This window comes from Paenibacillus sp. OK003 (assembly GCF_900109515.1).
GTDB lineage: Bacteria > Bacillota > Bacilli > Paenibacillales > Paenibacillaceae > Paenibacillus > Paenibacillus marchantiae.
Map to the genome: position 1 here is coordinate 1 of NZ_FOBD01000003.1, position 230,686 is coordinate 230,686.

General features: G+C 44.6%; 178 protein-coding genes and 6 pseudogenes. 143 read left to right on the forward strand and 41 right to left on the reverse strand.

From position 1 onward, the window contains the following. Positions 1-299: 299 nt before the first annotated feature. Positions 300-1,196 carry a 4-hydroxy-tetrahydrodipicolinate synthase gene (gene dapA, locus BMW94_RS04990; RefSeq protein WP_090995229.1) on the reverse strand — a complete coding sequence of 299 codons (897 nt, stop codon included), beginning with the start codon at positions 1,194-1,196 and terminating at the stop codon, positions 300-302. A gap of 111 nt (positions 1,197-1,307) precedes the next feature. Between dapA and BMW94_RS04995 the strand changes: the two genes are divergently transcribed. From BMW94_RS04995 to BMW94_RS05025, 7 genes are all read left to right on the forward strand, one after another. Further along, on the forward strand, positions 1,308-2,180 hold the full coding sequence (locus tag BMW94_RS04995) for a LysR family transcriptional regulator (protein ID WP_076289231.1): 873 nt from the start codon (positions 1,308-1,310) through the stop codon (positions 2,178-2,180). 126 nt (positions 2,181-2,306) lie between these two features. Next, on the forward strand, positions 2,307-2,525 hold the full coding sequence (locus tag BMW94_RS31230) for a hypothetical protein (RefSeq protein ID WP_368086893.1): 219 nt from the start codon (positions 2,307-2,309) through the stop codon (positions 2,523-2,525). 414 nt (positions 2,526-2,939) lie between these two features. Further along, positions 2,940-3,326, forward strand: a complete 387-nt coding sequence (locus tag BMW94_RS05005; protein WP_090995233.1) for a DUF3888 domain-containing protein — start codon at positions 2,940-2,942, stop codon at positions 3,324-3,326. A 168-nt stretch (positions 3,327-3,494) separates the two neighbouring features. Continuing rightward, a complete protein-coding gene (locus BMW94_RS05010) occupies positions 3,495-4,421 on the forward strand; it encodes a helix-turn-helix transcriptional regulator (protein WP_090995236.1) in 927 nt (308 codons plus the stop codon). 95 nt (positions 4,422-4,516) lie between these two features. Beyond that, complete coding sequence (locus tag BMW94_RS05015) at positions 4,517-6,421, forward strand: class I mannose-6-phosphate isomerase (RefSeq protein ID WP_090995239.1); 1,905 nt, start codon at positions 4,517-4,519, stop codon at positions 6,419-6,421. After that, positions 6,418-7,386: an ROK family protein gene (locus BMW94_RS05020; protein ID WP_090995242.1), complete on the forward strand. Its 969-nt coding sequence runs from the start codon at positions 6,418-6,420 to the stop codon at positions 7,384-7,386. Before BMW94_RS05015 ends, BMW94_RS05020 begins: the two co-directional genes overlap by 4 nt. A gap of 24 nt (positions 7,387-7,410) precedes the next feature. After that, a complete protein-coding gene (locus BMW94_RS05025) occupies positions 7,411-9,927 on the forward strand; it encodes a glycoside hydrolase family 38 N-terminal domain-containing protein (protein ID WP_090995245.1) in 2,517 nt (838 codons plus the stop codon). 202 nt (positions 9,928-10,129) lie between these two features. Here BMW94_RS05025 and BMW94_RS05030 read toward each other — a convergent pair whose 3' ends face one another. Next, on the reverse strand, positions 10,130-10,894 hold the full coding sequence (locus BMW94_RS05030) for a hypothetical protein (protein ID WP_090995247.1): 765 nt from the start codon (positions 10,892-10,894) through the stop codon (positions 10,130-10,132). A 161-nt stretch (positions 10,895-11,055) separates the two neighbouring features. Between BMW94_RS05030 and BMW94_RS05035 the strand changes: the two genes are divergently transcribed. The 4 genes from BMW94_RS05035 to BMW94_RS05050 all read left to right on the forward strand — a co-directional run bounded on the left by BMW94_RS05035 (position 11,056) and on the right by BMW94_RS05050 (position 14,536). Beyond that, positions 11,056-11,772: a response regulator transcription factor gene (locus BMW94_RS05035; RefSeq protein ID WP_090995250.1), complete on the forward strand. Its 717-nt coding sequence runs from the start codon at positions 11,056-11,058 to the stop codon at positions 11,770-11,772. A gap of 1 nt (position 11,773) precedes the next feature. Beyond that, positions 11,774-13,237, forward strand: coding sequence for a sensor histidine kinase (locus tag BMW94_RS05040; protein WP_090995253.1), 1,464 nt, complete (start codon positions 11,774-11,776; stop codon positions 13,235-13,237). A 222-nt stretch (positions 13,238-13,459) separates the two neighbouring features. Next, on the forward strand, positions 13,460-13,681 hold the full coding sequence (locus BMW94_RS05045; protein WP_076289250.1) for a DUF896 domain-containing protein: 222 nt from the start codon (positions 13,460-13,462) through the stop codon (positions 13,679-13,681). 216 nt (positions 13,682-13,897) lie between these two features. Next, the gene (locus BMW94_RS05050) at positions 13,898-14,536 is read left to right on the forward strand and encodes a sugar O-acetyltransferase (RefSeq protein ID WP_090995256.1); all 639 of its coding nucleotides are present in this window, start codon (positions 13,898-13,900) and stop codon (positions 14,534-14,536) included. Positions 14,537-14,633: 97 nt separating this feature from the next. Here the strand turns inward: BMW94_RS05050 and BMW94_RS05055 are convergent, their stop codons facing one another. Beyond that, positions 14,634-15,986, reverse strand: a complete 1,353-nt coding sequence (locus BMW94_RS05055; RefSeq protein WP_090995260.1) for an MATE family efflux transporter — start codon at positions 15,984-15,986, stop codon at positions 14,634-14,636. Positions 15,987-16,157: 171 nt separating this feature from the next. Between BMW94_RS05055 and BMW94_RS05060 the strand changes: the two genes are divergently transcribed. The 5 genes from BMW94_RS05060 to BMW94_RS05080 all read left to right on the forward strand — a co-directional run bounded on the left by BMW94_RS05060 (position 16,158) and on the right by BMW94_RS05080 (position 20,930). Beyond that, a complete protein-coding gene (locus BMW94_RS05060; RefSeq protein ID WP_090995263.1) occupies positions 16,158-16,838 on the forward strand; it encodes a TetR/AcrR family transcriptional regulator in 681 nt (226 codons plus the stop codon). A gap of 191 nt (positions 16,839-17,029) precedes the next feature. Then, entirely contained in the window at positions 17,030-17,920 is an 891-nt protein-coding gene (locus BMW94_RS05065; protein ID WP_090995265.1) for an AraC family transcriptional regulator, read from the forward strand. A gap of 157 nt (positions 17,921-18,077) precedes the next feature. Further along, positions 18,078-19,142: a Gfo/Idh/MocA family protein gene (locus tag BMW94_RS05070; RefSeq protein ID WP_090995269.1), complete on the forward strand. Its 1,065-nt coding sequence runs from the start codon at positions 18,078-18,080 to the stop codon at positions 19,140-19,142. A gap of 328 nt (positions 19,143-19,470) precedes the next feature. Continuing rightward, the gene (locus tag BMW94_RS05075) at positions 19,471-19,965 is read left to right on the forward strand and encodes an RNA polymerase sigma factor (RefSeq protein WP_064637406.1); all 495 of its coding nucleotides are present in this window, start codon (positions 19,471-19,473) and stop codon (positions 19,963-19,965) included. Beyond that, positions 19,962-20,930 (forward strand): hypothetical protein, encoded by a 969-nt coding sequence (locus BMW94_RS05080; protein ID WP_090995273.1) that lies wholly within the window; start codon positions 19,962-19,964, stop codon positions 20,928-20,930. Before BMW94_RS05075 ends, BMW94_RS05080 begins: the two co-directional genes overlap by 4 nt. A 173-nt stretch (positions 20,931-21,103) precedes the next feature. Here BMW94_RS05080 and BMW94_RS05085 read toward each other — a convergent pair whose 3' ends face one another. Continuing rightward, a complete protein-coding gene (locus BMW94_RS05085) occupies positions 21,104-21,985 on the reverse strand; it encodes a LysR family transcriptional regulator (RefSeq protein ID WP_090995284.1) in 882 nt (293 codons plus the stop codon). A 186-nt stretch (positions 21,986-22,171) separates the two neighbouring features. Here BMW94_RS05085 and BMW94_RS05090 point away from each other — a divergent pair, with 186 nt between their 5' ends. After that, positions 22,172-23,155 carry an aldo/keto reductase gene (locus BMW94_RS05090; protein WP_090995287.1) on the forward strand — a complete coding sequence of 328 codons (984 nt, stop codon included), beginning with the start codon at positions 22,172-22,174 and terminating at the stop codon, positions 23,153-23,155. Positions 23,156-23,243: 88 nt separating this feature from the next. Here the strand turns inward: BMW94_RS05090 and BMW94_RS05095 are convergent, their stop codons facing one another. Continuing rightward, the gene (locus tag BMW94_RS05095; protein WP_090995291.1) at positions 23,244-23,708 is read right to left on the reverse strand and encodes a VOC family protein; all 465 of its coding nucleotides are present in this window, start codon (positions 23,706-23,708) and stop codon (positions 23,244-23,246) included. A 106-nt stretch (positions 23,709-23,814) separates the two neighbouring features. Here BMW94_RS05095 and BMW94_RS05100 point away from each other — a divergent pair, with 106 nt between their 5' ends. After that, positions 23,815-24,726, forward strand: a complete 912-nt coding sequence (locus tag BMW94_RS05100; protein ID WP_090995293.1) for a helix-turn-helix transcriptional regulator — start codon at positions 23,815-23,817, stop codon at positions 24,724-24,726. 41 nt (positions 24,727-24,767) lie between these two features. Here BMW94_RS05100 and BMW94_RS05105 read toward each other — a convergent pair whose 3' ends face one another. After that, positions 24,768-25,730 (reverse strand): helix-turn-helix transcriptional regulator, encoded by a 963-nt coding sequence (locus BMW94_RS05105; protein ID WP_090995294.1) that lies wholly within the window; start codon positions 25,728-25,730, stop codon positions 24,768-24,770. A 107-nt stretch (positions 25,731-25,837) separates the two neighbouring features. On the opposite strand from BMW94_RS05105, the gene BMW94_RS05110 reads away from it, so the two are divergent. The 3 genes and pseudogenes from BMW94_RS05110 to BMW94_RS05120 all read left to right on the forward strand — a co-directional run bounded on the left by BMW94_RS05110 (position 25,838) and on the right by BMW94_RS05120 (position 27,915). Then, positions 25,838-26,317 carry a GyrI-like domain-containing protein gene (locus tag BMW94_RS05110; protein WP_090995296.1) on the forward strand — a complete coding sequence of 160 codons (480 nt, stop codon included), beginning with the start codon at positions 25,838-25,840 and terminating at the stop codon, positions 26,315-26,317. A gap of 18 nt (positions 26,318-26,335) precedes the next feature. Further along, entirely contained in the window at positions 26,336-26,800 is a 465-nt protein-coding gene (locus BMW94_RS05115; RefSeq protein ID WP_090995298.1) for a phage tail protein, read from the forward strand. A 234-nt stretch (positions 26,801-27,034) separates the two neighbouring features. Then, positions 27,035-27,915 (forward strand): annotated as a pseudogene (locus BMW94_RS05120) (NAD(P)H-dependent flavin oxidoreductase). Positions 27,916-27,918: 3 nt separating this feature from the next. Here the strand turns inward: BMW94_RS05120 and BMW94_RS05125 are convergent. Together BMW94_RS05125 and BMW94_RS05130 are read right to left on the reverse strand one after the other, a co-directional pair. Further along, complete coding sequence (locus BMW94_RS05125) at positions 27,919-28,446, reverse strand: DinB family protein (RefSeq protein ID WP_090995300.1); 528 nt, start codon at positions 28,444-28,446, stop codon at positions 27,919-27,921. 156 nt (positions 28,447-28,602) lie between these two features. Next, the gene (locus tag BMW94_RS05130) at positions 28,603-30,624 is read right to left on the reverse strand and encodes an ATP-dependent DNA helicase (RefSeq protein WP_090995302.1); all 2,022 of its coding nucleotides are present in this window, start codon (positions 30,622-30,624) and stop codon (positions 28,603-28,605) included. 213 nt (positions 30,625-30,837) lie between these two features. On the opposite strand from BMW94_RS05130, the gene BMW94_RS05135 reads away from it, so the two are divergent. Both BMW94_RS05135 and BMW94_RS05140 read left to right on the forward strand, forming a co-directional pair. Further along, on the forward strand, positions 30,838-32,460 hold the full coding sequence (locus BMW94_RS05135; RefSeq protein WP_175480584.1) for a helix-turn-helix domain-containing protein: 1,623 nt from the start codon (positions 30,838-30,840) through the stop codon (positions 32,458-32,460). A gap of 22 nt (positions 32,461-32,482) precedes the next feature. Further along, positions 32,483-34,225: a cache domain-containing sensor histidine kinase gene (locus BMW94_RS05140; protein ID WP_090995304.1), complete on the forward strand. Its 1,743-nt coding sequence runs from the start codon at positions 32,483-32,485 to the stop codon at positions 34,223-34,225. A gap of 108 nt (positions 34,226-34,333) precedes the next feature. Here the strand turns inward: BMW94_RS05140 and BMW94_RS05145 are convergent, their stop codons facing one another. The 3 genes from BMW94_RS05145 to BMW94_RS05155 are packed head-to-tail and all read right to left on the reverse strand — an operon-like array spanning position 34,334 to position 37,766. Continuing rightward, positions 34,334-35,224: a carbohydrate ABC transporter permease gene (locus BMW94_RS05145; protein WP_090995305.1), complete on the reverse strand. Its 891-nt coding sequence runs from the start codon at positions 35,222-35,224 to the stop codon at positions 34,334-34,336. Positions 35,225-35,239: 15 nt separating this feature from the next. Then, positions 35,240-36,130 carry an ABC transporter permease gene (locus tag BMW94_RS05150; RefSeq protein WP_090995306.1) on the reverse strand — a complete coding sequence of 297 codons (891 nt, stop codon included), beginning with the start codon at positions 36,128-36,130 and terminating at the stop codon, positions 35,240-35,242. A gap of 31 nt (positions 36,131-36,161) precedes the next feature. After that, positions 36,162-37,766: a type 2 periplasmic-binding domain-containing protein gene (locus tag BMW94_RS05155; protein WP_090995307.1), complete on the reverse strand. Its 1,605-nt coding sequence runs from the start codon at positions 37,764-37,766 to the stop codon at positions 36,162-36,164. Positions 37,767-38,148: 382 nt separating this feature from the next. On the opposite strand from BMW94_RS05155, the gene BMW94_RS05160 reads away from it, so the two are divergent. Continuing rightward, entirely contained in the window at positions 38,149-39,264 is a 1,116-nt protein-coding gene (locus tag BMW94_RS05160; RefSeq protein WP_254790123.1) for a phosphotransferase enzyme family protein, read from the forward strand. Between the two features lie 104 nt (positions 39,265-39,368). Here the strand turns inward: BMW94_RS05160 and BMW94_RS05165 are convergent, their stop codons facing one another. Beyond that, positions 39,369-40,199: a helix-turn-helix transcriptional regulator gene (locus tag BMW94_RS05165; protein WP_254790124.1), complete on the reverse strand. Its 831-nt coding sequence runs from the start codon at positions 40,197-40,199 to the stop codon at positions 39,369-39,371. 198 nt (positions 40,200-40,397) lie between these two features. On the opposite strand from BMW94_RS05165, the gene BMW94_RS05170 reads away from it, so the two are divergent. The 3 genes from BMW94_RS05170 to BMW94_RS05180 all read left to right on the forward strand — a co-directional run bounded on the left by BMW94_RS05170 (position 40,398) and on the right by BMW94_RS05180 (position 44,731). Next, positions 40,398-41,804 (forward strand): family 4 glycosyl hydrolase, encoded by a 1,407-nt coding sequence (locus BMW94_RS05170; protein WP_090995310.1) that lies wholly within the window; start codon positions 40,398-40,400, stop codon positions 41,802-41,804. Between the two features lie 409 nt (positions 41,805-42,213). Continuing rightward, positions 42,214-43,494, forward strand: coding sequence for a cytosine permease (gene codB / locus BMW94_RS05175; protein WP_090995312.1), 1,281 nt, complete (start codon positions 42,214-42,216; stop codon positions 43,492-43,494). Then, complete coding sequence (locus BMW94_RS05180) at positions 43,463-44,731, forward strand: cytosine deaminase (RefSeq protein ID WP_090995314.1); 1,269 nt, start codon at positions 43,463-43,465, stop codon at positions 44,729-44,731. The genes codB and BMW94_RS05180 overlap by 32 nt, the downstream gene beginning before the upstream one ends. 166 nt (positions 44,732-44,897) lie before the next feature. On the opposite strand, the gene BMW94_RS05185 is transcribed toward BMW94_RS05180, so the two are convergent. Further along, positions 44,898-46,388 (reverse strand): MocR-like pyridoxine biosynthesis transcription factor PdxR, encoded by a 1,491-nt coding sequence (locus tag BMW94_RS05185; RefSeq protein WP_090995316.1) that lies wholly within the window; start codon positions 46,386-46,388, stop codon positions 44,898-44,900. Positions 46,389-46,520: 132 nt separating this feature from the next. On the opposite strand from BMW94_RS05185, the gene pdxS reads away from it, so the two are divergent. The 7 genes and pseudogenes from pdxS to BMW94_RS30710 all read left to right on the forward strand — a co-directional run bounded on the left by pdxS (position 46,521) and on the right by BMW94_RS30710 (position 54,106). Then, the gene (gene pdxS, locus BMW94_RS05190; protein ID WP_211754044.1) at positions 46,521-47,405 is read left to right on the forward strand and encodes a pyridoxal 5'-phosphate synthase lyase subunit PdxS; all 885 of its coding nucleotides are present in this window, start codon (positions 46,521-46,523) and stop codon (positions 47,403-47,405) included. A gap of 181 nt (positions 47,406-47,586) precedes the next feature. After that, on the forward strand, positions 47,587-48,327 hold the full coding sequence (locus BMW94_RS05195) for a LytR/AlgR family response regulator transcription factor (RefSeq protein ID WP_090995319.1): 741 nt from the start codon (positions 47,587-47,589) through the stop codon (positions 48,325-48,327). A 1-nt stretch (position 48,328) separates the two neighbouring features. Further along, positions 48,329-49,627 carry an ATP-binding protein gene (locus BMW94_RS05200; protein WP_090995321.1) on the forward strand — a complete coding sequence of 433 codons (1,299 nt, stop codon included), beginning with the start codon at positions 48,329-48,331 and terminating at the stop codon, positions 49,625-49,627. Between the two features lie 118 nt (positions 49,628-49,745). Continuing rightward, on the forward strand, positions 49,746-51,797 hold the full coding sequence (locus BMW94_RS05205) for a serine hydrolase domain-containing protein (RefSeq protein WP_090995324.1): 2,052 nt from the start codon (positions 49,746-49,748) through the stop codon (positions 51,795-51,797). Between the two features lie 183 nt (positions 51,798-51,980). Next, positions 51,981-53,333 carry an FAD-binding oxidoreductase gene (locus BMW94_RS05210; protein WP_090995326.1) on the forward strand — a complete coding sequence of 451 codons (1,353 nt, stop codon included), beginning with the start codon at positions 51,981-51,983 and terminating at the stop codon, positions 53,331-53,333. A gap of 208 nt (positions 53,334-53,541) precedes the next feature. Next, positions 53,542-53,766: pseudogene (locus tag BMW94_RS05215) on the forward strand (chromosome condensation regulator); the annotation flags it as partial. Positions 53,767-53,980: 214 nt separating this feature from the next. Next, positions 53,981-54,106, forward strand: coding sequence for a hypothetical protein (locus BMW94_RS30710; RefSeq protein ID WP_063562644.1), 126 nt, complete (start codon positions 53,981-53,983; stop codon positions 54,104-54,106). Between the two features lie 135 nt (positions 54,107-54,241). On the opposite strand, the gene BMW94_RS30845 is transcribed toward BMW94_RS30710, so the two are convergent. From BMW94_RS30845 to BMW94_RS05235, 5 genes are all read right to left on the reverse strand, one after another. Further along, positions 54,242-55,105, reverse strand: coding sequence for a cupredoxin domain-containing protein (locus BMW94_RS30845; protein WP_254790125.1), 864 nt, complete (start codon positions 55,103-55,105; stop codon positions 54,242-54,244). A 329-nt stretch (positions 55,106-55,434) separates the two neighbouring features. Continuing rightward, a complete protein-coding gene (locus tag BMW94_RS05225; RefSeq protein ID WP_090995330.1) occupies positions 55,435-56,949 on the reverse strand; it encodes a DHA2 family efflux MFS transporter permease subunit in 1,515 nt (504 codons plus the stop codon). Between the two features lie 79 nt (positions 56,950-57,028). After that, a complete protein-coding gene (locus BMW94_RS05230) occupies positions 57,029-57,643 on the reverse strand; it encodes a TetR/AcrR family transcriptional regulator (protein WP_090995333.1) in 615 nt (204 codons plus the stop codon). A 184-nt stretch (positions 57,644-57,827) separates the two neighbouring features. Further along, positions 57,828-57,962 carry a YjcZ family sporulation protein gene (locus tag BMW94_RS30715; RefSeq protein WP_217648174.1) on the reverse strand — a complete coding sequence of 45 codons (135 nt, stop codon included), beginning with the start codon at positions 57,960-57,962 and terminating at the stop codon, positions 57,828-57,830. Positions 57,963-58,097: 135 nt separating this feature from the next. Next, a complete protein-coding gene (locus BMW94_RS05235) occupies positions 58,098-59,024 on the reverse strand; it encodes a helix-turn-helix domain-containing protein (protein WP_090995336.1) in 927 nt (308 codons plus the stop codon). Positions 59,025-59,221: 197 nt separating this feature from the next. Here BMW94_RS05235 and BMW94_RS05240 point away from each other — a divergent pair, with 197 nt between their 5' ends. Beyond that, positions 59,222-60,748 (forward strand): glycoside hydrolase family 43 protein, encoded by a 1,527-nt coding sequence (locus BMW94_RS05240; protein WP_090995339.1) that lies wholly within the window; start codon positions 59,222-59,224, stop codon positions 60,746-60,748. Positions 60,749-60,964: 216 nt separating this feature from the next. After that, positions 60,965-61,885, forward strand: coding sequence for an alpha/beta fold hydrolase (locus tag BMW94_RS05245; RefSeq protein WP_139209302.1), 921 nt, complete (start codon positions 60,965-60,967; stop codon positions 61,883-61,885). 218 nt (positions 61,886-62,103) lie between these two features. Here the strand turns inward: BMW94_RS05245 and BMW94_RS05250 are convergent, their stop codons facing one another. After that, positions 62,104-62,874, reverse strand: a complete 771-nt coding sequence (locus BMW94_RS05250; protein ID WP_090995346.1) for a helix-turn-helix transcriptional regulator — start codon at positions 62,872-62,874, stop codon at positions 62,104-62,106. A 233-nt stretch (positions 62,875-63,107) separates the two neighbouring features. Here BMW94_RS05250 and BMW94_RS05255 point away from each other — a divergent pair, with 233 nt between their 5' ends. The 4 genes from BMW94_RS05255 (at position 63,108) to BMW94_RS05270 (ending at position 69,965) form a co-directional block, all read left to right on the forward strand. Continuing rightward, positions 63,108-64,667, forward strand: a complete 1,560-nt coding sequence (locus tag BMW94_RS05255) for a glycoside hydrolase family 43 protein (RefSeq protein ID WP_090995349.1) — start codon at positions 63,108-63,110, stop codon at positions 64,665-64,667. A 172-nt stretch (positions 64,668-64,839) separates the two neighbouring features. Then, positions 64,840-66,519 carry an extracellular solute-binding protein gene (locus BMW94_RS05260; protein ID WP_254790126.1) on the forward strand — a complete coding sequence of 560 codons (1,680 nt, stop codon included), beginning with the start codon at positions 64,840-64,842 and terminating at the stop codon, positions 66,517-66,519. A 75-nt stretch (positions 66,520-66,594) separates the two neighbouring features. Then, the gene (locus tag BMW94_RS05265) at positions 66,595-68,352 is read left to right on the forward strand and encodes a sensor histidine kinase (protein WP_139209303.1); all 1,758 of its coding nucleotides are present in this window, start codon (positions 66,595-66,597) and stop codon (positions 68,350-68,352) included. Next, entirely contained in the window at positions 68,337-69,965 is a 1,629-nt protein-coding gene (locus BMW94_RS05270; protein WP_090995354.1) for a response regulator transcription factor, read from the forward strand. The genes BMW94_RS05265 and BMW94_RS05270 overlap by 16 nt, the downstream gene beginning before the upstream one ends. Positions 69,966-70,066: 101 nt before the next feature. Here BMW94_RS05270 and BMW94_RS05275 read toward each other — a convergent pair whose 3' ends face one another. After that, positions 70,067-70,834 carry a response regulator gene (locus BMW94_RS05275; protein ID WP_090995357.1) on the reverse strand — a complete coding sequence of 256 codons (768 nt, stop codon included), beginning with the start codon at positions 70,832-70,834 and terminating at the stop codon, positions 70,067-70,069. 303 nt (positions 70,835-71,137) lie between these two features. On the opposite strand from BMW94_RS05275, the gene BMW94_RS05280 reads away from it, so the two are divergent. From BMW94_RS05280 to BMW94_RS05325, 10 genes are all read left to right on the forward strand, one after another. Beyond that, positions 71,138-72,502, forward strand: coding sequence for an extracellular solute-binding protein (locus BMW94_RS05280; RefSeq protein WP_090995360.1), 1,365 nt, complete (start codon positions 71,138-71,140; stop codon positions 72,500-72,502). Positions 72,503-72,615: 113 nt separating this feature from the next. After that, positions 72,616-75,507: an extracellular solute-binding protein gene (locus BMW94_RS05285; protein ID WP_090995363.1), complete on the forward strand. Its 2,892-nt coding sequence runs from the start codon at positions 72,616-72,618 to the stop codon at positions 75,505-75,507. A 19-nt stretch (positions 75,508-75,526) separates the two neighbouring features. After that, positions 75,527-76,483: a carbohydrate ABC transporter permease gene (locus tag BMW94_RS05290; protein ID WP_063567965.1), complete on the forward strand. Its 957-nt coding sequence runs from the start codon at positions 75,527-75,529 to the stop codon at positions 76,481-76,483. Then, positions 76,480-77,361 carry a carbohydrate ABC transporter permease gene (locus BMW94_RS05295; RefSeq protein WP_090995366.1) on the forward strand — a complete coding sequence of 294 codons (882 nt, stop codon included), beginning with the start codon at positions 76,480-76,482 and terminating at the stop codon, positions 77,359-77,361. Before BMW94_RS05290 ends, BMW94_RS05295 begins: the two co-directional genes overlap by 4 nt. Positions 77,362-77,376: 15 nt before the next feature. Next, a complete protein-coding gene (locus tag BMW94_RS05300) occupies positions 77,377-78,840 on the forward strand; it encodes an SMP-30/gluconolactonase/LRE family protein (RefSeq protein WP_090995369.1) in 1,464 nt (487 codons plus the stop codon). Further along, positions 78,824-79,459: a Yip1 family protein gene (locus BMW94_RS05305; protein ID WP_090995372.1), complete on the forward strand. Its 636-nt coding sequence runs from the start codon at positions 78,824-78,826 to the stop codon at positions 79,457-79,459. Before BMW94_RS05300 ends, BMW94_RS05305 begins: the two co-directional genes overlap by 17 nt. 15 nt (positions 79,460-79,474) lie before the next feature. Next, positions 79,475-82,045 (forward strand): DUF5696 domain-containing protein, encoded by a 2,571-nt coding sequence (locus BMW94_RS05310; RefSeq protein WP_090995375.1) that lies wholly within the window; start codon positions 79,475-79,477, stop codon positions 82,043-82,045. Next, entirely contained in the window at positions 82,042-82,944 is a 903-nt protein-coding gene (locus BMW94_RS05315; protein ID WP_090995378.1) for a carbohydrate ABC transporter permease, read from the forward strand. The genes BMW94_RS05310 and BMW94_RS05315 overlap by 4 nt, the downstream gene beginning before the upstream one ends. A gap of 17 nt (positions 82,945-82,961) precedes the next feature. Next, positions 82,962-83,906 (forward strand): carbohydrate ABC transporter permease, encoded by a 945-nt coding sequence (locus tag BMW94_RS05320; protein WP_090995381.1) that lies wholly within the window; start codon positions 82,962-82,964, stop codon positions 83,904-83,906. A 110-nt stretch (positions 83,907-84,016) separates the two neighbouring features. Further along, positions 84,017-85,714 (forward strand): RICIN domain-containing protein, encoded by a 1,698-nt coding sequence (locus tag BMW94_RS05325; RefSeq protein ID WP_254790127.1) that lies wholly within the window; start codon positions 84,017-84,019, stop codon positions 85,712-85,714. A 252-nt stretch (positions 85,715-85,966) separates the two neighbouring features. Here BMW94_RS05325 and BMW94_RS05330 read toward each other — a convergent pair whose 3' ends face one another. Beyond that, complete coding sequence (locus BMW94_RS05330; RefSeq protein WP_090996260.1) at positions 85,967-86,455, reverse strand: phenolic acid decarboxylase; 489 nt, start codon at positions 86,453-86,455, stop codon at positions 85,967-85,969. 309 nt (positions 86,456-86,764) lie between these two features. Here BMW94_RS05330 and BMW94_RS05335 point away from each other — a divergent pair, with 309 nt between their 5' ends. The 5 genes from BMW94_RS05335 (at position 86,765) to BMW94_RS05355 (ending at position 94,188) form a co-directional block, all read left to right on the forward strand. Further along, positions 86,765-89,002: a helix-turn-helix domain-containing protein gene (locus tag BMW94_RS05335; RefSeq protein ID WP_175480585.1), complete on the forward strand. Its 2,238-nt coding sequence runs from the start codon at positions 86,765-86,767 to the stop codon at positions 89,000-89,002. A 215-nt stretch (positions 89,003-89,217) separates the two neighbouring features. Continuing rightward, positions 89,218-90,186 (forward strand): ABC transporter permease, encoded by a 969-nt coding sequence (locus BMW94_RS05340; protein ID WP_090995388.1) that lies wholly within the window; start codon positions 89,218-89,220, stop codon positions 90,184-90,186. Between the two features lie 10 nt (positions 90,187-90,196). Next, the gene (locus BMW94_RS05345; RefSeq protein ID WP_090995394.1) at positions 90,197-91,093 is read left to right on the forward strand and encodes a carbohydrate ABC transporter permease; all 897 of its coding nucleotides are present in this window, start codon (positions 90,197-90,199) and stop codon (positions 91,091-91,093) included. A gap of 51 nt (positions 91,094-91,144) precedes the next feature. Then, positions 91,145-92,779: an ABC transporter substrate-binding protein gene (locus BMW94_RS05350; protein WP_090996262.1), complete on the forward strand. Its 1,635-nt coding sequence runs from the start codon at positions 91,145-91,147 to the stop codon at positions 92,777-92,779. Further along, positions 92,776-94,188 carry an alpha-L-fucosidase gene (locus BMW94_RS05355; protein WP_090995396.1) on the forward strand — a complete coding sequence of 471 codons (1,413 nt, stop codon included), beginning with the start codon at positions 92,776-92,778 and terminating at the stop codon, positions 94,186-94,188. The genes BMW94_RS05350 and BMW94_RS05355 overlap by 4 nt, the downstream gene beginning before the upstream one ends. Positions 94,189-94,204: 16 nt before the next feature. Here BMW94_RS05355 and BMW94_RS05360 read toward each other — a convergent pair whose 3' ends face one another. Together BMW94_RS05360 and BMW94_RS05365 are read right to left on the reverse strand one after the other, a co-directional pair. Further along, on the reverse strand, positions 94,205-95,038 hold the full coding sequence (locus tag BMW94_RS05360) for an AraC family transcriptional regulator (protein ID WP_090995399.1): 834 nt from the start codon (positions 95,036-95,038) through the stop codon (positions 94,205-94,207). A gap of 129 nt (positions 95,039-95,167) precedes the next feature. Next, complete coding sequence (locus BMW94_RS05365) at positions 95,168-96,310, reverse strand: family 8 glycosyl hydrolase (RefSeq protein WP_090995402.1); 1,143 nt, start codon at positions 96,308-96,310, stop codon at positions 95,168-95,170. A 329-nt stretch (positions 96,311-96,639) separates the two neighbouring features. On the opposite strand from BMW94_RS05365, the gene BMW94_RS05370 reads away from it, so the two are divergent. The 11 genes from BMW94_RS05370 to BMW94_RS05425 all read left to right on the forward strand — a co-directional run bounded on the left by BMW94_RS05370 (position 96,640) and on the right by BMW94_RS05425 (position 109,453). Beyond that, positions 96,640-97,926, forward strand: a complete 1,287-nt coding sequence (locus tag BMW94_RS05370) for an SGNH/GDSL hydrolase family protein (RefSeq protein ID WP_090995404.1) — start codon at positions 96,640-96,642, stop codon at positions 97,924-97,926. A 50-nt stretch (positions 97,927-97,976) separates the two neighbouring features. Next, positions 97,977-98,759: an alpha/beta hydrolase gene (locus BMW94_RS05375; protein WP_254790128.1), complete on the forward strand. Its 783-nt coding sequence runs from the start codon at positions 97,977-97,979 to the stop codon at positions 98,757-98,759. 587 nt (positions 98,760-99,346) lie between these two features. Beyond that, on the forward strand, positions 99,347-100,075 hold the full coding sequence (locus BMW94_RS05385; RefSeq protein WP_090995407.1) for a response regulator transcription factor: 729 nt from the start codon (positions 99,347-99,349) through the stop codon (positions 100,073-100,075). Between the two features lie 30 nt (positions 100,076-100,105). Then, positions 100,106-100,948, forward strand: a complete 843-nt coding sequence (locus BMW94_RS05390) for a sensor histidine kinase (RefSeq protein WP_090995409.1) — start codon at positions 100,106-100,108, stop codon at positions 100,946-100,948. Next, complete coding sequence (locus BMW94_RS05395; RefSeq protein WP_090995412.1) at positions 100,948-101,601, forward strand: response regulator; 654 nt, start codon at positions 100,948-100,950, stop codon at positions 101,599-101,601. Before BMW94_RS05390 ends, BMW94_RS05395 begins: the two co-directional genes overlap by 1 nt. Positions 101,602-101,785: 184 nt before the next feature. Then, the gene (gene nikA / locus BMW94_RS05400) at positions 101,786-103,294 is read left to right on the forward strand and encodes a nickel ABC transporter substrate-binding protein (RefSeq protein WP_090995415.1); all 1,509 of its coding nucleotides are present in this window, start codon (positions 101,786-101,788) and stop codon (positions 103,292-103,294) included. A 2-nt stretch (positions 103,295-103,296) separates the two neighbouring features. Beyond that, entirely contained in the window at positions 103,297-104,232 is a 936-nt protein-coding gene (gene nikB / locus BMW94_RS05405; RefSeq protein ID WP_090995417.1) for a nickel ABC transporter permease, read from the forward strand. Positions 104,233-104,234: 2 nt separating this feature from the next. Continuing rightward, positions 104,235-105,077: a nickel transporter permease gene (nikC, locus tag BMW94_RS05410; RefSeq protein ID WP_090995420.1), complete on the forward strand. Its 843-nt coding sequence runs from the start codon at positions 104,235-104,237 to the stop codon at positions 105,075-105,077. A 7-nt stretch (positions 105,078-105,084) separates the two neighbouring features. Beyond that, positions 105,085-105,897 carry an ABC transporter ATP-binding protein gene (locus tag BMW94_RS05415; protein WP_090995423.1) on the forward strand — a complete coding sequence of 271 codons (813 nt, stop codon included), beginning with the start codon at positions 105,085-105,087 and terminating at the stop codon, positions 105,895-105,897. Next, positions 105,894-106,676, forward strand: a complete 783-nt coding sequence (locus tag BMW94_RS05420) for an ABC transporter ATP-binding protein (protein ID WP_090995426.1) — start codon at positions 105,894-105,896, stop codon at positions 106,674-106,676. Before BMW94_RS05415 ends, BMW94_RS05420 begins: the two co-directional genes overlap by 4 nt. 260 nt (positions 106,677-106,936) lie before the next feature. Then, positions 106,937-109,453 (forward strand): heavy metal translocating P-type ATPase, encoded by a 2,517-nt coding sequence (locus BMW94_RS05425; protein WP_090995429.1) that lies wholly within the window; start codon positions 106,937-106,939, stop codon positions 109,451-109,453. Positions 109,454-109,603: 150 nt separating this feature from the next. Here BMW94_RS05425 and BMW94_RS05430 read toward each other — a convergent pair whose 3' ends face one another. After that, complete coding sequence (locus BMW94_RS05430; RefSeq protein ID WP_090995431.1) at positions 109,604-110,971, reverse strand: PepSY-associated TM helix domain-containing protein; 1,368 nt, start codon at positions 110,969-110,971, stop codon at positions 109,604-109,606. 370 nt (positions 110,972-111,341) lie between these two features. On the opposite strand from BMW94_RS05430, the gene BMW94_RS05435 reads away from it, so the two are divergent. Then, entirely contained in the window at positions 111,342-112,055 is a 714-nt protein-coding gene (locus BMW94_RS05435; protein ID WP_090995434.1) for a beta-glucanase, read from the forward strand. Positions 112,056-112,167: 112 nt separating this feature from the next. Here the strand turns inward: BMW94_RS05435 and BMW94_RS05440 are convergent, their stop codons facing one another. Then, positions 112,168-112,785, reverse strand: a complete 618-nt coding sequence (locus tag BMW94_RS05440; RefSeq protein WP_090995437.1) for a TetR/AcrR family transcriptional regulator — start codon at positions 112,783-112,785, stop codon at positions 112,168-112,170. Positions 112,786-113,599: 814 nt separating this feature from the next. Here BMW94_RS05440 and BMW94_RS05450 point away from each other — a divergent pair. Both BMW94_RS05450 and BMW94_RS05455 read left to right on the forward strand, forming a co-directional pair. Beyond that, positions 113,600-113,914, forward strand: a complete 315-nt coding sequence (locus tag BMW94_RS05450; protein ID WP_064637503.1) for an ArsR/SmtB family transcription factor — start codon at positions 113,600-113,602, stop codon at positions 113,912-113,914. Further along, complete coding sequence (locus tag BMW94_RS05455; RefSeq protein ID WP_090995443.1) at positions 113,911-116,409, forward strand: FAD-dependent oxidoreductase; 2,499 nt, start codon at positions 113,911-113,913, stop codon at positions 116,407-116,409. The genes BMW94_RS05450 and BMW94_RS05455 overlap by 4 nt, the downstream gene beginning before the upstream one ends. A gap of 263 nt (positions 116,410-116,672) precedes the next feature. Here BMW94_RS05455 and BMW94_RS05460 read toward each other — a convergent pair whose 3' ends face one another. Continuing rightward, the gene (locus tag BMW94_RS05460) at positions 116,673-117,032 is read right to left on the reverse strand and encodes a MerR family transcriptional regulator (protein WP_090995446.1); all 360 of its coding nucleotides are present in this window, start codon (positions 117,030-117,032) and stop codon (positions 116,673-116,675) included. A 101-nt stretch (positions 117,033-117,133) separates the two neighbouring features. On the opposite strand from BMW94_RS05460, the gene BMW94_RS05465 reads away from it, so the two are divergent. The 9 genes from BMW94_RS05465 to BMW94_RS05505 all read left to right on the forward strand — a co-directional run bounded on the left by BMW94_RS05465 (position 117,134) and on the right by BMW94_RS05505 (position 126,528). After that, positions 117,134-117,844 (forward strand): SDR family NAD(P)-dependent oxidoreductase, encoded by a 711-nt coding sequence (locus BMW94_RS05465; protein WP_090995449.1) that lies wholly within the window; start codon positions 117,134-117,136, stop codon positions 117,842-117,844. A 292-nt stretch (positions 117,845-118,136) separates the two neighbouring features. After that, a complete protein-coding gene (locus tag BMW94_RS05470) occupies positions 118,137-118,859 on the forward strand; it encodes a TetR/AcrR family transcriptional regulator (protein WP_090995452.1) in 723 nt (240 codons plus the stop codon). Positions 118,860-118,886: 27 nt separating this feature from the next. Further along, complete coding sequence (gene map, locus BMW94_RS05475; protein WP_090995454.1) at positions 118,887-119,633, forward strand: type I methionyl aminopeptidase; 747 nt, start codon at positions 118,887-118,889, stop codon at positions 119,631-119,633. Positions 119,634-119,876: 243 nt separating this feature from the next. Further along, complete coding sequence (locus BMW94_RS05480; RefSeq protein WP_090995457.1) at positions 119,877-120,392, forward strand: hypothetical protein; 516 nt, start codon at positions 119,877-119,879, stop codon at positions 120,390-120,392. Positions 120,393-120,568: 176 nt separating this feature from the next. After that, positions 120,569-121,309 carry a type I methionyl aminopeptidase gene (gene map / locus BMW94_RS05485; protein WP_090995460.1) on the forward strand — a complete coding sequence of 247 codons (741 nt, stop codon included), beginning with the start codon at positions 120,569-120,571 and terminating at the stop codon, positions 121,307-121,309. A gap of 174 nt (positions 121,310-121,483) precedes the next feature. Further along, positions 121,484-122,683, forward strand: coding sequence for a phosphoenolpyruvate hydrolase family protein (locus BMW94_RS05490; RefSeq protein ID WP_254790129.1), 1,200 nt, complete (start codon positions 121,484-121,486; stop codon positions 122,681-122,683). A gap of 142 nt (positions 122,684-122,825) precedes the next feature. Further along, positions 122,826-124,040: a Tm-1-like ATP-binding domain-containing protein gene (locus BMW94_RS05495; protein ID WP_090995467.1), complete on the forward strand. Its 1,215-nt coding sequence runs from the start codon at positions 122,826-122,828 to the stop codon at positions 124,038-124,040. A gap of 26 nt (positions 124,041-124,066) precedes the next feature. After that, positions 124,067-124,897: a phosphoenolpyruvate hydrolase family protein gene (locus BMW94_RS05500; protein ID WP_090995471.1), complete on the forward strand. Its 831-nt coding sequence runs from the start codon at positions 124,067-124,069 to the stop codon at positions 124,895-124,897. Positions 124,898-125,289: 392 nt separating this feature from the next. Then, a complete protein-coding gene (locus tag BMW94_RS05505; protein WP_090995474.1) occupies positions 125,290-126,528 on the forward strand; it encodes a multidrug effflux MFS transporter in 1,239 nt (412 codons plus the stop codon). A gap of 117 nt (positions 126,529-126,645) precedes the next feature. Here BMW94_RS05505 and BMW94_RS05510 read toward each other — a convergent pair whose 3' ends face one another. Beyond that, positions 126,646-127,542 carry an AraC family transcriptional regulator gene (locus BMW94_RS05510; RefSeq protein ID WP_090995476.1) on the reverse strand — a complete coding sequence of 299 codons (897 nt, stop codon included), beginning with the start codon at positions 127,540-127,542 and terminating at the stop codon, positions 126,646-126,648. Between the two features lie 127 nt (positions 127,543-127,669). Here BMW94_RS05510 and BMW94_RS05515 point away from each other — a divergent pair, with 127 nt between their 5' ends. The 11 genes from BMW94_RS05515 to BMW94_RS05565 all read left to right on the forward strand — a co-directional run bounded on the left by BMW94_RS05515 (position 127,670) and on the right by BMW94_RS05565 (position 145,458). Next, positions 127,670-131,065 (forward strand): tetratricopeptide repeat protein, encoded by a 3,396-nt coding sequence (locus BMW94_RS05515; RefSeq protein ID WP_090995479.1) that lies wholly within the window; start codon positions 127,670-127,672, stop codon positions 131,063-131,065. A gap of 86 nt (positions 131,066-131,151) precedes the next feature. Further along, positions 131,152-132,438, forward strand: a complete 1,287-nt coding sequence (locus BMW94_RS05520; RefSeq protein WP_090995482.1) for a cellulase-like family protein — start codon at positions 131,152-131,154, stop codon at positions 132,436-132,438. 584 nt (positions 132,439-133,022) lie between these two features. After that, positions 133,023-134,549: a response regulator transcription factor gene (locus tag BMW94_RS05525; RefSeq protein ID WP_090995485.1), complete on the forward strand. Its 1,527-nt coding sequence runs from the start codon at positions 133,023-133,025 to the stop codon at positions 134,547-134,549. A gap of 43 nt (positions 134,550-134,592) precedes the next feature. After that, positions 134,593-136,431, forward strand: a complete 1,839-nt coding sequence (locus tag BMW94_RS05530) for a sensor histidine kinase (protein WP_175480587.1) — start codon at positions 134,593-134,595, stop codon at positions 136,429-136,431. Continuing rightward, positions 136,406-137,941, forward strand: a complete 1,536-nt coding sequence (locus tag BMW94_RS05535) for a response regulator transcription factor (protein WP_090995491.1) — start codon at positions 136,406-136,408, stop codon at positions 137,939-137,941. Before BMW94_RS05530 ends, BMW94_RS05535 begins: the two co-directional genes overlap by 26 nt. A gap of 117 nt (positions 137,942-138,058) precedes the next feature. Then, the gene (locus BMW94_RS05540; protein ID WP_090995494.1) at positions 138,059-139,732 is read left to right on the forward strand and encodes a type 2 periplasmic-binding domain-containing protein; all 1,674 of its coding nucleotides are present in this window, start codon (positions 138,059-138,061) and stop codon (positions 139,730-139,732) included. A gap of 106 nt (positions 139,733-139,838) precedes the next feature. Beyond that, positions 139,839-140,804, forward strand: coding sequence for an ABC transporter permease (locus BMW94_RS05545; RefSeq protein ID WP_090995497.1), 966 nt, complete (start codon positions 139,839-139,841; stop codon positions 140,802-140,804). Next, positions 140,804-141,757 (forward strand): carbohydrate ABC transporter permease, encoded by a 954-nt coding sequence (locus BMW94_RS05550; RefSeq protein ID WP_079693768.1) that lies wholly within the window; start codon positions 140,804-140,806, stop codon positions 141,755-141,757. The genes BMW94_RS05545 and BMW94_RS05550 overlap by 1 nt, the downstream gene beginning before the upstream one ends. After that, complete coding sequence (locus BMW94_RS05555; RefSeq protein WP_090995500.1) at positions 141,758-143,314, forward strand: glycoside hydrolase family 43 protein; 1,557 nt, start codon at positions 141,758-141,760, stop codon at positions 143,312-143,314. Positions 143,315-143,364: 50 nt separating this feature from the next. Further along, positions 143,365-144,387, forward strand: a complete 1,023-nt coding sequence (locus BMW94_RS05560) for an endo-1,4-beta-xylanase (RefSeq protein ID WP_090995503.1) — start codon at positions 143,365-143,367, stop codon at positions 144,385-144,387. Positions 144,388-144,471: 84 nt separating this feature from the next. Continuing rightward, complete coding sequence (locus BMW94_RS05565) at positions 144,472-145,458, forward strand: glycoside hydrolase family 43 protein (protein ID WP_090995505.1); 987 nt, start codon at positions 144,472-144,474, stop codon at positions 145,456-145,458. 199 nt (positions 145,459-145,657) lie between these two features. Here the strand turns inward: BMW94_RS05565 and BMW94_RS05570 are convergent, their stop codons facing one another. Continuing rightward, positions 145,658-146,968 carry an amidohydrolase family protein gene (locus tag BMW94_RS05570; protein ID WP_090995508.1) on the reverse strand — a complete coding sequence of 437 codons (1,311 nt, stop codon included), beginning with the start codon at positions 146,966-146,968 and terminating at the stop codon, positions 145,658-145,660. Positions 146,969-147,124: 156 nt separating this feature from the next. Between BMW94_RS05570 and BMW94_RS05575 the strand changes: the two genes are divergently transcribed. The 10 genes and pseudogenes from BMW94_RS05575 to BMW94_RS05615 all read left to right on the forward strand — a co-directional run bounded on the left by BMW94_RS05575 (position 147,125) and on the right by BMW94_RS05615 (position 156,876). Then, positions 147,125-147,553: a MarR family winged helix-turn-helix transcriptional regulator gene (locus BMW94_RS05575; protein WP_090995513.1), complete on the forward strand. Its 429-nt coding sequence runs from the start codon at positions 147,125-147,127 to the stop codon at positions 147,551-147,553. A 337-nt stretch (positions 147,554-147,890) separates the two neighbouring features. Then, a complete protein-coding gene (locus BMW94_RS05580) occupies positions 147,891-148,298 on the forward strand; it encodes an ABC transporter permease subunit (RefSeq protein WP_302847993.1) in 408 nt (135 codons plus the stop codon). Next, on the forward strand, positions 148,295-149,134 hold the full coding sequence (gene phnE, locus BMW94_RS05585; protein WP_090995516.1) for a phosphonate ABC transporter, permease protein PhnE: 840 nt from the start codon (positions 148,295-148,297) through the stop codon (positions 149,132-149,134). The genes BMW94_RS05580 and phnE overlap by 4 nt, the downstream gene beginning before the upstream one ends. A 44-nt stretch (positions 149,135-149,178) precedes the next feature. Beyond that, positions 149,179-150,174 carry a tyrosine-protein phosphatase gene (locus BMW94_RS05590; RefSeq protein WP_090995519.1) on the forward strand — a complete coding sequence of 332 codons (996 nt, stop codon included), beginning with the start codon at positions 149,179-149,181 and terminating at the stop codon, positions 150,172-150,174. Between the two features lie 241 nt (positions 150,175-150,415). Then, positions 150,416-151,852, forward strand: coding sequence for an AcpB/EbpR/MafR family transcriptional regulator (locus BMW94_RS05595; protein ID WP_090995522.1), 1,437 nt, complete (start codon positions 150,416-150,418; stop codon positions 151,850-151,852). Between the two features lie 159 nt (positions 151,853-152,011). Beyond that, a complete protein-coding gene (gene deoD, locus BMW94_RS05600; RefSeq protein WP_090995525.1) occupies positions 152,012-152,719 on the forward strand; it encodes a purine-nucleoside phosphorylase in 708 nt (235 codons plus the stop codon). 4 nt (positions 152,720-152,723) lie between these two features. Then, positions 152,724-153,248 (forward strand): annotated as a pseudogene (locus tag BMW94_RS31235) (purine/pyrimidine permease); the annotation flags it as partial. A gap of 43 nt (positions 153,249-153,291) precedes the next feature. Further along, complete coding sequence (locus BMW94_RS05605; RefSeq protein ID WP_090995528.1) at positions 153,292-154,473, forward strand: NupC/NupG family nucleoside CNT transporter; 1,182 nt, start codon at positions 153,292-153,294, stop codon at positions 154,471-154,473. Positions 154,474-154,806: 333 nt separating this feature from the next. After that, positions 154,807-155,295, forward strand: a complete 489-nt coding sequence (locus BMW94_RS05610; protein WP_090995531.1) for an NUDIX hydrolase — start codon at positions 154,807-154,809, stop codon at positions 155,293-155,295. A gap of 543 nt (positions 155,296-155,838) precedes the next feature. Then, positions 155,839-156,876, forward strand: a complete 1,038-nt coding sequence (locus tag BMW94_RS05615; RefSeq protein WP_090995534.1) for a branched-chain amino acid aminotransferase — start codon at positions 155,839-155,841, stop codon at positions 156,874-156,876. On the opposite strand, the gene BMW94_RS05620 is transcribed toward BMW94_RS05615, so the two are convergent. Then, on the reverse strand, positions 156,873-157,352 hold the full coding sequence (locus BMW94_RS05620) for a class I SAM-dependent methyltransferase (protein ID WP_090995537.1): 480 nt from the start codon (positions 157,350-157,352) through the stop codon (positions 156,873-156,875). The genes BMW94_RS05615 and BMW94_RS05620 overlap by 4 nt on opposite strands. A 305-nt stretch (positions 157,353-157,657) precedes the next feature. Here BMW94_RS05620 and BMW94_RS05625 point away from each other — a divergent pair, with 305 nt between their 5' ends. From BMW94_RS05625 to BMW94_RS05640, 4 genes are all read left to right on the forward strand, one after another. Continuing rightward, positions 157,658-158,356, forward strand: coding sequence for a response regulator transcription factor (locus tag BMW94_RS05625; protein ID WP_090996267.1), 699 nt, complete (start codon positions 157,658-157,660; stop codon positions 158,354-158,356). After that, positions 158,331-159,632: a sensor histidine kinase gene (locus BMW94_RS05630; RefSeq protein ID WP_217648176.1), complete on the forward strand. Its 1,302-nt coding sequence runs from the start codon at positions 158,331-158,333 to the stop codon at positions 159,630-159,632. Before BMW94_RS05625 ends, BMW94_RS05630 begins: the two co-directional genes overlap by 26 nt. A gap of 411 nt (positions 159,633-160,043) precedes the next feature. Then, the gene (locus tag BMW94_RS05635) at positions 160,044-160,844 is read left to right on the forward strand and encodes a GNAT family N-acetyltransferase (protein WP_090995540.1); all 801 of its coding nucleotides are present in this window, start codon (positions 160,044-160,046) and stop codon (positions 160,842-160,844) included. A 444-nt stretch (positions 160,845-161,288) separates the two neighbouring features. After that, positions 161,289-162,587, forward strand: coding sequence for an NCS2 family permease (locus BMW94_RS05640; protein WP_090995543.1), 1,299 nt, complete (start codon positions 161,289-161,291; stop codon positions 162,585-162,587). A 73-nt stretch (positions 162,588-162,660) separates the two neighbouring features. On the opposite strand, the gene BMW94_RS05645 is transcribed toward BMW94_RS05640, so the two are convergent. Continuing rightward, positions 162,661-162,906 (reverse strand): MerR family transcriptional regulator, encoded by a 246-nt coding sequence (locus BMW94_RS05645; protein WP_090995548.1) that lies wholly within the window; start codon positions 162,904-162,906, stop codon positions 162,661-162,663. A gap of 22 nt (positions 162,907-162,928) precedes the next feature. After that, complete coding sequence (locus BMW94_RS05650; RefSeq protein WP_090995552.1) at positions 162,929-163,540, reverse strand: CPBP family intramembrane glutamic endopeptidase; 612 nt, start codon at positions 163,538-163,540, stop codon at positions 162,929-162,931. Between the two features lie 299 nt (positions 163,541-163,839). Here BMW94_RS05650 and BMW94_RS05655 point away from each other — a divergent pair, with 299 nt between their 5' ends. The 3 genes from BMW94_RS05655 (at position 163,840) to BMW94_RS05665 (ending at position 169,385) form a co-directional block, all read left to right on the forward strand. Beyond that, entirely contained in the window at positions 163,840-166,140 is a 2,301-nt protein-coding gene (locus BMW94_RS05655) for a stalk domain-containing protein (RefSeq protein ID WP_090995555.1), read from the forward strand. A 183-nt stretch (positions 166,141-166,323) separates the two neighbouring features. Then, positions 166,324-168,609, forward strand: a complete 2,286-nt coding sequence (locus BMW94_RS05660; protein WP_090995558.1) for a preprotein translocase subunit SecA — start codon at positions 166,324-166,326, stop codon at positions 168,607-168,609. Positions 168,610-168,629: 20 nt separating this feature from the next. Continuing rightward, complete coding sequence (locus tag BMW94_RS05665; RefSeq protein WP_090995561.1) at positions 168,630-169,385, forward strand: class I SAM-dependent methyltransferase; 756 nt, start codon at positions 168,630-168,632, stop codon at positions 169,383-169,385. A gap of 159 nt (positions 169,386-169,544) precedes the next feature. Here BMW94_RS05665 and BMW94_RS05670 read toward each other — a convergent pair whose 3' ends face one another. Then, positions 169,545-170,927, reverse strand: a complete 1,383-nt coding sequence (locus tag BMW94_RS05670; protein ID WP_090995565.1) for an alpha/beta hydrolase — start codon at positions 170,925-170,927, stop codon at positions 169,545-169,547. Further along, complete coding sequence (locus BMW94_RS05675; RefSeq protein WP_175480589.1) at positions 170,917-171,399, reverse strand: MarR family winged helix-turn-helix transcriptional regulator; 483 nt, start codon at positions 171,397-171,399, stop codon at positions 170,917-170,919. The genes BMW94_RS05670 and BMW94_RS05675 overlap by 11 nt, the downstream gene beginning before the upstream one ends. Positions 171,400-171,757: 358 nt before the next feature. On the opposite strand from BMW94_RS05675, the gene BMW94_RS05680 reads away from it, so the two are divergent. From BMW94_RS05680 to BMW94_RS05715, 8 genes are all read left to right on the forward strand, one after another. Beyond that, the gene (locus BMW94_RS05680; RefSeq protein WP_090995570.1) at positions 171,758-172,705 is read left to right on the forward strand and encodes an ABC transporter permease; all 948 of its coding nucleotides are present in this window, start codon (positions 171,758-171,760) and stop codon (positions 172,703-172,705) included. Between the two features lie 13 nt (positions 172,706-172,718). Then, complete coding sequence (locus BMW94_RS05685; RefSeq protein ID WP_090995572.1) at positions 172,719-173,588, forward strand: carbohydrate ABC transporter permease; 870 nt, start codon at positions 172,719-172,721, stop codon at positions 173,586-173,588. A gap of 65 nt (positions 173,589-173,653) precedes the next feature. Next, complete coding sequence (locus tag BMW94_RS05690; RefSeq protein ID WP_090995574.1) at positions 173,654-175,240, forward strand: extracellular solute-binding protein; 1,587 nt, start codon at positions 173,654-173,656, stop codon at positions 175,238-175,240. 166 nt (positions 175,241-175,406) lie between these two features. After that, the gene (locus BMW94_RS05695) at positions 175,407-177,074 is read left to right on the forward strand and encodes a sensor histidine kinase (RefSeq protein ID WP_254790131.1); all 1,668 of its coding nucleotides are present in this window, start codon (positions 175,407-175,409) and stop codon (positions 177,072-177,074) included. Beyond that, entirely contained in the window at positions 177,074-178,696 is a 1,623-nt protein-coding gene (locus BMW94_RS05700; RefSeq protein ID WP_090995579.1) for a response regulator transcription factor, read from the forward strand. Before BMW94_RS05695 ends, BMW94_RS05700 begins: the two co-directional genes overlap by 1 nt. Before the next feature lie 84 nt (positions 178,697-178,780). Beyond that, entirely contained in the window at positions 178,781-181,012 is a 2,232-nt protein-coding gene (locus tag BMW94_RS05705) for an FAD-dependent oxidoreductase (protein ID WP_090995583.1), read from the forward strand. A gap of 17 nt (positions 181,013-181,029) precedes the next feature. After that, the gene (locus BMW94_RS05710; protein WP_090995586.1) at positions 181,030-182,238 is read left to right on the forward strand and encodes an SGNH/GDSL hydrolase family protein; all 1,209 of its coding nucleotides are present in this window, start codon (positions 181,030-181,032) and stop codon (positions 182,236-182,238) included. A 261-nt stretch (positions 182,239-182,499) separates the two neighbouring features. Next, positions 182,500-187,563, forward strand: coding sequence for a golvesin C-terminal-like domain-containing protein (locus BMW94_RS05715; RefSeq protein WP_090995589.1), 5,064 nt, complete (start codon positions 182,500-182,502; stop codon positions 187,561-187,563). Positions 187,564-187,731: 168 nt separating this feature from the next. Here the strand turns inward: BMW94_RS05715 and BMW94_RS05720 are convergent, their stop codons facing one another. Further along, positions 187,732-187,983, reverse strand: coding sequence for a hypothetical protein (locus BMW94_RS05720; RefSeq protein WP_090995591.1), 252 nt, complete (start codon positions 187,981-187,983; stop codon positions 187,732-187,734). Between the two features lie 1,084 nt (positions 187,984-189,067). On the opposite strand from BMW94_RS05720, the gene BMW94_RS05730 reads away from it, so the two are divergent. From BMW94_RS05730 to BMW94_RS05755, 6 genes are all read left to right on the forward strand, one after another. After that, positions 189,068-190,639, forward strand: a complete 1,572-nt coding sequence (locus tag BMW94_RS05730) for a response regulator transcription factor (protein WP_175480590.1) — start codon at positions 189,068-189,070, stop codon at positions 190,637-190,639. Beyond that, complete coding sequence (locus BMW94_RS05735; protein WP_090995599.1) at positions 190,636-192,375, forward strand: sensor histidine kinase; 1,740 nt, start codon at positions 190,636-190,638, stop codon at positions 192,373-192,375. Before BMW94_RS05730 ends, BMW94_RS05735 begins: the two co-directional genes overlap by 4 nt. Positions 192,376-192,494: 119 nt before the next feature. Continuing rightward, positions 192,495-194,156 carry an ABC transporter substrate-binding protein gene (locus BMW94_RS05740; RefSeq protein ID WP_090995602.1) on the forward strand — a complete coding sequence of 554 codons (1,662 nt, stop codon included), beginning with the start codon at positions 192,495-192,497 and terminating at the stop codon, positions 194,154-194,156. Between the two features lie 41 nt (positions 194,157-194,197). Beyond that, the gene (locus BMW94_RS05745; RefSeq protein ID WP_090995606.1) at positions 194,198-195,868 is read left to right on the forward strand and encodes an ABC transporter substrate-binding protein; all 1,671 of its coding nucleotides are present in this window, start codon (positions 194,198-194,200) and stop codon (positions 195,866-195,868) included. Between the two features lie 137 nt (positions 195,869-196,005). Then, the gene (locus BMW94_RS05750; RefSeq protein WP_254790145.1) at positions 196,006-196,947 is read left to right on the forward strand and encodes an ABC transporter permease; all 942 of its coding nucleotides are present in this window, start codon (positions 196,006-196,008) and stop codon (positions 196,945-196,947) included. 15 nt (positions 196,948-196,962) lie between these two features. Continuing rightward, on the forward strand, positions 196,963-197,883 hold the full coding sequence (locus BMW94_RS05755) for a carbohydrate ABC transporter permease (protein ID WP_090995611.1): 921 nt from the start codon (positions 196,963-196,965) through the stop codon (positions 197,881-197,883). Positions 197,884-198,340: 457 nt separating this feature from the next. Here BMW94_RS05755 and BMW94_RS05760 read toward each other — a convergent pair whose 3' ends face one another. Further along, positions 198,341-199,834 (reverse strand): arabinosylfuranosidase ArfA, encoded by a 1,494-nt coding sequence (locus tag BMW94_RS05760; RefSeq protein ID WP_175480608.1) that lies wholly within the window; start codon positions 199,832-199,834, stop codon positions 198,341-198,343. Between the two features lie 226 nt (positions 199,835-200,060). Here BMW94_RS05760 and BMW94_RS05765 point away from each other — a divergent pair, with 226 nt between their 5' ends. Further along, on the forward strand, positions 200,061-200,978 hold the full coding sequence (locus BMW94_RS05765) for an ArsR/SmtB family transcription factor (RefSeq protein ID WP_090995617.1): 918 nt from the start codon (positions 200,061-200,063) through the stop codon (positions 200,976-200,978). 138 nt (positions 200,979-201,116) lie between these two features. Here the strand turns inward: BMW94_RS05765 and BMW94_RS05770 are convergent, their stop codons facing one another. Continuing rightward, a complete protein-coding gene (locus BMW94_RS05770; protein ID WP_090995618.1) occupies positions 201,117-201,707 on the reverse strand; it encodes a TetR/AcrR family transcriptional regulator in 591 nt (196 codons plus the stop codon). 131 nt (positions 201,708-201,838) lie between these two features. Between BMW94_RS05770 and BMW94_RS05775 the strand changes: the two genes are divergently transcribed. The 8 genes and pseudogenes from BMW94_RS05775 to glyA all read left to right on the forward strand — a co-directional run. Then, positions 201,839-203,107: an acyl-CoA dehydrogenase family protein gene (locus tag BMW94_RS05775; protein ID WP_090995620.1), complete on the forward strand. Its 1,269-nt coding sequence runs from the start codon at positions 201,839-201,841 to the stop codon at positions 203,105-203,107. Continuing rightward, a complete protein-coding gene (gene ssuE / locus BMW94_RS05780; RefSeq protein ID WP_090995621.1) occupies positions 203,104-203,637 on the forward strand; it encodes an NADPH-dependent FMN reductase in 534 nt (177 codons plus the stop codon). The genes BMW94_RS05775 and ssuE overlap by 4 nt, the downstream gene beginning before the upstream one ends. A 219-nt stretch (positions 203,638-203,856) precedes the next feature. After that, complete coding sequence (locus BMW94_RS05785) at positions 203,857-204,186, forward strand: ArsR/SmtB family transcription factor (protein WP_090995624.1); 330 nt, start codon at positions 203,857-203,859, stop codon at positions 204,184-204,186. 67 nt (positions 204,187-204,253) lie between these two features. Continuing rightward, a complete protein-coding gene (locus tag BMW94_RS05790; protein ID WP_090995627.1) occupies positions 204,254-205,816 on the forward strand; it encodes an MFS transporter in 1,563 nt (520 codons plus the stop codon). Between the two features lie 326 nt (positions 205,817-206,142). Beyond that, a complete protein-coding gene (locus BMW94_RS05795) occupies positions 206,143-206,406 on the forward strand; it encodes an HIT family protein (protein WP_254790132.1) in 264 nt (87 codons plus the stop codon). Positions 206,407-206,482: 76 nt separating this feature from the next. Further along, positions 206,483-207,622: a GNAT family N-acetyltransferase gene (locus BMW94_RS05800; protein WP_139209308.1), complete on the forward strand. Its 1,140-nt coding sequence runs from the start codon at positions 206,483-206,485 to the stop codon at positions 207,620-207,622. Between the two features lie 463 nt (positions 207,623-208,085). Next, positions 208,086-208,962: pseudogene (locus BMW94_RS05805) on the forward strand (benzoate/H(+) symporter BenE family transporter); the annotation flags it as partial. After that, positions 208,960-209,591: pseudogene (glyA, locus tag BMW94_RS30385) on the forward strand (serine hydroxymethyltransferase); the annotation flags it as partial. The pseudogenes BMW94_RS05805 and glyA, both read left to right, overlap by 3 nt. A 118-nt stretch (positions 209,592-209,709) precedes the next feature. Here glyA and BMW94_RS05810 read toward each other — a convergent pair. Together BMW94_RS05810 and BMW94_RS05815 are read right to left on the reverse strand one after the other, a co-directional pair. Next, positions 209,710-210,330: an NAD(P)-dependent oxidoreductase gene (locus BMW94_RS05810; RefSeq protein ID WP_090995632.1), complete on the reverse strand. Its 621-nt coding sequence runs from the start codon at positions 210,328-210,330 to the stop codon at positions 209,710-209,712. Positions 210,331-210,372: 42 nt separating this feature from the next. Beyond that, positions 210,373-211,803 (reverse strand): MocR-like pyridoxine biosynthesis transcription factor PdxR, encoded by a 1,431-nt coding sequence (locus tag BMW94_RS05815; protein WP_090995635.1) that lies wholly within the window; start codon positions 211,801-211,803, stop codon positions 210,373-210,375. Positions 211,804-212,071: 268 nt separating this feature from the next. Here BMW94_RS05815 and BMW94_RS05820 point away from each other — a divergent pair, with 268 nt between their 5' ends. Next, complete coding sequence (locus tag BMW94_RS05820; RefSeq protein WP_090995638.1) at positions 212,072-212,719, forward strand: hypothetical protein; 648 nt, start codon at positions 212,072-212,074, stop codon at positions 212,717-212,719. Positions 212,720-212,820: 101 nt separating this feature from the next. On the opposite strand, the pseudogene BMW94_RS05825 reads toward BMW94_RS05820, so the two are convergent. Continuing rightward, positions 212,821-212,988 (reverse strand): annotated as a pseudogene (locus tag BMW94_RS05825) (3-hydroxyacyl-[acyl-carrier-protein] dehydratase FabZ); the annotation flags it as partial. 160 nt (positions 212,989-213,148) lie between these two features. Here BMW94_RS05825 and BMW94_RS05830 point away from each other — a divergent pair. The 7 genes from BMW94_RS05830 to BMW94_RS05860 all read left to right on the forward strand — a co-directional run bounded on the left by BMW94_RS05830 (position 213,149) and on the right by BMW94_RS05860 (position 218,577). Then, on the forward strand, positions 213,149-213,358 hold the full coding sequence (locus BMW94_RS05830; protein ID WP_090995641.1) for a hypothetical protein: 210 nt from the start codon (positions 213,149-213,151) through the stop codon (positions 213,356-213,358). Between the two features lie 164 nt (positions 213,359-213,522). After that, entirely contained in the window at positions 213,523-215,262 is a 1,740-nt protein-coding gene (locus tag BMW94_RS05835) for an ABC-F family ATP-binding cassette domain-containing protein (RefSeq protein WP_090995646.1), read from the forward strand. 121 nt (positions 215,263-215,383) lie between these two features. After that, complete coding sequence (locus tag BMW94_RS30850; RefSeq protein ID WP_254790146.1) at positions 215,384-215,482, forward strand: hypothetical protein; 99 nt, start codon at positions 215,384-215,386, stop codon at positions 215,480-215,482. A 110-nt stretch (positions 215,483-215,592) separates the two neighbouring features. Next, positions 215,593-215,901 (forward strand): Imm26 family immunity protein, encoded by a 309-nt coding sequence (locus BMW94_RS05845; protein WP_217648178.1) that lies wholly within the window; start codon positions 215,593-215,595, stop codon positions 215,899-215,901. A gap of 213 nt (positions 215,902-216,114) precedes the next feature. Further along, positions 216,115-216,351 carry a hypothetical protein gene (locus BMW94_RS05850; protein ID WP_090995649.1) on the forward strand — a complete coding sequence of 79 codons (237 nt, stop codon included), beginning with the start codon at positions 216,115-216,117 and terminating at the stop codon, positions 216,349-216,351. Between the two features lie 292 nt (positions 216,352-216,643). Beyond that, positions 216,644-216,979 (forward strand): ASCH domain-containing protein, encoded by a 336-nt coding sequence (locus BMW94_RS05855; protein ID WP_090995652.1) that lies wholly within the window; start codon positions 216,644-216,646, stop codon positions 216,977-216,979. Between the two features lie 581 nt (positions 216,980-217,560). Continuing rightward, positions 217,561-218,577 carry a phosphotransferase enzyme family protein gene (locus BMW94_RS05860; protein WP_090995654.1) on the forward strand — a complete coding sequence of 339 codons (1,017 nt, stop codon included), beginning with the start codon at positions 217,561-217,563 and terminating at the stop codon, positions 218,575-218,577. Positions 218,578-218,857: 280 nt separating this feature from the next. Here BMW94_RS05860 and BMW94_RS05865 read toward each other — a convergent pair whose 3' ends face one another. Beyond that, on the reverse strand, positions 218,858-220,723 hold the full coding sequence (locus BMW94_RS05865) for an ABC transporter substrate-binding protein (protein WP_175480591.1): 1,866 nt from the start codon (positions 220,721-220,723) through the stop codon (positions 218,858-218,860). A 215-nt stretch (positions 220,724-220,938) separates the two neighbouring features. Here BMW94_RS05865 and BMW94_RS05870 point away from each other — a divergent pair, with 215 nt between their 5' ends. The 3 genes from BMW94_RS05870 to BMW94_RS05880 all read left to right on the forward strand — a co-directional run bounded on the left by BMW94_RS05870 (position 220,939) and on the right by BMW94_RS05880 (position 224,173). Then, positions 220,939-221,886 carry a DMT family transporter gene (locus BMW94_RS05870; protein WP_254790133.1) on the forward strand — a complete coding sequence of 316 codons (948 nt, stop codon included), beginning with the start codon at positions 220,939-220,941 and terminating at the stop codon, positions 221,884-221,886. A gap of 127 nt (positions 221,887-222,013) precedes the next feature. Continuing rightward, a complete protein-coding gene (locus BMW94_RS05875; protein ID WP_090995660.1) occupies positions 222,014-222,373 on the forward strand; it encodes a class I SAM-dependent methyltransferase in 360 nt (119 codons plus the stop codon). A 291-nt stretch (positions 222,374-222,664) separates the two neighbouring features. Beyond that, entirely contained in the window at positions 222,665-224,173 is a 1,509-nt protein-coding gene (locus BMW94_RS05880; RefSeq protein WP_090995662.1) for a family 43 glycosylhydrolase, read from the forward strand. 91 nt (positions 224,174-224,264) lie between these two features. On the opposite strand, the gene BMW94_RS05885 is transcribed toward BMW94_RS05880, so the two are convergent. Then, positions 224,265-225,866 (reverse strand): response regulator, encoded by a 1,602-nt coding sequence (locus BMW94_RS05885; RefSeq protein WP_090995665.1) that lies wholly within the window; start codon positions 225,864-225,866, stop codon positions 224,265-224,267. A 287-nt stretch (positions 225,867-226,153) separates the two neighbouring features. On the opposite strand from BMW94_RS05885, the gene BMW94_RS05890 reads away from it, so the two are divergent. The 3 genes from BMW94_RS05890 to BMW94_RS05900 all read left to right on the forward strand — a co-directional run bounded on the left by BMW94_RS05890 (position 226,154) and on the right by BMW94_RS05900 (position 230,483). Further along, positions 226,154-228,436: a beta-glucosidase family protein gene (locus BMW94_RS05890; RefSeq protein WP_090995670.1), complete on the forward strand. Its 2,283-nt coding sequence runs from the start codon at positions 226,154-226,156 to the stop codon at positions 228,434-228,436. Between the two features lie 177 nt (positions 228,437-228,613). After that, the gene (locus BMW94_RS05895) at positions 228,614-229,816 is read left to right on the forward strand and encodes a sensor histidine kinase (RefSeq protein ID WP_090995673.1); all 1,203 of its coding nucleotides are present in this window, start codon (positions 228,614-228,616) and stop codon (positions 229,814-229,816) included. Between the two features lie 16 nt (positions 229,817-229,832). Then, a complete protein-coding gene (locus tag BMW94_RS05900) occupies positions 229,833-230,483 on the forward strand; it encodes a response regulator (protein ID WP_079697502.1) in 651 nt (216 codons plus the stop codon). The last annotated feature ends 203 nt before the right edge of the window (positions 230,484-230,686 follow it).

Sequence of the window (230,686 nt, forward strand, 5' to 3'; positions counted from 1 at the left end):
ACCTTCAGTTGTGAACAGTTGCGAATTCCTTCGCGTTCAGCGACTACTTTGTAACTTGAAGAACCTTCGACATAGGATCTAACTGCATTCAATTTGAATTCTTCCGTATACGTCTGAAATGTTTGCCCTTTTTTCGCCATAAAAATATCCCCTCCAAGTTTCACTTGAACCCTCATGATACATGAAGGTTTTTTTAAGTGTCTACTTAAAGGGGATAATACCAATACTGGTTCTTTTTGATTTCCAATCCATGATGTCTCAAATCATCAGATTGGATGTACTCATAAATTGTAGCAAGTTTAAGAAGGTACGACCATCTCTGCGAGTGTATTCGCCAACCTTTGTTTTGCTTTTTCCGATGCGGCAGTCAGCGGCAGACGCAGTTTTGCAGAAGCAATCAGCTGTTGCTGAGCCAGCCACCATTTGATCGAGGCTGGAGCAGGCTCTGCGAACACGTCACTAATCAGCGGTTGCAGTTGCTTAAAGCTGTCTCTTGATGCATTCACGTCACCAGATACAAAGCGTTGATACACGTCCACATACCGTTGGGTATGAATATTGGCAGAGGCCACCATTCCGCCTGCGGCACCTTGACACAGCATCGCATGGAAATACGCATCCTCGCCGCAAAGTACAGGCTTCGTCTCATATTGGGTTAGCGCCAGCAATAGATCCAAACCGCCAGTGCTGTCCTTCAGGCCAATAACCCCGTCCAGATCCATGACTTTTCTCATCGTATCCAAGGTCATGCGACTACCGGTTCGAGCCGGAATCTCATAAACTAGGATTGGCAATCCTGTCCGGGACGCGTTGGAGAAATGCTCTAGAATTCCTTCTTGCGTCGGTCTGTTGTAATAAGGAGTGACCACCAGAGCAGCATCTGCTCCCAATTCAGCGGCCATTTCGGTCCGATGAACCGTCGAATAGGTATCATTGGTTCCTGTTCCCACAACGAGGGGGATGGTTTTGTTCAGACTGATCAAAATCTCTTTCGTTACTTCCACCATCTGCTTTACTTCATCCCAGGAAACAGTCGGAGATTCTCCGGTCGTGCCGTTTACGACCAATCCCTGAATGTCGTGTTTGGCAAGATGGGTAACATATTTGCGATACGATTCAATGTCGAGTTTGTTATCATCCGAAAAAGGGGCAATTACCGGTATATAAATTCCTTGAACATGTTGTTCATTCATCATTATCAACTACCTCTTCCCGTTATATTGAAACTAATGTAACATAGGAATCAGCATCACAGTTACCTATAACAAATGATAGTTGTCATCAATATTTTCGATGAGGTGAGCAAGTTGGATTTAATCTATCTTCAGACGTTCAGAGAGGTCGCAATTCGTGAGAGCTTCACCAGAGCCGCAGAGGTGCTGGGTTATGCACAATCCAGTGTTACTACGCAAATTCAGAAGCTGGAAAAAGCATATCAAGTCAAACTGTTTGAACGCTACAGCAATAACAAGATTCGTCTGACTTCTGCCGGGGAAGAGCTATTCAAGCTTGCCGGACAGATGTTGGAATTGTTTGAACAGTCCAAGGAAAAAATGGCGAAGCAGGGTGGTGGCTCCTTAACGATCGGTACGATGGACTCTATCGCTTCTTACTTTTTACCTCCATATATGCAAGCCACCCGTAAGGAATACCCGGATCTGAACATACGACTGCATACGAACCGTGAGGGGTTAATTTTGCATCAGGTCAGGGAAGGTGAAGCCGATATCGGACTTATTCTCGCAGATGATTCGAGCGATCCGGCTTTGCAGTGGATTACCATTCGCCAAGAACCGCTTTTGCTGATCGTCCATCCACAGCATCCGCTGATCGCCAAAACGCAGATTGAATTGAAGGATCTAAAGGATATGGAATGGATCATGCCTGAAGATACCTGCAATTACAGGCAGCTGCTTGAGAGAGTGCTTCGCGCAAATTCAATCCCTTATCGGATCGGTCTGGAACTTGGCAATCCGGAAGCGATCAAAAGAAGCATTAAGTCAGGGGAGGGCATTTCGATTTTGCCGCAAATGGCTGTAATGGAAGAAATCGAGCGGGGAGAGTTGAAAGCCTTACCCCTTGAACATGCAGAGCTCCAACTCGAAATACAGCTCGTCCTTCATCCGAAGAAGTGGGTATCCAACGCACTGCACGATTTTATGGAAAGCTTGAAAAAGTAAAAAGTTGCAGTTATCTCATTAGCCAACTCCAGGATAAATATGTTAATATAAGAGCCCATAAAATCAGCGAGCCACATCAAACGGGCTCGCTGATTTATATTAGAACGCAAATAAAGGAGGTGCCACATGAGTTCCATTCTAAACGTTATAGAAAAGCTGAAGTTGAGTGTCTTGAATATTGAAAATGTTCCGGAATCATTTAGTTCGGATGTATATAAACTTACTCTTGTTCGTGGAGAAGACGTATATGTGAAGATTTTATTTAACAAGGATAAGCTGTTTCGCGAATTTCAGATGCTTGAAGTATTGAAGGACGTTCGAGAGTGCACGGGGTGGCTCCTCTGAAATAGACTTTACTAAAATCAATAGATATATTTGGGAAGTGAACCCGAGAACGAAATCACCGTATTTCGAAGGTTATCAAACCATTCGGACCATGTTAAATCTCGAAAGCGTATTGCCATTTTATAATTTCTATGATGCTTTTAGTGCCATTGTTTGGTGTAAAAACAGAGGAGTTGAAAGAAATCAATCATTCCTTCAGGAAAGTATTGAAGTTTTGAAGAAATCAGTCAGTTACTGATTATTGATGGCTTTTTCTTAAACAGAATGAATCCATTCGGAAATGTCATGGATCATATTCTTATCTACAGGTTGTGCAACTTTTTCCCAAGCGACTTGTCGTTGACTTACGTTAAAAAAATCAACTATTGGGAAACTTGATAGGTAAGGGTAAAATCTCGCTAAGGAGCAGAACAAATGAGGAAAGTATTGAACATCTTTGTTAGTTGTATTGTTTTTTGTATTCTAATGCTAAATCTAAGCGGTCTAGCCTACGCAGAGCCTAACCCAGTGAATGAAGAGGAGTTTAAACCTTTATCTTTAACGTTACTCAATCCGTCCATACAGGTGGCGATTACTCAGTATTATCAAAAAATTCAAAAGCCGCAGCCAAGTTATGGTTTGTATGATATGAAGGTTCTGGAACTACAAAGGAAATCGCCTGGGTCTTATGTCTTTCGGGTAGTTGTAGAAGTAAGCACTTATTATGGTCCACACAATCCTCCAAATGCGAAGGAGCTTATTACATTCGACATCGATACTGGTAAAGTTAAGCTGATTCAATATATCCATAGGAACGACTAACTTTAATTGTAAGACTAATTTATCTGAGATTGTTGGAAAAGAAGAGCATATGTTCTGATCATGGCTGAGCGCAATCGGACTTTTTGATGCCAGAAAATGCAGACCGACTTCCGGTTTGCCTTTTTGTGATGCAAACGTATAATGAGAGCTTGAAGGGAGAGGAACGCCATGACCATGGAAGCCAGCTTCCGCCGGGCCAATCACCTATGCAATCGTTATATTACAAAAGTGGAGCAAACAGGGCTTTCATTGTCCATTTTGTATTGGGGATTCATGCCCGATCATTTCGACAATGCCTTCCATCGGCATTCCTTTTTTGAGGCTTGTTATGTGGTAGACGGTGAAGGAAGCTACATAGAACAAAACCAGCATTATGTTTTAAATAAAGGAACAGCGTTTCTATCTCTTCCAGGCGTATGGCATCAAATTCGCAGTCAGACTGGACTGACACTTTCTTATGTGGCTTTCGAAATGGATGAAGCCCACACAGATGTTTATTATACTGAATTCTTCCGTCGTCTTGCGGATCTTGGACAAAGCGTAGCCCAGCAAGCGGACCTTACGCCAACTGGCCATTTATGGCAAGCGCTCATTACTTCTTTCGACCAGCCTGGGGCAACTCTTCCACTTGCTGTAAAGCAAATATCCGCTTCTCTGCTGTTATCGATAGCAGATTTGCACGTTCCGACTCGAACAGACTCGGCCGATACGGGAGAGCAGCCCATGGAACAAAATACGTTGTTCCGGCAGGCCAAACGATACATTGATGATAATTTGATCAATGAGCTTACACTTTTGACGGTGTCAAGGCACCTCCACATTTCATCCCGTCACCTGACCCGGTTGTTTCAGGAAAATCTGGGGCAGTCCTTCGTCCACTACATTCAGGAACGACGTGTGCAGCAAGCCGCTGGGCTCTTATTAAATGAACAGACACCAATTAAAGATATCGCCATCAAGTGCGGGTTCCAATCCGTGCACTATTTTACCCGGATATTCACCCGCGAGCTTGGTGTTTCCCCGGCCAAATTCCGACGCAATCAGTTTGCCGAAGGCCGCTCTGGCAAAATGCATTACCCACCCCGAATGTCCTGATTGTACAAAAACACAGCTTGATCGTTTAAAGACAGCACCTCCAACTCCCTATACAATGATGAACATAAATCGATATAGAGTTGGAGGTTTTAAACATGCCCCGAATAGCCCCTTTGGCCTTTCAAACCAACCCAGTCAATTTCATTCAGCTTCAGCCCGACCAAGAGACAGAACCGGGGATCTGGAATGCGTATGAAGAATGGCTTGATCAAATTTGGCCTGAATGTGTACAGAATGATTTGCTTCCTTTTTATATGGTCATTGACGGTACACATGGTGCCGCATTCAACGAATGTCTGGCAATACTGCGGTCGCGCTGCCACCTAGAGAGCAGGGTTTTAATTGAAATAGACAGCGTTGATTATTTAAAGTCTACTGCAGATTTGCTTCAGCATTTTCACCCTTATCTGACGGATAACCGTGCTTTTGGCGTTGTAGCCTCGGACGTCAGCGTTAAGGATTATTTCCGGCCGCATGCACAGTCGGTCTGGCTCAGTGATGTAGATGATCAACTTCGGCTTTATCATTCCGCTAAGCATGCAGAGGCCCAGTCGCCGAACGTAGATCAGTTAGCCCCCATCATTGTGACCTTTGGGCCTGGATCTGGTTTCCTTTCTACAGCATCAGGTTTAACGAACGTTTCTCTGTATTGCGACTTATCCAGAGAAGCACAGCAGAAACTGCATCAGCAGGGGATGGGTTCTTTGGGGTTAGGCCCTTGCCGGGATACGGTCGAAACCTATAAGCATGCCTTGTTTCTGGAATGGCCCGTCTGGGAGGAATATCGCAAACGCCACTTGTATGACTTTGACTACTATGTGGATACGAACAACCGGGAACGACCCGTTTTGGTCACCGTCCCTATGCTGCGCCGACTTTTGGCTTCAGCAGCCCAGCAGCCTTTTCGAGTAAAGCCGTTTTTTGCACCGGGGATTTGGGGCGGACAGTATTTAAAAGAACTATGTGACCTGCCTAAGGATTGGAATAACTGCGCATGGGGGTTTGAACCTATCGCACCGGAGAACACGCTATTAATCGGTTATCGGGATTTTATAGTGGAGCTTCCTTTCCCGCTGCTACTGTCGGCTCATCCAGAAGCAATTATGGGCGAGCGCAATGTGCAACTGTTTGGCGACTATTTTCCGATCCGGTTTGATTATCTCGATACGATCGACGGGGATCATCTGTCTTTGCAGGTCCACCCCCAGCAGGCATACATCGAGCAGACCTTCAACGAAACGATGACGCAGCAGGAATCCTATTACATTATGGAACAGAAGGAAGGCACCAAACCTTTTGTGGGACTGGGTTTCAGAGAGGGTACAACCGGGGAGGAGCTGCTTCAGGCGGTTGAATCGGCCCACACCTTGGGACAACCGCTGAAGATCCCAGAATATGTGAATATTTGGGATGCGAATAAGGGTGACCTGTTTCTGATCCCGCCGGGAGCCGTACATTTTTCGGGCAAAAACAATCTGGTGCTGGAGATCTCTTCGACAACCTGGTGGTTTACCTTCAAAATATACGACCATTTGCGGCTAGACAGAGACGGGCGGCCGCGTCCGATCAACGGCGATCATGCCAGAGCCAACATGCAGGAACAGTTTGACACGGAATACGTTCAGAAGCAGTTGATAGCGGTTCCAAAGGAAAGCCGGGTACAGGGAGACAGCAGGGAAGAGCTGCTAGGCGAACGGGAGGATCTGCTTTTTCAGATCAAAAGATTAAAACTGGAAGGAGAGTGGATCGACGATACGGCTGGCGAGTTTGTTATGTTTAACCTCGTAGAAGGTGACCGTGTGCGGCTGACTCCGCTGGATGATAAGACAGCGGCTGTGGAGTGGGGGTACGCCGAAGCGTATATCGTTCCTGCCTCCGTCGGAGGTTTCCGTCTGGAGTCTCTGGGTGACCGATCGTGCACTCTGATCCGGGCACAGGTTTCCCCAGACTGGAACACGCCTCTGCTTCCGCATCACTGGAAATCTGGTGAACCTTTATGAACCCTGACGTCACGATTGCCATTGATGCCGGGGGGACCTTTTTGAAGGGTGCCGTTGTACTGAGTGACGGGAATCTTCTACCACAACTTTATGTCAAAAGGTCATCGCACTCTGACAGTAGCGCGTATCAAATCGCCTCCAATCTGGCTGGCGTGATCCAAGAGCTTGCCGCTGCATACGTCGCCTACATGGAGAGGCTATGTACCGATAAAGGGACCCGGGCCACTTTTGCCAATTTTCACATCGGCTTTGCTTTCCCCGGACCATTTGAATACGACACAGGGGTTTCCCGTATCCAGGGATTGAATAAATACGAGCAGCTTTATGAATTCAATCTAAAAACACTGCTGCGGTGTGAATTAACGGCGCTTGCAGCGGAGCCCACTGCTCCTACATGGATGACCCAGCTTGCCACCGCAGATATTCGTTTTGGCAATGATGCTACTCTGTTCGCTCTGGGGGTCAGCAGGCTTTTTCCACAGGACAGATTGCTTTGCCTTACATTGGGAACGGGCCTTGGCTCCGCTTTTGTTGAGAACCGGTCCATTGTCAGCGGAAAATGGGGAATTCCCGACTCAGGCATGTTGTATGCCGAGCACTACAACGGAGGAACCGTGGATGATCTGTTCGGAAGCCGAGGCATTTTGGCCTTGGCAGATAGCCATGATGCTCGAAGCCAGGGAGAGGACGTGTACCATCTGGCCATAGCGGCCAGACAGAGAAATTCCTCCGCCATCCGTGTATGGCAGCTTTACGGTCAGCGGCTTGGGGAAATGCTGCGTCCATACGTGGCAGAGTTTCGCCCCGCTCGTCTGATCCTGGGCGGACAAATTGCCGAAACCCATGATCTGTTTGGCAGAGCACTTTCGGAAGCGCTCTTGCCCGAGAGGATTGCTCAGCATAATGAGAAACAAATGCAGGAGCATGTGTTCCAAGGGATTTTCCAGCTCGTAAAAGGTACCTAATCCACCAATAAAGGAGAAAAAAAGATGACACTCGAACAACAAATCAAACAGGCAGCCATCCCGACGCTTAAACGGAAATGGAAAATATACGTCATTCACCATTCCCATACTGACATTGGTTATACCGACCGGCAGGAGAAGATTGAACAATATCATATCGATTTTATCCGTCAGGCGCTGCGTATTGTTAATGATGCTCATAACGGTGTAAACCCCGAGTGGAAAGGGTTCCGTTGGACCTGCGAGACCTTCTGGGCTGTGGAGCAATTCCTGAAGCAGGCTCGAGACGAGGAAAAAGTTGCATTTGCCGATGCCGTGCGGCGCGGCGATATCGAGCTCTCCGGCACGTATTTGAATATGACCGAGCTGCCCGACCTACAGTTGCTGAAAAAAATACACAGTAAAGCTCAGACATATGCCGGATCTATCGGTCACCCAATAGACAGTGCGATGACGGCGGATATCAATGGCTACAGCTGGGGATATGCCGATAGCCTGCTGAATAACGGAATCGGACATTTATTCAGCTGTATACATACTCATCACGGCATGTATGCGCTGGGCCGCAAGCAGTCCCCTTTCTGGTGGGAAGCTCCAAGTGGGGAACGCCTGCTGGTCTGGAATGGAGACCACTACATGCTTGGCAACGAGCTTGGTTTCTGTCCTGGTGCGCTTGGCAAATACATGATTCGTGATGAATTCGGCCACAGACTTGTGGAACCGGCGAACATTCATAATCAAATCGCCAATATTCGCATCCACCGGTACTTGGCCCAGCTTGAGGCGGAGCAGTATCCATACGATTTCGTGCCGATGATGCTGTCTGGATTGCCCACAGACAACGGATCGCCCAATAGCTCAATCATGGAATGGATCGATGGATGGAACCGTCAAAACGGCGAGGCGATTTCCGTGGAGATGATTACGTTGAGTGGCTTTTTTGCACGCTTGAAGGAGGAAGGGACGGATGGTCTGCCTGTGCATAAAGGGGATTGGCCAGACTGGTGGTCGGATGGTGTAAGCTCCACACCGATGCACACTCAGATTTACCGTGACGCACAGCGGACACTTCGCAAGGTGGAAAAGCTCGACCCTGGACAGAAAAGTGTTAGTCTCCAGGAAATCGAGGCTGTAGAGCAGGCGCTTACTCTTTATGCCGAACACACTTGGGGGTATCACTCCTCTGTTTATGAACCGTGGCACAAAAATGTGCAGATGCTTGAGGTTCGCAAGACAGCTCACGCTGCAGAGGCAAGCAGGCTTGTTTACCGCGCGCTAGATCAGGTGCTACTTGCCGATAATGCCGCCACCTTGTACCCGGGGCGTTCTTATCGCTTCAAGGTAACGAATCTCTCGGAGCGGGAGGTAACCGAGTTGGTTCAGTTGAAGCTTGAAGGATGGGAACCGGATGAGCTATTGAACGGAGTAGAAGTAATCCGGGAGGATACGGGACAGGTTCTGATCCAGCAATCAAGCCACCCACAGACGATTATTGCGGAACTTAAGCTCCAAGGCATGGAGAGCTGCATATTGATCCTGCGCCCAATACTGGCAGCGCAGAATAGTCTTTCTTCCTTAACGTCAACCTCCAATTCGAAGCTGATCGGTGCTGACCAGGTGTACGATATGGAGGATATGTATTCCTTAACGGCAGGCAGACAGCAAGCGCCGATCTCCGTTTGCCAAACGGGGCTGGAGTCACCTTATGTACGCTTGACTTGGTCGAAAGAGCGCGGCATCGTGTCGTGGTTCGATAAGGAGACAGGCCGCGAACTGCTGAAAGCAGATGATCTGTATGGGGCGTTTACACCCATCTATGAGGTGACAAATCCAGCGAACCCTGCAGATGCATCTCAGGTATGGAGCGTCCGTTCCAAAATGGGACGCAACCGTAAAGGCTTGAACGTGGAGCGTTCGGTTGGTCAGCTCATCTCTGTGCGCGCGGTGGATAATGGACCGCTGTATGCTACCGTTGAGCTTGGTTATCAGCTCAAGGGTATCGCCTATTTTTCACTACACTTGCGGATCTATACCCGTCAAAACCGGATGGATATTTCGGCGCGGTTCCATAAAGAGAGCATTTGGAATCCGGAGAACGTTTATCTGGCCCTGCCGTTCAACCCAGGAGGCACTGGGCCAGTTACCCTGTTTGCCGACAAGCCAGGAGGGCTCGTTCGCCCCTGGAAGGATCAGATTCCGGGAACTTGCCTGGACTATTCCGCTGTACAGTCGGGCATTGCCTGGCAGGATCATGACCGCAGTCTGCTGCTTGCTGTCCCGGACACACCTCTCGTACAATGGGGAACGCTGGATTACGGGACCAGAAAGGTCCACACGCAGCAAGCGCCTGACGCTCAACCGGAAGCTTATGCCTGGCTGATGACGAATTATTGGGAAACGAATTTCAAAGCGACCTTAGGCGGTTTCTATGAGTTTCAATATCATATTTCGGCTGGCGGCAGCCTTTCGGTTGAAGATATGGCCGCAGCTCTGCATGCGTTGAACGAGCCATTTGTGGTTACCCGAGTTAATGAAAAATAAACCGAATGGAAAAAGCCCTGACTCATTTAAGATCAGGGCAGGCAGTAGATAACACATAACAGATATAAACTTATGGTCGATAAAATAACAACCAGCAGGCTTCCACATGGAGGCCTGCTGGTTGTTGGCGTTCGGTCTTTTAGTTTGTGTAAATTTGGTATTTTTGCTTAATGATGTTCTTAAAGCTGAAATGTATTTAAGCCTACTCTTGAGCTGCCTCTAGCTCAGTAATTTGCGCTTTGTATTGCTTCAGAAGGTCGGCAAGGGAAGTCTTGATTGCAGCTTCATCTTTAGCTGTTACGGCCTTATTCAAATTACTTTGTGCTGAGAAGAATGCACTGGCAGCTGTAGTACCGCTAAATTGAAGACTTTCAGCATTCGCTATAACCGCGCTTGTTGTTCCTGTTGTTTTTTCGTCAAGATTCAGTGGACTGAGGGCAATTGCCACTCCAGATTCTGCGTTCTCAACGAATCCTTTCAGATCCGAACTGTTTGTGGTAATGGAGAAAGACAAGGTGTTCAGATTTTCGGAATCAGGTAATTTTTCGGCTTTTACTCCCTCAACTGAGGTAAGTTTGCCTTCCTCTACCTTCAAGGCTTGCATTTCTTTGATCTCACCTGGTTTGGCGTTTTCGGAAACTTTCTTCCATTCGTCAGAGTCTACGTCAACAGCAACCAAGGTGGTCATTACTTGGGATGTAGAGTTTTGTGAAAGCAGTTTATTGTAACGAGCCAGCGTTTTTTCCCATTCGCTTACTGTTTCTGGCGCGTACTTTTTGGCCAGCTCCACTGGATTAGCCAATGTAAAGGCTGCAAAAGCGGATTTTGCTTCTTTCAAGGTAGCTGTTCCGTTTGTAACAGCATTTGCGTTAGCGTCGCTGTCGGCATTCGCGACAATCGGTGCGGAGATCGCAGTGAGCAGCAGGGCGGACAGGGCAATATTTCTGAATTTGAAACTGTAGTTCATTTGGTAACACTCCTTATGGTTTGGTTTGTCTTACAGTTATCAATTTACCGAAGGAGTGTGGCACAATATTGGTGTAATTGTGGAAAAACAATGGCAAAGCTCTTTCCTTATATATACCTTTGGTATACTCACTATAGAGAAAAGTACAGGAGGCCCCGTTCATGAATAACGATTACCTCATCGCAGTTGTAGATGATGACGAAAATATACGCACATTGATTCAAGCTTATTTGCACAAAGAGAACTATCGAACGATAGGCCTTGCTAATGCGGAGGATGCCTGGTCTTTATATAGAATAAGTCCGCCGAGCATGTGGGTGATGGACATTATGCTGCCCGGGATGGATGGCTATGAATTATGCAAACGCATCCGGAATGAAGGAGAGGTTCCCATTATTATGATCTCGGCGAAGGATAATGAGGTGGACAAAATACTTGGCCTTGAGCTGGGTAGTGACGATTATCTAGTGAAGCCTTTCAGCCCCCGTGAGCTGGTAGCCCGCATCAAGCGGCAGCTGGAACGTTGGATTAGACTTACCGGTGCGGAAGAAAGAGCTGTTGTAAGCGAAGCTGCGGCGCCACGAATCGATACCGGAGAGCTTCAATTAATGTTGGAAGAGAGGCAGGCCATCTGGCGAGGGGAAGAAGTGGACCTGACCAGCAAAGAGTTCACCATGCTCAAGGTACTGGCTGAACATCCGAATCGTGCGTTTACGAGGGACGAGCTGCTCAGTTTTGTCTGGGGAGAAGATTATTTTGGCAGTGACCGTGCAGTGGATCATTTGATTAAGCGGATTCGCAAAAAGATGGAGGAACTTCCCATCGAGTCGGTGTGGGGACACGGGTATCGCATGCGTACAGATCGGAGTGAAGTTTAATATGAAACTTGTTCATCAAATTAACCTTGCGTTTGGATTGTCACTGGTTCTGATCCTCTCCGTCACGGCCGTTTTACTTCATTATGTGCTGCTGGATCATTTCATTGGAACAGAGAAGAATGATCTCAAGACGTTAAGTGCGGCGATGTCTGCTTCTATAACGAAAACGGGGGATCTCACAATGAGTCCTGTACTTACGACTGGAACTGCTGTCACGATGCCTAATTTGAATATTACGGGTATGCAGTCCGTCCAGTTGGTTACGGGAGAGGCTACGAGTGCTCCCTCAACACTCATTCCTGCGGATGTTGAAGCCTTTGTCACTGATTTTAACGGAAATGTGCTGTCAGGGACTTTGTCTGTGAGTGGTACAACCGGAATGGCGAGCAGTAACACATTGACTGAAGCCGTACCAGCAAACTTGTCGAAATACACAGCGGTCACTTCATCCAGCATCAAGGACCTGTGGAAGGGAACGGATGGGCGTTATGTGATGGATGTCAGTCCCATCCCCCAAGGAACCCTGACTCTGTTGACTCCTATGAGCAAGATTAAAGCAATCGAACAGGCGTTACTGGGTCGTCTCATCCTGGTGATCTGTATCGTTGGAGCCATGATGTTCCTGCTCAGTTTGTTTATTACGAAAAGGCTGATTCAGCCCTTGATGAATCTGAAGCAGGAACTTAAGAAGGTCAAACAACGTCATTTCACGGATGTGCAGCTGGTCAAGGCTGGCGGCGAGATTGGAGCTGTCGCACAGGCGGTATATGAGATGGCAGGTGAACTGAACAGGTTCAATGAGGTGCAGACGCAGTTTTTCCAGAATGCATCCCATGAGCTGAAGACGCCTCTGATGTCCATTGCAGGTTATGCGGAGGGCATTCGAGATGGAATCTTTGAAGGTGAGAACGTTCGTAAAGGGCTGGACGTGATTCTGGGAGAGAGTTGCAGATTAGGAAAAATTGTTACCGAAATGACGCTGCTTGCGAAGCTGGATAGTGAAGAGGATATCTTCAAACCTTCTAAGGTCAGTCTTAATGAATTGTTGACGGAAACGTCCGAACGTGTCAATCCGCTGCTTGTAAAGAAAGGACTTACACTCCATATCGCCTGCCCGGAGAATAAGGAGCTGTTCGTCATGGCTGACCAGGATAAACTGCTGCAGGCACTGCTCAACGTCGTGACGAATGCTGCAAGGTACGCCAAAGAAGAAATTCACATCACTGCGAACTTGGAAAAAGGTAAGATCACGCTATCCGTCACGGATGACGGTCCCGGCTTTCCGCAGGAGCTGCTGCCCACCTTATTCCACCGTTTTGTCAAAGGAAAAGACGGTGAGTCCGGACTGGGTCTGGCGATTGCCCGGGCCATTGTGGAACGCTGTGGCGGGCTGATTCAGGCCACCAACCGTAAGGAGGGAGGAGCTGTAATCTCGTTCGGCTTCACTGCGGCACAACGTGTCTGAGGAAAAGACGGCAACTATATCTTCCTAAGGTTGCACCAAAACTCGAAGTGAGAGAACTGGGGAATGTTTAAGGGGTTCGTGTCTCCATTATAAATACTCCGCTTAAGCGGAGTTTGAGAATGTCAGCCACTTTTACCAGCGTTATTTAATAAATAGGTGCAATGTATGCATTTCGGTGCTAGACTACCAGTAAGAATCATTGTAAAGAAGGAGAGGAAAAGGATGATTAAACATTTAGGTCGCATTAATGAATTGGCGAAAAAAGAGCGTGAAGAAGGTTTGACCAATGCGGAACGAGTTGAACAACAAGTATTACGAGAAGACTATTTGCGGGAAATTCGTGGGCAAGTTCTAAACACTTTTTCAGTGCTTACCATACTTGATCCAGATGGAAATGATGTAACACCGGACAAAGTACGAAACGAAAAGGGAATCAGTTTGTAGGGAAATAAGCTAGTTAGAAGAACGAAAAGCCTCCGAGTATTCATTGACAGAAATGGTGTAGATAAATACACTTGCTTTGTAGTTGATTTCGTAGGATGCTTTTTATGCACTTTGTAAATAATCATTATAAAGATATTGTATAAAGTGTGTTTTATTATTAATCTTAGCTGTTTGATTGATTCAAGTATCGAAGGATCTATAACAGGAGTTGATAACATGACTGAAGAAGAACGAATTTTTGATGGGATCTTATTTAGCCCCGGCCATCCTGACCTTAAGTCGACTAAGCTGCGCTCTCACAATCTTAGTAGTCAATACAGTCGTACTTTTGAGGATCAAACGGAGGAACGTGAAGCATTACTCATGCAGATTCTGGGTCGAAAAGGAGAGCGTTGTTTTATACAAGGCCCCATTTTCTTTCATTATGGCGTTCACACAGAAATCGGCAACCATTTTTTTGCGAACTACAATCTGACCGTCCAGGATGATGCTAAGGTTACCATTGGTGATCACGTCAGCTTTGGACCTAATGTGACTATTGTTACACCGGTTCACCCTTTCATTGCTTCAGAACGTCGACAAATGCTCGACCAAAACGGGGAACCCAAGTCGCTCTGTTATGCTAAACCTGTCACCATCGGAAATGATGTTTGGATTTCGGCTAACGTCACCGTATGCGGCGGTGTTACCATCGGCGACGGATGTGTCATTGGTGCAGGAAGCGTAGTGACCCAAGATATCCCTGAGGGCTCTTTTGCAGCGGGTGTACCCTGCAGAGTCATTCGTCCCATTACAGAATCGGACAGCATGCGTTATAAACCGGAAGTCCTGGCTGATTGCAGCGTAATTGAATAAAAACACATAAAAAAGAAACCGTTCCTAGACAAGAGGAACGGTTTTCTTATCTTGATTAGTATTTCGTTGATTAGGTGGAAAGCTTATTAACTGTTTTCTAGTGCACTAGATTCTCTAAATCTGGCTGCAATTTGTTGCGCAGAATATACAGCATGATAGCTCCAACAAGGAACGCGACGACATCCGCAATGACAAGTGACCATACAACCCCGTGGAAGCCGTTAAGCCGGTTGGCGATATAGAGTACAGGAATCAGCGTAATTCCTTGAATAACTGACATAACAAAGGCGGCGGTTCCTTGCGCTGTTGCTTGGAAGATCCCCACAAACAACGAGGTCATTCCTGTAATGAACAAGGATAGGAACGTCACATGCAGAATGTAGCTACCCATTTCAATTAATTGCGGGTCATTCGTAAATAAACCAATTAAGTGATCGGAAATCAAATAGACGACAACGCCGAACACAACAGCTAACGCAACAATCGTTTTGATCGTAAATCCAATGGTATGCTTCATGCGTAATTTATTTGCTGTAAAAGAGAAGGCAATCAACGGCACAACTCCCTCGCATAAGCCCATCAGAATAAACTCAGAAAATTGCAACAAACGTGATGAAATTCCGTACCCCGCTACGGCCTGATCTCCATACTCGACAAGAAAATGGTTCAAAATGAGCGACATTGCACCCAAGAAGATACTCATGATAAAGACGGGAACACCGATTTTGAACACATTACTCATAATTTCCTTGGAAGCCTTGAACCATTTTACGGAGACAGTCAAGAATTGGCTTTTATATCCCATATGGTATGCGTAAAAAACACTGGCAACCAAGTTGGAAATGACCGTTGCAGAAGCAACGCCGATTACACCCCAATGGAAGATGAAGATGACAATCGCATCAAGAATAATATTTACAACCACGCTAAGAATCATACCGATCATGGATGTGATTGCTGCACCCTCCGAGCGCACGATATTCTCCAGCGTGAAGAATAATATGACGAATGGTGAACCGATAAGCATAATCGTGACATAGTCTTTTGTAAATCCAAAGGATTCAGGCGTTGCACCCAGACTATGAACAATGGGGTTGATCAGCGGGAGGCCGACGGCCATTACAATAAGACCAAGAACTAAACTGCTATAAAAGGCGAATGAAGAAACATGTTTTAGGTCCTCATATCTTTTTTCTCCTAACAAACGGGAGATGAATGTACCGCTACCCATACCAATCAAGTTGCCGAGCGCCATAATTACCGCGAATAATGGCAAGGTTAGGGCGAGTGCGGTTAACATGGCAGTATTGCCTAATGTACCAAGGAAATAGGCGTTCAGGATAGAGTAGATGACACTCATCGACGTGCCTAACATCATCGGTACAGCGAAGTGAGCTACGGCTTTTGCGATCGGTGCCTTTTCAAAATAATGGAGGTTTTCTGCATCCATGTGTGAGTCACTACTTTCTTCATTTATTTTTTGAAATGATTTAGAATTCGAAAGATATTCCAATATCTAATCTAACGGTGTTAGTTTGTACCTTACAGTGTTAGATGTTATCATGAACTTATGAACCTGTAAAGCATAATCTTACACTGTTAGATAAAAGGGCGGATACGGATGAAAAAACAACAGCCTCAGATTTCGGAGGATAAGATTTTGGAAGCCTCTTGGGAGCTTCTTGGGGATGAAGGCATTGAGAAATTCAGTATGAGGCGATTGGCCGATCGGCTGGGTATACAGGCTCCTTCTCTGTACTGGTACTTTAAGAGCAAGCAGCAACTCTACCAGCATCTGGCCAACCAGATATCGAAAATGATCCTGAACGAATTCCATTCCGACGGGGACTGGAAGGTGCAAATGGAGGGCCTTGCGATATCGATACGGAGTGTACTCCGCCGTTATCCCTGCTCCACGCAGCTTATGATGCAGACGCTGCCCCATGAGCCGGACATGATTCGCTTCACCAACCGTATGCTGCTCTGCATGGAATCGACGCCACTTAAGCAAGAGCAGAAATTGCAAGCCGTTCTTACGCTTGTGAACTATGTTTTCTTCTTCGTTCTGGATAATTATGAGCATCAGCGCACGGTCTCCGTTATGCTTAAGGACCAGGGAGAGCTTCCCGGCGGGGAGATGATCCAGCTGATGGACTCCATGAGCGAGACGGAAGCAGGACTGTTCCGGAGAATGCACAAGGGCGGGCTGTTTGAGATGATGGGGAGCGAAGGATCGTTTGAGTTTGGCTTAAAGCTGATTTTGTCGGGAATTGAGCAAGTGATAAAGGAACAGGAGAATTAGAATGTCAAAAACCGCACATCCGGTCATCGGGTGGGCGGTTTTTGATAAGAAAAACATTTATAAACATATCCTTTTGAATTATTATAAGGATCTATAGCGAATGAACAGAAGGAATTTGCACAGGGATTTTTTATGAGAACGGTTACAATATATATTGAATGCAACCTATATAAGGAGGACAGCTAGCGTACATGAGTTTATATCTGGAAATCCCGGAACTTGACAAAAGACTCCCATTTCGAAGCTTTGTTCACAAAGGGGATGTGCTCTGTTATCCTCACTGGCATAAGGAAATTGAAATTATTTATGTTACCCAGGGTAGCCTGGATTTGGGATTGAATGACAAGGTAATCCGTCTGAAGCAGGGGGAAGTCCAATTCATTAATGGCGGTGACGTCCACTTTTTTTTGTCATCCCCTGATAGTGAGCGAATTGTTATTCAATTTGACTTGAGTCTGTTCCAAGACGTATCCACACTAATTTACGATGATCGGTCGCTTCGTGACATTTTTACTCAAATAGAGCAATCTAGCAGGAACTGGCCTTGTGAAACGGTAACGAAGCTTCTTCCTCTTCTTCAAGACATAAGCACAGAAGATTACGAGCGCAAAGAGGGCTATGCATATATGATCAAGGCTAAACTTTATGAAATGTTGGCTTTTATTCTAAGAGAAGTACCAAGGGGGAGTGAGAAACATCGACCCCAAATCTCGGAAAATATCCTGACTCCGACCAAAGAAATGCTATTAAAGCTGGAACGAATTTTTGAGTATGTAGAAAGCCATTACCAGGAATCAATTATACTAAAAGACGTTGCCGACTATATAGGGTTCAGTCCTTATTATTTCACTAAGTTTTTTAAGAAAAATACAGGAATGACCTTTGTAACTTTTCTAAATGAATATCGACTTAATAAAGCGAAATGGATTTTGCTCAATGAAAACTATTCGATTACCGAAATAGCAGAGCAAGCCGGATTCAATAGCGTTAAGACATTTCATCACTTCTTCAAGGAAGCGACGGGCACATCGCCTTTAAAGTATCGCATGACAATATCCGGGAATAAAACAGCAAGAAAATAGGAAGATAGTCTTTTATGAGACTTGTATGATAAGGGTATGAAATTAAGTTGAGGTGTTATACATCTTGCATACATCAAGGTCGCAGCCACTCATCTTTTTTACATAAAGTTTGCTCTGAGAGTTCTATCATATTGGCATATTCCAAAAAGGAAGGACGATGAAGATGAATAACCGAATTTATAATATAGCAATTGTTGGCTTTGGGGGCATGGGCAGTTATCATTGCCAGTTAATTGAGCCTGTATCACAGATTTCCGTCATCGGGGTATACGATACGGTTGAATATCGGATGGAATTGGGGAAGGAAGCCGGCTATAAAACATACGCAAGTCTGGATGCTGTTCTGACAGATGAGCTGGTGGATATCGTTTTGATTGCTACACCTAATGATGTTCACAAAGATATAGCCATTCAAGCTCTGCAAGCGGGTAAACATGTCATTTGCGAAAAACCGGTTACAATAACCAGCAAGGATTTTAATGATATTGTCAAGGTAGCGAACGAGGAGAAACGTGTGTTTACGGTCCATCAAAATCGTCGCTGGGATGAAGATTTCAGAACTGCGAAGGACATCATCGATAAAAAGACATTGGGCGAGCTCTTCCATTTGGAATCCCGGGTTCAAGGAGCCAACGGCATTCCTGGCGATTGGCGCCAGCTGAAGGATTACGGTGGAGGTATGCTGCTGGATTGGGGCGTGCATTTGCTGGACCAATTGCTGCAGATTACAGATAGCCAAATTGAAAGTGTGGCCGCTAATTTAAGTTATATTTTGGGAACCGAAGTGGATGATGGCTTTACGAGTTATATAACATTTAAAGATGGCCTTACGGCACTTATTGAAGTGGGAACGACCAATTATGTGAAGTTACCGAGATGGTATCTCAAAGGAACGGAAGGTACAGCAGTGATTAGGGACTGGGATTTAAGTGGAGAGATTATCACTCGAAATCCGGATGTTGCTCATATAGAGCCGAAACCGATCAAAGCGGGGCAGGGATTGACCAAAACGATGGCACCGCCGTCCGAACAGTCCACACTAAAGTTTGCGATTGAAAAGCCGGATTTGGAGGAGCAAAGCTTCTATGAAAATTTCGTCTCTGTACTCGAAGGGAAATCTGAAATTGCAATTAAGAATGATGAAGTTCACAGAGTACTTGTACTGATTGAGACCATTTTTGAGGCAGCAGAGACCAAAAGTGTAATCCATAGAAGTATTTAACACGCTTTCTGTTATTGCTGTAACTACCATAGATGCGTTAAATCGTGTAAGCCGTCATAATGACGGCTTTTTGTCTGTCTAAATTTCCGTAAGTTTAATTGTGGCCAAAAGGCTCGCTATATGATGAATCCCAATTGGATTTTAATCTTCAAAGTCGCTATTTTAGCGGCTTTTTATTATTTTATTTTACAAATCTATATCCGTCCTTGAGAACAAGAGGTTGATCTGGTCACTCGTTTGAAAAATATCTAAATATTAAATTTACAACAAAATGTGACCAAATGACGTCCTTGAGAGTGTTAGAGATATAAAGGAGGGCAGAACAACCATGCAGCGATCAATGCCCCAACGGGGAGATCATATGATGAAAGTCTATGAGACTTACGCGGATACGCTGTTCCGGATTGCCATGGTGCACCTCGGCAGGAGAGAGGACGCGGAGGAAGCCACTCAGGATACCTTCATCAAGTTAATGGAAAAAGCCCCTATATTCAACGATGCAGAGCATCAGAAAGCATGGTTGATCCGGGTCATCACCAATCATTGTAAATCCTTATTAGGCAGAGGCTGGCGCAAACGGGAGGTCAAGTTGGAGGGAGCAGATCCCCTTACGACAGACGACCCCGAAGATCAGGCACTGATCGAACTCGTGTTGTCACTGCCCGTCAAGTATAGATCGGTGGTTCATTTGTACTATTACGAAGATTATCCGATCCGGGAAATCGGCGAGATTCTGCAGATCAGCGAGTCTGCAGTGAAGATGCGATTGAAGCGGGGAAGACAGCTGTTAAAACTGGAGCTGGAAGGAGAAGAACCCCAATGAACGAGGAACAATTCAAACGAAATTATAAGAAAGCGGTGGACCATATGAAAACAAATGACCAAATGAAAAAACGGATAGAGCAAACCTTGAACACACAACGCCATGAACAAAAGCGCCAGCGAAAACCTCTATATATTGCAGCGAGCGTCGTCATTGCTGCCAGTGTTGGACTCGCGGCGCCAAGCATATGGCAGCAAGTGAGCGGCCCGGCCGCGCCAGCGACGCAGGTGGCACAGGTCACTCCGGGCGCATCATTCGACCCTGTGGTGATTCCGAAGACAGAGCTGCCGGATTCAAAGAACGGCGTGAAGGCCGATATGCTTCAACTGGTGGTTTATCAGGGCAACGTCTATACACAGTCTGCTACATCGCTTGACGGTACGGATGCGCTTGCCCTGCGAGGCGAGAAGCTCGGTACTACAACAGGGGGCATTCATGAGCTGAGCGACAAGGGTGAGTACACGGAGCTGGCCTCCAACATTGGAGAAGCGGACATCTATGCGGTCAACGGCTACGACACGAATTTCCGTATCATGTCTTACACCGAGATCGATGGTCAGGTATATGCCCAACTGTTTGACCAGAGCAACGGCATCACTATCAGCAGCGGCGAAGACCTGATCGGCAAGCTTCACCTCGAAGGCAACGTCACTTCTGCGCAGTGGGAGACCTTCGCCAGCTGGAACAACGGCTTGCAGCAGCTGCAGCCGCTCGCAGCGGACAAAGCGCTTAACAGCTTTATCTCAGCGCTTTACGCGGCTAAACCGATAGCAACAAGCCCTGAACTGGAGGAGCGCCTTTACGGGCAGGAAAATCGCAAGATCATCTACCTGACGCTCGAAGATAAGACGCAGGTCCAATTCGTCCTGTTTGGGGAAGGTCTGGTGCGTTACGGCAATGTACCGGTCTTCTTCGAAATCGAGAAAGGTGCCTTCCAAGCGTTCTGGAACAGCCTGGGCGAGTAAGGCGAAGCTAGCGATTGATGAACATTTAGGATTAGGGAGATGACTTGATGCTGAATCCAAAAATACCGGAGAAGGTCACCTAACTGTTCAGATGAATTAAGATCGTAAAAGCCCATGTATTGCTCAAGTTGGAGCAGTACGTGGGCTTTGGGTTATTTTAATAATCATGGAGATTAAGTTTGATAGGTATCTTTTATAAACTGAATAAAGTGTGCAGTAGCTGAACTGAATATTTTATTCTTTTTCCAAGCGAGTACATGACTAGTGGTTCGTTCAGGTTCAAATGGAACAAAACAAGTACGACTACTTTCCCGGATCGTATAAGATCCACTCACACAAATGGCATATCCAAGTTTCCGTTCTACCAACAGCATAGCATTCGTCAGTAAATTATGTGATGCAAAAATTGACAGGCTATCATTCTCAACTCCAAGCCAGCTTGCAATCTCATTTTGTACAATTGTGCGTCGGGGCGGAATTAAGGGTAAAGCAAGAATATCTTCAATACCAATAGATGTTTTCTGAGCCAGAGGATCATCACGTCTCATCAGAATCCCCCACTTTTCCTCATAAGGTAATCGAATATATTCATACTTTGCAGCTTCAATGGGTTCCAAAAATATACCGATATCGATATTCCCTCGATCAAGTTTCTCTCTAATGTCATCTCCATCTGCGCTGTACAATTCATATTGTACCCTAGGGTGCCGATTGGAGAATTCCTCTAATAATTCTGGCAACGCTCTAGAAACGGTGGACTCAACACATCCAATAGAAACAACGCCACCAATCAAATCTTTCTGTTCTGCCAGATCTCTTTCTGTCTTATCTAGAAGGGAAATAATTTCTTTTACCCGTTGTTGAAAAAGTAGCCCGCTATCGGTCAGCGTAATTTGCCTCTTGCCCCGTATAAACAAACGAGTACCCAGCTCTTCTTCAAGATCCATAAGCTGTCGGCTTAGTGTTGGTTGTGTAATGTGAAGGATTTCTGCTGCTTTTGTTATATTGCCTACGTTAGCCACAGTTAAAAAATACTTCAAAACACGAATATCCATTCTAATCATCCTTCCATAAGTCCACTAATGGATAACTTACAGATTATTATACGATACATATTAGGCATGATAAAACATTCATCATAGGTATTAGAAATCTTTCACTTTGGAAATTACCATAGGAGTAGATACTCTTACACAAATTTATAAGCCTGATAAAAAATACGGTTAAGAAAGGAAACGATGATGAAGAAAAGAATTTTGGGAGTCAACGGTTTGGAAACCTCTGAAGTTGGATTTGGATGTATGGGGCTGAACTACCATCGGGGACCGGCAAAAGACCGGGGTGAAATGATATCCGTTGTACACTCAGCTATTCATGCTGGCATCACGATGTTTGATACAGCGGAGGTTTATGGGCCTTACACCAATGAGGAGCTTGTTGGTGAGGCGCTCACAGGGCGTCGGCATAAGGTACAGATTGCAACGAAAGGAGGCCATAAAATTGCTAGCACAACAAATGAACTGGACAGCCGTCCAGAATCCATTATTCGTTCAGTTGAAGGATCATTAAAAAGATTAAAAACAGATTATATCGATTTATACTACATCCACCGTGTTGATCCAAAGGTTCCAATTGAAGATGTGGCGTTGACGATGCAAAAGCTGAAAAAAGAAGGTAAGATTCTCCACTGGGGTTTGTCAGAGGCGAGCGCTACAACGATTCGTCGTGCGCATAACGTTGAACCACTGACGGCAGTGGAAAGTGAATACTCGATGTGGTGGCGAGAGCTGGAAAGAGACATTTTTCCCGTACTCGATGAATTGGGGATCGGTTTGGTAGCCTATAGTCCCCTGGGTCGTGGATTTCTTACCGGGAAATTAGACAAGAATGCTTCATTCACGGAGAACGACAACAGGGGCGAGCTTCCGCGGTTTACAAAGGAAGCGATGGAAGCAAATCAGGTGGTTGTTCAGTATCTGAGTAAGCTGGCTGAGAAGAAAAATGTAACCACAGCGCAAATTGCACTAGCATGGATTCTTGCTCAGAAACCCTCTATTGTACCTATCCCAGGCACAACAAATGTCAGTAGAATCTCAGAAAATGTTGCAGCAACCGATATTGTCTTCACCGAGCAAGAATTGATGACAATTAATGATGAGATTAGCAAGATCCAAATTGTTGGTGACCGCTATCCCGAATCTGAAAAGAAAAAGACAGGCAATTAACAGAGGAGCATTAAACACCCCACCTTAAATAATTCGTGGTGGGGTGTTTGATGTGTAAAGGCGGAGAGATTCTCTTATAGAGAATGATTTATTGTTTGTTAGAAATCACGCTATCCAGGAAGGTATCAGCGTCGCGATTAAACTTCCAAACGATACCAAATTTATCAACCAACATTCCGAAGCAGGAAGACCAAGGCATTTCTGATAAAGGCATGATCACATAACCACCTACAGACAACTTAGAAAAGTAGTTTTTCATTGCCTGTTTATCATCAATAATGATACTAATGATTACATTGTTGCCTTTAACCAGCTCACCCGTTACATTCTTCATCGAAGGAAGAACATCCGACATCATTATTTTCCCACCAGCGAATTCTAACGATGACTCCATAATCATATTCAACTCATTTTCTGGCAATGGATAGTTTGGATCTTGTGAAAAATCCTTGAATTTTACTTTTTTTACCTCACTTGCGTTTAAAGCTTCTGAGTAAAACGCGATGACCTGTTCGGTGTTCCCATCAAAATTTAAATATGCAATAACTGACATGATAAAACCTCCTTCTTGTAATACATGAAGTGTAAGCTATAATAGGTGACAGCTTAGTTGTCACCTATTAGCTTTGTTCAAAAATTATATTTTAAAGAGGACGATCATGAATAAAATTGAACGATTAATATCCATCATAATGATCTTGCTGCAAAAGAATGTCGTATCAGCCACCGAATTTGCGAAATTTTTCAATGTGTCCAAAAGAACGATTCTACGTGATATGGAAACACTTGGATTATCTAACATTCCCATTTATGCTATAAATGGAGTGAACGGCGGATACGGGATTATGGACGAATATAAAATAGACAAACGACTTTTAAGCAGCAAAGATTTAGAAAATATACTAACTGCACTGGGCGGATTAGGAAAAATTCTCTTTAGTGACGAAGTAGAATCAACGCTTATGAAGATTGAATCGATGATAGGTTCAACGACTTCGGGAGGTACAATTCAACTGTCTTTTTATAATTGGGATGGTCGTCCTGAAATTGTACAACTCTTAAAGATCTGTCAGGAAGCAATAGAGCAAGGAAGGTTACTTACATTCGATTATATAGATCAAAGTGGAGTCAGGTCGCAGAGGCGGGTCGAGCCATATCAGCTACATTTTAGCGAAATGAGTTGGTATTTGAAGGGGTTTTGTTTAGATCGAATGGAGTATCGAACGTTTAAACTGTCCAGAACGGATCATCTGAGTATCGACATTAAAACATTTATTGCTAGAGATTATATGACTGAACAGAAAACAGAGCAATATGATCAACCGAGTCTAATTACAATTAAAGTATTGATCTCACATCGAATAAAAGATCAATTCATTGAAAGATACGGTCAAAAAAGGATTGAGGCTCACAATTCCGAACTGCTTATAGCCGAAATAGATATGCCGCAAAACCACTTTGGATTCCGGTTTTTAGCTAGCTTTGGAACGGATTTGCAAATCATAGAACCTAAAGCATATGTTGAAGAATTCCGAGAGTTTCTGAATGCCATGATAAATAAATATGTCTAAGAACCCATACTTTAATTCTGTTGCATGCTACGATCCACTACTTAGGGGCAATATAAGCTTAATCTCTCTTGTACACCAGCTAAAATTTCTTCTGGCATCTCCTTGACCTTGATATCTCCACCTAAGAAAAGCAACCAATTGGTTATTTCGGTTAATTCTTCTGCATGATGAACATTGATAAACGTCTTTATAACGGCTGTAGTTTGGTAAGGGTTCGTATAAGAAAGTGAAAACTTTAAAGGATGGTATTTCTTGAACTGTGCAATCGCCTTTGGACCAAGTTCAAGGACAAGGTTAATCATTTCTTCCTGCTTACTTAGCTGTTCTAAAATCTTTTTCTTACTCACCTTTTTTTTCACAGGGAATGGTTCTATATGGGTGAGATTATCGACAGATAAAATCCGTCTCTTTTCTTCATCTAAGTCAAAGCCTTCAATGAGCCATAGGTTTTTTTCACGATATAGGTGCAAAAGATAAATGGGATAAGACTTTATTTCCATCTCTTCTTGGACGGTAACCAACAGATAGTTCTCTATAAGAAGAAGCTGTATGAGTTTTTCCAACATAGGGTGGGGCAGGTCTGACAGATCAAGCAAGTCGGGATTATGGGGGTTGGTTCCTTCAAAAAGCAATATTTGATTTAAAAGAACAAGGTCATCTTGCTGATTTTCGGAGATGAGGCCCAGTAACTTTTCGGTTAAAGACTGACGGCTCTTTAGATAAGGAAGTTGTTGATTTCGGGTTGCCATAAAGGCGAGAAAAAGAGCTTTGATTTCATTATCCGTAAAGCGGACCGTAGGCAGGACAGAGTTGTTCATGACAAAATAACCGCCATCCCTCCCAACTTCAGCGACAAGCGGCATACCCATAGCTTCAATTTCTCGGATATCTCGAATAGCGGTCGAACGAGAGATGTTAAATTCCCGCATGAGTTCAGTAATGGTAAAGCGAGCGCGATTGTTGATATATCTCATGATGATATTAATCCGTTCAACTTTTTTCATCGGGTCCCCCTAAACAGTATCATAATTTGACATGATTTAAGGTTATTATAAACCCATCAAGTCAAAAGACAAATCCATTGATCAATTTAAAGAGGACGGTGTTACGAATGAGTGATTATAATATTGAGGAAAAAGACAGCTTTATCGTTTTAGGTATTGGAATTGAGCTTAAGAGCCACTACACTGACTTTGCTGGTATTAACAAAGAAAAGGCGGATTTTTGGTCGGCTGTGAAAGAAGATGGAAGCCTGGATGCTTTAAAAGCTATAGCGACAAATGACTATATTTTTGCCGTGAACGAAGCGGTGAATAACAAGATGATGCATTATGCGGGTGTCATGACAGAAGAAACACTGCCAGAAGCAACCAGAGTGATCCAATTCCCCAAGGGAGAATACCTGGTCGTTGAAGGGGAAGGGACAACATCTGATGAGTTGAGTAATAACCTTACTGGCGCTGCATTTGGACAAGTTCTACCAGCGGAAACGAATTATGCATATGTTGGTGGGCCCAATACTACGGTTGAGATGGGGCAGCGAAACGGCTTGTTTTTTGGTGAAATATGGATTCCTGTTGTTAGGAAATAAGGTGTAGGAGAGATCGGATTGTCATATATCGTTGATTTTAAAAATGTGTCTACGGTCGGCTTAGAGTCCTCACCAGTAGCAGCAGCGCTTGCAGGTTTGCGTGCGAATGAAGCCCGTTATTTTATGAACAAATATAAGCATGAATTTACGGTTGTTCCTGCTAGCGAAAGTCAGGACACTCTGGACTACGTGAAGCGAGTTTTGAAGGAAGAACGTGATATTGAGTTTGCGGCCAAGCCCTTGGAAACGTCGGCTTTTCAAGTGGAAAACATTCGATTTTCCTACGTCTTTTATGAAGATGGTCTTGGACTCAATGTCATGTATACGGTGGATGACCCTAAGAAGCGGGCCGTTGGTTTTAAGCTTTCTGAAGGGATGGAAGTTCCAGCGGAGTTAGAAGGCAAGTTTAAGTTTGCCAGACAGAAATCCAAGTTAGCTGGAACGATTCGGGGCTCATTTTTTGTAATCAAGAGAGATTATTAAAGAGGATAAATCGCGTCTTGAATATACCCAACTTGGGGAGATAAAGCTATAGCATTGAGCTATCGCTTTATTTTCGTTTAACAAATATGGTCGTTACTGAAATAAACTATAAAGAATGGAATCTGAATTGATGAGGAGGGAACCTCGATGTCTATTCAATTAAACAGTAAGTTCTGTGAAAGCTTCAATATTCGTTATCCAATCGTTCTTGCGGGGATGGCGGGTATTGCAAACATGGCACCTTTAGTGGCTGCGGTTTCTAATGCAGGTGGGTTAGGGACGTTAGGCGCTGCTTATATGAGTCCTGAGGAACTAAGAAACGCTATACACGAGATCAAAAAACGGACGCAAGCACCGTTTGCCGTAAATATTTTTGCTCATGTTGGACCGGATCACAGTTTGGCATCTTGTTGGACGAAAAAGTTCCGATTATTAGTACAACGTTTGGATTACTTTCCGAGCATCATATGCAGAAGGCAAAATCGTTAGGGATCAAAATTATGAATATGGTCACCACGGTAGAGGAAGCTATTCAAGCAGAGAAGCGCGGATGTGATGTCATTGTTGGACAAGCTAGTGAAGCAGGAGGGCATCGAGGAACTTTTGATGTATCATCACAGCCCAGTGGAGCAAATATCGGAACCATGGCACTTGTCCCACAAATTGTAGATCACGTCCATATTCCAGTCATTGCTGCCGGCGGAATTATGGATGGCAGAGGACTGGTGGCTTCACTCGCTTTGGGAGCACAAGGGGTGCAAATGGGGACTCGTTTCTTGACATCAATAGAGTCTGGCGCACATGAGGTATATAAACGTGCACTGCTTGATAGCACAGAGGAAAGCACCGTAATTACAAATGCCTTTTCTGGCCGGCCAGCGCGTGGCATCAAGAACGACTTTATATAACATTGGGAAGCATCCAGTATTAAGCCGTTAACCTTCCCTACCCAAAATACATTAACTCGCGAGATCAGGAATGCTTCTGCTAAGCAAAATAATCCCGAGTATATGGCCCTTTGGGCAGGTCAGGGCACGAGAATGTTAACAAATAACCAATCTGCAGGCGATATCATTAATCAAATTGTAGAAGAAGCCAGAGCTATCATTCAGTAGTGATTATAATTTCACATCCAGCGAATATTGATCGCGAAGTACTGACAAATGGTGGAGCTCATGTCCAGCCATAACAAATGCGATTGATCGAGCCGAAGCAGGATTATCACTGACGATCCCTCTGCAGAGCCAAGCTTCCGGCGTGAGGTGACGGAGCATAAGAATGGTTGAGCGGCGTGTGACGGCATATTCCTCGTTCAAATCGGCTGCGGTATATGCGTTGAAAGGATGGTTCTGCATAAGCACGTCCTGATCGTAGCCGGGATGATTCGTTTTGTCACCTCTGGCGATGCGAAGCAATCGACTGCTCATGATGCGTTCGTTATCCAAAAGGTGGCCGATGACCTCCTTCACGCTCCATTTGCCTTCGGCGTAACGATAGTTTGCTTGCTCCTCTGTTAATGAAGAAAGCAAAGTTTGTACGATGTTGGCCTGCTGCTCTAACCTTTCGATGATGTTCCCTTCAGGAACAAGCTGGATGTACCCTTCATAAAAAGCTGCATACTCCTCTGTAGTCGGTCTTTCAACCATGTAAATGCCTCCTTTGGGATTCTTAGATCTGGAATATATTGTAGCATATATCTTACTTTCAGCATTGAAATTAGCCCCTCCGCTTTATGGCGGATGAGCTCTTTGATGTGATTTAAGCAGTTATATGAGCAGTTATATGATTTGGTTGTTCCACTTTCAATCCGTACGTCGTATCGCTTTTTGTTGGACAAATTTCTCCAAAATCGAAAAATCCTCAGTCACTTCTTTGAATGGCAGCGTGTCCAGCACCTGTTCCCGGTAACTCTTTTTTGCCGCTGCGCTGAGACGGGAGTCCAGTATGCTGAGTATGCCTAGATCCGTTTCACTACGAATCAAGCGACCCGTTCCTTGCCGTAACCGAAGAAGCATGTCTGGTACGAACACTTCCATGAACGGATTTTCCGATACAGATGCCTTATATTCATAAATAGGATCGGATGGAACAGGGAAGGGCAGCCGGAAAATAATGACCTGCGACAGGTCGGGACCCTCAATATTCACACCTTCCCAGAAGACACCGGTACTAAGGAGTACACCTTTGCTTTTCCTGAATTCGGTGATGACACTGTCCTGGGAAGATCCCTCTTTTTGAACATGGACTGCCCATGTATATTCATCAGGCCTTGAAATCAGCTTCTTATGAATGTACTTCATGTCCTCCTTTGCTGAAAAAAGGACGATCGTTCTTCCTTGTGTTAAATCACAGAGTTGAACCAATTCGTTGTAGGCTGCTTCAAGATAGTTTTCGCGTTGTTCATGGTGGTAATATGGGACTACGTTCGAGATGTACATCATGGTATGGTTGGTGTAATCAAAAGGGGAGGATTTTCGATCCATAAAATCCCCCTTATAACCGAGGGACTGCGTCAAATAAGAGTATTGTTCCTCCAGCGTATCCCCGCCTTGGCACAGCGTTGCCGACGTTAGGATAACAGGCGCCTTGCCATTAAATAAAGCATACTTCAGAAATTGGCTTATATCTTTGGGACAGATGCTGATCGTGGCTACTCCCAAGGGACTGCTTGCCCATATGAGATAGTTATCCTCTATTTCAGCCAAAACATGGATGAGGGTAATAAGCCCGTTTATAGCTTCAAAAGCGTCATCAATCTCCCGTTCGTGACGGGAGGTCAAAATGGAAAGGCGAAGACTAAGATCTTTCAAATCGTTCGAGACTTGATATAACGGTATTCCTTTGATCTCCGACACTTTTATACGGTCGCTATCCTGCTTGGCATGGTGGAGCAGATCCGCGTTTATTTGTTGGAAGATGCGTTCAACACATTTTTTTATAAAATTGGATTGTGAGAAGAGACCTTTATCCCCGGACTGCTTCGTGAGAAGCTGCACAGTGTTATCCAGAATGCGGCAGATTCCCCGATAAGTGAACTCAAGTGTTCTGGCATCTCGAACTTTTGCTTCCAGATTATGCGCTTCATCAATGACGATCAGAGCAGGCTGTTCTGAGATGATACTCTTGGTTCCTTCTTTTTTCTTCATCAAATCCCGTATGAGCAGGTCCTGGTTCACGATAATAAAATCAATCTCATGAGCCTTTGCATTTAATTTAGCCCTCATATCATAAAACAAGCATGCATTTTTATGATGGCAACGTTCAAATTTGCAATCATTTACGGAAACGTTGGACCATTCGGCATCACTAATTCCAGCTTTAATATCGGCTCTTTCATCAATTTCATAATCTAATATGCGCTGGGCAAGGGTAGACAGTGAGGCGTTCGGATCATCAGGCCGGATCAATTCCGCTGCCCTGCTTCGGCAGGCATACTGGCCCATACCTTTGCCCACAACGGAGCGAACCGTCGTAAAGCCCAACCGGCTACCAATGACCCTTAAATCTTTATGTATCTGTTCCGAAAGCTGAATGGAGGATGTAGCTATAATGACCGGTTTCTGCGACATTTGATTCGTGAGCAGGCTTGGGATCAAGTAGCCAAAAGACTTGCCGATTCCGACACCAGCTTCAATCATGGCATTATGTCCATGGAGATAAGCATCGGCTATATCGAGAGACATTTCTTGCTGCCCGATTCGCTCTCTAAGACCAATTCGAGGGAACCGATCATAGATTCGGAAGATGGCGTTAACCAAAGAACGTTCGATTTCCCTTTTCGATTCCCGCTTATTTATCGTATAGAGTTCATTTAACCAATTCATAACGATCGCCCCTCTTCCAAATGAATGATCTTCTTGTAAGGAATTTTTTAGTCAAACTGTAATTATCTTAGATGGTGAGATAACAGTCAAGTGTTCATAAGGAAGAAGGCTTTCAAATGCAATATGAAGAGCTTCATTCTTCCTTTCTAAATACACCTGCAATAATTGAATTAATGGTAAAATAGTGAAAATGGTTCATGTTGGAGGATGCTCATGTATAAACTGATGATCGTAGAGGATGAACTGCTCATGCGGGTTGGAATTCGTTCCATGCTGAATTGGGAAGAGTACAATTTCTATGTTGCTGGAGAAGCGGGGAACGGGAAGGAAGCGTTGGAACTCGCGCTAGAAGTGAACCCTGATCTAATTATTACCGATATCAAGATGCCGATCATGGATGGGTTAGAGCTCATACAAGAGGCATCTTGTTTACTGAAAACCTGCAAATATGTCATCCTGAGTAATTTTGACGAATTTCATTATGCAAAAGAGGCACTGAAGCTTGGGGCTGTAGACTACTTGATTAAAAGTGAGATTACAGAAACCTCTCTAGTTGATTTGCTTACCACCATTGAAGAAAAACTACAAAGTGAACGTGGCACTCAGACCAACGTACCATTTATGACACATGACCATTCCAAGAGCCTGAGACATCTCAAAGACGGCTTCTTCCAAGATGTTGTAAGCGGATTCATAAATGAGAAAGATATGGCTGCCAAAGCTGAAGAAATACATTTACGTTTACGATCAGACAAGTTGGTGGTCATCCAGTTTATTGTGAATTATTACGAGGAGGCGAAGAGGAAATATGTCGAGAAGGGGGAAAAGCTACTTCGATTCTCTATTCTGAATATTATGGAAGAGATCATTCCATCCAAATGGGAGAAAGAGATTTTTGTGGAAAGCTCATCTGAATATTGGGTTATTGTCAATGTTCTTCCTGGGAGTGAGTCTGTGCAAGCCGATCTAAACAAACTATGTAATAAGCTTCTGTCTTCAATCAAGGATTTTATGAATTTGTCACTCTCAGCGGGTGTAAGTACAATCGTTTCCGGTTTCCACGGCATAAGAAAGGCGTGTCGAGAAGCGGAATTCGCTCTAAGGCAAAGTTTCTTTAAAGGCAGTAATCAGATACTGTATTACGCGGACGTGATTCAAGCTCCAGCTCGGAAAGAAGTGAATGGAATGCTCAGTCCAGAGCAAGAACGAAATTTCCTCAAGTTATGGGTGAGTAAAGATAACCAAAAGGCGGAGGAATTCCTTGAAGAAATTCGCTCTAACCTGGAGGTGCAAGAAGCAGATGAGAGCAGTATTCGCAAGCAATATATCAGGGTGATGGAGACCATACACTCCCATCTCTCACGAGCTATTGAACGAGGCAGGCCTTCCTTTACCGAGAGATCGCCTTACGAAATCGTTTTGAAAGGAGAGTATTGGGAGGATATTCACCAGGATATGCTGGCTCATATTTCGTATTACTTTAAAACCGATTCCCTGATTATGCAGGAGCGTTCCTACACAGACCTCGCCATTGAGTTAATGGACAAGTATTATGCCGAGGATATTTCGTTGCAAAGTATTGCTAGCCAGATCAGTGTCAATCCTTCGTATCTCAGCCGATTGTTTAAGCAGGAAAAAGGAGAGAACTTCATCGCATACCTGACACGAGTTCGGATTGAACATGCCAAGGCTTACCTATTGAGCAGGGAACTGAGAGTATATGAAATCGCTGACAAGGTGGGCTACCATAATTACACGTACTTCAGTAAGATTTTCAAAAAATCGGTAGGATTCACTCCTGAGGAATATCGAGAACGACAGCAGGAATTCATGTAATCCGTGAATAGAGGTGCAGCATATGAGGCATTCCCGGCTCTTCCCCATCAAGTACAAAATCATGGTGATATGCATTACAGTCATCATTCTTCCCGTACTTGTGATGACGATCAGTTCGTATTATTCCTCTGAACGATTATTGGCACAGAATTATACCAATCTGCTCACCGATCTGGCCAAGCAGACGAATATTCGCATCGATGAGTTCCTAAAGGAGATTGAGAAAATCACACTGCTTGCCAGCAATGGACTGAGCGACAATTTATCTGCAACCCATGAAGGAAGCTTTCCGATCCAGGATTTCCTGCGAGAGGGTGATGAACAAAATGAGATTGCCGCATACAATATTTTGATGAATTATATCATGATGAAGGATCGCGTATTTTCCATTTACCTCTATAATTTGAACGGGGGACAAAATCTGTTCGTCAGCCCTAACCAGCCTATTGACCCGGACTTCAAAGTGGCGAACGAATTGTGGTTTAAAAAATTCATGCATGATAATGATCGTACCATCACATTGACAACCCGAATCGATGAGCAATTGGAGAATAAAATTCTGGCAGTGTCACACGCTCGTAAAATTCATGATGTGGCTAGCGGGGAACTGCTTGGCGTGATTGTCGTCAGCATTGATATAAAGTTCATCGAAATCGTTAATCGTAACTTGCAGGAAGGGCTGCGTTCCAGGTTCATGATTGTGGATGAGAATGACAAAATTGTATATAACGTGAATGACCGCTTAATCGGTACATTGTTCCGGGACAACGTTCGTCCTCCCGAATCATTAAATGTTGTGGTGACCAGTCCACTTAGTCAGCAGAAATGGACTACTTACTTATACATGCCTTTGGATGAGCTGACTGCCGACGGCAAAATATTAGGGCATAATCTGGTGACACTGTCCATTGTCCTGGTTCTTTTTGCTGCCATTATTTCGATTTTTCTATCTCATGTCATCACCACCCCCATCAAGAAGCTGCTGCGCAATATCTCCTTGGTCGAGAAGGGGCAGTTTGAACAAGTTGAACATATTCGTTCTCGCGATGAGATTGGGCATTTATCGGTTCGATTTAACAAGATGTCACATGAATTGAAGCGTATGGTTGAGCGGATGCAACAGGAAGAAATAGAGAAGGCAAAGGCCGAGATGCGTGCGCTTCACGACCAGATCAAGCCTCATTTTCTGTATAATACTCTGGGTTCAGTGAAATGGATCGCCTCCATGCAGCAGGCTGAAAAAATCGTGGAAATGACCGATGCATTAATCTCGATGCTTCGTTATGCCACAAGATCCGATGGAACCCTCGTAACGATTCGTGAAGAAATCGATAATATAGCGAATTACGTGACGATCCAGAATGTCAGGTACTACGACTGTATTCAGATGAAATATGAGATTGAGGATAGACTGCTCGATTATCGTATGCCCAAAATGATTCTGCAGCCCATTGTGGAGAATGCAATCTTTCACGGTCTGGCCGAGCTTGAAGAAGACGGAGTCATTACCATTCGAATTCAACCACGGGGCAGTGATATTGTGATCGAAGTCTGCGATAATGGCATTGGTATGGATCAACATACGATCCAGAACTTTATGGAAGATAAGCTCGAAGCAGACAAAGGAACAGGAATCGGCCTGCATAATGTGCAGCGGCGTATTCAACTTCATTTTGGCAAGCCTTATGGAATACAGGTGGCTAGTCAGATTGGAGAAGGTACGACTTTTATCATTCTGCTACCTGCCATCAAAGAAACACTGTAGTCATAGAAATAATCATGCATACGTTTACCATAGTAGAACGATTCCAACTGTGTTTCGTAGGTTAAACACACGCAAAGAGCTTGCAGAATTAACTGCAAGCCCTTTTGGTTATCCCTTGACGCTACCGAGTACCAAACCCTTGGTAAAGTATTTCTGTAAGAACGGATAAACGAGCAAAATCGGGATGGCACCCAGGAACATTTGAGCGGCGCGCCCAGTTCTGGCGTTCATCATGGATAACAATTGAGTATAGTCTGATCCAGATTTCAGCATGATTTGCTCAAAGCTCTGCAGCAGGGTCTGCAGGTAGCTTTGTAATGGATAATTGGCTGGATTGTTCATATAGATAATGCCATCGAACCATGAATTCCAATGGCCGACGATACTGAACAAACCGACCGTTGCGAGAGCGGGCTTGAGGAGTGGCAATAGAATACGAAGCAATACCTGCACAGGCCCGGCACCGTCGATGATCGCTGATTCTTCAATCTCCTCTGGCAAACCTCTAATGAAATTCATAAGAATAATCATACTAAACACAGGCAGAGCTCCGGGCAGAATCAGAGACCAAATCGAATCAATCAATCCCATTTTGACGACCACCAGATAGGTAGGAATTAATCCTCCGCTAAATAACATGGTCACAATGAAAAATCCCATATAGATATTACGGCCCATCAACTTTTGTTTGGATTTGGATAAGGGATAGGCGGTGAGCACGATCAGCACCAGATTTACCAACGTTCCGAGAACGGTTCGTTGGATCGCCACCCAGAGAGAGGAGAAAAATGACCCTCCAGTTAATGCAAATTCATAAGCCTTAGTCGTGAATTCAACGGGCCAGAACGTAACATTTCCCGCAGATACAGCTGCGCTGCTGCTGAATGAAACAGCCAGCAGGTTGATAAACGGCAGGATACATAGGAGAGAGATTAGAAGCAATATGGTGTAGTTTAATAAAAGAAATACACGCCTGCTCATACTTTTATCATAGATCATAATGAACGTTCCTCCTTAGAAGATACGATAGCCAGCCACTCTGTAAGCCAGAATGTACGATACGGCAACGAGAACACTGGAAATGATGGATTTAAATAATCCGACAGCCGTACCAATCGAATACTGTGCCTGCTGAATTCCTAGACGGTATACATAGGTATCAATTATATCTCCAGTCTGATACACGACAGGGGAATATAGGTTATAGATTTGATCGAATCCGGCATTGAGGACGTTACCAAGTGACAACACAGTCATTAAGACAATCGTTGGCATGAGGAGGGGCAATGTGATGTAGATGGTCTGCTTCCATCGTTTGGCTCCATCAATTACCGCAGCCTCATATAGACCAGGGTCAATACTGGTCAGAGCTGCTAGATATACAACCGTGCCGAATCCGAAGCCTTTCCAGATATCACTCACAATCATGGTCCAAGGGAATATGGACGGTGTGCCCAGAAAAGAGATTGGTGCAATCCCGAATACGCCTAGAAATGTGTTAATGATGCCATCGGAGCTAAGTATATCCAGCATGATGCCGGCCATAATGACCCAAGAGAGGAAGTTCGGAATGTATACGAGTGTTTGAAATGTACGTTTGACACCACTGTGCAGCACTTCGTTAAGCAGTAATGCGAAAATAACAGGCACGATAATGCCCCCGATAATCTTGAAGACGGACATATACAGCGTATTCCAGATGGTTCTTACGAAGTTCGGCTGACTAAATACATGCGAAAAATTGTCCCATCCTACCCACGGCGAGTTGAAGCCGAGACCCGGATTGTATTTTTGAAATGCAATAATAAGCCCATAAAAAGGGATGTAGCTAAAGATGAAGACCAAGACTAGGCTCGGGATCAACATGAGATGGTAGGGGCTTTGCTGCTTCCATTTGCTCAGCATTCATATTCCTCCGTTCTTGGCAACCGTATTATTATTTTCCGTAGGCGTCATTGACTGCCTGAGTCGCTTCATCGCCTCCGGCTGCTCGCCAATTCTGGACGACAACATCGAAATAATCGATACGTTCGCTGCCCATGATAATCTTGGTGAAGCCTTCTGTCAGGATATCATCCAGCGTAGTACCGTAGCTCGACAGCACCTCCGGTGAAACACCCCATAGCGCCGTCTTTGTGTAGTTCTCGCTATCGAGTACTTTCTTAGCCAGACCATACGCATTCTTTGGAGCACCCTGTTGCAGATAATCACCAACTGCTCCCGGTGTTGCATTCTTCATAAACTCAACGCTGTTGTTATATTTCTGCCACATTCCCGAAGTTGTGAGCCCACTGGTATCCTCGGATTGAAGGGCTGCTGATACAGCCTCGAACTGCTCGTAATCTGAATTCGGATTAAGTACACGGAACGCCCCGACCACATGGGCAATATCATTGTCGAGCAAAGCGGATAGTGTTTCTTTGGATTCCTTACCATTGCCTTCATCAACGATATAAGCATAGTCATTCAAAATCTTAATTACTTCTTGAGGGCTCTTAAATCCCTTTTTCATGACAATATAATTGTTGTTGGCGAAGAAGATGGATTGTTTCGCTTCCTTACCATCAATGGTAGGGATGATATACGGATAAAAGATCGCGTCTTTACCTAGATTGGCTACTGTATCAACACCAGGATTATAACCCCACCACTGGTAATAAGGCTGTACGCCCACTTTGCCGGCTACGATATCCGCGTTCATCGCATTAAAGTCTTTGATTGCAAATTCCGGATCAATGATACCTTGCTTGTACCATTCCGACCACTCAGCCAGTGCATTCTTCATCTCAGGCTGGACTGAGCCATACACTAATTTCCCACTGTTATCCTCCATCCACATATCTGGATGCGCATTCCAAGCAATGGCGAGCAGGTTGAGGTAATCAAGCGATTGATCTACTGCTATGCCATATCCGCCATGCTTTTCCATAAATTTGAGTGCAATGTTCTTGATGTCTTCCACCGATTTCGGATCTTGGAGACCCAGTTCTTCTTTCCAATCGTTCCGAATCCAGATGAAGTCTGGTTGATCAATTAATCCCCAGTGCATCTGCGGTATTCCATACAGCTTGCCTTCCTTCTTACCAGACTCATAGCTGTCCGCGTCCGTTTCCATGTAGCCTTTGAGACGTTCTGAAGCGTGCTGTTCAAAGACATCGGTAAGGTCCATTACCATGTCTGCTTCGACTAGCTGCCTTAATTGTGATGGATTAACCCTAAACACGTCGGGGAGATCATTCGATGCTATAGCCAAATTCAATTTGGTATCATACTCATCGCTGACCCAGTCTGTTTTGACATCAATATTAAACTGCTCTTTGTATCGCTTGATCCACACATTGTTTGTAATATCATCTCCCTTTGGATATTTGGCAGAAGAATATTCTGACGTCACGGTGTGAATGGTTGTTATTCCGCCCTCGTTGGCATCCGAATCGGTATTGGATGTACTTTTCTCGGTGCTGCTTCCATTCGTACAGGCGGCGACCAATAAGGTCGACAGGCATAAAGACAACAGTAAAGTCTTGGTTTTCTTGTTCATTTCCTTTCCCCCTTAAGCGTCATATGTGAATACGTTTTCTTGAAAATAGTCTAAACGAGAAAGGGAGAACGGGATATAAAGGTTATTGACGAGAATTCGCATGTTTTTTACTTTTGGGTTAAAGCGGAGAAATGATCAAAGTGGTTAGTGCACTTTTTTTACTTTTCACCCAATCTTTTTTTACTCATGGTCCAATGACGACCACCCAGATATTTTGATTCGATATTAATACGTGGCAGCAGTATTAACAAAAATAAATAGAATAATCTGGGATTTTAGGTTAAGATATATACATCTGAACAAAAAGGAGCGAATTTCAATGACTAACAAGGTGATTGTGCTTTAGGTTCACAGAAGGTTATTTGCGGCATGGGAATTCCTTTTGTGGACATTGCAATGCGGGAGATCGTCCCGACAATGTTTACTGGAGGAGATCATTATTAACTTTAACGAAGCTGTTAACATCAGCAATACGCATGTACTGGCATTGGTATCCGAGTTGTTTCATCTGGAGGGTTACAACATTGAGCTTATTCCACCTCATGAGGGTGGGCGGAATGTCGTTTACACCTGTGAGCAAGAGGGGTATGAATCGCTAATTCTCCGAGTGTCTTTTTTGCCTGACAGAAACCGCGAAGATTATATTGCCGAACTGGAATATGTCCAGTATCTGTTTGATCATGGAGCCAGCGTTTCGAATGTGGTGAGTTCCAAGAAGGGCAATCTGTTAGAAGAGATCGCTTATGATCATCATACGTTTTTTGTCAGCCTGTTTAACAAGGCTAAGGGAAAGTTGCTAATAGAAAATAATTATCAGTACCGGGAAGGCGTTCCAATTACCGAGCACTATTATAATTGCGGTAAAGTCCTGGGGAAAATGCACCAAATATCGAAAGAATATAGTCCCGTTCATCGCCGGCATCATTTTTTTGATAATTACAAAGGTGAATATATCAATAACTTGATACCTGAATCATTCTCGCTGCTTAAGGAGAAGATGTTCGAACTGCTGAATACCTTAAAAGGTTTGGACACAAACCAGGAAACATTCGGGATGATCCATTTCGATTATAATGATGGGAATTACTCAATCGATTTTGATACCGGTCAAATCACGGTGTATGATTTCGATAATTCATGCTTCGGTTGGTATATGTATGACCTGGCAGATCTATGGACACACGGTGTGGGCTGGATACAATTCGAACCTGACGCCGGTAAACGCAAAGCGTTCATGCATGATTATTTTGAAACCGCCCTCGCTGGTTATACTTCCGAAACCAAGATCGAAGATTCGATGTTGGAGAAGCTGCCTTTATTTATTCAAGCTACCCTCTTGGAGACTATTCTAGGTCAATTGGAGGAAATGCAGCATACTGGCGAAGAATTGGAAGATAACGAAGAAGTGTTGTATCTCATTAAATGTCTGGAAGAGGGTATACCGTACAGGGGATTTTTCCATGACATGTATTCGAGTGAAGCACCTTTTACGTTATGAGGAACGCTGAAGGGACATACAACTGAAGCATGAATAACCAGTGACTAACCAAATGTGGAGGCAGCCGGCATAGACCGGTTGCCTCTTTGTTTAGCTATGGCACTCTATTCGAATTTGGAAGGAGGCACGTTGTAAAATTTTTTAAATGCTTTGGAAAAGGTGAAGGGATCGGGATAGCCCAGAAATCCGGCAATTTGCTGGACCGTATATTTTTTCTCATACAGATAGTCACGTGCCCGGTTCATCTTGATTTGATTGATGTACTGTCCCGGCGTAATACCTAGAATTTTCTTGAACAAAGAAATGAAATATTTCTCAGAGACACCTGCAATGGCCGCAAGCTCGTTAACTCGGATGACACGATGCAGATTCGCATCCACGTATGGGAATACGTTCTGCAGAACCTCCAAACTTCCTTCCGTTTTCCGTGGTTTTCGGTCTTTTAGAAATTCACCGTTATATAGACCATGCCCGTGAAGCTCCAGAATTTTGGCAATCACCAGTAGTAGAGAAGCCTTCAAGTAGAGTGGACTTCCGGCAGCGCCGCTGTTCTGCTTGAACCTTCGATAGGACGAGGTGAACAGCGTTGATTCCTCCCGAACCAGGTTGCCTGGTACGATGCCCGGCAGTTGAAACTCGCCCAGAATTCGCTTTTGCTCAGCGATGCTGAAATCAAAGTGCATGTATATGAATCGGCACAGTTCTCCGGTCGCGGAAGCAAGATAGGGCATATCTGGATAAAAAAATACAACGTCACCCTGGTCCGCTGTATGCGCGATTCCATCAATGATAATCTTGATGGATCCTGCTGTAATGAACCACAGATCATAATCGGAATGTGACTTGTGCTCAACCCAATGGCTGTCATGAGTTTGTTCCAAATAAGAGCTCATGCGAAGTGTGATATACTCCGAAAGTTCATCGATTATACTCATATTTACAGTCCCTGTATGCATTGGATTCAATTCATTCCTCTCCACTTTATGACATCCTTCGATTTATAACTAATATAACCAAGGCTTTATCTCTTGTTATTCATCGTACCATATGACATGTATTGAAAACTATCACACATTCCGATCTCAGGCCACTCCCCTATAATGAACTTATACCGTGAAGAGGAGGGGTTCGTAATGAATGGTACAAACATACAGCACCCAAAGGTAGTCGTAATTGGAGCAGGCAGCCTGTTTTTTGGTCGTCAATCCATCTGGCAGATGGTTCACTCACCCTACTTGAACCAGGGAACTTTGGCTTTAGTGGATACGGATGAGGAGAGACTCTCGAAAATGGTAACACTGGCAGAGAAGGTGGCGCGAGAGAACAACGTATCTTTAAAGATTGAGGGCTCGGTGGACCGAAGACAAGTGCTTCCGGGAGCTGATTTCGTTGTGCTTAGCTTTGCAGAGCAATCGGTCAAATACCGGGGGATTGACTGCCAAGTCTCTCTAAAATACGGCATTCGCATGTGTTCCGGCGATACGATCGGCCCGGGCGGGATTTTTAGGGCAATGAGAGAACTCCCGGTTATTATGGAATGCGCCAGAGACATTGAAGAGCTGTGTCCTGATGCCTGGGTGATTAATTATATTAACCCGTCTACCGTTCATGGCATCGCGTTACATCGCTATGCGCCGAAGCTAAAATCGTTTGCGCTGTGCGATAGTCATCATATGCCGCATAAGAAAGCCTATTACGCTGTAAGAGCCGGAATCATCGAAAAGACAGATGAGTTCACCCGTGAGATTGACCGGAAATTCGATTTCCGCATCGCTGGTGTCAATCATTTCACTTGGCTGCTTAAAGCGGAATTCGAAGGGGAAAATGTGATGCCCCTAATCGCGGAAGCCATGCGCAAAATGGCAGGTGATGAGAACAACGGCGGTGATCGCGGTGCAAAAGCTATTTTTAACGATGCGATTACCTACGAACTGTATGATATTTTCGGAATCATCCCCACTTGCACGGCGCATACGAAGGAATACGTTCGGTATTGGCAAGGTCTCGGCAAGACTACAGACACGATTCCGCCATTATCCATCTGGGAGACAGAGGACAGGTATCAGCGTCACGACGAAATGTGGAGTCAGGTCGATGACTTTCTTACGGGAACTATCCCGATTGCCGATTACATGAGCACCTTTGGCCCGGATCATGCGACGGATATCATTGAGAACATGGTAGGAAATTTGGGGAAGAAATTTTTCATCAATACGCTTAACCAAGGCGCGGTAACCAATATGAATGCCGATTCGTTCCTGGAAGTGCTGTGCGACGTGGGCATGGATGGAGTGAAACCAGTTCATGTAGGCGAGATGCCGCGCGGTGTAAGAGGTATGCAAGAACTTGTACTGGATACGCATGAGCTGACGGTCGAAGCTGTTCTGGAGCAGAGCTACGAGAAGCTGAGAAGGGCGATGCTCACCGATCCGCTCGTGAATTCCATCAGTGACGCGGACAAGATCATTCATGAATTGCTGGAACTGGAGCGTGATATGATTCCCGACGTCTGGTACAAGGACAGATTGCAGTATAGCTAAGAAATAGATAATGATCAAAGACCACGTAGTTTCCTTCAGAAAGGGTTAACGTGGTCTTTGATTTTATTAAGAAATCTTAGTCATTTGAAAATATAAATAGTTATAAAAATAGCTTATTGTATAAGGGATTTATAACCGTTGGATAATAATGACATTGACATGTGCAGCTTTTTCTAAAATAATAAATGTAATTGAATACTGGTACCTTTAATTCAGTCCAGAGAGGCTGGCAAGGGCAGCGGATTTTATAATCACGCGTGAATCAGGGCATATCCCATCAGGGATGCTCTGCGTCTTCGCGCGGATTATGATGTAAAAAGAGGCTACTTGTCAGTGCGTAAATTGACGAGTAGCCTCTTTTTTCTGCTTTTTTTTGGTATCAGATACACTTTAAGCTGGAGGTATTCTGATGAGCAAACAAGATCAAGAGTTTTCATGGCAAGAGGTGCCAAAATCGCAGAGAAACCAATTTTGGAAGACGTTGTCCGTCATGCTGGGTTTCACCTTCTTCTCGGCAAGCATGCTGGCAGGGGGGACGCTTGGAGTCAGCTTGACGTTCATGGAGTTCATTGCCATCGTGCTTGCAGGCAATCTGGTGCTCGGCATCTATACAGGAGCACTGGCGCATATCGCTGCCAAGACGGGCCTTTCCACACATTTACTCGCTAAATATGCGTTCGGTGCCAAAGGATCGTACCTGCCATCGTTTCTGCTGGGCTTCACACAGGTCGGCTGGTTCGGGGTAGGCGTGGCCATGTTCGCAATTCCGGTTGCCAAAGCAATGGATTGGAACGTGTACCTGCTGATTATCCTGTTTGGTCTTGCGATGACAGCATCAGCCATCTTCGGTATGAAATCGCTCGTCATCTTGGGTTATATCGCGGTACCGGCTATTGCCATTCTCGGCGGTTACTCCATGTTCGAAGGTGCAGGCTCGCTGGGAGGTCTGCAAGGATTGCTCGATTACACGCCGACGGAGACACTCACCGCGGCAGCAGCATTGACCATTTGTATCGGTTCATTCATTAGTGGCGGAACGTTGACGCCCGATTTTGCCCGGTTTTCCCGGACGTCCAAGCAGGCGGTTACCGCAACGGTTATTGCCTTCTTCCTTGGGAACTCGCTTATGTTCCTGTTCGGGGCAGTTGGTGCAATGGCATATAACCTGGCTGATATCTCAGAGGTCATGTTCCTGCAAGGCTTGCTCATTCCCGCGATTATCGTTCTTGGACTCAATATCTGGACAACCAACGATAACGCCTTGTACGCCTCCGGATTGGGTTTTGCCAACATCACTAAAATTTCGAAAAAGTTCTTCGTCATCGTAAACGGCATTGTGGGTACAGTATTTGCCATGTGGATGTACAACAATTTCGTCAGCTTCCTGAATGTGCTGGGCGCGGCAGTACCGTCCATTGGGGCCATCATCATCGCGGACTACTTCTTCGTGAAGCGCAGAAACTATAAACCGTTTGCCGAGATGAGTTTCAAAACGGTAAACTGGGTAGCAATGGTCGCTTGGGCCATCGGCGTTGCGTTTGCTCAGTTGGCTCCAGGAGTAACACCACTGAATGCACTGATCGGTACGGCGGTGGCCTACATCGTGTTGATGCTGATCGTTCCTAACAAAGAATCCAATAAAGAAAAGGGGAAAATAAATGATTATACAGAACGCAAAATTGCGGGGTAAAGAAGGTCTATGGAATATCGTCGTGAAGGACGGGAAGTTCGAACAAATTACGCAGGAGCTGCAAGCCACTGCAAATGAGGAAGTACTTGACGTCAACGGTTCACTTGTACTGCCGCCGTTCATTGAGCCTCACATCCATCTGGATACAACGTTAACGGCTGGCGAGCCGGAATGGAATTTGAGCGGAACGCTGTTTGAAGGCATCCAGCGCTGGTCGGAACGCAAAGCATTCTTGACGCATGAAGATGTTAAAACCCGCTCCAAAACAGCACTGAAATGGCAAATGGCGCAAGGAATCCAACATGTGCGGACACATGTGGACGTTACAGATCCAAGCTTGACGGCAGTCAAAGCGATGCTTGAAGTAAAAGAAGAGATGGCACCCTACATCGACATCCAGCTTGTGGCTTTCCCGCAGGAAGGTATTCATTCCTATCCGAACGGTGCAGAACTGCTGGAAGAGTCACTGAAAATGGGCGTTGACGTGGTCGGCGGCATTCCGCACTTCGAATTCACGAGAGAATACGGCGTCGATTCGATGAAGGTTGCTTTTGACCTTGCTGAAAAATACGACCGTTTGATCGACATCCATTGCGACGAAATCGATGACGAGCAATCCCGCTTTGTGGAAGTCGTTGCGAAGGAAGCCTACGAACGCGGACTGGGCTCTCGCACAACGGCAAGCCACACGACGGCGATGGGTTCTTACAATGACGCATATACGTACAAATTGTTCAGATTGCTGAAAATGGCTGACCTCAATTTCGTCTCTAATCCGTTGGTTAACATTCACCTGCAAGGACGCTTCGACACGTATCCAAAAAGAAGAGGTCTGACTCGTGTCAAAGAGCTACAGGAAGCTGGTCTTAACGTATGCTTCGGTCATGATGACATTTTCGATCCATGGTATCCGCTAGGAACGGGCAACATGCTCCAAGTACTGCACATGGGAATTCATGCTTCGCAGTTGTTGGGTTATGATCAAATCGTAAATTCGGTCGATCTCATTACGAAAAACAGCGCAAGAACGTTGCATATCGAGGATTTATACGGCATTGAAGAAGGCAAACCTGCCAACTTCATCGTTCTTGAAGCAGAGAATGAATACGAGGCTGTTCGCAAACAGGCTGGTGTACTGTACTCGTATAGAGGTGGCCGTAAAATCGCGGAAACAAAACCTCGTGACACGTCAATCATTCTTGAAGGTGGTTCGGAGAAAGTTACGTTCAATAAATAATCCAATGGAAAGTGCGATGCTTCAACCAGAGCCCTCGCATTAGCCAAAAATCCCCTCAAGGTGGACAGGTCAATAGAGATTCCATGATTGTGGAATCTTCCTGTACAAGAGAGGGGATTTTTGTTGTTCCGTTTTGAAAGTCGAGATAGAGACGAGAGAGAGTGCCTCACAATGGAGCTGTGACGGCATTTTTTAATTTGGATACGCCTTCCTGTAATTGAACATCTGACAAATGTGCAAATGATAAATAGATACCATACTTCGTACCGTCTGATGTTGAACTGCTGACTTCTGCGTATACAACCCCTTCTGATCTAGCCGACGAACGAAAGACTTCATAAGTGGACGCATCACCTCGCCACCAGCCAAACACGTGCAGACCGGCTTCATTTTCCACCCAATCAAACCATGTTGAGAGCTGCTGGTTCAAAAGTTTGAGTAACAGATGAAATTTGCGACTGTATAAACGATTCATCCTACGCAGATGACGCTCATATTGGCCGCTTGTCATAAATGCTGCTAATGCCCGCTGCTCGATCAGATTGACGGGTCTTGGCTCGTATAATGCCTGTGCCTTTCTAAAGGTGTCTGCCAAAGTAGGGGGGAGAACCACATAACCAAGCCGTACTTCCAAAGGCAAGGTTTTCGTGAAGCTGCCCAGGTAGATTACGCGCCCCGCTTTATCCAATGTTTTCAGCGGTTCAACATGCATTCCGCGATATCGGAATTCACTATCATAATCATCCTCGACAATCATGGCATCATGACGATGTGCCCAGTCCAGCAAGGTTTGTCTGCGTTCAAGGCTGAGCATTTCCCCAGTAGGGAATTGTCGAGACGGCGTGACAAACAACATACGTGCTTCCCAGTTTTGGGGAACAACGCCTTGACCATCGAGACTGGCTTCAATCAACGTTGCACCTGCAGCCAAAATGGCTTGAGAAATCCCGATATAACAAGGACTCTCCGTCACTACATGATCTCCGGGATCTGCAAGTAATTGAGTGAGTAGAGCTATAGCTTGCATAGAGCCTGCAGTCACTGCAATATGATCCGCATCGACTTGAATCCCCCGCATCCGCCGAAGGTAGGCAGCAATGGCTTCTCGCAATTTCGGCTCTCCTGTTGAACTAACAAGAGCAGAGGTTGTTTCTATGTGATGCTCTCGATTTCGTATCTCAGCATACAATCGATTGTTCCATTCATCGTAAGGGAATTTGGAGAAATCAGGCTGGTATTTGCTAAAATCAATAACTTCGTCGCTTTCTATTCTGGAATTACTTGTTTGTGCATTGGTTTGTGAATTCCTTTGAGTTGTATGCTGTTCAAACTGCTGAATACGATTCCCCCAGGCTGATAAGTGATGAGCGCAAGCTTTCACGGTGGACGCATCATTGCTTAAATCCAACTGATAAGCAACAAAGGTTCCTCTTCCATGCTCTGAATGAATGTAACCTTGAGCAGTCAACGTATCGTATACCTGATTCACTGTTCCTCGGGAAATGTGATACGTCGCAGCTAACTCTCTCGTAGATGGTAACTTCTCGCCATGCACCAGATTACCTTCATGAATAGCATCACGAATCGCATGATAGAGAGCCTTCATCTTGGTATATTTTCGGTTCAAATATGAACTGTAAGCTACATGAAATTGCATATGCCCTCCAGAGGTTAATTTAGAAGTGGTACAATAAAAACCGAAATTATTGGATCTTTTTAGTTGTCCATTCTCATTCTATACTAAATCATAGGTTGAAGTGAAACAATAAATTTAATTAGGAGGACTACAATTATGCAAACAGGTACAGATCGTGTAAAAAGAGGAATGGCTGAGATGCAAAAGGGCGGCGTCATCATGGACGTTATGAATGCAGAACAAGCTAAAATTGCTGAAGCAGCAGGGGCAACAGCTGTTATGGCTCTTGAACGGGTACCCTCCGATATTCGCGCAGCCGGTGGTGTAGCTCGCATGGCAGACCCAACCATCGTGGAAGAGGTCATGAAGGTTGTGTCTATTCCGGTTATGGCCAAGGCTCGTATCGGTCATTACATAGAAGCCAAAGTACTTGAATCCCTAGGTGTGGACTATCTCGATGAAAGTGAAGTTCTTACGCCTGCAGACGAAGTATTCCATATCGATAAACATGAGTTCACTGTACCTTTTGTATGTGGAGCCAAAGATTTGGGAGAAGCTCTGCGTCGTATTGGCGAAGGTGCTTCGATGATTCGTACAAAAGGTGAGCCTGGAACGGGCAACATCGTTGAGGCAGTTCGTCATATGCGTCTGATTAACAGCCAGATCCGCAAAGTGAAAAACATGTCCAAGGATGAGTTGTACGCTGAAGCCAAGAATCTGGGCGTAGCTTATGAATTACTGCGCGATGTTCATGAAAATGGAAAACTTCCAGTCGTTAACTTTGCAGCAGGCGGTGTAGCCACTCCGGCAGACGCAGCACTAATGATGCATCTGGGAGCAGACGGTGTGTTTGTAGGATCAGGTATTTTCAAATCAGATAACCCTGAGAAATTCGCTCGTGCAATCGTTGAAGCTACAACACATTACACGGATTACAAACTGATTGCCGAAGTATCCAAAAACTTGGGTGCCCCTATGAAAGGCATTGAAATTTCTAAATTGGCTCCAGAAGAGCGCATGTCCAACCGTGGTTGGTAAGAGTGAATGAAGTAGGAATAGATAAGAACAAAGCCGATCAATGAGAAAATTGATCGGCTTTGTTGCGCCTTAGGGTCTGAATCATGCGTTTCATCTCAATTTCGCTCTTAAACCTGTGATAAAATAGTATATTTGAGAGTGAAATTCAGCATCGATGTCGATGAAAGGCGGATGTTCAAACATGTTCAATGTTGCAATCTGTGATGACGAGGAGAACCAAAGAGAACTTGTAAAAACGATGCTTATCTCCTTATCTCTAAAAACGAATATTGATTTCCAAATTACATTATTTGCATCCGGTGAGCAGCTCGTCTCACATTATAAAAACGCTGGAGACGCGTTTCATATCCTCATCATGGATGTAGAGATGAGCGGAATGAACGGAATCCAGACAGCCAAAGAAATCAGGAAGATGAAGTATCTGGATGTGCAAATCATGTTTCTGACCAGCTACCCCGAGTATATGGTGGAGAGCTTTGATGTGGTTACTTTTCAATATCTGATCAAACCGATCCTGCCGGATATCTTCGAGGAGAAAATGATTAAGCTGTGCCAATATTTTATAGCGCTAGACAAAAAGTATGTGCTGATTAAATCAGACTATGAAGAGCTTCTATTGAAATACGATGATATTCTCTGGATTGAGGTCATGAAGAGTTTGACGATCAAGAACAAATTAAAATTTGTGACTCAGGAAATCTCGCATGAGAGCAAAGGCATCCTATCCGGTTACGCTATCGCTTTGAAAGATCATGGTTTCTTGCAAATTCATCGCTCGATTATCATCAACCTGTTGCATGTTCAGAAGTTTGCGGGTACCCAGGTCGTCATGTTAAATGGTACGGAATTGCCCATAGGCCGCTCCAAGCTCAAGGAAGTCAAGGACGCTTATACCAAATATATGATCATGAGGGTTCAGTGATATGGATATGTATGTATACTTGTCTGTCTTCGTCGTTTCTTTACTTATGGCATTCCAGGTGAATTTTTATTTCAATTCCGTGCTGGGCAAGTCCAGACGAAAGCCATACAGAGTAATTTATTTCATTATATTTGTTGTACTGGGGTACTTCTATTTGGTATCTTCATTTTCACCTGTCGTTTCATCTGCTTTTGCATTGTTATTCATCTTCAGCCTGGCACAATCCTATGAGGTGGAATTCATCAAAAAGCTTGCTTTTACCATCCTCTATGCAGTACTGCTCACAACGGTAAATTACATTGCCGTATATATTATGAGTGCGATCGATTCCACGGATTATAGCATATGGGATCATTTCAACGTGGATTATCATTGGGTGTTCTCCAAAGTGATGTTGCTAGGCTGCAGTATCATGTTCATTGTAATCCAGATTGTGCGTTTGATTGCCAAACGGAGAAGTTTCGCTATGCATTATCGTTATTATTTCTTGTTTCTGATTGTACCCACCATTACGATCTATCAGATCAATGTGGCCTCGACTTATAGTGAAAAAAACATATATTACGTCGTTTCCGTGCTGGGCTCTCTTTTTCTCAATGTGTTCATTGTTTATGTATTCGATAATATGGTGGAAAAGGTTCAGCTCGCACATGAAAATGTTCAACTACAGCGTCAGATGGACTATCAGGATGCCAACTATGAAAAGACAGTGCATAGTTTCAAAAACGTGAAAAGCATCATCCATGATACCAATCAGCAGTTCCTGTACATTGAAGAGTGTATCAAGCAAAACAAGCTTGATGCCGCAGGTGAGCATATTAAACTCACATTGAATAAGATTGAAGGAGCGTACCAGCGGGTGAACTCCGGCAATCTGGTTATCGATGCCCTTGTTACGAATACCATTGCCGTGGGGCAGGCCAACGGGATCAAAGTCGACACCCGTATTCAACTCCATTCACAACATCTCCATATCGATCGTTACGATCTGTGCGTTGTGCTCGGCAATATGTTGGATAATGCCATCGAAGCTTCCAAGAAAGTTAGACATGCCGAAGACAGGTATATCCTGGTTGCAATTCACTCCACGGCGTCTGCGCTTGTAATCCAGATTCTAAATCAGGTGGAGCAAAAATTGACTCACTTCAAGAGTGAGAAGCCCAATCCCGAGTTCCATGGGATCGGCTTAACCAATATATCGAGAATGTGCGACAAGTATGGCGGACATATGAGTATCGAGAATCATCGTCGGACATTTAATAACATGGTCGTGCTTCCCTTTGACATGAAGAGTCTCTGAACATACCGTTCGGGGATTGTTTTTTTCCATTCAGGGTTCATTATCGTTCTATATGCTTCTTCCCCGATATGATAAATGTAATTATATGAGCAGTATCATAAGGGAGGAAGTTATTATCATGAAGAAACTAATCAGTATGCTATGTGCGGCTGTACTTGTAGTCATGCCGATGACAGATGTCAGGGCAGAGACGAACAAGATGGGAGCGATTGAAGATCAGGCTGGGCGACTCGCCACAGATATGGTGAAGAATTATGGTGTCACAGGACTGCAATATGCGATCATGGATGAAGGGAAGATTATTTTGTCCGACAGTGTTGGATTCCAGGACAAAGCATCCAAGACACCCGTCGACAAGGATACCATGTTTGGAATAGGTTCCGTTAGCAAAATGGTTGTCACGGCTGCCACGATGATGCTGGTGGATTCCGGTAAAGTGGATCTGGATCAGCCCCTCACTTCCTATATTAAAGATTTTGAAATGGCAGATGCCCGGTATACCCAAATAACCCCGCGAATGCTCATGAACCATTCCTCCGGGCTGTATGGTACCCATTATGGAAACAGTATGTTATTTGACGATACCGATACCCGCAATCATGATGAATTACTGATCAAACTAAAGTCAGAGAAATTGAAATCAAACCCGGGAGCCTTTTCCGTTTATTGCAATGACGGCTTTCAGTTGCTTGAGATATTGGTTGAACGTGTGAGTGGACTGAGCTACAGCGAATTTATTGCCAAGTTCATCAGTGATCCGTTACAGCTGCAAGCAACCAAGACACCACTTGATTCTTTTGATAGAAAACAATTATCCGAAACCTATTGGCCTTCGTTTGCAACAAAGCTGCCTGTCGAAAATGCCAATATCATCGGTGCAGGTGGAGTTTACTCGACTGCAGAAGAATTAACCCAATTCGCTGAAATGTTGATAGGAAACAAACCGGATGTTCTATCCAAATCAGCAGCAGAGTCCATGCAAAATCATGAATATCGTCGAGGAATATGGGTGTCCGAAGAGAGAAATACCTTCAACTATGGTCTTGGATGGGATGCTGTAGCACTTGCACCGTTCAGCGATTATGGCATTACTGCACTTATCAAAGGTGGAGATACCATGTTGTATCATGCCTCGTTAATCACTATACCGGAACATGATATATCAATAGCGGTCCTATCTTCGGGCGGGTCTTCTGTCTATAATCAGATGTTTGCCACTAAAGTTCTGCTGGAGGTTCTTCACGATCAAGGCATCATCGACAAGATAGAGCCCGATCAGACATTCTCACCACCTGTCAAAACGAAGATGCCCTCGGAATTGACGGCGTATTCCGGCCTCTATGGTACCGTAGGTTCAACCCTTGATATAGAGGTTAAGAATGGCGAGATCGCACTTCCGGCTATGCAGGAAGGACTTATCCCGGAACAGAATTACGTATACACGGGTGAAGGGGAATTTACGAGTAACGACGGAAGTGTGAAGGTCAACTTCGAGAAAGAAAGCAATGACAAGGTATATTTTAAAGTTCAGGCGAATATAACCTTGCCCGGATTAGGCCAAACGGTGATGAACACATATGATTATCAAAAATTAGAGAATAATTCGCTAGATACAGCATCGAAAGAGAAATGGAAGGCTAGAAACGGCTCGAAGTATTACGCGCTGGATGAAAAGATAACGTCGATCTTCTATCTGGTTCCATCGATGCTGATCAAAAACCTGTCCGTAGATGTGGAGAACGGATATGCGAATGGTACCCGTGTTGTTGATCCGGATAATGCAGAGAATGTCGCCCAGATTCCAGTGATGAACGGAAGAGATGCTTTCGATCTGCATTTCCGCACGAAGAACGAAGCGGAGTACTTAACTCAGGATGGACAGGAGTATATTGCAGAGGAGGCCATTACACCAATCTTCGGTGGGAAAACAGGCATCACCACCATCCCGTCAAACGGTCAGGCTCGGTGGTATGCCATCGACTCCAGATCGGCGAACAAAACGTTAACCGTGCATTCTCCGGAGAGCGGAGGTTATGCGGTTTATAACGATAAAGGTGAAGTGGTACAATTTTCGAAAGCAACGAATCAACAATCAACGCAGCTTCCCAAAGGTGGTTTTATCGTATTTGGTGGTGAAGCAGGTGATGTCTTCAAGATCCAACTAAAGTGAATGGTTTGGTAAAATGATTTATTCGAAAATATCGGATTTCGAGCGTAGGTTGCTCGTGATCCGATATTTTTCTTTTTGTATACGCCCAAACACAACATGATTCTCCTTCATAGGCTATATGGAATCAGCCTAATTTGTTAATGAAAATTATGTGTTTTCATAACTAAGGAGATGGATAGATACGTGATTTCAAAAGTGAAGCTTACAGGGCGAGTGGTGTTTAAAGGTGACCCTGGTTATGAAGTGGCTCGGAAGAATTGGGATCCGCATACGGACAGATTCCCTAAAGTTTTTGTGTTCGCTCAAAAAACACAGGATGTATCCAATGCGATAAGATGGGCGCGCCAAAATAAGGTTCCTATCCGGCCGAGAAGTGGGAGGCACGCTTTAGAGCCCAACCTATCACAAGTCAATGGTGGTATTGTCATCGACGTTAGCGAAATGAAGAGAATCAAGTTAAACAAAAAAAGCGGAACGGCCGTCGTGGAGACAGGTAATCGGGTGGGAAGAATCGTGGATACGTTGGCTCGACAAGGATATATGGCCCCATTTGGTGACAGTCCAACGGTTGGAATTGGTGGAATAACACCTGGTGGCGGAATTGGTCCACTGCAAAGGACAACGGGTCTCATCTGTGATAATCTAATCGAGCTCGAAATGGTTGACGCTAAAGGACGGATTGTTCGGGCGAACAAAAAGAAAAATTCCGATCTTCTGTGGGCTACACGTGGCGGCGGAGGCGGTAACTTCGGTGTGTACACTAAATATAAATTCAAGGTGCGGCGCTCTCCAGCCAAAGCTACTGTATTTAGTATCACATGGCCATGGGATCAGTTCGAAAAAGTCGTGAAGAAATGGCAAGTATGGGCGCCTAATGCCAGTACCAAGCTGGGAAGTGAATTAAGTGTTGGTCCGAAAAAAGGCGGAAATGTTAGCATGCTAGGGATATACCTCGGTTCGAAGAGTGAAGCCCTCCGTCAGTTGGAACCCATTCTTAGCGTAGGAACGCCTACCAAAAAAAGCATTCTGTACCTGCCATACAGGGCAGCCACGAAGTTTTTGCTGGCCCCAGATCCTGTGCTCACCCAAAGGTACAGCAATCAGTTTTCCAGTGGCTTCGGCAGACGCCCGTTCCCGGATAAAGCCTTCAAAGTCATGCGTGAGTTTCTGGAAAATGCAGAGGGAGGTACACCAGCCGGTTTCTATTTCCTTAACTGGGGCGGTGCTGTAAGTCGAGTTGCTCCTCAAGCCACTGCGTTTTACTGGCGAAAAGCTGAATTTTATGTGGAATGGAACAGCTCATGGGTGAAGCCATCCCGTGCAGCTAAAAATATTGCTTTAGCTCGGAACACGAGAACGAAATTGCAGCCATATATTGTAGGGTCTTATATTAACGTACCAGACCAAGGTATTAAAAATCCAGGACCGACCTATTATGGCAAGAACTACGCCAGATTAAGAAAAGTAAAAGCGAAATACGATCCGAAAAATGTATTTAACAACCCGCAAAGTATTCCACCGGCTAAATTAAAATAGGGTACGATTTCAAACCGTTAATTCTGAGAAGAGTTAACGGTTTTTTTGACCTTTCTAATCGTTGTATTTACTAATTATTGTAGAGTAAGATGTAGAAAATAATATTAAAACTGCAACGGAGTTCAGGCAATTTATTTCAAGGAGGTAACAGATGGATTACACTTCGCCGATTGAAGCGGCATTAAAGGTGAAGCGCCCTAAATATACCGCCATAGCGGCGGGGCGACGTCATACCATTGGTCTTAGATCGGACGGAACGGTGACGGCAGTGGGGTTGAATAAGCATGAACAATGCAATGTAAGTGGCTGGTGTGATATTGTGGCGGTAGCTGCGGGTTGTGCACATACTCTTGGTATTAAATCAGACGGTACGGTAGTGGCTGTGGGGGAAAATGAATATGATCAATGTGACGTAAGCAGTTGGCGCGGCTAATTTACTATGGACGGGGGATTGAATTGAAACGGATTGCGGTATATTGTGGTGCAAGTAAAGGTAACGTGTAAATCCTGATTTTTTATTCATTCATTCTTACAAAAAGCTTACAGTTGAATGGTAGGATGACGCAGTAGCCTTTTTTATGTTTAGCCTTGTCAAACTAACAAATCCTGAATAATCTAACACATACCACAAAAGAGGGGGAAGAAACATGAGTGAAGTTGGATATGGAAATGTAGGAGGACTTGGCGGAGGATATGGCGGTTTCACGTCCGTTGGTGCAATTCTGGTATTGTTTATTTTGTTGGTCATCATCTCCAAAGCTTTCTTAGTTTAATAGTAAGCTTTAGAAATTCCGCTGGCGTTTGCTGGCGGTTTTTTTACGTTGTTGTATGAAGGTTAACAAAAGCAATTTAAATAGGGAACGTTATGTCAATATTGACTTACACAACGCTCCCTACTAGACTCCCGCTTATACCACGGTGATCGTTCCATAATACATGTACATGCCACAATTGAAGTTGTACGTTCCAGGTTTTAGATCTTTTAAGGTAATGAAATTATCTCCTTTTTCAAGATATACATCTATTCCTAAATCTTTAGACTGAACACTTCTTATACATGTATAACCTGAATGTTTTATAAAATTAATTTTCGTCGGGACCCCAGCTTTTACTTCAATATTTTCTTGACTAAAACCATCTGATGTTACATCGACTGAAACAATCTGATATCCTGAATTATCTGTAACAGAATTAGCTTGCTCACTCTGTGATTCTTGTGAGTGAATTGCCGATGTTTGATTCGGTTGATATTGGTAAAATAACGTTGCACCTACAGCCACAATTCCAAAAGCAACCGTTAGTATACCTACAATAAACGGCATACCTATACCACGTTTATTTGTTTTATCGCTAGTATCCGTTTCTTGATTCGCCAATTGAAGAGCAACGCTCAAAATAAAAATAAATAGGATGTCAACAAAGATCATCATGATATAGGAAGGACCAACCATTGCCCCGAGCATTGCGCCCATCATGCCACCCATAATTCCTGCCAACATGCCATCCAAAGTTGCCAATATACTGATAGGTTTGCCTGTGAAGTACCCGGCTGCCAAGCCAAACAATATAGCGGTCATGGATGGGACTGTTAAATCACGTGGAAACACAATGCCTAATTGTACACCAAGTGCAAGGCTTGACATCATGCCAACGGTCATAGCGATCATCATGCCAGGCATACCCGCAAGTTTTTCTTTTCGCTTATATGCTTTTAGAACAATGAATGCTGAAAACAGTATAACCATAAGCATACTTAATATCGCTAATACCACAATCTTGTCCTCCTAATATCCTTACATACAGTAATGATGTATAGTTATCTACTCATTGACATTACGATTAAGAACATTCATCTCATGTACTAATATATCAGAATTATCATAACAACATGACAATTGTCACAGACAAGTCAATGGATTGTCGCAATAGTATGAAGATAATTTGACATTTTATTGATATCTCTTTCCATAACCATTTGAACCGAATTCCATCTGTCTAACGAAAGAAAAAAATGGAGCCTACTATCTTTAAGATAGAATAGGCTCCATAACTCTTCAACTTTACTACTCGTTGTATTTGTTTTTGGATCAAATGCTTTTCATTAATTTACTGCGGGTTTAGTTTTAGTTTTACCCTGCTGATTTTTTAAAGCCTCGACAGGTTCATCACTTACTTCCGCACGTTTAATGAAGAAAACTAATATTAATGCGACAATATTAATGCCTAGTGCGATATAGAAGGAATATTGGATTCCGGCTAATAACGCTTCTTGGGTTAATATAGCTTTATTGGCTGCTGTCAAGGTTGTTGGATCAACACCCGTCATTAAATCTTCAGCTTTTGTTTTGGTCACCGAATTCATAATTGTAATCAGAATAGCCGTACCAATCGAACCGGACACTTGCTGAGCTGTATTGTTGACAGCTGTACCATGTGGATTTAAGCGTGTTGGCAATTGATTCAGGCCGTTTGTCATAATAGGCATCATCACCATTGCCATACCAAACATACGCAGAGTGTACACGAGGATAATATAAGTGTGAGTCGAGTCGATTTGCAGGTTTGCCAACATATACGTTGAGATCGCTGTAATCGTAAGCCCGATTACGCCAAGAACCCGTGGACCATATTTGTCAAATAGTCTACCTGTAATGGGTGACATAATCCCCATGATGATTGCACCAGGCAACATCATTAAACCTGAATCAAGTGGTGTAATACCTCTTACGTTTTGTACGTATGCCGGTGTTAAAATCATTCCGGAGAACATCGCCACTGCGTTTACAATCGCAATAACAGAGCCAAGGGCGAACATCGGATACTTGTAAACCCGTAAATCCAATAGTGGTGTTTCCATTTTCAATTGACGGACAACGAAGGTGATCAGAGCAATAGCTCCAACGATTAAAGTGATTAAGACAATTGGATCTGTCCAACCATCTGAACTTGCAGAACTGAACCCATATAACAAACCACCAAAACCGAGGGAAGATAATATGATGGAGAAATAATCCAGTGTTGCATTTTTATTTTGCTGCATTACATTCTTGGATTTCCAAATCCCTAGCAGTAAACTAATGACGGCTAACGGTAAAATCATTTCGAAAAGTAAACGCCAGTCATAATATTCTACAATGAAACCTGATAATGTTGGCCCGATCGCTGGGGCTGTAATCATAACTAATCCGAAAATACCCATTGCTGTTCCGCGTTTTTCTCGTGGGAAACTTACCAGCATAATATTCATTAACAGGGGTCCCATTACTGAAGAGCCTGCTGCTTGAACCATTCTTCCTGTAAGTAATAAACTAAAGTTTGGTGCAACGGCTGCTATGGCCGTACCTAAAGTGAAAATGGTCATGGAAGTAATAAACAAGCTTCTATTGGAGAAACGTGTTAATAAAAATGCTGACGCCGGAATTAATATACCACTGACCAGCATATAGCCAGTAGACAACCACTGAATCGTGGAATAATCTTTAATGTTTAAGTCCACCATGATGGATGGCAGCGCTACATTTAAGAGCGAGTTATTTAGAAATGAAACAAATGCACCTATAAAAAGAATCGCTATCATTAGATAGGGTGGTTTTTTTTCTTGTAAAGCTGAATCCATATATTTCTGTTCTCCTTTTTGACACTTCATTTAATCCCTTAGCTCGTTTAATATTTGTGTGTATAAACATATCTATTTATTAAATTTTTTTAAATCCTCTTTTTAGCAGTTCCATTTGCTCACCATAATTTTTCAAAGCTTCTTCATAGGTTAAATCCTTTACGAACACTTGAATAAGGTTATCAAAAGTTACAGCTATTATAATTTTTAGAATATGCTGCAGCTCCCGTTCCCCTTGTATATTCAAATTTTCCGTATTCATTAAGTCAATGATAGGTAAAAGCTGAATTTCCCGGTTTTCTTCATAAATATTATTCGTAAATGTTTTCTCTGTTTTATAATTCATGTTTAAAAAAGCATTTCTAAAAAAGTTTTTGTGTTCTTGATTGGTGTGATTTTGAATCATAAATTGAAATGAATCGATAAAAGCTTCGAATACATCTCCGTTGTTCTCCTTTAAAGCTGCAATAAATCGGTCACTATTTTTCTGCGAGGACTGGTTCAACAGATAATAATACAGATCCTCTTTTTCCTCGAAATATTGATAAAAACTTCCTCTGGAGATTCCCGCGTCTTTGATAATATTGGCAATGGATGCTTCGTGTAATGGAACTCGTGAAAATTCCCTTTTGGCACATTGAATTAACGTGTCCTGTTTATCTTTCGATAAGTGAAAAAATGTTTTTTTGGGCAATATAATCCTCCAATCTTAATAAGTGACACTGTGTCACAATTGCTGATTAATGAATTATATATGACACCAATGTCATACGTCAATAATGAAAATGACACCGTGTCATATGTGTGAAAAGTGCATTCGAACAAAAGACCGCCGACCATTTAAGGTTGACGGTCTTTGTATCTCAGCAGAAAGTGTTCTAGAATATACAGGCTTTAGTGATAATGACCAGAAGAATAAACAGAACCAAAATTGCTCCGGTAGAAGACCATCCAGGGTATCCGCAGCCACCTACTCCAACTCCGCCAACATTTTCTCCACATCCATAGCCCATCTTTAATTCCTCCTTTACATTAAGGGTACAGCATAAGATATGCAAATTATTATGTTGAGCGTGGGCGTTATGGAACTGAATTAATAATCCCTTAACTCTCCAAACAATTATAGAAAATCTTGCAGAGTGGACGTGCTATTTCATTCCGTCGATTAATTTTTGACCATCCTTTGTCGGTGTTAATGCTGCATAGTGTGCAAAAGATGGATCAGGAATATTTTGCACTTGTCTGCTATATTTGCCCGGAGAGACTCCGGTAATTTTGGTGAAGGTTCGAATAAAATTGGCATAATCCCGAAACCCCGATTGGAAGCACGCATCCGTGATGCTCATCCCGCCGGACAGGTAATATCTCGCCAATTCAATACGACGGTTCAAGATGTAAGAGCGGATCGTTAGTCCGGTATGCTTTTTAAACTGGCGGCTGATATACGTGCTGTTCAGATAAAATGCCTCAGCAAGCTTGCGAAGCGTTATCTCCTGGGAGATGTGCGCTTCAATATATTCCATTGTTTTACGTACCATCTCAGGCATGATATCGATTGGTACGGAGGACTTATTGTGGAACGAATTGTTGATGAGAACCAACAACTGTGCAATGACTGCGTTGGTTTTAACATCCGTTCCATATACATTGGAATCAAGCAATTCCTCCAGCTCGCTAGTTAAATGCAAAATCTGCTTCATATGGTAATCATCTAAGTGAACGATGTTTTGTTGTCCCTTTGGACGATGATCAAAACATGCGCATAGATTGGTTGATAAAGTCGACAACTGACAAAGATATGTTTTTTTTAGATTGATAGTAATTCGTTCATATTCGGTTCCGTCCAAAATAAAGGCGCGATGCATTTCCTCCGGAGACATAATAAGCAAATCTCCCGGCTCCAGATGATAACATCGGTTCTCCACATAAAAGTTGACATTGCCGCGAATAAAAAGGTAGATCTCGTATGCATCATGTCGATGATAGATGGTTTCCAATGGATACGTAGTTACGCGATGAAGATATAAAAGCTCGGACTGGATGGGATCGTAAAAATATTCAGTGGATCCGTTCATGTAGCACCTCCTTGTCCTTTCGCGCAATAAATAGAGCGGAATACGCAATGAAAATGTAAGCACCTTTACCTTAAAATGTAATCATCCTAACATGCTGTATCTGCTATTGCAAGCGTTTTCCTGCGTTTTAGGCCTAGATCAGGCAAATCGCAGAGCGGCGATAAGATGTATATCAAACTCAAATGGAGGAACGACTGATGAACTACAATTCTGCTTCAAACGCAAGGGAACAAACGGAACAGAGTCATCCATCTATAGCTGCTGTGAAGATCAGTAAGGCCATAGGGAAACTTCCACCCAATAACAATCCTTTGGTTGCTCATAAATTTGGAGCCGATCCGTATGCTCTGGTGTTCGAGGGTCGTGTCTATCTGTACATGACGAGTGATAAGCTGGAATATGATTCTGAGGGCAATCCGCAGAAAAACAGTTTCCACTCGATCAACCGCATAACAGTCATCTCTTCAGACGACTTGGTTAACTGGACAGATCATGGGGAGATTCATGTGGCAGGGCCCCAAGGCGCAGCCACATGGGCCACTCAATCCTGGGCACCGGCCGCTGCCCACCAGATCATTGACGGGCAGGATCGATTTTTCCTTTATTTTTCAAACAATGCCAGCGGCATCGGCGTCTTGTCAGCCCCTAGTCCGGTCGGGCCCTGGACAGATCCTATTGGAAAAGCGCTCATTACCAGAGAGACTCCGGGTGTTGAGGATGTGACGTGGCTGTTCGATCCGGCGGTGCTGGTAGATGATGATCACAGAGCTTATATCTATTTTGGGGGTGGCATACCGGAAGGGAGAGCAGAGAGGCCGGATACCGCAAGAGTTATGCCATTGGGTGAAGATATGACCAGTGTGGTGGGCCGGGCGAGGGTCATCCCTGCTCCGTACATGTTTGAGGATGCGGGGATTCACAAATTCAACCATATCTATTATTTTACCTATTGCTCTAACTTTGACGAGGGTACTCGTCCAGAGGGCAGTCCGCCACCCGGCGAGATTGCTTACATGACGAGCAGCCAGCCCATGGGTCCATGGACGTACAGAGGAACGATCCTGCGAAATCCGGGGCACTTTTTTGGCGTTGGCGGCAACAACCATCATGCCATATTTCAATTTGCGGATCACTGGTATATTGCTTATCACGCCCAGACGTTATCACAGGCGATGGAGGTTCCTGATGGTTATCGTTCGACACATCTGAACCAGATTAGCTTCAACGAAGCAGATGGCCGTATGATCGAGGTGGCCGCAGATTATGAAGGTGTTGAACAGATCAAGCTCTTCAATCCTTATCAGAGGGTACCTGCTGCCACAATGGGATGGAGCGCAGGGGTGAAGACGGAGCGATTAAGTGCACGTGAGACTGCGGCTGGTGCCGATTCTGAGGTTGTTGTTACCACGATGGAAAGAGGCAGCTGGATTGCGTTATCGAAGGTTGATTTTGGCAATGGAGGGGCAGCATGCTTTACGGCTGCAATCTCCAATGAAGGCGCGGAGGCGGTGCTGGAGCTTCATCTGGATCGCCCTGACGGACTGCTGATTGGGCAGCTTGTGATTCCGACATCGGGTGGATCACCTGAATCGGGCATATCACCTCGATGGAAAGAGCATTCAACCGGGATTACTGATGCACAGGGAGTTCATGACATCTATATGGTGGTTGGGGGAGCATTAGACAAGCAAGGCATCAGTATTAGGGAATGGAGTTTTGAATAGGCAAGTATAGGGGAAAGGGAGGATAGAAGGCAAAGTTATGAAAACGCTTGCAAATTAGTGTTGACTTCTTATCCAGCGAAGGATAAACTTAGGCCAAGTTCATATTTTAGTGATGGAGAACAGGAGAATCACAGCGGGTGCTTGCCTAGGTTTGGGCAGGCTGCTTCGTTGCTGATTCTTTTTTTTATTAATCGAAATGAACGGGGGAATCAAGCGATGAGACACGAGATTACGTTTGAAACTGAAGACCATGTAACCATTTATGCAGACAAAATGGAGCCGGAAAAGAATACCGCAAGGAAAGGGATCGTCCTGATTATTCACGGTATTCTGGAGCATGCAGTAAGGTATGAACGCTTCTCGACAGAACTGGCTTCGCTCGGATATGTATCCTACATCCCGGATCAAAGGGGTCACGGGCGTTCCCGAACAAAGCCTGGCCTGACAACACTCGCGGCGAACGAATTCATGCGCATGGTGACGGATCTTCGTCAGCTGCACGAGCTTGCCGTTTCGAATGATCCCGATGTTCCGGTGTACATTTTTGCACACAGCATGGGGACCATGGTTGCCCGCAATTATTTGCAGCAGTATGGCGGTGAAGACCTCGCAGGGGTCATTCTGAGCGGACCCGCCCACCTGCATGGAATTTTGGAAAAAGGGTCTGCACTCTCCGAAGCATCCGTTCACCAGCACGGGTATGATCATGTTGATCCAGAGCTGCTGGACAGCGTTTTCGGTGTGATGAATGCGAGCTTCCAGCCTGCACGTACAGGAGCAGACTGGATTACCCGTGACACAGCAGAAGTAGACAAGTATTTGGCTGATCCCCATGTACAAGCGCCGGTCACTGCGGGTTTTTTATATGAAATGTTGAAGGACTATCACCTGATCTATGACCCGGATGAGGTTGCGAAAATATGCAAATCCTTGCCTGCGCTTATTATTACTGGTGATCAGGACCCCGCAACCGAGTTCTCGAACGGGGCCATTATGATCATGAATCTGTTTAAGGATGTAGGAATTAAAGATGTGAAGCTAATCATCTATCCGCAGGCCCGGCACGAGATGCTGAACGAGCTTAACCGCGAGGAAGCGACCTCGGACCTCATCGGCTGGATTACCAAGCATCAATGAAGCAGGCAGGAAGCGTTGATAAAGCAGGAAGCGTCATAAATCGTCATAAAGTCTAATGAAGTGTCGTAAATGCTTTATCGCAAATTTTTCGTCTGATTCAGACGAACATGGATTAGATGTTTAGATCAGCCAGAACAGCTCCAGTCTGGCTGATCTTTTCTCTTGAATGCCTCCTGTTAAACGCCTTATGAACGGCGGATTGCATATGCGCGCATGTCCTATAACCGGGAAGCGGATTTGCGGTATGCACGCGGTGTGCAGCCTGTAATTTGTCTGAATTGTCTGGAGAAATGCTCCACATTTCGATAACCGCAAAGCTCGCTAATGTCTGAAATTCTGGATCGGCCGTGGATCAGCCTTTCTTTGGCGATGCGTATTCTGGACTGGATGACATCATCCATGCAGGAGATGCCAAATGCAGCTTTGTATAACGACTGCAGGTAGCCTGAACTAAGATGAACATAATCGGCCATTGCCGAAACCGTCCATTCGTGGCCCGGATGGTGATTGATAGCTTTGCGCAAATTCAGCAGATTTTGATAATGCGGTGTACTTCCTGCCGATTGCGAGGCTTCGACCAGCTTGTTGAACATGATGCGAAACAAATAGTCAATGGACAGCTCACGGTAATCGCAATGAAGAAAGTTTTCCGTAGCCAGCAATTGGAACAGCTGATGACAATAGCCGGGGTCAGGAAGCGGGATCGGAATGCCGAGAGGAAGCGTTGTCTCCAGTATATACGATTCCTCCGAACGGAATCTCACCCAATCATTGACGTATTGATCCGTGCAGGCCCGATACATAACTTTTTGATGGGGTGGATACAGCACGGCACAATTGGCAGGGTAGGCTTTGATCTCTCCATGGACCCAGAACTCCGCAGGGGTCTGTGTGAGAATAAGCAGCCAGAAATCATGCCCTTCCGGTATGTCATAGATGAAATCATTCGGGTGAGCGGCATCATAGCCGACATAGAAAATGGTAGTCATCGCTATCTCCAATCTTGGAATAGATCAAATTTGCGTCAGCATATATCATTCTTTGAGGCGTCTTTCTATTTTATAATTTCATAATAATAAGCGTTAAGAATGCGCTCTCAAAACATGATATTATTTCCCGCCGATAGTTGTTCCGTCTTTGAATTGATCAAATAAGGTGGCTTCTAAGGTCATGATATCAGAAAAGAGCAGGAAATATAATACAGACAGGGGCGAACAGGCAGATGCATGCAAATCCAATGATTTGGGCCGATTATCCGGATCTCGATGTGATTCGGGTTGAAGACACGTATTATATGGTCAGCACAACCATGCATATGATGCCAGGCTGCGTCATCCTGCGTTCCTATGACCTGATCCATTGGGAAGTGGCTACGCATGTGTACGACAGACTTGACGATACACCCGCGCAGCGGCTGGAGCAAGGCAGGCAGATTTACAGCAAAGGCATGTGGGCAGCGTCGCTTCGATATCACAAGCATAAGTTCTATGTCATTTTTGTGGCAAACGATACCCATAAGACATATCTGTACACGGCCGATACGATCTCGGGTCCCTGGACCAAGCAGTATGTGGAAGGCTTTTATCATGATTGCTCCCTGTTTTTCGACGAAGATGACCGAATTTACCTGGTGCACGGCAATGCCGAAATTCATTTGACTGAGTTAAGCTCCGATCTGTCCGGACCCAAGCCCGGTGGAGCACAGCGCATGATCGTAAAAGACAAAGAGCCTTATTTCCTTGGTTACGAAGGGGCCCATTTCTACAAAATCAACGGCAAGTATTATGTATTTCTGATCCACATATCCAAGGCTTCCGGCCGAAGAACACAGGCGTGCTATATGGCGGATTCCCTGGAAGACGCATTTGTTGGTGGCGAAGTGTTTAACGATGATATGGGCTACTTTAATTCAGGTGTAGCCCAGGGCGGAATCGTCGATACACCGGATGGCGACTGGTATGCCATGCTGTTTCAGGATCACGGGGCGGTTGGCCGCATTCCTGTGCTGGTTCCGCTTCACTTTGAGAACGATATCCCGGTGTTCGCCAGGGAAGCACCAAAAGAGATCACAGTGCCAAGCACGAGACCGGATCACGTCTACAAACCTCTGATTGGCAGCGATGATTTTCACTACGAAGCGAATGCAGAAGGAAAGGTACGGCTCAAGGATGTCTGGCAATGGAATCACACTCCGAATGATGCGCTCTGGTCGGTGACCGACCAGCCTGGGGTGTATCGGATTCAAACCGCGCATATCAGCCCCAATCTGACCTTTGCGGTTAATACGCTGACGCAGCGTGCAATGGGCCCTGCCTGTGAAGCAATCGTTACGCTGGATGGCAGCAGGTTGGAGGAGGGTGATTATGCAGGCTTGTGTTTCCTGATCGGTACATACGGTTTAATTGCGCTGACGAAGACTGAAGGGCAATTTTACCTGGTCATGCTGGCAAGAAACAGCGAGGATTCATCGATATTTGGCAATCTGGTTGATACGGAGCCTGCCACCGAGTATGCCAGGATACCTGTTTCTGGATCAGTAGTTACGCTCAAGGCTTTTGGCAACTTCGTGAATAATCAGGACGAGTGTACGTTCTCCTATCTGGAGGGGGCAGAGTGGAAGCCGCTTGGCATTTCCCACAAAATGATTTATAAGCTGGATCATTTTATGGGCTGCCGGATCGGGTTGTTTTTATATTCGACGAGAGTGACCGGGGGCAGCGCTGATTTTTCGAATTTTAAATATGATGTGATCGTGTCGGATGACGAGAACAAACATGCATAGAAGTCGCCGATCTGGCGGCTTTTTTTATGATATCAGAAGGGTTAAAATTCGAAGCGCGTTTTTCTAGCATCGAATAGGTATTTCTGCTTCAACCGGAGCTTTTTATTGTACAATTATAAAAAGATTCCAATATTGGAAAATGATATTATTCAAACGAATGGGGGTGCCTGATGTGCGTATCACTGCTTTAACCAAAACAAAGTGGGTTGTCATTCTTCTGCTCAGTGCATGTATACCAACAGACCATACGAGCGGATATTCAGGACAAAGCATGGCCGTGGTGGATGGGCAGCCATCCAGAGATCATACCATTTTCGAAAAATACAGTCCTCCGGTAGAAGTATCTTTTGTCAGGGAGGCCGGGGATGATCTGGATCGCATGATCAGCCAGCTGCCAGGAGAGACACTGCTTGACAATCGCTGGACCCGGTTATATGAGCAAGAGCTTGGGATTAAGCTTCGCTATGACTGGATTGCAAAAGGAGACGTTTACGGTCAGAAGCTGGGTGTTTCCCTCGCTGCAGGTCGAATTCCGGACGTTGTGAAGGTAAATCCATACCAATTAAGGCAACTGAGCAATGCGGGGCTGATCCAGGATCTGTCCGAGGTGTACACAACGTATGCTTCGCCGCTTGCGAAGAGCATATTGGAGGCGGAAGGAAGCGGGGCTTTTGACGCGGCAACCATCGATGGCAAGCTGATGGCGATACCAGAAACGGCCTCCTCCATCGAGACAGCCCAGTACTTGTGGATCAGAACCGATTGGCTTGAACGTTTGGGACTTCAGCCGCCTGAGACGATGGAGGACGTACTTGAGATTTCGAAAGCGTTTACACAAGGAGACCCTGACGGCAACGGCCAACAGGATACCTACGGCCTTGCACTAACGAATCATCTGTGGGACCCGGTCATGGGGGCTGCCGGTCTGATGTCAGGGTATGGTGCATACCCGAATATATGGATTAAAGATAAAGATGGCAAGCTCGTTTATGGCGGCATTCAGCCTGAAGTCCGGGAGGCGCTGCAGGTTCTGCAAACGATGTACCTGGAGGGGCAGCTTGACCCTGAATTCAGCTATAAGAAGGGAACACAGGCCGTACGAATGATCAAAAACGGAAAAATCGGCATGCTGTACGGAGAACAATGGACACCCTTCATGATTCAGTCGAGCCGAGAGAACGATGCAGCAGCGGACTGGCAGTCTTACCCCATTGCCGCAGAATCCGGCAGGCAGGTTAAAGTACCACTTCGCACCAATACCTGGCAATATTTCGCCGTCAGGAAGGACTACGCTCATCCTGAAGTGGTGATGAAGCTTATGAATCTTCATTTGCAGACCAACTGGGGTGAGCAGGCGCAGTATGAAACGTACTACAATGACGATTCCAAGGCAGTGTGGATGCTATCGCCAGTGACCCCCTTTCCGGGAAGCAAAAATCTGGATGCTTACCGGCAAATTCGTGAGGCGCAGCGTTCCGGCAATCTTGCTGTTCTTCAGGATGAAGCATCCGCTATTCAGAAAAGAGTTGAGGCCTATGTAACGGAAGGAGTCGAAAGCGGCTGGGGCTGGAATCAAACCTACGGACCGACAGGCGCATTTAGCATAGCTGATGGTTACGAGCGGAACGGACAGCTTTTATATGACCAATTCACGGGGGGGATTACAGAAACGATGGTCGACCGTCAGATGATCCTGAACGATCTTCAGCTTGAGGCATACATGAACATTATTCTCGGCAGACCGATTGAAGAGTTCGACCAGTTTGTGGAGAGTTGGCTCAAGTTAGGCGGAGAACAGATCACAACGGAGGTTAATGCGTGGCTCAAAACCAAAACATCACTGGAACGCTGACCGCTCCTCAATGGTGCCTTCATATGCAAAATGTGCAAAAAGACAATCCAGCCTGTAGCAATGGAGGGGAGTGAGTTGATTAAGTTTCCTGCCCAATCCTGGCGCAGCAGCATTTTCGCCCGGTTGGTTATCACTTATCTGATCTTTGTTCTTCCACTGATTCTCCTGGGCCTGTATCTGTACAATTGGAGCTATGACAATGCCAGCCAGGAAATATCCTCGTCAACAGAAAGACGGCTTACCCGGTATCTGGATGAATTGAATCGGGAAATTGAATGGCTGGAGCTGCAGCAGTTCGACATCGTTGAGGACAGGAAGCTGAACAGGCTCGCCATTCTGTGGGGAATGATGGATCAGGTAGAGCGCCGCGATACATTGAATTATTTGTCCGAGCGGCTGGCTACGTTCAAGAACAGCAGTGCTTACATCAAGAACGTTCATGTGCATATCCGCACGATTGGCAAGAGCATCTCCGCCACCCATGGCATCGATGATTATGACAAAGCCTCCTATGAATACTTTAGCTCCGGCATGCAGGGGAAAGGCACTCGCTTTACGGTGAAGGACGGCACAATGAACTTGAGTGCTGTACGTCTGACTGGCAAAAAGGGAGAAGAGCCGCTGTTTGCGGTCCAGGTCGAGCTGGATACAGAGCAATTTCAAAATGCACTGACCCAGCTTAATCTGTACCCGGACAGCGGCTCCTTCCTCATCGAGGAAAAGACGGGTCATATTATCACAGACGTTTCCAAGCGTGACTTTATCCTCCCTTACTACCGTGATCACATCACCGATCATGATCATGGCGGCTTTCAGGTGAAGGTCGAGGGCACACGCTATTATGTCAGCCAGAGCCATATGGGCCCATTGGGTCTATCGGTAGCAACGTATTTGCCGGAGGAAAGTGTGAAGAGGCCGCTAAGCAAGTTCTATCATTGGGCTTGGCTGTTTGCAATGACATCCTTCGTCGCGATATCGGCTTATCTCTATTCCAGCTACAAGCTGATTCACATTCCGCTGCTGCTGCTCGTCAAAAGATTCAAAAAAATGGAGACAGGTGTACTGGACATTCCCATCGTGCACAAGCGCAAGGATGAATTTGGCTTTCTGTACTCCCGGTTCAATCAGATGCTTGAGAAGCTTCAACTGCTTATTGATCGGGATTTCAAAAAGACGATGATGATGCAGCGCGCCGAATTGAAGCAGCTTCAGTCGCAGATTAATCCTCATTTTTTGTACAACAGCTTTTTCATCATCAATTCGCTCGCAAGAACGGGGGATACAGCGCGCATTGAGCAATTTGCCAACATGCTTGGCGAATATTTCAGGTTCATTACGCGAAACGGGACAGATCATGTAAGACTGGAGGAGGAAGCAGCCCATTCGAGTGTGTATACGGAAATTCAGAAGCTGCGTTTTTCCAGACGAATACAGGCCGACTTCGGGGAGCTGCCACCGGATATGAAGCAGATTCGTGTTCCCCGGTTAATCATACAGCCAATCATTGAGAATGCTTACGAGCACAGTCTTGAAAAAATGACAGATCAGGGCATGCTTAGGGTCCGGTTCAGCATGAATGGGAATATCGCTGAAATCAGTGTAGAGGACAACGGGCATGAGTTGACAGACCCGCAGATTCATGCGCTTCAGGAGCGTCTGCTTGAAGACGGCAGCTCGGATGAAATGACCGGACTCATGAATATTCATCGGCGCCTGGTGCTGACATTCGGGGAAGGAAGCGGCCTGTTTTTGACCAGAAGCGAGCTGCAGGGATTGAAGGTCATAATCCGAATCCAATGGGAAGGAAGGGAAAGCGAATGTATCGACTTTTGATTGTGGATGATGAGGAAATTATTACGGACAGCCTCTACGAAACCTTTGCAAGCCATATGCCGGAACGGCTTGATGTATGCAAGGCTTATTCAGCCAGGGAGGCATTAACGTGGATGGAACGCTCAAGGATCGATATCGTGTTGACAGACATTCGTATGCCTGGCATGAGCGGTCTTGAACTGACAGAGCAGATCCAGGCTTACTGGTCGCACTGCCGCGTCATTTTTCTCACCGGCTACAGCGATTTTAATTATGCCTACAAGGCTTTTCAAATGCCCAATGTACGTTATTTGCTCAAAACGGAAGGATATGACAAGATCATGGCTGTGGTTGAGGAAGTCATGCAAGAGATTCGGCAGAGTCACCGCATGCACGAATTGCTTCAGCAGTCCCATGAGGTCACCTGTCAGCTGGCGGAGCTCCAGCAGGAAGAGTATCTGCGGAACCTGCTTCAGAACTGCACAGCATATGCAGCAGGCTCAAGTGAGATTCAGGACGAATGGGCCAGGCGGGACATTAATCTGCACTCCTCGGCCCCTGTGTACGTTGTGCTGGGCCGATTGGATTATAAGGATAAACCTCTGCATGCGGAGCGCGCTCAGATTCAGGCATCAGCACGAAAGATAGGTTCTTCCCTGTTGGATGAGCACACCTATCATGTCAGCGTGGCAGACCATTATGGAGATGTGGTATGGCTGATTCAATCCAAACAGCCAGAAGCGGAGCCAGCCCATTCACTGGTCCGATATCTGGAGGGCACACTCGAATTGGTGCAGGAAGCCTGCATGGCTTCGCTTGGCATATCCGTGGCTTTTGCGATAAGCGGGAAAAGCTGTAACTGGTCTGACATTACTCGGCAATACGAGCGATTGAGGCAGCTGCATTGGATGAAGATTGGAGATGGCATTTCCATGGTGCTCACCGATTATGAAGATGCTTTGCCGAATCCAGAACACAGGGAGCTTACACGAGTCAGCAGCCGAATTGAGGTTATGTCAGGGTATTTGGAAACCGGGCGAATCCAGCAATTTTACGAAGTGTTTGAAGAGCTGGTCAATGAACTGCTTCAACAGGATGTGACGATGGAGAGGGCGATGGAAACCTATTATAATCTGGCGCTGCATCTGTATTCGACTATCAATCGATGGGGACTGCATCAGGATATTCCCGATCAGCGCAGACTGCTTCGTCTGAGCGAGTATGCGTCTATGAAGGACGCGGTGCAGGTGCTGTACCAGGCAACTGACAAGCTCGTGCGCTTCAAGAACTTGGATGAGCAGGAGCGAGCAAATGCGGCCATTCATTCCCTGTGTACTTACATCAAGGAACATCTGGAAGAAGACCTTTCCCTGGTGAGGCTGGCGGAGCTTCATCATTTCAATCCATCCTATCTCTCCCGTTTCTTCAAACAGGAGATGGGGATCAACCTCTCCGAATTTATTGACGAGTTGAAAGTTCGAAGGGCAAAGGAGCTGCTGCGGAATAGCGATCTCATGGTTCGGGAGGTTGCACTCCAGGTTGGTTATGAGGCAGCGCATTCCTTCACACGCTTTTTCAAAAAAGTGACAGGCATGACTCCCCAGGAATTCCGGGAATCTCTTTTGGTCCGTTAAAATAGAAGTGAATACGAACAGAAGCAAGACCTCAGGTGAGATGAACCTGTGGTCTTGCTTCTGTTTTTGTTATACGAATCATAAAGGGTGCGGCTCGAAAACTATGCGGTGAACGTTTTTTGCTTTCGATAGACATTGGGACTTTCCCCGGTATAAGCTCTGAATTTTTTATAAAACCAGTCTGTATCCGTATATCCAACCTCGCTGGCAATTTCGTAAATCCGCAAATTGGTGGATATCAACAGAAGCTTGGCTTTTTCCATCCGCTGCTGCATTAAATAATGATTGAAGGATATGCTCTCTTCCATTTTGAATTTTTGACCAAGATAGGCACAATTGAAATGAAGCATGTCTGAAATCTTCTTCAGTGTAATGTCACTGCTCAGATGATCACGTACATATGCTTTTACAATCTTGATCACCTGGCCGGAATGCACATGTTTACCTTCTAGATGCATAGGCGATTTGAAGGCTGATGGAAATCTCTTCGCGGGCTCCGCGTCAAGCCTGAACTTGAGCTGATCCAGACTGTTGAGGAGGGCGGAGGCCCGGACGGGGCCCGGCAAATAATCGCTGACCTGATACGCCAAAGCTTTGCGTACAAGCCTAAAATGATCCACTCCGCCCATGAAAAGGATCGGAATCTGACTTTTCTTTCGAATATAATGGCACACCCACAAACCTGCAGCAGCACATCCTCCGGTGTTCACGAGTACAACAGAAAATTCCCGCTCTTCCAAAGCCAGCAAAGCGGCTTGCGCAGAGACTACACAATCTCCGATGACATAATCGGATCTGTAGCGCCCCAGCAGCTTCTGTAATTCCCCGCAAGCATGGCGGTTGAAATCCACAAGCAAGATGTTATGCATGAAGGAAACCTCACTTTCGCTTGATTTGAATCCCTCTGAGCCTCAAAAATCCTCTCGAATCGAGTATGACTCATGTCTTTATTTCATTATGGGAATAAAAGAAAGCGCATACAATGTGCATTTCTTTGCAGATGGTCCATTTTTTTACCAATTCATGTTGAAAATACGCTAACTTGGATTCAAATTGCCAAAACCTATATTTTGACAGGGTAAACACCTTTATTTCAACGGGTTGTTAACGCTTTCATTCAAGAGCTACACTTTTGATGGAAAACGGTAAGACATATTCAAGGGGGGACAACGATGAGAAAAAATACGTTTATGATGATTAGCCTTGTTCTTGTAATGATGCTGTTGATTACCGCGTGCAGCACCGGCTCCAGCGCACAGACAGAGCCGGAAACGAAGACGCCGCAGGAGGAGCAGACCACAAACGAAACAGAACCTAAGAATGAGACATCAACGCCGGAGATGGATTTTGACATGGGGGGAAGAACAATCAAGGTGGTTGCCTGGTGGGATATGAAAATGACCGATAGCAACCCAGACAACATTCAGCGAATCGAGAATCTGGAAGCACTCAAGAAGAAGCACAACTTTAACATCGAATACATTTCGATTGATTTTGGCGAATATCAGGAGAAGGTCGTGGCCTCACTCATGGCGGGAGAACCGCTGGGCGACATTGTGCGGCTGGGCAAAAGCTATGCAATTCCTGCATTAACCAAGCAAGACCTGTTATGGCCCGTGGATGAGTATACCAAGAACGATAAGGTGTTCAACCAGAAAACGACCAACCAATACATGCAGTACGAAGGAAGGGGTTACGGATTTACCGAGGATCAATCTTCATTCATCAGTGGTATTTTTTATAATCGCACACTTATGCAGGAACTCGGCATGAAACCGCTGCAGGAATATGTGGACGAAGATCAGTGGAACTGGGATACGTTCATTGAAGTAGCCAAAAAGGCGAACAAGGACCGCAATAACGATGGCAAGCTCGATACCTGGGGATTAGCCCAAAGGGGACTGCTTGAACCGGTGTTGTATTCCAACGAAGCCTCACTGACCAATGGTGACAAGCAAAATCTGGATGATCCAAAAACAAAAGAAGCACTGAGCTTTGTTTCCAGAATGGCTACCGAGCAAGTCGGCAGAGCCTCGGAAGGCGGGGATTGGACTGAACCTGCCACGTTCTTCCGTCAGGGCAATACGTTGATGTATTCGGGCGCCATGTACGAGATCGAAGGCATCAAAACAGATATGCAGGACTATGATATCGGCTTCCTGCCTTTCCCGAAAGGGCCAAGTGCAAGCGCGTACCACTCTGGCGAGTCGCAATATCAGGCGCTGACGATTCCGAAAGCGGTCGAGCATCCCGAGCAATTGATGTATATCTGGGAAAAAATTAACGAGATCGATTCAATTTACGATTACCCCGGACAATCGACTTTGGAGACTCACTTGGCCGACGAAGCTGACATCGAAAATGCCATAACAGTTGCCGACGGCATGCTGGTACTTGATCACAATACGTTCCCGTCACTGCCTTTCTGGGATTTCAACGGTGAGCTGGTCGATGGTGTTTCCGTTTCTACCGTCATTGAAAAATACAAGGCGACGTTCCAGGCAGCCATCGATGAGGTATACAAGCAAAAGAAATGATGTTGTTCTCTCCGGAACGGATGCAAAGCCCTAAAGCCCTATACGCACTGTCCCTGGAGAGTGACACGCCATAACCATGCTCCACGCCAGAAGGAAGGGGGACATATTGGAACATGCGGTCACGAAAGAAAAAAGGATTGATCCTGCTGCTCGCCATTGCGTTGATCTTTTCCATATGGAGCATTTACCCTGCGCGGGATCGCAGTCCGGGCATCGTTCAGGCCCGCGAGGATTTTGAAGCCGTGTCGGGTACAGACGATCCACGCAGCTATGAGCATTATCTCTCAACGCATACAAACGCAGACAAGCCGGAGCAGACCGTAAGAATCGAAGGAGAATCTTTCATTCAGGTTGCGGACGGTGAGTTCGAGATTGTCGATGGATATGCCGGACTGGACGGGAAAGCGGTCATCACCCCGGAAGCTGGCACTATCAGCTGGGAGGTCCCTGTACAGGCGAGCGGTTTATACCAGCTCCGCGTTCATTATTTTCCCGTTACGGGCAAAAGCTCCGGCATTGAGCGGAAGCTGACCTTGAATGGAGAGGTTCCGTTCAAGGGAGCCGATGTGCTCCTATTTGACAGGGTATGGGGGAACCGCGAAGACAGCGTGCGAAGGGATGATCGTGGCAATGACCTTAGGCCGCGGCAGGTGGAGAAGCCAGTCTGGCAGCTTGCTGCATTCAAGGACAGCGCCGGTTACTTCGAGGAGCCGTACCAGTTTTATTTTGAAAAGGGCAACCAGAAGCTGTCGCTTACCTCGCTGCGCGAAAGCATGGCGATCGATTATATCGAGCTGTACCAGGAAGAGGACATTCCATCTTACGCAGCGCTGCAGGCCACTTATGAATCGGCAGGATTGAAGCCAGCGGAAGCTGTCATGCTGAAGGTACAGGGAGAACAGGCGGTGAGTAAATCATCACCAACCCTTGCCCCCATTTCGGATCGGTCGAGTCCTTCCCTCGAGCCCTATGATGTATCCAAAATTCGGATCAATGCCATTGGAGGCACCAACTGGAAGCTTCCCGGCGAATGGATCGAATGGGATGTAGACGTGCCGGAGGATGGCCTGTACCAGATTGCGCTCAAGGTGAAACAGGACCAGCTTCGCGGCGTGTATGCCACACGAAGTCTGATGATCGATGGGAAAGTTCCGTTCAAGGAAATGGAACGCATTCGCTTTAACTATAGCCCCACATGGCAGACACGGGTTCTTGGTGAAAGCGAGCCTTACCTGTTCCGGCTCTCCAAAGGAACGCATCGCTTGCGAATGACGGTTACGCTGGGCGATATCGCACCGCTGCTGCGCACAGTGGAATCCAGCGTGCTGGATCTGAATGAAATGTACCGCAAAATTTTGATGATTACCTCTAACAAGCCTGATTCTTTGAGGGATTACCAGCTGGAACAGCGCATTCCCGAGATGACCGAGGTATTCCAGCGGCAGGCCGACATTCTCCGTTCGGTTGCGGATTATTTGGAGAAGGCAACAGGTGAGCAAAGTGACAAGGTAGCCGTACTGCATGCGATGGTCGTGCAGCTGGAGGATATGGCGGCAAGACCGGAAACGGTGCCCAAACGTTTGGATACCTTCAAGATCAACGTGGGCGGATTGGGAACATGGATTCTATCGGTTCGTGAACAGCCTATAGCACTGGATTACCTCCTGGTATCCTCACCGGATCAGAGGCTGCCCGAGGCTGAGGCAACTGTGCTGCAACAGATGAAGCATGAAGTGGGTGCCTACGTCGCTTCCTATACGGAGGATTATGACAGCATCGGCAACATGGAGCAGAAAAAGGATTCCATCACCGTATGGATTACAACCGGACGTGATCAGGCACAGGTGCTGAAAGGTCTGATTGATGAATCCTTTACACCGGAAACCGATATTTCGGTGCAGCTGCGACTTGTCCCGCCCAACATCCTGCTGCCTGCAACGCTGGCCGGGGAAGGCCCGGATGTGGCGATGCAGATGGGCGAGGATATTCCGGTCAATTACGCGATGCGTAATGCGGCAGCCGACCTGAGCGTATTCCCGGACTTTGAGCAGGTTGCAAGCCGATTTCGCGAGAGCGGACTGACGCCTTACCGCTATAACAACGGGGTCTATGCTCTTCCAGAGCAGCAGCATTTTCCGATGTTGTTCTATCGCAAGGATGTCCTCAACGAGCTTGGCTTGGAGCCGCCAAAAACGTGGCAAGACGTCTATAATGCCATCTCGGTGCTGCAAAAGCACAATATGGAGTTCTATTTGCCAATCGAGGATACAACAAACAATGCCAACATGATACCCAACGCCACCTTCGCCATGCTGCTATACCAGAACGATGGCGAGTTCTATACGGAAGATCAAAAGGAGAGCGCGCTGGATTCAGAAATTTCCATGGACGCGTTCAAGCGGTGGACGCAATTTTATACAAATTACAAATTCCCGCTTAAAGCTGATTTTCCAAACCGCTTCCGTACTGGGGAGATGCCGCTTGGTATCGCGGATTACACAACCTATAACATGTTGACCGTTATGGCGCCCGAGATCCGCAATCTGTGGGACTTCACCATCGTTCCGGGTACGCAGCTGGAGGATGGTTCTGTAAGGCATGAGGTGGCAAGCACGACGAGTGCAGTCATGATGCTGGAAAACGCGAAGAACAAGGAGGCTGCATGGTCGTTCATGAAATGGTGGACCGACAAGCAGACCCAGATTGAATATGGCAGGGAAATGGAGGGACTGATGGGAGCAGCAGCGCGTTATCCAACCGCCAACATCGAGGCATTGGAGCAGCTGCCCTGGCCGGTCAAGGATTATCAAAACCTGGAGCAGCAGTGGGAGTGGGTAGAGGGCATTCCCCAGGTTCCCGGTGGATATTTCACGGGCCGACATCTCGACAATGCGTTCCGTAAGGTGGTCAATGCAAACGAGAATCCGCGTGAAGCCTTGTCCGATTATGTTCTGTACATCGACGATGAGATCGAGCTCAAGCGCAGGGAATTTAATCTGAAGTAGAAGGAAGGGAGGGTAACGGTTGCAGGCAGAAATCACCAAGACACCCGCTGCGCCTGCCATCAATGCCAGGCAGGCGAGCAGGTGGTCCCTTTTGAAAAGGGATTTGTACCTAAGCAGGCACTATTACGTACTGATGGCACCGTTTATGCTGATCTTTTTCTTGTTTACGGTCATTCCGGTCGGACTCTCGCTGGGCCTCAGTTTTTTTCACTTCAATATGCTGGAGCTGCCCCGATTTGTCGGCTGGCAAAATTACTCGCGGCTGTTCCTGAACGACGATGTTTTTTTGATCGCCCTTAAAAATACGCTGCTGTTTGCCGTGATTACGGGTCCTGTCAGCTATATTGCCTGCTTTTTGTTTGCGTGGATCATCAACGAGCTGTCGCCCAAAATTCGGGCCATCATGACGCTTGTGTTCTATGCGCCTTCCATTTCAGGCAACGTTTTTTTCATCTGGCTGATCATTTTTTCGGGAGACAGCTATGGATATATGAACGGCTTTCTAATGCGCCTCGGCGTTATTTTGGAGCCGATCCTGTGGCTTGCAAACGAGAAGTACGTGCTGGCGATCGTCATCCTCGTACAGCTGTGGCTCAGCCTTGGCACGAGCTTCCTCGCCTTTATTGCGGGTCTCCAGACCATCGACCAATCGCTGGTTGAAGCGGGCACTGTGGATGGCATCAAAAACCGCTGGCAGGAGCTATGGTACATTACACTGCCTTCCATGAGACCGCAGCTTATGTTCGGCGCAGTGATGCAGATTACAGCCTCGTTCGCCGTGGCCGAAATCTCCATCGCGCTGGCTGGCTTTCCAAGCGTCAACTATGCGGCACATACCGTCGTAACACATCTGATGGACTATGGCACCATCCGTTTCGAGATGGGCTATGCGTCCGCCATTGCGACTGTTCTGTTCGCCATGATGCTCGGAACGAACATACTGACACAAAAAATGCTGAGAAAGATAGGTGAATGACAATAACCAGCAAGGTACGCGCCGTCTTCGGCATGTCCAGAAAACTGAATCGGTCATTTACCGTCAGCCTGATGCTGTTTGCACTGCTGGCTCTGTTTGGGTCATTCATGGTATTGCCGCTGATCTACACGGTTAACAATGCCTTCAAACCGCTGGATGAGCTGTTTATTTTTCCACCGCGCTTTTGGGTGAACAATCCGACCACAGAAAATTTTGCAGACCTGATCAATCTGATGGGTAACTCCTGGGTTCCCTTATCCAGATACATTTCGAATACGCTAATTATTACGCTGCTCGGAACGGCGGGCCATATTCTGCTGGCTTCCGCAGCCGCATACCCGCTGGCCAAATACCGGTTTCCCGGTTCAAAGGTGCTGTTTACCATCGTCATCCTGTCCCTGATGTTCTCACCACACGTCACGGCGATTCCGAACTACATGGTGATGTCCTGGCTAGGATGGATCAATACACATGCGTCCATTATTGTGCCTTCGCTCGCCTTCTCCCTGGGTCTCTTCCTGATGAAGCAGTTCATGGAGCAGATTCCAGATGCACTGCTGGAGGCCGCAAAAATCGACGGGGCCAACGAATACCGGATATTCTGGAGTATCGTGATGCCCAATGTGAAGCCAGCCTGGCTCACGCTTATGATTTTACAGTTTCCAGCGTTGTGGGGGACCGATGGCGGAAGCTTCATTTACAGTGAAAATCTGAAAACACTGCATTATGCGCTCAGTCAAATTATCCAGGGAGGAATTGCCCGTGCAGGCGTCGGCGCTGCGGTAGCGCTTCTGCTCATGATCGTGCCGATCGTCCTGTTCATTATCTCCCAGAGCAGTGTCATGCAGACGATGGCAACTTCCGGTATGAAAGAGTAGAAGGGGGGCAGCGACATATTGAAAAGCATGTGGAAAAAATGCGGATGGCTCACGTTGGGCCTTGCCTGCCTCCTGTGCTTGGGAAATGCGGCGGCAACGGCTTTTGCCGATGGTCAGACGGATGCGTATAACTACTCCTACTGGGGAGAAGCGGTTCGCTCTCCTGCCGCGTATGAGGCAACCCGAATAGTGACGGGCACCGAGCTGAAGATTGGTACATTCAAAGAACCAAACGACATGCATGTCACAGCCGATGAGCGAGTTTACGTGCTGGATTCGGGCAACAGCCGAATCGTCGAGCTGGATCGGGAATTGAAGCTGAGACGAGTTATCGATTCATTTGATCATGAGGGACAGAAAGATTTTTTCAAAAATCCGCAGGGATTGTATGTATCCGACAATGGGCAGCTGCTCGTTGCGGATTCGGATCATCAGCGGGTGGTTCATCTGGATGAGCAGGGACAGTTGATCAAAATTGTGGAGCAGCCGCAATCCGACCTGCTGAAAACGGACTTTCAATTCAAGCCGCTCCGGGTTGTTATGGATCAAGGCGAACGGATTTACGTCATGGCTGAAGGTGTTTTTGACGGCTTCATGGAGTTTAATTCCGACGGTTCCTTTGCCTCCTTTATCGGAGCCAACAGAGTCTCAGTCGACCCGGTGGAGTATCTTTGGAAACGATTCGCAACTCGTCAGCAGCGCAGCCAGATGGTCATGTTCACACCCACCGAGTTCACCAATATGGACATTGACGAAGAAGGCTTCATCTATGCAACGAGCGGGGACCAGAAGGGATTACCGATCAAGAAACTGAATGCGCAGGGCGCGGACATCCTGAGAAAAGAAGGCTACTATCCGCCGCAGGGGGATCTGTTGTACACCAATGAGAAAGGTCCTTCCCGGCTGGTTGATGTGGACGTGGGGGACAGCGATATGTATTCCGTGCTTGATGCCAAGATGGGACGAGTGTTTACCTATAACGGAGATGGATATCTGCTCCACATGTTCGGAGGCATTGGGAACCGGTTGGGACAATTCAACACCCCTGTTTCTCTGGAGCGTGCGGGAGACCGCATGCTTGTGCTGGACAAAGCGCTAGGCGAGATCACCGTATTTCAAACGACTGAATATGGACGCACACTGCATGAAGCGGTGCGAAGCTATTTCAATGGAGACGAGGAAGGGTCAGCGGCAAGCTTTGGGAAAGCGGCAGATATGAATGCCAATCTTGAATACGCTTACGCAGGCATCGGAAAAGCGCTGCTGCGTCAGAAGGATTATGCAGAATCTGCGCAATATTTTAAGCGAAGCATGGAGCGGGAAGGGTATTCCAAAGCGTTTCTTCTGTTTCGCAAAGAGCTGCTCCGCGAGCATTTCTCATGGATCATGTCGGGACTATTTCTGATTGTTGCCGTGCTGGTAACCGTGACCATCGTTCGCAGACAGAGAAGGGGGACAACGAATGCAGGCATCAAGTAGACAGCTGATCCAATATCCGCTGCATCTCATATTTCATCCGTTTGACGGGTATTGGGAGCTGAAATACGAGCGAAATCAGAGAACAACGCTGATGATCGCATTGGCCATTTTGGGTTTGTTGACAATAACAACGATCCTTCAGGCCCAATACAGCGGCTTCCTGGTTAATTTCAATAACCCGAAACGATTGAACAGCCTGCTGGAAATGGTATATGTCATTGTTCCGGTGCTGTTCTGGTGTACAGCGAACTGGTCGCTCACCACGCTTATGGACGGAGAGGGCAAATTCTCGGAAATTTTTATGTCCACGTGTTTTGCACTGGTTCCGCTAATTTTGATTCAGTTTCCTTGGATTTGGCTCAGCCTGATCATTTCCGGGCAGGAAACCGCCTTTTATTATTTCTTTAACATGGCTGCCACGGCCTGGACAGTATACCTGTTATTTGTCGGCAATATGACGGTGCATCAATACTCACCCGCCAAAACGGTGCTGACCATGCTTCTGACGCTGGTTGCCATGGCCTTCATGGCATTTCTCTGCCTGCTGTTCTTCAGTCTGGTGCAGCAGATTGTGTCCTTTGCAGCCACCATCTATCAGGAACTTGTACTCCGGGGCTAAGGAAGGAGAATGGAGATGAATTTGTACGTGGCTAAAAAAATGATCGCGATTCTGCTCGTATTCGGCCTGCTTCTTGGCGGGTGTCAGATCGCTTCCGTGCCTGAAGCCAGGATGTCTGCGAGCTCGGATGAACAAGCGGAAGTGCCTGCGCTTCGGCCCGGAGAGAAGCTGGCCTCATCCTTCAACGATACACGTCTTCCGGGCATGATCGGGCTTGCCCAGAATGAAGTGCTGCAGCTGTTAATTCAGGAAGAAACAGCCGAGATTGCGGTGATTCACAAGCAGAGCGGGCAGATCTGGCGCAGCAATCCGGAAGAGCGCAAATTGGATACGCTTGCCGCGGGCATCAACAAGGACCTGCTGTCTTCGCAGGCCAAGCTCAGCTTTTATAACAGTCTGGGACAGAGCAGCTCGGTTAACTCCTATACGGATAGTGTAGCCCACCAGCAGATCAGCTACGAAGTATTGCCAAATGGCGTTCGGGTGAACTACGAGTTTGGCAGTAATGAGAGCTCCATAGAGGATTTGCCTGTGAAAATCAGCAAGGAGCGCTTCGAGCAGAAGCTGCTTGCCGCGCTCGATAAGGCCGGGCAGCGTGCCTTGAAGGTCGGCTATGCCGAGGACAAGGACGAAGGCGTCTACGTCCGAATCGACAAGGCGATGCAGGGACTTCAGCTAACGCGTGCCCTCAAGGCTTTTGAGACAGCCGGTTACACACCAGAGGACCTTGAACTGGACAATGTCGAGCATGGCATCGAGCAGGAAAAAAGCGGACCACGCATGTTTATGTTATCCATCGAATACGAGCTGGATGACGAAACACTGGTCGTACGCGTGCCGGCATCCGGCATTCATTTTCCCGAGCAATATCCGATCAATAGCATATCGGTGCTGGATTATTTCGGTGCTGGTGCAGCGGACGAAGAAGGCTCCCTGTTTGTACCCGATGGTTCGGGAGCACTCATTCATTTCAACAATGGCAAGGTTCAATATCCCGCCTATCAGCAGGACGTGTATGGACCGGACCTGACGATGAAGCTTCGTGAAGTGGACTCGACTGAGGAAAAGGCCAGGCTGCCGGTCTTCGGACTGATTCGCACGGGCGGTGCGTTCCTGGGCATCATCGAGGAAGGTGCGGCTACAGCCGTTGTTAACGCGGATATCAGCGGAAAGCTGAATAGCTACAACAATGTCTATCCAAGCTTTTACGTTGTAAACAAAAGTGATGTGACGCTTCAGGCGAGCGACATGGTACGGACACTGCCCAAGTTCCAAAAGAAGCCGACGGCATCCGATTTTGTCGTTCGTTATGCCTTTGCTGGAGCAGAGGATGCGTCCTATTCCGGTCTTGCCTCTCTGTACCGGGATTATTTAACCCGGACGGCCGGCCTTCCGGCGAAGCAAGCGGCTGAGGGAGAAAAAGGCATTCCATTTTACCTGAAGCTTGTCGGCAGTATGACCACCCAAAAACACATGCTGGGCATACCATACGAATCGAATGAGGCGTTGACCACGTTTGACGAGGCGCAGCACATCTTGTCCGAGCTCCAGGAAAAACATGTATCCAACATTCAGGTGCGATACGCGGGCTGGTTCAACGGAGGACTCCTTCATCGGCTGCCGGATTCCATCAAGGTGGACGGGGCGGTGGGAGGACGAAAAGGCATGCAGGCATTTAGCGACTATATCCGTGAGGCCGGGATCGGATTTTATCCTGATGTAGCAGTCTTAAATGTGAATGCGAAGAGCGGCTTCAAGCCTTCCTCGGAAGCTTCCCGAACGCTCACGCAGGAGCCAGCGGTTCTATATCCGATGGACCCGGCAACACAGCGGCGTGACCGGGATCGACAACCGGCATATATCCTTTCTCCGAACCTGCTGGGTGATGTGACCGAAGACATGCTGAAAGCACTCCAGCCATATGAGACAGGCGGATTGTCTCTGCGTGATCTGGCCGAGCAGCTGAATAGCGATATGAATCCGAAAAAACTGTTGGACCGAACCGGAGCACAAGTGGCTGTCACGGAGGCATTGAAGCAAATTACACAGCAGGGAATGCCTCTTGTAGCGGAGGGCGGGAATGCTTATGCGCTGCCATATGTGACGGGATTGACGGATGCGCCGATGTCGAGCAGCCGCTTCAAGCTGGAGGACGAAGAGATTCCGTTCTTCCAGCTGGTTGTTCACGGTGGCATCAGCTACACCGGAGCAGCCTACAATCTGTCAACGTATACCGATGCGAGACAATATGTGCTGAAGCTTGTTGAGTATGGAGCAAGCCCCTACTTCACATGGTTCAACGCGCCGAACCATGTCGTGAAGGAAACGGATTACGACGATCTGTACGCCGCCCATTACGAGCAGTGGATGGACCTGGCAGCCGAGATGTATGAAGAGGTCAATCAGGCCAATCGTCCATTCGCCGGGCTGAACATGGTCGCACACGAGAAGCTGGCTGAAGGGGTATTTCAAACGACATACGAAAACGGAGGCTTCGCTCTGGTGAATTATAACGACTTCCCCGTGCAGGCAGCAGGCCGAACCGTAGAAGCCAAAAGTTACGTGACAGGTGGTGAGCAGCTCTGAAAGCGCTACTGAAAGGAAAGTGGGGACGTCGAACCTATGCTCAGCAGAAGGCGGCCTGGGGAGTGATCTATGTGCTTCCCTGGCTTATCGGCTTTGTCCTGTTCTTCTTTGTTCCGCTGCTGGCTTCCCTGCGCTACAGCCTGAGTTCAATCCAGGCAAACGCGCAGGGCATATCTATCCAGTTCACAGGTCTCGCCAACTATATTCAGGCGCTGACGGTTAATACCAGCTTCAACCGGGCGCTGATTGGATCCATAACGGATGTATTCGTCAATGTGCCGCTCATCGTCATATTCAGCCTGTTCCTTGCCGTCATTCTTAATCAGAAGTTTCCGGGGCGGGCCATAGCGCGGTCTATCTTTTTCCTTCCGGTGATTTTGGCATCAGGCGTCATCATGGCGCTGGAAAGCACCAGTCTGATCGAGGCCGTTAACCAGAGCAGTATGGGTGGCAGTGCCCTGGGCACATTTGAGATCGAAAACCTGATGCTGGACGCGGGGCTGAGCGAGTGGGTTGTCATGTATCTGAGCGGCGCCGTAGATCGCATTTATCAGATCGTCAGTCAATCAGGCGTGCAGATTCTTATCTTTTTGGCAGGCATCCAAACCATATCGCCCCAGCTGTACGAGGCATCCAAAATGGAAGGGGCTACGGGGTATGAAGCCTTTTGGAAAATTACGTTCCCCATGGTCAGCCCGCTTATATTCGTTAACGTGATCTATACCATTGTCGATTCCTTTGCCAACAATGCCATGACTACGCTCATTCGTGATACGGGCTTTGTCAAATTTGATTTTGGATTAAGCTCAGCCATGGCGTGGGTCTACTTCGTGGCGATTGCTGTCATTCTGGTCATCGTATCACTTATTTTCTCCAAACGTGTCTTCTATCAAGATTAGAAAGGGGGTTGACCGGGTTGATGATATCAAGGTTGCTGTCACTTGAGCAGTGGAAGAGCTGGCTGTGGTCCGTTGTGCGGTTCACGCTGATTACCGGGCTCTCCTTCGTGATCCTGTTTCCGATATTTCAGAAAATATCGACGTCCATCAAGGATAAGAGCGACCTGTATTCGGCCGTCGTGGTCTGGATTCCGCAAAATTTCTCCATCGACAATTTCAAGCAGGCCATTCGTGTCATGGATTATTGGGCCACCTTGCTCAATACGTTTGCACTGTCTGCAACAACGACCATTTTGACGACGCTCTCCTGCGCACTCGCTGGATACGGATTTGCCCGCTTGAAATTCAAAGGGAGCAATCTGTTGTTTGCGGGAGTCATCCTGACCATTCTAGTTCCGCCAACGACCATCCTGATTCCGGTGTACCTGAATTTGAAGAGCTTTGATCTGATGGGACTGATGACGCTGATCGCTGGCAAACCCGCAAATCTGCTGAATACGTACTGGCCGTTTATTCTGACTGCTATAACGGCCAATTCGCTCAAGGCAGGGCTGTATATTTTCATCTTCCGCCAGTTTTTCAGAGGCATTCCCAAGGAAGTGGAGGAAGCGGCTTACGTTGATGGTGCTGGCATCAGCCGCACTTTTGCACGCATCATGCTGCCCAATGCGATACCGTCGATTGTTACGGTGCTGTTATTTTCCTTCGTTTGGCAATGGAATGACAGCTTCTATACGACAACCTATCTGACGTCCAGCAAAGTGATGTCCACCCAGCTGTCCTCCCTACCGTATAATCTGGCCCAGCAGGTAAGCGATGGTGCATCCAAAGCCGATCCTTTTTATCTAAGCATGATACAGGATACCGGGATTTTGCTGGCCATCTTGCCTTTGATCATCATCTACCTGTTTGTACAGCGTTATTTCGTGGAGAGTGTTGAACGCACGGGCATCGTTGGATGATGCTTTTCAATCGGAAGGGGCTAGGAAGGTGAGAAGCCCAATAATACAGTTCAGTGAAGGAGGTGATGCCGTCTGTTTTAACGTTTCACCATTCAAGCTCAGGAGGGATTATGTTGAAGAAGATGTTGAATTACTGTAAATTTATGCTCATTCTGGCTTTGCTGTTGTCCATCACGCCACTCGGATCGGGTCGCGCGGACGCATGGGTTGGCATGCCCATGGGCAAGCTTCACGTCAGTGGGAAAAATCTAGTGAACAGCAGTAACCAACCCGTCGTAATGAGTGGCTGGCATCAGCCCTCAGGGGCCTACTGGACCTACCAGAACAGCAATTATTATCTCACTCGAAACGGCAACAACCGCCATGCCGCTACATTGGCTTATCTGAAAGACATTACCGATACATTTACAAGTACAAGTCCTAAATACGGAAGCAGCCACGGCTGGAATATGAATCAGATTCGTCTGTTCATTGACCGCGAGGACATGGGAGACGTAGCAGCAGGTACTTACAATTTTGCAGGTTTACAAACGGTAACGCAGAACGTCATTATCCCTTATATCCAATATGCCAAAACGAAAGGTGTCTATGTTACACTCGGACTTGACTTCACATTGAAGGATGATCAAGCTACGACCGCAGCCAATCTGCAAAAGTTCAATCAAATCTGGGGTTATCTCGCTTCTCGCCCGGAAATTAAAAGCGCAGACAACGTACACTTTGAGCTGATCAATGAGCCGGTTAAATCGTACGCTAACGGACATTGGGGCGGCTACAACGGCGAGAACGACTTTGTGGACCACTGGAATGATCTGCGAAATTTCCAGAACTCCATCATCTCAACCATCCGCAGCCAAGGCGCGGATAATGTCATCTGGGCCGCTGGTCTGGGATACAACCAATTCTATAGTCTGACAGCAAGCCATCCTTTGACAGACCCCCTGAACAATTACGGTTATGCCGTTCACTGGTACCCGGGGTACGGCGCGCATGACAACATGTCGATTCTGCAAGATCAGTGGAATACAAATGTGAAGGCTGCGGCTGATAAATATCCAATTAACATCACCGAAGTCACGTGGTTCAAAACGAAGGCGGGCGATTCCGAATACTGGAATCTGTTCAACGGCAGTAATGAAGGTTTTGGCAACAATACGAAGACCATTTTCAACGCGGCAGGCAATGTCAGCATTGCAGCACATATGAACGGCTTCATTTTGGATGCCGGGGAACGAAGCTCCTTTGCCGATCCAACGGCAGGCCTGAAATGGGACGGTGATGCTTCACGAAGCGCGATGGGACGTTTTCTGTTCAATTGGTTCTATGAACGGGCACAGTCTTACCCAAACGGTGGAACTCCATCAACCGGATTGACACCGGGGGCAACCTACAAGATCGTGGCAAGACATTCGAGTAAGGTTATTGATGTACCGGGTGGGGTAAATGAGAGCAATTTGCAGCTTCAGCAATGGTCTGATCTGGGTGGCAATCCTCAAAAGTGGGTCCTGACCCAGATTGCTAGTGGGATTTACAGTTTGACGAGTGTGAATTCGCCCGATAAGGTCATCGACATTCGTAATGGGACAAGCAACAACGGAGAGGCGGTACAGCTCATGAGCAATTTGAATACCACCGCGCAGCATTTTAAAATCAACGATCTGGGCAATGGCTATTGGAGTATTATAAACGTCAACAGCAATAAGGCCATAGAGGTCGCAGGCTCCTCAACGGCAGACGGTGCCAAATTACAGCAAAACGATTTTACAAACGCAACCAACCAGCAATGGAAATTTGTCGCAGTTAACTAATGGTATAACGAATGCAGTCGTTCTAAAATTCTTCGTCTCTACCCATGTAACTATGCGTAACTGCAGAAATGCATAAGCAACAGAGTGAGTCTTTACTATTCGACCTGTCGCTCATTAATAAACCGGACCCGGTTCGTATTTCCCGCGAACCAGGTCCGGTTTTTGTTCTTTCGATATTTTGATCTTAGGTTTTTCGATGTTTCATCCTTTCAATCTTTGCATAGAAAGAAGCATTCAATGCGCTGAATCGGCTTATTTCAGCTTCCCGGCACGTATGTCATCCGTCATGCCCGGATAAGGTGCTATTGAGATCAGTTTCTCATTGTCGATGCCTGCATTTTCAATAAATGTGATATCGGCAAATTCGGGAACGACGTATTTCGGATATGTTTCATATTTTTCCCGCGACTCGATCATAAGATCGATATAGTCGTTCTGGTAACAGACCGTGATTTCCGGGTGCTCATGAACCCATTTCGGAAAAAAAATAATACCGTGCATCCGCATTTCGTTCGGCATGAAATTCAAGGAAACATCCGTGCCTGTCGGCTCGGTCCACGATACTTTATAAACGCCCTCCGTCAATTTCACAATGTTGACTTCCTGATCACGCACCCAGCGTCCTGCAACCATGCCGCTATGAATGCGATAATCGATGGTATGATCATTTTTGATATAGATTTCGTATTCCCAGCCGTTCTCGTAAGTATAAATCATGTGGCTTCCTGTAAAGCCCTGCAATGCCTCTTTCGTTTCCATATGAATGTGCTCCTTTCCTTAACCATAAGATTCCGGGCGGGTCAGGTACTGTATTTCATATCCCGTCATCTTAGGATATTGTTTTCCCATATATACTTATACCTTCCGATGATCAAAAGCGGTTCTGAATCAGGCAAGGATCATATTTTTGCTTTGGCTTCAGGTTTTTTGGTGAGCCGCATCAAAGGAATCGTAATATCATTTTATTGTTCTTAAAATACTGCGATTGATGCTGTCTTCTTCGTCATATATCATATGAACATCATTGTATTGCGTGGAGAGGGGACGTGCATGAAGAGGAAAATCTGGTTTTATCGACAGCTGTTATCGTATATTCCCGTCTTTTTCATTATTGTGACGTTCATTTTCTTTGTCTATTACCAATTGCTGAGCAGCCAGAGCCGCAAAGAAGCAGAAATGGCAAACGAAAGCATGTTGATTCAGGCGATGAACTTCGTTGATTCCTCACTCCAATCGATTGAACAGGGACTGCTTTCCGAATTGTTGCACAATAATGAGCTTTTTTTGTTTTGGAATGCTACGAAGCCGGACGATGATTATCTGAATATTCAGGTTGCCGAGTTCATAAGGCGCTTCAAGCAGGAGAACCCCCTGGTGGATTCCATTTATGTGGCCCGGACGCATGATCCGCTTGTGATTAGCAATGCTGCGATGACAACATTGGAAGAATACCCAGATGCGGCGTTTATTCATTCGCAATTATCCGAGCCGGGCAATCACTGGACGGGGTTGAGGAAGTTTGAGCCTTTTTCTGTCGTAGGCTATCGCAACGTCGTCAGCCTTGTGCTGAAAAGCCCGGTTCTCCTTAACGGGGAAGGGTTGCTTGTCGTTAACTTGTCACCAGGCAAAATCACCGACATGGTAAACCGAATCTATGACCAGCAGATCAGCTATACCCGCATTATGGACGCGGAGAGGAACGATATTCTTGCCATTCCCGGGGCAGAGCGTGACGAAGATATCGTCGTTTCCCGAACGACCTCGACATTGACCGGATGGACCTATCTTAGCGGTCCGGTGAACGGAAATTTTGTAAGCGCTACCAACAAGTTTTACAAGATGTGGTTCGCGATTGGAGTGTGTATGATCGTCGCCGGGGTTGCCTGGTTTATCTACATTACGCGGAAAAGCTACAGGCCCATTGAACAGATCATATCCCGCATCAGCAGTTTTCCCCAGTTCAAAGCCGGAGCGGGTCCGCAGGAAAACCGGGATTCGCAAGACGAGTTTTCATTTATTGAATCGGCACTGAACAGCATTCTTGCCCAGACTCGCAGCTACCAGCAGCAATACCGTGAAGATTTGCAACTGAAGAAGACATATCTGCTCCAGCAGCTGCTTGAGGGACAGTACCCTACAAGTCTGGCCCAATGGGATGCACAGCGGGAAGTGTTTCAATTGAATGATTTGAGAAAAACCCAGGTGGTGTGTGCGGTCGAAATCGACGAGTATGCTCGTTTTTACCATTATTACATACATCAGGATCAATATTTGCTGAAGTTCGCCATTCTCAGTGTCATCCAGGAAACGGCCCAAAAACACGGCTGCGACATATGGGCTGGCTGGATGTCTGGTTCTGTACTGGTAGTTATGCTGCAAATGGAGGATCGAGAGGATATCGAGCCGCAGGTGATGCGTTTGTTCGAGGATACAAGGACGTGGATTGAGCAAAACATGAAGCTGAGAATCAGCATCGGGGTCGGAAACGCTGCAATCGATTATACACAAATTCCAGGTTCCTATCGCCAGGCGCTGCAAGCTTTGAAATACAAGATGGTGCTGGGCGGAAACCAGGTCATCCTTTATTCAAACGTGAATCAGGTCAAGAAGGTGGAAGCGTTTGACTATTTTCAGCTTGTTCATTCCATGGCGCAGTCCTTGCGGACGGCCAAGCCCGAGTGGAGGCAGCAATTCGATACGCTCATGCAAAATATTGAACGGGATGTCCTGGATCGGGACAACATTACAAGTCTGGCTGGCTACATGGTATATACGATTGAGCGGGAAATCGGCATGCTGGCCAAGGAATATCAACAGCTCTGGACAGGAACGGCTCAACCGTCCTTGCATGATGCGTTGTCCTCATCCGATACGTTTCAGCAGCTTAGAGCGAATTTGCGACTACCGCTGGAGCATCTGGCTGAGCAGATCCAGCAGCTTCAGGAGAAACAAACCCACTCGGAACGAATCTTCGAAATTCGCAAATATATTGAGCTGGAGTATGGCAATCCCGAGTTATCCCTTGATTTTCTTGCCAATCGGTTCCAACTCAGTCCGAAATCGATCAGCAAATTATTTAAGGAAACGACCGGAAACAAGTTTGTCGATTATGTAATCGACGTTCGAATAAAACAGGCGCAACGCTTGCTGGAGCAAACGACCTTATCTGTGCAAGAGGTTGCGGAGAAGGTAGGCTATTCAAACGTCATCTCATTTGGCCGGGCGTTCAAGAAAAATGTGCATGCTTCGCCTGGCGAGTACCGCAAATGGTCCGCCAAGCCGAATTGATTGGGGGCAAGTATGCGGCTGAGCCGTTGCGGGGTCTGCATTTTTACTAAAGCGAAATAAGTTTGTCCGGAGAAAAAGATTGATTCAGATATTCTGGGCAATGTCACCTGTAAGCAAGGGAGAAGAGAAATAGGTTGCATGCGAGAAAGATGCATATTGTCCAGGGAGCGATGATCTGTTTAAGCTGATTTCATCACGAGCAAAGGAGAGTGAAGATGGAAAGAAAACATGAATCGGCGCTTTCAAGCCGACAATTGCCTGCTTTTTCCGAAAAGAGCCGAAGCAGCATTGCGCGCAGGGTGTGGAGGCATTGGCAATTTTACGTCTTGATTCTGTTGCCAATGCTGTACATCCTTATTTTTAAATATATTCCGATGTTCGGCGTAATCATTGCTTTTAAGGATTACAATGTCGTGCAAGGAATATGGGGGAGCCCCTGGACAGGCTTCAAGTATTTCGAGCAGCTCTTTCAGGCACCGTTCTTCTGGCAGTATTTTCGAAATACGCTGGCGATCTCGTTATACGGGCTAGTGGTCAATTTCCCTTTACCGATTCTGCTGGCTCTGGCGCTGAATGAAATCAGAAACGGGTTCTTCAAAAAGTCGGTACAGATGGTGACGTATGCGCCCTATTTCATCTCTACGGTTGTCATCGTCTCCATTCTTATTGTCAACCTCTCGCCAAACGTAGGGCTCGTCAGCAATCTGTTCAGAGTTTTGGGCATGGAGCCGATCGATTTCATGGGCAATGCCAGCATGTTCAAATCCATCTACGTGTTTTCGGATGCCTGGCAATTCATGGGGTACAACGCAATCATCTATATCGCAGCCTTGTCCGGTGTGAATCCTGAGCTGTATGAGGCAGCCAAAGTGGACGGCGCAACCCGTCTGCAGAAGATGATAAACATCGACATCCCCAGCCTCATCCCGGTGATGTCCATTCTTTTGATCTTGAGCGTGGGATCGACCATGAGTGTAGGCTTCGAAAAAATTTATCTGATGCAAAACCCGCTCAACCAATATGCATCGGAAGTGATTTCGACCTATGTCTACAAAGTCGGATTGCTCAACTCCGATTTCAGCTTTTCCGCCGCAATTGGATTGTTTAATTCCGTGGTGAACTTTGTACTGCTGGTGGTCGTCAACCTGATATCGAAAAAAGTTTCATCTAACAGTCTGTGGTAGGAGGGAAAACATGAAGGGCACCGCCATACGGGAATCGGCAACAGACCGGTTGTTTATGAGCATCATTTATCTGTTCCTGATTGTCATACTGATCGTTATTTTGTTTCCGCTGCTGCATATTTTAAGCGCTTCCTTTAGCTCCCCGTCAGCAGTAACCTCAGGAAAAGTGTGGCTTTGGCCGGTCGAATTCAGTCTGATAGGTTATCAGGCAGCTTTTCAAAATAGCGACATCTGGATTGGCTTCGGAAATTCGTTGTTTTATACCGTATTTGGTACGCTGCTGAACGTCTCGTTTACGGTGATGATGGCCTACCCGCTGGCAAGAAAAACGTTTTATGGCCGTCACGTTATTATGCTTGTGCTTGTTGTGACGATGTTTTTTGACGGAGGGTTGATTCCCAACTATTTGCTGGTAAAATCGCTGGGCCTCCTGGATAGCCGCTGGGCCATGATTCTCCCCGGGGCATTTGCCGTATTTCAGGTCATCATCGCCAGAACGTTTTTCCAATCCACAATCCCGGATGATCTGGCGGAGGCCTCCCAGATTGACGGATGCAGCGATCTTGCCTTTATCTGGCGGGTGGTCCTGCCACTGTCGAAGCCGGTCCTTGCCGTTCTGGCACTGATGTATGCGGTCGGGCATTGGAATGCGTATTTTAACGCATTGATTTATTTGAGTGATTACAGCAAGTTTCCTTTGCAAATTTTTCTGCGCAACCTGCTCATTCTGAACACGGATAACTCGGATATGTACGTTAATATCAGCGCAGAAGCCGTTCAACAGGGGTTGAAGGATTTGCTCCAATATTCACTGATCGTCATTGCCAGTGTGCCGGTGCTGGTCATTTACCCTTTTGTGCAAAAGCATTTTGTCAAAGGGGTCATGATCGGTTCCCTGAAAGGGTAGAGGCATAATTTTGTGAAGGAGCTTGATTCAGAACATAAGGGGGAAACTTTGTTGAAAAAGACGGGACGTGTACTGCTAAGCCTGATTATGACTATGTCGTTATTGCTCTCGGCATGTAGTGGAAAAACGGGTTCTGATGCTTCCGGGGAAACGTCAACCCGCGATGGTGCGGTTCGTTTAAGTGTTTTGGCCCCGCAAAACGAAGCGATTGAAAAGCTGCAAACAAACAGATTCTCGAAATACATCGAGGAAAAGCTGGATATTCAATTTGCGTGGGAAACGACGCCGGGTGGAGCATATAACGATAAAAAGCAGCTTGTGCTGGCGAGCGGGGACTATCCGGCCGTCATTCTGGATGCCGGGGTGAGCAAAGCCGATCAGATAAAATATGGAAAAATCGGCGCATTCATTCCCTTGAACGATCTCATCGAGCAGCATGCGCCAAACATTAAAAAGGCGCTGGCAGAGGTCGACGGATTAAAGGAAGCTGCAACGTCACCGGATGGCAACATCTATGCCATTCCCAAAATCAATGAATGCCTGCATTGCACATATAACCAGAGAGTGTGGATTAACACCGTCTGGCTCGACAAATTGGGGCTGGACATGCCGACAACGACGGACGAGTTCTATGAAGTACTGAAAGCATTCAAGGAAAAGGACCCGAACGGCAACGGAAAAGCCGACGAAGTGCCGTTCACGACCACGCCTGACGAGTGGGGCGGCGGCGTGGACGCCTTCCTGATGAACGCGTTCATCTATAATGATGCCAGTAAATATTTAAGCGTGAAGGATGGCAAGGTCATCTATTCCGCAGCCCAGCCCGAATGGCGTGAAGGTCTGGAATACCTCCACCGCCTTTACCAGGAAGGACTGATTGACAAAGGCGCCTTTACGCAAAACGGCGATGCCGTGAAGCAGCTTGCGAACAAGCCGGATTCATCGGTTGGTGTTGTCGGTTATGCCATTATCACCGGCGGTGTCAAATATCCGCGGAACAAGGACTATGCGGTTCTACCGCCACTGAAAGGACCGAATGGCGTGCAGTTGGCAGGGTATTCCGCAGGAATTCGCCAGAGTGACTTTGTTATTACCAACAAGGCAACAGAGGAAGAGAAGATTGCGGCCATCCGTCTCGCCGATTATCTGTATAGCGAGGAAGGGACCATTTTGACGTCTTATGGCTTTGAAGGGGATGGGTGGAAGAAAGCAGAGAGCAGCCAGCTTGACTATAACGGTCAGCAGGCCAAATATGATGTGCTTCCGCCCGCCTCCCAGACGAATGGAAGCGTGACGCTTGCCGATACGTGGTGGCAGCTCGGCACGATGCAAATGCTCAACTCCATCCGAGAATCCTTTGTGGCGCCAGAAGATCCGCTTGCCGAGGGAGATGGCCCAAGGGAGTATCGCTTCTGGCTGGCAGCCAAAGAATATGAGCCTTTCACCAATCTCGATGTCGTATATCCAGGCAGCGTCAATTTTAAACCGGAGGATGCCCTGACGATTTCGCAAATTGAAAGAACGCTGACGGATTATGTAGACTCCAGCATGGCGCAATTCATCACGGGAAACAAGGATATTTCAAAAGATTGGGACAGCTATATCGGAGGTTTCAAGGGCTTGCAGCTCGAAAAGTATTTAAAGGTCCATCAAGACGCATATGACGAATGGAGGGCATCGCAATGACACCGGAATGGATTAAACAGGCTGCGCAGGTGCAGCCAACCGAGCGTCAACTGGCAGTACAGGAAATGGAGTTTTACGCCTTTATTCATTATACGGTCAATACGTATACAGGTGAGGAATGGGGAACGGGAAAGGAAGAGCCTTCCATCTTTAATCCCACTCAATTCGATCCCGATCAATGGGTGGATGTCTGTAAATCGGCCGGTATGAAGGGATTGATCCTGACCTGCAAGCACCACGACGGCTTCTGCCTGTGGCCAAGCCGGTATACGGAGCATACGATTCGAAACAGTCCGTGGAAGAACGGGGAAGGTGATATGGTGAGGGAGGTGGCAGAAGCTTGCCGGAGAGGCGGGCTCCGCTTCGGAGTGTACCTTTCTCCGTGGGATCGGCACGAGCCGAGCTACGGAGACTCCCCCCAATACAACACCTTTTTCCTGAACCAATTGCGAGAGCTGTTAACCAACTACGGCGACGTTTTTTGTGTATGGTTCGATGGGGCTTGTGGAGAGGGACCAAACGGTAAACGTCAGGCGTATGACTGGGATGCATACTATGCGCTTATCCGGGAATTACAGCCCAATGCCGCGATTTCAGTATGCGGACCGGATATTCGATGGTGCGGAAATGAAGCGGGGCACTGCCGTACATCCGAATGGAACGTTGTTCCCGCATCACTACGGGACAACGAAAAAATTCAGGAAAATTCGCAGCAAGCGGATAACCGCGAGTTCGCCAAGCGATACAATTCAAGCGAGGACGATCTGGGCAGCAGGGATATTATACGAAATGAGCAGGAGCTTGTATGGTACCCGGCGGAGGTGAATACCTCGATTCGGCCAGGCTGGTTCTACCATGCCGAGGAGGATGACCAGGTCAAGACGCTGGATGAGCTATTGCATGTATATTACGGCTCGGTTGGCGGAAACGCAACATTTCTGCTTAATCTTCCACCGGACCCGCGTGGCCTCATCCATGAAAATGATGCTGCCCGAATGAAGCAGCTTGGCGAAAAGCTTCGGACCATTTTCCAGACCAATCTGGCGTCAGACGCATCGGTGAATGCCTCCGAATCAGCGCAAGACCACGATGCAAGCCTTGTGCTGGATGGGAACAAGGATACGTATTGGGCGCCCGAGGAAGGTACGGAGCAGGCCATTGTTGACATCGACCTGCAAACCAAAAAAACGTTCAGCCATGTCGTATTGCAGGAATACCGCTATAACCAGCGGATTGAGCGGTTTGAGCTGGAGTACAAGGAGGGAAGCAATTGGAAGCCGCTGTTCAGCGGTACCGTGGTCGGCCATAAGCGAATATGTCGTTTCCAGCCTGTGACCTCGCAGCATCTTCGTCTGAAAATACAGCAATCCAGATGGTTCCCAACATTGGCTGCATTTGAGATCTATTAGAGTAAGCGCAAAGCCCTTATGCTTTCAGATGAATACGGCGAAACTCTGCTGGAGTTTTGCCCTCCGATTCCATGAATTTTTTGTTGAAGTAACTGTTTCCCGGGTAGCCTGACAGGATGGCGACCTCTTTGATTGGCATGGAGGGATTGCTTAACAGCAATAGCTTGCTTCTCTGAATCCGGCATTTGGTAATATAGGATACCGGAGTCATTTTGGTCGCTTTTTTGAACAGGCTGCAAAAATAATTGGGCGTCAGCCCGACTTGGTTAGCCCACCCTTCAAGCTCGAACGGAAGGTGGGCATTTTTTTGCATCTCTGGCAGCAGTGCCGTGATTTTTTCGAGATTGTTGATATTCCGGTAAGACGACAGCGGAATGGAATGACTCATGAATTCAATAAGCACGCTGTAATTTAACGCAGAAATTCGGGATGGCCGCAAAAAATTATACCGCTCGATCTCATCAAGCAGCTCTTCAAATGCAGACTCCAGCAGGGAGGCATTGCTTTGCGTCCATACGGACGACTTAAAATATCCGTTATCCAAAAAGAATGCGGGGAGCGTATTTCCGTAAAATTGAATCCAATAAATGTTCCATGGGTCCTCCTCAGAGAGATAATAACGCATACGGTCGTTCGGCACGTGCAGAAATACATTGCCCTTACCAAGCTCATATTTCGTATTGTCCAGCTCGATGTACCCGCTACCTTCGGCGATGTAATGCAAGCTGAAATCTCTGACGCCTTCAGGTCGGTTGATGTTATGCTCATCAGGCTGCGTATAGTTTCCGACCGAATGGGGAAAGCAGAAAAAGCGAAGCTCCGATAAATCAGGTAAATAGAACGAACGCATGATGAATGAACCCCTTCCTTGCCCAAGCACAAAAGCGCTAGTGGTCACCAACCTAGGCCAATGAAGCAACTTTGCTTGCAGCATAAGCCTGCGTACTAGGACAGGTGGATGACGATCAATTCATACAGATTAATACATACGATACCTGCCGCTCAAAGCCAGCAGACTGAAGAAGTACAGACAATTGTCATAGTATCGGCGCGCACCTTGGCGTAGCGGCGTATTCCAGAACTGGTGCACGAACTGGTTTGCATGCGGCCCGTCCGCGGCCAGAGAAGCCATGGCATTGGTGGCGAGCAATCCGATAGGGTGCAGAGACAGTTCATCAAATGGCTGACCCTCAATCGTGTAGCGACGATAATCCGATACTTCAATTTCGCTGAAAAATGCCTGAATACGATTGGACTGCTCCACCTGCCAGCGATCCTTGCGGAACCATTCCCAGTCGAGGGCTATGTTCGCCGCTACCCGGTAAGCATCACTGTAGAAATGCCGGAAATCTCCATGGCGCTGAGGGGGTGCAGGCGTTCCGTCAAAATTCGCATATTCAGGGGAAAGTCCGGTTACCGGATGACAGGCTTTGTGTAAATAAGCCCGACTCTCGGCGGCAGCTTCTTTCCAAAAGGATTGATCACGTTCCTCCGCATATTTGGCGAACAGCTCATAAAGATGGGGCAGATGATAGGACGGGTCGCTGAATGGTGATTCCGGGATGAATTTAATCAATTTGGTTTCGGGGTCCCACATCGGATCGCCATCACCGTTCTCCCCTTGATGTACGCAGGCATGCAGTATTTTCCGCGCTTGTTCCTCATAATCATAAGGTTCTGGACCGTCGCCCCACCGCTTGGAGGCGAAGAACAGGGCCATAGCGAAAAACTCCTCGCCGTCCGGTGCCGGGCCTTGAGATATCCGGGTGCCGTCAAGCTTGCAATGCCATGCAAAATAATCCTTGTATCGGCCATCGGCATGCTGCATATACGATTTCGAGAAATTCCAGAGTCGATCGAACTCTTCTTTTTTGTCCATTTGCACAGCCATCATCATTCCGTAGGACATGCCCTCCGAGCGTACATCCAGATTGCCGGTGTCGAGGAAATATCCTTTGTCCTCACCCATCGGGTAATAGATGCGCGTATCCGTTTCTCCATAAAACAATTCGGTCCACGTTTCTTCGAGCTTTGCCGTAATTTCGCTGTCGTCATAGCCCAGTTCGAGAAACAGGTTCCGGTATGTTCCCGTGTAAAATGCGCCTTTGTCCGTGATTGTCATTCGTTTCCTCCTTGGTATGTCGGTTTAGCCAAATTATAACATGACAGATAGTAACCAAATTAAAGCGCTTTCCAGAAAAAATATAGGTTATTCCAGCCGAGTATTCTCATCGCTTGATTTTCATTGTATGTTAAAACAAAAAGCTATACTTTATCAGGGAGAAAAGCAAGTTATCGTCAGGTTGATGGTAGATAATGTAAGCGTTACACTTTAAGAGGGGAAGGGAAAACTACTGCGTTCCATTGACTGAACCGTACTTTTTGCTTGTTTCTCTCAAGCTGTCTGCTACTTTCTTCACAACCTGTTAAAAGAAAGGATGATGCTTGTCCATGCTCAACAATTCAGCGGATTCGGCAAATGAAAAGGAAGGTCCTACGGCACCGCATGACCCGGTTGGGGTTGCTGAAGCTGGGAATGAGCCGCCGGTTGATTCCGAGTCACAGGCTTATCGTGATATGATCGGTAAATCTCTTTTGAACAAAGGAAACAACACCAGATTGAAGGCTGCTATTGAAAAAGCAAAACGCGGCGAGCCCGTCACCATCGCTTACATTGGCGGCTCGATTACCCACGGCGCAGGCGCCGTGCCTCTTCATCTCAATTGTTATGCCTATCGCTCGTTTGAAATTTTCAAGCGCAGGTTCGCTCCATCGGAGGACAGCCCGATTCGTCTGATCAAGGCAGGCGTAGGCGGCACGCCTTCACAGCTGGGCATCGTCCGCTATGATCGCGATGTGCTTAGGGACGGGACGGTCCAGCCGGATATTGTCATTGTGGAGTTTGCTGTTAATGATGCAGACGATGAAACCAAAGGCATTTGTTACGAAAGCCTGGTGCTCAAAGCACTTGGCGCTAACAACAAACCAGCCGTCATTCTGCTGTTCAGTGTGTTTGAGAATGACTGGAATCTCCAAGATCGCCTGGCTCCTGTTGGCTGGCATTATGATCTGCCTATGGTGAGTGTAAAGGATGCTGTGGTGGAGCAATTCCAGTGGACGAAGGAACAGGGCAATGTCATTACCAAAAAGCAATTTTTCCATGACATCTACCATCCGACCAATGCCGGACATCATATTATGGCCGACTGTCTGGGCTGGTTGTTCGAAGTAACGGAGCGATCCGCCCCAGACGAGGAAGATAACGCCAATGAAAAGCCACCGCTGCTCGGAAATGCCTTTGTTGATACGAAGCTGCTGGACCGTCTGAATGGGGACAGTATCGCCCGGATTGAGGCGGGTGGGTTTCGGGAGACGGATACCGATCTGCAACTGACAGAGATGGATGATCATGCACACGGTACACCACTATTTCCTAATAACTGGATGCATACGGGGCAGAACGTAACGGGCAATGCCAGCTTTAAGCTGATCCTGCGGAGCAAGCGTCTTATTCTGGTGTTTAAGGACTCCGGAAAGGCGGATTTTGGGAGCGCCAATATTAGAGTGGACGGAAAACTGGTGAAGACAGCCGATCCGCATCAAGTGAATTGGACACACTGCCACGCCGTAATCCTGTACGATGAAGAGCATTCCAGGGAGCACACGGTGGAGATTGAGATGGCTGAAGGCCACGAGGGCAAACGATTTACGATTCTGGGATTTGGTTATGTTGACTAGTCACAACATCCTGTTTAGCAGCAACGAAGAATGCATGGTTGGAGGGGAGAATGATGATGATAACTATAACTACGGCACCAGAAGGGTATGACCAGTACAGGGAAAACATACTGCACGGCAACATGGAAATGGTGGAATATTTCTCGGCAACGGTAGGGAATTCGCGCAAAACCATGGTGTATACTCCACCCGGATATTCCGCTGAATATACGTATAACGTGCTTTATCTTTTGCATGGGATCGGTGGAGACGAAGCCGAATGGCATAATCATGCCAATCCACAAGTGATTCTCGATAATCTGTACGACGATAACAAGCTTGAGCCGATGATTGTCGTGTTTCCTAATGGCCGCGCAATGCCAAACGACAGGGCTGAGGGAGATCTGTTTGATCCTGAGAAAATAAAAGCATTCGAGACGTTTGAATCCGATTTACTTCACGATTTAATTCCTTTTATTGAATCGAATTATCATGTACGGACGAAAAGGGAGAACCGGGCAATTGCAGGTTTGTCCATGGGCGGAGGCCAGTCTTTAAATATCGGCTTGAACAATCTGAACCATTTTGCCTGGATCGGTGCGTTCTCCGCAGCTCCAAACACCAAAGCCCCGGAGCTGCTCCTCCCGAATTCATCAGTAGTGTCATCGCTTCTCCGCCTACTCTGGTTGTCCTGCGGTGACCAAGATAACCTCAAGCAAATCAGCGAACAGTTTCATGGTTATTTGACACAACACGAAGTACCTCATATTTGGTATGAGGAAAGCGGTGGACATGATTGGCCTGTATGGAAGAACGATCTGTATCAATATTCCAAATTGCTTTTTCAATATTAAAAGGGTTCTAAAGATAAGCCTATAACCAGCTCATGTTCAAGAAATAGACAAGAAAGCTGTTTCTGGAGACCGTCGTCCGCAACTTGCAAAAGTGAAGGCTCCATCCTTAGTAATCCACGGGGTGGAAGACCAATGTTTGTGCCAGCATGCGGACAAGATACGGCTTAATCCATCTTTGGTGCAGAATTCATGTTAATTGAAGGTATGGGACATGATCTGCCGACACAGCTGTTTCAAACTGTTGTTGATGGAATTGTACGGACAGCCCGGCGTTAGCATGTTGAAACGACATTTAAACGTTAAGACCTTGTGTTCGTCTTTTCCGCCAGCTTCATAGAAATGCATGCATTTACAATGTATTACCTGTTTTGGTTAGTTTCTTAATATGTTCTAGAATCCATATTCATTTTTCGTTCATACTTTGTTTGCAATTGAATGTGATTCCTCTAAAAGCATGGCTCTATAGAGTCATGCCTATTTGCGTTTTTAAAGAGTATGCTATTTACATTGAACAGATTTGCCTCAAGTCTTAACAGCGAAGGAAGTAAGAAACGACTACTATAGATTAAATAGATGGAGGATGACATATGAAAGGGACCCTGCAGCAAAATAGAATACTGATCGTAGATGATGATGAACGGGTCCGGAGACTGCTTAAAATGTACCTGGAGAAAGAACAATTTATTATTGAAGAGGCTTCACTCGGCATTCAAGCTTTGAGTAAACTTCATAACGGTTCCTATGGATTAATCATTCTGGATTGGATGCTTCCCGATATTAAGGGTATAGAAATATGCAATTATCTTCGAATGAGCACAAGCATTCCCGTCATGTTTCTGACAGCCAAGTCCGAAGAATCCGACCGAATTGAAGCATTTAAGGCAGGTGCAGATGACTATGTGATGAAACCCTTCAGCCCAAGGGAGGTTGTGCTTCGAATCAAATCGATGATGACTCGTTTTACCGGGTTTTACGGGCATGTTGTACAAGATCATTCCGCCAGTGAGGTGCTGATAGCATCCATTTTGATCAATCCAGCTTCTCGAACAGTCATGGTAAAAGATGAAGAGATTCATATGACACCAAAGGAATTTGATTTGTTTTATCATCTGGCAACTCACCCGGAAATAGCCTTCTCCAGACAGGATTTGCTGAGAATTGTTTGGAAAGTGGAGCAAGAGGAAGATCTGGATTATCGAACTGTAGATACCCACGTGAAACGGTTGCGTGACAAATTATCACAGTATGTATCGGATCGTGAAGATCTCATTCAAACCTTATGGGGATACGGTTATATCCTTCGTTTGCCCCATTAATTGTTGTCATTTCAATACAGGAGGAGAATCATGTCCTATAAACAAATCAAGTGGATGATCTTGCTTATTCCCACCTTGACCGTTGGATTGTGGGAATATGTGCGACATCAGTTTCTGCTCCCCTATATATCAATGAATTTGGGCAACTGGCTAACACCAGTCATTGTATATGTTGTGAGTATAACGTTGTTAACTCGGCTGTTTCTTATCTTGGAGCGCATTCAGAAAGAACTGGAACATGAGCGTGCGGCCAAAGCTGCGCTTGAATCTCGTGAAAAGCTGGCCAAGGAACTTCATGACGGTATCGCCCAATCCCTTTTTTTGTTGTCAGTGAAAGTGAATCGTTTGGAGGAACAAGCGAAGCAGGATCAACAGTTGGACAATGTGTATTCGATCAAAAAAACGGTTCATGAAGTCAACCGCTATGTGCGTCAGGCCATTGCAGACTTGCGATACGACCATAATAGTGAACAAACCACCGCAATGAACGAATCCATTACACTATCTGGGCAAATTCGAAAGGTTGTCAAAGATATCCCTGTGCGCATCGATGTTGATTGGAGTATCCCGGATGAGGCATTTAATGAAAAAGAAAAAGTAGAAATACTCGCTTGTATTCGGGAGGCTCTATTTAATATTCAAAAGCATGCATCTGCCTCCCAGGTATGGATTCTGGGAATCGGGCAAAAGGAATGCTGGAAAATCACCATTCGAGATAATGGAAAAGGGTTTGACATGAATCCTTTTGAACGTAAGGACCGCTATGGATTAAAAATCATGAGAGAACGAATGAAAGAACTGAACTTTAACATGCAATTTCTTAGGGAACAGCAATTTACTATTGTTGAATTTTCAAAGGAGGGTGAGATGTAATGAGCCATATTCGCGTACTTGTTGTAGACGATCACGCTCATGCGAGAGAAGCGATATGTGATATTTTATCCATGGATTCCAGCTTCGAAGTGATTGGGGTTGTGTCGGATGGTCAACAGGCGATTGATTTTACAGAGCAATGGCTTCCCGATCTGATCCTCATGGACATTCAGATGCCAATCATGAGCGGTCTTGAAGCAACGCAGCGGATCAAATTAATGTTTCCCTATGTGAAAATCGTCATGATTACCGTCTCGGATGATGTACTCCACCTGCTGGAAGCGTTGAAGCGTGGAGCTCAGGGATATCTGCTCAAAAATCTTGAACCGTCCATGTGGCTGGAATATCTTCATTCTATTGTTACCGAAGAAGCACCCTTAAGCCGAGAGGTGGCTTACCAGATTCTCAAAGATGTATCACTGACAGAGAAAAAAGCACCCGACGTTCCGTTAACCACAAGAGAAAAAGATATACTGTATGGCGTAGCAGCAGGGTGGACCAACAAAGAAATTGCTCTCAAATATACGATTTCAGAGTACACCGTCAAAAATCACTTGAAGAATATTCTGCAAAAGCTGCAGGTTCAAAACCGCGTTCAGCTAACGCGTTATGCACTGGAGCAAGGGCTTATTACAGACAATAAACGTCTGTAATAGGCTTTTTTACTTGCAACAATGAATTTGTCACAAATTTTAGCCGTAATAGCTCATTGGAGCTATTACGAATATTGATACCATCAAGTACGATATAACACGTATTGTTTTTATTAAATTTTATTCAATCAGAAGCTTCATTAATGGAGGTTAAACAACGTTGCAGACAAAGAGAAAAATAACGATGATTTTGGTTTTATGCGCAGTGCTTTTCATTTCTGCTTGTTCCAGTACGCCGAAGGAGGCAACAACGCAACCTGCAGCGACGGAAAACAAGGAAGTTATTTTTTTGTTCAACTTTGCAAGCCAGACGATTGATCCACATCTGGATTATACCCCGCTGAGAGCCGGAGTTACCGAAACCTTGGTTAAGCTGGGCGAGGATTTACAGATCGAGCCCTGGCTGGCTGAGAAGTGGGACACGAAGGACGGCCAGCATTGGACATTTGAGATTAAGAAGAATGTAACCTTTCAGGATGGACGGGCCCTTGATGCAGAGGCTGTAAAACAATCTCTTGAACGGGCGATCAAGGTGAATCCAGGCGTAGAACAGGTGTTGAAAATCAAGGACATGAGTGCAGCCGGTCAAACGCTGAACATTACGACAGAGCAGCCATTCCCGCAATTTCCGTCCGAGCTTGTTCACCCGAATACGTCGATTCTGGATGTCAATGCAGCTGACCCGGACAAAACCCCTGTTGGAACTGGACCTTTCAAGGTCACGTCCTTCACAGCAGGAAGTTCACTTAAGGTGGAGCGTTACGATGAATATTGGGGCGGAGCTGCCAAGCTCAGCCGGGCCTCATTCAACTTTAATGAGGATGCCAGTGCCCGTCTTTCTGCGCTGATGTCCGGTGATGCGGATATTGTGTATCGCCCGCCAACCGAAAGTCTGGAAACCATGAAAAATGACTCCACCCTTCATCTGGAATCGGTCACGAGCTTGCGGACACACGAGCTTATTTTCAATACAAACCAATCGGAATTCAAGAATAAATATGTACGAAAAGCCTTTGATGCCCTCGTGAATCGTGAGGAATTGAAGGACGTGATTATGGGTGGACAGGCTACGCTTGCAACAGGACCATTCATGCCTGGTTTCTCCTTTATTCCTTCCTATGAAGCCAAAACGACAGGTACCGAAGCAGCACTCGCATGGTTTGAAAAGGCGGGATATCAGGTGGAGCAGGGTAAAGTCAGTAAAGACGGAAAGCCGCTAAGCTTGAAGCTTGTAACCTATACATCACGGGCGGAATTCCCGCTGTTTGCTCAGGTGCTGCAAGCACAAGCGAAGGAAATCGGTATCAATATTACGATTGAATTCGTGGATAATTATGAAGACTATCTGCTCACCAAAGATGACTGGGATCTGGGCACATACAGTCCATTAATTGCACCACGCGGGGATGCCAGTTACTTCCTGAATGTCGCCTTAAAACCTGACGGCACGCTGAATTTCGGCAAAATTAATGATTCGGAGCTGAATCAGTGGATTGATGAGCTGGATCAGATGGTGGATACCAATAAACGAAATGAATTAATTAAAAAAATTCTGATGCATATTGATGAAGAAACCTATTACTCCTACCTGGTTCATCCCAATACACTCGTTGTGTATAAAGATCGTGTGAAAAATTGGGTAACCAGCAAAAGCGAATATTACATGCTGACGAATCAACTGGATGTGGAATAGCGATGAACAAGCTTTTGAAACGAAGTATAGAGTTCATTCTCTTTATTTTGCTTCTGTCCTTTATCAGCTTTGTATTTGTAAAATTAGCACCCGGTGATGCGGTAAGGGAAATACTGCGCTCGGATGATGTGGCCGTAACCTCATCCCAAATGGAACAGCAGCGGGAGGCTTTGGGGCTGAATGACCCTGTGCTCGTGCAGTACGGGCATTGGCTAGGACGTCTTGTCCGACTCGATCTGGGCACTTCGTACATGACGAATCGTCCGGTAACGGAGGAATTGCTGGACAAATTGCCGGCAACGTTGCTGTTGACGTGCACTTCACTGCTTGTGCTGATTGTCATCGCCATTCCGCTCGGCACACTGTCCGCCTTATATCCCAATCGTGTCATCGACCGGTTCAGTCGTCTTCTGGCTGTACTGGGCACCTCAGTCCCTAGCTTCTGGCTGGGGCTTCTTTTAATAGAAGGCTTCTCTGTGAGAACACATCTATTTCCCTCTATGGGGACGGGGAGCATTGCGCATCTGGTGCTTCCATCCCTAACACTGGGATTGACCATGGCAGCTGTATACGTGCGCCTCATTCGATCCAGCTTGCTGGAAAGCCTGGGTCAGGATTTTGTTCGGGGGGCACGGTCCAGAGGGATAGGCGGCCCCAGTGTACTCCTTCGACATGCCTTCCGTCATGCACTCACACCCGTAGTCACGATGTTTGGTGTAAGTATCGGAAGTTTGCTAGGGGGAACAGTCGTCATTGAAGTGTTATTCTCCTATCCGGGTATGGGCAAGTTCATTGTTGACGCCATTCAGAGTCGTGATTATCCGGTTATTCAGGGCTATATGGTCCTGATGGGCCTGATCGTTACGATCATGCACATGCTGGTTGACCTTCTGAATGACGTTCTGAACCCCGAGATCCGGCTGAAGGGGGAACGATAATTATGTTTAAAACCAAGTTTAGACTTACCCCTCCGGTGCAAAAACCAAAAATGAGCGTTCACATCATCATATTGGTGCTCGTTGTTTTGATCTTGATCTGTGCGCCTTATGTCGTTCCTTATGATCCCTATGCGGTAAACTTGGCGATGCGGCTTCTGCCTCCAGGTATGGACCATCTACTGGGAACTGATGATCTCGGTCGAGATCTGTTCTCCCGTTTGCTGCTCGGAGGAAGGAATACGGTAGGAACCAGTCTGATGGTTCTCCTGAGTTCACTCGTGATCGGGATTCCCGCAGGCTTAATGGCCGGGTATGCAGGCGGGTGGCTGGATCGAATCTATAAACGAATTTCGGATGCTTTTCTTGCGTTTCCAGATTTCATCATTGCCATTGTGCTCAGTGGACTGATGGGACCAGGTATCTTCAACCTGATGATTGCCATCGTTTCGGTCAAATGGATTACGTACTCTCGCATCGTTCGCAATAGCGTGATCGCGGAGAAAAATCAGGAGTATATTACCATTGCTCGCCTGAGCGGATTACGCCCTCATCAGATTTTGTGGAAGCATTTACTACCCCATGCGTTGTCTCATGTGATTGTGATCGCTTCGCTGGATATCGGTAAAATCATTCTCATGATTGCCTCGCTCTCCTATATTGGATTGGGGGCACAGCCTCCTGCACCAGAATGGGGGGCGATGCTGAATGAGGGACGGGCATACTTTCATAGCTCACCATATCTGATGATTGCCCCTGGACTCGCGATCATGCTTGTGGTGCTCTGGTCCAACATGCTGGGAGACCGAGTGCGCGATAGGCTGGATGTCAAACGAAGCAGGGAGTGAGAAGGAGATGAGTTTACTCCAAATAAACGGACTTCGGCTTGTGGCCGGAGAGCAGACTCTTATTCACGATATGGATCTGTCCATTAACGATGGCGAGTGGATGACTGTCATTGGGGAGAGTGGCAGCGGAAAAACACTTACAGGCTTGTCTATTGGTCGTTTGCTTCCAAATGGGGTGCGCCATACGGCAGGACAAATCCTGTTTAACGGCCAGTCTTTGTCCGAGCTGCCCGAGAAACAGTTGAATCGGCTGCGCGGCAAAGAAATTGCATATGTATTTCAAGACTATACAGGCGTGTTTAGCCCGTTTCTTCCAATAGGCAAACAACTGGATGAGACGCTTAGGGTTCATTATACATGGGGGAGTCAGGAACGGAAGGAACGAATTGTACAAGCTCTGAATGACGTTTCCTTGCCTGCAAAACGAGTTATTGTTAGTTATCCGTTCCAGCTAAGTGGCGGACAATTGCAGCGGGTATCCATCGCGACGGCGATGCTGCTTGAGCCAAAACTGCTGATTGCGGACGAGCCAACGTCTGCACTGGACTGGGTTACCGGAACAGAAATACTTGATTTGCTCATTCGACTTAAAGAGAAAACAGGCTGCTCCATTTTGTTTATCACCCATGACCTGAAGCTCGCCAGACGCTGCGCGGATCAGATTGTCATTATGCGGGAAGGTCGAATCCTTGAATCGGGTGGTGCTGAGGCCGTGCTGACACAAGCCACACATCCGTACACCCAAAAGCTTCTGGCAGCCGAATTGATGCTATCTTATGCTGAACCTGTCATACGTACGAAGCGAGGTGAATTATCATGAGCGAAGAGGCGGTGCTTACCGTTCAAAACCTGATCAAGAACTATCCTGGACATACAAAGGCGATAGACGGAATTTCCTTCAGCATTCGTTCGGGAGAATGTGTGGGACTGATCGGAGAAAGCGGGAGCGGAAAGAGTACCTTGGCACGCTGTATTTTAATGATGGAGAAGATGGAATCAGGACAAATATGGTTTCAGGGAAGAGAGATGTTGCAACCACGGACTGCTTCCGCCTATCGTGCCCTTCAGGGTCAAGTTCAGGCGGTATTTCAAAATCCTGCATCAAGTCTCAATCCCAGACTACGGATCATCGATTCCTTGATGGAACCGCTGGACACCCTCAAGCATCGAACACCTGTGATTGTTCAGGATTGCAGGCAGGACAGGCTAAAGTGTGCCAAACGGCTGCTGAATATGGTGGAGCTGCCAGAGCATCTCCTGCATCAGTATCCTCATGAGCTCAGTGGAGGACAGAAGCAGCGCGTCGCTATTGCCAGAGCAATAAGCAGCGAGCCATCCCTGATCATCATGGATGAACCCACATCCAGTCTGGATATGATTACACAAGCTCAGATCATTGAGATGCTTATGACACTGCAAAAAAATATCGGATTTGCCTGTTTATTTATTTCACATGATCTGGCTACAATCCAGCGTATATCCGATCGAATTATGGTGATACAGCAGGGACGAATCATCGACCATTTTGCTAAAGAAGCTTTGTATACATTCGAGAGGCATGCGTATACGCAACAGTTAGTTCACAAATACCGATCATGAATCTAAATCATATTCACTTGAATGTTTCATGTTTACCGGGGCAAGGGTCGAGATGATGTCATCACCCGCCGTTTTAGCCAGTAATGCTGTCCAGCTTGTGGATGAGAAAATGTTTTGAGTGACAGTCGCTTCCAATAAGCAAATGACTTTCCCCAGTTTCCAAGCAGCACATATTGTTTATAATTCGACGGATATCTATTCCCATATAAGCTAATAGGAAGTTAAATGGATCATCTAGTTTAAAGAAGGAGACCGCAATTATGGACAAACTTTCCACCTCAAACTCATTTCGTACCGATCAGCCTGTGTTTTGGCAAACAACACTTCAAATTAAGGGGATGTCATGTGCAGCCTGTTCAGCTCGCATTGAAAAAGGATTGTCTCGCATGGAAGGTGTTCAACAGGCTAACGTCAATCTCGCGATGGAGAAGGCAACCATATCCTATGATCCAGCAAATATTGGCGTGAACGATTTTCGGGAGAAAGTGGAGGCCTTGGGATTTGAGACGGTAACCGAATTCGTGGATTTGAACATATCAGGCATGACCTGTGCAGCCTGTTCAGCAAGGATTGAGAAGGGCCTCTCCCGCCTGCCGGGCGTTTCTCGCGCCAATGTGAACCTGGCGCTGGAAACTGGCCATATTGAATATTTCGCCGGAACATTAAAAGGCTCGGATGTAATACACAAGATCAGACAATTGGGCTATAGTGCACAGATCAAGGCGACGGAAGAAGAAATAATCTCTATGAGAGAACAGGAATTGGAGCGAAAAAAATGGAACTGGATCCTGTCCGCCATCCTCTCTTTCCCGTTATTATGGGCGATGGTAGGGCACTTTTCCTTCACTTCCTGGATCTGGGTGCCTGATGTATTTATGAATCCATTATTTCAATGGGTGCTCGCTACACCCGTGCAATTCATCCTGGGTCGTCAGTTTTACATCGGTGCGTATAAGGCATTGAAAAACAGAAGTGCCAATATGGACGTACTGGTCGCCCTTGGAACAAGTATGGCTTATCTCTATAGTCTCTACTTGACATCATTGACCAGCACAGGTGGTTTATCCGGTCACAATCATGGAGGCAGCGCAATTGTAGCCGATGCTGCGAGTGTCGCGTCACAAGCTCCTGTTGATTTTTATTTTGAAACCAGTGCCGTGCTGATCACTCTCATTCTGCTGGGAAAATGGCTGGAAGCTCTGGCCAAGGGACGTTCCACCCAATCCATCAAAAGTCTGATGGAGATGGTTCCGCGAAGCGCAAGGGTGATTCGGGATGGTCAGGAAATGACGCTTGTTCCTGACTACGTGCTGACTAACGATATTGTCATTGTCAAGCCAGGCGAAAAAATACCGGTCGACGGCATCGTGGAGGAGGGAGTTTCTTCCGTTGATGAATCGATGCTGAGCGGCGAAAGCCTCCCGGTTGACAAGAAACCGGGTGACTCTGTTACAGGAGCTACATTGAATAAAAACGGCATACTGCGCTTGAGGGCAACACGTGTAGGTGCAGATAGCGCACTGTCGCAAATTATTAAAATTGTCGAACAGGCGCAAGGCTCCAAGGCGCCCATACAACGGATTGCCGATGTGATTTCAGGTATTTTTGTACCCATTGTAGTCAGCCTTGCAGCCGTTACGTTTCTATTCTGGTATTTGCTGATTAGTCCTAATGACTTCGGCGGTGCTCTGGAGAAGGCGATTGCGGTACTGGTCATCGCTTGTCCTTGCGCTCTGGGGCTAGCCACTCCGACCTCCATTATGGCGGGTTCCGGGCGGGCAGCCGAGTACGGCATTTTGTTCAAAGGCGGAGAATATTTGGAATCTGCTAAGCATATTCAGACGGTCGTTCTGGACAAAACAGGAACAGTGACCAACGGAAAGCCGGTTCTGACAGATGTTAAACCAGCTCCGAACTGGACGAAGATAGAGCTTCTGAACCGGGTAGGTGCTGTAGAGCAAAGCTCCGAACATCCACTGGCTGAAGCGATTGTCGAAGGGCTCAAAGCAACAGGTTTGAACCACTTTCCGAAGTCAGAGCACTTCAAGAACATGCCAGGTTATGGGGTACAAGCAACTGTACAGGGACAAGAAGTTCTCATTGGTACACGACGATTGCTTGCAGATCAACAAGTTCAGGTTCCCCAAGAAACGCTGCTTCAAATGTCCGGGCTGGAAGAGCAGGGGAAGACCACGATGCTCATCGCTGTAGATGGACAATGGGCAGGAATGGTCGCTGTTGCAGATACGATCAAAGACACGTCAAGACAAGCCATCAGCCGGCTTCAAGCTATGGGCATTAATGTAATCATGATGACAGGAGACAACGAGCGCACAGCGCGATCGGTGGCTGAGCAGGCTGGCATCTTGAACGTACTGGCTGAAGTGCTGCCAGAGCGTAAAGCGGCAGAAATACAGAAGCTTCAGGAACGCGGCCAGAAGGTGGCTATGGTAGGGGATGGGATTAATGACGCTCCTGCTCTGGCTGTTGCCGATATCGGCATGGCCATTGGAACCGGAACAGATGTTGCCGTGGAAGCTGCGGATGTCACGCTGATGCGTGGGGATTTGAACAGCATAGCAGATGCCATTGAACTTAGTCGAAGAACCATGCTTAATATCAAGCAAAACCTGTTCTGGGCGCTGGCGTATAATGTCATTGGCATTCCAATTGCAGCCCTGGGTTTCTTAGCCCCTTGGCTGGCCGGTGCCGCAATGGCTTTCAGTTCCGTTTCAGTAGTACTGAATTCCTTGCGTCTTCAAAAAATGAAGCTGTAACTACCCTTAGAATGGAATCGGTAAGCAAATATCAAATCATAGACGCCAAATCAATCTAAAAACGGAAAAGCTCCTTATTAAAAGGGCTTTTCCGTTTTTTATGACTATACGAGCAGATGTTTTCGACGAACAATTAAAATCCTGATCAGTTTATCCTGCAGTCGTTACGTTTGTATTTTTATGTTTAGTAGAGTAATAAATCATCGTTTCTACAATAAATATGATGAGCACTGATAGACCGAAGAGGGGCATCAGAATGCCTAGAACGAGCAGCGTGAGCATCGCACCAATAGACCATGGTTTATTGATTCTCTTCGGTCGATTGAAATCACCGGGTTTGACTCTTTTCATCCAGGATAGGAATCCCATAACGATTGCTGCAAGGAAGGCGAGGCATACCATCAAGTTGAGAATTTTATTGACTGTCCCGAACAGATGTCCTTCATGAAGCGGAATCCCCCAAGTAAACCACTTTCCAATAATTCCATAATCATCGTAGTTTATTTTGGCAATGAGATTGCCGGAATATTGATCGAAATATGCGGTTGTTTCCTCACGAGGACGTACATCAAGCCCTGTAACACCCGTATTACTCCCTTTGGAAACGGTGAACACACCTTGCTCATTCGATGGGTACACAATAGAAAATGGACGGCTTATATTTTCCTTTTGGGCCTTATAAATGATCGATTTTAGACTTTGCTGGTTTGGATTGTTGATCGCGGCACTAGCCGTAGCGTGATGTTCTGCATGAGCCGTATGATCGGAGGTTGGTTGATCCAGGCTTCTGGTGGCCCATGGAATCTCGTTCACATCTGATTGGGGAGGATTATAACGTAACTCGGTTCTCCCTAAATCCGGATGCTCCTGAGCATACGTGCTAACATGACTGCCCATAAATACCGACCAAGGTATACCTGTCAGTACGATGATAATCAGGGGAAGAGCGGTAATTAAGCCTAGTAAGGCATGAATTTTTTGTAATTTGAATGGTTGTTTTCCTGAATTTTTGGTAAGAAGTTTCTTTTTGAATGTCATATAAATACCTGAAACGATGAGGAATATGGTCCAACAAGCAGTTAATTCGACTAAATAGCGAATAAAAGTACTCTCAGTAAAGAGAGAACTGTGAAAGTTTCTCATGACATTGGCGTAGGTGAATTTTGCATTTTGCTCAGCAACAAACTGATTATTGTGATCCAGAAATATGTAGCGGGTATCTCCCTTGTCGTTGCTGATGGTCACTCTATTATTGTAAGGCTCCTCCATAATACTTATTTTTCCGATATTGTAGTCCGGGTTCTTATCACTTATTTGCTGAACAGCTTCGTCCAAGGTTTGCTTGGTGTTCAAGTTGCTGCTTCCAAAAAATTCACCTTGATAAATGCTGGTTTCGACATTGGTATAAAACAGGTAACCAATGCCAGACAGACTTAATGTTATAAGCAGGGGAGTAATTAACCAGGCAGCATAAAAATGAAGTCTGCGGAATGGATTGAAAGTGTTTTGATTGTTCATATCAGTCTCCTTGTATCTCATATTTTTATGTTTTGTAGACTCAACAGAATCATATTAATCGATAGAGGGAAGGAGTGAAATGGCTCATTCGAGCTATTTTATAGCGCTTTCATAGCAGCCTTACTAGCCTTAACTAGAGCATACGATCTTGATAAAAGTGTACAGATGTATTTTTTCCTCAAGAAAATCTTTAGAAATGAATATCTATCTATAAAGATTGTTATAGTTACCTGGTGCATATGCATATAGATTGGAAAAACCATACATGTAAACGTTTTATATATCTGCTGCGGCAAGAAGAGCTACTCGTTTTGCGGGAATCTCTTGCCCATACTCCGTACATGTGTGGAATCGTTTATGGAGGTGTGTGATGAAGAGGAAGTCTTGGTACACTGTGGTGGTGGCAGGTGTGGTATCTTTATTTGTTTCGGTAAGTGCTTTCGCAAGTTATGTATTCTGGGAACCACTAACTTATTTTAACCCGGAAACATGGCAAAAGGCAGACGGTTATTCCAACGGAGATATGTTTAATTGCACGTGGCGGGCCAACAATGTCAATTTTACGAATGATGGGAAGCTCAAGCTCGGTTTGACAAGCTCTGCGTACAACAAGTTTGATTGCGGGGAGTATCGTTCCACTAATAATTACGCATACGGACTGTATGAAGTCAACATGAAGCCTGCCAAAAATACCGGCATAGTCTCCTCTTTTTTTACGTACACAGGACCTGCTCATGGCACACAATGGGATGAGATTGATATTGAATTCTTGGGAAAAGATACGACCAAAGTGCAGTTTAATTATTTTACAAATGGGGTTGGTGGTCATGAGAAGGTTATTAATCTTGGCTTTGATGCATCACAGGGGTTCCATACCTATGCTTTCGACTGGCAACCAGGGTATATCAAATGGTATGTTGATGGCGTATTGAAGCATACTGCAACCAGCAATATCCCCGTAACACCTGGTAAAATTATGATGAATATATGGAATGGAACCGGGGTGGATGGTTGGTTAGGTCCTTATAACGGTGCCAATCCATTGTATGCAGAATACGATTGGGTTAAATATACGAGTAATTAATAATGCAGAAGCAGCCGCTCACCGGCTGCTTTTTGATGTGAAGAGCAAAAAAAAGGTTCATTTAGATATAGGGGCAGGAGCTGATCTTGATAGGAAGTGTCCCCTTTGAACATTATTTTTTTAAGCCAGCTGCAAAGTAGGGGCCATGAACCGTAATGGTCGTAAGGATACGAGCCATTTCTTGAGGAGATTCTTTCGTGCCATCTTCCAACCATCTTTGAATTATCCCTATGATTGCAGCTCCCATATAAGAAGCTAAATATTGTCCTGGAACAAGGAGGTTTTCTTCCTTTACAAATGCATTAGGATTATTTCCGTATAGTGTTTCCCACATGAAGTCTTTCAATCGGGTTTGAAATGTTAAATCCCCTTTTGGTCCTAACACTGCTTTCATAAATCCACTATTGATTTCTAAATACTCAAATAGCGTAACGGTAAAGGAAAATGGAATTAATGTCTGAGGGTCAGTTTCAAGTGCCGCAATTACACTAGGGTAGCTTTGTTTTGTAAGTTTGGACATGTCAAACATAATTTCCTCTTCACATTTAGTCATCAAATCAAATTTGTCTTGATAGTGCGCATAAAATGTACCTCGATTAATATTCGCCCTGGTTGTTATGTCTTTAACCGTAATTGCTTTGAACCCTTTTTCATTGATTAATTCAACTAACGCATGTCGAATAGATTCTTTTGTCCGTATTACACGTAAATCAAGATTAATATTACGCAAGCAAATTCCTCCTTGAATTTTCCAAACACATGTGCCACTTTTCATTTCTGAAGAGTAAGAGTACCTAATCTTATTTTATAGTTTGAACTGTAATAAACAACAAGCTGTTCGTTATATATTATAACTCTAAATTAGAGAATCATAACGGAAAGAAACACTTACGAATGTTGAAAACACCAAACTTAGATAGTAAAATTCTGCTCAAACGTTGATGACAAAGATGTCAGAAGAACAATTGTATGAGTTCGCTCAGTCCTCATTTCTTCAAATTATGAAGGTATTTCAATAAAGTTGAAGAATACCCTATTAGAGTTAGAATATTGATTTTAAAGGGGATTGAAATGAGTAAACGGCTTACTAAGAATATACCAATATGGTTTCTTTTTGTCGGGATTGTGGTATTTATTCTACTGTGTATTAATTTTGTTGAAATGAATACTCGAATTAATACGCTTGCATTGGTAATTATGAGCATTGCTAATACCATTCGAGTGTGGAAGACTGAACGTCAGTCAGCAATGATATTTCTATTGCTGGGTGTTCTGTGTACTTTTTTTCTTATCAAGTCTTTAATTTTATATTGATCTGAAGAACAGGAAATAGTCATTCATGAGGGGAAATCGAAAAGCCGATAAACACCACAGCTTCTGTGTGTTTATCGGCTTTTCTTAGAGGCCTCGGTATTACAGGGGCTAATATTTTGATCCGACATTCTACAGAGTCTAAGTGGAAGTAAAACAGAGGAATGAAAATATTTTGACATTCTAATTTAAATATCGTAATATTACGATATAACGATTCAGGAGGGATAATTTTGAATACTGAAGCTTTTGATAGCACTAATTTAAAACAGTTCGACGAACCTGCTAATTTACTGAAAGCTCTATCTCATCCGATTCGTCTGTGCATTGTGCGCGGGTTGATGCGAAAAAAGAAATGTAATGTTTCATATATGCAGGAGTGTCTGGACCTTCCCCAATCAACAGTGTCCCAGCATTTGCAGAAGCTACGCAGTGCAGGTATTGTTACGACCGAGCGCAATGGCCTTGAAGTAAATTATGTGCTTGCCGACCAACGGATTGAACAGATGATACCTATTTTGTTTGGAGAGGAAGATTGTGAATCATGAGTAAAAAAGTACTGATTGTGGGCGGAGTAGCGGGTGGTGCATCAGCAGCTGCCCGTCTGCGTCGACTGGATGAACATGCCGAAATTATCATATTTGAAAAAGGACCCTATATATCGTTTGCCAATTGTGGCTTACCTTATTATATTGGTGGCTCGATCGAGGATCGAGAGCGTTTGCTGGTACAAACGCCTAAAGGTATGGCAGATCGCTTTAATATTGATGTGCGTACACGAAGCGAGGTCGTCGCTATTGATCCGCATACACGGACAGTTCAGGTACAAAGCCAGGAGCGCGGTCAATATGAAGAAAGCTATGACGAATTGATTTTGTCACCAGGTGCCAAGCCAATCATTCCCGATCTGCCGGGTAAGGATAATCCACTGATTTATACAGTGCGAAGCATTCCAGATATTGATCGTATCAAGGAACAAATAAGTTCTTCTAACAACCAATCATCTATTGTTATAGGTGGAGGATTTATTGGTGTTGAAATGGCGGAAAATTTAAAGGAAGCCGGATTGGATGTAACGTTGATAGAGGGTAATGGTCAACTGCTCACCCCATTTGATGCTGAACTGGCAGCAGCCTTGGCACAGGAAATGGAGCAAAACGGGGTGAAGCTGCTGTTTTCCCAGCGTGTACAGGGCTTTCATTCACTTGAGCATGGCATTGGTGTTGAGCTTGCTGATGGTCATGTTCTGACAGCTGACCTGGTTATTCTTGCGATAGGAGTAACTCCAGATACAGCTTTTCTAAGAAATAGTGGAGTTTCCCTGGGAACTCGTGGACATATTATGGTCAACGAAGCGCTCGAAAGCAGCGTGCCACATATCTATGCTGTTGGCGATGCCATCGAAGTAACTGAAACCATTCATGGCACAAAGACAGCTATTCCGCTTGCTGGACCTGCCAACAAACAGGGACGCATTGTGGCAGATCGAATTGCCGGACTAAGTTCCATCTACAAAGGAACCCAAGGGACAGCCATTATTAAAGTGTTTGGAATGACCGGAGCAGCTACAGGCAGTAATGAGAAAACACTAAAGCGTCTTGGCATCGATTATCGAACAGTAATTGTGCATCCTGCTTCTCATGCATCGTATTATCCGGGTTCCAGTGCGATTAGTCTTAAACTGCTGTTTACACCCGCAGGTAAAATTTTAGGCGCACAAGCAGTTGGTTATGAAGGCGTAGATAAGCGGATAGATGACATTGCTGTAGCCATTCATTTTGGGGGTCACATCAGTGATTTGACAGAGCTTGAGTTGAGCTACGCGCCACCGTATTCCTCTGCGAAAGATCCAGTTAATATGGCTGGCTATGCGGCTGAAAATATTACGGCTGGACGTGTTGAAACGTTCACCTATGATCAGCTATCTGAACGCCAGCCGGAGCAGTCGATATTGCTGGATGTCCGCAGTGAGCTGGAGCATCGCAATGGGAATATTCCGGGTTCCATAAATATTTCAGTGGATGAGCTTCGTCAGCGGTTAGATGAATTAGACTCAACCAAAGTTATCTGGGTATACTGCCAGGTTGGTCTGCGTGGATATACAGCATCGCAAATTTTGCGTCAGCATGGCTTTAATGTGAAAAATTTGAGTGGAGGATATAAAACATACCGCCAAGCACAATTTAAGCCCGCTCCAATTTCTACTGGAAAGGAAGAGAATAATGACGGACAGGATCAGAACAACACTCCGAAACATGCTGTAAAGGAAACAGAGCTTTCCAATCCAATCTCTGCAGAACCGCAGCGTATTGATAACGAGTTGAACGTGTGCGGTTTAAGTTGTCCCGGTCCGCTGATACAACTTAAGCAGAAAATGGATCAACTATCGAATGGAGAGACCCTGCGGGTGAAAGCTTCCGATCCAGGATTTTATGAAGATGTGAAAGCATGGGCAACGATGTCTGGCTCCTCACTTCTGCACTTGGAACGATCCAAAGGCGGTACTATTGAAGCTGTAATTGCCAAAAATACTGTGCAGACCGCATCTTCAGCTATGGAAACTCCTAAAGAGGAGCCTGCCAGCACAATGGTTGTCTTCAGTGGTGATCTGGATAAAGCGATTGCTTCTCTGATTATTGCAAATGGGGCAGCAGCAAGTGGACGTAAAGTAACCATGTTCTTCACATTCTGGGGATTGAATATTATCCGTAAGCATCAACCGCAGCCTGTATCCAAAACAAGGATTGGCCGTATGTTTGACATGATGTTACCGCGCGGCAGCCACAAGCTAGGCATGTCCAAAATGAATATGCTTGGAGTTGGCCCAAAGATTATTCGAGGCATTATGAAGAATAATAATGTTGCTTCTCTGGAAGAACTGATGCAGAGCGCTACTGCGCAGGGAGTTGAGTTTGTCGCGTGCCAGATGTCCATGGATTTAATGGGAATTCAGCGTGAAGAATTAATGGATTCGGTTAACATTGGTGGGGTGGGTTACTATCTCGGGCAGGCAGCTCATGCAAATCATAATCTATTTATTTAAAACGGATTTTTTCATACCAAACATTTGTTCAGTGACATGTGTTATCTTAAAAAGATAAAAAGCGAAAGCCCCTTCAGAAACGTAGGGGCTTTATTTCGTTTTACAATTATCGTTCGACGAAACGTAATGCATTTAGCTTATGGGAAACGATAGCTCAATAAAAAACCAAAAAGGCAAACGATCAAACGTGATCGAATGCCTTTTTTGGTTGAACGTTTAATTAGATGAAATTCAAAAGCTATGTCTTTAGGACACGGCTTATCTTAATAATTTTCTCCTCGATAATAGCGTTCCAGTTTGTGATCCAGATGAACGAGCTGTGCTTTTTTCTCCTCGATATCTTCCAGCAGCTTTTGCCTTTGATCTTGAATCAGTTTGGTTCTTTCCGGCAGGGTGGAGATTCCTTCATTTACCTTGTCATAGTACGTTTTGATGTCCTCCACACTCATCCCGGTTTCGCGAAGACATTTGATAAAAACCAGCCAATTCAGATCATCTTCCGTGTAAAGACGGTTATTCTGCTTACTTCGCGCAGCAGGCTTCAATAGGCCCTTTCTTTCGTAAAAACGTATCGCACCGACAGCGATATCGACTTTCTTCGCTACTTCTCCAATCGTTAACATGTTAACCCTCTTTTATCAATAATTATAGTTGACCTACACTTAGTGTAGCATAGTAACTTATACATTGTTAATGAAATCAAATTAGAGAAAAGAGGATTCACATGAAAAAAATCGCTTTTGTAACTGGAGCAAATAAAGGTATCGGATTTGAAATCGTTAAGCAGTTAGGTCAGGCCGGCTGGAAAGTCCTCCTTGGTGCACGCAGCGCCGAACGGGGGGAAGCGGCTGTTTCCGAGTTGATTTCCGAGGGGTTAGACATAGAGTTTGTGCAAATCGATATGAGTGACTTGGAAAGCATCAAAAGGGCGGCCGATACGATTACTAAGGATTATCCTGACTTCAAACTTCTGATCAATAATGCGGGTATGCCTGGTGCTTTCTCGCGTTCATTTACGGATACCAAAGAGGAGGATCTGAGGAACGCTTTCGAAGTCAACTTTTTCGGAACCTTCCGTCTGAACCAGCATTTGTTTCCGTTAATCAAAGATAACGAAGGCACAATCGTTAATGTATCGACCGACATGGCTTCGCTGGATCATATGCAAAATACGGGATTTACTTTAAATGCATTCGACTATAATTCATCCAAAACCGCCAACAACGCCATGACAGTTTCGATGGCATATGAACTCAAAAGCAGCAGGGCTCAAGTATTTGCGGTAACGCCTGGATTCACATCAACAGACCTTAACGGTAATGCCGAAGGCGGTAAATCAAAAGAAGCAGCTGCTGCGATAATCGTGGGTTATGCGACAGATGGCAAACATCATAACGGAGAGTTCTTGGATGAGAAGGGCGTGTACGCCTGGTAATCTACATGTGCAAAACAATGGTATCCAAATGTATTTTGGTTAGAGTAACATTCAAAGGCTAATCAAAGGGGTGAAATGGCGCGAGTTAATTTTGAAGGACAACTACGTGTTAAAACACTTTGTCATTATGTTGTGGTAAAGCTCTATGCTCGTTAAGTAGCAGACATATTAAGCCGGGGCAACCGCTTAGTATGTCTGTTTTTAGGTATTCCTCCAGCTAATTCTTGTTATTTACAAGCCCATGTTTTATATTGACATAATAGCAGGTCAAAAAAAGAGGTGATCGGACGAGATGACTCCACGCACGAAAGAACAAAACGAAGAGATCCGGCTGCGGCGTCTGGCGCAAATCCGTAAAGCCGCTGCCGATGTGTTTTTGAATAAAGGGCCTTTAATGGAAATCCGAGATGTGGCCGCTCAGGCTGGACTCGGGTATGGCACGGTATACCATTATTACAGCAATAAAGGCGATTTGCTCCATGATCTCCTATGGGACGCATTGGAGCGGGCCGAGGGATGGCCAGATGCCCCGCGCGATTCGGCTTTGGGCGAGGAGCCAGCGAGTGCGCCCTTCGCCTTGGGTGCTGCCGTGCACACCGGGAATGCGAATGAGACGAATTCCAGCCGGGAAAGCCACGAAACGACCGCTTCCGCAGAACTTGGCCCCGTCGCGGAAGCCAGCGTCCAGTTGCTGCAGCTTTGGGCGGAGGACCACGCTCTATACTTGCTGTATAAACTGGCTGCTGAGGGTTTTTCCTCGCTACCTGAAGCTCGATCAGCCACACTCTTGGCCGCTTTTCGGCATGAAGTGGTTGCGCCGTTTGCCGCGCTGGTGGACACCGGGCATACGACGGACGGGGATGCCGCTTCCGGCGGAATAGCGGCGGAGCAGCCCTTTGGACTGCAGCGCGCGGAAATGCTGCTGGCCGCCTTGGTTGGCTGCGCCTCGCTATCGATCCGTCGCGAAAAGCTGCACGAGGAGGCAGGGGATATCGTCGGGTTTTTAAAATTATAGGATGCCTAAGGAGTGAATATACAAAAGATGATCATTATAAAATCCCCTAGGGAAATTGAAGAAATGAAGCCGGCGAGCCATATCGTTGCGGACTGCTACCGCGAGGTGACCAAACTAATTGAGCCCGGCATCACCACGCTAGAAATCAATGATTTTGTTGCAAGCCACATCACCAAGCTGGGTGGCAAGCAGTTTACGAAAGGGTATAATGGTTTTCCCGCCGAAACCTGCATTTCGATCAACGATGTGGTGGCCCACGGTATTCCCTCGAACCGGGTTCTTATGGATGGTGACTTGCTGAAACTCGACATCGTCGCGGAATATGGAGGATGGTTTGGCGATTCGTGCATGAGCTATGCGGTAGGCAATATTCGGCCGGAAGTGAAAAAATTAATGAAGGTGACAAAGGAATGCTTGGATCTGGGAATGGCCCGGGCTATACCAGGGGGGCGGCTCGGCGATATAACGTCGGCGATTCAAAAGCATGCGGAAGCACACGGGTATTCGGTCGTACGCGATCTGCTGGCGCACGGGATCGGACGGAGCCTGCACGAGGAGCCGACCTATGAGCATATCGGCGTAGCCGGCAAAGGCATTCGATTAAAAGAAGGCATGGTGTTTACGATTGAACCGATGATCAACGAAGGTACGTTCCGTATCACGATCGACGACGATCAGTGGACGGCGAGAACGGCCGACGGCAAGTTGTCTGCGCAATATGAGCATACGATCGCAATCACGCCGGATGGACCGCTGATTTTAACGGCTCAGTAAGAATAGATGCGAACGGACTGGACGCATTATTTCAGGAAATAATTCGCCAACCTTACTGTCTGGCTTGACGTAAGTTCGTAAAAAGCAAACGACGAAAAAGCTTTGCATTTATATTTCCAGTCGTATCACTTAAATTGATGAATTGACCTATAGCGAATACCGCACAGATGTCCCATTCGCACAGGCAAGCAGTCCACTTATCGCGTAAACTGAAGTAGATTCAGTAGAGCGAGGTGAAATTCAATGGCTAAAACCAACGAAATACGCCTAAAGGCAAAGCGGTATAAGGCCCGGCCCGTCTGCGTGACTCTTCATAGTGGTGAAACGTATATCGGTTACATTTCTGACGTGAATAGCGGAGGCGTGGTGCTTACCGGGGGAGGAAAAATATCGCGGACGGCGACCACAGGGGACAGTTCCCAGCGTTCCAAGCAAAAGGTTGCACCCAGCAAGAGCGGTCGTTCTCAGAACCGGAAACGGGTGAATGGTACGCGCAAGCCGTCTACCCGTTCGCGCACAGTGTCGCGTGCGCAGGTTTCGTCCTTTCTACCGATGATGGGTTCGCTGTTTGGCGGGCTTGGCGGTGCGGCTTCGGCTGGCGGTATGCTTAGCGGCGGAATGCGGATATTCGGCATGATCCAGCAATTCATGCCGGTCATGAAAATGGGCTACGGCATGATCAAATCCATTCATCCGTTTATGGGCGCCGTCAAAGGTCTGATGGCTCCACCTAGTCAGGCCGAAGAGGAAGAGGCCTAATTCGAAATTCAGCCCCTTTGATGTAAGGGGCTTTTCTTTTTTAGTATCAATGTGATATTGATAAAACAAGCTTTTTAAAAAAAGTTGCGAAGCTTTGACCATTTGGATATGATTATCTAATTGGTTGTTTCAGCTTATACATTTAATTGATGATGAAAGATAGTGAGGTAGGAAAAATGATTGCAAAAACAGAAGAAGACTTTAATGGTTTGAAGGAAATTGGCAGAATTGTTGCCTTTATCAGAGATGAATTGGTACAAAGAACAGTTCCTGGCATAACGACGAAGGAACTTGATGATATAGCTGGAGAGCTTTTTGAGAAAGAAGGCGCAGTCTCAGCTCCAAAAAGTGCATATAATTTTCCTGGCTATACTTGCATTAGTGTCAATGAAGAAGTGGCACATGGTATCCCGGGGCAACGGGTTATTCAAGAAGGAGATTTAGTCAATATAGATGTCTCTGGCTCGAAGAACAGTTATTTCGCTGATACAGGAATCTCGTTTGTAGTAGGCGAAGGAGACGAAGTATTAACGAAAATATGCGATGTTGCTAAATTAGCATTTGAAGCAGGTCTTAAGAAAGCAAAACCTGGTTCCAAAAAAAGCGGCATCGGAAAAGCGGTATTCCTAACAGCAAAACAGCATGGATTAACCGTTATTAAAAACCTTACAGGACATGGTGTTGGACGTAACATACACGAAGCACCTGACCATATTTATAATTATAACGATACATCGGATGATGAGTTATTAAAAGAAGGCATGGTTATTGCATTCGAACCATTTATCTCAACTTTAGAAGAACAAGTGTATCAAAAAGAAGACGAATGGACCTTTGCTACAGAAAAAAGCTATGTAGCTCAAGTGGAACATACGATTATCCTTACTAAAAATGGTCCGATCATTGTCACACAATAATATCAAGAGCATTGTCTAAGGTCGATTTCCCAACTGGGAAATCGGCTTTTTTTTGATGCCCCTTAACCAAACGGATCGAGGAAGGAGGGAATGAGCTATATGGAATGATGTACAATAATAATATGGAGGAACAAAAACTACAATTGCTAAATTGTGATGAGGAGCGGGTGGAGTTTGGACAGAACAGTCATACTGGAGCGTCTTCAATCACAGCTGTGCGAGGGAAATCACATCATCGGTGTCTCAACAGGCACGGGGATTACAGCGAAGTATGCAGCTCAGAGTGGAGCGGATTTTATATTAATGCTGAACTCCGGTAAGTTTCGCCAGATGGGGAGAAGCTCTCTAGCCGGCTTTTTGCCGTTTTGCAACAGTAATGATATGGTGATGGATTTTGCGTCAAGAGAAATTGTGCCGCTGGTGAGGCATTCTCCCGTACTCTTTGGACTGAATGCGAATGATCCAACCATAGAAATGGCTGATTATATAGAGGAAATCAAGAGGAGAGGGTTTTCAGGAGTCAACAACTATCCTACGGTCGGCTTGATCGACGGATTATTCAGAGAGGCTCTGGAGGAAGTGGGGATTCGTTATGACGTCGAGGTTGAGGCCATACGCCTGGCCCATCGACAGGATTTGTTTACGGTGGCGTTCGTATTTGATGAGCTTCAGGCTGCCCAGATGATTGAAGCGGGGGCAGATGTAATCTGTGCTCATCTTGGCCTGACCGAAGGCGGGTTATTGGGTGCACGGAAGGTTGTATCCTTGGAGGCCGCCAAATCAAAGGCACTGCGTATTTTTGATACCTGCAATCAGCTTAAGCCGGATTTGATCAAGATGATTTATGGCGGTCCGGTAAAGACGCCTGTCGATGTCCAGTACATGTATAGCGACAACACAGACATTATGGGCTATATTGGCGGGTCTGCATTTGAACGAATTCCTTCCGAGAAGTCGATTACGGCAATTACACGCGATTTTAAACGCCTGGGTAAACTGGATGAGGACGATTTTATGGTCAAAATGCTGAAAGGCATTACCCAGCATTATGATTACGTTGAGTTTGTCAAAGAGTATGTGGCGCAAAACTACAGCAGTGAAATTGTTTTTTCGGATCTGGCCAAGGTTGCTCATGTTTCCCGCAGCTATTTGAGCAGTTTGTTTAAAAAGGAGGTTGGCTGCAGCTTTCAGACCTATCTGGTGAGCTTCCGCATCAATAAAGCCGTCACGCTTCTTCATGCGCCGCAGCTTCAATTATCCGAGGTGGCCGGTATGGTTGGGTATCCCAATTACGCACAATTCAGCAAAATGTTTAAAAAGCTTAAGGGCTGCTCTCCCAAAAAGTACAGATCTAACCTAAACACAAAAACATAGAACTTAAAAGCGTTTTCATAAATAAACAGGACCAGTATGATGAAGCTATAACGATCGTACTGGTTTTTCTGTTAGCAAAAAAATCAGCGTGCTACCTGCGATCGAGCTTGGTTTCTAAAGAGTCATACGAGGAGGCCGTGGAATGAAGACCGTCGCAATCATTGGAACATTTGATACAAAGGGTGATGAATACCTTTACATCAAGAGCATTGCAGAGGAGGTTGGGTTGGGGACATTGATGATTCATACAGGTGTATTCGAACCGTCCTTTGTTCCGGATGTGTCCAATCGGGAAGTCGCCCACGCCGCAGGCAGGGTCATAGAAGAACTTGCGGCAAAGAAGGATCGGGCTTTGGCTACAGAGGTTTTGTCCATAGGCTTGAAGAAGCTGGTGCCACAGTTGTACAAACAAGGTAAATTTGACGGAATCATTTCCTTTGGTGGCACTGGCGGAACCTCACTGGTCACACCTGCCATGAGAGCTCTGCCGATTGGTGTCCCTAAGGTGATGGTATCGACCGTTGCTTCTGGAAACACAGCTCCATACGTAGGCACGAGTGATATTGTCATGATTCCGTCTGTGGTGGATGTAGCCGGATTGAACTCCATTTCTACGAAAATATTTACAAATGCATTATTTGCGATGGCGGGCATGCTCAAGTTTGAGCATACGCACAAACCGGATAAGAAGCCGCTGGTTGCAGCCACGATGTTCGGAGTGACAACACCATGTGTGACAGCGGCAAGAAAATATTTGGAGGAGCGGGGTTACGAGGTGCTTGTATTCCACGCTACGGGCATCGGAGGGCAGTCGATGGAGGCGTTGATTGAAGCAGGCTTTATTGAAGGGGTATTGGACTTGACGACGACGGAGTGGGCGGATGAAATCATCGGCGGTGTCTTGACTGCGGGGCCGAATCGCTTAGAGGCTGCAGGCCACAATCGCATTCCGCAGGTAGTCTCGGTAGGCGCCTTGGATATGTGCAATTTTGGGCCGAGCGATACGGTTCCTGAGAAATTCAAGGATCATACCTTTTATCAGCATAATCCGACGGTAACCCTGATGAGAACCACAGTGGAAGAGAATGAGCAGATCGGCAGGAAACTTGCGGAGAAGTTGAACATGGCAAAGGAACGCACCGTGCTAATGCTGCCGCTTAGAGGCGTATCCGCAATTGATGTGGAGGGGGAGTCTTTCTACGGACCGGAGGAGGACCGGATGTTGTTTGATACCCTGCGTCAGCATGTCGATCGCTCCATTGTTGAAGTGATTGAAATGGATTGCGCCATCAACGATCCAGCCTTTGCTGAGGCCGCAGCACAACAGCTGATCGCTCTCATGACATCAAATTCTTAATGAATTCAATAAGGAGGATATACGAAATGAATAAGCTGAACAGATCAGATATTATGGACAAATTCAGGGAAGAGGTAAAGCAGGGTAAAATTCTACTAGGTGTCGGGGCAGGTACAGGCATTACGGCCAAGAGCAGTGAAGCAGGCGGAGCAGATATGTTGATCGTATACAATTCCGGCCGGTATAGAATGGCAGGCCGTGGCTCGCTGGCGGGCTTGCTCTCCTATGGAGATGCCAATCAAATCGTCGTTGAGATGGGTGCCGAGGTGCTGCCCGTCGTCAAGCATACACCTGTTCTGGCAGGGGTATGCGGTACCGACCCTTTTCGAATAATGGAGGTATACCTGAAGCAACTGAAAGAGCAGGGCTTCAGCGGAGTTCAAAATTTCCCAACCGTTGGTTTGATCGATGGGGTGTTCAGACAAAACCTGGAGGAAACCGGTATGGGGTACGACCTGGAGGTTGAAATGATCCGTGTCGCCCATGAATTGGATTTGCTGACGACGCCGTATGTTTTTGATCCTGCTCAGGCAAAAGCTATGGCGGAGGCGGGGGCTGACATTTTGGTTGCGCACATGGGGTTGACGACCAAGGGCTCCATTGGTGCAAAAACAGCGCTGACCCTGGACGACTGTGTACAACGAATTGAAGCTATTATTGAAGCAGGGCGGGCTGTGAACCCGGAGATCATGATTATTTGCCACGGTGGACCCATTGCAGAGCCGGAGGATGCGGCCTATGTCATTGAGAGAACGAAGGACATCGATGGATTCTTCGGCGCATCCAGCATCGAGCGCTTTGCGGCAGAGAAAGGCATTACACAGCAGACGGAGTCCTTCAAGTCGATCCGGAAATAGCATCAGCAGCAGTCTGTATGCAAAACAGGGGTTGCCGAATGTTCTACATGATCGGGAACCCGTATTCTATGTCAACCTACACGTAAAATATAACCCCCTACTAGAGCAAAACGATAAATTGCTCTAGTAGGGGATTTTTTTTTTAGCCGAATCCAGTAGCAACAAGCCAACTCCAAATTCCTTTTTTAAATAAATGATTTGACTTACAGTTAACTCTATGTCTTATACTCCGAAGAGGAAGAAAAATAAGTGGTTTTTCTGGAGTAGGGCATTTACAATTAGTTAGAATCAATAGGATGTGGGGTGTGAACAAGGTATAGGTAATGCTAAATGGATTGTAATGAAGATTCAAATAAACTAAATCACGTAATGAATTGGAGATTTAATCAACAATGATGAAGAGCAAGAGCAATAATTGGAATGTATTTGGCCTGGCATTGCTGCTGGGTTTATTCTCAACATTAGGTCCATTTACGATTGATATGTATTTACCGGCTTTCCCTGAGATTGCAGGGAATTTCAATACAAGCGCATCACTTGTTCAGTTTAGTCTTACGGCTTGTTTATTAGGTCTAGGTATGGGACAACTCGTTATGGGTCCTTTGAGTGATGCTCACGGTAGACGTAAACCGTTGTTAATCTCCATGGCAGCCTATATTATTTGCTCCTTGGCGTGCGCTTTTGCTCCTAATATCGGACTATTAATTTTGTTTCGTTTCACTCAAGGATTTGCGGCTTCAGCAGGGATTGTCATTTCTCGTGCGATAGCTAGGGACCTTTATAGTGGACATGAACTTACTAAATTTTTCTCTTTGCTGCTGCTTGTAGGGAATTTAGGGCCTTTGGCAGCCCCGATCGCTGGAAGTGGCATTCTTTCATTCACGTCATGGATTGGTGTGTTTATCTCACTCTCATTTTTGGGCGTTTTCTTATTAATAATGACAAAGTGGGGCTTGAAGGAGTCCAATCCGCCTGAACGACGTATGGCTCCCGACTTTAAGCAGCAGTTGGGGAATTACAAAACGCTTCTGCGTGACCGCAAGTTTGTTGGCTACATGCTGGCACAGGGAATCATGACCGCGGGTGTCTTTGCATATGTAGCAGGAACACCGTTTATTTACCAAAATATTTATGGAGTCACACCAACTGTATTTGCGATATTGTTTGCCTCGAACGGGATCAGCTTGATCATCGGTTCTCAAATCGTGGGACGGTTGGCACAACGTATACCGGAGCAGACCCTTCTATTAGCTGGACTCTGGCTTGCTTTGGCGGCAAGCGCTGCTGCTTTGGTGGTAACTATAGTTCATGGTCCGCTGTTCGCTTTGGTCATTCCATTGTTCTTCTTCGTTTGCTCCATAGGGATTACGTCTACTGCGGCTTTCCCGCTTGCCATGGAGAGTCAAGCCAAGATGGCTGGAAGTGCGGCAGCACTACTCGGAGTTGTTCCTTTTCTTCTAGGTGCCCTGGTTGCCCCTCTGGTTGGTATCGCAGGTGAAGACACTGCTGTCCCGTTAGGACTCACTCTATTAATGACGAGTTTCGTTGCGATTCTTACTTACTTCCTACTCGTTAAAAACATCTCGCATCAAACCCCACAACATGTTCAGTCTGATCCTGACTTTAACTGAGAATATGAGGGTTCGACCCTATTAGATATAGAAAACCGTTGAACTTTAATTTAAAGACTCAACGGTTTTTTTTATTATGTGTAATGAAGGGAAAACGGCAAAGAAATTTCGAAAAGGCTAGCCCTTCGGGATCTTCCGATAGCTGGAAGGGGAGTATCCTGATATCTTTTTGAAGAGCCGGGAGAAATAATAGGGATCACTAATGCCCACTGCATAGCTGACTTCCTTAATACTCAGTTCGGTAAGATCGAGAAGATGACCAGCCCGCTGAATCTTGAGCCGCAGGAAATATTCGATCGGAGCGACGCCCGTTTCAGAATTAAACAGAAAGATCAGATGCTGTTTCGACACCCCGACATGCTTAGCCAACTCCGTAAGAGAAATAGAGTCGCTCATATGTACATTCATGTATTGAATGGCCTGTTCCAGGTAAGATTCACGTTTCTTCTCTTGTGCCGATTTGACGGCATTTAAGCCAATCCGGGAGAGCAACTGTCGTGTAGTTTGGGCCACATGTACATGGGTAGTCAGGGCATATGTCCGCTCGGCCAGCATTTCATAGGTAGGTACGAACCATTCCATTAAACGGGCCTTGCCGCTTGGGGATAAAGCGAGGGATGCATTAGACAAACCAAACATTTTCACCAATCGATTCGCATGGCTTCCTTTGAAATGAAACCAGTAGATACTCCATGGATTCTCATACATTGCCCCGTAACGATGTGCAGTTTCGGGTGAGATTATCATCATATCTCCCTGCTGCACCATCATTCGCTCTCCATGATTCAGCTCAACCCATCCTTCTCCCGCTTCGCAAAAGATGAAAATATGCGATGGGCTGCCTTCCAGACGCTCCCTGAAATGATACTGAGCGTTGGGGAAATAGCCGATATCCGTAATAAATAAGGTAGAGGTCAGTTCTTCCTGTTCCAGTTCTTTCATCCAGTATTCCGGAAGCACATATAGCTTCTGCTCTACAAATCCTTCACGCTTGCGTATATGGTCAGGACCCATTCCAGTTACCCCCATAATTCATAATCAGAATAAGAATATAATCCATCACTTCCCGCATTTCGTCAATTGGAACCTGCCTTGCCAGAATATACAGTATAACTATCAAGCCAAGGGAGGCAGTTCTAACATGAAGCATGAGGCTGTGGATCACAAGCTGGAGGTGGATCCAACCGGGTCCAGTCAGGTAAGAGTGTGGGAGACAAGCGTGCTGATACCTACATATGAAGCGGGTGAAGCTGACCCGAATCCGATGTTTCTGGAGAACAGAGTCTATCAGGGAAGCTCTGGTCGTGTGTATCCGCATCCAGTGATCGAGAGTATCTCGGATGTGAAGCATGATAAAAATTACAAATTGGTTATTCTGGAGAATCAATATATCCGTATTGAGATCATGCCGGAAATCGGCGGTAGAATCTACCGCGCGCTTGACAAGACGAACCATTATGATTTTGTCTATTATAACCGCGTCATTAAGCCTGCGCTGGTGGGCCTTGCGGGTCCTTGGATCTCCGGAGGCATTGAATTTAACTGGCCGCAGCACCACCGTCCTAATACATTTGGCCCGGTTGAATACAAATACGAAGCAACTGGCGACGGCAGTGCTACAGTATGGGTAAGTGAGATTGACCGGATGTACGGTACAAAAGTTACAGCAGCCTTCAAGCTCTATCCCGACAAGGCCTATTTGGAGATCCATGCTCAATTGTACAACCGGACACCTGAGCCGCAGACCTTCCTATGGTGGGCAAATCCCGCTGTAGCGGTTAATGAATATACGCAATCCGTGTTTCCTCCAGACGTAACGGCTGTATTTGATCATGGCAAAAGGGATGTCTCGCGTTTCCCAATCGCTACCGGAACCTATTACAAACAGGATTATTCGGAAGGCGTAGATATTTCGCGGTATAAAAACATCCCGGTTCCGACCTCGTACATGGCTTATAAATCCGATTACAATTTCGTCGGCGCATATGATCACGGAGTAGAGGCCGGATTGCTGCATGTGGCAAATCATCATATTTCTCCTGGTAAGAAGCAATGGACCTGGGGGAATGGCGAGTTCGGCCAAGCGTGGGACCGTCAATTGACGGATGAGGATGGCCCGTACATTGAACTCATGACTGGAGTGTACACAGACAATCAGCCCGACTTCACTTGGCTACAGCCCTACGAGGAGAAGACCTTTACCCAGTATTTCATGCCTTACAAAAACATCGGTGTCGTAAAAAATGCCTCCATCGAAGCAGCCATCAATCTGGAAGTTGATGCTGAAGCCGGAGAGGCAGTGATCAAGGTATATGCAACATCTAAACTCGAACATGCCGTTGTGGAGTTGAGTGGGGCGGCAACCCGGTATTTGCAGGAAACGGTTGAATTGTCCCCGGTAAAGGTATATCAGAAGGTTATACCGCTGGAGGGCGGAGAGCAGGAGTGTAATTTGAAACTTTCTGTCCGAAATAGGGAGGGCAGGCTGCTGATTTCCTATCAACCGAAACGTAAGGATATTGAGCGCGTCCCTGAAGCTGCTAGACCACTGGCCGCACCCGAAGAACTGCGTTCAACTGAAGAACTGTATCTGGCTGGTCAGCATCTGGAGCAATATCGTCATGCCACGTTTGAGCCTGAAGCCTACTATCTGGAAGGCTTGAAGCGGGACAACGGAGATATCCGGTTGAATGTAGCTTATGGAACGTTACTGCTTCGCCGTGGATTATATATAGATAGCGAGCCGTATTTCCGCAAAGCGGTTGAGCGGTTGACCTGGCGTAATCCGAATCCTTATGACAGCGAGGCCTACTACCAGCTGGGGGTAGCACTGCGTGGCCAAGGCCTTTTGGATGAAGCGTTTGCTGCTTTTCACAAATCGGTATGGTCGGCAGCATGGCAGGATGCAGGGTACTTCTCACTTGCTCAGATTTCCAGTTTGAAAGGCCAGTACGCCGAGGCAATGGAACAGGTTGAGCGTTCACTCATCCGCAATTCCCGAAACTACAAAGCACGTAATCTGAAAGCCGCATTGCTGCGCAAGCTTGGGTTGTTTGATAAAGCAAAGGGCTATGCACTTGAAACCCTGGAATTGGATGTTGCGGATTTTGGAGCTTATAATGAGTTGGCGTTGGCTCATAAAGCTTTGGGAGACAAAGATGCTGCTCAAGGTATTCTGACTGAGTTGCAGCAATTGATGAGAAATGATGCCCACAACTATTTGAATGTCATCGCAGACTATATGGACAGCGGTCTCTACGAAGAAGCCATTGCAGTAGGGGAAAGAATAGTGAATCCAGAGAATTCCGTCTATCCGATGCTGCATTATGCACTCGCTGAATTATATGAACGTTGCGGACAATATAAACATGCTCAAGAAGCTCGCCGTAAGGGACAATTCGCTGATCCAATCTATTGTCTCCCGAACACGTTGTATGAACTTGAGCTGCTGGTAAGTGCAGTTCATGCGAATCCGGAGGACGACAAGGCTCATTACTATCTGGGGAATTTCTATTATGACAAAAAACGATCTATCGAGGCGATTGCGAGCTGGGAGAAATCCCGCGAACTGCGGGATGATTATCCGACGGTACACCGAAACTTGGGGTTGGCTTATTACAACAAGCAGAACAATCCGCAAGCGGCCCTAACTTCGCTTGAAAAGGCCTTTACTTGTGCACCGGATGATGGGCGTATTTTCTACGAACTGGACCAGCTGCGTAAGAAGCTAAGGTGGTCAACAGACGAACGCCTCCATATCCTTGAAGAGCGGCGAGATCTGGTTGAGAAGAGGGATGATCTGTATGTGGAATACGTAACCCTGCTAAACAATCTTGAATGTTATCAAGAGGCCATCGCTGCCCTGTCTCTGCGCAATTTCCATCCGTGGGAAGGTGGAGAGGGGAAAGTAACGGGACAATATAAGTTGGCTCATACTGAGCTTGGCAAACAAGCGCTGCAGAACGGTCATTATGAAGCAGCGGCTCAGCATTTACAACAAGCATTAGTCTATCCGCTGAATCTGGGTGAAGGGAAGTTGGAAGGAACTCAGGAGAACAATATTTATTATTATCTCGGCATGGCCTACGAAGGTCTGCAGCGGGAAAAAGAAGCCATCGCTAGTTACACCATAGCTTCACAGGGTTTGGCAGAGCCGACAAGTGCGTTGTTCTACAACGATCAGCCGCCAGAAATGATCTTTTACCAAGGGTTGGCCTGGTTGAAGCTCCGTAACGAGAAGGAAGCCAAGCGTCGCTTCAATAAACTGATTGATTATGCTGAAAAGCATATTTTTGACGATATCCAATTGGATTATTTTGCTGTATCCTTGCCGGATTTCCTGGTATTTGAGGATGATTTGAACCAGCGCAATGTAATCCATTGCCGATACATGAGAGGCTTGGGACTTCTGGGGCTTGGCCGTGACGAAGAAGCCGGAACCGAACTTGAGTTGGTTCTGAAAATGGAGCCAGCTCATCAAGGGGCAATGGTTCATAGAGGGTATCCCCGGCAATGGCGTGAAGGATTTCAACCTTGATGATACCTCAAATAGCATTGTCCATTGGTTGGGTCACAGAGGGAAAAATCTGTATTGCTAAAAACTAAAAAGAGGGTGTAATGATAATGGATGTAGCGCTTAGCAGGTTACCAAGCAAACTAACCATCACAATGTGGGATTTCTCCTGGTACACCATGACCTTACCGGGAGAACCATACAGCGACCTAGAGACGAGATTTAAGGAAGCGGTGGAGAGAGGCTACAATACGATCCGAATCTGTGCGATGCCCTTCTTATTATTTACGGCGGAAGGCAAACGGTCGGGCCCCCTACACTTCGGTAGCCTTGGTGAGATCGGACAGCGGACACGCTGGTACAACTGCCGGGGCGGCGCCGAGCTGGATGGTCATGCGCATTTACTGGAGTTGTTCAGACAGGCCAAGGCCCATGGCTGTTATATCATGCTGTCTTCGTGGGAATATCAGCAGAGCCCCAGTTTCCTGGCTTTTCCCGGGTTGCGCGACGAACTGGCCGCCATTGCTCCGGAGAAGCGTTTTATGGCTATTGCCAAGTCTATGGATCAGCTTATTCGATATATAAAAGCGGAAGGATACGACGAACAGATCATTTACGCAGAACTGCATAATGAGGTGGAGTTCGGGCAACTGACCGAGATTGGAACCGCTCAAGGCATTGCCTCGTCCAATGTACCGGCACTGGTGGAAGCCATGCAGCCTTACATTGAAGAGGCCGTAGGTTATCTTAGAAGTGTGCACCCCGATATTCTGATGACAGCAAGCTATACACTAAATGAAGCCTATCCCAAATCCTATGTAGCGGGAAATTTACAGGTTGCGCATTTTCATCTCTATATCAAAGGGGTATTGAATGAATTAACCGAAGCGGCAGGACTGGATGATGAGCAGGCAGTTTTTCCCGGCGCATTCGTCCAATCGCTCCTGAGGGAGGATGCGCCTCCATTTGAAGAGTACTCGCTACCCCGTGGCCAAGAATGGAGGATGGAAGGAAATCCGGTAGGGCTAAGGCTGCTTTATCTGCATGACTGGGTGGAGCCAGACCAATGGGATCTTTTTTTATACGACAATTACAGTAAACATAAGCTGGCAATGCTGCAAAAGGCAGATATGCGCTTGGAGGAAGCTCATGAATGGGCGGCTCATTCCGGGTTACCAGTCGTTATAGGGGAAGGATATGTTGGTTATACGCCGCTGTTAGCGGGATTCGAGGAAGGGCCTGTCGGTAAATTTATTGCAGAGTACGCGCTGCGAAAAGGAATGGCTCTTGGCTTCTGGGGAATGACGCTATGCTCTAACTGTGCACCGCATCATCCCTTCTGGGATGATATCGCCTGGCAACAGAAATGGAACCGATATATTCTTGAATCGAAATAGCTGTTATATTGGGCAAGAACCAAACTTTATGTTCTGCTTTTATCAGAAACGTCGTACATCAGAGTGAACACTTTACTATATCCGTAAACTACGACTAAAGGAAGAAAATAAGAAAAAAAGTCACTCCCCTAGATTTTCATCTGAATTAATTTCTTATTATTGACCAAATTTGAAATTTCATAAGGGCTACATCCCACTTTTGCATGATCAGGTTAGCCAGAATCTTCTGGTTGGCCTTTTTGTCGATTGAATAACGTGGTACTAGATGATAATGTGAATTAAGGGAGAGGCTTCCTCATTGGAGGGAATGAGCCTTGGGAGAGCTCGTCGATGCTATGTCCGTGATCCATTTGGCAAGTTAATCAACATTCTAGCTTATAGACATGGCTGTTCAAATTAAAGCATTTTCTTTAAAAAGTATTGTTTATTGACTTGAAGTATTGGTATTCTTTACTAGGATGTTATGATTGAATAAATATCTTAATTTCGAGGAGTATGCTGACATATAATTGAATCAGAATGATTAATGTTGGTGTCCAAGGTAAAAGCAGATTATTCATCACTATTAACGGGGGGAAACGAGAATGATGAATGTTTTGTTGGTGGATGATGAGCCGTGGGTACTGGAAGGTCTGCGAACAATGGTCAATTGGAACAAATACGGTTTTCAAATTTGTGGAGAGGCCGAGAACGGAAACGCTGCTTGGGCCATTATTGAGGATCTTCAGCCAGACCTGGTATTTACAGATGTTCATATGCCTTCCGTGAGCGGACTTGAGCTGATTGGCCGTTCGATGCAAAAACTAGCCAAACCGCCCCGATTTGTCATATTAAGCGGATACGATAGCTTCGATTATGCGAAAACAGCGCTGGAACAGCGTGTGGAGGATTATTTACTCAAACCCATTGATGAGGTTGAGATTGAAAACGTATTAGAACAGATGAGTCTTAAAATTCAGAACGAGCTTGTCTCAGAAAAATTGCATCAACACGAGCGTACTTTATATGTAAATTGTTTGTTCAACCGTCTGTTTCAAGGGGAGGACAGCAGCGAACTGCAAGCCGAAGTGGAACGTTTGTTGCAAATGGAAGGTCATGAGAACATGGCCTGTCTTTTAATTCAGACGGATTCATGCAATGAGGACATACAGTCACACGTACAGCGTTTTGCAAGCGCTCATCACTATGAATTTTTTATGGATGCTGAAGGAAGAATGGGTGTGTTTGCTGCTGAAATTGAAGATTCTTTGAGCTGGCTTGAGAGGCTGGGGGGAACCCTGTATGAGATGTATTCCAGTCAGGCATCGATCATTGTGGCATTTGGATATCATTCAGGTGGAGTAGTCGGAATGCGGCCGGCATTTGAAAAAGCGTTATCTGCGTTGGAATGGAAGCGTTATCAAAAAGGGAGCGGTATTATCCACGATCAAGATTTGCCACGGAACGGTAGCATGGCGACCGTGAACCAAAAAGCGTTGACGAACCTGTTTAAAACCATTTTAACGGGTGAAGAGGATGGACTGGAGATAAAGGTTCACGAACTGCTTGCAAATCCAGATTCAGGGCTGTCTGTGTCTGCTATAGAATATGTTCGGGTGCAGTTGCTTGCCCTAGAAATGGGAGTTCTCAAGCAGCTGAAGGAGCTGGATGGAGATGTAGACAGATTTGTGTTGCAGCTACAACAGATGTTGGGCGACTTAACCGACATTGACTCCTATCCTGCATTTCAGGAATATGCACTTATATTAAGTGTCAACGCTTTGAGAGCTCTGCAAGAGCAGCGGAAAGAAAAGGAATGCAGTACGATTTTCCGTGTAGTGCAGTATGTTAACCATGAGTTTCGGGAAAAGCTGCAGCTCCAGGAACTTGCACAGAAATTTCATATGAATGCCAACTATTTGGGGCAAGCCTTCAAACAGCAGACGGGCAAGTCTTTTCGGGAATATCTGAATGATAAACGGATGGAGGAAGCCAAGAGACTGCTGCGACAGAGCTGTTCCAGCATAGCCGAAGTTGCGGTCCATTCAGGGTACCCCAATGCCGATTATTTTGTAAGTCAGTTCAAGCGAATGACGGGGATGGCTCCTTCTGCATATCGGAAACAACCATAGATCTGACTACACAAGTAACGAATGAAGGATGGCGATGGAAGACATGTTTAAGAAATTCCGATTTCGCGGCATCGTGAACGATATCCCTTTGAACTACAAGTTTATGCTGATCTATGTTATCGGTATTTTGCTTCCGATCATAGCAAGCAATTATTTGTTCATGGATCGTATGTCGGGGCTAATCAAGGAACGGGAAGAACAGAATTTGCAAATCTCGCTGGAGCGAGCCAGAAAGGACATTCACACCATGATTGACGGGGGGATCGCTGTCAGTCACGCCTTAATCACGGACAAGCTGTTGTCCGAATCCATGGATCGTGTATACAACGGCCAACTGGATTTCTACAATACGTTCGATGAACAGCTTCGCCATCGGATGACTTCTTATATTCCTGTGAACAATCAGATCCAGCGAATCGGCATCTATACGGATAACCCAACCATCGTGTCTGGAGGGGATTATTATTACCTGGATAGCTCCATGAATGCCAGTGCCTGGTTCAGACAATGGGAAATGGCAGGGGAATCACTGAGTGTGCTCGCTTATCGCGATCAGGCAGTGAATGATCGCGCGGCGACCTCATCGTATTTTAGCGTAATTGAAAAAATGGACTATTACAACGTAGACAACTCCTACAAGAAGCTGGTGCGCATTGATTTTTACCTGAATCGATTCTATGACGTTATTGCGAGAGAGAAAAGTTCGCTGGACCTGTATCTGGTCAACGCCAAGAATCAGATTATCGTATCCGCAGATGACAAATATCAGGGTGAGATAGATAGTGATTATGCGTTATTTGATACGAGCAAGGCGGCGGACAAGGACCTACATATTGTTCCGATTGGCAATGCCAGCTATGTGAAAGGTTGGAAGCTCATTGGCGTGCCTCAGGAAACACGTGTCAAACAAGCAATGCTTTCCATGAAGCTTTATTTCGGCATGTTGGCCGGTATCATTACTTTGGTTACCTCCATCTTCATCTATGTCATGCTGCGTTCATACAATCATCGAGTGAAGCGTCTGTCCAGACATATGCAAAAGGTGGGGAATGAGAAATTTGATCTGATCAATATTGATGGTGGACAGGATGAGATAGGTCATCTCATTCGTAATTTCAATATGATGACCGCTCAGATCCATTCCTTAATCAATAATGTGTACAAGCTTGAAATTCAGCAGCGGAGCCAAGAGGCTGAGCGCATTCGCGCTGAGCTGAATTTGCTGCAAAGCCAGATGAATCCCCATTTTTTATTCAATACACTCAATGCGCTGTTGGTGGTCAGCACCAAAAACAATTATGCGGATGTCAAGGATATTATCAAGGACCTATCCAAGCTGCTTCGCCGTCTGTTGAATTGGAAGGACGATGTGGTCACGCTGGAAGAGGAAATGAGTTTTACGGTCATGTATCTGGGGATTGAAAAATTCCGTTTTCGAGACAAGTTTGAATTTTACATTGATATTAGCGATGAGGCGAGCCAGTATAGAATTCCAAAGATGAGTATCCAGCAATTGGCCGAGAATGCATGTAAACATGGAATTCAGGCTATTGAGGGGCTCGGTTATGTGAAGATTAAAGCGGAGGTTGTGAGCGAGCGCTTGCGTGTTGTTGTATCTGATAATGGTAAGGGCATGGACAAGGAACGGCTGCAAGAGGTTCTGTATCATATGCGAAGCAAGGAGGAGAGCGGGGGGAGTAATATTGGCATACGCAACGTATATCGCCGTCTTGAATTGTATTATGACGATAAAGTGGATTTTAACCTGGTGAGCAGAATAGGTGAGGGGACCGAGGTTTCCTTTGAGATTCCATTGCAACTGCTAGAGCATCAGGGTAAAGAAGGAGGTAGGAACAATGGCATTCAAAGTGCTGCTGATTGATGATGAGCCATGGGCACTAGAGGGCTTGCAGCTGTGGGTTCCATGGGAAAGTCTTGGCTTTGAGGTATGCGCGATGTGTGGCAACGGTGTGGAAGGGTTGGAACGAATGGAAGAGCTAAAGCCGGATCTTGTCATGGTTGATATTCAAATGCCGATCATGAATGGACTGGAAATGATTGAAGAATGGCGGCGTAGAGGCAACTGGTCGACCAAGTTCATTATTCTTACGGGGTACAGCGATTTTGAGTTTGCGCGAAAAGCGCTTAAATTCAAAGTTTCCGGTTATTTGTTAAAACCATTGGACGAGGAACAGGCGGAGTCCGAGATTCGCATGATGGGCATGGAACTGATGAAGGAGCAAGAGCAGCTTTATATTGGACAGATTGCATGGAGAGAGCAGGAAATGTTGACGATGAAGCAGGCTTTATTAGGCAAAGTGCTGTCTGCAGAAGGCACTCAACTAATGCAATCCCTGTCCCGGTCAGCTGAATCCTGGAATGTATGCCTGGTTCAGGTCTCCGAGAAAGAGTTTGGCCGGTGGAGCCGTCTTGCTTCAGAGGTTCTGAACGGACAGCATGTTATTTATATCATTCGTATGCGAAAAGATCTCGTATCCATTGTGTTCGGCGATGTTTCCCCCGGACAGCAGAGAACGAGTGAGAATTTAAGAAAACAATTAGAAACACTGGCTCGCCGTCTGGCGGGCTTTCGTACATATATGGCGATTGGCTCAACCGAATCATCTCTTCATCACATCAGCAACTCCCGAATAACAGCAGAGAAGGCGTTGCTGCACGCCTTTTATGAAGTGGAGGGGAACAGCATATTGGATTATGCCGATCTCCAGAACCACGATTTTCAAAGGCATAACCAACAGGTTGAACTGATCGAGCGAGTGCTGGGAGCACTTCAGCTCATTGATTACGCCAACTACCAGTCCGCTGTGGAGTTTATAGAGCAATCCTTTCGACAGATACGGGTCCACCCGGATGAGGCTCGAAAATTTGTGATTTACCTTCTTCATGAAATTCGGGCTTACATGAGGGCGCAAATGGCAGAAGATTCAGAGAATTACCGTTCGTTCGAAATCCCGGATCTGGATGAAGCACTGTTAACCTTTGATGATTTGATCGGCATGCTGCATTCGTGCGGTAGAGTCTGCTTTGAGTTATTGCTTAAAGAGAGTGTCTTCGAAGCGCAGGGTATTGTGCAGGATATCAACGACTACATTCATACGCATTTCCGGGATGCATTGACGATTAAGATGCTTGCGGAACGTTTTTTCCTGCATCCGGCTTACTTGGGACAACTGTTGATACGCAAAAATGGGATCGGCTTCAATGAGCTGCTTCATAACCTGAGGGTTGAGGAGGCATGTCGGTTGCTACAGATGAATCAGTACAAAAATAGCGAGGTCTCGGAAAAGGTTGGATACGCCAATTACCATCATTTTTTAAAACAATTTGAGAAACGTATTGGCATGTCTCCTAACGAATATAAGAAAACCTGAGCTTTTCTCGGAAAGAGCTATAATTCGAATATAGTTTCCATGTAGATGTAAATTTATAATTAAATTATTCAAATGAAAGGGCTTTCATATAGTGAGATCAAATTTTGGAGGTGCTTTATGGGGGACAGTAAAAAATCATTCTTTCGTATGGGGGCAACACTGTTATTGTCGTTGAGCGTTGTGCTAGCAGGTTGCTCAAGTGGCAATTCAGGCAGCGGAGAGGAGAGCAGTAAAGGTAGTGAGGTGGGGGCTGACAATCCGTTAGAAATCTCGGTATTCCTGAACGAGGCCGGACAACAGCCAACTGCTGACAACAAAATCTACAAAAAAATCAAGGATGAGCTTGGCGTTACATTCAAATTTGAATTTTTGGCTGGTGACAAAAACCAGAAGCTCGGCGTCATGATCGCCGGTGGAGACTATCCGGATCTGATCTCAGCCGATACCAAACTTACGGCAGCCGGTTCAGTCATACCGCTGGAAGATCTGATTGAAGAACACGCGCCTAATTTGAAGAAGCATTACGAGAAGTATTGGAATCAAATGAAGGACCCGAATGATGGACACATTTACTACCTGCCAAACTACGGTGCATACAACGGCGAAGTGGCTGATACGTACTACAGCGGACCTGCCTTTTGGATTCAAAAAGCCGTGTTGAAAGAGTTCGGTTATCCGACGCCAAAAACACTGGACGAATACTTTGACTTGATCGCGAAATACAAGGAAAAGTATCCAACCATTGACGGCAAACCGACAGTCGGGTTCGAGGTATTGAACTATGATTGGAAAAACTGGGGCTTGCTGAATCCGCCGCAGCATTTGATCGGTCATCCGAATGATGGTGGAGTGGTCGTCAACGATGGCAAAGCGGAGATCTTTGCAGACAAGGATTATGCCCAAAAGTACTATCAGAAGCTGAATGAAATCAATGCCCAAGGCTTGCTTGATAAGGAAGCGTTTGCACAGAACTACGACCAATATATGGCCAAATTGTCCAGTGGGGCCGTACTCGGCATGTTCGATCAACACTGGAATTTCCAAAGCGCGGAAGATTCACTCATAACGCAAGATAAAATTGAACGCACTTATGTAGGTTTCCCGCTCGTGTATGACAGCAGCACCAAAGACTATTATCGCGACCGCGCAGCACTGAATCTCAACAATGGTTTCGGTATTACCGTGAGTGCCAAAGACCCTGTAAAAATCCTCAAAGCGCTCGACAAACTGATGGAAGAAGATTGGCAGAAAACACTCACTTGGGGCATTCAGGATGAAGACTATTATGTCAATGAAGAAGGCCGCTTCATGAAAACCCAAGAACAACGCGACAATGCAGCGGATGCTGCCTGGAAACTGGCCAACAAAGCAGATGCATTCTATGGAACCGCACCGAAGATTGAAGGTTACTTTAGCGATGGCAACGCCACTTCAGCAAGCAATCAGCCAGAAGAATATCAAGCCAGCTTGAGACCGTTTGATAAGGAAGTTTTGGAGGCTTACGGTTTCAACAGCTATGTCGATTTCTTCAGTGCTCCACCTGAGAATCCGGTGACTTACCCTGCTTGGTCTGTCGATGTGGTAGAGGGATCTCCAGCCAAGATTGCCAATACGAAGTTGAACGAGTTGTCAACCAAATATTTGCCGAAAGCGATTTTGGCTAACCCGTCTGAATTCAGCAGTGTATGGAGCGAATACGTTTCCGAAATTCAAAAGCTGGATATCAAAGCGTATGAAGATCGTATCAATGAAGTATTGCAGTGGAGAATCGATAACTGGTCTGTGAAATAAGAGATTGCTGTCAGGAAGGAAGGCTACCTTCCTTCCTGATTTTTTTGAAGAACATATCGCTGGACGTTATTCCGTTCAATATAAAGATGGATAGGAGCCTGATATTATGGAGGAAATTGTAGTGGGAACCAAGCCGCTCCGCCCGAAGAAAAAACCGAAAATTAGGCAGATTACTTGGCAAAATATCAAAGCACAGAGACAGCTCATATGGATGTCTGTTCCTCTGCTTGCGTACATTATCATCTTTGCTTATGTGCCTGTATGGGGCTGGACGATGGCCTTTCAGGATTACAAACCGGCCAGAAGTTTCTCGCAGCAAACGTGGGTAGGGTTCAAGCATTTTCAATTTTTGTTCACGGATGACAATTTCTTGCGTGTGCTTCGCAATACGCTTGCCATGAGTATCATTAACATGATTTTAGGTTTCGTTACAGCCATTGTTTTGGCATTGTTACTCAATGAGATTAAGAAGATCATGTGGAAGCGGACGGTACAAACCATCTCTTATCTTCCTCACTTCTTATCATGGATTATCGTTACCGGCATCGTGGCGACATCGCTTGCTTCTGACGGCATTATCAACGATATCCTCATGAAACTACACTTAATCAACGAGCCGATCTTGTGGCTGACGGAAGGAAAGTATTTCTGGGGCGTTGTTGCAAGTTCTCATATTTGGAAAGAAGTCGGATGGAGCACCATTATTTATTTGGCGGCGATGGCCTCTATTGATCCGGCACAGTATGAAGCTGCCGATATTGATGGAGCCAATCGATATCAAAAAATGTGGAATGTCACTTTACCGGGAATCAAGCCTACCATTGTCATCCTGTTGATTATGTCGATTGGACATATTCTAGAAGCCGGCTTCGAGGTTCAGTATTTGCTGGGTAACGGGTTGGTTGTAGACTGGGCAGAAACGATTGATATCTTCGTGCTCAAATACGGGATTGCACAGGGCAACTATTCGCTCGCAACTGCAGGCGGAATATTCAAGACCGTGGTCAGCATTACAATGTTACTTGTAGCGAATTGGACCGCCAAGCGGCTTGGGGAAGAGAGGCTGTTATAATGACGAAAAAAACACCATTGTCTGGTTTAGGAAATACAGCGGCGCTTTCCGTGCGCCGCCCAGGTGGCAGAGGCATGGAACCGTTTCTGTTCAACACCTTTAACACCATCTTCATGGTTCTGCTGGTGATTGTGACGTTGTATCCATTTTTGAACACCATTGTGGTTTCGTTTAATGCAGGGAATGACACCATTCGAGGAGGCTTATATTTGTGGCCCCGCGATTTCACCATGCAGAATTACAAAGCCGTATTTGCATCAGGCACAATTTATAACGCATTTTTGGTTTCCGTTGCACGTACAGTATTATCCACCGTTCTGAACATTTTCTTGACCACCATGCTGGCTTATACGCTGAGTCGGCGCGATTATATTTTCCGCAAGCTGATTACGACCATTTTTGTGCTGACGATGTATTTCAATGCAGGGCTTATTCCGGGGTACTTCTTGATGAAGGACCTGCACTTAATCAATTCGTTCTGGGTGTATGTCTTACCATCGCTGATTAGTGCGTTCAACCTGATCGTTATTCGTACCTATATTTACACGATTCCCGAAAGTTTGATTGAATCAGCCAAAATTGACGGAGCAGGAGATTTCAGAATTTTCTGGAGAATTATTTTTCCACTGTGCAAACCTGTGCTGGCGACCATTGCGCTCTTTGTCGCAGTCGGCGCATGGAATTCCTGGTTCGATGCTTTTCTGTACACGTCATCACGTCAAGAGCTCAGTACACTGCAATACGAACTGATGAAACTGTTGTCTTCCAGTATGAACGCCAATAGTAATCCTTCCGTTGCCAACGGCGTGGGGGTGGAGCATTCAACACAGGTAACTCCAATTTCCATTCGTGCTGCAGTTACAATTGTCGCTTCTGTTCCGATCTTGCTGGTGTATCCGTTTATGCAAAAATACTTTGTCGTTGGACTAAATGTAGGGAGTGTGAAGGAATAGATGAAGCAGCTTCAAGCGAATACGATCTGTTATGCCAACCCGATCCTTCCCGGATTCTATCCGGATCCCAGCATCGTGAAGGCGGAAGAATATTTTTACCTCATATGCAGCTCGTTTGAATATTTTCCCGGAGTGCCGATCTTTCGGAGCCGGGATCTGATTCACTGGGAGCAGATTGGCAATGTATTGGATCGGGTCAGCCAGCTGGATTTGACCGGGCAGAAAAGCTCAGACGGGATTTATGCTCCTGCACTGCGTTACCATGAAGGTACATTTTATATGATTACGACAGATGTGAGAGGCATCGGCAATTTCTACGTTACGGCAACCGACCCTGCAGGCCCCTGGTCTGATCCGATTCGTATCCCATACGGGGGAATCGACCCATCGCTGTTTTTTGACGACGATGGCAAAGTGTACGTGACCGCCCAACAAGGCGCCGATTACGATTCTCATGCCATCCAATACGAGATTGACATCACCACAGGTGAAGCGCTCTCTGAACCACAAGTTGTCTGGCATGGGGATGAAGGGCCATGGACCGAAGGACCGCATCTTTACAAAATCAATGGGTTGTATTATATGATGTCTGCTTCAGGCGGGACGGCGAAGGAGCATCGTGAGATCATCGGTCGAAGCGATCGACCTTATGGTCCGTTTGAACGCTATCCTGAGCCCATCCTGACCCATCGCCATCTGGATCATCCAATTCAGTATCTGGGTCATGCCGATCTGGTGGAGGATCATCAAGGAGACTGGTGGGCCGTTTTCCTTGGCGTGCGTTTGACGGAGGACGGTTATAGCGTGCTTGGACGTGAAACCTTCCTCGCACCGGTCGTTTGGAACGAGGGGTGGCCCCATATTGATAACAATGAAGGAATCGTGAGTCTGGATATGAAGGTCCAGCGTTTGCCAATGGCATCACCTTCTTTGTCCCAGAGCCATACGGCCATCGTTGTCGGCCGGGACGAATTCGACGGAGAACTTGGGCCGCAATGGATGTTTGTGCGTAACCCGACAGAAGGGACATGCTCGCTTACGGAAAAACCAGGTTTGCTAACGCTGTATGGTCAGGCAGGAGGGCTTGGAGATGTAGGTCAGATTACGTTTGTTGGCCGCAGGCAGCAGCATATTCATGCCTGCTTTACGACCTGTCTGACATTCATGCCAGTTGCGGATGGAGAAGAAGCGGGACTGTGCGTTCGTCGGGATGAAGATGCGCACTATGAGCTTGGCATAAGCAGGTTGGATGGGCGAAACGTACTCTTTGCTCGCTTAACGGTGCGAGGAGAGTCGAACATGGTGCACGAGAGCGAGATTGCAACGGAGCAGTTATGGCTTCGAATCGAATCGACAGAGAAGGAATACAGATTGATATGTTCTGAGGATGGACAGGACTGGACAGTCTTGTGTGCAGGCTCGGCACGTGCCATATCTCCCGAGGATTTTGTACGCAAAATGTGCTTTACCGGATCAGTGGTCGGACTATATGCTACCGGCAATGGTCAGGCAAGCAGCACACCTGCATATTTTGATTGGTTCGAGTACTCGGTCTGATTCAGTCGCTAATAAACGATGCGAAAAAGGCAATTCAGAGGAGGGAAATCATGGGTACGTTTCGAGAAGAGGCACCACTGAAGGAATTATACAAGGATGCGTTCCACATTGGAGCAGCAGTGAATCCGAAGACAATTGAAAGCCAGCGTTCATTGCTTGCCTATCACTTCAACAGCCTGACGGCAGAAAATGAAATGAAATTCTCCAGTGTGCATCCAGAGCAGGAAAAGTATACGTTTGAGGATGCGGATGTCATCGCTTCTTTTGCCAGAGAGCAGGGCATGGCGCTGCGCGGTCACACGCTGGTCTGGCATAACCAGACTCCGAATTGGCTGTTCGAGAATGAAACTGGGGGACAGGTGGAACGAAGTGTATTGCTGGAGCGATTGAAGGCGCACATTCAGACCGTCGTTGGCAGATATAAGGACGTTATCTATGCTTGGGATGTTGTAAACGAGGTTATATCCGATGATGCGGATGACGAAAACGCATTCCTGCGCCCATCCAAATGGCTGGATATCGCCGGAGAGGATTTTATTGCGAAAGCGTTCGAATTCGCCCATGAAGCAGATCCGCAGGCGCTTTTATTCTATAACGATTATAACGAATCCGATCCGCATAAGCGGGAACGCATCTATCGGCTTGTTCGTTCATTACTCGATCAAGGCGTGCCGATTCATGGTGTCGGTTTGCAGGCACACTGGAATCTGTATGATCCGTCCCTGGATGATATGCGCGCCGCGATTGAGCGGTATGCGCAGCTTGGCCTGCAGCTTCAGCTCACCGAACTGGATGTATCGGTATTTCGCTTTGAGGACAGGCGTACAGATCTCGTTCAGCCATCGCAAGAAATGCTGGAATTGCAAGCTGAGCGATACGAATCTATCTTCCGCCTTCTCCACGAATATAAGGAACATATTAGCGCCGTGACCTTCTGGGGGGCTGCCGATGACTACACATGGCTCGACCATTTCCCTGTCCGAGGGCGGAAAAACTGGCCATTCCTGTTCGATGAGCTGCATCGTCCCAAGGAAGCCTACCAACGTGTTGCGCGAATTGCTCTACCCAAGTGAGATGAACGGATCAATATCGTTTAACCCCTAGCAGTCTCGAAGAGATGTCCGAGGTTGCATATCTTTTTGGAAGGAGCTATTTGTATGTCCGAATTGCCTAAACCGCATCAACCTTTAGTTAAGCATATGTTTACTGCTGATCCTTCAGCGCATGTGTTCGAGGATCGCATTTATATTTATCCATCCCATGATCTGGATCACGACGGTCCGGTGAATGACAATGGAGATCAGTACAAGATGGAGGATTATCATGTGCTGTCTATGGCGGACACAGATTCACCCGTGACGGATCATGGCGAAGCATTGCATGTGAAGGATGTCCCTTGGGCGTCCAGTCAGATGTGGGCCCCGGATGCTGCGTATAGAAAAGGCACCTATTATTTGTTTTTCCCGGCTCGGGACCATGATGGCATTTTCCGCATTGGCGTGGCTACGTCTTCTTCTCCGGCAGGACCATTCAAGCCGGAAGAGCAATATATGCAGGGCAGTTTCAGCATTGATCCCGCTGTGTTCGTGGACGAAGATGAGCAGGCTTATATGTTCTTTGGCGGGTTGTGGGGTGGACAGTTGGAGAAATATCAGACTGGAAGCTACATCGAACATGCGGAAGGACCTGCTCCAGATGCTCCGGCGATCGGACCGAGAGTTGCGAAGCTGAGTGAAGATATGCTCTCAATGGCGTCGGAGGCGTTGGAGATATCCATCGTGGATCAGGAAGGAAAGCCGCTGACCGCAGGGGACGAGGATCGCAGATATTTTGAAGGACCATGGATGCACAAGTATAACGGGAAATATTATCTGTCTTACTCCACAGGAACGACGCACAAGCTGGTGTACGCCATGGGTGACAATCCTATGGGACCGTTTACGTTCCAAGGTACGATCTTGCCTCCGGTCATGGGCTGGACAACGCATCATTCAATTGTACAATTCCGGGAGAAGTGGTATTTGTTCTATCACGATTGTTCCCTTTCCGGCGGCGTCGATTACAAGCGCTGCGTCAAATTTGCCGAGTTGACGTACAACCCGGACGGCACCATTCGCATGATTGAACCATATCCAGAGAAGTGAAATGGCTGTGAATAGGAACGGTAACCCGTATCCCTTATCCTTTTCCCTGTAACCGTAGATCCGTGCTGAAACAGAAGTGATATTATATCGTGCATTTCAGCTATAATCAGGAAAAATTCTAAAATCAATTAAAAGCAACTAAAACTCCGTGCACAAGCACGGAGTTTTAGTTTTCATTATGCGAGGAGGTTGAATCAGATTAACCTGGTTGCTGCGAACCATTAAACCACACGGATTTGATCGACAAGGTATCCGAAATATCAGTGGTTGGATCACCGTCTACGAGAATAAGATCAGCACGCGCACCTTCGGTAATACGGCCGCGATCGTGAAGGCCAAAGCAACGGGCCGGTTTCGAAGTGGCCGACTGAAGAGCTTCGATCGGAGTGAACCCAGCCTTGACCAGCAGCTGCATTTCGTGGTGGACACTTGCCCCATGAGCAAGGCCGCCAAGGTTTGGAACGGGAACTGGCGCGACATCCGTCCCTACCAGAATATCAACACCGGCTCGGTGAAGGTCCATCACATTCTTAAAGCTGTTCTCCATATTGCTCTGCGGGAACGTATTGAAGCTTGAGTTCAAAATATCGATCCAGTCTGGGCTTAATTTGGAATGAACACGGGGATCATTGGCCAATTCGGATGCCGGATTTCCGATAATCGATGAATTCAACACCAAGCACGGTGTAACAAAAGCGCCTGAACCAGCTATGGATTTCACTAACTCGGAGGTGTACTCGGGTCTGTCGATAAACAAATGGCCCAAACCGTCGACCCCAAAATCAATGGCTTGTTGTGATGAAAGGGCCGTCAAGACGTGGGCGATAACCAGCTTCTCGAACTTGTGGGCTTCTGTCACGGCTGTTTTTAGAATCTCATCGCTTAATACAGGCAGGCCAGGTGCACCCATGACCGTTCCTTCTTCAATCATGATCTTAATATAGTCGGCCCCATTCTCTACTTGGGTATGCACATGTTTAATCGCTTCTTCGACTGTTGTCACTTGCGGTATTTCATCGTGATCGTGAGCGTATGCGGCTAACATTGCTTCGCGATCTTCCTCCGATAACTTCTCTAGTTCCTTTAATACGAATTCAGGTATTTCATCTCCATCCGGAAGCAATTCATCCGGATGTCCGCCCGGAGCGGTGATCGCTGTGCCAGCAGAACGGACATCTGCGATGTCGTTCACGTTTTTTAACTGAATTTCGCGCCCTCGTTTAGTAAAATCACCGTTCATTTCGAGTTCAGTGGTAACGCCGAATTTTAGAGCATCTCGTAAACCGCCGATGGAAGTGTGGACATGTGCATCAATCAGACCAGGCATTAAAGTCGCATTTTCTCCATCGATAATCGTTGCATCATCCGGAAGGTCTCCACCGACTGAAACGATAGACTCCCCTTTAATGACGACATGTCTGGGCGCAATGATTTGCTCTCCATCAAAGATACGTACATTTGTAATCGCCGTAACTTGTTCTAACGCAGCATTTTGAGTTACCTTCTCCATTTGAAACCCTCCCAAGTGTTTGTTTGTGAACAATTCGAATAATAACTGTTAGTTTTCTAACTGTCAACAAGATAATGTTTTTTTGACAAGCCAATAGGAACGTTGTATAGTTTATTACTTACAATTAGATTTCTAACAATCACTGGGGGGACGATTATGAAATCCCGAAAGGAAACACCTTATCTGGATTTATTTCAGATTATCGGTCTTAAGTTAAAGAAAAGAGCGGACGAGAGTATAAAAGTGCTGGGCTTAAACGCTCAACAAGGGAAAGTAATCGATTATATTTACGAAAACCAAAATAGTCATATTATTCAAATGGATCTCGCAGATCGGTTTCATCTAAGTCGGCCCAGCATTACAAGTATGCTTCAAGCTCTAGAGCAAAAAGGGTTAATCGAGCGTAAAATCCCTGCCAATAATGAACGACAAAAAAACATATACGTACTGCCAAAAGCGGTTGAACTGATTGAAGACTTCCAAGACTCTTTCCAAAAGGTGGAGGAAGAAATCGTTCAAGTCCTTACCGACGAAGAGAGGCAAGTATTAAAGAAATTATTGATCAAAATTAATGAGACGATATAAAGAAGGCGATATTTAATTCGCTTGTATTGCGCTCCAACAACCGTCTCTGGTTATCGTCAATGAAATGATTATCCGCCTATTGATCCCACGACCGACAAAGTTACCCCAGATTGATTGGATCGGATTGGGTCGGACTAAACTCAGCCTTAGTGAAAGCTCGTTACTGCATGCAAAAAATGAAAAGGGGCCAAGATGACATTGTGGTTTACCATAAAATGTCATCTTGGCCTCTTCTGCATGTCTCCCACACCTATTAAAAATGACCAGTTGTGAGCATTCGTTCTCTGGACAGACGTGTGAGCGATAGCGCAACTTCCTGGGCGGAGTCATAATCCTGATTCTGGTGGCAGCATTCGGATTGGGTGCAGTTGTCGGCACGATGTCTCTGATTCTAATCTCGATCGGTATGCTGACTCGTTCCTTTGCTGAGGTGCTTGAAGAGATTGACATGGGGCAGGTGGAAGCCGTTCGGGCAGCTGGCGGGAGTTATTTTCAAGTGTTGTCTCAAGCTGTAGTTCCTCAATTTTTACCCGGATTTATCGGCTGGAGCCTATACAACTTTGAAATCAACGTACGCGCCTCTACGATTGTCGGAATGGTTGGAGGCGGAGGTCTCGGATTTATTTTGCAATCGAAATTGAAATTGTTCCAGTACCAAGAAGCAAGCATGGCGGTTCTACTCGTGCTCGTTATCGTCCTCATTGTTGAAATGATCACCAATCGCGTAAGGGAGCGAATTATATGAGTACGCAAATGAATGATTTTAAACCGTCCTTTACTGTGCTCACTTCAATGGCAGAACCGCCTAAGCCGAAAAAAAACAAGTTGGTTACGATGGGGCTCCCGCTTATCGCCGTTCTGTTTGTGTTCAGTCTTGTTCAGCTTCATTTCGACTATTCCAAAATCGCACAAGGCTTTACGAAGCTTGGCGGTTACATGGGTACCATGTTTCCTCCGGGTGTCTCGGCTTGGCGCCATGTTTTGCTTGCTGCCATAGAATCGTTGCAAGTCGCCATTATCGGATCGGTGCTGGGGATTGTCGTCGCATTCTTTCTGTCCTTTTTAGCTGCGAGCAATTTGACGCCACATCCAATGATCGCCTGGATCATCCTAAGCACTGCATCTCTGCTTCGGGCGATTCCTACGATCGTGTGGGCCCTTATATTTATCGTGTCCGTCGGTCTTGGACCGCTTCCCGGTGTTCTTGCAATTGCCGTTTCTGCATCAGGCATGCTTGTTAAGGTGTTTGCCCAGTCCCTTGAAGAAATGGACAAAGGCGTGCTCGAAGCTATGCAGTCTACTGGTGCGAGCTGGCTGCAAATTGTCATGCAAGGCATTTTACCTACAGTAAAAACAGCTTTCATTGCCTGGTGTGTGCTGCAGCTGGAAGGAGGTATCGCTGAATCTACTATTCTAGGCGCAGTTGGTGCGGGCGGTATCGGATATGAAATGACTCATGCGATGAAATCATACAATTTCGCAGCCGCTTTGTTTGTGGGCTTGGTCGTTTTTGTTATGGTGTTCAGTGTTGAATTCGTGGCAAACCGCTATAAAATGAAACTCAAAATACGACAGAACTAAGTTGAAATATCATCACAGAAGCGAAAGCTCTACGAGGAGGAAATATGATGTCAACATCTAAACCACTTTTACAAGGTCCACTAGTACAGGCAAAATACAGTGACAATAACGTAATTACCCTTGCTTGGAATACAGCAGAGAATGTAAAAGCAGAGGCGATCTACCATTCCAATCAGCCGGAATTCGATGAACTCAGCAGTACGCTGCTGGAGGTACATATCGAGCCCATTGGAGCAACTTTTACAAGAACACTGTCGCTTGGCCGCAGCTATTACCACGTGAAGTTCAAGGACGGTTCTGTGTCCACGATACAAGATCGTATGATTTATACGGATGGCATTATTAATTTTCGTGATATGGGCGGATATCACACAGAAGATGGACGAACGACCCGATGGGGCATGCTGCTGCGTTCTGCTGATCTGCATGAGCTCAGTGACCAGGATCTTCAGACTGCTGAAGCTCTCGGCATAGATTGGATTTGTGATCTGCGAAGCGAATTCGAAGTGGCGAGTCGTCCAAGCCCTGTAATCGGAAAAGCAATGAACTCGAACATTCCTTTTATGGCAGAAGCAAACCCAGAAGAAATGCAAAAGATTGCGTTTGACTTAAACGTAGGCTATAAAGCTATGATTTTAAATACGGAAAAATGTTCGCTTATCCTTCAGGAGCTATTAAAAGAAGGCCGCAGCACCTCCTTGTTCCACTGCGCCGCAGGTAAAGATCGGACAGGTGTAGTATGTGCAGTTATCCTTCTCACCTTGGGCGTACCTCGGGAGGTAGTTATTGAAGACTACGAGCTAACGAATCTGGCGGTGGACGGGCTTATGCAGCGCTTCCTGTCGGATACTAACAAAGTGTACATGGACCAGATACCTGAATTAGAGGGCAATATTCCGGATATGATGAAAGCAGCCTTTATACAGGCTGCACTTGAAGCTATTGATGAGAACTATGGTTCTTTCGAAAAATATCTTCACGAGGGACTTGGCATCACGGAGCAAGAAAGAACTACGCTTCAAAATAGATATTTAGTTTGATAGTAGATTTAACGCTATGCATACCAGTAGCAGACTTTTCCCCTTCTTACCGAGAAGGGGGGGAAGTCTGCTACTGTTGGATTGAACTAACGAGTGGGATAGTTTAAGCTTATTCACACTGGTTTATCATAGATCGTATTTAAACACATTAAAAAGCCGATTCTTTCCTTATGGAGGAATCGACTTTTCTTTATCAAAAAAACATGATGACAATCCAATTAAATTGAAACAGGGTGGGAACATGGATAAAGGATTTACATTAGCTAATCAACTATTAACGCTGCTTGATACGGAACAAAGATGGTTTACCTTAGCCGAAGTTGAAAAAAGTTTAGGTATCTCCGATAAAACCATACGTAAGATGGTTGAGGAAATCAGCAAGCAATTACCCCCTACGGTAACCATAGAAGTTTCTAGAGGAAAGGGAATCGTTCTTCGGCGAGATGGACGAAGTGAGACGATGAGTGAAGTGATTTCTTCGATGTTCAGACAAACCGTCTTTTATCGACTGATGAATGTTTTGTTCACGAATGTGGATCGACTGTCCGTGGAGGAGCTTGCCGGAGTCATGTTTATGAGTACCTCGTCATTGAAGAAACTGATCGTGCAATTAAATAATAATGATCTCAAAGCGTATAAGTTACGCATTACATATTCAACCCCGATGATCAAAGGGAATGAAATGAATATTCGATATTTCTATTGGAAGTTATATGGTGATGCGTATGAGTTCACAGGATGGCCCTTTGCGAATGTCGATTTTGCATATATCAATCAGTTAATCACAAATACAGAGAATGAGAAAAATATTGTGTATTTTATCAATTCCAAACGGAGATTATCCTTTTTGTTGGCCATTGTTGTGGAAAGAGTCGCTAAAGGGAAGTGCGTAAAAATCGACGGAAGTGGTTACCCCTGGGAAAAGGGGATGTTTTATATGCCTGTGAAGACCCTTGCAAAGAGTCTTGAAGAGAAGTTTTCCATTCATTTTCCTAATAGTGAGATTTGCTTTATACAATCCCAGGTTAGTCTCAGCCAATATCATTATTACGAAGGATCAGAAATTACGCCGATGAAAGAAGTCGAATTGCATAAAGACAAAGAAGAATATCAAATGGGGAATCAGCTTCTAAAACTACTGGCTAACGTATATCCCAACTTGGAGATGGAAGAACGATTTGTATTGGAGATTTACGCATTCTTTGACAAGTTATTAATCGATAATGCAATTCCTGAATGGATGATGATTTCACAAAGTAATTTAACGGCTTATGTTCAAAAGGAATGCCAGCAGCTTTATCAAGAACTGCAAACCTGCATGCAAACGTGGAGTAAAGCTTATCCTGCCGTCTTATACAATCATTTTCATTTAACCAAGCTAACCTTAATTGTTCGTTCCAGTTTACGTTATAAAAGGAAAAGGGCCTTCTTGGTAATTGGAGAAGAATTTTCAATTCGTCATTACATAGCGGATTTGATCAAGAAGGAAATTGGGGATCAGCTGATTATCAATACTTCCATAATGAAAGGGCTCTCCGACGAAATGATGCAGAAACATCAGATTGATTTTGTCATTAGTAATATCCCGGTAACATTGCAGACCGTGCCTGTTATTATTATCTCTACGATCCCGTCTAAAAGAGATCTGGACAATATTCGTAAAGAACTGCTTTTATAATTTGATCAATTATTTCCCGTATCCTCCGTAAGATTTTGGTCTAGTTTGTTATGCTGAAAAATCTTATGCTCAATGTACTTTCCGAACAGATTTTCTTGAAGGCAAGCGGAAGAGATTTCGGTAAGCCTGAGTTCAACATTGAGAGTGGGAGGCAGAAATATGAGTAGGCATTTAGGCGCAAAAAAAGGAGACATAGCGGACATCGTTTTGCTTCCGGGAGATCCTTTACGTGCAAAATTTGTAGCAGAACACTTTTTAGATGAGGCCAATTGTTATAACGAAGTAAGAGGCATGTATGGGTACACTGGATTATACAAGGGGATACGGGTATCAGTTCAGGGGACAGGGATGGGAAATCCATCGATGAGCATCTATGCAACGGAATTGATTGTCGATTATGAAGTGAAGAAATTGATTCGTATTGGTACATGTGGCGCGATGCAGAAAAACATTAATATCCGCGATATTATAATAGCCCAATCCGTGTCTTCGGATAGTAATATGACGGATAAGATCTTCCATGGCTGTAATTATGCACCTACAGCAGATTTCTCATTGTTAATGAAAGCGTATCAACAAGCACAAGCTAAACAAGTAAATGTCATTGTCGGCAATATCTATAACTCCGATGAATTCTATCGTGAGAGCTTAGATCGACTTCACAAGTTTATGGATTTTGGTGTATTAGGGGTAGAAATGGAAAGCACAGCCCTATATACGTTAGCCGCTAAATATGGTGTGAAAGCGCTATCCATTTTGACAGTAGGCAGTCAACTGTTAACACAGGAGCACTTAACTCATCAAGAAAGTGAACAATCATTTTATGAAATGGTCGAAATCGCTCTTAACACAGCCATTGAAAGCTAGGCTTCTGGACTCATCCAGAGCACACTAATCACTTTAGGAATAGCTGGATTTTATCAAGGCTTCATCGGCCATAAATTCCCTATTCATGAAGGTCCAGCAGGGTTATGGTGGAGCATTTTCACCATTTACGCCAACGGTCACCTTTTTATATTTGCTCTTATTGATCTTTCAATTAAGCGGTTCTTTTATGAAAGGTATGATGGGGATCACGTCAAGCCACACCTAGTTAGATGTTAAAGTGTTCGTGCTGAGTGTGATTGTGATTTGCATTACCTTTGGGTTAGGGAACAGTCGCTTTGTTTTGCTGCGCCAATTTTCAGTAATAATCAGTATATCGATAGGCTGCTTATTGTTTATCATATGCGACAAGATGCCGGTGATTTCACCGGCGGATACACTATTTAAACTGCCAAAACTATTTCCTATTGGAAGTCCAAGATTTGATAGCAGGACAGTCACAACTGCCTTGCGGCAGTCTATTGGCGATTATTTTGGAACAAGGGTTAATGTGGAAAGATGCAAATCGATATGAGGATTCCAAAAAAATGTATCGATAATTTGGAGGGTTAATTATGCATTATCTAATTTCTGTTGTTGGTCTGGTTATTGTTCTATTGTTGGCCTGGCTTGCGAGTAATAATAAGCGGAAAATCAAATATCGTCCAATCATCATAATGATTGTTATTCAGTTAGGTTTAGGCTTAATTATACTAAAAACGAGTTTAGGCGAATTCTTAATTAAAGGGTTTGCCGATAGTTTTTCGAAATTACTTGGATATGCCAACGAAGGAACGAACTTTGTTTTTGGTGGGATTGCCAATGAAGGAGCTCATACCTTTTTCCTGTTTGTGTTGATGCCAATTGTTTTCATGTCCGCATTAATAGGAATCCTGCAACATTACAAAATATTGCCGTTCATTATCAAGTATATTGGTCTGGTGCTAAGTAAAGTAAATGGCATGGGGAAATTGGAATCTTATAATGCGGTTGCAGCCGCAATTGTAGGACAGAATGAAGTATTTATTTCTGTGAAAAATCAGCTTGGATTATTGCCAAAACATCGCTTGTATACATTATGTGCATCTGCAATGTCGACGGTATCGATGTCCATTGTTGGTTCATATATGACGATGCTGGAACCTAAATATGTAGTAGCTGCATTAATTTTAAACCTATTTGGCGGCTTTATCATTACATCCATCATTAATCCGTATGAAGTTACAGCTGAAGAAGATATTGTTGAAGTTCGGGAAGAGGGCAAACAAACGTTTTTTGAAATGCTGGGCGAATATATTATGGATGGATTTAAAGTAGCCATTGTAGTTGGGGTAATGTTAGTTGGTTTTGTTGGAATCATCGCTTTAATTAACGGAGTCTTCAGCGGCATATTTGGTATCTCGTTTCAAGGAGTTCTAGGGTATATCTTCGCACCAATTGCCTTTATGATCGGAGTGCCGTGGAGTGAAGCGGTTCATGCGGGGAGTATCATGGCAACGAAGCTGGTTGCGAATGAATTTGTTGCGATGCTTGACTTTGTTAAGATTCAAGACGGTTTAAGTGGGCGTACTACAGCCATTGTTTCCGTTTTTCTAATCTCATTTGCTAACTTTGGGTCCATTGGTACTATCGTGGGTGCGGTAAAAGGGCTGAATGAAAAACAGGGGAATATTGTTGCTCGCTTTGGATTGAAGCTGTTATATGGCGCAACACTTGTAAGCGTTTTATCCGCTATAATTATCGGAATTATATTTTAGTTGCATCATTTCTATTTTGAATCCCATTGAACTCGAAATGGAGCTGTTCCAAAAAGACAGTTGATGTCAGAGGGACATAAAAATTGTCACATTGAAAGTCGCTAATGTTAGCGGCTTTTTTTCCGTCTGTTTGCTCATAAGATAAAATTTATCATTTTCCACATATAGACCTCCCTTCCATTGATATAGTACATTTTTACAAATATACATTAAGCTGATTTTAAACCACTTTTAAATCTGTATATCAAAGCAGGACAATTCAAGAATTGTGTGGAATAAATATACATATTTACTGAAATTGGAGGCTGTAAAACTGAAATTGGAGGCTGTAAAATGGCGTTCCCGACACATATTGTCTCATCAGGTGGAATTGTTGAAGATGGAAATGGAAATATCCTATTAGTAAAAGCCCATGATGATGGTTGGGTGTATCCTGGTGGGATAACTGAAGTTGGAGAAAATCTGATTGATGGTGTGATTCGTGAAATTAAAGAGGAAAGTGGAATTGACGCCGAGGTTAGCCATTTAATTAGTGTTGTTTCGAATACAGCGATACATAAGTGGTATGACGGTGTGACTGATGTTCCTACGAAGGTTATGTTTGATTTCGTATGCAAAGCTGTAGGTGGAGAGTTAGCGACTTCTGATGAAACGAGCGAATGTAGGTGGGTTCCCAAGGGAAATGTTCTGGAATGGATTACATTACCCGCCATCCGCATGCGTTTTGAAGCTTATTTGAACTTTAATGGCTCTGTGAATTATTTCGAATATGTCACTGGGACTATGTCAGAGTGTGATGTCAAGCTTCAAAAGCGTGTTTAATTTTACAAAGGATCGAACAAGAACATAGCTCCAACCCAAGTCGCTATAATAGCGGCTTTTTTTTGTAGGACCAAGTTCTTGCTCCAAACTAAGAACAAGACAGCACAGGATACCTCCTGAGAAGAAATTTCGATTAGGAGATGTTAATGAAATTATCTGCAATTCCGATAAAAATACCTGAGGGGATTATAGAATATGGCTCTGGGCAGGCTAGGTGCAAAACGATTCATATACAGTTCATAAATGCATTTTACAATAAGATGAATTCTTGTTAGACACCTGTTTTACGAAATGCTGCTCATTGCAGATAAATATGGCGGTAAGGTTCGTTTTGGAATTGTTTGAATTTATTTTATTGATGCTGGTAAAATAGATAGAAAAACTATTTTATCTATGAATGTTCGAAATAAAGGACATTTGGTGAGCAAACTGTAATTTTTTTAACGATTTTTATAAAACTGCTCTATACTTAATATTATTTTGAATTTATTATGAATTGAGAAGTGATTACATTATTCGATAATATAAAGGTATGGTGACAAAATGGAAAAGCAAAACTTGGACTGGAGTAACCTCGGATTCAACTACAGAAAGACGGAGAAACGATATGTGTCAAATTTTATAGATGGAAAATGGGATGATGGATTTTTAACAGAGGATACCAATGTAGTGCTCAACGAATCGGCAGGTGTTCTACAATATGCGCAGACATGCTTTGAAGGTTTAAAAGCCTATACGACCCAAGACGGACAAATTGCTATTTTTCGTCCCGATTTAAATGCACAGCGCATGGAGGATTCCGCTATAAGACTTCATATGCAACCCTTCCCAAAGGATAGGTTTATAGATGCTATTGTCGAGACAGTCAAAGCAAATGCATCATATGTACCACCGTATGGCTCTGGTGCTACTCTATACATACGACCTACTCTATTCGGAAGTGGTCCTGTTATTGGGATTAAACCTTCTGAAGAGTATCAGTTTAGAGTATTTACTACACCAGTAGGCCCTTATTTTAAAGGAGGAGCCAAGCCCCTTACCCTCTGTGTTAGTGATTATGATCGTGCTGCGCCTTATGGTACAGGACATATCAAAGCAGGATTGAATTATGCCATGAGTCTTCATGCGCTAAGGACAGCCCAAAAAAATGGATTTGATGAAAATATGTTTTTGGATGCTGCAACCAGAACCAAGGTTGAAGAAACAGGCGGGGCCAATTTTATCTTTATAACCAAAGACAATAAAGTTGTTACACCTAAGTCAGAAAGTATTCTTCCATCCATCACCAGAAGATCTTTAATGGTCGTTGCTGAGAAATATCTCGGCCTTGAAGTTGAGGAAAGGGAAGTTCTTTTCGAAGAGGTAAAAGATTTTGCAGAATGTGGTTTATGTGGAACTGCAGCTGTTATTTCTCCTGTGGGTAAAATAGATGACCATGGTAAAGAAATATATTTCCCAAGTGGTATGTCAGAAATGGGACCTATTTCAAAGAAACTGCTAGAAACTCTTACTGGTATCCAGATGGGAGTTCTCCCAGCGCCTGAAGGCTGGATTACAAACATTACTATTGGCGGGGCTTAATGCCCCGCTTTTTTCATTTGTAGAGAATATTGAAAAGCAATAAACTGTCCTCCAGGTTTTAAAGCATGGTAGATCTGTTCGATTAAAGTGTCTCTTAATGTACGCTCAAAATTAAAAAAAGGTAAACCACTAAAAATATAGTCGAGCTCATGTATGCCTTCGTTCTTCATTGTATTCAGTAAAGTCGCAGCGTTTGGGTGTGAAGTGAAATTTGGATATTCATTTTGTAACATGCTTCTCATCGTCTGATCCATTTCAAATAACATAACTTTTGTGTTTTCATGTGCATTTTTTTGAATGTACCGGGTAATGGCGCCAGTCCCTGCCCCAAGTTCAGCAACTGCCGTAGCTTCTTGCCAAATTGCTTGTTTAACCATCGTCTTGGCCAAAAAACGCGAACTCGGAACAATACTCCCTACAATTTTGGGGCTCTTCACAAAACTTCTTAAAAATAGCAGACTATCATTTGATTTCATTTTATATCCTCCAGCATGGATAAGATTGGGGTTCCAAAGAAATTGCCTAAAGCAAAAAAAAGTAAACCGCATGACCATGTTGGATAAACATTGGCCATGAGATTCATTAAGGTCTCAATTACTATCTAAAGATGTATTAAAACTTCATAAATTCCTTCGTTTTTATACCAGAGATTTTTCATTTAGATTGTGTATGATGGTCTAATGAAACGAAAATGGAAAAATGTATTCGCTCTACGTATCTGGTGCGTCTGCAGAAAGTATTGTAGAGTTGTAGGAGCAATTACGCGATGAAGGTGAGAAATATGGAGATCAATAATATTCTTGTTGCAGACGATGAACCGGAAATTCGAGAAGCTCTCGTTATTTACTTAAAAAGCAATGATGTAGATGTGTTTACGGCCTCTAACGGAGTGGAGGCATCGGAGATCCTTGAACAAGAAACGATTCATCTTATTATCATGGACCTCATGATGCCGCAGCTTGATGGAATCAAGACGACTTTCAAAATTCGTGAAGATAAAAATATACCGATCATTATGCTTTCCGCCAAATCGGAGGATAGTGACAAAATTTTGGGACTCAACGTTGGAGCCGACGATTATATAACGAAACCGTTTAACCCCTTGGAATTGGTCGCTAGAGTCCGATCTCAGCTACGCAGGTTTACGAATTTGGGTTCCTTTCACTCCATCGGGGAAGAGATCATTCAAGTAAAAGGACTCGTGCTGAACAAAAGCTCGAAGACTGTTGAGGTGGATGGAGAGGACGTTAGACTGACCGCGAAGGAATACAAAATTTTGGAGCTGTTAATGGAGAACAAGGGCCGAGTTTTCTCGATTGAAGAGATTTATGAGCGCGTGTGGAATGAACCGGTATTTGCTTCAGAGAATACGGTTGCCGTACATGTGAGAAACATTCGTGAAAAAATTGAGATCAATCCTAAAGACCCAAAATATTTGAAGGTGGTATGGGGAATTGGATACAAAATCGAGAAAAAGTAAAGCAGATCGAACAATTGGAATCGACCCTCTTGTCCTCGTCATCGCAGTTATTTTAGGGATTTTCTTACTTATTAACGAGTATTCATACTTGGGGGTGGGTCTGAGATTTTCAACTTCACGTTTTATTTTGGGACTGCTTTCCATTATTGTCTTGGGCTTGTTGTTAGCCAGACTGTTTCGTTATTATAAGGCACCTCATAATAAACGTTCCTTCTGGAACGGCAGTGTGCTGATAGATTATTTTCATATTTGGAGAAGCGGCTTTAGAGCCAGTCTGCAAAGCAGGAGACTAACGTTTGGCCTGATTATTATGTTTCTGCTGATTGCATTAGCCGGCATTTGTTTGTGGGAGGCAGTCACATATTATGGAGAGGGATGGCTCATCCTTTATTTGGTGCTATTTGTGCTGTTTGTGGTTCCTTATATGCTCTCCAAGCTTAGACGTTTCATCGCCATCATCAATGGAAGTAAAGAGATTGCCGAAGGGAATATTCAAAATTCAATTCAAGATGTCGGCAACGATTCCCTATCTGAACTTGCTGGTTATATTAACAATATGAAAGCCGGGTATCAAAGCGCGTTGGAACATCAAATGAAAAGCGAGCGGTTAAAAACTGAACTGATTACCAATGTATCGCATGATCTGAAGACTCCGCTTACTTCGATTATCAACTATGTCGATTTATTAAAAAAAGAAAATCATTCTTCGGAAACAATCCTAGGCTACATTGAAACGCTGGAGCGCAAGTCGCTTCGACTGAAACTGTTAATCGAAGATCTGTTCGATATTTCTAAGATGGCCAGCGGTACAATAGAGCTGGATATAGAGCACGTCGATGTGGCAACGTTATTGACACAAGCGATAGCAGAATCCAACACCCATATGGGACAAGCGTCGCTCGAAATACGGGAGAGGATTGCCAAGTTCCCGATTCATGCGTATTTGGATGGTAATAAGATATGGCGTGTATTTGAAAATCTAATTAGCAACGCGCAGAAATATTCGCTTCCAGGAACCCGCATCTATATTTACTTGGACGAGACTGATGATCTGGTAAGATTTAAAATTCAAAATACCTCTGCCTATGAGATTGATTTTGATGCGGAAGAACTGTTCGAACGTTTCAAAAGAGCCGACGAATCCCGCCAGACAGAGGGCTCGGGACTAGGGCTGGCTATTGTAAAAAGCATCGTTGAGTTGCACGGAGGGCAGATCAAAGTCGAGATTCACGGCGATCAATTCAACGTTATTGTGCATTTACCCAAAAAGCGCTGAAAGAAAAATAAGCTAAATTCAAAGTTACTAACTCAATAACCCCCAACGAAAAGCACAGGCAACGACCTGTGTCCAATTTTTTGCACGCAGCTTGGTCATCAAGCTGCTTACGTTGTTCTTAGCGAGTGATGATGCTAGCTAGTGTCCAATATTAAGGGGTTGAACCGTGAATGTTATAATTATGAATATTGAACAAATGGAGGGATGAACATAGATAAGAAAAAGTACTTTATCCTGATGCCACCGATGTTAATAATTGGACTGTTTATAATGTATTTTCTTCCAGTAAATCAGAGAGCTTATGTATTCTTAGTTCCTATTGTATTTTGGTTGACGTACTATATCTGGGTATTTGTTGAGAGAAAAAAATATAAAAAATAGAATAGAAATTATAGTTTGCGAGGTGTTAAAATGGTTTCGCATCAATTGCTTACTCACGATACAATTCTTGAATTATTGCCCCACATTAATACAGAACAGAATTTGCTTTTTTATAGTTATTTAACGCAACGTAAGGATAAGGCTCAATATGTTGGTCAATTTAAGAATAGTCAACTTACAGCCGTATTAGCTTATTTTAGCGAACTATCCTTTCCTGCATTTTCTTTCTTCCGAGTTGAAGATCGTGATATCTTTTTTCCAGAACTCATTGCTTTTACAAGAGAAAATATCCAACTTGACGAAAATGCTGTATGTGGCACGATACTCTGTAAACAGGACCTTGAACTTTTTCAATCCTTCGGTCTCATCAAAGGAATTCCTCAACGTTTTCTAACGATGAAACATCAGGATGAATCGAAACTCCTTGAATCTAACATTGCAAACAAGATAAATGAAAATGAATATTCTAAGGTAATTGATTTTTTACATAGTGGGGAAATGAGGTTTTTCACAAGGAGTGAGTTGGATGATTATCCTTTTATTAGAATAAGGGAAGGGGAAGATTTCATAGCTGTGGGCGGCTACCATTTTTATGACTCTCAGCTAGTAGAGCTTGGGAACATTGTTACCAGGTTAGATTACAGAGGACGAGGATTAGCTAAACGCCTAACAAGTGAATTGACACACCTCGGTAAAAAACGGTCACCAGATGTCTATCTGGGCGTATTGGCAAATAACTTGCCAGCTGTTCGCTTATATGAAGGCTTAGGGTATCAAACAACAATGGAACTTTCTATTGTGAATTTTACTTTATCCACGACAAAAATATAGTCCTAATTATAGTCGCTATTTTAGCGGCTTTTTTATTTTATCGGTATAAGTATTTAAAGGAATGGGCTTCTTTTGCCGTATATCGGCGCTTTCTTTAATCGCCGTAATTAAAAACATGTAAGCAAATACATGCGAATTGGGAATTGAATTCAGTGTAACTTATTCCACAAAAACGAATGAATACTTAACATTATCTCTATATAGTTCGCGAATAACTGTGAACATTACGTTAATTCGTTGACAATGAGTATTTTATTTATTAAAATTCGTAAGGGCATCAGGGTAAAGCAGATATGAGTATCCTTATCATTGGTTTAGAATCTTAGCTTTTTAATCCTAATGACGAATATAGGAGCGGTAATATTACAATCCTATTACGATGATTAGGATTTTTTTGTTTTTAGCTTTGGTGAATAATTTGAAGGTTGGAGGCTGGCTTTAATCATGGACAATTGGTTCAAACTAAAAGAAAGAGGTACGACCGTATCAACGGAGATCATCGCAGGGATTACGACTTTCTTCACAATGGTATACATAGTTATCGTAAACCCAGGAATACTCAGCAGCACGGGGATGGACTTTAACGGAGTATTCATTGCTACGGTGTTGGCGAGTATTGTGGCGACGCTGATTATGGGAATTGGGTCCAATTATCCGATTGTCATAGCGCCTGGCATGGGTCTAAATGCATTCTTTGCTTATAGTGTAGTTGCCGGATATGGCGTGTCTTGGCAGGTTGCACTAGGAGCCGTATTTATAGCAGGGCTTTTGTTTATTATTTTATCGCTAACTTCATTTCGTTACATGCTGCTTGATGCCATTCCTGCGAGTCTTAAGCACGCGATAACAGCAGGGATTGGATTGTTTATTACTACGGTTGGGCTGCAAAATTCAGGGATCATTGCTGATTCAGAATCCAATTTGATTACGATCGGCAACTTGGCAGAGCCTATGACTTACCTGACCATTATCGGATTAATTATCACGGTTGTGCTTATGGCTTACAATGTAAAAGGTTATCTGTTCATCGGAATGGTGATCACAGCGTTTCTTGCCTGGATCATGGGACTATTTCAAATGCCGGAGTCGATTGTATCCTTGCCGCAAGGCCTCACGTCAACGGCTTTCCAACTGGATTTGGCAGGCGTATTCTCTAATGGCCTGTATACCATCATATTTACGTTCCTGTTGATCACGCTGTTTGATACGACGGGGACCATGCTCGGCGTTGCTGAACAAGCAGGACTGCTGAAGGAAGGTAAATTTCCGCGCTCACGGGGCGCCCTATTGGCAGATGCTGTAGGGACTACCACTGGCGCTTTGCTTGGAACGAGCCCAACATCGGCTTATATCGAGTCCAGCACAGGGGTGGCTGCAGGAGGAAGAACAGGACTGACGGCGGTCACGGTGAGTGTGCTGCTTGCTCTTACGTTGTTCTTTACACCGATCGTAAGCGTCATATCAGGTATCCCGGCGATCACTTCTCCGGCACTGATTATTGTGGGTTACTTTATGATTAGCGTAATCAGCAAAATCAATTGGAAGGATCTCGAAGAAACATTTCCTGCCTTCCTGATTATCATACTTACTCCGTTGACGCACAGTATTGCGACAGGCATCGGCGTAGGCTTCATTTTCTATCCGGTACTCAAGCTGCTTCGCGGAAAGGGCAAGGATGTTCATCCGATATTCTACATTTTTGCGGTATTGTTCTTCATCCAGCTTGTATTCCTGGACCACTAAGAAACGGTTTAATCCCACAAAGGAGAACTGCTTATTTAAAGGCAGCTCTCCTTTTTTATATGAAACCTTCCTTTCAATCCTGTAGAGAAGAATTATTCTTCGAATTTAATACTTCAAATGCTTCTTTTAAAAATTCCATAGTATGCTTAGGCAACAATAGTTGGATTTCATGAAGCCTTTTAAAATCCGCATTCACATATATATAATGATTTTTTTCATTTTTATGTGGGGGCACTAATATTCCAAGTTGTCGATAATGTCGTAATGTACGAGCCATCGTATCTGCCAGCTTTGCAAATTTACTTGCCGTTAATCTCATCCAAAGTTCCTCTTTTCAAAAATCATTTCTTGTATTTTTTCGCCAGAATAATTCCAATAGAGATATTATAAATCCCATGGGCAAGCATTGACGGGATTAACGACCCGGTAAAATAAAAGAGTAGTGCAAAAATCAAACCATTTACAAACACACCAGTAAGGATCCCGGTGGCTCCTTTATATTGGGGAACATGTATTACCCAAAATAGAAAAGTGCTTATTATGATAACGAGCCAATCTACTATTATAGAGTATCCAATACATAATCCGATCAGGACACCTCTATAAAAGAATTCTTCAAATACACCACCACCTATTGCAGATAAAGCTATACCACTTGGTTGGATCATTATTTTTTTAATCAGATCTGATCCTTCGGTTTTGGGGAGTTCTGTTCTTGTTTTGATGAATGCAACTAGAGCAATAGCTGTTATAACGAAACTAGAAATAAGACCAATGAGTACTGCGGATAAAACACTAATCTCGTTTGGTATAAATAAGTCAGCTATAAATGGTAACATATCTCCCTGTTTGAATATCCAAATAAAAACCGATCCGATAAAAAGAAATGAAATTAGTGTGAGTGATGCTCTCGACAGTAATTTGTACTGTTCCTGTCCCGTGGTTTCAGTCATAATTAAACACTCCTTTTATCTGTTTTTTCATTATAGATTGTGACGTAGCGTCCCCCGCAACAATTGATTTTTGTTTAAAAAAAACAAAGTTCCTGTCCCAAATGGAGGAGAGAAACGTTGTCTCATCACGGAATAGTTGTAAAAAAATTCACTCAGCATCGGAATGAATAAATACCAAGCTGAACTTGATCCATAATTTACAAGTTTACTAGAAACTTTTTCCTGAATCTAGCGTCTAATAATATGAGTTTTTGAGAGGATAACAATTACTTGGAAGCAGAAGGAGCCAAAGACAGCGCATGAATATGAAGAAGAAATTGTCCATTTTTACCGCTTTAGCCGTTTTTCAAGCATTTGCAGTCGGTTCTGTGAATGCGCAATCAGCACCGCAGGATGACACCGTGTCAGTAAATACAGCCAAAGTAGAATCGGTTGAGGTGCTGAAGAAAGAGCAACCGATTGCAGAGAGTGAAGTGAAAACGGGTAGCAGTAACGCATCCAGCACTACTCCGTCCACTAAAGGAAAAGAAACCGGAACTTTAGCAGGTACTGAGGCAACACCTAAAACAGATATCGAAAAACCCGCCACAGATGGGGGAGAGACGACTACAAATGAAACGAGTACGAAACCTGTAACTCAAGAGGGAACTCCGGAGGATGTTGAAACACCAGCTACACCTGCTCAAATAGAGCAACCATCCATTGGTGGAAATACTGCGGTAGCAGCAGGCGGAAATCTGACGTTGTACATGAATAGCAACAAAATGGAGCAGGATGGGAAAACGTATCTTGCTGGCCAGCCAATGACTGTAAAAAACGGCGTATCCTATGTTGCGATCCGTGCACTGGTGGACCGTGTGGGATACGGGGTCAAATACGATAACAAAACCAAGGAAACGATCATTATCAGTGGTGATAATGAGCTCCGATTCAAAACCAACAGCAAGGATTATACCGTAAATGGGGAGTCCAGAACGATGAAGGGCCCTGCTTATCAGCAAAAAAATACGTTCATGGTGCCGTTAACTTCCATTACTCAAGCTCTGAATATCACCTATAAAGTGAATCAGTCGGCTAAAACGGTTGTGCTGAATCTCAATACTAAACCCGTTGCAAGCTTTGTGATTACACAAAAGGAAATTTTTGCGGGCGATAAAGTGGACTATGTGACTTCTTCCAGTTCTCCAAATGGTCTGGATATCCTGGACGAACGCTGGACAGGTCGTCAGGATTCGTTTGATCAAGCGGGTACATATACGATTTCATATCAAGTACAGGATTCCAACGGTCAATGGAGCGATCCCTATTCGATGACGATTCAAGTTTTGAGTCCTAATCTTCCTCCTGTTGCCATGTTCACCACAGACAAGGAACAATATAAAATGGGTGAAAAAATAACATACATCGACCAAAGTACAGATGATGAAAACAGTATTGATAAAACGGTATGGGAAAACAACTCGCTGGCCTTCTTTGAACCCGGTCCCAAAACGGTGACACTCACTGTTACTGACAATCACGGCGCGACGAACACGTACTCCAAAGTTATAACCATAACCAATGAGACATTATATTCATTTTCCGATTTCAATTTACTCTTCATACCGGTAGGGCAGAAATTCACTTTTAACGGTGGCGAAGTAACTTCGATGGAAAAAGTGCCTTATACGTACAAGGATGAGCCAAGTCTGTTGATCCGCAGCAACAGTCCGGAAACGGTTAATACGGAAGGCATCGTGTATAAAGAATCATCTTCGGGGCAGACCCGTTTCATGATTCATCACGTGAACAATACAGGCAAAAGAGTAAAAATGTATGTGATTGCAACCAATAACAACCCCAATCCGGCAGTATTCGAACAACAAAATATGGGCTTTGCAGGACCTACTCCATATGCTACCGTAGCTGGGAAATTGTCGATTGATAAATGGTTCAAATCGATTCAGACCGGAGCCGATCAGAAGAAAGAGGTTATTCAACCTGGAGAAAGCAAACTGATTTTGACCGAGCTAAATAAAATTCCGATGAAAGAAGGACAAGTGATCTCACTCTATTCGGATGCTTATAGTGATTATTCCCTGGACTATAACGTTATCCTCGTCGAAGAAAATAAAGATCCGTTCGAGACTTTGCCGATGCTACCTGTGCTTGATCGTGACGGTGTGCACAACCGTGGAACGTACCCGAATGCGACTCGTATCATTACGTATGATCAGCTAGTGGGAGTCAAACCTGCTCGTCTGCCACTGGGTGATAACGCAAGCGATCCCAATCTGGTTGGAACAGATCCAATGGCTTACACAGACGCATCCAACGCGGGTAATTTTGGCGTATTGTACAAAATCACGCTGAATAATGTGGCTCCGCGTACGTTAATCTCATTTAACCCTCGTGGAGGGAAATACTCAGGAGTGGCTCTAGTGAACAATCAGGTTGTATCCATTGCCGATGGTAACGTTGCTGTTAGCAATTCAAGTGAACAAAGCGTTCTTTACCGCACAGGGGCATATGGAGAGAGCGTAACGATTCTTTTCTCTGCCGCGCCAGGAAGCAACCTGCCGGTTAATCTACTCTTTACACCGCTCCCATCGGAGAAGTGATGAAGTTGTCTCTCATAAGCTAGAGCGGGAATGAATGATTGGGTTGGCGTATTAACTATCGAAGTGAAGGACTCCATAAGGAGTCTTTTCTTTTCACTGGGGATATGAGGATATACGGAATGGATGCTGCTTAAAAAGCCACTATAGAACCGCTTATTTCTACTGAGGAGGAATCAAATTCCGATGAATGTAGTCGTCAAGTTGATACGTGAATTCAAGGAGCGCGATACCCGGCGTTTGTTGAAAGATTATCGAGACAAAGTGGAGCTTATCAGGAAACGGAATTTGGAAGCTTGGGAAGATCAGCGTCTACAAGTGGAATCCCTTCGGCTGCAAGAAGAAGCACGATCAGGCACGCATTTGGATGAGCTGCTTGTTGATGCTTATGCGTTAGTCTGCGAGGCTGCGAAGAGAACACTCGGATTACAGCCTTACGATGTCCAGATTATGGCTGCTATCGCTTTGCACGAGAGATTTTTGATCGAGCAGCATACCGGTGAAGGAAAAACACTCTCTGCTGTTATGCCTGCTTATCTCAACGCGTTGACAGGCGAAGGCGTTCATGTACTCACTTTTAACGACTACTTGGCAAATCGAGATGCGGAGTGGATGGGTCCGATCTACCGCTTCCTCGGATTAACGGTAAGCTCGGTTCAAGCGGGCATGAGCCTGTTGGAGAAACGGGAAGCGTACGCCAAGGATATAACCTATGTTACGGCTAAAGAAGCAGGGTTCGATTATTTGCGTGACACAATAGCATTAAATGAAGCTGATACCGTACACCGTCCTTTCCACTACGTCATCGTCGACGAAGCGGATTCATTGCTTCTTGATGAAGCGCGGGTGCCGCTAGTCATTAGTGGCGATTCGAGCGCTTCCAAGAATGACGGTATTCTTTTCGCAGAAGTGGCCCGGCAGCTTCAGCCAGCAGAGCATTACGATTTTGACGAGTTCCAGCGGAACGTTTACTTGAATGATGCGGGTGCTGCGAAAGCGGAGTTGCTGCTGGGATGCGGCAATTTGTACGATAGCCATAATAGTCATTTGTTAACTTCATTGAATTGTGCGCTGCATGTGGAAGCGTTATTAAAAAAAGACGTCGATTACATCTTCCGGGATGGTGAAATTGAGTTAATCGAAGAACATACCGGCCGTGTGGCTGAGAACAGGTATTTGCCGGACGGGCTGCAAGCTGCGCTGGTGGCGAAAGAAGGGTTGCAGTGGAAGGCCGGTGGTAGAATTCTCGGTACGATCACTATTCAACATTTCATTAGTCTGTATTCAGGAATTTGCGGGATGACGGCTACGGCGCTCGCTTCAGCAATGGAATTTGAAGATATCTATGCGCTGCAGGTCGTGCAAATTCCGCCGAACCAGCCAAATATACGGATCGACCACCAGCACCGAATTTACACCCATAAAGAAGGCAAATATAAGGCGCTTGTACAAGAAATCTCTTCCGTCCATAGGGTGGGACGCCCCATTCTTATTGGTACGTCAAGCGTCGAGGAGTCTGACATGCTGGCGGAGGCGCTTGCGATTGCCGGCGTACCTTGCCAGGTTCTGAATGCGAAAAACGATGCGAAAGAAGCCGAGATCATCGCCAAAGCGGGAGAAATCGGGGCCGTAACGGTATCTACCAATATGGCAGGACGCGGCGTCGACATTCGTCTCGGCGGCGGCAACCCAGCGCAGGCAGAAGTGGTCGCCAAGCTGGGCGGATTATACGTGATAGGTACATATGTGAACGAGAGCATGCGGATTGACAACCAGTTGCGCGGGCGTTCCGGCCGCCAAGGTGATCCGGGAGCTTCCGTATTCTATATAAGCCTGGAAGACGAGTTGATGCTTCGTTTCGGCATTCATAGACTGTTTCGCGCTCCCAGGCAGGACGAGGTTCTTGAGGATGCGGCGATCCGCAGCAAAATCGAGCATATTCAGCGCGTGATTATAGGTCAAAACTTCGATATTCAGCGGGAATTGAACGGTTATTCGGATATGGTGGAGGATCAGCGGCGAATTCTATACGAAGAGCGGCTCGAAATATTGAAAGGCGAGAGGAAGATGAGTCCTTCAGAGCAGCGGGTACGGCTTTTTTATATCGACGAGTTCTGGGCTGACCATCTGGCATACGTTTCTTACATTCGTGAAAGCATCCATCTCGAAAGCATTACCAGTCGTAACCCGATGGACGAGTTTCATACGCAAATTACCCAAGCATTCGAGCAAATCCCAGCTAAAATAGATCATGAGTCGGAGAATATGATTAGAAAACTTGGAGGTTCGAATGATCCGGTGAAATGGGAAGAGTTCGGTCTGAAGAGTCCTATTTCGACTCGGACTTATATGATCAACGATCAATACAGCCAAGATAAGCGCAGCTCATGGACCGGAACGACGGTATTTGCTTTTTGGGGCAGTAAGATTTTGAAGCTGCTACTGAGGCCAGTATATAGGATGTCAAAATAGTGATGGGAGCGTGACGATCGATGAACAATAGAGAACGATTTTCGAGTCGGGTCGATTCATATTTAAAATACCGCCCGAGTTATCCCAAAGAGGCAATTGACCATTTGTACGACGTCGTTGGTTTACGCGTGAACAGTAATATAGCAGACATTGGTTCAGGTACTGGGATCATCTCAAAGCTACTTCTGGAACGCGGAAGCTATGTAATCGCGGTCGAGCCAAATCAGGCAATGCGGGAAGCCGCCGAGCAAACGTTAGAAAGTAATCCGAAATTTCAAAGTACATCAGGTTCTGCAGAATCTACTGGGTTACCTGATCAGTCGGTTGATTTTATTGTCTGCGCTCAGGCATTTCACTGGTTCGATCGCTCCGCAGCCCAAATCGAGTTTCGCAGAATTTTACGGCCAGGTGGGAGAGTAATACTCATCTGGAATTCTCGTCTTACAAACGGTACTCCGTTTCGTGAAGAGTACAATCAACTGCTTCATACATTTGGAACCGACTATGAAAAAGTCAATCATAAAAATATTTCTCAGACGATGCTGCTCTCTTTTTTCAAGGAAGGTTCAATGCATGAAATGCGATTCAGAATGAGTCAGGAGTTCGATTTCGAGGGTTTGAAAGGCCGGTTGTTATCATCTTCTTACAGCCCTGTACCCGGGCATGCAAATTACGATCCTATGATGACAGAACTGCGGAATCTATTTGATAAAAATAATCAGGATGGTATTGTTGAATTCGATTATGAAACTGAGATTTTTTGGGGAGAAGTATAGATCAACAAAATGATACCCAGCTATATTATCAAGCTATAGCTGGGTATGTTTGTGGAGTTTACGTCCATAGAGCCTTTTAACGATTGTACGCCTAGATGTTGATTCGTTGCCTAAGTGAAAAGTAAGCAACGATTTTTTGTTTTTAAATTTCGATCATGATTAATCTAAACTATCCAAGAAGGCTAATTTTCTCTGAATATAAGTTCGAGTTGCTTTAGTATCAATCGTGTTCATATATCCATGAACTTCTTTGCTCTCATGGATATCAGGAATATATAAATCTGTCTTGACCCCTAATTCTTTTAAGCGGTTATAATAATCTTCAGCCTGATCTGGGAATGTCCCCGTGTTGCCATCCGTTATAAAAGTTGGAGGGAAATTACTCGTCGCTCTTGGTATTACATTTAAGGATTGTAAGATATCTTTATCAGCGCTAACCACCGGCTGACCAATGTATGCACTTCCTGATTGAGCGAAAATATAGTCAGTCACGATGTCTTCGGTTACGGTTCTATGGCCCCGACTAAAGTCAAGAATGGGTACTTCTAATACTAAAGCTTTGATATCCGTAAGCTCTATGACAGGATTAATATCGATTTCTTTCGCATACTCAGGGTTAGCTTGAATTGTCACAAAGTCTGCAGCGATAAATCCACCTGCGCTTCCCCCGCCAAAGATTACATTGTTCATATTAATTCCGTACTGTTTGCCATTTTGCTGCATATATTGCACCGCTTCTGATAATTGTTTTATGGGTGTAGGGTGTATATATTCTGGAGCTAAAGCATAATTTATGGTCACCACATTATAACCATGATCAACCATTAATTCATAATGATATAACATTGTATTTGAAGCCGCTCCTGCGTTAGGATCACCTCCAATTGAATCTCCCGCTATAAAGCCACCGCCGTGCACATAAAAGTATGTTGGACGTTCTTCATCCAATTGACCATCGGGTGTAATGATATTTAAAAAACTTCTTGGATACTTTTCTCCGTATTGAATATTCGTTGTTAACTGATATTTACCATCAATAGTTGTGGTAGTAGATGGTTCTGCTGTGTAAGTATTTTCTGCTCCAGAACTGCTTTGCAAATATAAAGCAACTGGCTTTGGCGTAGCTGTAAATAATATTAATATGGATGTCCCCAACATTAAAACAAGGACGAGAACCCATTTGCTAATTCTCAACGTTAATGATTTGAAACTTCGATTCATTTTCTTATGCATGCCTAATGCAAAAATAATTAATGCAAACCCGGTTACTGCAAATGAAACTTGTGCAACTACAAATAATCCGATTTTATCAAATATCATCCAGAAGATTTCAGTAGCTATAAACAAAGCCGAGATACCTAACCAGGCACGATAGAGCTTTTCATTTAAGTGCTTCTTAACGACTAGAATATGAACTACAGACACAACCATGGCTGCGATTCCTAATGGGATAAGATAATTGATAAAAAATGACTGTGACCAAGACAATAAGATCGTAATTAACCCTACAATAACTCCGCATAACCTCATACTAAATTTCATTTTTAACCATATCCTTCTTTATATTATTTAATTGTGTATCAATAACAGATAAATATTGGTTTAATTCCTCCAGTTCTCTAACGGTGAGTTTGTTTCCTAAAGGCATCAATACAGCCAGTATTTTCTGTCTTTCTTCCAACACAATGTGCTGTCCTTTTTCTGTTAATTCAAGCCACACCACTCGTTTATCTTTCTCGTTATACTCACGTTTAATTAATTCTTTATCCGTTAATCGATTCACGATAGCAGTAATAGAACTTTTTTTGACATTAAGTGCTTTAGCCAAAAAACTGGCTGTGCAATGATCAGTCGTATTAATGACATTCAATAAATTAAACTGGTCTGGAGTAACACTGCTATCTTTAGAGATATTCTTCTGAATAGATTGCATGCTAATTGAGATTGATATGGCTCTCTGTGTATACAGATCAATATGTTGTTCTAATTGCTTTCTATCCACATCCATATCCATAGTTAATTGCTCCTTTATCATATTAGTTTCATTGTCTAACGGTTAGAGTGTGAAACTAATATTAACAGCATGTTTTTTGTAAGTCAACAATTGAAAAAAAGGCAAATGTTATTGTTAGTTAAGATTCTTCGTTCTAAACACTTGTCGAGAGACAAGAACGTAGCCCCATTTGAAAGTCGCTATTTTAGCGGCTTTTTTTATTTAGCGATACAAGTTCTTGTCCCACTTTCCGGGATGAGCTGTTGGAACGATCCAAGGCACACGTCCTTAATATCTTATAAGAAATTCTTGAAATTTCAGAAATTTATCCGATAGGGGGGTGCTAATATACAAATACAAACAAAGACGAGGTGATGATATGCACGTGAATTTGGCAGCGGACGCCATTCCCCTCTCCAAAAAGCGGAAGTCATGGATAAGGACGATCCAAAAATATAAAGTGATGTATGCTCTTTTATTACCAGCCTTAATTTACTTTGCCGTATTCAAATACATTCCTATGGCGGGAATATTGATTGCTTTTAAAAACTACAACCTGGCTTTGGGCGTATGGGATAGCCCATGGGTGGGATTCAAAAATTTTACGGATTTTATGAACGGCGTTTATTTCTGGGACATCATGAAAAATACGATTGTTATATCGCTGTATAAGCTATTGTTCGGTTTCTCCGCTCCCATCTTACTTGCTTTACTGCTCAATGAAGTTCATACCCAATGGTTTAAGAAAATCGTACAAACCATTACTTATTTACCCCACTTTCTGTCTTGGGTCATTGTGTATGGATTGATGGTAGCCTTATTAGCCCCAGGTGATGGCCTTTTTAATATGATTTTGAAGGAAAGTGGTTTTCAGCCCATTTCATTTCTAACGGAGCCTGCTTGGGGGAGACTGCTGGTCATCGCATCTGAAATTTGGAAGGACATTGGATGGGGAGCGATTTTGTACCTCGCCGCATTAGCAGGTATTGATCCAAGCTTATATGAAGCGGCTCGAATGGATGGCGCTTCCAAATGGAGACAGCTCTGGCATATCACGTTACCAGGCATTCGAGGAGTCATTATTCTGATGCTGATTCTTAAATTAAGCCATATTCTGGATGCTGGCTTTGACCAAATATTCATGTTTGCCAACACCTTTAACCAGGAGAAGATCGACATTATCGACACATGGGTATACCGTGAAGGGTTGGAGCGTCTTAAGATTGGCTTGGCTACTGCTGTAGGATTGTTTAAAGCTGTCATTGGATTTGGTTTAGTTTTGGCAGCCAATAAGCTCGCCAAAAAATTCGATGGGCAAATTTGGTGAGGTGGTTTTTAAAATGATCCATTTGACAATCGGGGAAAAAGTCTGGCAATCCGTCGTTTATGTGATTCTTATTTTCTTATCACTACTTTGCTTACTACCCTTTCTGTATGTGATTGCTGTCTCCGTGACGCCAGAATCGGAAGTGTTAAGAAGAGGGATTGTGATTATACCAGAATCTTTTACCTTTCTAGCCTATAAAGAAGTATTCATTTCTCATGGGATCTGGCAGGCGTATAAAATTACGTTGTTTCGAACGATTGTAGGCACGGTGCTTAATGTGTTATTTACGGTCTTAGCAGCTTATCCGTTATCCAAAAAATATTTGCCGGGACGCAGTCCGTTTTTACTATTCATTGTGTTTACCATGATGTTCAGTGGGGGGTTAATTCCGACTTATCTACTAATTCGCTCTCTAGGGTTGCTAAACAGTCCGTGGGTATTGATTATTCCAAATCTCATTAGTGCATTTAATCTGGTGATCATTAAAGGCTTTTTCGAGCAATTGCCTGGTGAAATCGAGGAATCAGCGAGGGTTGACGGTGCAAGTGAACTTCAATCGTTATGGCGGATCATTTTACCACTGTCTTTGCCCGTCATTTCCACCATTTCTTTATTTTACGCAGTCGGGCATTGGAACAGTTATTTTGATGCTATTGTTTATATCAATGATTCCAACCTCATGCCGCTTCAAGTAGTCTTGCGAAACATCCTTCTTAACGTCGCAACACAAAGCGCTGAGTCGCTCGCCAATTCCGGAGCTGTAAGTACATTCGCTGTGCAGATGGCTACAGTTGTTGTGACTACGATTCCGATTTTGATCGTTTACCCATTTTTACAGAAGCATTTTACCAAAGGTGTGCTCTTGGGATCCGTTAAAGGTTAAAAGGTGTTCCAACCTAACTTATTACGGGGAAACCGTGATAATATACAAGCAAAGGAGAGGTCAATATGCAGCATAAGAAGATTTCATTTGCTATTCTGTCGGCAATCTTAGGATTGGGAACGCTACTGTCAGGATGTGGGGGAAATGAAGAAGTTACATCGATAGCTTCGGGTAATTCGCAAGGGCAGTCTGGCCAGTTTGCAACCAAAATGAAAATCTCAATGTTTAACCAAGGCACTTTCAACGCTGCTGCTCCGGTACCTCCACGTGATGAAGATGTTCAACGTCAAATGTTGGAAAAAGAGATGAACATCGACTTGGATATGATGATTCCTCAAGCTGGGCAAGCAACAACCAAACTGAATACACTCATTGCAGGTGGAGATATTCCAGATTTGATCTTCTTGAAGAGTCGGGCTGATCTCGCGCAATATTACGACCAAGGCGTTCTTTCGGATTTGACACCGTATCTGGATCAATTCCCTGAATTAAAGAAACGGTTTGGCAACGACTCATGGGATGCAATGTCCTATCAAGGAAAAACGATTGGAGTTCCAGGCTATGATAATGTTAACGGTATCAGTCGAAGCTTCTTCATCCGCAATGATTGGCTGAAAAAGCTGAATATGGAGGTACCAACGACACCGGATGAGTTGTTCGAAGTTATGAAAGCCTTTACAGAGAAAGATCCGGACGGGAATGGTAAAAACGATACGTACGGATTTATCGGCGGTATGAATAAAGAAGGTAATCTGCAAACCTATGGCTTCGATAGCTTGATGTGGATGTTTGGTGTCAATCCTCCTTCGGCCGTTGAGATAAAAGATAATGAACCGGTATTTCTGTTTATCGATCCCAAAATGAAAGAGGCGCTTGCTTACATTAACAAAATGATGGCCGCCAACGTGGTAGACCCAGACTGGGTGACGATGAATTCGCCCGATCTGTTGGACCAAAAGATGTTTAAGGGTAAAGTTGGCTTCATGATCAGAGATGCCCGTAGGCTGGAGCCGGATTATCAGCAGAAAATGAAAGAGATTAGTGGCGAGGTGCCGGAATGGATCGTCATTCCTCCGATGAAAGGTCCTTACGGGGATCAAATTGTAGAAAGAAAATCATTCCAAGGTAATTCATGGGCCATTTCCGCGAAAGCGGATAAGGACAAAATCATTCGGATCTTGTCCATGCTGAATTATCTCTTTACAGACGAAGAAGCTTATCCTAACTTTGCATACGGAATTAAAGGCATTCATTGGGATGTGGTGGACGGCAAGATCAAAAATAAAACTTCCGAGTTATCGAAGGAAATGAAAGAGAAGTACCTGTGGGTCGATCATTATAGAATGCCGCGCCGTGGTGATGATGCGGAGTACTTCAGCTTCCAGAATCCGAAGACGGCGGAGGCTTTCAAGGACAATCAGCAATATGTGGGGCCAACGTTGCCCGGAAATTTATTGACTCCAGACCCAAGCGATACTTTGGATGCTGACCGCACTCGTTTCATTAATGAAAGCTTAGTTAAATTTATGACGGGCAAAGAACCTCTTTCGAATTGGGACAATTTCCTCCAAACATTGGATACCAAGTTTGACATGCAGAAATATAAGGAAACAGCAATCAAACAATTTAAAGAGGCCGGCCTTATCAAGTAAAATAAATAAACAAAGAGAGTGGCTATTCGTAGCCCCTCTCTTTATTAGCATATGCTATTCTTAGTTTACTATAGAATTAAAAGGAAGATGATGGATGCGAAGAAGAATCAGCTTGCCTTTAAAATTATTTTTTCTCGTGTTTGCATTTGTATTAGGGTGCATCATCTTGATAAGCCAATTGTCTTATCGCTATGTCCAAAAGGAAATAAGAACCAATGACATTTTTTACACCAACCAAATCCTTGACAAGGTAGACCAGTACTTCACTGTTAATTTTTCTTCCTTCCAGACGATTCTCTTCTCAGTCGAAACATCAGTGAAAGCCAATATTGACAATGCGGAAGTGATTAAAAAGCAATTAAGAGAACTGTATGAACTCAATAGTAGTTACGTCAGTAATATATATTTGATCAAAAGCGATTTATCCATTCTAGGCGGAAGTACAGCTACCCGAATATTCGATGAACCTTTATCTGAAAGAGCACCTTTGTTTGATGCGGCTGACAAGAACAGAAGGACTACCTTTGTTAGTGAACCTTACAAATCGAAGTATTCCGGCTGGACCGTTACGATGGTTCGATATCTGAACGGCGCTCCGTTTCCTATGGCCATTGCGGTTGACTTGGATCTAAATGCCATTGAAGAAACCTTGTTCAAGATTAATAAACAAGAACAAATGAATCTGGCTCTGATCACAGCGTCAGGTAAAATCATTGCCGGATTTTCTGAAAATAAAGGACTACTGAATATTCAAGATCATACGTTTTCGATCGGGGAAACGTCAGCGGAACAAATTCTGGATACGACAGAAACAAATCTTCAACTGCATACGATGGATGGCATTCCGGTCTCCCTTCTAAAAAAACCGACGGAGAAATTCAACTGGACTATCATCTCAATCAATGATGAATCACGCTTGAAAGCAGCTTTGTCCAGATTAGAAACCTATTATATTGAGCTTTTAGCTGCAGGTCTTCTCTTAAGTTTGATCATTTCTTTTTTGGTTGCCAAATATATAAGGAAACCACTCTATACACTCAAAACAAAAATGAAGCAAGTGGAGCAAGGCTTACTCACAACGACAATTACGGTTAATCGAAACGATGAGTTTGGAGATCTTTCACGAGCATTCGATCGTATGCTGCAGCAAATTGTGGAACTGATTCGGCGAGCGGAACTTCATAATGAACTTGAGCGGAAGTTGGAAATCCAGGTGCTGCAGTCTCAAATTAACCCTCATTTTCTGTATAACACACTTGGTTCGATCAGCAACGTTATACGTCTCGGACAAATAGAGAAAGTAGATGTGGTGATCGGATCGCTCATATCATTATTGGAATACGGGATAGACGATGCTTCAGAGAAGGTTTCCTTACGTCAGGAACTACGCAATGTAGCGGACTATATCGAGATCCAGAACATTCGGTATAACCGAAACTTCCACTTGATTGAACATATCGAAGCAGGGTTAATGGATTTTCCTGTTTTTCGAATGCTGCTGCAGCCTCTTGTGGAGAATAGCATCTTCCATGGTTATAACGGAGGGGGAATTGAGGGGCCTATTACGATTCATGCGTACAGGGAGGACAGTATCGTCATCATAGAAGTTGTTGATCAAGGCGAGGGAATTCCAGCTGATAAAATAAAGCATATTTTAACCTCAGAACCGAGTGAAATGGAACTAAAAAGGAAAAGAATCGGGCTAAATAATATTCATGGCCGAATAAGACTTCACTATGGCGATCAATTTGGACTGCAAATCATTAGCATACCTAAGGAAATAACCCGTATACGCGCTGTATTCCCGGCCGAATTGCAAAAAGGAGATGCATAATGGTGAGAGATTATACCTGCTTCATTGTTGACGATGAAGACCTGATCATTCAACGATTGGAATTGTTTTTTAATGAGCTCTCTCATAGGGATAAGCGATTTGTTCTAGTGGGCAAAGCGAATAATGGGCTGAATGGGATCGAGGAGATCATAAAACTGAAGCCGGACATCGTCATATCCGATATCGTTATGCCGCGAATGGACGGAATCTCCATGATTGAGCAGCTCAAGAGGGAGCTCCCCCATACGCAATACATACTTTTGACCGCCTATTCATCCTTTGAATACGCCCAGCGAGCGATTCAAGCCAACGTATTGGAGTACATTGTAAAGGTTCCGCTGAGGGAAGCGGATTTGAATCGAGCTTTGGATAAAGCAGCCGGGATTTTAAATGAGTTCAAGAAAAAAGAAGCGGAATTTCAATCGTTAAACGTATCCGTGCTTGAAAATAAATACAGAGTGCGCAAGCAATTTTTTAACGAACTGATCAGAGGCGAAATTCCTTCTCATCGGGCATCGGATTTTGCTAATCGCATACAGTTTCATTTCTTTCAAGCCAACTATTGCTGCTTCATCGTTGAGATGAATACGTATGAAAGTTTCCGAAACGAATACGCTGCCGCAGATCAAAACATCTTGAAATATGCGATTACGAATATCATCGAAGAAACGGTGATGAATGGTGGTAGTGGGGTAGCTGCGGATCTGTCCGATAATCGTTTTATTGGCTTTCTATCCTGGGAAAATAACCGTAGTGATATGGAAACGGAATATGCTTGCCTATCCTTGGGAGGGCAGATCGTCTCTCATTTGCATCAATATTTGAATCAAAGGGTATCTGTTGCTTTTGGCGGTCCACACCGAGGCTGGGAATCGATCAAACAGGCATACACGGAAGCTAAAAATGTGAGTGAGGATTTCTATTATCATACAGAAAAAGTCGTAAAAACACCGATGCATCGGTTCCAATACGATAATGACAAAAAAGCAGACTTTCAGCAGAAGCTGGCTGATTTTCTTATACGGATGAAACGAAAGATTTCCAAGGAAGAGCTGGAGGATGCACTTGCCGATCTGAGCCAATTTGTTACGGACCATAAAATCCACAAGTCCATTATGGCACCCATGATTAGAGACTTGTACAGAGACATTACCGTAAAGTTTAAATCAGGGAACAAGATGGCCACGGAAGTCCCAGACTTTCCCATGGAATTTATATCTTTTCAGGAGCAGCTTGCCTATATTGGTGACTTCACATTCGAATACGTACACGCGGGCCAACGATTACATCGTGCAGAAATCATGAGTGCTATGCATTTTATCGAGAAAAACCTGAAACAACGCTTAACGTTGGAGGCCATTGCGGAGGAAGTGAATCTAGCGCCATCGTATTTTAGCAGCTTATTCAAAAAAACAATGAGCGAAGGCGTGATCAGCTACATCAACCGTAAAAAAATCCATCTCGCTCTCGAGTTGTTAAACGTCCGGGATTATTCTTTATTGGAATTGTGTGAGGAAGTAGGCATCGTCAATGAAGGTTACTTTTGCAAACTGTTTAAAGAATATACGGGTGATACACCTAAGCAATATCGGATAAAAATGACACGGTACGAATCCAAATAAGGATACAAAAAATGTATGATTTTTTCGTGAAATCCTGTAAAAAAAAAGAGGCCAAAACCATTACCATGATAGGAGCATCTAATCATGGAGGTTATCAAAATGGAGCTTATGAAAGCAGATGTAACCGTCGTAGGTGGAGGTATTGCAGGGATATGTGCTGCCATTGCAGCTGCACGCCAAGGTCTGCAGGTTTCACTTATTAATGATCGGCCGGTGCTTGGGGGAAATGCGAGCAGCGAGGTCAGAGTTCATATCAACGGGTCGGCATATCTCGGAAATAGTCCATCCTATTATGCCCGCGAGGGCGGGTTGGTAGAAGAACTCAAGCTGAAGATCTTTCATTATAATCCGTTATACAACAAGAAGCTTATGCTTTCGCTTTCGGATACGGTCTTGCTCGACATGGTTTATGATGAGCCTAACATTTCTCTGTTTCTTAATACATGTGTACATGAAACGGGCATGGAGAACGGCAGAATTCAATGGGTGGAGGGCCTTCAATTAGCTTCCGAAAGAAAATTTCGTTTTGAAAGCCCAACCTACATTGATTGCTCCGGTGATGGAATAGTTGGATACCAAGCAGGTGCTGACTTCCGATGGGGAAGAGAAGCGAAGCATGAATACAAGGAGGAGCTTGCTCCAGAAGTGGCGGATCATTACACGATGGGCGATACGATTCTGTTTCAAGCCCGTGACGTAAACTATGCCGTTCCTTACAAAAGGCCTGGCTTTGCGTATGATATCACGAAGCTGGAGTTTTTCGAAAGTATCCGAAAAGGATTAAACCATCGGTCTTTTCCAAGGAAAATCAACGGACTTGGTGGATTGTGGTGGCTGGAATACGGCGGACATATGGATATTATCAAGAATAATGAAGACATCGCATTGGAATTGCGGAAATTGGTGTACGGGATCTGGGATTATATCAAAAATAGCGGTGAGTTTGATGATGTAGACAATCTCATCTTGGATTATGTATGCCCGATTCCGGGAAAGCGGGAGTCAAGACGGTTTATCGGGGAGCACATGCTGTCTCAGAACGATCTTACAGCAAAGACTCATTTCGAAGATGCTGTATCCGTCGGGGGCTGGTATATGGATCTGCATGCGAATAAAGGCATCTACGATGAGGGGCCGGCTACAGCGTGGAATTTCGTGCCGGGATTGTATAATATCCCTTTCCGCAGCTTATTTTCACGTAATATTCCTAATCTCATGTTCGCTGGCCGCAATATAAGCGCTACCCATGTAGCTTTTGGGTCTACAAGGGTGATGGCGACCTGTGGTTGTATGGGGCAGGCGGTAGGAACAGCTGCTGCGTTATGCGTAAAATATGACACAGACCCCGCGGACATCGTCAAAGCGCATATGGATGAGCTTCAGACGCAGCTGCTACGAGACGGGCAAACGATTGTAGGGCTTCAAGAGCCGTTGGATCCTTATTTTGCTGATGGATTAACGATTCGTGCCTCGTCTCAGCGAAGCTATGAACATCTTCATCCAACCGAAGAGATCTCCTTGGAGAAAACGTTATGTTTGGTCTTGCCGATTCAGACATCCGTGGCTGAAAGTGTGCAGATCAAAATTAAAAATAGATCCGAGCATTCGGAAACGTTGCAAGTGAAGCTATTTGGTGGGGAACGGAAGGAAAACTATATTCCTGCAAGCGAGCTGAAAGGATACAACTTAGTGATTTCAGCGGGTTATGATGACTGGATCACGCTGGAACTGGGCTGCGAGAAACCGGCTGATGACAAGGTCTACATCGTATTGGAAGGTGCGGCGAGCCTTGCCGTAGACGGCAATGAAGAGAAAATGACTGGAGCGGTGAGCTTCTATTATAGACCAGAAGAGCCATCCAGACTGAAGAAGCTTAATAAGAGTATTTGCTTTAAAGACCTATCGCCATCCCAAAATATGTATAGCCCTGAGAATGTCGTCAATGGCTTCTCCAGACCTTATGGTCTACCGAACAGCTGGATTTCTGAACGTTCAGAAGGACAGGAGTGGTTGGAATTTGCTTTTGCAAGCCCCAAAAATCTGGATGAAATCCATCTTGTTTTCAATTCGCAGCTGAACTTGGAGCATTTCGACGATCCGATCGAGCCATTGATTCAAGATTATGATGTGACCTTAACCTTAGAAGACGGAACCGAGAGTGAAATGAATATCCGTGGGAATTATCTTTCGTTGAATAAACATCAGGTGCATGCAAAAGGTGTAACCCGAATCCGATTTGATTTCTGTGCAACGTTTGGTTCGCCTTATTATGAAGTGTTTGCTGTCAAATTTTTTGCTCCTAAAAACGCGAAGTGAGGGCGGGTGAAGTCACGATGAAGGAATTTTTCCCTCGAAGAGGGCTGCCTAATGTCATTCAAAAGTTGGAAAATGGGGAAACAGTAACAATTGTCTATTTTGGCGGCAGTAATACGCGTTCTGAAGGATACAGGGTCATGACGGCGGATTGGCTGCGAGGGCAATATCCCCATGCAGATATCCGCTCTGTGAACGCAGGCATTGATGGGACAGGATCGGACCTCGGCTGCGCCCGTTTGCAGACAGATGTACTGCGTCATCAGCCTGATCTCGTATTTGTTGAATTTGTTGGAAACGATGGGGGAGTTCCCGAATCCAAAGCGCGGATCGAAGGTATTGTCCGACAGATTCGCAAGCACAGCCGTTTTACGGATATCCTGTTTGTGTATACGGTTAAGGAACGGGATTTGACCTCATTTCAATCCGGCCAATACCAGAAGGGCGCTCGTATGCAAGAGGAAGTCGCCGACTATTACGGCATTCCTTCGATTCATCTGGGCGTAGCAGTCAGTCAATTGGTTTTGGATGGAAAGCTCATTTTCACCTTAAGAGCAGACGTATCTATTCCCGGAGCCGCTATTTTTACGCATGATTCGATCCATCCAACGATTCCCGAAGGACATCAGATTTACACGGATACAATCACCCGGTCGTTTGAGAAAATCAGAGAGCTTCGAGATCACGTAGGAAAAGTCGAACATCACTTGCCGCAGGAGTCTTTGGTCACGGCCAATCCTTGGGAGTATGCAACCATGCTGCCACTGGATCGTCTTACTCATTTTTCCGCGGGGTGGTCTTACATGACCCCTGATGATTTTGCTTTAGTGCGCGAGTATGATTGGTTGTTCCCCGGTCTATGGCGAGCAGTCGATCCCGGAGAGACAATCACAGTGGAGTTTGAGGGAACCCACATCGGATTATTCGATATTGGGGGGCCGGATTCCGGCAGATTGAAGGTGACGGTGGATGAGGGTGAACCCTTTCTTATCGATCGATTCACTTCATATAACGATCATAATCGAAATCAATATGTTTACTTACCGGAGCTACCGAATGGGAAACATACGGTTCGCTTCGAAATTGATCACAAGAAGACAGACAAAGCGGCCGTGTTTGAGGCAAGTGGCAATGAAAGAGGTATGGAACATGTTCGACAACATCCGGCTTGGTATGATCAAACGGTCATTCAGCTTGGGAAGTTGCTATTGGTGCAGCCGCCATTATAATTGATTGGTCTACTTGGAAGACCTATATTCTATCTGACTGCAATGAGCGCTCAATTAGGATGTAGGTTTCTTTTTTTACTTAAAATCGTATAAGAAATTCTTAAAATGAAAGAAATTTCACGGTGATGTGACATGCTAAGATAGAAACGACAGAGCGGGATTAGCCAGAATGTTAAGGTTAATTGCTTTTTTACGATCATTTGATTAAAGGGGTATTACTTTTTGGAAGCGTTATCATTAATAGGAGAGGCTGTGAGTTGTATGGTCAAAAGGAAGCTTTTTTTCTTCATCGTTTTCATGTTGACGATCGTAGTTCCTTCCAGCCTGATCGGAATAAGGGCCGCTTATGCGGAGACCTTACCTTATCAGACCATTATCATCGATGACGGGAGTATTAAGATTAATGATGTTGTGACACCTGATGCGGGTAACGAGAACAATGGATATTCGGCTCCAAATTGGACCACAAGCACAGGGGTGAAGGGGTATGATCTTTCCAGCACCCAATATACGAGTACAGCAGGCAGAACGATAACATGGAACCCACGCTTGGAAGCAGGAACGGCGAAAATATCATTCTACAAGCTGGATTGGGCGGATAAGGCTGATAACAATGTAAAAATTGAAATTGCTCATAATGGAACGACGGATGTAGTCTTTATGGATTTAAGACCCTCATCTGGCGCTCCAGCGGGTTGGGTTGATTTGGGAGAGTACTATTTTTCCGGAGTTGGTGAAGAATTCGTTAAATTGACCCGGTCTACCGGCACCACGAATACGATCCTTACGCGTGCGGATGCGGTAAAGTTCGAAGGGAATATAAGGCAGAAAGAACCACACAAGACGATCATCATTGATGATGGAAGCCTCACAATTGATAATGTCGTCACTGTTGATTCAGGCAACGTCAATAACGGGTTCTCCGCTCCATATTGGACCACAAGCGCAGGAGTAAAGGGATACAATAATTCCAGTTCCAAATATACGGATGCTGTAGGTAGAACGATCACATGGAATCCGCGCTTGGAAGCAGGGACGGCGAAAATATCGTTCTATAAGCTGGATTGGGCGGATAAAGCAGATAGTAATGTGAAGATTGAGATTGTTCATAACGGGATTACGGATGTTAAGTTTATGGATCTTAGACCTTCGTCAGGTCCATCGGTTGGATGGGTGGATCTGGGGGAGTATGAGTTTAGTGGTGATGATAGCGAATTTGTCAGGCTGACTCGAACGCAACCTACGACGGGTACAATTATTACACGAGCCGATGCAGTCAAGTTCGAAGGTAATATCCGGCAGCAAGCACCACCGTTGCCCCCGCTACGGAGCCGCACCTTAGCGAATCTCAGTTACACGGAGAAAGGCAGCATCGAAAATGCGAACTATAAAGCGACCTTCTATGAAGCGGCATGGGATGGAGGCAAATCCATCGTTCGTGACATGTTCTACAAGAACACGGACACGGGAAACTGGATGCCGATTAATAATGTATCGGAAAGACTTGAGGAGCAATGGGTTTTATTGGATGGGAATGCGGGCAGCCGAACCAATTACTACGATACGATGAACAAACGCTGGATTACATTCGACGAGGTCCATTTTCCAGACAGCCACACGGCGGTGTTAACCGATTCTACGCATGGCAGTGATTACGATTTTGAAGTGAACTGGTCCATGGCAGGGGATAAACCAGATGTTTCCTTTGCCTTTACGCCTCGTCGCGACGGCAATTATGTGATTGGATATCAGTCCTTCACAACAGAGGCAGTCTCGGGCATCAATGAAGTGTTAAATGGATTCAGGTCCCATGCCAAAATGGTAGGTACGGTGGAATCAACAAGCTTGAGAGAGCTGAGCGCTCCGATGAGCCTGGTTGAGAAAAATGATGGTTCGGGAAATCCATTAACGTATGGTCTATTTGTACCTTCGGCAGAGCTTCCGGTTGAATTTGAACCGACGGGAGGCGTTACGAAACAACGGCTTGGCATGAGTCTGGTTAACAACGAAGGCAGCGTGCAGCCAATCTTGTATGCGCCTCAATTAGGAACTTATTCGCAAATGACCGCAGAAAGCACTTATCAATTTCATATGGGGCTAATCGCTCAAAAAAGCAATCTGTATGAATCCTACGCGGATATTCTTCGCAATGAGTACGGTTATTCAGCATACCGCGAAAATGTGTCAGATCAGTCGCTTACTGACGCGATGTTTAATATGATCGATTTGCTTAAGATTGAGCCGCAAGGGGACGACTCTGTTAATTATGTTCCGTCACCCAGCGGGTGGTGGAGCCGTGCCAAGGGCTTTATTGATATCGAAAACGAGGATAGCGTCCGAACAAGCTCGAATGCGGTTCTTTTGGGGGCTTACTATTTGACTGGGGATGACCAGCTTTACGATACGAGAGCACTGCCGTCCGTCCAGTATGGCGTATCGCGAAATGGTATCGGTTGGTCGCCAACGCAGAAAAAAGTATACGGTGTGCCTTCGTTATGGAAAATGGCTACTCTGCCGTTCGATGTTTCAAGCGTAGCCGCCGTTAATCAGATGATGGGCACTTCGGCAGGAATTGGGGCGCTGGCACAGGAAGAGTACCTCATGCGAGACCCGGATCAGAAAGACAGGGGGCCTGTCATTCAACCCCTGATGATGTATCGGATGACGGGAGATGCGAAGTATTTGCAAGCTGCGAAGGATGCAGCCGATAGTTATATCTTGCAATATATCGATACGCCTGCAACCGTGGATGTGAGTAAAAATGAGTTCATTTATTATTATAGCAAGCTGTGGATGGAGATCTTGGAGCTATATGAGGAAACTCAGGATCCCAAATACTTGAATGCCGCTTATAAGGAAGCCAAACGGTATGCAACCATGTTTGTTGCTCGTCCAGTGCCTGAAGGTAACGTTACGATTCCTCAGCCTGAGACGTATAATTACGCGGAGTCGTTCCATTGGCCGGAAAGTGGTAAATTTCAATATCCTAGGCTCAAGCTTCCAGAAGATATAGCCGGAGGCGTTCAAGCGGATCGTTGGCTTGTTTCACCGAGCGGATTGACGTTTGAAGCAGGAAGTACAACCGGCTATTATCGGATGAATGCTCAGGAAGCTCCATTCATGCTGAGATTGTCGCTCTATACAGGGGATAAACTGCTGCAGGATATTGCTCATAATGCGGTTATTGGCCGATATTCCAGTTATCCAGGTTATTACTATAAGGGTTTCGCCGTTAGCCAACTTGAACCGGACTTTCCTCTGGAAGGCCCCAGCGGGGCTACATCCATCTATTACCACCATATTCCGGGGCAGCTTGGGCAAACGATGGATTATTTGATCAGCGAACAATCATTAAAATCGAATGGAAGCATTACATTTCCTTCCGTATTTGAAACGAATTTTTTATGGTTCAAATATCACCTCTATGGGAATAAACCAGGTCAATTTTATGGTAATTCCGACGTTTGGCTTTGGATGCCCAAGGGGATCATTAAGACCAATCATTCTCAATTGAACTGGATCACAGGTGAGAGTGGAGATAAATTCTACATTGGGCTAAGCAACGCATCGTCAGAAGAAATTCAGACTCCGATCGAATTGAATGAACAGATCATTGGGTTCAACCCGGCACAAGATTATACCGTAACGATCATCCGCGACAATGGTACACCAGAGCAAGCAGTTATGAGTGGCGGAACCATTCAAGCCACGGTTTCAGGCAAGGGCATCACCGCTATCATTGTAGAAGGACTTAACATTGATGTGCCGCTGCATCAGGTTAGAACGGCTGAACCATCGGATGCAAGCTATTTCTTTGATACTCACAGTCCAATTGATGCGGTTAAAGGCATGCTGATGGTTAAACCCGACGAAACGGTCTATGATGCATATGTGCAGGCCAAAACGACGAAACCCGCGACAATCCATTATTCCTTGGATGGCGGGGCTACGTATACGACCGTCCCAGATACGATATACCCGATGGAATGGTCGATACGGGTGAATGATTTATCCCAAACCTTCACGTATTACGTGGAATCAGAGGGGAAACAGACCCGCAAGCGGACACTTTATCTGCCTGATCAGGTTACGGAAACGCCAGTCCAACCCGATGGGCAGGAGAGTTCATCTATCATAGTGGATAATACGGAGGCGGAGACAGAAGGCGTCTGGATAAGGGATACGACGGCTGACAACTATTACTATGATAACTATGTGTATGCCAAATCTACGGCCGGCAACGCGACAAGCAAAATGAGATGGCGGCCTGAGCTGCCGGAAAGTGTCACTTATAGCGTGTATTATAAGATTCCGCAAATCACTGCTACGAGTGAAAATTGGGCAACGAATGCTTCTTTTACTGTTTATTATAGCGGGGGCTCCGAGACGGTTACTGTTGATGAGACAGCGGCGAATGGTACTTGGGTGCACCTAGGGGATTATCCTTTTGCTGCAGGCGATAGTGGGTACGTGGAACTAACCAATAAAGCCAACAAGTCCAGGGTCATTGCTGATGCGATCATGTGGGTGGACCCCAACAGGATACCGCAATTGGAGTCTGCTGTGATCCTGTCCGATCGGAACGAGCTGCAGATGACTCAAACCGCACAGCTGAGCGTAACCGGCTATTTGGATAACGGTTTGATCGGTGATCTAACACAGGCCAATGTACAGTATTTCGTTGATCGTATGGATCTGGCCGAAGTGGATAGCAGTGGCTTGTTGACCCTTCTTAATCTCGATGGGGACACGGATCACATTGAGGTATGGGCTACTGTCACGATTGACGGAGTGACCATAACCACACCATCTTTGAACATCACGATCAAGGACTTAACGGTTATCGTGGACAGTACAAATACAACTGGGTTATACACGACAGAAGGGTCTTGGAGTCAAAGCAATTTAGCCGGATACAAAATTGGGGTTAAGTCCCGTTACTCTACAGTTCAAGGATCATCTGCAACGTGGAAAGGCCAGTTTCCAGAGGGGAAATATACAGTCTCGATCTACAAGCTCGTCCATACGACGGGAAACGATAATCATGTCAAAGTGGAAGTGAAGCATAAGACGGGTACTGAGGTCACCTATATCGATGCAACGGCCGGCTCATCGGGTTGGGTTAATCTAGGAACGTTCGACTTTACGGGTGACGGTAGCGAGTATGTCCGGTTAACCAGGGTTACGCCTACAACGATAGACCCGCCAACGCTTCCTGCAGATATGATCTATACGAGGGCTGATGCAGTTATGTTCGAAATGCATTCCGATGATTCGGAGCTGCTTGCAAATGAAGCGCAAGGTGAACCGACACTTTCTGAATAATGGCAGTGAATTGCGAATGGAAGTGGAACTAAGGTAAGTGATGTTAAACAAATGATTGTAAAATAACATAAGAGCCGAGTGGATGAGAACGATCCATTCGGCTTTTTTGTTGAGTAATGGTGCGTATATCAGTATCTTCAGAAAGGATTCAGTTGCAAGAACCCTAGGTTAATCATTAAATTCAACAAATACATGCATATTTCGATCTACTCCTGCGATCCCGGTTGTTTGTTTAATATCCAAAAATTCAAGTCGTTCTTCCCATTCAACTCTTTCATGATCCGATTCATCTGCGTAATATTCAAAAATATACGTTAAGACAAATGCATTAATGGAATTGGAGATGTAGATTTCTCTTCGGACGCAGCGCCGCTGGCGCTGAACCTTCAACAGGCCGCTGTTACCTATATCCACTACCATGTGGATTTGAATCATAGGGCTGCAGAATCGTTTTTTAGAGACCCTGTTTTGACGAAAGCATTTGGTTGGAGCATTACAGATGATATGATTGATTTTTTCGCGTCATTTCCAGACCATTTTCCGAAAGTAGTCCAATTTTAATAACGTCATTTAGCACTGATCAAAATGGAATATAGCTATAGATGATCTCGCTTTAATCGGATAATATAACCTTAAAGGGGGAGGACAGCATATAAAAAAAGGTATACAAATAATGGTGCATTGTTTGCAAGTGAGAGAGAAGTCGATAATGATAAGTTCATTGAGAAATGTATGGAGTTTGTCGAAGCTAATAGCCCTAACTCTTTCCACTAGAACTTGAAAGGATCGTTATTTTGAGGAAAAAAATTAATTATGTTCTTTTGTTACTGATTATCTGGGTAGCATTACTGTATCCTTTTCGTTCTGCCTGGTTTGTAGGTGCAAATCAGATGGCTGAAGATCTTCATGGAGTTTACTTACTTTTCTTGTTCTTTGGATATCTTATTTGTTCATCTGGTATGGGAATTATTCTTGGCAAGATGTTTTTCAAACGAAAAGAACAGTAATAGCAGAAAGTATCGTTCGATAGAAAGCATGATTTTTGTCCGTCGCAAAGTAATTTACGTGTCATTACCCTTAGCCGAATCATTAAGCTAGTAATTCCAGTACATAAGACCTTATGCAAGGAAAGTAATTGTCTGAGGTTACCGTTTCAACAAAATTATTTCGATCAGTTGGACCAAGGGTGTGACTATAGCTGCACCGATGCTGATGTCTGCACTTCGTCTGAATCATGAGTCCATGTGTCAGCAAGCGCTGTCCTGTATTACGATGGTTGTCCGAACGGTTCTGCCACTCGGAAGGACTGGTCACCAGGCTCATATATAATCGTTTCACGCAATAAATATAACGATCTGTGCAATGAAATTGCAGAGGATAACCTATAAAATGTAAGCATTCTGACATATTCAACAGATTCATGCAAGCGTTTATACTAAATTCCGCCGAGAGGAGAACCATGCTACCGGCGGTTTATTTTCGTTTGAGGAAAGGGGTCGAAAGGATGCTAAAAGTATTGCTGGTAGACGACGAGATGTATGTTCGACAGGGGATGCATGAACTCATTAGCTGGGATGATCTTCATATGGAGATTATTGGAGAAGCAGAGAACGGTCTGGTAGCACTGAAAATGATTGAATGCCTGCAACCTGACGTGATTATTACAGACATACGGATGCCAATCCTGGATGGACTGGAACTGATTCATGCCGTAGCGAAATTGCCACATCTGGAGCCGGTGTTCATTATAATTAGTGGTTATCATGATTTCAAGTATGCACAGCAGGCCATCCGATACGGCGTTCAAGACTATATCCTGAAGCCTGTGGATGATGAAGAAATGACAGCGACGTTGCAGAAGTCGGCTGATCGAATAAGCAATAAAAGAAAACATATTCTTCTGGCTGAGGAACAGACCAGCAACATCATACTAGAAAATATGATCAAAGGCCATGTGCGGAAGGAAGATGAACATCGGTATGCCGAGGTACTCGGGATCAATTGCAAGTCCAGTCTGCTCATGGCTCTGATCGAAATCCAGAGCGGATTGGACGTAAGAAAAGTCAACATTGAGCAACTACGTGAAGCGGTGCATACTCTGGAGAATGATTTTTTCAAAATATTCGTTATTGAGCAACAGCGCGGCAAATTTGGCCTATTGCTGCTGTGGCATGAACATGATCAAGAGGACTCTGCGCTGCGGGATAAGCTCTGTAATATTCATATGGTGCTAAGGGAGCGCCTTCATGTGGACATCGGTCTTTACGCAGGGACGCCTGTCAACAAAATTGGCGATGTTCCGCACTCCTATCATGAGGCAGAAGCAGCAGCCAGACATAAATTTGCAGAAGATGGTGGTGTCGTGCGGTATGCGGAGATTAAGGATAAACCGCTGTATGTGTTCAATGTATACCAGGACGATGTGGATCAATTAATTATGAGCTTGGAAGAAGGGAATCGGTCTGCTTACCACAAGATTGTAGAGGATAAGTTCAGATTGTTTCAAGCTAATCGATTCTCACCTCAGGCTGTATCTGGCTCTCTTATCCACTCTATAACGGGCATTTTGGGTGTGGCCCACGAAATGGGCGGTAATGATGAAGGCTTGCAGCAACTGAAGGAGTTGGCACAACAAAGTCATGAAGGCTGGAATCTACGGTTATTGAAGAATACTTTTTTAAATGCACTCGAGGAAGCCGAGAATTATCTCTCCCTTTTACGAAGTGAGCAGTCCAAAGGGGAGATCCACAAAATCAAACGATATATTGATGCACATTATACCGAAAACATCAGTCTCAAAAGTATTGCTGCGCTATTCTATATGAATCCCGTCTATCTTGGAAGATTATTTCGCAAAGGCTACAACCTATATTTTAATGACTATTTGCTCAACCTGCGGATCCAGGAAGCGAAGAAGTTGCTCCGCCAGACCAATCTGAGAGTGTATGAGGTTGCTGCACGCGTCGGATTTCAGAATGCGGATTATTTTGTAACTCAGTTTGAAAAGATTGTCCAGCTGTCTCCTACAGAATATCGTAATCAGATTCAGGGAAATGAGCAGCGAGGTGCACGATGAAAAGATGGAATCTGAATTATATGAAGCTACGGGACAAACTGCTGCTCATGTACGTCCTGTCCGTATTCATTCCCATCGTTGTCACCAATGTCGTGTTCTACAACGTCACAACCGCCAATATTCGCAGTCAGAAAACCCGTGATGCTGGCATGGCCTTAAACAATCTGAAGAACGATCTGCGGGTAACCATTGATCAGGGCGTTGGCTTGTCCTATTCGTTATATGCTGATCCTGTATTCAATGACACACTCTCTCGACAGTTCCACAGTCATTTCGAATATATCGCAGCCTATAATTCGTATTTAAAAGGGGAATTCTCCGGTCAGTTGAGTGAGGGAATTCGCTGGTATCAAGTATATACCGATAATCCGACCATATTATCTTCCGGTTATATTGAACGTTTAAGTAATACGGTCCGTAACTCCAACTGGTACGTTCAGTTTCAGGCATACTCCGCACCTTACCCCGCACTGATCGCTACGGATCAGATGTTAAGTCTGGTTCAACGACTCGACAATTTGGATACAGGCGGCGTAGAGCAGCTTCTTAAAATTGACCTGAACATGGATCTGATCAAAGAACATTTTCACAATAGCGGTTTTGACGGAAAAGTGTATTTACTTGATCCTGAAGGTCAAATCCAGCTTTCAAACGAACGGACAGCAGAACCATCTCAGATCGGTAAACGCTACAGTGAGATCCAGTTTCCGAATAAAACGATTCCGTTTGAACGTACGTATACAGGCATTAATTATCTGGAGGGCTGGTCGCTGCAAGGGGTCATGGATGAAGAGATTGTATTGCAAGAGGTCCGTAAGTCACGCTCCTTCGTGGTTTGGCTTGCTTGCATTAATTTTGTGTTGCCCTCTATTATCATCGCAGCCATGTCCAGATCCATCCATGTCAGACTGGTGCGGATTCTCAAACATATGAAAAAAGTAAAAACGCAGAATTTCCAGACTATTCCTCCTGAAGATGCAAGAGATGAGATTGGCCAGCTCACGATGGAATTCAATCAGATGACCGAGACAATTCACAACCTGATTCATGAGGTATATCTGACGGATATCCAGAAGAAAGACCTGGAGTTAAAACAGCAACAAGCCCGGCTTCATGCGCTCCACAGTCAAATCAATCCGCACTTTTTGTTCAATACCCTCGAATCAGTACGGATGCGAAGCCTCATCAAAGGGGAGAAGGAGACAGCGAAAATCGTGCATAACATGGCCAAAATGTTTCGTAAGTCGATTAGCTGGAATCAGAATGATGTGACGGTGAAGGAAGAATTGGAACTCATAGAGAGCTTTTTGCAAATTCAGAAATACCGCTTCGGAGAAAAACTCCAATACAGCATTGAAGCAGATCCTGCGGTGCTGATGTACCGAATACCCAAGATGGTTATCCTTCCTTTTGTTGAGAATGCAAGTATTCATGGCATTGAATCATCCCCGGGGGTAGGCGTAATTCAACTCCTCGTTTCTATTGAACATGACCAGCTCCATATCAGACTAACGGATAATGGTATAGGCATGTCACCAGCCAGATTGGAAGAATTGCTGAGGTACCTGACTCAGGACACGGATATGGGAGAGCATGTCGGCATGAAAAATGCGTATAGTCGCTTAAAACTATGCTATCAGGATCGCTTTTCTTTCGAAATCCAGACATGGGAAGGAGAAGGAACGCATATCCAGATTAAGCTGCCGCTTGATCAAGGAGCGCTGCGGGATAAATGAAGCGAAGGATATACTTTTCAAAGCAGATGGTACATTTTCATGGGTAACGTTGAAAGCGCTATCTTGATATATTGAAAAGGCTTACAAACAAAAGTATGCGTAAAGGGGGCATTTGCTACATGTTTAGAAAAATAACCTTTGTAACAAGTCTAGCAATCTTACTCGCCGTAACGCTGGCAGGTTGCAACAAAGCCAGCCCGGATGCGAGTAATACCGACAGTGATGACAACAGCCCGGTCACCTTCAAATATTTCACGTTTGGCGGGGGCAAGAAGGACATTCTCGCAAGCAGTACGAGCATTGGAAAGAAGCTACAGGAACAAACCGGCGTGGACTGGAAGATGGAATATCTGGTCGGCGATGGCGCAACCAAGGCAGGCGTAATGATTGCGAGTGGAGATTACCCTGACATTATCGATTCCAGTGGAGAAATGGCCAAGTTGATGGATGCAGGATCTTTTATCCCTTTGGATGAACTGATCGAACAATATGGGCCTAACATCAAGCGAGTATACGGTCCTTATATGGACAAATTCAGACAGGAGGATGGGAAGATTTATTTCTTACCATACACTGCCAACATCGGTTATGTTTCAGAGCCTAACTTCCAAACTGGCTTCTATATTCAGCGTGCAGTGCTGAAAGAGTTCAACTATCCCAAGATCAAGACACTGGATGAATATTTCGACTTGATTGAGCAATATAAGCAAAAGTATCCGCAGATCGATGGAAAAGACACCATCGGCTTCGCCACACTTGCGGGGGAATCAGGCAGCTTCTTTACCCTGCTAAATCCGGCCATGCATCTGGCAGGTTATCCCAACGATGGCAGTGTGATGGTGGATTTGCAGAGCCATGAAGCCAAGCTGGTAGCCGGGTCTGATTATCAGAAACAATGGATTCAGAAGTTAAGCGAGGTTAACGCACAGGGGATGTTTGACCCAGAATCCTTCACCATGAACCAGGATCAGTATCTCGCCAAATTGACGTCCGGTCGAGTGCTGGGATATTTCAGTTATTCCTGGCAGGTTGGAGATGCAACGAACAACCTTAAGAAGGCCGGTAATGACGACAAACGTTACGTATCGCTGCCGATTGTATTTGATAACAACGTCAAAGACCAGTATCTCGACCCACCGGGCTTTGTGAACAACTATGGTGTCGGAATTACCGTAAATGCCAAAGATCCGGTGCGGATTATTAAATATTTTGACACCCTGCTTAAGGAAGAAAATCAGATTCTGGTTCAATGGGGCATTGAGGACGAGACGTATAGTGTGGATGAGAAAGGTCGTTTTTATTTCAAAAACGATGACCAACGCAAGGCGCATGAAGATCCGGAATTAAGCCGTAAGTTCGGCTTTGACTATTTTAACTACAGTTGGCCTCGTTACGGCAATAACTCCATACTGGAGGATGGCAATGCCTATGGGCCAGGCAATCAACCAGAGGTAGCTACCTTTAGCTACACGGACGGTGACAAGCTGTTGTTGGAGAAATATGGCGTGGAGACATTTTCGGAATTATTCAGTACACCGGATGAGCGCCCTTGGTCTCCTGCATGGTCCATTGCACTGGAGCAGGGATCTCCTGAACAGATTTTCATCACGAAGGCAGAAGACCTGCAGAAGAAATACTTGCCCAAAATGATTATGGATTCACCTAACACTTTCGAGAACACATGGAATGAATATATGAGTCAAATGAATCAATTGGACAAAAAAACTTATGAAGAAACGATAACACAGGCCGTGAAGGATCGTGTAGCAGGAAAATGGTGAGTGAAGTCCAGTCAGCCAAATCGAAAGGGGGAAATTTTCGGATGTTGAAATCAAGATTTAAAACAGCGGGTTTAGCTGTACTTCTGACCGCTCTATTAGCTGGGTGCAGTCAGAACAATTCATCCCCAGCGCCTACAAGTGATGATGAGAACAGTCCAGTCACGTTCTCGTATTACATGTTCTCTTCGGGTAAGAAGGATACGCTGGCAAGCGAAACAACGATTGGTAAAGCATTGCAAGAACAGACGGGTGTGGATTGGAAACTGGAATATCTGGTAGGCGACAGTGCTACGAAAGCCGGGGTCATGATTGCCAGTGGAGACTATCCTGATGTCATTAGCTCCAGTGGTGAGATGTCCAAGCTACTGGATGCCGGGGCCTATATTCCGCTGGATGATCTGATTGAGGAATACGGTCCTAATATCAAAAGGGTATACGGACCTTACTTCGATAAAATGAGAAATGCTGAAGACGGAAAAATCTATGCACTGCCTTACACTGCTAATCAGGGTGAGTATTCTGGTAGTCCAAATATAGGCGGAGGGGCGTTCTGGATTCAGCGCTCTGTGCTCAAGGAATTTAACTATCCCAAGATCACTACACTGGATGAATACTTTGATCTGATCGAGGATTACAAGGAAAAGCATCCAACTGTGGATGGTGCGGAGACGATCGGATTTGTCTCACTTGCGGGTGTCGCCAATAACTTCTTCACCTTGCAAAACCCAGCGATGCATCTCGCAGGCTACCCGAACGATGGAAGTGTCATGGTGGATATGAATACCCATGAAGCAAAAGTGGTTGCCGGAACAGATGCCCAGAAAAAATGGATTCAGAAGCTGAATGAAATTAATGCTAAAGGCATGCTTGATCCGGAATCCTTTACGATGAACAAAGACCAGTATTTGGCCAAGCTGACCTCGGGTCGTGTTCTCGGTTACTTCAATTACGGGTGGCAGATTGGAGACGCGTCCAAAAACCTGCTCTCGGCAGGCGTGGATGAGAAACGTTATGCAGCGCTTCCGATTGTGTTTGATGAAGGAATCAAGGACCAGTACATTGATCCGCCTGGATTCGTCAACAATTACGCCACAGGCATCACGGTTAACGCCAAAGACCCTGTTCGTATCATCAAATATTTCGATAATTTGCTGAAGGAAGAGAATCAGATTTTGGTCCAATGGGGAATCAAGGACGAGACGTACAGTGTCGATGATAAGGGCAGATTTTATTTTGCAAATGAGGATCAACGCAAAGCCCATGATGATCTGGAGTTAAGCCGCAAATTCGGTTTCACGTATTTTGGCTCAGACTGGCCGCGTTATGGCGGTGAATCTACACTTTCCGATGGTAACGCTTATAGCCCTGGCAACCAGCCGGAAGTAGCCTCTGCCTCGTACACAGAGGGGGATAAGAAGTTTCTTGAGGCTTACAACATCCAAACCTTTAGTGAATTATTCAACAAACCGGAAGAACGTCCATGGTTCCCGGCATGGTCCATCGCGCTTGAGCAAGGATCACCTGAACAGATATTCACCACCAAATCGGATGATTTGCAACGTAAATATTTGCCGGAAATGATCTTGGGAGCACCCTCGAATTTCAATAAACTGTGGGATGCCTACATGGTTGAATTGAACAAATTGGACAAAGCCGGCTATGAAAAAACCATTACTCAAATCGTTCAGGATCGTGTCGCGGGAAAATGGTAATACAACCTCTTTAAAACAAACTGTTACATGCGCAGGGGAAGATAAAAGACCAAGAAATCAGTCTTCTCCTCGCATGAATAACAACATTGGAAAGGAGCAGGTTCATCGTGGAGAAACCTAATGTCTCCCTTAATTCATTGCCTCCAGTCCTGGAGCCAAAGGGAAGTAAAACAAATTCGTTCTTCAAACGGCTTGTGCAGCAACGAACGCTTGCCTGGATGTGTATTCCTTTTGTCGTCTGGGCTTTTATCTTCAAGTACCTGCCGCTATGGGGATGGACGATGGCATTTCAGAATTTCAAACCGGCGAGATCCTTCTCGGATCAACAGTGGGTAGGCTGGCACCATTTTCGTATATTGTTTGAAGACAATACGTTCTACCGGGTACTGCGAAATACACTCGTCATGAGTTCCATTAAACTGGTATTGGGATTTGTCACAGCGATCACATTGGCTCTATTGTTGAATGAACTGAAAAATGTAATTTTTAAACGTTTTGTGCAAACGGTCAGTTATTTGCCCCACTTTATTTCGTGGGTTGTCGCTTCCAGCATCGTATTAACGGTTTTGTCACCAGACGGAATTATCAATCTGCTGCTGCTGAAGCTTCACCTGATTGACAGCCCGGTGCTGTGGATGGGGAAAGGTGAATACTTCTGGGGCATTCTGGGGGCAACCGAGGTCTGGAAGGATGTGGGCTGGAACACCATTATCTATTTGGCAGCGATTACAGCCATTGATCCGGCGCAATATGAGGCTGCCGAGATTGATGGAGCCAGCCGGTTCAAACGCATGTTATATATCACACTGCCTGGCTTGAAGCCGGTTATTGTTATTTTGTTAATCATGAACATGGGAAGCATCCTGGAATCCGGATTTGAACCGCAATATCTGCTGGGTAACGGGATGAATATGGACTATTCGGAGAACCTGGATATCTTTGTACTGAAATATGGTTTGGGAATGGGCAATTTTTCCTTGGGTACTGCAGCAGGCATATTCAAAACCGTAGTCAGCTTTATCTTCCTTTTCTCCGCTAACTATATTGCGAAAAGAATGGGAGAAAGCAGATTATTCTAAGAGGAGGCCTATGCCATGCGTAAAGGAAAACCATCCCGCTTGCGGAATAGCAGCACCGGGGATCGAGCGTTCGATACCATTAATATCACCTTCATGGTGTGCCTGATGATTGTGACAATCTATCCCTTTATTAATATGATAGCCGTATCCTTTAATAATGCTAACGATGCCATACGGGGTGGAATATATCTGTGGCCGCGAGTATGGACGCTGGATAATTACAAATACATTTTTGGCGAATCTGATATCTATCACGCGACTCTGATTTCGGCGCTGCGTACAATCATTGGAACGGTGGTGTCCGTCTTCTGTACAGCGATGCTTGCGTATACGCTCAGTCGTCAGGAGTTTGTGCTTCGCAAGTTGGTTACAATGTTTTTTGTATTCACCATGTACTTCAGCGGAGGGCTAATCCCAGGTTATCTGCTGATTCGTGACCTTGGATTGATCGGTTCCTTCTGGGTATATATCATTCCGGGTGTAATCGGTGTCTTCAATATGATCGTCATCCGATCCTTTATTGAAGGTCTTCCTGAAGGCATTCTGGAGTCAGCTCGTATTGACGGGGCAGGGGAGTTCACGACATTTATCCGTGTTGTCCTGCCGTTAACGATTCCCGCAATGGCAACCGTATCTCTCTTTGTAGCCGTGGGACAATGGAACTCATGGTTCGATGTATTCCTGTACAACTCTTCCAATAAAGAATTGAGCACACTGCAATACGAATTGATGAAGATTCTGCAAACCTCGACAACATCAGCGACTTCATCAGCAAGCGATGCTTATCAGTCTGCGGAGAGCAATGCAACAGCGGTCACGCCAACCTCGATTCGAGCAACCATGACCATTATTGCGAGTGTTCCTATTCTGATGGTGTATCCGTTCTTGCAAAAATACTTCGTACAGGGCATGACGATTGGTGGTGTGAAAGGATAATAAATATGGCATAATGAAGGCGCTGCTTTGTTTCTTTTTTTTGTATTGAAAGCCCAAGTCTTTTATGCATCGATTCATGCAAATGCCATTCAGCTTCTGATCTCGGGAATATCAAGAAAAAAGTAATATAAGGTGTCCAACAGAACAAAGCCGCTTATCCTTGAATGGATAAGCGGCCTTTTATTATTTATTCAAATCTTGAGGGCTTAAATAGACTTCTACAGCATACAGTGTCGGACACCATCTGGATTCTTCAATGATCAAGCGAAGCCTCCCGCATGGACAGGAAGAAACCTGCAGATTCGTTTATATCCAACGATTGTACAGTCGTACAGCACGCTATGAGGACCATGTTCCTCATCAAACGATTCTGAAGCTGTGACATGTCCTCCAAAGGCTAGGTTATGACGAAACGAAGCGCGAAGCCGATCCTGAATATTGAATAAACCTATTTCAATTATGCCTGCTTGGTTTTCAGGCGAATCACGTTCCATGACGCTTTGTTCAGGACAGCTTGCACTTTACCCTGATCAACCGTTGTATGTCCACCGTTGTGAGGAACGACGTTGCGTGGGTTTTCTTTGGTATTAGTAGCTTTCAAGTCGTTGTTCTCCAATACGATATGCTCCACAAATGTGGTTTCCCCGAAGGAACGCAGATCCACCTTCAGTTCCATTTGCTCATCCAGATGTCTGTTCACCGCAAAGATCGTGATCGTGCCGTTCTCTTCATCATGCACACTGATCGCTTCGAGATAAGGCACATCTGTAAAGTCTTTGGAATCATATTTAGGTGAAGTTGTGATGGACCGCAACACCGTACCACGACCGAAGTTGGATGCGTGTAGGAACGGGAAATACGTCGTCTGGAACCAGAGTGCTCCGTTATTTTCCGTCATGATTGGTGCAATGGTGTTAATAAGCTGTGCAAGGCAAGCCATTTTTACACGATCAGCATGCTTGAGTATGGTAATCAGGTAACAGCCCACTGCAAGTGCATCTTCATGTGTATACACATCTTCAAATTCAGGAGGGGCAATCTGCCACCGTTCTTCCATACGGCTAGTGCCAATGGATTTCCAGACATTCCATTCATCCAGAGACAGCATTAATTTCTTTTTGCTGCGTTTCTTGGCTTGTACAAAATCACAGATCGAAGCAACACTATCAATAAATTGATCCAGATCCAGCGATGTCGCCAGGAAGTCATATGTGTTGTCTTTGTTGTTGTTGTAATACTGATGCAGGGACAAGTAGTCCACATTTTCATAGGTGAGATCCAGCACGGTTGCTTCCCAATCTGCAAATGTACTCATATCACGGCTGGAGCTGCCGCACGCCACAAGCTCAATATCCGGATCAACCCATTTCATCGCTTTGGCTGTCTCATTGGCAATACGTCCATACTCATATGCAGTCATTGCACCAATCTGCCAAGGGCCGTCCATTTCGTTGCCGAGGCACCAGGTTTTGAATTTATGCGGATCCTTGTAACCGTGAGAGATACGCAGATCACTCCAGTATGTGCCAGATGGGTGGTTGCAGTATTCGACTAGGTTTCTGGCCGCATCAATGCCGCGAGTACCCAGATTTACAGCCATCATCACTTCGGTTCCAACCAGTTTGGCCCAATCTGCAAATTCGTTTGTTCCTACCGCATTCGTTTCAATCGTCCACCAAGCGAGTTCAAGTCTGCGTTTGCGCTCGGCTACCGGGCCCACACCGTCTTCCCAGTTGTAACCGGATACGAAATTGCCACCTGGGTAACGAACGATGGGTACGTTCAGAGCCTTGATCGCTTCAATGGCGTCCTGACGGAAACCTTGAGCATCCGCAGTAGGATGACCTGGATCATAAATACCGCCATATACAGCCCGTCCCAAATGTTCTACAAACGAACCGTATACACGAGGATCTACTTCCGCAATCTGAAAATCTTTATCAATAAGCATCTTGGATGTAAGCAATGGGAAAACCTCCATAGAATTTATTTTAGGGTGTGTAAGAAACTTTATTTCACGCTGAGTTCGCATAAAAGCAAAATCAACTCATTGATTTGTTATCTAATGTGTATCATAATGCTATTATAATGAGCAAGCTTATTTTACAGGGTTCGCTAAATAACGAATCCTAAATCAATAATATATTGAATTCTAAAGAGATAAGGAAGTGAAGTACATGATGCTTGGCACGGATGCCTCATCCTTGATCATATATGAAGCGCTCGCCAGCGAGGCCCGTTTAAATATCGTTCGCTTATTATTGCAAAACAGAGAAATGCACATTAATGCACTCGCCAAGGAGCTTTATCTGAGCAAAGCCATCGTAAGTACGCATGTGAGCAAGCTGCAAAAGGCCGGGATTGTAGGCAGCCGAATGAAGCGGGAGAACGGTGGCACATATAAATATTGTTTTATTCAGCAAGAGTTTATGCTCATCAATCTGTCACCTGAACCGCTCGATGTACCGTACCATGAGGTATCCATTCCAGTTGGACAATATACGGATTACGAAGCGTGGCCAACATGCGGGATTGCAACGACGACCCAAATGATTGGACAATATGATACGCCAGCCTGCTTCATGGACCCGGACCGGGTGAATGCGGGCATACTTTGGTTGTCACGAGGTTTTCTCGAATATAAGATACCTAATTATCTATACAAAGATCAGGAGCTGCGTGAAATTGAAATTTCATTGGAGCTTGGATCGGAGGCTCCGCAAGTCAATGAGAACTGGCCTTCGGACATCCGTTTTGTCCTCAATGGCCATCACCTCGGAACTTGGACAAGCCCTGGTGATTTTGGAGACCGCAAGGGTAAACTTACACCGCAATGGTGGCATTCCGACGTAAACCAGTACGGCGTATTGAAAGTGCTTCGTATCAATTCCGAAGGTACCTTTATCGACGGTCAGCGCATCTCGGATGTCCGCATTCACGATCTGGATCTCCAAGCAGCCACATATTGGACCATTCAATTAAGTCCCGAAGAAGGGGTGCCCGGCCGGGGTGGACTTACGTTGTTTGGAAAGGGATTCGGCAACTACGACCAGGACATTTTGATTCGATACTATTACGAGGCTGCAGCGTTATAAATCAGATAAGAAAATGTGAAATTATAGAATATGACATAGACTTCTGACCGCAAGAAAATAATGGTGGGATCCATCTGATGTGGATTGGATCCCTGAGTGTCTTCATTTAGCTAACGGGCAGGGAGTTCAACTGCAATCTCATTTCGTTGATGTTTTCAGGAAATTCCACTCTGGAAATATCTCCATTTCAATTAACCTTTTGTATATATCTTCTTGATCAATAGGCATGTTGTTTTCAATCCACCAACTCAATACCCCAATCATTGCTCCAGTATAGGCCTCGATAATAATTTGAATATCAGTGGAACTATCTTCAGACAACAGATTCTCCTTTAGCAGATCCTCAGTCAAATGCTTATGTATGCCAGCCCCCATTTCTCGACGCAATAAATTCCTTAATGAATCTCTCTCTTCGGACAGCAGTTGTTTGAATACATTTTTATTCTTCCTTGCAGCAGAGAGAATTTCCTTTAAGCTTTCCGCCGGTGAATGCAGAGTCGAGGAAAAGTCCAGTTCTTCTTCAGCAATTTGTCTCAGCGCATTCGAAAGCAAGTCGTATTTGTCATTAAAATGCGTATAGAACGTGGTTCGATGGACCATAGCCAAGTCACAGATCTGCTTCACGGTTATATTTTCAAAGGACTGGTTTTCCATTAACTCTAATAAGGCATTGTATAGAAGCTTGTGGGTTCTTCGAACTCGAAGATCCTCTTTTGGTTTGCTTTCCAAGACATTTCCCCCTTTCTGTATCGTTTTTCGACACATTCATGATTTTATCGGTTGATGATGCTTATTATACAACATAATATATATTATACACAGTGATATTTAATATACATGTGTAGAAAAGAGGGGCTTGCATGGTAAATCTGAGTGCAAAACATCAACTCACAACAACAGAACTCCAACTGCTTGAAAATGCTACGAATTTAGTTCCCTATCTGCAAAAGTTTGCGCAACAAATTGATGAAGAAAGACACATCCCGGATGAGGTTATCCAAAAAGTATCGGATGCTGGCTTATTCAAGCTTGGTACACTTAAAAAGTACGGTGGTTACGAAGTCAGTATCCGTGCAATGGTCGAAATCATCTCTGAAGTAGCTAAAGGAAATGGCTCGGTCGGATGGGTGGTTCAAATCATCAACGGGAACAATTATAATGTATCATTATCCTTGCCTGGCCAAACCTTGGATGCTATCTTTAGCGAGGAAGAGGAAATACGTTTTTGCTCTGTTCTAGCCGCCAGGAAGGCTGTTGTAAAAAAGGTAGAAGGCGGTTATTTGGTAGAGGAAGGCTTCTGGGGTTTCGGTTCGGGTTCTAAACATGCAACGCATGCATTTATCAATTTATTAGACGTTAATTCTATGCAGCAAAGCAAAAGTTCAGGTATGATGCTGGCAGTCGTTCCAATGCATGAAGTTACAATTGTAGACGATTGGTACACGATGAGTTTAAAAGGCTCAGCAAGCAATAGTCTGGAAATCAAAAATGTATTTATTCCAGAAAAATATATCACAACAGAAGACTTAAGTCAGGTGAGTGCCTTGCCAGCAGGATTGGAAGGAAGAGACCGATATAAGCCTTATACTCAGGTTACAACTGCGATAACGACTGGAATAAGTGCAGTCCTTGGACTTGCCAGAGGGGCCATTGAATATTTTGCAGAAAAGGCACCCAATAAAGGGATTACAATGACCACCCACACTTCGCAAGCTGAAGTTGGACATATTCAGTACAAAGTGGGGCTTGCAGCGATGAAAGTGGATTCCGCTCATCTTCATATTAGCCGTGCTATCGATCATTTAGAGGATCACGTTCAAAATAGAGAACGATTTACGTTAAAGGAATTTGCGCAAGTGCAAACAGACATCACTTATGCATCCATGCTTTGCTGGGAAGCCGTTGATATGTTAATGGCAGAGAGCGGAGGGGGCGTCATTGCAGACTCTAATCGCTTGTCTCAAATATTCCGAGATATTAGAGGCGGGGCCAATCATGCACTTACTACGGCATCTACGGGTCTAGAGTTGTACGGAAGGGTTTTGATGGGATTACCTCCACAACATGTTATGACACTAAGTGCTGCAGCTTTTTTTAAAACCAACGAGCTGAGTGAGCATAAGCTATGAAAAAAATAACCATCATTTCGGGTAGTCCAACTGAGAAATCCCGTGTAAACAGCGTTGTAAACGTTGCTAAGCAAAAGTTGGAACAGAGTGGTTGTGAGGTGTCCATTATTGAAGTATATTCACTGCCACCTGAGGACTTGATGCACGCCAATTTTAATAGCAAGCCTATTCAAAGCGCAAATGCGACAGTTGAAGAAGCTGCTGGCATTATTATTGCAAGCCCGGTGTACAAAACAACTTACACTGGAGTGCTTAAGGCTTATTTAGACTTGTTGCCACAAAAAGGTTTTAAAGATAAAATTGTAGCTGCCTTTTTTGTAGGGGGAACGATCTCTAACTTGCTATCCATTGATTATGCGTTAAAGCCATTGTTGGCATCTATGGGTTGTAAATGTTTTGCCGAGAATGTATTTGCAGTCGACAATCAGATTGAACGTGTGGAAGATCATGAGCAAAACATTCATTTTCATTTGTCTGAAGAGGTATTGCAGCGAGTAGATGCTTCCACGTTTGATCTAATATCTTATTGACTTTGCTCGCAAGCAGGTGTTTCCAATCTGAATTCCACCTCTATTGTGAAACTTAACAGTAGAGGTGGAATTTTTGAAACCCTGCTGTGCAAGTGGAAAGAGATGAATTCTAAGAGAGTGAGTAGTTAGTTGTCGCAACACAAGAACATTCTTATTAAAATGTTCTAAAACGTTGACATGTGCACACAAATGCATATAATGAATTTAGGGGGGAGAGCTATGGGGTTAAATCTTGATCCAAATAAATGTAAAAAACTGATAGAAGACAATATTGATATTGAATTTTTCCGAGCAGTACTTGATCCAGTGCGTAGTGAGTTGCTGATTTTTCTTTCTGCAAATGGTGAAATGACAATCGGTGGTATTGCCGAATATTTTCCACAGAATCGTTCAGTTATTTCTCGGCATCTTGATTTTATGAGTCGCTTTGGTATCGTTCAAAGGAGAAAAGAAGGGCGAGAAGTTTATTACAAAACGAATAATAATTTCATTGTAGATAAATTTGAACAAACAGCTAACAATATGAAAGCACTCATGAATTTGAAATAATGAAGTGCTTTTTATTTTAATGTATATGTGCACTTGTACGCACATATACATGAGAGGGGTTTTTATTTTGACAAATTCAAAAAGAAAATGGTGGGTTTTAGTTACGGTCAGTTTAACCGTGTTTATGGCCATGTTAGATATTACAATTGTTAATGTTGCATTACCAGATATACAACAAGCTTTTTCATCTAATTTTTCAAATCTACAATGGGTGTTGAATGCTTACACTTTAGTTTATGCTGCAATGTTGTTGCCAGTTTCAAAATTAGGAGACATTATCGGACGTAAAAAAGTCTTTTTATCAGGATTGGGTATTTTTATGATTGGTTCTTTAGCCAGTGGATTAGCAAGCAGTGATATTTGGTTAAACATCTTCCGTGGATTTCAAGGAATTGGTGGCGCAGCTATGATGTCATTATCATTAACGATAGTTACTTCTTCATTTCCTGAAAAACAAAGAGGACTTGCACTAGGTATTTGGAGTAGTGCCGTTGGGCTTGCTATTGCCGGTGGTCCTTTGATTGGTGGAGCATTAGTTGATGCTTTTGGTTGGCGATCTATTTTTCTTGTTAACATTCCTGTTGCGATTGTAGCAATTTTATTAGGAATGTATGTTATTAAAGAAAGTGAAACAAACAAAAATGGAAGAATTGATATTTTGGGACTGATTTTCAGTACAGCCATGATTTTTACGATGATTTTAGCCTTAATTCAAAAGTCAGTGAATGGGAATTACGCGTGGACTGATTGGCACATTTTAAGTCTACTTGGATTATCACTTATTTTGCTTATAGCTTTTATCATTACCGAAAGAAAAGTAGAACAGCCGATGATTAAATTATCTATTTTTAGAAATTGGACATTTAATGGAGCTAATATCGCAGCTTTTGTATTAGGTGCTGGACTATACGGAGGTTTCACCTATTTAACCATTCTTATGCAAAATTACATGGGTTACTCGGCTTTTGATACAGGTGCAAAAATGTTACTCATTAGTGGTTTTACGATCGTTCTTGGTCCCATTGCAGGAATTATCTCAGGGAAAATTGGTAACCGTTGGTTAGTTAGTGGAGCACTATTGATCGGTGCAATCGGAATATTTGTTATGCGTTATATGATCAAAACTCCGTTTGAATGGAGCTATCTGATGCCTGGTTTTATTCTTTTAGGTATTAGCAATGCTCTAGTCAATCCACCTATTACTAATGCTGCTATGAGTTCAGTTGATAAACAGTATGTAGGTATGGCTTCTGGTATCTTAAATGTCTTTAGACAAGTGGGTATCTCCTTTGGTGTTGTAATGCTAGGAATTAAATTAACGGAAGGATATAACGATTCGTTGAACAAAAATATCATGAATTTAGCCGATATTCCTACCGAGTTTAGAAATCAAATGCTGGATGTTTTCCATAAAGCTGGAGCTTTTGGAGGTTCACAAGTTTTTGATAACAAGCAAGCTGAAGCATTTAAAGCTATGCCAGCTTTTGATGAAATGAAGACACTCGTGTTTAATGCTTTTAATTCAGGTATGCAAAATGTAACACTATGGATTGGAATCTTCCTATTAATTGGTGCAATAGCGAGTGCAATTTTGATTAAAAACAAAAAGGAGTCACAGAACGGGAATTAATCTCTTTCGCCAGTTATTAGTCTCCCCAACGGCTACGACGTCGCTCCGCTTAATCATCAAAAAAAGTGATACGTATCTTGGAACGCTGCAACCGGATGGTCTGACTAATGTACTGGAGAACTTCTATATTCAGCATACTAAAAATGTATAATAGTCGATTCTTATATGTGGTTCGCTAACAGGATCGAAAACGATAGCTCAATAAAAACGAGAAAGCAGTCGATCATGATGAACGGCTGCTTTTGTCCAACTAACAGGCAGAGTAACGCAACGAACAGAAGTTACCTGCGTCTAATAGCTGGTTGGAAAAATATGAAAGGAGTTGAATGAATAAGATGACGGCATTTATAGCGAGCAAATGGTGGCCAAACAATAAAGGGCATGTTCTTGTTGTTCCTAATCGACATTTCGAGAACATCTTTGATCTCCCTGCGGATTACGCTGCTGAAATTCACCGCGTGGCTCAGCTCACAGCATTTGCAATGAAAAATACATATGGATGTGATGGAATTTCTACGCGGCAACATAATGAGCCTGCTGGCAATCAAGATGTGTGGCATTATCATCTCCATGTTTACCCTGATATGTGAATGATCAACTTTACCTGTCAAAGGGTTCTCAGTCTAATCCGGATGAACGCTATTTCTATGCTGATAAGCTGCGTTCTTGGATAAAGGAAAACATTTAAGGTTAGTAGGAGGGAATGATAAACGTTCAGAAACGGGGAACGATCACTTAATAAGACTAAGAAATATCGCGGGATATGGTGAAGGATACCTTGTCAGCTTGATTGAAAAGCAGAATCAGTTAAGGTCCTTACTTTTCATTGTCGAGCGGTTAAAGTGGAATGCATATAGGTTGGGCGAAAATACGAAAATGATCACATTAAACGAAATAAAAGAGAGGTTTGTACTTATGACAATAACGTTTAGGAAACTAAGTGAGCTATCAATGGAGGAAAACGTACGTATTTGGAATCTAGGATTCGAGGGCTATTTTATACAGATGGTCATGACGATTGATGCTTTGATGACCAGGATTGTTAACGAAGGACTTTCCTTGGAGAATTCACTCGCTATTTATGTGGATGGTGAACCTGCAGGGTTTGTCATGAATGGATTTCGTGACGTAGATGGAAAGAAAGTGGCATGGAACGGTGGAACAGGTATTGCGCCTGCATTTAGAGGGAAGGGCATTGGCAGAGCGCTCATGTTAAGAAATCTAGAGTTGTACCGAGAACATGGCGTAGAGCTTGCGATACTTGAAGCGCTCACCCAGAATGAGAGTGCGATCAAGCTATATCAGTATGTCGGGTATGAAATTACGGATCGATTAATAATTTTACAACATACGGGTACGATAGATCCCCAATTACTGAAGCGATCTGCTGTACACCCTTTTTCTATCACCAAAGGATTGCCCCGTGATGTAAATGCGCTAGACTTCTATCGAGGTTTATCTGCTTGGCAGACACAATGGCCTAGCATGAAGGAGGGTGAATCTATAATTATTAGACAAGATAGCGAGCCTGTATGCTATGCATTGTATAAGCGAACATTTGATCAAGAGGGTAAATTGGTAACCATTTCATTCTATCAATGTGAGGTCCTTCCTGGGCGTGCAGATGCGGAAGAGATTTATAAGCTTGCTCTCAGTGAACTGTTCGCCCCGTTAGACTATGTTTGCAGACGAGGGACATCTAACCTGCGTAAATCCAATCAACCTCTGAACGATCTATTGATAAAATTAGGTTTCACAACAAATGCAGAGCAAGTGCTCATGATGCGAAATATGGATCTTAACTAAGATAGTTACACGTTATAGAGAAGAAGTTATGAAGCGAATTGAGGAAGAAGATTTAGCTTCTCAAGTTGTTGTTACTTATGAGAGAGGAATAATTCTATATGGAAAACCATCAAGTGAGCTCTATGATCCGATCGATAGTCAATACTAACAGGACTTACGATAGCGCAAAAAAACAAGAAGACAGCCGATCACGATTGGCTGTCTTCTTGTTTAATTAACCGACAGGATAGTTTTTTTGGCAATAGCGTGCAAAGATCATATTCATATGTTGGTTTTGCAAGCCGAATAACGGTCATCACGCTACAACTTCTGGTGATGAACCTGATTGGAATAAGTGAAAATGGAGTCTTAATCTCCAACAGATTCACTGTTGAAATCTAATGTACTATTAAGGATACAATATACCTTTAATATAATTAATTGAAAGGATGATTACGATGGCTATTCAACACGCGAAAGATGAGTCGGAGTAACGGGGATATGGCTCAGTTATCGATACAAGGAACCGATTATTACAGCCTGGTCTACACCGGGTGTGGCGTTTCTCGTTTCAGCATTAGCGGTAACCCCTTATCCAGAAGCCATTGGCGCTTACATGATTTCGGCAGTCGGATTTATTATTTTAGGTTGGTCAGGCATGTTTGAACGGTTCGTTCGACTTATTCCCCCAGGCATCGCCTCCGGATTGTTAGCGGGTATTTTGCTACAGTTTGGAATATCGGCCTTTGGAGGGGCGAAGGTTGATCCTGTGCTTGTAATTGTATTGTTTGCAGCTTATATCGTACTAAGACGGTTTACTTCCCGTTACGCGATTGTTGGCATATTGGCGATCGGTTTGATTTATTTGATATGCATCGGAAAAACAGACTTCAGTACGATCCAATTGGCGGCCGCTTCGCCTGTATTTGTTGTTCCGGCGTTTTCGTTAAATGCTTTACTTAGCATCGCGTTGCCGCTGTTCATTATTACCTTGACAGGGCAGTATATGCCCGGAATGCTTGTTTTACGTAATGATGGATTCAAGATCCTATTTTAGCCGTAACAGGTTTGGGTTCACTTCTTGCAGATCCATTCGGGTCACATGCTTTTAACGTGGCAGCCATTACAGCAGCGATTTGTACAGGGAAAGATGCACATGAGGATTCAACAAAGCGGTATATTGCAGTTATTGCTTGTGGTGTTTTTATATTTTTGTCGGCATTTTTGGTGTAACATTGGCTGCTCTGTTTTTGATTCTTCCTGCTAGCTTTATTGCAACGTTAGCGGGACTAGCCATACTTGGGACAATTGGTGGCAGCCTCGCTAATGCATTAACGGACCCTAAAGGACGTGAAACCGCAGGTTTGCATCCTAATCCGGTGCCGCATGCACATTTTGTATCAACTACCACGCACAAGACCTTGCGAGGACCACGGGGGGGGGGGGAGCCATTTTGTGTCGGGAGCCGTGGGCACAGGCGATCAACAAAGCTGTATTTCCGGCAATTCAGGGTGGTCCATTCATGCACATCATAGTGGGGAAAGCGGTGGCATTTGGTGAGGCATTGCAATCCGATTTCCAAACATATATGGAGAATGTTCTGAATAACGCCAAAGTATTAGCAGAAACATTAATTAATGAAGGACTCACCCTTGTATCAGGAGGAACAGATAATCATATGGTGTTGGTTGACTTACGAACTATTGGCCTTACAGGCAAAGAAGCCGAAGCCATACTTGATGAAGCAGGAATCACGGCGAATAAAAATGCAATTCCTCACGATACAGCAAGCCCGTTGGTCACGAGCGGTATTCGTTTTGGGACTCCGGCTATGACGTCCAGAGGACTTGGAGCCAGGGAAATGAAAGAAATTGCTCAGCTCATAGGGCTTGCTTTCAAAAATCCTAAGAGTTTGAAGGTAAAAAATCATATTTTAGGTAGTGTCCGCGAAATTACATCACAATTCCCTCTTTATGAAGACCTAAAATAGTTTAACAGCAGACATATATGTAGCCTGCAATTGTTCCTGATGGATAACAAATGCAGGCTCTTATTTGCTCGCTTATATTGCAACTTACTTTTTTTGAACAGAAGAGATATACCGTAAGTTAGTAGGCTATACCTACACGTGACTGTACATACTCGCTACACGTTATTTGCTGATAAGCAAACTCCGCAGTATCGATTACAGATATAGAAGTTCCACCGTCTGGCAAGTAGTCACGCTCAACCCGGTACATACCGAGAGATTCTCCATCATACAAGTAGGTAGGGCACACGATTGTCCATTCTAACTCTGAATCCTTGAGAATGTTGTAAACCTTCAGATGCTCCTCAGCTGCTCTCGTGGACTTGCGTTTGGAGCTGGGAGATTGAAAACGAAGCAAGCCAGGATCAGTTCGACTTTCCAATATTCCAGCCGTACCAATGGTAATGATTCTTTTGATGTGCTCCTGAGCCATAGCCTCAATAATCAATCTCATGGATTGAGATAATGTAGTCGTTCCATCAGTGCTTAAGGAACTAACAACGAGGTCCACACCCCGTATGGCGTGATGAATATCTTCTTTGACTAAAGCGTTTCCTTGATGCAGAACGAAATTGTGATCGCTAATTTGCCCCTTTTCCGGGCTTCTAACCAGTGCAGTTACATGATGATTGGAACGTAGGGCATTCGAGACAAAATGACTTCCAACCCGTCCGGTGGCTCCTAACACTAAAATTTTCATCACAAACATCCTTTCGATTCCGATTGGAGAGCGTGTTCTCCATCATAGTACAATCTGTGCAAGTCGATGTATGCCTTCCTCAATCTGATCCTGATCCACTTTCGCAAAACCTAATATCCATCCTTTTCGATGACTCTCCAAGCAATATCTGCTAAGCGGATACACGCGCATACCTTGATCAAGGGCAGCATTCGTCAGCGCTTCTTCGTCAAATGACGTTTCAGATTCTAGAAGCATATGTAATCCCGTTTCCACACCACTTAATGTAAATCGTGAACTCAGCCCAGAAGTAACAATGGCTTTTGTCATCACTTCGTGTCTGCGTCGATATATGTTCCGAACTCTTCTCATATGGCGGATAAAATGACCACGCTCAATAAAATGAGTTAGCGTTAATTGTTCCATAATCGGCAGATGCCGATAGGTTAATTCATGAACTTGGGTAAGGCGATCGATGGCTTTTTTGGGTCCAATGATAGCGGATAGTCGAATGCCAGGTGCAATCATTTTGGAAAAACTCAACATATAAAGCGTATTCTGAGGTTGCTGATTGAATATTGTGGACAGCGGATCACCGCGGTACCTAAATTCGCTATCGTAGTCATCCTCAACAATCCAATATCGATGATGAGCTGCCATGTGCATTAATTGTTGCCTGCGTGGCTCCGACATAATAACGCCAACCGCGCATTGATGAGAAGGCGTGACAAATACGAGTTTGGTTTGTGGGTGAATACGATCTACACATAACCCAGACTTATCAACCGGAACGGATTCGACTTGCATTCGTCGGTTTTTCATCGCCATCCAAGCGGCAGGGAAGCCGGGGTCCTCTACGGAAACTCTGTCTCCTTCATTTAAGAGTGCCTGGGCAATTAAATCGATGCTATGTTGTGCGCCCGAGGTTAATAAGATTTGGTCAACTTCGATATGAATGCCTCGTTCAAGTGACAGATAACGTTGAATCTGTTCTCGTAACGGCAGTAACCCTCTGGCATCTCCGTAAGCCCAAACGTCCAGATTGGTTTCAGTGGAAACCTGTAAAAACGATTGTCTCCAGGTTTTTGTAAAAGTTTTGTCTAGATAGGGCTCGTGGGGATTAAAATCAATTTCTACTTTTCGGTTATCTCTGTTTCCGAACCAACTATGCAAATGACCAATCGAATCGTTTAGCACAGGGAGTTCCGGAGGAATAGGTCCTTGGATCGTGACATCCTCTGATGAACGAAGTGCATATGTCCAATTACTAACCCTTGTCCCGGCGCGACGGGAGGTTACAGTATATCCTCGACTGAATAATTCCTCGTAAACAATTTGTATGGTTGACCGTGAAACGCCAATTAATTGAGCAAGTTCACGTGATGGAAGTAGCAATTCGCCTGGCGGCCATTTACCAGTTGTAATATTATGAATGGCTTGGTCAAGAAGTTGCTGCCAGATGGGGCGGTGGTCATTTCGATTAACTTTTAGCATTGACTCCAGTGCTCATGCTGACATTATGGATTGCATATTTCCATATTGTTATGGACAATTTAGACAATCCATTGATTGATATACTATCATGACAATGTCTAATCAGTCTTCTCCTTGTTTATTCACTAACAGGTTAGCAGACACTTTTTTGGTATTTGATGAGTATACTTAAGGTGATATCAATCTTTTTTCCTAAATTCATACAAAAAACAGTTTTAATTCTGATATAATAGATACTTTATGATTTAGATGCTGAAGGGAATGATAGATGAGAATGAGTAGGTGGAATGTTGCGTTTTATTCCGTTGTATTTGTATTTGTGCTGGTAATGTTGTGGAATGAACAATCTGTTTTTCTTATCGTAGGAACGGTGATGGTCGCCACACTTATTGCGTTTACGATTCACGTTTTGTACCCTATGGCTTGGGAAACCCGGATGGACCGTGTGGAAGCTTTTTTACGTAAAAATCATCATACGCCTTATATTTATATTTTTTATGTGACTGCCAACAGACTGGATGATGAAGTCGAGATCACGATGGAAAAACTAAGAAAACAGACGACGATAAAATCGAGGCAAGCAATATATCAGGCAGCTTACGGTGCTTATCGCAAGGACATCACTGCCGTTCGGCAAGCGGTACCCCAGATGCGCAGATCAGATTTTCGTACATATTACGAGACGTTTTTACTTTTGGAGGAAGAGAAGAGTGAGCAAGCAAGGGAGCACCTGAAATCGATTAGAAGACAATGGATGCGATCTGCACTTCTTGCTGAGTTAGAACGCAAATTGGGGCGTCGCGAATTGGCTATCCAGCACGCTACGGAAGCGATGAATGCGTCCAAAGGTGTAGAGCGTTACGCGTTGACTAAAGAATATGAAAGGTATTATGCAGATGAACAAAAAGCACTATAAATGAACTACAGTGATGGAAGCATTATAGTTATTAGCCGAGTAATGGTGTAATTTCTTGTCCATCGAGATTAATTCTCGATGGACAAGAAACGGTTCAACTTTAATAGTGGCAAGTTTGGAAATATGCCTTCGTTAGGCAAGATATCATTGAAAGTCACATTTTTGATTCCAACGGCTTTCTTTCCCTCAACAACTTCTAAGATTCTATCGACCAAAAGAAAGGGATATCTATGGGGAATAAGATCTTTAATTTGATTAAAATCAAGCATGGATTTCTTCCTTTAATATTGGCTTACAATGAATTGGTTTGTGAAGCAGAAATAATGTTTGCATTTAATTCTATAGAGGCATTTAACTAACGGGAACGATAGTTGAATATAACCAGTCTATTTTATTTAGTGGAGATAGCAAGGGAGGTGGGAAATAGCTATGCGTAAAAAAGATAGGAACGTAACAGGGATTGTATTGGCCGTAATTTACTGTGTTGTTCTTTTTGAGATTTTAATTGATGCACCCCCTGGTGAAGCTCCAAATAATCCGCCTTGGGCATACGCAATGATTCCACTTGGAGTTGTTGCAATCACCTTTCTCTTTGATTATGTGATCAAGTTCGATTTCTTCAAAAAAAAGAAAGAGTGAAGGTAGTGTTATAAATGACCGGAACCGTAGTACTAGAATTTCGAAGTGAGGGTAAGGGCTACAAATAGATTGAACTTGGTGGTAAACAGTGTTACTCTAAAAGTCTGTGTTTGATAAACCATTTAATAATAGTCACCATTTTAGTTGTAAAGAAAGGTAACACGATGATAAAAGTTGATAACTTATCCTTCTCATTTCCACAAAAGGAACTATATAATAACATTTCATTTACGTTTGAAGAGGCACAACATTGTGCTTTTATCGGAACTAGCGGCAGTGGGAAAAGTACACTGATCGATATCCTGATGGATCCGGAAAGATATTTGTTCGAGGGCAAGTTAGAGATAGACCCAGATTGCAGAATCGGATATGTGAGTCAGTTCTTGCAAGTTGAAAAAACGAAAGAAATGACCGTTTTTGAATATATCGGAGAAGAATTCATCAAGATACAAGATGAAATCACAGCCATATATGCGGAGATGGCTACCACGTCAGATATGGATTCGCTGCTGAAAAAGGTTCAATTGGCTTTGGATGCCTTCGAGGCGATGGATGGGGATAATTTCGAAAACACCATTAATAAGCAGCTAAACCTGGCCAACCTCATGAAGCTTAAAGATCTTAGTATATCCGATGTGAGTGGTGGGGAATTCAAACTAATTCAAGTGATGAAGGAAATGCTCAGTCGTCCAGACTTAATGATTATGGACGAACCCGATGTATTTTTAGACTTTGAAAACCTAAACGCGCTTAAAAAACTCATTAATTCCCACAAGGGAATGCTGCTCGTTGTTACGCACAATCGATATCTGTTGAATCATTGTTTCAACAAAATTATACACCTTGAAAACACGGAGATCCAAGAGTTTGATGGGCGGTATATCGATTATAACTTCTCGCTGCTTCAGACGAAGATCGAGCTGCAAGAAATCGCGGTTGCTGAAGCTGAAGAAATTGAGAGATACGATCACATCATCGACAATCTTAGAGAGATCGCTACGTATAATTCGGAAGCTTCCAGAGGCAGAGCGTTAAAAGCCAGAGTCAAGTTTCAAGAGAGATTGGAAGCACGTCGAATCAAAGAGCCATTTGTCGATATCAAGCAGCCGAATATCCGTTTTGGTATCGATAAGGAAATAGAAGACACCGTTGTGGTTAACATCAATAATTATAGCGTTTCATTTGACGAGTTGCTTTTGGAAAATGTGAACTTCGAGATCAAATCGACAGATAAAGTAGCCCTGATCGGTCCAAACGGTACCGGGAAAACGACTTTACTCCGAGAAATCTTTAAAAATAATCAGGATTCCATTGAAATAAATGCTGACGTTAATGTGGCTTATTTATCTCAGGTTCAAGGCGAAATGCTAAAAGATTCGAATACAATACTAAATGAATTCATAGATGCCGGGTTTCAAACTTATGATGAGATTAGATCGTATCTTTCAAACTATGGCTTTGAAGGAGAAATCCTTGATCAAAAGATCGAGTCTTTATCTGGTGGAGAAAAAAACATGCTTCAATTGGCTAAAGTTTCGGCCAGTAAAGCCAACGTATTGCTTCTTGATGAACCGACAAGCCATTTAGATATCTATACACAAATCGCACTGGAGAAAGCTATTGAGGACTACAAAGGTGCGATTCTCATGATTTCTCATGATTTCTATTCTGTTGTTAATGGTATGGATTATGTTTTAATTATTGAGGACAAGACGATTAGTAAAATGAGTATACTAGAATTCAGACAGATGATTTATGCGAGTCATTTTAATGAAGACTATCTAGAAATTGAACAAAATAAAAAGTCTGTTGAAATGAAAATCGAATTGGCTTTAAAAGATACTAATTTTGAGCTTGCAAAAGGTTTGGTTGATGAGCTGGAAGAGCTGATTAAGTTGCTATGATGAACACTTTAAATTGGCTTCAGAACTGGTATCTTGAAAACTGTAATGGTGTTTGGGAGCATTCATACCGTTTGAGTCAATTAAAGAAGAGAGAAATGAAGAAGATTGGTTCTATTGTATTGTGAGAGATGGAGTTTTTCTTGGTGCAGGGGGAGCAACAAATTTAGAAGAGATACTAGATTCCTTTAAAACTTGGGCTTCGAGTTTGGAGAGAAGTTAATTATGCAGTAACCGAGGATGAGACCTTGAATGGCTAAATGCCTTTCAAGGTCTTTTTAAATTTTTTTATTAAGATATGTCCAGTATTAATACGGTGGAGGTTGTAAAACCATGAAAGATACAAAACGCAAACGCATTAAATTGGGAGATCTATATGCCATACCTCTGCCTAATGGTAAATTTGCATTCGGAAGAAGACTTAAAGATGCAAGTATAGCCATCTATAACTATATGGGAAACACCTTTGAGGATAAGCCGCAGCAAGAGAGTTATCAATTTATTGTTGGTGTTTATGATGATATTTTAAAATCAGGTGAGTGGCCTGTCGTAGAAAACCGACCTTTTGTAAATGAAGAAGAGGCTTGGCCACCTCCTGCATGTGTCATTGATCAACTTACAGGTGAGTATTCAATTTATTAAAAGGACGAGATTAAACCTGCTGACATAAAAGAATGCGAAGGATTAGAGATCGCAGCTGTTTGGGAAGCACAACATATTGTTGATAGGATAATGGGGGATAATACATGGCATAAGGATCCCTTTAAATAAGCTAATTCTGAAAAGGTCGTATAAATTTAGGCTTGGTGATTTAGTGGACCATAAAGTCCATGGAGATAGTGAAAGGAGACAAAGATGTATAGTTACGACGAATTCATCGAAGATTTAAATCTAGGACATGAAATAGAATTTATCTTGAATGATACTCATTTCTTAATTAGTTATAATGAAAGTGGTTGGTACTGTATTAAGGAAAATGAAGAAGCACAAATGAAGTACGAATCGGTTGAACAACTATTAAATCAAGTTAAGATTAAAGGTAAAACATTAAAAAGTTTATGGGGTAATATAATTGTGAGTGACGTATTTTGACTGAAATTATGAAACAATACCTCACTGTACAATAGCAAACAGATAAACGATGAGAATTTAAAAGAAGCGAAAGAATAAGTGCTACAATCGTTGAAGTATCAGTAATCAAAGCTATATACGAAAATAATAAATGTATAAAGTCACCATCTATTCATATGAAAGCTTTGGGCATTGTCTAAAATTCAATAAAACTAAAGTATTACGCCAAGAGCAAGTTAGCTAACAGGCAGGAAGACACAACAACGGGAAGAATTCATTATTAAGAAAGTTTTAACAGTGAGGTGTCGTGAAGATGGTTCATCAAATGGGTTTGTATCAAGAATATTTCAATTCAATAAAAAATGGAAAGAAAAAGGTTGAAGTACGATTAAATGATGAAAAAAGACGTAAAATTAAAGCTGGGGATACTATCGAATTCGTTGCAGTCCCTGAGAATACTGAAACATTGAGAGTTAAAGTAGCTGAGTTAAGAATATACAGTACATTTAAGGAGATGTATGAGGACATACCTTTTAGTGAATTCGATTGCGAAAGCTGGACGATGGAAGAAATGCTCAAAGGTACTTATGAAATTTATACTCCAGAACAAGAAAAGCAGTGGGGAACATTGGCTATCTTGATGCGCTAAAATATTTAGCTATCGGGAAACGATGCTTCCATCATTACACGAAAGTAGTCAGGTTAGTGGATCAGCTACCTTCATTGCATTAACGGTTAGTTTAATTGATAAGGTATGGTGAATCAGGATTACAGTCATGTGGCTAGATAAAAGCACATTAATATAAGACTTCGCTTGAATGTACCAATGTTGATTAGAGTATTTATCTGTTTCATTAAGCTAACGGACAGGATAGTTATAAACCAAAAAAGCGACGATTGGTGTTTTTGGCTTTAACTAGTATGGCAAACACCGTATTATTAACGAAGACGGCAGCGGTTGAGTATAATCAAAAGGGATGTGCGTAATGCCGTTTGTTCAGTTACAATACATATGGATTAGGTTAAGAGTCACAGATAAATTAAATAAAGCCCATCGAATCGGGAGGATTGGTACGCCTCATGAGGATTTGTTCGAGCCGGGCGGATCGGATGTGGTTCGGAGAGAGGGCGCTACTGGACAATTACCTGGAAAGCGGTCAGCAGGAGGCCTTCCGTCAGGTGGTCGCCGAATGCAACTACATAAATTATGAATGAAGGAAGGTATAGAAGATGATACGAGAAATTAAAGAGCAATTCACTGAAGAGATCCTTATCGAAGCAATAAAGCGATATGACATTAATAATGATTCCGTTCGTTTATTGGGCGGTTATGAAAGCTTTGTTTATGAATATCAGAAAAACAATGCATTTTTCATATTAAAAATCTCACATACAATTAGAAGATCAAGAAGTAATATACGGGGTGAAATTGAATTTTTAAATTTTTTGTCGAATAAAGAACTGGCAGTTGCAAATGCTGTTCCATCGACCAGGGGAAATATGGTTGAAGAAATTGCTACAGAAAATGGTTCGTTCCTAGCCATTGCATACGAAATGTCTCTTGGAAAAGAAGTGTCGGATGAAGATTGGAATGAATCGCTTTACGAAAAATGGGGCGAATTTCTGGGGAAAATCCATCATGCCACAAAGGATTTTGAATGGAGTAATCCGGCGTTTAAACGACAAGCCTGGGAGCAAGAAGTCCAATTAAAGGCGGAGAAATACCTTCGACCTGATGATGTAATGATACCAATTCTAAAAGAAAGATTAACAAAACTTACTTCTCTGCCCAAGTCCAAAGATACATACGGTTTGACTCATACTGATTTTCATCAAAGTAATTTTTATCTGCATAACGGAGACATTTATTTGTTCGATTTTGATGATTGCGGTTATACGTATTTCGTAAACGATATTGGGATTACATTGTATTATGCACTTTCTTATCCGTTTAAGGAATTTGAAAATAAAACGGAATATTATAAATTGTTTTTCCGCCATTTTATGAAAGGATATCTGAAGGAAAATACAATCCAAGAAGAAGAAATAGTATATTTACAAGATTCTATCAAACTTCGTCATGCATTGCTGTATATTTATTTTCATCAAGCAAACGATGTTTCAAATTTGAATGAAGAATCAAAGAACTGGTTAAAAGAGCTTCAACGAGTAGCCGCTTCTGATGACCCTATGCTGCCGATTGATTTTGTTCAAGAATTTAAAAGCATTTATAATAGTATTCACTAATCTGGGAACATCACATTTTACTAACGTAGGGGCTGACTCAAGGGGACTTTTATTTCATTGTAAACAAAATTTCGCCGTTTTGTTCATTACGGTGAACTATCACAGTTTAATCGGTAAGGTTCATTACGCTAACGAGAAACGATAGCTCAATAATACAAAGAAAGCAGCTGATCAATGTGATCGGCTGCTTTTGTTCAACTAAACGACAGGTCAGTTGATTATTAGGTATAGAAGCGAAATTGAGTTGTCTATATGATCAGAACTTGTTCAGATTAGAAATTCATAAATGTTTGAACGGTCGTAACGCAAGTCTATAAAAATCTGCCCAACCATAAGCGTTTGTTTGCATTCCTATTAAACGTTTATCGTAGTATGTGGACTGATTTAGATGGTACAAAAACAATACTGCCCGTTTATTTCTAAGCCATTGTTCCGTTTCTTGGGTCATTTGAATCCGTTTGTTTGTTTCGGGCTCGTTTTCGATCTTACGCAATCTAATGTTTAGATGCTCATAAATCTCCGCGGATAGGTGCCTACGTACGACATGACGATCGTCAAACATAAGACGTAAGAAAGAAATAACTGAATTATCATCAACAACAGCGTTAGCTATTACCAGATCGGCAGCATCGATAATCTCTGGACGAATAAACTCTTCATAATCTCGAACTTCTACGTTAATTTTTATTCCATATATAGCGCATTGTTCGCTAAACCAGCGCGCGTTTCGTTCAAGGGAATCACCCAATATATGATAGGTCAGAATTGATAGTGTTTGTTGTGGATGAAAGGGTGGTTCTTCTAGAAAATCTGGTTCTGGTTGTAAATAGCTGGGCCCACAATTAGGACATTCAAGCCTTAATATATGTTCGGAGGTGATGCTCCAATCAGGAAAAAAACTATAAGCAGGGCTATAGATATGATTGTTGAGACCTGCATTCATGCGATGTGGATTGGCTACACGACTAAGCCAATGACGAAAATCGTCAGATTCTAGAGGTCCTGGCTTGTTTAGTTGAAATGTCATATAAGTGCATCCCGTTTCTATTCGTTCAATGTCAGGCGGTTGATTGTTTCGCGGGTGAAGTTGAAATGGATGAATATAGGGAAGCGTGTCCCCAGCTAATTCCTTTAGCGGCAATGAACGATAACGGGTTTCCGGTAAGATCCACAGTTCAACCCGATCGAGCTGAGCTCGTCCCGAAAAATAAGCAGGAAAGGCCTCAAGAACAGTTTGGGAGTCATCGTTCCCAACCACTCGGAACGGGCCACTTCCAATGGGAAGACGTGCAAATTCCTCAGATGAACGTTTGGCCGAGGAAAGGGGAAGAATTGAAGCACGTGGAGAAGCGAGCAGTTGTGGAAGAAGGTGATAAGGTCGTTTTAGACTTATTTCAACACAGTATGGGCCTAAGGCCCGAATTTTATCTAATGGAAGCTCAGTCCATTCCGTTCGCCCAAAATTTGTTGATGTTATTCGTTCAAGAGTGTAAACAACATCCTTCGCTTGGAGTTCCGTATTATCATGAAAGAGTATCCCTTTACGTATGTAAAAAGTCCATGTACTCTCAGTATTATCGATTTCCCAGTAATAAGCCAAATGAGGAAGGATTTCGTTATTTTCATCATTCTTGATAAGAAGCGTATCAAAGAGTTGCCGGGCCATATGCCACTCCGTACGCCGAAGTGTAAAAGCCGGATCTAAATTAGTCATACTTCGATAAAAGGGAAGACGCAGCGTGTCTAATTGATAATGTTCATTCTTATCTACGCGGTAACCATACTGTCCCTCTAGCCACTGTACAAATCTGCCACGTATTACATCGTCCACGTGGTGGTTCTCAAGTAATCGTATTCCATCATGAAATCTTCCTTTAATCGTTGCCTCCTGGGCAAGTGCGAGCACTACATCCGCTTCCGAAGTTAATATAGTCAGCATTGAGCGATTACCTCGTCCGCGTCCTGGGGACCATGCAATCCATCCAGCCGTACATAAACGACGGATGATCCACTTTACATTACGTGGTGTGCAGTTCCATACTGTGCCCAACTCCTGTAATGTCGTTTTCTGTGAAATATGCGCTTCGAGCGTGTTGAACAATTTTTTGAGATTGAAGAAATGTTCCGATAACTGCAGAAGATTCACCTCCAAATAAAAGGGGAAGTTTAAAATTTAAAAGTATACTCTTTTTATTTCCCTTATTTTAACTACAATCATAACATACGAACCATAAGCGCAGCTAAATAGGGAGGAGAATGTTATGGAAATGAAGCGAGCGATTATTATCGTCAGGCTTTAGCAAAGGCAAAAGAGTGTATCAGAGAATTATTTCACTGTTCATACAGAAAGAGGTGGCTGTGTTGACTATAGGAACAGTTAAAGATCATTATTTTCTACCCATTGGTGCAGCCGTTTTGGTCACCTTACTGTGGTCGACATCCTACATCTTGAATAAAATAGCTTTTCAAGATGCTATTGGACCTTTTACTTTAGCTGGATTACGATACACTGTTTCTACAATTATTTTGGTACTCGTTCGGTTGATTCTGGTACATCGAAATAATATAGCACCAGAAATGGATATTCAGAAGGAAAGAGGACGTATTAAATTACGACCATATTATATCATTGTTCTTGGAGTAACTGGATATATAATGGCACAGGGACTGCAGTACGCGGGGCAAATGCTGATTACACCAACACAGACGAGCATGGTACTCTCAGTTGGTAACACTGCTGCTTTAATTATACTAGATGTTTTTTGGCTCAGAGAGTTACGTGGTCGCTCATCTTTTTTAGGCATATTGGTAGCAATGGCTGGAGTTGTCGTTTTCTATTTCCCTTGGGATTTTGGGGGAGGCCACTTCAGTGGAATTGTTCTAATACTCGCTTCTTGTGCTGGGTATGCTATCCATCTGGCACTAACGAGGCACTTACTTAAAAACGGCAAAGCGAGTCTGGGTGATCTGGTTCTCATGCCCATGGCGATTGGTGCCTTTGGGATGTTAGTAATCGGGCTCATTTTTGAAGGTTTACCAAGCTTCTCTTGGCCACTTGTCGGTATCATACTTTGGCTTGGGATTATTAATGGTTCATTTGCATTCTCCTTATGGACTTGGAGTCAAAAGCACTTGCGAGCCTATGAAAATAGTCTAATCAATAATTTGATGCTATTGGAGGTAGCTGTATTGGATGTTCTCATCTTACATCGTAATTTATCGGTTGTTGAGGTGTTTGGACTACTAATGGTAGGTTTAGCTGTAGTATTCGTGCAAATATACTCTCATTTTAAAAGACTTACTCAGTAACTTTCTTAAGTTTTAAACAGTTAAAAGGTTATTTTATCGTTAAAGACATAGTGGAAAAATTTTGAGACTTATGTGATCTCCGTGAATAGAAAATCGTGTTGGCAACTATTAATTAACGAGATGATAATTGCTTAACTTACTACATGGCAATCATCGAAACCCTTCCAAGCCTTTTTTTGGAGAAAGCGAGAACTTATCAACTAATGGGAAGGGAGGTCAACTTGGGTCAAGTATAGGTGGATTTAGGTTTGAGGTTCAACCTCTTTCATTGGTGTTGGATGAAATTCACAGAGTTTTAGAAGACAAAGGGATCTTTGTGTGCATTGAATTAGAGAAGTCGGAGATGTCTAAAGCTCCAAGGGTTTCATCGGAGGAAATGGAGGAGGAAATCGTTAAAGCAGGTTTTTCAGTTATTGATACGTTTCATTCACCAACGCAAATTGCTAACCAACCCGTCTATATCATTATTGCACAGAAGAATAAATAAGAAAAAAATGAAACTATAGGTAGTCGTACACAGAATATAGCCACTGGTGGACAAGCACTAATAATAGTCACCCATTTAGTTATGAGTAAGTTTAGATATAGTTATTTTGTCTTTCTTTATAGTTATTTAAGGATAACGATCATTCCTCTAAAATAGATACATACAAAAGATGCCTGATATCGACGACATATGAAAAATGTTCACCAAGTATTATGAGAGGCTCTTAGCAACGTTTATATAAAAGGATTAGAAGCTCCGTTGTAAATAGAGATCCTGTGGAGGAGATAGCATATGAAGAGGGTTGTGAATCCATTTTTACCATTAAATGAATATATCCCGGATGTAGAGCCCCACGTCTTTAATGACAGGGCCTATATGTATGGTTCCCATGACAAAGAGGGAGGTACTACATTTTGTGAGCTGGACTATGTCGTTTATTCTGCCGATGTGAAAGACCTGACGGATTGGACATACGAAGGAACGATTTATAGTGCCTCGCAGGACCCGCATTCAACAGAGGTTGTAAAGGGTGGAGGAGAACGAAAGTACTTATACGCACCAGATGTGGTGCAAGGAAACGATGGAAGATACTATTTGTACTACTGTTTGGCAGCGCACTCGGGTAAGGGAGGATTCAATGGACCGATTTCTGTCGCCGTCTGCGATACTCCTGCTGGAAAGTATGAATACTATGGAGATGTTAAATACCCGGATGGCAGTCTCATGCTTCGCTTTATTCCATTTGACCCGGCGGTCATCAATGACGAAGGAAAAATCTATCTTTACTACGGGTGGGCGCTTCCAGTAGGGCCGACGAATAGCAAACTGGTAAAAGGCATTTATAATAAAGTTATGCAAGGAATGCTCCATAGAACCATGGATGAAATTAAATCAGAGGCGCAGGGCATCATGGGGGCCAATGTGGTAGAACTTGAGGCAGATATGCTAACTGTTAAAAGTGAGCCCAAACGAATTATACCTTGTGAGATGGAAGCCAAAAATACGGATTTTGAAGGACATGCTTTTTTTGAAGCAAGTTCTATACGAAGGATTGGATCAACATATTACTTTATCTATTCTTCTTTTGTAAATCATGAACTCTGCTATGCTACAAGTATTTATCCCGACAGGGACTTTCAATATAGTGGAGTCATTATTTCCAATGGAGACATTGGGATGAATGGCAGAAATCCTAGAGATCGACTTGCAATCACGGGAAATAACCATGGAAGCATCGAATGTATCGATGGTAACTGGTATATTTTCTATCACAGACATACACATATGAGTTCTAATTCCAGACAGGTATGCGCAGAACGAATCATCATTCTGAACGATGGTTCCATTCCACAAGTTGAAATGACTTCGTGTGGCCTGAACGGAGGACCATTGGAAGCATCAGGGGAGTATCCAGCTGTTATTGCCTGTAACTTGACAGATGGACGAATGCCTCACTTGACTAATGGAAGCAGTAAAAAGATAAAACCACACATTACACATCGGGCTGATGAACGCTTCATTACTAATATTAGCAATAGAACGCTTATCGGTTATAAATATTTTAATTTTCAAGGTACAACAAGACTCACTGTAAAGACAAGAGGCCAGGGAAGTGGAACACTGATTATCTCGGATGAGCCGGGAAAAAAACGTGCTGCAATCAAAGTCGATGCATCGGATGCTTGGACATTAAGTAGTGTGCTTATAGAACTAAAAGGGACGCATGCTTTGTATTTCACATTTTCTGGGAATAAGAGCATTGAGTTTCTAAGTTTTTCGTTTGAAAAGTCAGAGGGGTAATGTGAAACTTGTTAGAGCCAGCCAATAAGCTGGCTCTTCTCTATGTAATTTAAGGATACCGTCAATACTGATGGGTACTCTGTCATTACGTTTATCTGGTGCGGAATTCCTGTGGAGTACAACCATAGTGCTTTTTAAAGATTTTAATGAAATGCGGAGGAGCCAAAAATCCGAGCTCCTTGCTGACATCTGCAATTTTCAAGTCGGTGTTTAACAGGAGATATGAAGCGCGCTTCATACGTAAATGATACAAATAATCTCCTATGGTCTCGCCGGTAACTGTCTTGTATACCTTGGACAGATAAACTGGATGGAGGCCAACATGTTCAGCAATCATCTGCAGTGAGATGCCCTCAGCAAGGTGCTCCTGAATATACGTCCTGACATTTGAAGTAATTTGCTCATGGGCATTCTTCAATTGATGAGAGGTCTTTTTCCGACGCAGATCAATCATTTTCTCTGCCCATATATATATTCGTTGGCTGGATAATTGGCTTTTCTTTCTGATTAGAACATCAAACTCTTCGCCAAGAAGCTCCTCAACCGTTGCTTCCTGTGACTTAAAGGATATGGAAAACGTAGAAGACAGATAGAGCAGAACCATAAATAATTGATCATGCGAAAGCTCTCTTCTGGCATCATTCAAAAATAATATTCTGGCAATTTTGCTGACCGCCTCGTCCCAGTTCCCCGATTCCAGCAGATTGGGCAACAAAGGGGGCTCGTGCAGATTAATCAAATTTTGTTGTTCATGAGATTCGGTGTCTTTTTTGTCTAAAGTAATGAAATAACTTTTGTTTTCGCCAACATTGCGGTTGATGGCAGACACGGAAGCCATGTACAGCTCTGATACAGATTCAGGAAAGGTATGCTCTTTACTCAAACATATCGATACTGCACCCTTCAGGAACTTTTGTACATTATTTTGCAGTCTGATCGCATAGGAATCTACCGAGTCGAGTACGTTACGGTCATTATTTTTTATTAGGAACACAAGGTAACCCTGATCCGTAATGCAGTGCCATAATTTAAAAGGATTCTGAAATACCTCTTCCGTTATATTGGAGACGGCGTACTCTAACAGCGATAAAGATCGGAGATCATAGCCGGAGAATTCTTCCTCCATTCGAATGACCATCATCTTGAATGGATCGGCCGATCTAAACGGGAGATTCAGCATACCCAGCCGCTCTGCAAGAATGTGATCGCTCATGGCTTTGTTCTGAAGAAGATCATTGAGAAGCTGGTTCCGAAGCAATGGCAAATTGGCGTGAAGGGCATGCTGTATTTGTTGAAAAGAGCTGATTTCTTCCCATTCGTGCTCGATATCTTGTATCGCAGCCGTTACGGAATGAATCAATTCATCGGTATCAATCGGCTTGAGAAGATAGTTCGCTGCCTGATACTGGACTGCTTTTTGGGCATATTCAAATTCATCGTGACCCGATAAAATAATACAACGTATTTTATGAGAAAACTTTCTAATCTCCAAAATCAGTTCAAGACCATCCATCTCAGGCATACGAATATCCGTAATCATAATATCAATCGCGTGTTTGGACGCAATGTCCAAAGCTTCAGCGGCAGAATATGCTCTGTGTACTTCCTGGATGCTGTGTTCTTCCCAGGGGATGGTCAATGCCAGGCTATCAACTACTGATTTCTCGTCATCCACAATTAATAAATCGTACATAGTTTTTCCCCCTCTCACAACAAAGTTGACTGTACCACTTATTGTAGAGTGGAGGTGGACTCATTTCAATGGATGAGCACTCCAATCACCTCCGATCTTAAGATAACGATACTCATCTTTAGATATCCTTATCATTCAGATTGCGTTATGCAACATTAAGAAAGAGATATTTCAATCATTTTTTCTTTCCCGTAGTATAGACATGAAAGCTTAAACGCGCGGTGGGACATACAAGGATCTGCTGTTCATGAGGAGACCCTGCCGGGAGATGAAGGAGTGTATAGAAGATGAATCGTGACATCAAACAACTGGTAAAGCAATTAACCTTGACTGAAAAAGCCGAGCTATGCTCAGGAAGTACGTTCTGGACTACACAAGCTGTAGAAAGGTTAGGAATTCCTTCGATCATGATGACAGATGGTCCTCATGGATTGCGTAAGCAAGCAGGCGAGTCAGATCATCTGGGTTTGAACGATAGTGTTCCTTCAACCTGTTTTCCTTCAGCCGTTGGCCTGGCCAGTTCATGGAACCGTGACCTTGTTCAACTTGTAGGAGCGACGATCGGAAAAGAAGCACAGGCAGAAAATGTAGCCATTCTGCTCGGCCCAGGGGCAAATATCAAGCGTTCCCCACTTTGCGGACGCAACTTCGAATATTTCTCCGAAGACCCCTATCTGACTGGAGAACTGGCCGCTGCTCATATCACAGGTGTTCAGAGTCAGGGAGTCGGAACGTCTCTGAAGCACTTTGCAGTAAACAACCAGGAGCATCGCCGCATGACGACAGATGCCATTTTGGATGAACGGACATTAAGAGAAATCTATTTGACCGGATTCGAGAAAGCAGTCAAACAATCACAGCCATGGACGGTTATGTCTTCATATAATAAGGTCAATGGAACGTATGCTTCCCAGCATGAGTACTTACTCACTACTATCCTGAAGGAAGAATGGGGTCATGAAGGTTTTGTTGTCACCGATTGGTCTGCGGTGAGTGAAATTGCACCAAGTATTGCAGCAGGTCTGGGGCTTGAGATGCCATCATCCAACGGAGAAGGACCAAAACAGATTGTAGAAGCGGTAAACCGCGGGGAGCTGACTGAAGAGCAATTGGACCGTGCCGTGGAGAGACTTTTAGGTGTCATTTTCAAAACGGTTGATAACAGCCGTCCCGATACCACTTACGACCAGGAACAACATCATCAGATTGCCAGAAAAGCAGCAAGTGAAACGATGGTTCTATTAAAAAATGAACATCAAATTCTCCCGCTAAAAAAACAAGGCAACATTGCTGTCATCGGAGAGTTAGCGGACAAAGTTAGATATCAAGGCGGGGGCAGTTCCCATATCAAACCAACCAAGCTGGATAGTGCCTTTGAACAGATGGTCCAGCTAGCTGGATCTGACGCAACAATAACATATAAGTCAGGTTACAACCTCAACTCTGATGAGAGTGCTCCGACTTTGGTAGCCGAAGCAGTTGAATCCGCAAGAGCAGCTGATGTCGCCGTGTTGTTCATTGGTCTGCCAGACCGCTATGAGTCCGAGGGATATGATCGAGAACATCTGGATATTCCGGTGAACCAGCAGGAACTTATAACAGCCGTTGCTGCTGTCCAGCCTAACGTGGTGGTTGTGCTCAGCAATGGCTCACCTATTGTTATGCCTTGGCTTAACAATGCAAAAGCTGTACTTGAAGCGTACCTGGGTGGACAGGCTGCAGGAGGAGCAATCGCTGATCTGTTATTCGGAGAAGTTAATCCCAGTGGGAAGCTCGCAGAGACTTTCCCGCAATCCTTAAAGCATAATCCATCTTCGCTGTTCTTCCCTGGTGATGGGGATCGGGTCGAATATAGAGAAGGCATTTATGTGGGTTATCGCTATTATGACGGCAAAGATATTGAACCTTTATTCCCCTTCGGTTATGGTTTGAGCTATACTCAATTTGAGTATTCACAGCTGAACGCAAGCCAAACGGAATTCAAGGATACAGATATAATCACTGTTACGGTTAACGTGAAAAACATAGGGCAACGGTATGGTCAAGAAGTGGTACAACTATATGTTCATGATCGGCAGACAACCGTTAGCCGCCCTGAAAAAGAACTGAAAGGTTTCGCCAAGGTTTCTCTTGAGCCGGATGAAGAGAAGACTGTTACTTTTACTTTAGATAAACGAAGCTTTGCGTATTACAATATTGACTTGAAGGATTGGCATGTTGAGAGTGGTGAGTATGATCTCCTGATCGGTTCTTCATCTCGTCAAATCATCCTGCAAAAGACCGTTCATGTAGAATCGACTTCACCTGAAATCATTCCAGTCTACGACCGTAACACAGCCCTGGGAGAATTACTCTCTAATCCGAAAACCATGGCTGTACTGGGACAATTGCAGGGATTTGCTCCACAAGGTGCTGAAAATGCCCACTCAGATGCAGTCTCTTCAGAGATGATTCAAGCATCCATGCGTTATATGCCACTGCGAGCTCTTATTCCTTTTACGGGGGGAGCACTTACAGAAGAGTTACTCTCACAGCTTCTTGCAGGCTTGAATGCAGCCGTGCGCCAGTAAAGAGTAGATGAACTAAAAAGCAGTAGACAAAGTGGAATCGTCCATAAGAATGACTTATGGGCGATTTTCTTATACTATTATTACATAGCAAGTTAATGATGTACGAAAGGGCATGCACTAAAGTACATATAACCCATAGACAATCCGTAATATAATGACTGGATGAGAGGTGATTCCATGAAACATATGTCCAACCACCCCGGCTTCCTTCAATCAAGTATGGATGAGGATTATGACAAGATTACGTCCTCCCGTCTGCCCATTATCATATGGACCGTACTGGTGACCATCGTCACTGTCGCGTTACAAACTATGTCTGTTCCCCTCCTGGTGCCCACCTTGTTTTTTATAATGATTATGGTCATTCACATGTATCTATACTGGCGTGTGAACGATATTATCAACCGTTCCAGAGCACTGTATCTAATGATCCAGGGAAGCCTTATTTTTGGGAGCTCGATCATCATGCCCGATGGGCTTCCCGTCATACTTATTGGCTTGATTCCTGTATTAATAGGGCAAAGCGTAGCTATTTTTTTTGAAACCAAAAAGGTGGTTTTTGTAGCTTTTGTTCTTTATCTTTTCTTTTGCCTGATTACCTTGTGGATCAAGAATGTACAGGATCTTGCATTGTTTATCCCGTTACTTATGCTTATGATTGTCGTTGTTATGGCGTATGCGCTCCTTTACTATCGGCAGGTTAATGCCAGGGTTCGTACGCAGACATTTCTGCGTGATCTGGAACTGACCCACCAGAAGGTGGAAGAGCTGACGCTGGCCAACGAGCGTCAACGAATGGCAAGGGATCTGCATGATACGTTGGCTCAGGGGCAAGCCGGACTAATTATGCAATTGGAAGCGATAGACGCATATCTGAGCCGAGGGAACATCGACCGAGCTCATGAGATTGTTCTGTCATCCATGGGACAGGCCAGACAGACACTGGGCGATGCGAGAAAAGCGATTGACGATCTAAGAACCCGAGCTACACCTGCCGTCAACTTTAACGAGGCGATTCATGATCAACTGCAACGCTTTAGATTAGCGACAGGAGTTGATGTCAATTTGGAATTTAACATAAAATCTGTTCTGTCCGGAGCTAAAATGGAGCATGTATTGCATATGTTGAGTGAAACACTGACCAACGTGGCACGTCATGCGCAGGCCAGTAGTGTATCCGTAAACATTTGGGATAATCATCAACAATTTCACATGGTTATTAAGGATAATGGAAGAGGTTTTAACATTGGAAAAATTGGTAAAGAGACAGGACATTACGGCCTGATCGGTATTCATGAGCGTGCTAGGCTTATAGGCGGGCAAATTCATATTGAGAGCAACAATGAAGGTACTACAATAGAGCTGTCTGTACCTGTATAGTATGGGAGGGGAAATAATGAAGCATAAAGTTCTGATTGTAGATGATCATTGGGTTGTACGTGAAGGCATGAAATTAATCCTGGGGACCGATGACAACTACGATGTTGTCGGAGAAGCCGAGGAAGGAAACGCAGCGTTGGAACAGATGGAAGCGCTGAAACCAGACGTCATTCTGATGGATCTGAATATGCCCGGAGGATTGAGTGGACTGGATACTTTGAAGATCATGAACGAAAAAAACATACAGATTCCCGTAATTATTTTGACCACATATAATGAGGACGAACTTATGATCAATGGGCTGCGATTGGGAGCCAAAGGATATCTACTTAAGGATACAAGCAGAGAGAATTTATTCCGCACACTGGAGTCTGCTCTGCGTGGGGAGACACTGCTGCAGCCTGAAATAACCGCCAGAGTATTTGCATATCGGCACAAGCCCGCGGCAGAAGAGAAACCGAAAAACGCACTATCGTTGACTGAGAAGGAATTAATCATTCTTCAGGCAGTGGCCCGGGGCCTTCGCAGCAAAGACATTGCTTTTGATATGGGAATGGCAGAACGAACCGTTAAGGCACAGTTGACCAATATCTATAACAAACTGGGCGTAGATTCACGTTCGGAAGCTGTCGCTGTATCCGTGGAAAGGGGCATCTTACATTTGTAAATACATTTTATATTAATATATTATTTTCCATATCAATGGTCAGCGAATACTAAAAGCGCCCATTGGTGCTTCCCAAACGTACATCAAGGGCATGCCCTTATGTACGTTTTTTCTTGTTCAGTTTTAGATATGATGAAGTCACGAGGTTGTCCAACATCAAGATGGCCCAGATCTGTAGCAACGAAGGGAGACGTCAAAAGAAT

Excerpts from the sequence above, each read along its gene's own strand:
- BMW94_RS05510 (WP_090995476.1), bottom strand. The coding sequence starts at position 127,542 with ATGGGTCCTGACCATATACGCAAGCGTGAAGGATTTGTAGAGCAGAAG.
- BMW94_RS05195 (WP_090995319.1), top strand. The coding sequence starts at position 47,587 with ATGTTCAATGTTGCAATCTGTGATGACGAGGAGAACCAAAGAGAACTT.
- BMW94_RS30710 (WP_063562644.1), top strand. The coding sequence starts at position 53,981 with ATGAGTGAAGTTGGATATGGAAATGTAGGAGGACTTGGCGGAGGATAT.
- dapA (WP_090995229.1), bottom strand. The coding sequence starts at position 1,196 with ATGATGAATGAACAACATGTTCAAGGAATTTATATACCGGTAATTGCC.
- BMW94_RS05425 (WP_090995429.1), top strand. The coding sequence starts at position 106,937 with ATGGACAAACTTTCCACCTCAAACTCATTTCGTACCGATCAGCCTGTG.
- BMW94_RS05460 (WP_090995446.1), bottom strand. The coding sequence starts at position 117,032 with ATGTTAACGATTGGAGAAGTAGCGAAGAAAGTCGATATCGCTGTCGGT.
- BMW94_RS05850 (WP_090995649.1), top strand. The coding sequence starts at position 216,115 with ATGTATAGTTACGACGAATTCATCGAAGATTTAAATCTAGGACATGAA.
- BMW94_RS05550 (WP_079693768.1), top strand. The coding sequence starts at position 140,804 with ATGACGAAAAAAACACCATTGTCTGGTTTAGGAAATACAGCGGCGCTT.
- BMW94_RS05060 (WP_090995263.1), top strand. The coding sequence starts at position 16,158 with ATGAAAAAACAACAGCCTCAGATTTCGGAGGATAAGATTTTGGAAGCC.
- BMW94_RS05815 (WP_090995635.1), bottom strand. The coding sequence starts at position 211,803 with ATGCTAAAAGTTAATCGAAATGACCACCGCCCCATCTGGCAGCAACTT.
- BMW94_RS05680 (WP_090995570.1), top strand. The coding sequence starts at position 171,758 with ATGCACGTGAATTTGGCAGCGGACGCCATTCCCCTCTCCAAAAAGCGG.
- BMW94_RS05045 (WP_076289250.1), top strand. The coding sequence starts at position 13,460 with ATGATTAAACATTTAGGTCGCATTAATGAATTGGCGAAAAAAGAGCGT.
- BMW94_RS05140 (WP_090995304.1), top strand. The coding sequence starts at position 32,483 with ATGAGGCATTCCCGGCTCTTCCCCATCAAGTACAAAATCATGGTGATA.
- nikC (WP_090995420.1), top strand. The coding sequence starts at position 104,235 with ATGTTTAAAACCAAGTTTAGACTTACCCCTCCGGTGCAAAAACCAAAA.
- BMW94_RS05900 (WP_079697502.1), top strand. The coding sequence starts at position 229,833 with ATGAAGCATAAAGTTCTGATTGTAGATGATCATTGGGTTGTACGTGAA.
- BMW94_RS05455 (WP_090995443.1), top strand. The coding sequence starts at position 113,911 with ATGAGTAAAAAAGTACTGATTGTGGGCGGAGTAGCGGGTGGTGCATCA.
- BMW94_RS05275 (WP_090995357.1), bottom strand. The coding sequence starts at position 70,834 with ATGCATAACATCTTGCTTGTGGATTTCAACCGCCATGCTTGCGGGGAA.
- BMW94_RS05665 (WP_090995561.1), top strand. The coding sequence starts at position 168,630 with ATGAACAATAGAGAACGATTTTCGAGTCGGGTCGATTCATATTTAAAA.
- BMW94_RS05100 (WP_090995293.1), top strand. The coding sequence starts at position 23,815 with ATGAATAAAATTGAACGATTAATATCCATCATAATGATCTTGCTGCAA.
- BMW94_RS05185 (WP_090995316.1), bottom strand. The coding sequence starts at position 46,388 with ATGCAATTTCATGTAGCTTACAGTTCATATTTGAACCGAAAATATACC.
- BMW94_RS05655 (WP_090995555.1), top strand. The coding sequence starts at position 163,840 with ATGAATATGAAGAAGAAATTGTCCATTTTTACCGCTTTAGCCGTTTTT.
- BMW94_RS05885 (WP_090995665.1), bottom strand. The coding sequence starts at position 225,866 with ATGTACGATTTATTAATTGTGGATGACGAGAAATCAGTAGTTGATAGC.
- BMW94_RS05520 (WP_090995482.1), top strand. The coding sequence starts at position 131,152 with ATGGATGTAGCGCTTAGCAGGTTACCAAGCAAACTAACCATCACAATG.
- BMW94_RS05495 (WP_090995467.1), top strand. The coding sequence starts at position 122,826 with ATGAAGACCGTCGCAATCATTGGAACATTTGATACAAAGGGTGATGAA.
- map (WP_090995460.1), top strand. The coding sequence starts at position 120,569 with ATGATTGCAAAAACAGAAGAAGACTTTAATGGTTTGAAGGAAATTGGC.
- BMW94_RS05360 (WP_090995399.1), bottom strand. The coding sequence starts at position 95,038 with ATGCGTTCGTTCTATTTACCTGATTTATCGGAGCTTCGCTTTTTCTGC.
- BMW94_RS05340 (WP_090995388.1), top strand. The coding sequence starts at position 89,218 with ATGGAAAGAAAACATGAATCGGCGCTTTCAAGCCGACAATTGCCTGCT.
- BMW94_RS05390 (WP_090995409.1), top strand. The coding sequence starts at position 100,106 with ATGTCCTATAAACAAATCAAGTGGATGATCTTGCTTATTCCCACCTTG.
- BMW94_RS05635 (WP_090995540.1), top strand. The coding sequence starts at position 160,044 with ATGGTTTCGCATCAATTGCTTACTCACGATACAATTCTTGAATTATTG.
- BMW94_RS05785 (WP_090995624.1), top strand. The coding sequence starts at position 203,857 with ATGGGGTTAAATCTTGATCCAAATAAATGTAAAAAACTGATAGAAGAC.
- BMW94_RS05605 (WP_090995528.1), top strand. The coding sequence starts at position 153,292 with ATGCATTATCTAATTTCTGTTGTTGGTCTGGTTATTGTTCTATTGTTG.
- BMW94_RS05895 (WP_090995673.1), top strand. The coding sequence starts at position 228,614 with ATGAAACATATGTCCAACCACCCCGGCTTCCTTCAATCAAGTATGGAT.
- BMW94_RS05555 (WP_090995500.1), top strand. The coding sequence starts at position 141,758 with ATGAAGCAGCTTCAAGCGAATACGATCTGTTATGCCAACCCGATCCTT.
- BMW94_RS05385 (WP_090995407.1), top strand. The coding sequence starts at position 99,347 with ATGAAAGGGACCCTGCAGCAAAATAGAATACTGATCGTAGATGATGAT.
- BMW94_RS31230 (WP_368086893.1), top strand. The coding sequence starts at position 2,307 with ATGAGTTCCATTCTAAACGTTATAGAAAAGCTGAAGTTGAGTGTCTTG.
- BMW94_RS05615 (WP_090995534.1), top strand. The coding sequence starts at position 155,839 with ATGGAAAAGCAAAACTTGGACTGGAGTAACCTCGGATTCAACTACAGA.
- BMW94_RS05200 (WP_090995321.1), top strand. The coding sequence starts at position 48,329 with ATGGATATGTATGTATACTTGTCTGTCTTCGTCGTTTCTTTACTTATG.
- BMW94_RS05890 (WP_090995670.1), top strand. The coding sequence starts at position 226,154 with ATGAATCGTGACATCAAACAACTGGTAAAGCAATTAACCTTGACTGAA.
- BMW94_RS05085 (WP_090995284.1), bottom strand. The coding sequence starts at position 21,985 with ATGGATATTCGTGTTTTGAAGTATTTTTTAACTGTGGCTAACGTAGGC.
- deoD (WP_090995525.1), top strand. The coding sequence starts at position 152,012 with ATGAGTAGGCATTTAGGCGCAAAAAAAGGAGACATAGCGGACATCGTT.
- BMW94_RS05715 (WP_090995589.1), top strand. The coding sequence starts at position 182,500 with ATGGTCAAAAGGAAGCTTTTTTTCTTCATCGTTTTCATGTTGACGATC.
- BMW94_RS05760 (WP_175480608.1), bottom strand. The coding sequence starts at position 199,834 with ATGCTTATTGATAAAGATTTTCAGATTGCGGAAGTAGATCCTCGTGTA.
- BMW94_RS05065 (WP_090995265.1), top strand. The coding sequence starts at position 17,030 with ATGAGTTTATATCTGGAAATCCCGGAACTTGACAAAAGACTCCCATTT.
- BMW94_RS05610 (WP_090995531.1), top strand. The coding sequence starts at position 154,807 with ATGGCGTTCCCGACACATATTGTCTCATCAGGTGGAATTGTTGAAGAT.
- map (WP_090995454.1), top strand. The coding sequence starts at position 118,887 with ATGATCATTATAAAATCCCCTAGGGAAATTGAAGAAATGAAGCCGGCG.
- BMW94_RS05705 (WP_090995583.1), top strand. The coding sequence starts at position 178,781 with ATGGAGGTTATCAAAATGGAGCTTATGAAAGCAGATGTAACCGTCGTA.
- BMW94_RS05515 (WP_090995479.1), top strand. The coding sequence starts at position 127,670 with ATGAAGCATGAGGCTGTGGATCACAAGCTGGAGGTGGATCCAACCGGG.
- BMW94_RS05645 (WP_090995548.1), bottom strand. The coding sequence starts at position 162,906 with ATGAGATTAACGGCAAGTAAATTTGCAAAGCTGGCAGATACGATGGCT.
- BMW94_RS05860 (WP_090995654.1), top strand. The coding sequence starts at position 217,561 with ATGATACGAGAAATTAAAGAGCAATTCACTGAAGAGATCCTTATCGAA.
- BMW94_RS05355 (WP_090995396.1), top strand. The coding sequence starts at position 92,776 with ATGACACCGGAATGGATTAAACAGGCTGCGCAGGTGCAGCCAACCGAG.
- BMW94_RS05375 (WP_254790128.1), top strand. The coding sequence starts at position 97,977 with ATGATGATGATAACTATAACTACGGCACCAGAAGGGTATGACCAGTAC.
- BMW94_RS05075 (WP_064637406.1), top strand. The coding sequence starts at position 19,471 with ATGCAGCGATCAATGCCCCAACGGGGAGATCATATGATGAAAGTCTAT.
- BMW94_RS05500 (WP_090995471.1), top strand. The coding sequence starts at position 124,067 with ATGAATAAGCTGAACAGATCAGATATTATGGACAAATTCAGGGAAGAG.
- BMW94_RS05775 (WP_090995620.1), top strand. The coding sequence starts at position 201,839 with ATGGTAAATCTGAGTGCAAAACATCAACTCACAACAACAGAACTCCAA.
- BMW94_RS05015 (WP_090995239.1), top strand. The coding sequence starts at position 4,517 with ATGCCCCGAATAGCCCCTTTGGCCTTTCAAACCAACCCAGTCAATTTC.
- BMW94_RS05345 (WP_090995394.1), top strand. The coding sequence starts at position 90,197 with ATGAAGGGCACCGCCATACGGGAATCGGCAACAGACCGGTTGTTTATG.
- BMW94_RS05735 (WP_090995599.1), top strand. The coding sequence starts at position 190,636 with ATGAAAAGATGGAATCTGAATTATATGAAGCTACGGGACAAACTGCTG.
- BMW94_RS05820 (WP_090995638.1), top strand. The coding sequence starts at position 212,072 with ATGAGAATGAGTAGGTGGAATGTTGCGTTTTATTCCGTTGTATTTGTA.
- BMW94_RS05480 (WP_090995457.1), top strand. The coding sequence starts at position 119,877 with ATGGCTAAAACCAACGAAATACGCCTAAAGGCAAAGCGGTATAAGGCC.
- BMW94_RS05765 (WP_090995617.1), top strand. The coding sequence starts at position 200,061 with ATGATGCTTGGCACGGATGCCTCATCCTTGATCATATATGAAGCGCTC.
- BMW94_RS05250 (WP_090995346.1), bottom strand. The coding sequence starts at position 62,874 with ATGACTACCATTTTCTATGTCGGCTATGATGCCGCTCACCCGAATGAT.
- BMW94_RS05070 (WP_090995269.1), top strand. The coding sequence starts at position 18,078 with ATGAAGATGAATAACCGAATTTATAATATAGCAATTGTTGGCTTTGGG.
- BMW94_RS05055 (WP_090995260.1), bottom strand. The coding sequence starts at position 15,986 with ATGGATGCAGAAAACCTCCATTATTTTGAAAAGGCACCGATCGCAAAA.
- BMW94_RS05130 (WP_090995302.1), bottom strand. The coding sequence starts at position 30,624 with ATGAATTGGTTAAATGAACTCTATACGATAAATAAGCGGGAATCGAAA.
- BMW94_RS05305 (WP_090995372.1), top strand. The coding sequence starts at position 78,824 with ATGCAGGCATCAAGTAGACAGCTGATCCAATATCCGCTGCATCTCATA.
- BMW94_RS30715 (WP_217648174.1), bottom strand. The coding sequence starts at position 57,962 with ATGGGCTATGGATGTGGAGAAAATGTTGGCGGAGTTGGAGTAGGTGGC.
- BMW94_RS05575 (WP_090995513.1), top strand. The coding sequence starts at position 147,125 with ATGAAATCCCGAAAGGAAACACCTTATCTGGATTTATTTCAGATTATC.
- BMW94_RS05420 (WP_090995426.1), top strand. The coding sequence starts at position 105,894 with ATGAGCGAAGAGGCGGTGCTTACCGTTCAAAACCTGATCAAGAACTAT.
- codB (WP_090995312.1), top strand. The coding sequence starts at position 42,214 with ATGAGCAAACAAGATCAAGAGTTTTCATGGCAAGAGGTGCCAAAATCG.
- BMW94_RS05280 (WP_090995360.1), top strand. The coding sequence starts at position 71,138 with ATGAGAAAAAATACGTTTATGATGATTAGCCTTGTTCTTGTAATGATG.
- BMW94_RS05465 (WP_090995449.1), top strand. The coding sequence starts at position 117,134 with ATGAAAAAAATCGCTTTTGTAACTGGAGCAAATAAAGGTATCGGATTT.
- BMW94_RS05050 (WP_090995256.1), top strand. The coding sequence starts at position 13,898 with ATGACTGAAGAAGAACGAATTTTTGATGGGATCTTATTTAGCCCCGGC.
- BMW94_RS05755 (WP_090995611.1), top strand. The coding sequence starts at position 196,963 with ATGCGTAAAGGAAAACCATCCCGCTTGCGGAATAGCAGCACCGGGGAT.
- BMW94_RS05255 (WP_090995349.1), top strand. The coding sequence starts at position 63,108 with ATGCATGCAAATCCAATGATTTGGGCCGATTATCCGGATCTCGATGTG.
- BMW94_RS05035 (WP_090995250.1), top strand. The coding sequence starts at position 11,056 with ATGAATAACGATTACCTCATCGCAGTTGTAGATGATGACGAAAATATA.
- BMW94_RS05745 (WP_090995606.1), top strand. The coding sequence starts at position 194,198 with ATGTTGAAATCAAGATTTAAAACAGCGGGTTTAGCTGTACTTCTGACC.
- BMW94_RS05710 (WP_090995586.1), top strand. The coding sequence starts at position 181,030 with ATGAAGGAATTTTTCCCTCGAAGAGGGCTGCCTAATGTCATTCAAAAG.
- BMW94_RS05285 (WP_090995363.1), top strand. The coding sequence starts at position 72,616 with ATGCGGTCACGAAAGAAAAAAGGATTGATCCTGCTGCTCGCCATTGCG.
- BMW94_RS05010 (WP_090995236.1), top strand. The coding sequence starts at position 3,495 with ATGACCATGGAAGCCAGCTTCCGCCGGGCCAATCACCTATGCAATCGT.
- BMW94_RS05155 (WP_090995307.1), bottom strand. The coding sequence starts at position 37,766 with ATGAACAAGAAAACCAAGACTTTACTGTTGTCTTTATGCCTGTCGACC.
- BMW94_RS05335 (WP_175480585.1), top strand. The coding sequence starts at position 86,765 with ATGAAGAGGAAAATCTGGTTTTATCGACAGCTGTTATCGTATATTCCC.
- BMW94_RS05245 (WP_139209302.1), top strand. The coding sequence starts at position 60,965 with ATGAGACACGAGATTACGTTTGAAACTGAAGACCATGTAACCATTTAT.
- BMW94_RS05700 (WP_090995579.1), top strand. The coding sequence starts at position 177,074 with ATGGTGAGAGATTATACCTGCTTCATTGTTGACGATGAAGACCTGATC.
- BMW94_RS05415 (WP_090995423.1), top strand. The coding sequence starts at position 105,085 with ATGAGTTTACTCCAAATAAACGGACTTCGGCTTGTGGCCGGAGAGCAG.
- BMW94_RS05205 (WP_090995324.1), top strand. The coding sequence starts at position 49,746 with ATGAAGAAACTAATCAGTATGCTATGTGCGGCTGTACTTGTAGTCATG.
- BMW94_RS05740 (WP_090995602.1), top strand. The coding sequence starts at position 192,495 with ATGTTTAGAAAAATAACCTTTGTAACAAGTCTAGCAATCTTACTCGCC.
- BMW94_RS05225 (WP_090995330.1), bottom strand. The coding sequence starts at position 56,949 with ATGGATTCAGCTTTACAAGAAAAAAAACCACCCTATCTAATGATAGCG.
- BMW94_RS05005 (WP_090995233.1), top strand. The coding sequence starts at position 2,940 with ATGAGGAAAGTATTGAACATCTTTGTTAGTTGTATTGTTTTTTGTATT.
- BMW94_RS05150 (WP_090995306.1), bottom strand. The coding sequence starts at position 36,130 with ATGCTGAGCAAATGGAAGCAGCAAAGCCCCTACCATCTCATGTTGATC.
- BMW94_RS05095 (WP_090995291.1), bottom strand. The coding sequence starts at position 23,708 with ATGTCAGTTATTGCATATTTAAATTTTGATGGGAACACCGAACAGGTC.
- BMW94_RS05180 (WP_090995314.1), top strand. The coding sequence starts at position 43,463 with ATGATTATACAGAACGCAAAATTGCGGGGTAAAGAAGGTCTATGGAAT.
- BMW94_RS05880 (WP_090995662.1), top strand. The coding sequence starts at position 222,665 with ATGAAGAGGGTTGTGAATCCATTTTTACCATTAAATGAATATATCCCG.
- BMW94_RS05810 (WP_090995632.1), bottom strand. The coding sequence starts at position 210,330 with ATGAAAATTTTAGTGTTAGGAGCCACCGGACGGGTTGGAAGTCATTTT.
- BMW94_RS05430 (WP_090995431.1), bottom strand. The coding sequence starts at position 110,971 with ATGAACAATCAAAACACTTTCAATCCATTCCGCAGACTTCATTTTTAT.
- BMW94_RS05370 (WP_090995404.1), top strand. The coding sequence starts at position 96,640 with ATGCTCAACAATTCAGCGGATTCGGCAAATGAAAAGGAAGGTCCTACG.
- phnE (WP_090995516.1), top strand. The coding sequence starts at position 148,295 with ATGAGTACGCAAATGAATGATTTTAAACCGTCCTTTACTGTGCTCACT.
- BMW94_RS05540 (WP_090995494.1), top strand. The coding sequence starts at position 138,059 with ATGGGGGACAGTAAAAAATCATTCTTTCGTATGGGGGCAACACTGTTA.
- BMW94_RS05525 (WP_090995485.1), top strand. The coding sequence starts at position 133,023 with ATGATGAATGTTTTGTTGGTGGATGATGAGCCGTGGGTACTGGAAGGT.
- BMW94_RS05145 (WP_090995305.1), bottom strand. The coding sequence starts at position 35,224 with ATGATCTATGATAAAAGTATGAGCAGGCGTGTATTTCTTTTATTAAAC.
- BMW94_RS05795 (WP_254790132.1), top strand. The coding sequence starts at position 206,143 with ATGAATAAGATGACGGCATTTATAGCGAGCAAATGGTGGCCAAACAAT.
- BMW94_RS05080 (WP_090995273.1), top strand. The coding sequence starts at position 19,962 with ATGAACGAGGAACAATTCAAACGAAATTATAAGAAAGCGGTGGACCAT.
- BMW94_RS05620 (WP_090995537.1), bottom strand. The coding sequence starts at position 157,352 with ATGAAATCAAATGATAGTCTGCTATTTTTAAGAAGTTTTGTGAAGAGC.
- BMW94_RS05435 (WP_090995434.1), top strand. The coding sequence starts at position 111,342 with ATGAAGAGGAAGTCTTGGTACACTGTGGTGGTGGCAGGTGTGGTATCT.
- BMW94_RS05170 (WP_090995310.1), top strand. The coding sequence starts at position 40,398 with ATGAATGGTACAAACATACAGCACCCAAAGGTAGTCGTAATTGGAGCA.
- BMW94_RS05030 (WP_090995247.1), bottom strand. The coding sequence starts at position 10,894 with ATGAACTACAGTTTCAAATTCAGAAATATTGCCCTGTCCGCCCTGCTG.
- BMW94_RS05545 (WP_090995497.1), top strand. The coding sequence starts at position 139,839 with ATGGAGGAAATTGTAGTGGGAACCAAGCCGCTCCGCCCGAAGAAAAAA.
- BMW94_RS05590 (WP_090995519.1), top strand. The coding sequence starts at position 149,179 with ATGATGTCAACATCTAAACCACTTTTACAAGGTCCACTAGTACAGGCA.
- BMW94_RS05105 (WP_090995294.1), bottom strand. The coding sequence starts at position 25,730 with ATGAAAAAAGTTGAACGGATTAATATCATCATGAGATATATCAACAAT.
- BMW94_RS05640 (WP_090995543.1), top strand. The coding sequence starts at position 161,289 with ATGGACAATTGGTTCAAACTAAAAGAAAGAGGTACGACCGTATCAACG.
- BMW94_RS05595 (WP_090995522.1), top strand. The coding sequence starts at position 150,416 with ATGGATAAAGGATTTACATTAGCTAATCAACTATTAACGCTGCTTGAT.
- BMW94_RS05730 (WP_175480590.1), top strand. The coding sequence starts at position 189,068 with ATGCTAAAAGTATTGCTGGTAGACGACGAGATGTATGTTCGACAGGGG.
- BMW94_RS05365 (WP_090995402.1), bottom strand. The coding sequence starts at position 96,310 with ATGACAATCACGGACAAAGGCGCATTTTACACGGGAACATACCGGAAC.
- BMW94_RS05125 (WP_090995300.1), bottom strand. The coding sequence starts at position 28,446 with ATGGTTGAAAGACCGACTACAGAGGAGTATGCAGCTTTTTATGAAGGG.
- BMW94_RS05535 (WP_090995491.1), top strand. The coding sequence starts at position 136,406 with ATGGCATTCAAAGTGCTGCTGATTGATGATGAGCCATGGGCACTAGAG.
- BMW94_RS05165 (WP_254790124.1), bottom strand. The coding sequence starts at position 40,199 with ATGAGTATAATCGATGAACTTTCGGAGTATATCACACTTCGCATGAGC.
- ssuE (WP_090995621.1), top strand. The coding sequence starts at position 203,104 with ATGAAAAAAATAACCATCATTTCGGGTAGTCCAACTGAGAAATCCCGT.
- BMW94_RS05670 (WP_090995565.1), bottom strand. The coding sequence starts at position 170,927 with ATGAAATTTAGTATGAGGTTATGCGGAGTTATTGTAGGGTTAATTACG.
- BMW94_RS05470 (WP_090995452.1), top strand. The coding sequence starts at position 118,137 with ATGACTCCACGCACGAAAGAACAAAACGAAGAGATCCGGCTGCGGCGT.
- BMW94_RS05675 (WP_175480589.1), bottom strand. The coding sequence starts at position 171,399 with ATGGATATGGATGTGGATAGAAAGCAATTAGAACAACATATTGATCTG.
- BMW94_RS05570 (WP_090995508.1), bottom strand. The coding sequence starts at position 146,968 with ATGGAGAAGGTAACTCAAAATGCTGCGTTAGAACAAGTTACGGCGATT.
- BMW94_RS05310 (WP_090995375.1), top strand. The coding sequence starts at position 79,475 with ATGAATTTGTACGTGGCTAAAAAAATGATCGCGATTCTGCTCGTATTC.
- BMW94_RS05560 (WP_090995503.1), top strand. The coding sequence starts at position 143,365 with ATGGGTACGTTTCGAGAAGAGGCACCACTGAAGGAATTATACAAGGAT.
- BMW94_RS05110 (WP_090995296.1), top strand. The coding sequence starts at position 25,838 with ATGAGTGATTATAATATTGAGGAAAAAGACAGCTTTATCGTTTTAGGT.
- BMW94_RS05295 (WP_090995366.1), top strand. The coding sequence starts at position 76,480 with ATGACAATAACCAGCAAGGTACGCGCCGTCTTCGGCATGTCCAGAAAA.
- BMW94_RS05040 (WP_090995253.1), top strand. The coding sequence starts at position 11,774 with ATGAAACTTGTTCATCAAATTAACCTTGCGTTTGGATTGTCACTGGTT.
- BMW94_RS05235 (WP_090995336.1), bottom strand. The coding sequence starts at position 59,024 with ATGAACGGATCCACTGAATATTTTTACGATCCCATCCAGTCCGAGCTT.
- BMW94_RS05685 (WP_090995572.1), top strand. The coding sequence starts at position 172,719 with ATGATCCATTTGACAATCGGGGAAAAAGTCTGGCAATCCGTCGTTTAT.
- BMW94_RS05830 (WP_090995641.1), top strand. The coding sequence starts at position 213,149 with ATGCGTAAAAAAGATAGGAACGTAACAGGGATTGTATTGGCCGTAATT.
- BMW94_RS05845 (WP_217648178.1), top strand. The coding sequence starts at position 215,593 with ATGAAAGATACAAAACGCAAACGCATTAAATTGGGAGATCTATATGCC.
- nikA (WP_090995415.1), top strand. The coding sequence starts at position 101,786 with ATGATTTTGGTTTTATGCGCAGTGCTTTTCATTTCTGCTTGTTCCAGT.
- BMW94_RS05690 (WP_090995574.1), top strand. The coding sequence starts at position 173,654 with ATGCAGCATAAGAAGATTTCATTTGCTATTCTGTCGGCAATCTTAGGA.
- BMW94_RS05505 (WP_090995474.1), top strand. The coding sequence starts at position 125,290 with ATGATGAAGAGCAAGAGCAATAATTGGAATGTATTTGGCCTGGCATTG.
- BMW94_RS05720 (WP_090995591.1), bottom strand. The coding sequence starts at position 187,983 with ATGGTAGTGGATATAGGTAACAGCGGCCTGTTGAAGGTTCAGCGCCAG.
- BMW94_RS05325 (WP_254790127.1), top strand. The coding sequence starts at position 84,017 with ATGTTGAAGAAGATGTTGAATTACTGTAAATTTATGCTCATTCTGGCT.
- BMW94_RS05835 (WP_090995646.1), top strand. The coding sequence starts at position 213,523 with ATGATAAAAGTTGATAACTTATCCTTCTCATTTCCACAAAAGGAACTA.
- BMW94_RS05530 (WP_175480587.1), top strand. The coding sequence starts at position 134,593 with ATGTTTAAGAAATTCCGATTTCGCGGCATCGTGAACGATATCCCTTTG.
- BMW94_RS05650 (WP_090995552.1), bottom strand. The coding sequence starts at position 163,540 with ATGACTGAAACCACGGGACAGGAACAGTACAAATTACTGTCGAGAGCA.
- nikB (WP_090995417.1), top strand. The coding sequence starts at position 103,297 with ATGAACAAGCTTTTGAAACGAAGTATAGAGTTCATTCTCTTTATTTTG.
- BMW94_RS05020 (WP_090995242.1), top strand. The coding sequence starts at position 6,418 with ATGAACCCTGACGTCACGATTGCCATTGATGCCGGGGGGACCTTTTTG.
- BMW94_RS05090 (WP_090995287.1), top strand. The coding sequence starts at position 22,172 with ATGAAGAAAAGAATTTTGGGAGTCAACGGTTTGGAAACCTCTGAAGTT.
- BMW94_RS05135 (WP_175480584.1), top strand. The coding sequence starts at position 30,838 with ATGTATAAACTGATGATCGTAGAGGATGAACTGCTCATGCGGGTTGGA.
- BMW94_RS05660 (WP_090995558.1), top strand. The coding sequence starts at position 166,324 with ATGAATGTAGTCGTCAAGTTGATACGTGAATTCAAGGAGCGCGATACC.
- BMW94_RS05025 (WP_090995245.1), top strand. The coding sequence starts at position 7,411 with ATGACACTCGAACAACAAATCAAACAGGCAGCCATCCCGACGCTTAAA.
- BMW94_RS05240 (WP_090995339.1), top strand. The coding sequence starts at position 59,222 with ATGAACTACAATTCTGCTTCAAACGCAAGGGAACAAACGGAACAGAGT.
- BMW94_RS05395 (WP_090995412.1), top strand. The coding sequence starts at position 100,948 with ATGAGCCATATTCGCGTACTTGTTGTAGACGATCACGCTCATGCGAGA.
- BMW94_RS05855 (WP_090995652.1), top strand. The coding sequence starts at position 216,644 with ATGGTTCATCAAATGGGTTTGTATCAAGAATATTTCAATTCAATAAAA.
- BMW94_RS05270 (WP_090995354.1), top strand. The coding sequence starts at position 68,337 with ATGTATCGACTTTTGATTGTGGATGATGAGGAAATTATTACGGACAGC.
- BMW94_RS05565 (WP_090995505.1), top strand. The coding sequence starts at position 144,472 with ATGTCCGAATTGCCTAAACCGCATCAACCTTTAGTTAAGCATATGTTT.
- BMW94_RS05625 (WP_090996267.1), top strand. The coding sequence starts at position 157,658 with ATGGAGATCAATAATATTCTTGTTGCAGACGATGAACCGGAAATTCGA.